Genomic DNA, 203,062 nt, shown 5'->3' on the forward strand with positions numbered 1-203,062 from the left:
GTATCCGCCGTCGCGAAGAAGCCGACGAGCAGGGTGCCGAGCACACCGCCGACGAGGTGGACGGCGCCGACGTCGAACGCGTCGTCGATCCCGGCCCTGCCCGTGAGGGCCGTGGCGAAAGCGCAGGCGACCGCGGCGAGCGCCCCGATCGCCAAGGCGCCCATCGGCGCCACGAAGCCGCTCGCGGGGGTGATGGCGACCAGCCCGGCGATGGCGCCAGACGCCGCGCCGACCGGGGTCGTCCGGCCGTCACGCAGCCACTCGACGATCAGCCAGCAGATCATCGCGGCGGCGGCGGCGAGCTGGGTGTTCAGGAACGCCCAGCCGGCGAGCTCACCCGAGCCGAGCGCCGAGCCGGCGGTGACTCCGAACCAGCCGACCCAGACGATGCCCGCGCCGACCAGCGCCAGCGGCACGTTGTGCGGCAGCCCCCTGGAGATGCCTGGCGAACGCCTGGGAACACCGCCCGGTCGCGCGGCGCCGCGCGGCGCCATGGCCGCGCCGCGCGCGAGGCGCCCCCCGTCCCGCCACACATCCCGCCAACCGGGGCGGAGGCCGAGTACAACCGCGAGCACGACGCCAGCGGCGCCGGCGCTCGCGTGGATCGTGGTGCCGCCGGCGAAGTCCAGTGCGCCGAGCCGGAACAACCAGCCGTGCGGACTCCAGACCCAGTGCGCGACCGGGGCGTAGACCAACGCCAGCCACAGCGCGACGAGAAGGGCGAGCGCGCCGAGCCGAAGCCGGCCAGCCGTCGCTCCGGTGACCAGCGCGGCGGCGAGAAGAGCCAGCATCAGCTGGAAGGTAAGGACGATCACCGTCGGGGTGCCGCCGCCCTCGGCGGTGTAGGGCGCTGTCACCGGGTCGCCGAGGTGGCGCAGGGCGAAGGCGCCGAGGCCGCCCCACGCCCCGTTGCCGCCGGGCCCGAACGCGATCGTGTAGCCGACCAGTACCCACAGCAGTGTGCCGACCCCGATGCAGACCAGGTTCTGCGTGAGGACGCTCAGGACGTGCCCGACGCGGGCCAGGCCTCCGTGGAAAAGGCCCAGGCCCAGTACCGCGAACATCGCCAGCGCGCAGCTCACCAGCAGCCAGGCGCCGTTCGCGGACAGATGCGCGTCGACGACCGCTCCATGCAACCGCGGATCAACGATGTGCGCGTTCATGTGCCTCCCCCGATCACGCGCTAGCTCCGGGCAGCATGCCCGGGAGTGTGTGCGTCCTCCTCACCGGGTACTCAAAGGGCATGTGACCACGTATCGGGGCGTGCCGGACGACCGACGCGAACCGAGCGGGACCGCAACCGGGTCGATACAGCAAGGTGGGGGTGCGCCGGCTGAAACCGACGCACCCCCACCTTCCGTGCTGTGTACCTACCGGGGCGGCGACGAGACGAACTCCCCCACCCCGGTCAGGCTCGCGACGCTGGCCCGTACGTTCAGGCCTGCGCCTCTTCCGGCACCTTGACCGGGGCGACGGTCGTCGAGGCGGAACCCGCACCGCCGACCGAGCTGAACCGGTACGCGGTCTCGCCGTGCTGCGCCTCGTCGAGGCCGATCTCCTCATGGTCGTCGCTGAGGCGACCGTTCAGGACGTACTTGACGAACAGGGCGAGGATCGCGGTACCGACGGCCGAGTAGCCGACAGTGGCACCGACGGTCATCGCCTGGTAGCCGAGAACGCTCCATGGACCGCCGTAGAAGATGCCGTCCTTGCCGGCAGCGTTCACGTCGACGGTGCCGAAGAAGCCAATCAGCAGGGCGCCGAGAACACCGCCGACCAGGTGGACGGCACCGACGTCGAGCGCATCGTCAATCCCGACCTTGCCCTTGATGGCCGTAGCCAGGGCGCAGAGGGCACCGGCGATGGCGCCGATCGCGATGGCGCCCATCGGCGAGACGAAACCACAGGCCGGGGTGATGGCGACCAGACCGGCGACGGCACCGGAGGCAGCACCCAGGGTGGTCGGCTTGCCGTCACGCAGCCACTCGATAGCGACCCACGCGAGCGAGGCGACACCGGTGGCGATCTGGGTGTTCAGGAACGCCCACGCGGCCAGCGAGCCGGAGCCCAGGGCCGAACCGGCGTTGAACCCGAACCAGCCGAACCACAGGATGCTCGCGCCGAGGACGACGTACGGCACGTTGTGCGGACGGAAGTCCCCACCCGGCCAGCCCTTGCGGCGACCGAGCACGAGCGCCAGGACGACACCCGCGGCACCGGCGTTCGCGTGGACGACCGTGCCGCCAGCGAAGTCGAGCGCGCCCTTCTTGAACAGCCAGCCGTTCACGTTCCAGACCCAGTACGCGATCGGCGAGTAGATCAGGATCGACCACAGGGCGATGAAGACGACGAACGCGCCGAACTTGAGGCGGTCCGCACTCGCGCCGGTGATCAGAGCCGGCGTGATGATGGCGAACATCATCTGGAAGGCGATGAAGACGACGGTGTGAACGCCGCCGCCCTCCGGGTTGTACACGGCCGTGACGTGGTCGCCGATGTTCTGCAGCGCAGCGAAGTCGAAGCCACCGAAGAAGCCGTTCGTCGCCGGCCCGAAGGCGATGCTGTAGCCGACCAGGGTCCACAGCAGCGTCACGATCCCGATGCAGAAGAAGTTCTGCATCAGCATGCCCAGGACGTGCTTGGTGCGGACCATGCCACCGTAGAAGAACGCGAGGCCCGGCGTCATGAAGAGCACCAGCGCCGCGCTGGTGAGCAACCAGGCGTCGTTGGCGGACAACCCCGCGTTGGTGACAGCGTCCGTTAGTTCCTGTTGGGACATATCTCTCCCGTCGTTCTCCCCCCGCGCGAGCGGCCGCGCGGACTGCGGTCCACCGGTTCGCTGCCCGCGGCACTCGTCCCGGATCCTCCGGAGTCGAAGGTTCTTCAGGGCGTGTTCCGGACCAGTGACCGCCCTGTTTCTTGTGTGTGAATTCGCCAAATTGGGCGCGTCGTGGTCGACTCGGGTGTGCCGGCTGTAGATCCTTCGGAACCCTACGTGTCACCCGGCGCGGATGCGTGACTGTCAAACTTCGGACAGTTACTGTGACGCGCCGTGTGCACCACGCCGTCGGAGGGCTCCCATAGGGGCAGTGGTCTGTCTCAAAGATCACCGGAGACAAGGAGTTGGCTCGAACGGGCTGTGTCGCAGCCCGCGCGGCACGGCCGGCCACCCAGCGTCCGGGTGTCGCTGGGTTTCCTGATCTCCGGATGGCTGTTCCTCGCCCCCGGCATGGCCCCCGCATGGGCGAGCCCTGTTGCTCCGTCGGTCGACGGGAGCCCCTCGGCAGGGGTCGGCGATGGTGGCTCGTCCGACACGATCGACGGGATCATGGCCCAGATCGCGGCCGCCCGCGGCGAACTCGCGGATCTCGACGCCAAGCTGTCGACAGCCACCGAGGCGTTCGACGCGGGTCGGATCCGGCTCGGTCAGGCGAGAGCCGCCGTCGACGACGCCGAGGCCCGCGTCGACCGGGCCGACACCGCGGTCCAGGACGCCGTCCAGGAAAGGCGCGGGCTTGCGGCATCCGCGTACCGCGCCGGCGGACTGGACGCGCTGTCGGCGATCCTCACCGGCGATCCGGGCGGCGCGCTGGACCGGGCCGGCGCGCTGGACGCGCTGGCGCGCCGGGCCCGCGTCGCCGAGACCCGGGAGCGGCTGGCCCGCGTCGACCTGACCGAGGCACGCGCCATCGCTCGCACGACGATGGCGGACGCGCAGGGCGCCCTTGACGCCGTCACCGACCAGAAACGGATCATCGAGACGTCGGCGGGCACGCAGCGCACCCTGCTCGACGGCCTGATCGTCAAGCAGGCCGACCTGGAACGTCAGGCCAGGGAGCGGGAGGCCGCGGCGCGGCAGGCGCGGCAGCAGGCCGCGGCCGCCGAGGCCGCGCGGATCGCCCAGGCCGCCGCCGACGAGCAGACGAGGCTGCGCCAGCAGTCCGGCCTGGTCCAGCAGGCGAGCGACACCTTCGCCGCCACCCCGGTCACGCCGGCCACCCCGGTCACGCCCGCCAGTCCAGCCCCGCCCGCACCGGCGGCAGCGGGCGCACCCCCGCCGCCGGTGGCTGGGGGCGGCGGCGCGGCGGCCGCCGTCGCCGAGGCGCACCGGCAGATCGGCAAGCCATACGTGTGGGGGGCGGAGGGGCCGGACGCGTTCGACTGCTCCGGCCTGACACAGTGGGTATGGGCGAAGGCCGGTGTCCAGCTCCCGCACTACACCGGCGACCAGTGGAGCGCGGGCCGGCACGTGTCCCGCGACCAGCTCATCCCCGGTGACCTGGTGTTCTTCAACGCGGCTCTGGATCACGTCGGCATCTACATCGGCAACGACCAGATGATCCACGCCCCGCACACCGGCGCCGTCGTCCGCGTGGAGAACGTGTGGTGGTCCAGCTTCCAGGGGGCCGTCCGCCCGTCCGGCTGAGCCCGGTCAGCGCCGGCCGGGACCCGCGACAACGGGGGGTTGACAACGACAACCCTGGGTTGTCGTCGTAGGCCTCATGAACGAGCACACACAGGAACAGCGGCAGGCCTTCGACCGGCTACGACGGGTTCGGACAGAGGCTCTTGAGCACGCCCGGAGGACCCAGGAACTCGCGCTCGAGCGCCGCGACCTGATCCGGGCTTTGATCGCGGAAGGCTTCTCCCAGGCCGACGTCGCCCGCGAGCTGGGCGTCACCCGCCAGGCCGTCCAGAAGATGCTTGCCTGCTGACGGCGATGCCGCTGGCCGACGGCGAGAGCGCCGTGACCGGTCACGACCGGCCCGGGAATCAGCCGTGGGAGCTCAGGCCAGAGGAACTCGGCTCAGGAGGACCACCCGAACTCCGGGTGGATCGCCAGAACCCCGGACGCGCTATCCGAACTGCTCGGCCATGTCGACGAGCTCCTTGCAGCGCGGGCAGACCGGGAATCGCTGAGGGTCCCGGACCGGTTCGAACTTGAAACCGCACAGGGCGGTCACCCTGCCGCCTTCGATGGACGCACGGACGATCTCCTCGCGGCGGGCGAAGTGGGCGTGGTCGTCCCCCTCGCCGGTACGCGTATCGGACGTCTCTGGCCGGATCTGCGTCGTGCTCACCCGTCGAGTGTAGGTCGCGGCGGCTCGTTGGCCACCCCTGGGCCGCCGTGCGGCCGGAGCGCGAGCAGGATTCGCGCGCGAGGACCAGTCGGCACCACCGACGCGGCCCACACGGCTCTTGCCCCGGCGGCAGGCGGCGTACTCTTAGGAATGGACGAAGGAGACCGGTGACTGCACTGATCGACAGTACCGAGATGTACCTCCGTACCCTGTATGAGCTACGGGAAGAGGGCATCCCGCCACTACGGGCGCGCCTGGTGGAGCGGCTGCACGTCAGCGCTCCCGCCGCGAGCGAGTCCACGGCTCGGCTGGCGCACGAGGGACTCGTCTCCCTCGCCGAGGACCGGACGGTCCAGTTCACCGAGAAGGGGCTCCTCCGGGCCACCGCGGTGATGCGCAAGCACCGGCTCGCCGAGCTGCTACTCACGAAGATCATCGGTCTCGACTGGGCGCTGGTCCACAACGAGGCCTGCCGCTGGGAGCACGTGATCTCCGACGAGGTCGAAGCCCGGCTCACGGTCATCCTCGGCGACCCCAAGCGATGCCCGTTCGGGAACGAGATCCCGCCGCCCACCGACCAGTTCGTGGGCGGCAACGGCTCCCCGACCAGCCTCCTCGCCAGCGCGGACCTCGCCGGTGGCAAGAGCAGGCCGGTCACCGTCGGCTGGATCTCCGAGCGGCTGCAGGCTCATGAGGGCACGATGAGGCGACTGCAGGAAAACGGGATCATTCCCGGCGCCCCGATCGTCGTCGAGTCCCACGGTGACCTCGTCAGCATCCGCCAGGACACCGACAGGCCCACCGAGTTCGACCGCCGCACCGCCTCCCTCGTCTACGTCGACCCCTGACCTCCCCCGGCCCGCGCGCGGGGCCCCACGGTCTCGCGCTCCGAGTCCCAAGTGGAACGACCGCGCCCGCGATCCGCCGCCCAGGCGGCGTATTCTCGCCTGGTCACCGCTGACCCGAGATCGCCCCGCCCGGGGCGGTCCACGGCCACGGAGACCGCCAAGCCCTCGTAGCTCAGTGGATAGAGCGACCGCCTCCTAAGCGGTAGGCCGCAGGTCCGATTCCTGCCGGGGGCACCCAAGAACGATCATCGTTGAGCTATTTGCGCTGGTCAAACAGGGTGACCGGCATCGCGACTGAGCCACGCGCCCTCACCCGAAACGCACCGCATCGCCGCCACCAGCGGTTTCGCGACCGACGGCCGGCGTAGGTCCGAGCCCCCAGAGACAACGCCAGCAAGCACCTTCACGAGCTGGTCGCCCGTGAACTCGCCGCCACGACCGCCGTACTCGACGACGCCGCCTACGACGAGCACCTCGGATATCGACTGCTGTCCGCTGTCGCGGAGCTGTGTCAGCTCGCCGGGTGGGTCGCGATGGACGCCGGCCACGCTCAAGCCGCCCGACGCCTTTACCTCGACGGCGTGAAAGCCGCCCACGCCGCCGGCAACAGCCCGGTCGCGGCGAACCTGATCTCGCCTACTACCTGGCATTCGGGGCCGTGCTGTACCTGGCCTGGGCCCTGCGCGGTCAGACGCCCCGCGGCCTGGTCGACGACACCAACTCACTGATGTGAACACCGACCGTCGTCTCGAGATCGTCTCGGAGGTCGACGATCTCGAACGCAGGCGTCCAGTCGGCCGCGGCGGTTGTCAACGGCCCAGCGCGGTCCGCGAGGCGGCCTGGGCGTCGACGGTACGGCGCGGACGGCGAAACCGAACTCCTCAGCCGTTCTGCCGGACGCCGGACGACAGCGGGCACTCAGCACGGGTTTCAAACAGCGTGCGGGTCGTTCGTTCCACGCGCCAGAACCGCCAGTCGCCCGGTTGGAAGCTCCGGTGGCGGCCTTGGCCGCGGCGCTCGGCGAGCGGTGGATTTCGCCGGAGGCCGTGCGGATTCGGCCGTCGGCCGTCACGGTCGCTGGGAACAGCCGGCCGCGACGGCTCCCGACGAGCCGCTCGCCGGCGCGCAGTCGGCCGGCATCGATCAGGTCTGCCGGGGTCGCGTTGCAGCGCTGCCGCCGCGGGCGTGCTCCGTCGTCATCGGCGGCGACATCGTTCCCACCGTCACCGCCTTCGCCGCCCACTGCGCCGGAAGGCTTCGCGGCGGGTGGACGCGGCAAGTCGAGCGTCCGCGGCGACCAGATCCGCTGGTCAGCCCCTGCTCAGCGGCAAAGGCGCTGAAACGTTTGTGCCCCCGGCTCCGGTGGGTGTCCGGCTGCTCGGCGGCGTATTCTTCCTCGTCTCCACGCTGTGCCTCGGAATTAACGGGCAGCCGCCGCGACCGAAGTAGTTCCGGCGGATAGTGCACGGCATGAGACTCTCTGCCGCCGGTCCGTCGACTCGCCTCCCGCGGTGCGGCAGGGTATTGGCGGCGACGGTCTGGGTGGGCGCGATGGTCCTGGGGCTGGTCGCATGCGCCGGCTCCAGCCCGTCCGGCGGCGCGGCGACGCCCGCGGCCGCTGGGTCGTCGGCGTCGTCGGTGTCGGCGCCCCGGACGGTCTACGACGTGGCCTACGCCGGGACGTCCCCGGAGCAGCGGCTCGACCTCTACCTGCCCGCGGCCGCGGGCCGTCCGGCGCCGTTGGTCATCTGGATCCACGGCGGCGGCTGGCGGACCGGTGACAAGAGCTCCATCGCCGACCGGTACGACCCGACCGTGACCCCGCCCAAGCCCACGAGCTGCAACGACGTCGTGCAGGTCCAGGTGCCTGACGTGGCCGCGCTGACCGCCCGGGGCTACGCCGTGGCCAGCATCAACTATCGGCTCGAGCAGGACCCGATCACCGCCGTCCAGGACGCGAAGGCCGCCGTCCGCTACCTGCGAGCGGGCGCCACCCGCTACCGCCTCGACCCGGACCGGTTCGCTGCCTGGGGCAATTCGGCCGGCGCCTACTCGGCGATCATGGTCGGCCTGACCGGCGGCCAACGCACGGTCTTCGACGATCCCGCGCTGGGCAACTCCGATGTCCCGGCCACCGTGCAGGCCGTCGTCGACTGGTACGGCCCCACCGACTTCGCCAGCATCCCAGGCCACCTCGGACCGGCAGAGAACCCGTTCACCTATATCGTCGCCGGACGGTCGCTGCCGCCGTTCCGGATCGCGAACGGGGACGCCGACTGCGTGGTGCCGGTCGCGCAGGCCCGGCGGCTCTACGACGCGCTGCGGACGGCCGGGTCAGTCGCAACGCTGGCCGTGCTGCCCGGAGCCGGTCACGAGGACCCGGCCTTCATGCGCACCCAGCTTGCCCCGACCGTCACCTTCCTGGCCCGGACCTTCGGTCAGTAGGGGGACGGCGGCCAGCCCCCGGGGCGACGATGCTCGGCCCGATCCATTGCCCCAGGAGTCGCGGCGGGGACGGGACGAGAACGGACGGCGTCCGACCGCGTGACAATCAGCCGAGTCCAACCGGATAGATGCTGGCCGCACACTTCCACATGGCTAGAGCAGCACTGTTCCAGCAACAGCACGTCACCGGTCAAAGTCTCGGCTCCCAAGGCAGGGTACCTGGGCGACGTCGATCAACGCCGGATCCCGGCGCCCAAGCCCTTGGCCGGGGAGGGGACTTGTCACGCGGCCTCGGCGATGGTTCTTGCCGCGCTGTGCCACACTCACCTGTCGCCGCGCGAGCCATGCGGTCTCAGTCTTGGTCTCGTTCAGGGCCGTTCAGCAGCGGTCGAGACCTCGCAGTGGCATCGCTCGGCCTGCATCGCGGACCGCGCTGAAGGTCGGCGGACGCACCACCGTGGCACTCCTAAGCGGTAGGCCGCAGGTCCGATTCCTGCCGGGGGCACCCAAGAACGATCTTGGGTCTTCTATTTACGCTGGTCATCAAACTAGGTAAGCGACATCGCGCCTCAACCTCGCCGCTCATCCAGGGACACGCCAAACCGGCCGCCACCAGCGGTTTCGCCAATCGCAGGCCGGCAGAGGTCCGTGCCCTCCGGGGTAACGGCGCCGACAGCCCGGTAACGCCAGCTTCGGGTTCGAGTCCCTGACGGCCCACCACGCTGTGTAGTTAGCCTCTGACCTGGATTGATAGGTTTTACGTATCGGTTGTGTCGCTCGAGGGTCACGTGAACGCGCAGGTAGGCGGGCCTGACTCCTGGTTCGTACGGAAACATGGTCCTGCTCAACAGGCGTCCGCCCAGCCCGCGCGACAACGGGGCACCCGGCCACGGACGCACCCAGGGCCACCGGCCAAACTCAACATCAACAAGGCTGGGAGGCCGGCTCGCGATCACACCCGGCCGAGGCACGAAAGATCTGAGCCAATGCAGGATCGCGCTTGGCTATCGCGGGATGGTGTGCGGACCGGCGACTACCTGGTCGACCATTCCATAGTCCTTCGCCTCGTCGGCGGTGTACCACCGTTCGCGATCGAAGTCACGGTCAATCCGGTCCTTGGGTTGCCCAGTGTGGTGGGCAAGCCGTTCGCTTATCATTACCTTGACAAAGGCGAGCTGTTCGTCCTCGGTGGCGACGTCGGATCGGTCTGCGTTCCGGCCCGCCGTTGGCGGGCGTGTCATGATTCGCGCATGCGGCAGGGCGTAGCGTTTACCAGTCGCCCCCGCGCAAAGAAGTAGCTGTGCTATGCCCGCGACCAGTCCCATCCCGACCGTGACAACATCGGCCTGGATGAACTGCATTGTGTCGTAGATCGCCATGCCGGCACCCACCTTGCCGCCCGGCGAGTTAAGGTAGAGGAATATGTCGCGGTTTGGGTCCTGCGCTTCCAACAGCAACAACTGGGCGCAGATTTGGTCCGCCCGGTCGTCCTCCAGGACCGCGCCGACGACGATGATCCGCTCCCGCAGCAGCCGTGCCTCCTGCTCCGGCCAGAGGGGGTCCGTCTGCTCAGGCGTGCGGTTCGGGAGCGGAGACTCGGCGGATGGCTCGGTCGGGGTCGCGTCGCTCGGCGGGGTGCTCGTCGTAGTAGCTGGGTTGTCGGGGTCGACGTGCTTGGGCCGATCCTCGAAGATCTTGATGACGACCCACCGCTGGCCGCGCGGTTCGGCCTGCCGGCCGGGGTAAACCCGGACCTGGGTCCTGGCCGGGCAGGCGGCGGACAGTTCGCCCGCCAGGGCCAACCCAAGATCGCTCCCGTCTCCCCAGAACCTCCGGCGGTTGGCTCCAGTAATCTGCGGGTCTTCCTCGAACACCTCGGGGACGGTTTCCTCGAAAAGTCCGCTCATGAACTCGGGCGACGGTGGCTCCCGCCCTTCGACCAGGACGCCGACGTGGACGAGCGGCAGGTTGAGGCGCGGTGTCTGGACCTCGTCGCGGCGTCCGTTCGGACGTGGCGCGGAATCCATCTCCCCACCGCATCGGAGGCAGCCACGAAGAATGCCCGTCGGTCCCGTCGGCACGTGCGTTCGACAGAGCGTCTCGCCGCACTTCTTGCAACCCGCGCCGAGCGGATTGGCGATCACGAGAGTTCGCCAGGCGTCTCTCGAGTGGTGCGCGCTGACCCAGGTCACCTGACAGCCAGGCGCGTCGCAGAAACAGAAGATCGGGGAAAGGCGGCTGTCCATCAGATGCGGGCGCTCGAGCACCTCGTCGGGGCTCGCGTCGGCGGTCCGCCGCGTGCCCGCGCGAACCACCTCGCTGGCCAGCATCCGCGCCTCCGGCTGACCCGGGTAGACGTCAAAGATGATCAAAAGCCGCTGCAGGGCTGACCGATACCTTCGCGCCTCGTACAACGAGAGCGCGTCGTCCAGCAGTGTCCGCGTCCACCGCGTCACCCCGGACGTTCCTTGGCCAGCGATCATCACGACGCCTCGGCGCATCTGGCAATATTGCGCGGCAGTGCTATCACCATTCCGTCATTCTGCGGGTTGCGGTCCGCGCAAGTCCGCGCTTCGGAGCGCCGCCAGCGGGGCTACCGGGAAGCAGCACAGCCATCCGGGTCTCCCTGGTACTCCAAGTCGCTGCTCTGTGATCATTTGGTTTGTGGTCTCGGCGGCGATAGTGGCTGGTCCCGGCGTTGGCTGCGTGGCGTCGTCGCCAACGTGACCAGCGCAGGACGTGATCGAGCGCTATGGCTGGCGGGGTGATGATCGCGTTGACGAGGCGACGGGTCTCGTTGACGGTGATCGGTAGGAGGTGCTCATCGCCTGGCTGGTCACGCTGCTCGGCCGCGGCGTAGTCCGAGCGCGAGGACACTCTCGAACCCGAGGAGAAACGCCAACGCGACCACGAGGCCCCCGATCACGGGCACAAGTCGGGTCGGCGCGTCCCGAGCCGCGACAGATTCGGAACGCTTGTTCGATTCGATAGATGATGTTCCGGTTGGCGCGGTCACCGGGCGTCGCCCCTGGCTACGGCCCGGGTAGCGACCGGACGGACAGCGATTTCAGGGCCAGCAACCAAGATCGAACGGTTCGGATGCTGGTACATGGTCCACTACGGCGAGCGACAGGTCACTGACCTGGTCAAATAGGCTGTACCTATCTGCTGGGCTGCTCGGGCGTTGCCTAAACGAGCAGGTAGATAGGCAGATCATCCGGTTCGTACGGCTCGCCCATCAGGACCACCAGACCGACAAGAGCCACTCGTGCGAACGTCCCCCGACCGTGGCCAGGGGTGGCACCGGTCGCCGGCGACCGGGTCTGCCCAGCCCACCACGCAGCCGCCGCCGTTGCCGCGATCAGCCCCACCAGGTGGGAACGCAGGCGACGGCGGCCTCGACCAGGTCCGTTTTCGTCACCGTGTCGTCGCTGAGCCACCCGGAGATGGCACCGGCGAAGCCGTGGGCGACAAATTGGGCGATGATCTGATGGTTGCCGGCAGGCAGGTCCGGATGGGCGCACCGGGCGATGAAAGCCAGGCTGTAATCGGTGAAATGGCGAACCAGCGCCTCGTACACGCCGCGGTCGGCCGGGTCCCGCAAAGCATGCTGATAGACGGCCTGGAACCGTTCGACGTGGTCGGCGACGTCGGCGGTGGCCAGACGCAGCATCTGCGCCGCCGAATATCCGCCTCCGGCTCGTCGATCCTCCTCCAAGCGGTGGGCGCGCTCCAGATCGGCGTAGAGGACCTCGATGAGGAGTTCGAGGGGACTGCCATAGCGGTTGTAAAAAGTCGCGCGAGTCACCCCGGCACGGTCGGCCAGCTCGGCAACGGTGATCTGTGAGACCGGGCGCAGGGCTGCGAGATCCACGATCGCCTGCGCCAGGACTTCCGTCGTACGTGCGATCCGCGGATCTATCCGGTCAGCCATCCGTCGCCCTCCCCGCCAGCGTCCGAACGGACCGGCCTCCGCCGTTCAACGGCGGCCCGTCGCAGCTCAGCGCCCGTTGCGTCGCAGCCTAAAACCTGCTGTTATCCACGTGTAAAATAGTCTTTGTGAGAGGCCACCATGGCACAGCACACGACAATCTCACCCGCGGAAGCCGCTGACCGACTGGCCATCCGCGAACTGGTCGACGCGTACGCGCGCTGCGCGGACCGGCGCGACGCCAAGGGCCAGATGGCGCTGTTCACCGAGGACACGCGCTTCCTGGTGTTCATGGACTACGACTCCCCCGAGCCGACCCAACAGGTACGCGGGCGCGCGTCGCTGGCACCCGTGTTCGACACCCTCAACGCCTACGCGGTCACCATGCACTTCAACGGGCAGAGCACGGTCGTCCTCGACGGAGACCAGGCGAGCGGCGAGAGCTACTGCCTGGCGCACCACCTGTCGGTCGCCGAGGGTGGACAGCGCACCGTGATGATCGCTTCTATTCGCTACCTCGATGAGTTCGTCAAGCAGGACGGCCAGTGGCTCTTCGCCGAGCGCCGGCTGATGGTCAACTGGGTGGAGACCCGACCGTCTACACCTTGATCTCTCGGCCGGCCGGCGTCCAACTGCCCCATGGCGCCCAGGCTCCGGCCGCGGATTCACGGGAGCGACACGCACCCAGTCGAACCGGAACGTGGAGTGACATCACATTTTGGGCCACGGACCGGCCAGCGATGATCTGCCCGGCCGAAGCGGACCCGGTAGAAATCGGTCAGGCCTGAGGCAGCCCCTGGCTGTCAGGTGCGAGGAGTGCTGACGGACACATGACGAGCGTGGCGACGGAGCAGCACGCTAACCAGGTGCCGCGGCAGAGCGCACAACGCTCTGCGGGTACTCGTGGAATGCTCGACCGGCCGGATCTGCTCCGGCTGCTGGATCGCGCGACGACCAAACGGGTGACGGTCATCTCCGCCCCACCGGGAAGCGGCAAGACCTCGCTGCTGCGGGCGTGGGCCGATCGCTCGGACCTCCGTCATCGCGTCGCGTACGCGTCCGTCGACCGAGGCCAACAGGACACGCAGCTCTTCTGGTCAGCGCTTCTGGAGGCGATCCGCGGCCCAGCGTCCTCGACCGGCGCTGCGGCCCCAGGTGCGGCGACACTCGACGGCGACCAATGGGTCGATGCGGTCGTTGCGGCGCTTGCCGAGGTCGAGCCCGCCGTCCTGATCATCGACGATCTCCACGAGCTCAACCTGGCTGATGGCCGCGGACAGCTTGAACGCCTTGTCTCGACGTTGCCGCGCTCTGCGCGGCTGGTGCTGTCCTCTCGGCGAAATCCGCCCATACGGCTGCACCAGCTCAGGCTGGCTGACGAGCTGGCGGAGATCCGAGCTGACGATCTTCGATTCTCGAGGACCGAGGCACGCGAGTTGCTCGCCGCCTCCGGGATCACCCTGTCCGAGCGCGCGATAGCGACGTTGCACCAGCGCACAGAAGGCTGGGCAGCCGGCCTGCGTATGGCAGTGATGTCGCTTCGGGGTCACCCAGACCCCGAACGGTTCGTGGCAGAGTTCTCGGGCATCGACCGGGCGGTCGGGGAATACCTGATGGCCGAGATGTTCGAAAGACAACCAAGCATGATCCAGAACCTGCTGTTGCGTACCGCGCTTGTCGACCGCCTGAACGGCGAGCTCGCAGACCTGCTGGCCGGCCTATCGGGCTCCGAGCAAGTGCTGCTGCACCTGGAAGACGCCAACGCCTTCGTCGTCTCGCTCAACCCCAGCCGTACCTGGTTTCGCTACCATCAGCTTTTCGCCGACTTTCTGCGCCTTGAGCTGCGCAGACGGCACGCCGACGAGATTCCTGACCTACACCGCCGAGCGGCGCAGTGGCTTGATCATCATGGTGAGATCGCCGACGCCGTGCGGCACCTCCTCGCCGCCGGCGAGTGGCCTGACGCGGCCCGGCTGCTCGCGGACCATCTGTTCAGTCTCACCCTCGACGGGCAGGAAGGCACGATCGCCGCGCTGCTTCGGCTGTTCCCGGCCGGCGTCTCCGTCGATCACCCCGAGCTGGCATTGGCACACGCAGCGGTCGAACTCGCGCAGGGCCGTTTGGAGGAAGCCGCCGCCCGGCTGGCCCAAGCCGAAACCCACGCCCAGAGCGCCTCGCCAGACCGCCGTCCGAGCCTCGCGGTGGCAGTCGCTTCGTTGCGGCTCGCGCGAGCCCGGCGCAGCGGGCGATTCACCGAAGTCCTGGAACAGGTAAGCCTGCTCGACGCCTCAACAGCAGGCACATCGAGCGACCTCATCGCGATGAGCAGTGAGTTGCGAGCCGTCGCGCTGATGAATCTCGGGATCGTGGAGACGTGGTCAGGCCGGTTCGCCGACGCGGACCGGCACATGACCGAAGGAGCGACGCTCGCGGAGGCGATCGGCAGGCCGTATCTGGAGGTCACCTGCCGCGCCTACCAGGCGTTTCCATCCCCCCTCAGCTCGCTCGCCACGGCACGCGACCGCGGTCGTCAGGCGCTGACCGTGGCCGAACGCCATGGCCTGACGGACCACCCGGTCCTCGCGCCCGCGATGGGAGCGATCGCCTGCATCACGGTGTGGATGGGCGAGTTCGAGGAGGGCGAGCGCTGGCTTCGCCACGGCTGGAGCGTCGTTCAGCCAGACATCGACCCTGCCACTGCGGTGCTGTTGCACATGGTGACCGGCATGGTGCACGCCGGTCGCGGCGAACACCGGTCGGCACTTGAAGCGCTCACAGCGGCCGTGCGGGCGCAGTCTCTGCTCACCGGTGCGCACATTCTCGCGACGGTGATTGCAGAATGGCTCGCGGTCACCCAGGCTCGGCTCGGGATGCCCGACGAGGCCCGCGCGACGATCGCCGCGTTCTCCGCCGAACACGAACCGATGCATGGCATCGTGCTGGCCAGAGCACTCATCAGCCTGACCGAGGGCGACCCTGCCGTGGCGCTAGCTGCCCTCGGGGACGTGCGGGACATGGCGCCGCCACCCGGCTTCCCGGCCTACGCACTCGTAGAAGCACATGTGCTCGCCGGCCTCGCGTACCTCGCCCTGGGCGATCAAAGGGCCGCCGCCGCGTCGGCCGAGGCAGCGCTCGCCGCTGCGGAACCAGATCGGCTGATCTACCCGTTCGCCCTGTTCGACGCTGCCGAGCTCCTCAATGTGCTTCCGCGGCATCAGACGGCGCATGGCGCGTTGCTCGTCGATGTCGTCGACCTCCTGCGGGAGACTCCGCCGCCAGGTCGCGACCGCGGCCAGGCCTCGTCCTCGGTCGCGCTCAGCCGTAGCGAACTGCGGGTACTGCGCTATCTGCCAACGAACCTCACGCGGCCAGAGATCGCCCGGGAGCTCGGCGTGTCGATCCACACGGTCAACACGCACATCCGCAACGTCTACGCCAAGCTCGGCGCGCGCGACCGGTCCACCGCTGTTCAACAGGCACGCCACCTGCGGCTCCTGTCCAACCAGCTCCCGTCGACACGGCCCATCTAGCCCGGCGCGATCCTCCTGTCCTCCGCTGAGGCCGATCAGGTCCGCAGCCCCTCTCGCGACGAGCCCGCGACGGTCGCGCGCCACCACCAGCCGTCTGGGATCGGTGCGTCGCCGATGGCCGGTCTTCGTCCACCACCCGCAGGGACTGCGCCCGCGCTGAAGCCGGTGGCATGGGTAATCACCTGGATCTGGCGAGGGCCGGTCACCGGGATTCAGGCCATCGTGCGCTCATGAGCACGGAACAGCAGCGCCAGCTAGACGCCATCCTTCGCCAGGGCGGGCTGGACACCAGCGCAGACGTCGCCACGATGCGGGCGGCCTTCAGCGATCTCATGGCACGGATACCGGTGGCTCCCGACGTGCAGCAGAAACCCGTGGAGCTGGGCGGGGTCGCAGGCATCGAGGTCACCATCCAGGGCCACGACTCCGAGAATGTGATCCTCTATTTTCACGGAGGTGTCTACGTCATCGGCAACGCCGAAGCGACGGTGCCGTTGGCAAGTGATCTCGCGCGAAGAACCGGCACCAAGGTCATCACGACCGACTACCGGCTAGCGCCCGAACATCCCTATCCAGCCGCGGTCAGGGACGCACGGGCAGCCTACGAAGCCCTCCTCGCCCAGGGCATCGCGCCAGCGCACATCGCTCTCGCGGGCGAATCAGCCGGAGGCGGGCTGGCCGTGGCCGCGCTGCTCGCCCTGCGGGACAGCGGCGTGCCCCTGCCGGGCTGCGGGTACCTGATGTCGCCCTACGTGGACCTCACGCTGTCCGGAGAGACGCTGGCCACCAAGCAGACGCTCGACCCGCTACTCACCCTCGACGGGCTTCGCGCCCGGGTTCCGGACTATGTCGGGACCGCCGACGCCGCCGACCCCTACATCAGCCCGATCTTCGGCGACCTCCGCGAATTGCCGCCGCTGCTGATCCAGGTGGGTTCCCACGAGATCCTCCTCGGTGACGCCCTCCGGCTCGCCTGGCAGGCAGCCATTCACGACGTCCCGGTCACGCTCGATGTCACCCCCGGTGTCCCGCACGTCTTCCAGGCCTACGCAGGTCTCCTCGACGAGGCGGGCGAGGCACTGGACCGGGCGTCACGCTTTCTGAATCTTCACCTCGCCCACCCGGAGGTCCAACTGTGACTCGGATTGGCGTCATCCTCGGAAGTACCCGCCCCGGACGCCGCGGCGAGCCGGTCGCGCGCTGGGTGATGGAGGAGGCGAGCCGGCGCACCGACGCCGAGTTCGAGCTCATCGACCTTGCCGACTACCCGCTGCCGCACCTCGATGAGCCCCTTCCCGCGAGCACAGGGCAGTACCAGAACGCGCACACCAAGGAATGGGCCGCAACGATCGCCCGATTCGACGGGTACGTCTTCATCACGCCCGAGTACAACCATTCGACATCAGGCGTTCTGAAAAACGCCATCGACTACCTCTACGCCGAGTGGGGCAACAAAGCGATGGGCGTGGTCTCCTACGGTGCGATTGGCGGCGCCAGAGCCGCCGAACATCTCCGGCTCATCGCCGGCGAACTACGGATTGCAGACGTCCGGACCAACGTCGCGCTCTCGCTGCTGACCGACTTCGAGAACTTCAGCCAGTTCAAACCGAACCAGCATCAGGCAACGGTGCTCGACACACTTCTCAGTGAGGTCGTCGCCTGGAGCCAGGCGCTGGCGCCGTTGCGGCACAACGCGCGGCCCGCGTAGGCCGCAGCGACCCGCAGGAAGGGACCGTTGAGCATGGCTACCAATACAGAATCGGCCACTCACGACTGGCCAGAGGACCACGAAGAAGGAACCGAGCAGCTTCCCAGCCGTCGATGGTGGGCCCTCGCCGTCATAGCCGTCGCCCAACTCATGGTCGTGCTCGACGGCACCGTGGTCACTATCGCACTGCCTTCGGCCCAACGCGACCTGCATATCTCCAACGCCGATCGGCAGTGGGCGATCACCGCCTACACGCTCGCGTTCGGCGGCCTGCTGCTGCTCGGCGGACGGATCTCCGACTATGTGGGCCGCAGGCGAACCTTCCTGATCGGGCTACTCGGGTTCGCCGCAGCCTCCGCACTCGGCGGTGCGGCGCAGAACAGCGGGACGCTCTTCGGCGCCCGCGCCGTCCAGGGCCTTTTCGCGGCACTGCTCGCGCCCGCCGCCCTGTCGCTGATCACAGTGACCTTCGCTGAGGCCAAGGAACGGTCTCGGGCGTTCTCGGTCTACGGCGCCATCTCGGGCGGCGGCGCCGCGATCGGCCTGATCGTCGGCGGATCGCTGACCGAGTACACCTCGTGGCGCTGGTGCCTGTTCATCAACGTGCCGATCGCGATCATCACCTTCCTCGCCGGCACCGTCCTCATCAACGAAAGCAGGTCCGAGAGCGCCACCTCCTACGACATCCCAGGCGCCATCCTCGGCACGGGCGGGCTCGTCGCCCTCGTCTACGGATTCACAGCCGCGGCCAAGCCCGGGGTCGGCTGGCTCTCGGTCGAGACCATCAGCCTTCTCGCCGGCGCCGGCATCGCGCTCGTCGCGTTCGTACTCGTCGAGACGCGGTCCACACACCCCCTGTTGCCGATGCGCGTGGTACTCGACCGCAATCGCGGCGGCACCTACATCGCCTCGCTGTTGTCCTTCGCCGGATTGTTCGCGATGTTCCTCTTCCTGAGCTACTACCTCCAGTACAATCTTGGATACAGCGCGCTGAAGACGGGCCTGGCAGTTCTACCGTTCAGCGGCGGGGTCATCGTTACCTCGGCCGTGGTGCCGCCACTACTCTCCCGAACCGGGCCCAAGCCGGTGATGCTGATCGGGCTGGCCATGGCCGCCGTCGGTCTCGCCACCTTCACCGCCATCTCCGACACAAGCAGCTGGGGCACCCGCGTCCTGCCCGGCGAGCTGCTCATGAGCATCGGCTTCGCCCTGCTCCTGGTGCCGCTGTCCAGTCTCGCGCTTTCCGGAGTGAACGACAACGACGCCGGCGTCGCCAGCGCGCTCCTCAACTCGACCCAGCAAATCGGCGGCTCCCTGGGCACCGCGCTACTGAACACCTTCTATGCGAGCGCGGTCACGTCCTACGTCGCAGCCCACCATCTCGCACCGTCCGCGTTCAATCCGCTCGCTGCGATCCACGGCTATCGCGTCGCGTTCTGGATCGGCGCCGGCCTGGTCGCCGCGGCCTTCGTCGCTATTCTGGTCCTGGTCAACGCCGGCAAGACCACCGTCGCCGCACAGTCTGACGTCACGCCCAGCGCATAGAGCCGCGAGCGGCGAATCTCAATACCCCTCGCACTACAGACAGATCCATGGTCGCCTCAGCCTGGATGCACCGCCCGATTTGTGCCTTGAGCGGTGCGTTGAACGAGAAAGTGCCCTCTGGCCTGGGAAGATGGGGTTGCTGAAACCATCCTTCCCCCCGGGAAGAGGGCACTTCCAAGGTGCGATTGTTGCATACCGCCTCGCGGACCCATGTCGCGTTCGACGACCCGTCTCTGCTCGGCTCGGCTGGGCTGGTCCCGGTGATGCGCCTCGCCGAGCGGGCCGGGCTGGGCGACCTGGTCGCCGAGCATGTCAAGGTGCCCGCGTCGGCCTGGTCGGCGGGCGCGAACGCGGCGGCGAAGGTCGGCTGCCTGGTCGCGGGCATGGCCGCGGGCGCGGACTGCCTCGACGACATGAACCTGCTGCGCGCCGGCGCTCTCGACGGCGTGTTCGACGGGATCCGCGCACCGTCGACGCTCGGCATGTTCGCGCGCGCGTTCACCTGGGGCAACGTCGCCCAGCTCGGCAAGGTCAACAAGCTGCTGCTGGTCAGCCTCGCCGCCGCGGCGCCGGCGCTGCTGACCGGGGCCGACGCGCTCACGTTTGTCGACCTCGATACCTGCCAGCGCCGGGTGTTCGGCCCCCGCAAACGGGGCGCCAGGTTCGGCCACACCAAAATCGCGAGCAAGTCGGTGTTCGTCCGCGGCCTCAACGCCATGATCGGCACCGTGTCCACCCCGACCGCGGCTCCGGTCATCGCGAACGCCCGGCTGCGCGGTGGTAACGCCGTGTCCGCGAAGGGCGCGGCCCGGTTTCTGGCCGCCACGGTCGGCACCGCCCGCCAGGCAGGGGCGACCGGCGTGATCGTCGCGAGGTGCGACGCCGGGTTCTACACCGCCGAGATCGTGGCCGCGGCCCGCCGCCAGCAGGTCCACTTCTCGATCACCACGCCGCAGAACGTCGCGATCCGGGCCGCCTGCGAGGCGATCGACGAGGCCGCGTGGGTCCCGATCCGCTACCCGAACGCGATCTGGGACGAGGACCTCAAGGAATGGATCTCCGATGCGGAGATCGCCGAGACCACGTACACCGCGTTCGGCCACACGAAGACGCCGGTCACCGCCCGGCTGATCGTCCGCCGGGTCAAGGCCCTGAACAGGAAGGCGAACACCGGGCAGGGCGAGCTGTTCGACGTCTGGCGCTACCACGCGGCGTTCACCGACAGCCCGTTCGCCCTGCCCGAGACCGAGGGCCAGCACCGCGACCACGCGATCATCGAGCAGGTCAACGCCGACCTGATCCACGGCCCGCTCGCGCACCTGCCGTCCGAGGTGTTCACCGCCAACGCCGCCTGGCTCGTCCTCGCGGCGATCACACACAACCTGCTGCGCGCCGCCGGCACGCTGGCCTCGCGGTTCCACGGCCGCGCCCGTGGCGCGACCCTGCGCGCGCACCTGGTGAACATCCCCGGCCGGCTCGCCCGCCACGGCCGCGGCCACGTCACCGTGCACCTGCCCACCGGCTGGCACGCCGAGAACGCCTTCACCGGCCTGGTCGCCGCCGTGCACGCCCTGCCGCCCGCCCGAGCCGCCTGATCCGGGCCGCCCCCCCCGCACCCGGTCAGCACCATCGCGCAGCGCCCGCCTGACGGAGCCCCAGGACAAGCCGCCGAACCGTGAGCGGCCATCAGTAACGACCAGCGATGACCACTGTCGGTTAACGACCGTTACAGATCAACTGAAATAGCCGCCGAATCAGATCGGTGCATCCAGGCTCAGCATCTGTTGCTCATGCTCGCCAGGAGCGCCATCCGCGCAGCCAGTCGGCCTATCGCTGGCTATGAGCGATTCGATCCAAGGGCCAATGGACGGTGGGCACCGCACCGTACAGCTACACCCGCAACAGCGGGCACAGCCTCGCGACCCTCGACGACGAAATCACCATCGTCAAACTGATCTTCCGCCTCTACACCCGACGCCGGCTCGGCTGCCGCGCCATCGCCGCCCACCTCAACGAGCGGAACCTGGTACGCCGCCGCGCGCACCACAAGGCGATCGCACAACCAGGAACCAGCCCTGAAGCACAAAGCCATCGCCGACGTCCTCACCAATCGCATCTACCTCGGCAAGGTCCGCTTCCGTGACATCGACGCCCGCGCCGCGGTGATCGAGCCTGCCACCTTCGATCTGGCCCAGCACATCCTCACCGAACGCGGCGAGACGAACCCTGAACTGATCTACTCCATCCGACCGGCCAGGGTCCTGGCTGCCGGGCGCCATGCCCAGGCAGCCAGGACCCACCCGGAGGAGTCGGCGCTCGGAGCGGCGCCGCATCACGCCAATCGCACCGCCTACTGAGGCTCTCCCCTGGCGAGGCCCGTGGTGCTTTCGATCTGGGTGTGAGTGTCGCTGCGCAGTTGCACAACCAGGCTGCGAGCGACGCCAGCGCCGACATGCAGGCGTTTGCGGAGCGTCTCCGCGGAGATCGGCCGCTGATGCTGCTGCCAATGCAGCACATCCTCGGCCCGAGCTCGATGCAGCAAATCCTGCTCGCGGGCCCTAACATCCACTCGACACCCCTTCGTTGCCGAGGCCGGCTCAGAGGCGGCGGGGCGATCCCCCCACCCGTGCTGTTTCGCCACCGCGCGACCATCCGCGACATCAGCCCCGTGCGGCTCTGGTGGCGCGACCCCCGACCCGGCAGGCCGCATAGCATGGAGCAGACCCGACCCCACCTCCGCCCAGCCGATCAGCAGCAGAGGGCCAACGGCATCGAACGCCGCCTTACCCAGGTTCCCGGCCGCAATAGGCTCGGCGATATTAAGCGCCAGCGTCACCACGCTCGCGAACACCAGAAGTCGACGAGCAGGCCGGATCTCCTCACGAGGCGCGCCCCGCAGCGCAAGCTCCCGGATCGCGACAAGCAGGCCAAGCACGGCAAGTCCACCACCGGCGCGACCAACGGCGCCACATACGCGGGCACACCCAGCCGCAGACCGAGCAGTCAGACATTGCCGAACCCAAACAAGAACGTCAGGGCAACCACTGCGGCCATGATCGCGGTGACCGCCCGGAACGCTACACTACGCCCGTCCACACCAGGCGCCGAGACAGGAGTCGTCGTGGTCATCGCGCACCACGCGGAACCTCGAAACTGGCCTCCACAACCAGTTCCCCGGCAGGAACCCCCAGGTCAGCGCCTCCCCCTTCTGCACGGTTCCCCGCCGGGGGCACGCGATCGAGATCTTCCTGTTCGCAAACCCGTCGGGTTTGCTCCCAGACTCCTGCGCCATGCTGCTCCGGGGCCGAGCCCCGGACCCCACGCCGAAAGTTGCGTGGATGCTGTACGAGCCTCCACGGGGGCACTTTTCATGTCATGACCAGCGCGTTTACAGCGCTTAGCGATCGAAGGCTTCAAGCGCTCCGGTCGTAGGTCTATTGACTTTCGGCGTGGCGCGACGCTCCGACGGGCGCGGGCGGGGTGGCGGGCCCGACGTGCCCGGGTGCCGAGCGAAGCGAGGCGGGGCCCCAGTGGCGCGGGCGGGCCGTCGGGGTCCTGCGCCGCGCGCGGCGCGGGCGGCGCGCCACGCATCTCAACGACCGGCGCCCGCGCCCTGTCGGTTCCAGACACGTGGCCGTTAATGCGGTACGGGAGCCTCCTGGCATGAGCTACGACCTGGCCGTATGGGATGGCGAGCGCCCAGCGGATGAAGAGACCGCCAGCCAGGTTCTCCGAGGTCGCACAGCACCCTCAACGGATCGACATGCGTCCGGAGCTTCACGACGAATCGACGGTTGGTTCACTGTCACGGTTCAGCCACGGTATGTGTTGTACCGTCCGGGACATGACGGTCGACGGTCGCAGCGATCAGGCCAGAACGGATCTCGTGACGCCGTGGGCCGCGACATGCATCCTCGCCCGCTCCGACGGGACCAGCCTGCCCGCCGCGGTCCAGCGCGGAGTCGCCGCGGGACGGTGCGGCGTGTGGTGGATCTTCGTTGACCTGCGCTGCTAGGGCTGTGGGGCCCGAAACGCGACTACTTGACAACGCCCGGGTGCTACGACATTCTTGTAGTAATTGAACTAAGGCTAACCTTACGAAGGCGATGCGGGGGTGAGTGGTGGAGTAACCCTGCCGGGGCGGCAGGGCGGTGCTCAGTCGGGTCACTTTCCACCGTGAAGGAAGTCTCTGACCTGCGGACTTCCCTGTGGTGTGGTCGGCTGAGGCGTACTTGTCTCGGGTCCCAGGGTCGGGTCGCCTGACCTAGGCTGACTGCTCGTCTCGTGGCTGTCGCTCCCACGGTCGGAGGTTCCAGGCCGGGCTCGATGGCGGCGTCCGACGGCGGGCGACTCCGCGCGCCTCTGCTCGTCGAGCGGTGCAGGCCGACGTGTCTCGCCACGGCGGTCGCGTCGATGGCGTGGAAACCTGTGTCATCTGGCCGCGTTGCCATCCGCCGTTGTCGCGGCCGGCTGGCGAATGCCGGCCGTCGTTCGCGGCGTTCGACAGCGGGATTCGCGGCGCGTGATATAGGCGTCGATCCTGTCTTGTTGGATGGGTTTGTTGTGGGTATTCCGGTCGGCGGAGCGAGGGCGAGTTCTCCCGCCCGCATCTCGGTGGAGCATGCGCTCAGGAATCACTGAAGCGAGCATCGCTCTGTTCGGAGAGGCGCGGACCGTTCGCGCGTCCGCGCCCCAATTCCCTCCTCTGGAGCGCGTGTCGCGCGCCCTTGGACGTGGTAGAGCCGACGGTCTCCATCACAGAGATTAAGGACTCAGGGAAGATTTGTCGAAACGTGTAGGTGTCGGTATGACCTCTGTTGGCCTGCCCTGCGTGGCGGGTTCGACCGCGTTCTTCGTGCGTGAGCTGGCTCGGCATGGCGAACGCACCGCGGTGGTCACGGCGGAGGGGCAGCTGTCGTACCGTGAGCTGCGGACGCGGGTCGACGAGGCCGCCGCGCGGCTTGGCCCTGGACGTCGGCTGGTGTTGCTCGCCGCGGTCAACTCGCTCGATGTGCTCGTCATGTACCTGGCGGCGCTGTCCGCTGGTCATGTGGTCCTGCTGGCGCCGGGTGATGGTCCCGGCCCGGCGGCGTCGCTCGTCACGGCCTACGACCCCGACGTCGTGGTGCGCCCGGTCGGCGCGGCGGTCGAGGTCGAGCATCGACGCGACGGATCCGGCCACGACTTGCATCCCGACCTCGCCCTCCTGCTGAGCACGTCTGGCTCGACGGGCTCGCCGAAACTGGTTCGCTTGTCGTACGCGAACCTGCAGGCCAATGCCGAGTCGATCGCCGAATACCTCGAGCTGCGGCCGGAGGATCGCGCCCCGACGACGCTGCCGATGTACTACTGCTACGGACTGTCGGTCGTCCACAGTCACCTGTGGCGCGGAGCCGGCCTGATCCTCACTTCCCGATCTGTGACCGACCCGTGTTTCTGGGACCTCTTCCGGGCAGGGAAGGGCACCTCACTCGCCGGTGTGCCGTATACGTTTGATCTCCTGGACCGCGTCGGTTTCGACCAGATGCCGCTGCCACATCTGCGCTATGTCACGCAGGCCGGCGGTCGGCTCCCGCCGGACCGTGTGAGTCGCTATGCCCGGCTTGGGCAGCGTGACGGCTGGGATCTCGTCGTGATGTACGGCCAGACCGAGGCCACCGCTCGCATGGCCTACCTGCCCCCGCGCCTCGCCGCGACCCACCCACACACGATCGGCATGCCGATCCCGGGTGGGTCGTTCCGGCTCGAACCACTGGCCGGCGCCGGCCGCGACGACGGCCAGGTCGGTGACAGCGCGGACGGTCTCGCGGGGGCCGGCGGGGTGGCCGACGCCGTGGGGGAACTGGTGTACACCGGCCCCAACGTCATGATGGGCTACGCGGACTCGGCCGCGGACCTAGCGCTGGGCTCGACGCTGGACGAGCTGCGCACCGGCGACATCGCGCGCCGGACCGACGACGGTCTGTACGAGATCGTGGGGCGGCGGACCAGGTTCGCCAAGGTGTTCGGACTGCGTATCGACCTGCGCCGGGTCGAGGAAGTGCTCGCCACCGATGGGCTGAGTGCCTGCTGCGTGACCGACGACGCCGCGATCGACGTGGTGGTCGCGGGCCCCGCCGACCTGCTGCTCGTCCGTGGGCTGGTCGCGCGGACGTGCCGGCTGCCGGACACCGCGGTGCGGGTCCATCTCGTGGACGCGCTGCCACGCCTGCCGACCGGCAAGGTGGACCTCGTCACGATGCGGAGGATCGCGCGTGCCGCGGCGCCTCCCGTGCCCGCCGCGCGGCCTGTGGCCGCCTCCGCGCACGGACGCGAGCCGTCGGACGTCGCCGCCGACGTGCGGCGACTGTTCGCCGACGTGCTGCGAAGCGACGAGGTCACCGAGGACAGCACGTTCGTGAGTCTTGGCGGCGACTCGCTGTCCTACGTCGACCTGTCGCTGCGCCTGGAAGATCTCCTCGGACATCTGCCCGCCAGCTGGCACACCACCCCGCTACGGGATCTGGCCCCGGCGGCCAGGCCGCGTCGTGGACGAAGCGCGTCCGTCGAGATCAGCGCTCTTCTGCGCGCGGTCGCGATCGTGTTGATCGTCGGTACCCATGCGAACACCTTCGACGCGATCGGTGGCCTCCTCGGCGGCGCTCACCTGCTGATCGCGGTCGCTGGCTACAACTTCGCCCGCTTCCACCTGACGTCTGCTCCGCGCTCGCGGCGGGTGCGCGGCCTGCTGCGCAGCACGGCCCAGATCGCCGTTCCGAGCGTCCTGTTCATCACGGCGCTCGTTCTCGTCATGGACGAGCACAACCTCGCCAACATCGTGCTGCTCACCAACGTGTTCGGACCGGACCTGGCCGGCCCGACCTGGGAGTTCTGGTTCATCGAGGCGCTGGTCCAGATCCTGCTGGTGCTCGCGGTTCTGGTCAGCATTCCCGTGCTGGACCGGGCGCAGCGCCGCTTCCCGTTCGCCGTCGCCATGGGGGCGCTGGCGGTCGGTCTCCTCACCCGGTTCGAGGTGGTCGTGCTGCCCGCGGGCCCACGCCATACGCAGACCTCGGTCGCCGTGTTCTGGCTGTTCGCGTTGGGCTGGGCCGCCGCCGCCGCGACCACGGTGTGGCGACGGCTGGCCGTGACGGCCGCCGCGACGCTGACCATCCCCGGCTTCTTCGCGGACGCGCGCCGGGAGGACATCGTGCTCGGTGGCCTGGTCCTGCTGATCTGGATCTCAAGCGTGCGCTGTCCACGCCCACTGCGGCGGCTGGCCGGCGTACTGGCCAGCAGCTCGCTCTGCATCTACCTGACTCACTGGCAGGTGTTTCCCCTATTGCAGGTCGACCACCCGGTCCTGGCGCTGCTGGCCTCGCTTGCCGTCGGCGTGGCGGCGTGGCGGCTCTGGTCGGACGTGACGGCGTTGTTCGGCCGGCTCAGGCTGCTCCCGCGCTCGTTCGTCCGGGCGGGCCGTCGCCCGGTGCCCCATCCGCCGGGCGTCCCACCGGCGTCCTCCAGTCGAACGCGCCCGCACAAGCAACCGAAAGTGCGTCCAGCTGCCGCGCGGCTCGCGTGTGCTCGCCGCCGCGGCGGTCGACCCGACGTTGAGCACCCACCGCCAGGCATGCTCCACGTCACCCATCTGGAATCGAAGGTAAGGATGGGTTAACTTAACTACTACAAGTTTGTAGCTGTCTGGCCTGTTTCGACGTGTTTGCGCGATGACGAAGATGACGAAGGAGTTCCATGCGTAAGGCGGGACGGATCGCGGCCGCGCTGGCGGCAGCCATCCTTGCGACGGGCCTGTCGGCGTGTGGGTCGGGTGACGGAAAGACGCTTACTCTGTACAACGCGCAGCACAAGGACCTGATGCAGGTCATGATCGATGCGTTCACCGAGCAGACCGGTATCAAGGTCGAAATGCGGTCTGGCGGCGACACCGCGTTGGCCAACCAGATCATCCAGGAGGGCGACAGCTCGCCCGCGGACGTCTTCGCCACCGAGAACTCGCCGGCGATGACGCTCGTCGACCGCGCTGGCGGGTTCAGCCACCTCGACGCGGCGACCATCGGCCAGGTGCCCGACCAGTACGTGCCGAGCACCGGCAACTGGGCCGGCTTCGCCGCCCGGTCGACCGTGTTCATCTACAACCCCAGCCAGGTCACCGAAGACCAGATACCGACCTCGATCATGGACCTGGCCAAGCCCGAGTGGCGGGGACGGATCGGCGTCGCGGCTGGCGGCGCGGACTTCCAGGCCATCGTCAGCGCCGTGCTCGCGGTGGAGGGGGAGCCCGCCACGGCCGAGTGGCTCGCCGGCCTCGACCACAACGCAAAGATCTACGACAACAACATCGCCGCGATGCGCGCCGTGAACACCGGCCAGGTTCCCGCCGCCGTGATCTACCACTACTACTGGTACCAGGACCAGGCGGAGTCGGGCGAGGACAGCAAGAACGTCAAGCTGCACTTCTTCCGCAACCAGGACGCTGGCGCGTTCATCAGCGTCTCCGGGGTCGGCATGCTCGCGGCCAGTGACCAGCAGGCCGAGGCGCAGCAGTTCGTCAGCTTCCTCACCAGCGACGCCGGGCAGAGGGTCCTGGTCGACAGCGGCGCACTGGAGTACGCCGTATCCGACAAGGTGCCCACCAACCCCGCCCTGACCCCGCTGGCGGACCTCGACGCGCCGACCATCGACGTCGGGAGTCTGAACGGCCCGAAGGTCGTCGAGCTGATGCAGAAGGCCGGCCTCCTCTGAGCAGCCTGCCGACGACGGCGGGAGCACGGGCACGGCGCGCCACGGTCATGGCGTACCCGCGCCCGCTGCTCCTGGCCTGCTCGCTCGTCGCGCTGCTGGCGGCGGTCCCGCTGCTGTTCATCATCGGGTACACGATCGACGTCGGGTGGTCGGAGACCTGGCGGCTGCTGGTCCGGCCCAGGGTCGGCGACCTGCTCGTCAACACCACCGAGCTGGTGGTCGGCGGCATGCTCGCCAGCGCCGTGCTGGGCACCGCGGCCGCGTGGCTGGTGGAACGGACGGACCTGCCGTTGCGGCGGGTGTGGCACGTGCTGCTCGCCGCCCCGCTGGCGGTGCCGGCGTTCGTCGTCAGCTACGGGTGGGTCTCGCTGACCCCAGCGGTCGAGGGCTACCGGGGCGCGCTCCTGATCGTCGTGCTCGCGTACTACCCGCTGGTCTACCTACCGGTCGGCGCCACGCTGCGCGGGCTCGACCCGGCGCTGGAGGAGTCGGCCCGCTCGCTTGGGCTCGGCTCGTGGCGGACGTTCGCCAGGGTCGTGCTGCCGCAGCTGCGACCGGCCATCCTGGGCGGATCACTGCTGGTGGGCCTGCATCTGCTCGCCGAGTTCGGCGCCCTCCAGATGCTGCGGTTCCCGACGTTCACTACGGCGATCTACGACCAGTACCGCTCGTCGTTCAACGGCCCGGCGGCGAACATGCTTGCCGGCGTCCTGGTGCTGTACTGCGGGGTGCTGGTCGTGACCGAGCTGAGCCTGCGCGGCCGGCACCGTTACGCCCGGCTCGGGTCCGGTGTCAGCCGTACCGCCGAACCGGCCCGGCTCGGGTGGCTCACCGTCCCCGCGGTGGCCGGTCTCGGCGCGGTCGTCGCGCTGGCACTCGGAGTGCCCCTCGCCAGCGTCGTCCGGTGGCTGCTGGTCGGCGCCTCCACGGCGTTCCCGGTCGGCGACCTGGCCACGGCGACGGCGACCGCGGCGGGTCTGGGACTGGCCGGGGCGCTGGCGACGGTCGCGCTCGCATCCCCGGTCGCCTGGCTCGCGGTGCGGCACCCCGGACGGATCGCCACGCTCCTTGAACGTAGTACCTACACGGCGAACGCGCTCCCGGGGATCGTGGTCGCGCTCACGCTCGTCACCCTGTCCCTGCGGGTGCTGCCGGCGGTGTACCAGACCACCACCCTGCTGATCATCGCATACGCGATCATGTTCCTGCCCAGGGCCATGGTGGCAGCGCGGGCCGCGATCGCGCAGGCACCGCCGGTCCTCGACGATGTCGCGCTCGCCCTCGGGAACTCCCCGATGCGGGCCTGGCGGCGCGTCACCCTCCCGTTGATAGCGCCCGGCATCGGAGCCGGCGCGATCCTCGTCTTCCTCGCGGTGGTCACTGAGCTCACCGCCACGCTGCTGCTGTCGCCGACCGGCACCGAGACGCTGGCGACCCAGTTCTGGAGCGAGACGAACGACATCGACTACGGCGCGGCCGCCCCGTACGCGGCGCTCATGGTGGCGCTGTCGACCCCGGCGACGCTCCTGCTCACCCGATCGGTCCGGAGAGGCCCATGAAAGCGCTCACCGTCAGCCAGGTGACCAAGCATTTTGGCGCGACGACGGCGCTCGCCGGCGTCGACCTGCACGTCACCGACGGCAGCGTGACGGCCGTGCTCGGGCCCTCGGGCTGCGGCAAGACCACGCTGCTGCGGCTGGTGGCCGGATTCGGCGACCCGGATGCGGGGACGATCGAACTCGGCGGGCGACAGGTGTTCGGCCCCGGTCGCAGCGTCCCCGCCCAGCGGCGAGGAGTGGGCTACGTCCCGCAGGAGGGCGCGCTGTTCCCGCACGTGGACGTCGCGGCCAACATCGGGTTCGGGCTGCCCCGCACCGAGCGCCGGGCCGGTCGCCGCGCCGCGAAACTGCTCGACCTCGTTGGCCTCGACGCGGGCCTGGCCCACCGGTTCCCGCACCAGCTCTCCGGCGGCCAGCAGCAGCGGGTGGCGCTCGCCCGCGCGCTGGCGCCCCGCCCCGCTCTCGTGCTACTCGACGAGCCGTTCTCATCCCTGGACGCCGGGCTGCGCCTGAGCACCGCCAACGCGGTCGTCGAGGCCCTGCGCGCCAACGGAACCACCGCGTTGCTGGTCACCCACGACCAGAACGAGGCGCTGTCGCTCGCGGACCAGGTCGCCGTGATGGCCGCCGGCCGCATCGCGCAGGTCGGCCCGCCGCGCGATGTCTACTCCATGCCCGGCGACCCGGTCGTGGCAGCGTTCGTCGGCGCGGCCGTGTTCGTGCCAGCCGTCGTCACCGGCCTCACCGCGTCCTGCGACCTCGGCACACTGCCGGTGGCCGCCGGTGGCGCCGAGGGCGCGGCGCGGGTGCTCATCCGGCCGGAGCAGATAAGGCTCCTCGGCCCGGCGGACGGCACCGACGGCGCCCACGACAGTGGCCGCAACGGTGACCTGGTCGGTGAGGTGACCGAGATCCGGTACTTCGGCCACGACGCGACGGTCCAGCTCCAGCTCACCCGCTCGGGTCTGACCGTGACGGCCAGAATCCCAGGCGACCAGCTCCCAAGCCCCGGCGCGCGGGTACGGCTGGCAGTGGCCGGCCCGGTGACCGCCTACTCCGCACCCGGGTGACCCCACCCGCCCGGTCCCTGAAAGCGTCCGGAAAGCGAACGCTGCCCACGCTGCGCGAGGGCTTCGCCCAGCCACCAGGTCTCCAGTCCCGACCAGCCGCCAAATGAACCATCCCGCGGAGTCTCCCCAGCCTGGCGATCGTGCGCAGCGACTACGCACGGGCCCGTCTCCCCAGTCGTCGAAGTCGTCGACACGCCGTCACATGCGACAAGCCGACCAGTAGTCGCGGCGCCCCGCCAGCACGATTTCCCCAGCGGCCTGATCGTCATGCAGACTCGGCCCACCAGCGCGGCAGGAGCTCCGGCACCTCCCAGGGGCCTTAGCCGAGGGGCCCGCAGATGGGATCAAGTGAGATGGTGGTGGCTTGAGGAATACCTCGCGCCCGAGTCGTTGATTCGTTCACAGTAGGCGGCGAGGGTCTGCAGGAACTCGTCGGCGCTTTGTCCAAAGACGAGACGACCGCGGGACGACCTGAGAGGCAGGCAAGTTAACGACACGCTCAAGCGCGGCAGGAAGTGAAGAGGACCCGCGGGGCTGCCGATCGGGACAGGATGCCGTCGACGGAGCGCTGGAGGGCTTTCACGACGGCCGGTACGTTCACGCGTACCAGTCGGCCGGCGTGCTTGACGACGCGCCCGCCGATGATCACTGTCTCGACGTTGCTTGTGTCCATCAGCATCACGACGGCGCCGGCTGCGTGGTTGACGGGTGCCGCGTTGAGCGCGAGCGCGTTGAGCACGAGGATGTCCGCCTGTTTGCCCGGAGTGAGGGAGCCGACCCGGTGGTCCAGGTGTGCCGCTCGTGCGCCCTCGATGGTGGCCATCCTGAGGATGTCCCGCGTGGTGAGCGGGTCTGAGTGGACGGGCTCGCCGGCGATGGCGCGCTCTTGCCGGCGGCTTCGCTGCAGCGCGTAGGCGGCGCGCATCTGGGTGAAGAGGTCGGTTGGGCCGAGGCTGACCGCGTCGGTGCTAAAACTCGGCTGTATTCCGTGGTCGAGGGCGGGCTGCATTCCTGGTAGGCCAGTGCAGAGCGTCTGTTCGACGAGATTCGACAAACTTACGTGGCCGCCGGTGCGAGCGATCGTGCGCCACGTGCTCTCCGCGAGGCCGGTGCAGTGGATGTAGGTGTTCCATGGCCCGGTGAGTCCGAGTCCGCTGAGCTTTTCTAGCTGCAGGCCGGTCGCCTCGTCGTTGACATGGGAGAACATGGTGAGGTCACGTTCGCGGGCTAGGCGCCAGTTCTGTTCGTCGACCGGCGAGCCCAGCGCCAGGGTCACGAGCTGGTCGTCCGAGCTGAAGTAGGTGTCGCGGAGGCGGTCGACGTCGGCCGGGTAGGCGTAGGACGGGTGGGCTCTGCTTCCGTGGGCCCTGGGCGAGTACGCGTAGACGCAGCGCAAGCCGGAGGCGATGAGGGCATCGGCGGCGGCGTCGGTGTGCTCGGGCGTTTCGGTGCACTGGGACGTGTCGACGACGGTGGTCGTTCCGGAGCTGATCTGTTCTAGGGCGCCGGCGTACTGGCCCCAGTAGATGTCCTCGGGCGTGTAGACGTGGAAGAACGCCTTGTCACCCTGACGAGACTGGCTGAAGTAGTCGTCGGACAGCGCGTCGGCCCAGTAGCCGCGCAGCGCGGTCTGGAACATGTGGTGATGCGAGTTGACGAATCCCGGCAGGATGATTCGCCCGGCGCAGTCGAGGGAGGGCGCGTCGGATGTGAGCTGGGGGCCGACTGCCTGGATCCTGCCGTCCTGGACCAGGACGTCCGCGGTCTCGAAGTCACCGACCCGCGGGTCCATCGACAGCACGAGCCCGTTGCGGAGAACGAACGGGTTGGCGCCTGAGCCGCCGAACTGCTCAGGATCGTTCATCTCTTCTCCATAAGTTGTACCGTGCCCTACCGGTCGGACTCGTGCCAATCTTTACCACGATGTGGCGATATACTTGGTCTCCGTGTACTCGAGCATTCCCTCGTGGCCGCCCTCTCGACCAAGGCCGCTTAGCTTGACGCCACCGAACGGTGCGCTCGGATCGGAGACGATCCCGCGGTTCAGCCCGACCATCCCGGTCTCGAGCGCCTCAGCGACCCGCATGCCCTCGGCAAGATCGGCGGTGTAGACGTAGGAGACGAGCCCGTAGTCCGTCACGTTGGCCGCGGTGATCGCCTCGTCTACCTCGGTGAATCGGACGATCGGGGCGACGGGGCCAAAGATCTCCTCACGCAGGAGATTGGCCTCGGCCGGGACATGGTCGACCACCGTCGGCGGGTAGTAGTAGCCCTCGCGGTCCGGGACTGCGCCGCCGGTGACGAGGGCGGCTCCGCGGCCGACTGCATCGGCCACGAGGGCACCCATCCTGTCCCGCGCCGCTTCGTTGACGAGCGGACCCAGCGTCACGCCGTCCTCGTACCCGGGGCCGACACGTAGCGACTCCATCCTGGCGGCGAAGGCGCGGGAGAACTCGTCGGCGACCAAGTCGTGAACATAGAAGCGGTTGGCCGCGGTGCATGCCTCTCCGCCGTTACGCATCTTCGCCGCCATGGCACCGGCGACGGCCCGGTCCAGGTCCGCGTCGGCGAGCACGAGGAACGGAGCGTTGCCGCCGAGCTCCATCGACGAGCTGAGGACACGGTCGGCCGCGGCGTGCAGGAGAGTGACACCGACCGCCGTCGACCCGGTGAAGGAGACCTTCCGCACGGCGGGCGCGGACAGCAGCCTGCTGACGACCTCGCCGGAGCGCTGCGCGGGCAGCACGTTCACCACCCCTGGCGGTACGCCGGCCTCGGCGAGCAGGGCGGCTGTGGCGAGAGCGGTCAGCGGCGTGTCGGTCGCTGGTTTCAGCACGACGGTGCAGCCGGCCGCGAGCGCGGGCGCTATCTTGCGCGTCGCCATCGCCGCGGGGTAGTTCCACGGGGTAACCAGAACGGCCACACCGATCGGCTCGCGTTCCACGACGACGCGATAGTCGCCGCTGGGGGCGACGTGGACGGTTCCGCCCAGCCGGACCGCTTCCTCGGAGTACCAGCGGAAGAACTCCGCGGCGTACGCGACCTCAGCCAGCGCGTCTGGGAGCGCTTTGCCGTTCTCCGCACTGATCAGAAGCGCGAACCACTCCTGTCGTTGCATCATCAGCTCGAAAGCGCGCCGCAGCAGCTCAGCGCGCGTACGAGGAGCGGTGCGCCGCCAGGAGCGCAGCGCCTCCTCGGCGGCGGCGACCGCGGCGATCCCGTCATCGGGGGTCGCGGAGGCGACCGTGGTCAGCGGTTTGGCCGTCGAGGGATCGATGACCTCGAGGGTGGCGCCGTCGCTCGCGTCGCGCCACTCACCGCCGATGTGCAGCCGCGTCGGCACCGCACTCAGCAGAGCATCCAGATCGTGGGGCATGTCTTATCGCTTTCCGCGCGCTGGCGCGCTCGCGCGGCTCCAGTCGCCGCCGCCCGAATCGCACACCGTCGCTGCTCAGACCGGCGCGTACTCGCCGGCGGTCACGGGGAGCTCGGGCACCGTGGGTGTCGGGTCCTCACGGCCGAGGGCGGACCATGCCGCGGCGACGATGTCGCGCGTGGACAGTCCGTACTTCCGGAACAGGTGCGGAGCGCTCTTCGCGCCCTCCGCGAAGGTGTCCTGCAGCCCGACGCGGCGCAGCGGACGGCCCAGCCCCGCGGTCGCGAGTGTCTCCGCGACGGCCGAACCGAGCCCACCGATGACGGAGTGGTTCTCCGCGGTGACGACGGCTCGTACGCCGCGCGCCACATCCAGCACTGTCGGACCGGGGAACGGCTTGAGGACAGGCGTGTTGACCACGGCGACGGACACGCCGGCGGCGCCGAGCACCTCAGCCGCCGCCAGAGCCGCAGGGATCATCATTCCGCAGGCGATCACGGCCACGGCGTCGCCTTCGGTGAGCACCTGCGCGTCTTCCAGCGAGAGGTGGTGTGGCTCGTCGAAGATGACCGGGATCTCGCCCCGCTTCAGGCGCAGGTACACCGGGCCGGGAAGGTCGACGATCGCCGCGACGGCGGCGCGGCTCTGGACCGCGTCGGCGACGTCGATCACGGTCATGCCAGGGATTGCACGCATGATCGCGATGTCCTCGATGGCTTGGTGGCTCGGCCCGCCGGGGCTGGAGACGCCGGGCATAAAGCCCACAATGCGCACGGGAAGTCGCGGATAGGCGATCGAGTTGACGATCTGGTCGTACGGCCGTCGGGTGGCGAACACACCGAAGGTGTGCACGAACGGGATCAGACCCTTGCGCGCGAGAGCGCCGGCGACGCTCATCATGTTGGCCTCGGCCATTCCGCCGTGGATGAACCGTTCCGGGATCTTCTCCTGGAACAGGTCGACCTCACACTGGCGCGTGAGATCACCCGACAGACAGACGATCTCTTCGCGTGCCGACGCCATGTCGACCAGCGCGGTGCCGTAGGGCTTGAGGACAGTGGGGTATGGCGGGTTACGCAAGACGGGCCTCCAGTTCGGCGATGGCCTCGCGCGCGAGGCCCGGCGGCAGCTTGATGAAGTGCCCGTCCGCGTCTGGCGGCAGGACGTCCAGTCCGGTCCGTGTCGAGGTCCGCGCGATGATCACGCTCGGCCGGTCGGCGTGCAGGGCGGCGGCGACCGCGTCGCCCAGGGCGTCGACGTCGTGGCCGTCGATGTCGTGGGTGTTCCAGCCGAATGCCGCCCACTTGTCGGCTACCGGTTCAAGTGTCGTGATCGAGCTGACCGGTCCGTCGACCTGCGAGTCGTTGGCGTCGAGCAGCACGACGAGCCGGTCGAGGTGGTGGTGCCCGGCGAACAAGGCCGCCTCCCACAGTTGGCCCTCCTCCAGCTCTCCGTCGCTTGCCACGACGTAGACGCGGGCATCGCTATCGCCCTTTAACCGGTTTGCGAGCGCGAAGCCGGCACCGCTGGACAGACCGAGGCCGAGGGACCCGCAGGTGAGGTCGACCGCGGGCGAGCGTTCCGTGCCGATCGCTTCGAGGGCGCTGTCGTCGAAGCCGTACGTGGCGAGCTGCTCTCGGTCGACGAGTCCGATCTGCGCGGCGGCGGCGAACACGGCGATGATGTAGTGACCCGGCGAGCAGACGAGCTGGTCCACGCCGGGGCGATAGGCCCGCAGGTACAACGTCGCGAGGAGCTCCGCCGAGGACAGCGCCTGGCCGAGATAGCCGAAGCCGTGCGGGGCTACCATGCGCACGGCTTCGAGCCGGAGGGCGTCGGCGAACCGGCGCACCTCGCTGGATTCCGCGGCGAGATGGGGCATGGGCACTCTCCTTGGACTACGTGGCCTTGCCGGGGTGTCGGGCGTGGCTGTGCGCTGCTACGACTTCGTGGGGAACTGGTCGGTTTCGGTTGGGAGCCCGGCGATCCTGGCCTGCTGGACGAACAGCGACAGGAAGTCCGCGTCGCGCAGCCCCGACCCGATGGCGCTTTGGATCAGCTGGTGTACCGACGCCGCCACCGGCATCGGGACCTCCAGGGCGCGCGCGGCGCCGAGACCGAGGTCGAAGTCCTTGCGCAACAGTTCGGTGGTGAAGGTCGGTGTCCAGTCCTGCGCGACCAGGTCCTTCGTCCGCTTGCGGACCCAGTCCGAACCCAGGACGGTGCCGTTCAGGAATTCCAGGAAGGCCGCGCGATCGGTGCCGCCCTTCTCGGCGAGGCTGGTGACCTCGACGAGCGCCTGAACCATGACTCCGAGGTAGAGGTTGTGGCAGAGCTTGACGAGGCGGCTCTGCTCCTCCTCCCCCGTCCACACCGCGACTTTCGCGATCTGTAGGAGATAGGGCGCGACGAGGTCGTAGGAGTCGCGCGGGCCGGACGCGACGATGCTCGCGCCGCCTGAGGCGACGACGTGCGGGTTGCCGCTCACCGGGGCGGCGAGGAAGGCAACTCCGGCCTTCGCCGCCCGCGCGCGCACCCACGCCGACGTCTCCATGGACACCGTCGAGCAGTCGACGAGGACCTTGAGCGCGGTCTCGGGCTCCTGCTCGTACGCGAGGAGACCGCCGGGCCCGGCGGCGACCTCCTCGAGATCCCTGGGAGTCGACACCATGGTGAACACGACGTCCGCCGCGCACAGGTCGGCGACAGTCTCGACCCGCGTCGCGCCCTTTTCGACCAGCGGGGCGGTCTTGGCGGCGGTGCGGTTCCAGATGAGCACATCGTTACCGGCGTCGATCAACCGGGCCGCCATCGCGGCGCCCATTCGGCCGGTACCGAGCCAGCCGAGCTTCGTCATGTCAGGTCCTCCTTCGTCCGCCCGGCCCCAGCCCGCCCGGACAGGCTCACTGGTCGGCCTGTCGGGCCTGGTAACCCGGCGGGGTCTTTTCGGCATAGCGCTCCGCGAACGTCCGGCCGTTCTTCATCTTGTCGGTCCACCTGGACTCGATGATTTGAACCGTGACGACGTCCGGCGGGCAGTCGAGGTTGTCCACGAGCGCGCGAGTGACGGCGAGCATCATGTTTCGCTTCTGCTCGTCCGTTCGGCCCTCGGCCATGTAGACGTGTACTTCCGGCATCTTTCCCTCCTTGGCGGACGCGGCATCGAGCATGCCCGTGAGGGCTCAGCCCCCGGCCGACGCCGAATTGCCGTCCTTGTCGAAGCTGTTGCGCCGCCCCTGCCGGACGTATTCCACGGTCGAGGAGATCGCCTCACGGCCGTGAATGCTCTTCTGCTTGGCGACGTGACCGAACATCTGGATTCCGAAACCGCCGTCCAGGTCGTCCACGATGCGCTTCTTCCACGGCCGTCGGACGATCTGCGTGGTCAGCCGCCGGGTGATGCGCGGCTGGCTCATGATGTGGTCGGCGATGACGAGGGCTCTGTCGATCAGCTGCTCACGARGGAGCAGTTCGTTGACCATCCCCCACTCGAGAGCCGTGCGCGCGGAGATCGCCTCGCCGGTCAGCAGCGCATACGCGGCGCGCTTCACGCCGAGCAGCTCCTGGAAGCAGGTGTGGATCCCGTCCGCCGGCACGGAGCCGATGTCGTAGTGGAGGTCGAAGAGAGTGGCCTCCTGGGCGCACAACGTGATGTCGCACATCAGCACGATCTCGGTGTGGAAGCCCGGCCCGTTAAGGACACCGATGGTCGGGATCTCAAGGTCGTTGATGAGTGAGGAGACGTTGATACGACCGTCCTTGTAGGCGTACTCGTACGCCCAGTAGGGCATGTCGGCGTCCTCGAGCTCGAACCCGGACGGATCGGACTCCATCATGAAGTCCGGGCCCGAGCCGGCGAGGATGAGCACCTCGTTCTCCGGGTCGGCGCCGATCGTCTTGAGCAGCTGGCCGAGAGCGCGATGGTTCTGCACGCTGAGCTGGATCGAGCCGCCGCGGGTGTGCGCCCGCGCGACCAGCACCCCGTCACGGCGCTCCAGGTGGAAGAACTCCTCGAACGCGCGCCGGTAGTCGTCGAACTTCGGCGTGGGGACGAACTCCTGCAACGACATAAGGTCCTCGACTCACCAGTCGGCGCGCGGTGGCCGCGGAACGGGCTCAGCGACGCATGTGGTCAATTGGCTAGGCCAGTATCAAGCTCGACCCACTCCTCGTCAAGGCCCGTGGACCAGCAAAGCGATCGCCGGTTCGGCGTTGACAGCACGGGACACCCGGACGACACTCGCCACAACTGGCATGGCCACATGGCCAATCTTGACGGGAGCACCGACGTGCGGTATGCGCGAAGCGAGGCCAAGGAGGCGGCCCGCAAGCAGTTCACCGGCCTGTGGGCCGCCACCACCACACCGTTCACCACCGACGGTCGGCTCGACCAGGACGCCATCGCGGCGGACCTCGAGCGCCTGACCCGCGAGCTCCATGTCGGCGGGGTTTTCTGCGCCGGCGTCATGGGCGAGTTCTGGGCGCTGAGTGCCGACGAGCGCAAGGAGGCTGTAGAGGCGGTGGTGCGCGCGGCGAGCGGTGCCTGCCCGGTGCTCGCGCACACCGGTGACCACTCGGCCGCCACCACGATCGAGCTCACCCGGCACGCCGAGCAGATCGGCGCGGACTTCGCGGTGGTCATCAACCCCTACTACCCGCCGGCCTCCGCGGCGGGCCTGCGGGCGTGGTACCAGGAAGTGCTGTCGTCGGTGGATATCGGCGTCTGGCTGTTCGACACCAGCTACTCAGGCGTGACGCTACCCATGGATCTCATCGACGAGCTCGCGGACGTGGAGAACGTGTGCGGGATCAAGGTCGGCCACGACCACGCCCGCTATCTGGAGACCTTGGCGCGCGTCGGGGACCGCATCCTGGTCTGCGAGGCGAACGAGGCCACCTGGCTGGAGAACATCCGCGACCACGGGCAGACGGTGTACATGTCGTCGGCCCTGCCCTATCTGTTCCAGACAGCGAGCTCGCAGCCGATGCGGGAGTACACCGAGCTGGCTCTGGGCGGCGAGTTCGACAAGGCGGCCGAAGTGGCCGCGACACTCGAACCGCTGCGCGCCCTCGGGTCGAAATGGCTGCACGGACAGTGGGTTCGCGACCGGATCCTGCCGATTCCGTTCATCAAGGCGTGGGCCGGCCTGCTGGGGATGTCCGGTGGCGACCCGCGAGTGCCGCTGCTGCCGCTGACCGACCGGCAACGCGCCGAGCTCACCGCTGACCTCGCCGCCGCCGGCCTCATCTGAGGACATGATGCGCCTCATCGAGCACTGGATCGACGGCAAGTCGTTCACGGGAACCGGCGCCGCCGCCGGTGACGTCACCGACCCCGCCACCGGCGACGTCACCGCCCAGGTTGGCCTGGCATCGAAGGACGACGTCGAGGCCGCCGTCGGGTCGGCCCGCGACGCCTTCCCGAGCTGGGCCAGCACATCACTCGCCCGGCGTACGCGGATCCTGTTCCGATTCCGTGAACTGTTGAACGACCGCGCCGACGAGTTGGCCGCGATCATTACCTCCGAGCACGGAAAGGTACTGAGCGACGCGGCCGGCGAGGTGGCCCGGGGACAGGAGGTCGTCGAGTTCGCCTGCGGTATCGCTCACCTGCTCAAGGGGTCGTTCACGTCCGCGGCGTCGACCGGGGTGGACGTGCATTCGATTCGCGAACCCCTCGGACCGGTGGCGATCATCGGGCCGTTCAACTTCCCGGTGATGGTCCCGATGTGGTTCTTCCCGGTGGCCATCGCGGCCGGGAACACCATCGTGCTCAAGCCCAGCGAGAAGGTCCCCAGCGCCGCGATGTGGCTGGCCGAGCTGTGGCGCGACGCGGGGCTTCCTGACGGAGTGTTCAACGTCGTGCACGGGGGCAGGGAAGCGGTGGACGCGCTGCTGCGCCACCCCGACGTGCAGGCGGTGTCGTTCGTGGGCTCGACGCCGGTGGCGCGCCACGTCTACGCGACGGCCTCAGCGGAGGGCAAGCGGGTTCAGGCATTCGGCGGCGCGAAGAACCACATGGTGGTGCTTCCGGACGCCGACCTGGACCTCGCCGCCGACCAGGCGGTCAACGCCGGTTATGGCTCTGCCGGCGAGCGGTGTATGGCCATCTCGGTCTGTGTGGCGGTCGGTGACTGCGCCGACGCGCTCGTGGCGAAAATCCAGGAGCGCACGCGGGCGCTGCGGACCGGAGACGGCCGCCGCGCCTGTGACATGGGGCCGCTCGTCAGCGCAGCGGCACTCCACCGCGTCCGGTCCTACATCGACGCGGGCCTCGCCGCCGGTGCCCGGCTCGTCGTCGACGGCCGCGACGCCGAACCAGACGCCGACGGCGCGGGGTTCTTCGTCGGGCCCAGCCTCTTCGACGACGTGACGCCGGACATGAGCATCTACCAGGACGAGATCTTCGGGCCCGTCCTGTCCGTCATGCGCGTCCCGTCGTTGGATGACGCCCTTCGCCTCGTCAACGCAAATCCCTATGGAAACGGCACCGCGATCTTCACGAACGACGGCCGCGCGGCTCGACACTTCCAGAACACGGTGCGCGTCGGCATGGTCGGCGTCAACGTGCCGATCCCCGTGCCGGTGGCCTACTACTCCTTCGGCGGCTGGAAGAACTCGCTCTTCGGCGACAGCCACGCCCACGGCACCGACGGGGTGCATTTCTTCACCCGGGCCAAGGTCGTCACGAGCAGGTGGCCCGAGCAGAACACCGGCGGCGGGGTCGACCTGGTCTTCCCCCGCAACATCTGATCGACTTCGCAGTCTTGGTTCACCCTCATCGAAAGGTTCGACGACGATGTCTGACATCACGCCTGCCAGCGGCGCGCGGTATCCCCGCGAGATCCCGATGCCGGCCGGCTCGGGACCGGAGAGCATCGTGATCGCCGAGGGCGCACGGGCCTACGTTTCGTCCTTGAAGACCGGCGCGGTCTTCCTCGTGGACCTCGAGCACGGTACACACGAGACCTTCATGCCGCCGCTGTCTCCCACCGGCGTCGGTATGGCGCTCGACGCCCGAGGACGGCTGTTCGTCTGCGGCGGGATCGACGGGTCGCTGTCCGTCGTCGACACCGCCAGCCGTAGCGTGATCACCCGCTACCAGCTCGGCCAGGACAGGACGTTCACGAACGAGCTGATCCTCACGCCCAGCGCCGCCTGGGTCACCGACTCGTTCGCGCCCGTCCTCTACAAGCTGCCGTTCGGTCCCTACGGTGAGCTGCCCACCGACGACGACGTCGTCCGGATTCCGATCACCGGCGACCTCGTCTACCAGTACGGCGAGACCTTCGCGGAGAACTTCAACGCCAACGGCATCGCTCCCACACCGGACCGCGCCGCGATCCTGGTCGTACAGACCAACACCGGCAAGCTGTTCCGGATCGACCCGGAAACAGGCTCCGCCACGCTGGTCGACCTGGCCGGCGATGACGTCGCGTGGGGGGACGGCCTCGTCCTCGAAGGCCGGACCCTGCACGTCGTGCAGAACCTCGCGAACACGGTGGCCGTGATCGAACTCGACCCGGCCGGTACCAGCGGGAAGATCGTCGACCGGTGGACGGATCCCGCGTTCGACACGCCGACCGCGATGGCGCGGTTCGGGGACAGGTTCTACCTGTCGAACGCCCGCTTCACCACCCCCGACGCGGAGACCGCCGACTTCAGGCTGATCTCCATCCAGCGCTGAACGACTGCCGGACTGAAAAGGCCGGGCGCTACGCGCCCGGCCTTTTCAGCGACCCTTTTCATCGTCGCCTCAGACCGGCGATCGCAGCCTCAGGTCCCAGGTGGGATGATAAGCGTCGGTCATGAAGTTGCCTTCGAGGCCGCTCAGCGGGACCGGCCCGCGGGGCGGCCACGGCGCATCGCCCGACGCGCCGCTTCCAGGTGTTCAAGCATGACTTCGTGGTGCCGCAGGACGGCCTGCTCGGCAGCGTGCGGATCACGGCTTTCGACCGCGGCAGCTATCGGCTCGTGCAACGCCATCTGCTCCTCCGGATCGGAGTTGCGTAGCCAAGCCGGTACGTTCTCGGTCTGAACCCAGTTGTTGAACTCATACGACAGGATCGCCGTGTGTACGCTCTCGTACACTGCGGCGACATAAGGGTTCCCGGAGCTGCGGACGAGTGTCGCGTGGAACACGGTGTCGGCCGCGATCCATTCCGACGGCCGCCCTACGGACGCGCGCAGGCGTTCCAGTGCGACGACGATGTCGGCGTGCTCGTCCCGGGTGAGCTCCGGCTCCCGCGACGCGGCCTCCTTCACGCCCAGCGACTCGAGCCACAGCCGCAGCTGCATCAGGTGGCCCAACGACTGTTCGTCGAGATCCAGCATCAGGTGGACGGACGCCGCCACCATCGTCTCCGGCCTGCGCAGCACGTAGGCGCCCGATCCGCGGCGAACCTCCACCAGACCCATAAGTGACAAGGTCCGAAGCGCCTGGCTCACGGTCGGCCGGCTCGCTCGAAATCGCTCGGCCAGCTCCCGTTCCGACGGAAGGCGCGCGCCCTCGGCGACCTTCTCGGTGATGATCAGGCGCCTGATCTGGTCGGCCAGCTCGTCCGAAAGACGCGCGACCGAGAGCGGCTCGATGCCCCGCAGGTCGATCGTCGCGCGACGCGACGACTCGACCGACGAGTCACGACTGGACGCAGGCATCGAGCTCGCCCTCCCGGCCTTCGACAGACATGACTACGAGTCTAGCCTCGCGGCCAGGTACTGGTAAATCGGCCAGTCCACCTTGCCAGTCGAGCCACCGAATGCCCGCGATGCGCGCACGGCGGTCCCGTGGGCACGACGGCGTCAGGAGTCGATCACGGGAGCGTCGGCCACTGCCCGGGTGAACCGGGGCAGCGCCGCGGTGCCGACGGCAAGCATGGCAGCGATCCCCATCTGCACATACGCGACGGTGGCGAAGGCATGCGAGATGTCGTGCGGCGCCAGTGTGAGATAGAGCGTGCCGAGCGTGGCCACCCCGAGAGCGAGTCCGCTCTGCTGCAGGGTGATCAGCGCCCCACTGCCGATACCGCCCAGGTGGGTCGGGACGTCAGCCAGCACGCTGCGGAACAGGCCGGCGAACAGCATCGACTGTCCGGCGCCGGCGAGGGCGAGCGGCACGGCCGTGACCCACAGGCTGACGTGCGGCCAGCCGTGCACGAGCACGGCGACCAGCAGGGCCAGGCCGATGAGCTGGACGACCGCGCCGGTCGACATCGCGGCCCGGCCGAAGCGGCCGATCAGGTGCGGGGCGAGCAACGATCCGGCGAAGAACGCGCACGCCATAGGCACAACAGCCAGACCGCCGTGCAACGCGTCCGCATGCAGGCCGTTCTGGACGGTCAGGGCGAAGGCGAACATGAACGCCCCGAAACCCATGCTGAACAGCAGCACCAACGTCAGTCCGCGAGCCATCGAGGGTAGGCGCAGCAGCGACGGCGGCAGCAACGGGACCTCGCCGCGCCGCTCGGCGCGCGTTTCGACCCAGCAGGTGGCGACGGCGAGGACAGCCGCGAGCGTAAGCATCGACCAGGTCCACCAGGGCCAGCCCAGCGAATGACCCTCGGTCAGCGGGACGAGAAGTGCGGTGAGGGTGGCGGCGAACAGGATCGTGCCCCGCACGTCGATGCCGACGGGGTGGGGCGAGCGCGTGGCGGGCACGATCCGGGCCGCCACGAGCAGGACGATCAGCCCGACGGGCACGTTGACAAGGAAGATTGGCCGCCAGGACGTTCCGGCGATGTTGGCGGAGACCAGCAGTCCGCCCACCACCTGTCCGACGACCGAGGCGATACCCGAGGTCGCACCGTAGAGGGCGAGGGCGCGGGCCTTGCGTTCCCCGTCCAGCACATGATGGAACGTCGCCAGCACCTGCGGGACGAGGAGGGCCGCGGCGCCGCCCTGCACGATCCGGGCCCCCACCAACACCGCCATCGTCGGCGCGAGCCCGCAGGCCAGGGAGGCCAGGACGAAGGCGACAAGAGCCCCCAGGAACAGGCGATGCCGACCGTAGCGGTCACCGAGCCGACCTCCAAGTACCAGCAGGGCCGCATAGGCGACGCCATACGCGGCGATCACCAGCTGCAACGAGGAGGCCGACGCGTGCAAGGACGAATCAATGCTGGGCAGGGCGACGTTGGTGATGAAAAAGTCCATGATCGGCATGAACGCGCCGGCCAACAGGATGAACACGCCGAGTGGGTGCAGCCCGCCGGCGCCGGCCGCGGCCCGCGGGGAGATCAGCGCGGGTTCGGCCGAACGTGATGGGGAGACTGTCGTCACAAGACCTCCAAGCCAGACGCCATCAGATATTGATGGCCAGGAACTTATGAATGATCGTCAGGGGATTCCGCGATCACGGTGTTGGTGGAGAGACGAAACCCGCTCGGCGACATCAGCCATCACGGGCTCCATTCGATCTCGTCGCCGATCGGCATCCTGTAACGACCATCGGATCGCCGGCCCTTATGCGTCCAATGCCTCTTTGCATCACGTCTCATAACCCGGAATCATGGGTGGCATGGACCTGCAGGTGTTGCGCTGGTTTCAGGCCGTCGCGGACGGCGCCACCGTGACCGACACCGCGGACCGCGCGCACCTCACCCAGCCCGGGCTGTCCCGTGCCCTCGCCCGGTTGGAGCGCGAGGTCGGGACGCCGTTGCTCACTCGGGTCGGCCGCGGGCTACGGCTGACTCCGGCTGGTCGGATGTTCAAGGCCCACGTGGACCAGGCGCTCGACCACTACGACCTCGGCCTGCGTTCTGTCGCCGACTTGGTCGACCCCAACCGGGGCGTCGTTCCGTTGGCATTCCTGCACACGCTCGGCAGCTGGCTGGTGCCGCCGCTGGTCGGCGGCTTCCGTGGCAGCTACCCACTGATTCGCTTCGAGCTCCACGAGCAGGGTGAGGCCGGGCTGCTGGGCATGCTGCTCGACGCGGGCGTGGATCTCGTGTTCACCAGCGATGACCCTGTCCATCCACAGGTGTGCTGGCGACGGTTGCTGATCGAGCCGTTGCGGCTCGTCGTGCCCGAGCGTCACCGCCTCGCCGGCCGGAAACGGATCCGGCTGGCCGAGATCGCGGGAGAGGCGTTCATCCTGCCGCGTAAGGGCTACGGGCTGCGCACACACACCGAGCGGCTCTGCCGCGAAGCCGGCTTCACCCCGCGAGTGGCCTTCGAGGGCGAGGACGTCGACACCCTGCGCGCCCTCGTCACCGCGGGGCTCGGGGTCGCGCTGCTGCCGCCCTCGCGGACGCCGCATTCGACGGCCGACGGCATCCAGGTGTCCCTGCCTCATCTGCACATCACCGATGTCGACTGCACCCGGGACATCGGCCTCGCCTGGCTCCTCGACCGGCTGCTGCCCCCGGCTTCAGCATCATTCCGCGAGCACGTTCTGCGATCCACACCCACAGTGACCCCGAGCAGCTACCTCACCCAACGAACCGCAGATGTTCCTGCGCCTCGTCCGGCCCAGGAGGCCAAGGTCTGACCTCGGTCGAGGCGCCCGCGGCCCTGGGCGGAACGCCGTTGCACTGTCACCGCCTACGACATCGCCGCCGGCGCGGCGGGGAGCATCGCCTGGTCGGCGGCGATCGTGGATGCCGCGAGCCTGCGCACGGACTCGCTGACCGGTCCGAACGCGTCGACCGGCAGCGCTCGAAGATCCACGTCCTGGCCGCCGGCAACGGTGACCTGCCGGCGGCCTGGCGCGCGCCCCTACCAATCGGCTTCTTCGGTGACCGGCCGGCTCACGTGGCGACTTGTGGTGCCGGCCGCCGTCTCCAGGATCGGATGTTCCACCGTTCTGCGATTCGGCCGAATCCTTCGACCGCGACGGCCAGGAGGATGAGGACGCCGAGCGTCACCTGCTGGTAGAGCGGGTCGAGTCCGAGCAGGTTGTAACCGTTGCCGATCAGCGCGAGGAAGAGGATTCCAAGGACGGAGCGCCACACCGCGCCCTCCCCTCCCAACATGCTCGTGCCGCCGACCACGATGCCCGCGATCACGGTGAATGTCAGCGTGTCGCCGCCGTTGGTGGCCTGGGCGCTCAGCACCCGTGACGAGTCGATCAGTCCACCAAAGGCGGCTGCGCCGCCGCTGATGGCGAACGTGGCGACGCGAATCTGCGTCACGCGCAGGCCGGCGAGTCGAGCGGCATTGATGTTGCCACCGACCGCGTAGATGTGCCGGCCGAAGGACGTGGCCCAGAGCGCCGCACCCAGAAGGCATGCCACCAGGAGTGTCAGCCAGGTCGCCGACGTGACGCTGAAGATCTGCGTCCTTGCGAGGTCGCCGTAGGCCGAGCGGTGATAGAGCGTGATGCTGTCGCCGGAGGTGATAAGAGAGGCGATGCCCGAGACCACGAACGACATGGACAGCGTCGCGATGAGCGGGTTTATCTCGAAGATCGCGACGATGACGCCGTTGAGCAGGCCGACGAGCACGCCCACGAGCACGCCCACGAGTAAGGCGAGCCCGATGTCGCCGTGCTGCGCGAGGCGCGCGGCGACGACCGCCGAGAGCGCGTACACGGCGCCGACGGACAGGTCCAGCCCGCCGGCGACGAAGACCAGCGTGCCCGCGCAGGCGATGACCAGTAGCGCCGACTGCTGGTCAAGGAGGTTGAGCAGGTTCACCTTCGTCGCGAACGGCTTGCTGGAGATGGCAAGCGCGATGAACAGAATGATGAAGGGGATCAGAATGCCAGATCTCCGCAGTCCTCGAAGCATGTCACTCTCCGTCGCGCCTGATCGTGTTGCGTAAGGACGGGTGTGGTTGACCGGCTCCGCGCCACGCAGAGTCGGACTCGGCCTCCTGCGTGTTCGTCAACGCGGCCGTGAGGATTCGGTCCTCGCGGATCTCGTCACCGACCAGCTCGGCGGAAACCTCGCCGCGGCACATCACCAGGACCCGGTGCGAGAGGCCGATGAGCTCTTCGCGCTCAGATGAGATCAACAGAATGCCCACGCCCTGTTCGGCCAGTCCGTGCAGCAACCCGTAGATGGCCGTCTTCGCGCCGATGTCGACGCCTCGGGTCGGCTCATTGGCGATCAAGGCCAGCGGTCTGCGCATGAACGCCCGAGCGAACAGGACCTTCTGCTGGTTGCCGCCAGACAGCGTCGACACCGGCCTGCGTTGCCGGTCCGGCGGGACGTCCAGTGTGGACAGCACCTCGGCGATGCGTTGTGTCTCGGCACGTCGGCGCACCACGCCCAGGCGGCTCACGTCGGCGAGTGAACTGATGCTGACGTTCTCCACGATCGGCCTGGTCAGGAACAGCCCGTCGTCTCGCCGCGATGCCGGGACCATGCTCAACCCGTGGGCGAGCGCTCGTCTCGGGCTGGGCCGGCGGACCGGTTCGCCTCCGATGAACAGCTTTCCGGACGACATCTTGAGCTGGCCGAACAGCGCGCGTGCGAGCTCTGCGCGACCCGATCCCTCTAGCCCAGCCAACCCGAGGATCTCCCCGGCGCGTACCTCGACGGACACGCCGCGCACGCCGGGCGCCACGATGTTCTCGCCGCCCAGGACGACCGGCGCGGTGGCGGGGGCCGGTCGTTTCTCCGGAAACACCGTCGATAGATCGCGGCCGAGCATCGCCTGGATCAACGACGCTTCGGTCTCCGCACTCGCCGGACCGGTCCGCACATGCTTGCCGTCGCGCAGGACCGTCACCGTGTCGGCGAGCGCGAGCACCTCCTTGAGGAAGTGAGTCACGATCAAGACGGTCGCCCCGCGTGCCACGACGGAACGGATTGTCCTGTGCAGCACGTGGGCTTCCTGCTCGGTGAGCGCCGCGGTCGGTTCGTCCATCACGATGAGGTCGGCACGCCGGGACAGCGCCCGCAGGATCTCGACCTGCTGCTGTTCGCCCAGCCGTAGCGAACTGACCTGCTGGAAGCCATCGAGCCGGAAGCCGGACTCGTCGCTGATCATTTGCCACCGCCGCCGCAGTTCGCGGCGGCGTACCAAGCCGCATGCGTGCGGCTCGGCACCGAGGAACACGTTGTCCTGGACGGCGAGGCCGGGCACGAGCGAGATCTCCTGCTCGATCGTGGCGATGCCGTGGACGAGGGCGTCCCGCGGAGAGCGCATCGAGACAGTTCGGCCGCCGATGGCGACCTGGCCCTGATCAGGCTGGATGACACCGGCGATGATCTTTCCGAGCGTCGACTTCCCGGCACCGTTCTCGCCGACCAGGGCGTGGACCGTGCCTGGCTCGATCCTGAGCGTCACGTCGTTCAGTGCCCGGACCGCACCGAACGTCTTGGAGATCCCGATGACCTCAAGGCCTGCGAACGAGCGCCGCGGGGCCTCGGCGGTCTCGACGACGTCGATCCTCATCCGCTCCACTCACCCGTGAACTTGCCGACGTTGGACGTGGTCGCGAGCCCGCCGTCCGGCAGGTCGGCAGCGGGGTTGCGCCCTCCGCTGACGACGTTCTGCCGAACTGCCTTGACGAGGGCTTGGACCGCGACGCGAGCGGTTGTCGCGGGCAGCGTCGGGACGTCGCCGAACCAGACACCTTGCCGCACCTGCTGCAGGCCGGCGACGCTCCCACCCAGACCGATGATCTTCACCTGCTGTGCTTTGTGGGCCGCCACCACGGCCTGCGTCGCGCCCTGCATGCCTTGATCCGAGCCGACCAGAACGTGGATGTCGGGATGGGCCTGGAGCATCGTTTGCGCCGAGGCAAGCCCGCCGGCCGCGCTGAACTTGTGACCGCCTCGACCGGGGCCGGCGTCACCGCCGGCGGTCAGAGGCCGGGACGGGCTGCCATATTGGCTATGCCACATTGCCGCCGAGTGTGGGACCACGTCATCGCGCTGTCAAGCCTCGGAAACCTGCCGGCCCCTGCGCTCCAGCAGCAGGAGCAGTACTTACAGGCAGCCGAAGAGGTCAGTTGGGCGGCCTGTTGACAGGGCGTCGAGGCTTTGCTTGGGTACTGATTGGACTGGCCACCTGGCCAAAGCTACTGGATCTTGAGGAGATCAGATGCGCAGAGTGATCGTGGCGAACGTCAACGGAGTCAGCCGCGTGGTCGACGACAGTGCGCCGCCGAGGTCCAGACAGGCCGTGCACACCCCGGGGTTCTCCAACACGCTCCTGTGGTCGACTCCCCCGAACGTTTCGACGGAGTACGACGGGACAGACCCCACCCTCTCCGCGGGAACCTTCGTTCCCGCACCTGGCGGCTCCTCCCTGCTGCTCCTGACCCTTCCGCCCCTGGCGGTGTTCCAAGATCCCGGGTTCGACCGAGAAGCCGCCGCGGCGGAGCATCCGCTGATCTCTCCGGGCATCTACGAGCTGATGGAGCCGGACAACCCCGGTATGCATACGACCCCGTCGGTCGACTACGACTTCTTACTGGAGGGAAACTTGACCTTGGAGCTGACCGCCGGTGAGGCTGAACTGAACGCCGGAGATGTCGTCGTCCAGATCGGCACCCGCCACGCGTGGCGGAATCGCTCCAACCGAGTCGCCAAGCTGCTTGTCGTGTTCATCGGCGCGACCGGTACGGCCTGAATCGTCAAGGGCACCCAACCCGCGCGGCGACCGACTTCGCCTACCTGGTTCGGGGCGTTCCCCTACAGGACCGTCGGGCCGGGCTCCAGCGCGCGCAGCCCGCCACGCCGGACGCGAAGCGCTAGCCCCCCTTGGCCGCCGCAACGCCTGTGCCCACGCCGCCGCCGAGCAGGGACTGGTTCGGCAGGGACCTGGCGCGGTGGCGGTTGTCCTCCACACAGGAGCACCGATCCGACACTCACAGATCACAAAGCGACAGCTGGGACTAACGCTCGTGGATGGCGCCGTCGCCACCACCGCCTTCCTGGAGTGGCTGCATCAGCGCCGGCATCGGGGCCGGCCCACCCAGCAGAGCGCGGTCCATGCGTGCACAAGCAAGCTGTAAGCTGGGCGGCATGGCAGACGATGACGGCGTCGTTCCGCTTCGCCAGGACGAAGAGGCGGTGATCCGGGCGCTGTTGCCCGCGATCGCGGCAATGATGCGGGCATTTGATGCGGATCTGGACCGTATGCAGCGTATGACGCACACCGAGTACGTGGTCCTGATGTTCCTGTCCGAGGCGCCCGAGCGAACGCTACGGCTCAATGACCTCGCTGCCCGCTGTCACAAGTCGCTGAGCGCGGTAAGCCGCGCGGTGGGTCGACTGGAGGCGCAGGCTCTTGTTCGTCGGTCGCTGTCCCTTGATGACGGTCGTGGTCGCGAAGCGGTCTTGACCGAGGCTGGGCTCGCTCGTCTTGATGAGGCGCGGGCCACTCATGTCGAGAGCATTCGGCGCCATCTGATCAACCACCTGGAGGGCGTCGACCTTGGCGCCCTGTCCCGGGCTCTGGAGCACATCGCCGATGCTGATAGTTCCGCGAAGCTCCCGAAGCGAGCGACGTCCGCTCGGTAGCACTCTGACACCGACTCGCTAGGCCCAGCGGACCGCGGACTGACGCCCGAGTCCCCGTGAACGCACGCTGTAGCTAAGAAATCGCATCACGCTACTGTGGCGGAGGCCATAGCTAGCCATTCTCGCGGCGGTGTTATGTTTGCTCGCGCAAGCAAGTTACTGCCTAGGCGCAACTCACCGAGCTCGACCGGAGACACGCGAATGGAAACCAGTCGGCCAGCAGGAAACGGCACCTCACGACGGACGTTGTTCCGCCAGGCCACGCTCGCCGGAGCGGGGATTGCCGCAGCCACGCTTCTCCCCGCGGGGAGCGCGTCGGCCGCCGGCACCCGGGACGGCCTCACCTTCCCCGGCGTCGATATCGTCATCGATGCCTCGCACGCCACTGAAGACGTGGTTGTGTTGGTCCGGGAGTACCTCACTCGCAAGAGCGCGCACAGTCCGGATGCGACGATGTCATTCTTTTCGCGCGATCCACTCACGTACATCGATGCGGTGCTGGGGTGGTCCTGGTATGACTGGGACTCCTTGCGGACATCTTTGGGCCAGTTCATGCCGAACTGGCCCAAGGACGGCAAGTCGTATCCCACACGGATACTGGGCGATGCGACTAGTGCCCTAGTTTTCTTCACCGATACCGCCGGCCTGTTCGGACCGTCCGAGATCCGGACGGTCGGTGTCATCAATTTCGACGACCGCAAGATCACACGTCAAATCGATTACTGGGACGGCCGGCATTTCGGGATCTCCGACACGCTGGGGCTGAAAGTATCCTCGGACAAGTTCCCGACGGACTTCCGGGAGTCGACAGTCGGAGAAACCGCGGCGCTCGGCATGAAGAACGTCACGTACCAGCTCGCCGGAGCCCTGCGAGACGGCGACGGAGCGCGCGCGGCGCAACTTTTCGCGCCTGGCGCCATTTTCGAGGACGTTCCAGCGCACGTGCAGCTTGTCGGCCCTCGGAGTATTGGCTCCTATCTGGCCAACGCCATCTCCCTCTTGCCGTACACCGGTCGCGGCACGGTCGTTCGACATGTCGTCGGCGGCGCGGTGGGCGGGGGCTACGAATGGACTTCCGCTGATAACCCTGTTCCTCGCGGCGTCGTCGCGCTCGAGTTGGACCTCTGGGGAAAGATCACCCGCCTTACCGCGATGTGGGACGGCTCGCTTGTCGACGACTCAGCGTTGATCTCGCTGGGCCAGAAGGCGGTCGAACGCTGAACGTTGCGCCCATCCCAGAATGGTCGCCGCGAATCGTGTCCGCCTCACGCCCAGTTGACGCCGGACTTCGAGCCCGGCTGTCGCGTCACTCGCGGCCTCCATTTAACGATCTTCAGCGGTCTTGATCGCCAGCGAGTTTTGGCCTGTGTTCGGAGTGTTGGCGGCGAAATTCGGGGAGCAGGGCGAGGAGCAGCAGTGCGCTGGCGGTGCAGGCGAGGCCGCCGGAGACGACGGAGATGGCATCTGAGAACGCGGTCGCGACGGTGCCGGCCTCGAGGTCACCGAGGCGTGGTCCGCCGGTCACGACCGAGATTTGTAGGCCGGTAAGCCGGCCTCGCGGGGTGTCGAGGGCCGAGAGCCGTTCTGATGTAGGACGTCCCGCAGCACAGGTTCTCGACCTCGACCGGGCTGTCCTGGCATGGTCGTTGCGGCCCGTCGACCGGACCGACGGTCGCGTCCGGGCGCGTCGGCCAGGCTGAGCCACCAGGCAGGCCCGCTTTCCCCCACCCGATCATCGCCAGCGAGACCGGGTTCGGAGCGTTCTCGAAGGAGCCGACAAGCGACGCCTCATCGAGCGCGACCGACGCGGCGCTTCCTGACCGCCGAAAAGTGCGCGCACATGCCGCTCTGCGCACGTTGGCCGGGTGTAGCCACCTGGGTCCTTGCTGATGCCGCGGTGGGATGAGGGCGAGCGGCTTCCTGGTGGCGCTCGCCGCACTGTGTGGCTTGCTGCCGGTGACGGCCACTGGGCGCTGGAAGTCCCTGGCGAGGTGAGTCCGTTTAGAACCGCCCGGTAATCGCGCTGGAGAGGGATGTGTGGCCCGGGTCGTTCACATATCGTCTGGCCCTGTGAGGCACCAGGTTGTAGACGCCCGGGGGACGAGGATCCACTGCGTCGAGGAAGGGTCCGGTCGGTTGGTGCTGTTCGTCCACGGGTTCCCCGAGTCGTGGTACTCGTGGCGTCACCAGTTGCCAGCGATCGCCGAGGCTGGGTTCCGGGCCGTGGCAATCGACGTCCGAGGGTACGGGAGGTCCTCCGCCCCCGTCGAGGTCGAGGCGTACGGGATGCTCCAGCACGTCGGCGACAACCTCGGGGTGGTAGAGGGGCTCGCCGGCCGGGGCTCACCGGCGATCATCGTCGGCCACGACTGGGGGGCGCCGATCGCCGCCCACTCGGCCCTGTTGCGACCGGACATCTTCACCGCGGTAGCTCTGCTCAGCGTCCCGTACAGCCCCCCGGGCGGTCGGCGGCCCACCGATGCCTTCGCCGAGATGGGAAGGCTGGCCGGCCCGGACGAGGAGTTCTACATCAACTACTTCCAGGAGCCGGGACGGGCCGAGCGGGAGATCGAGATCGACGTGCGATCATGGCTGCTCGGCGGCTATCTCGCGTCGTCAGGTGACGGGGCGACGTCGGCGTCGGACGAAAAGCCCGCCGGCACCGTGGCGCGCGGAAAGATGCTGCGAGACCGCTTTCCCGCTCCCGACCGCCTCCCTGCCTGGCTCACCGAGGACGACCTTGAGTTCTATGTCGAGGAGTTCGAGCGGACCGGATTCCGGGGAGCCCTCAACCGCTACCGCAACGTGGACCGGGACTGGCAGGACCTCCAACCGTGGAGAGGCGCGCCCATCCGGGTTCCATCCCTCTTCATCGGTGGGGAAAAGGACAGTCCGACCCTGTGGGGAAGCCGGGCCATCGCCCGCTTCCCCGACACCCTGCCAGGCCTACGCGGCAGCCACATACTCCCCGGCTGCGGTCACTGGGTTCAGCAAGAACGAGCCGACGAGGTCAACCGACTCCTCGTAAACTGGCTGAAAACGCTGTAACCGTCGAGGCCAGCAGAACCAACGACGACAACGGAGCGTTGATCGTCGCCGCGAACCCGGCTAACTCACCGCTGGTGGGGCCCCGGCTCCCGCCCCGATCTTCCGATCGAGCTTGAGGAGGCGCAGAGCGTTCTCCTTGAGGATCAGCGTGCGGACCTCGTCGGACAGATCGAGGGCGGCGAAGTCGCGCAGCCAGCGATCCGGGGTGAGGACCGGGTAGTCGGAGCCGAACAGCACCTTGTGCCGCAGCAGCGATCCCGCCTGGCGGACCAGCTGCGGCGGGAAGTACTTCGGTGACCAGCCTGAGAGGTCGATGTAGGCGTTGGCCTTGTGGGTGGCCACCGAGATCGCCGCGTCGACCCAGGGCACGGCCGGGTGGGCCATGATGATGTCAAGGCCAGGGAAGTCGGCCGCGACGTCGTCGAGCAGCATCGGGTCGGAATAGCGCAGCTTGATCCCCCGTCCGCCCGGCAGGCCGGCGCCGATGCCGGTCTGCCCGGTGTGGAACAGGGCGATCGTCTCGAGCTCCTCCAGGGCGGCGTAGAGCGGGTAGAACGCGGCGTCGTTCGGCGCGAAGCCCTGCAGGCTCGGATGGAACTTGAACCCGCGGACCCCGTGGACCTCGGCGAGCCGCCGTGCCTGCGCGACCGCCTCGGCGCCACGCAGCGGGTCGACCGAGCCGAAGGGGATGAGCACATCGGCGTGTTCGGCAGCCTCTGCCGCGATCTGCTCGCTCGACAGCGCCGGGTGTCCCAGGCTCGTGCTCGCGTCCACGGTGAAGACGACAGCGGCCATGTCGCGCTCGCGGTAGTACTGGGCGATCCGCGCGAGGCTCGGGGTCCGGTCCTGGTCCACGCGGAAGTACTTCGCAGACGCGTCCAGCAGCTCGTCGTCGAGGGAGAAGTGTCCTTGGCCGTCGGACTCGACGTGGGTGTGGACGTCGAGGGCTACGATGCGGCCGGTGTCGATGGCTGGCGCGTAGGGGCGGGTCACGGGAGTGCCTTCCTGGTGTTCTTGAGGGCCAGTAGCGTCACGAGGAGGTCGTCGCGTTCGGCGACCATCCGCGCCTGGTCGAGGCCGGTCAGCTCGTCATCGACGCCGGCGACCAGCTTGGAAGAGCGCCGCCCAGCTCGCGCCGATCACGCCGGTCCCGACGACGGCCGCGCGCTCGACTCCGGCGACGCTCATCGTGGCCGTGCCTGGCGGTGGAGGGCGAACTGCGCGAACGCGTCGAGGGACGCCGGGTCGAGCAGCGACCCCGGCGAGGCGACGGCGTCCACGGCCGCGCCGCGCAAAATCTTCTTGACCGGGACCTCCAGCTTCTTGCCAGTGCGGCTGTACGGTACGGCCGCGACCTCGACGATCTGGTCCGGGACGTGGCGCGGCGACAGCGCCGAGCGGATCTGCTGGCCGAGCCGGCGGCGCAGGTCGTCGTCGAGTCGGTGACCCTCGCTCGGTACCACGAACAGGATGAGCTCGCCCATCCCGCCGGCGGAGTCCTCGAGGTGGACCACGACGCTGTCGCTCACCTCCTGGATGTCCTGCAGCGCCCGGTAGAACTCGGCTGTGCCCAGCCGCACTCCGCCGCGGTTGAGGGTGGCGTCCGAACGGCCGGTGATGACGCAGGTGCCCGCCTCGGAGAACCTGACCCAGTCGCCGAACCGGAACAGCCCAGGGAACTCGGCGAAGTACGCCGCCGCGTACCGGCTCCCGTCGTCGCCCCAGAACCCGACCGGCATAGAGGGCATCGGCGCACCGATCACCAGCTCACCGAGGTCACCCACCACGACGTTCCCGCGTTCGTCGAGTGCCTTCGCGTCCACGCCCAGACTGGCGCCGGACATCTCGCCCGCCCAGACCGCCTGCAGCGGGGACGCCTGCACCAGGCCGGTGCAGACGTCGGTACCGCCGCTGCCGACGTTGAGCAGCACCCGGTCACCCAGCTGCTCGTGTACCCAGCGGAACCCCTCCGCCGGGAACGGGCTGCCGGCGACGCCGAGCTGGCGAAGCCGCGAGAGGTCGAACTCCGCGGCCGGTCGCAGCCCTTCGCGCCGGCAGGCCATGAGATAGCCGGGGCTCGCGCCCATCAGCGTGGCCCCGGTCCGCTCGACCAGCCGCCACTGCTCGCGCAGGTCGGGGTACAACGGATTGCCATCGATCATCACGACCGATGCGCCGAGGGCGAGGCTGGAGACACCGACGTTCCACATCATCCAGGCGGTGGTGGTGAACCACAGCAGCCGGTCGGCCGGCCGCAGGTCCCAGTGCAGGCCGAGATTCTTCAAGTGCTCCAGCAGGATCCCGCCGTGGCAGTGGACGATGGCCTTCGGCAGACCGGTCGTCCCCGACGAGAACAGGACGTAGAGCGGGTGGTCGAACGCCACCGGCTCGAACTCCAGCGGGTCGTCGGCGGCGTCGAGAAGCGACGGCCAGGCGACGGCGTCGTCGAGAGTGTCGTCGAGGGCGAGAGGTCCATAAGGGACATGGACGAGGTGCTCGACGGACGGCAGCGCGGCCCGGATCGCGGCGAGCTCCGCGCGCCGGTCGATCTGCTTGTCGCCGTAGGTGTAGCCGGCGACCGCGAGCAGAACCTTCGGCTCGATCTGGGCGAACCGGTCCACCACGCTCGGTGTGCCGAACTCGGGCGCGCAGCTGGCCCAGATGGCACCGAGGCTCGCAGTCGCGAGGAAGGCCACCAGCGTCTCCGGGCAGTTCGGCAGATAGGCCGCGACCCGGTCGCCCAGCCCGACGCCGAGACGGCGCAGGCCAGCGCGGGCCCGGCGGACCTGCTCGGCGAGCTCACCGAACGTGAGCTCGACCGGCGGGCGAGTCTGCGAGTAGCCGAGAACCGCGAGGCTGTCGGCCCGGTCCGCCGTGGCGAAGCAGTGCTCGGCGTAGTTGAGGGTGGCACCGGTGAACCACTGGGCGCCCGGCATCGACCGCTCGACGAGGACCCGGTCGTAGCGGGCGTGTGCCTTCACCCCGAAGTAGTGCCAGATCGACTCCCAGAAGTCCTCGAGGCGATCGACCGACCAGGCCCGCAGGTCCGCCCAGCCGGCTAAGGTGAGGCCACGCTCGCGGGCGAGCCAGCCGAGGTAGTCCTGAACCCGGGCGCCGTCGGTGACCTCCGGTCCCGGGCGGTAGAGAAGGTCCGGGGCACCCGCCCGGCGCGCTGTGGCCGTCATTGGTTCGACTCCTGTGGGTTGGTCACCTTCGCGGCCGTCCCGTCGAGGAAGGCGCGCATCCGGTCCTTGGCTTCGACGCTGTCCTGCGCGACGGCCGACATCAGCGACTCCAGGAGCAGCCCCGCCTCGGGGCCGGCCTCCGCGATCCGCGGCAGCGCGTGGAGCACCGCGTAGGTCGTGACCGGCGAGTTCTGGGCGACCCGGGCCGCGAGCCCGAGCGCGGTGTCCAGGCCGGCGCCGTCGTCGACGACGTACTGGGCCAGGCCGTACCGTTCCGCCTCCGTGGCGGAGAGCACCCGCCCGGTGAGCATCATGTCGGTCATCCGAGCTACCCCGATCAGCCGCTGGATCCGTACCGACCCCCCGCCGCCGACGAACAGGCCCCGCTCGCCCTCCGGCAGCGCGAAGAACGCCGACCGCTCCGCCACCCGGATATGGGTGGCACAGGCGAGCTCAAGCCCGCCGCCGATGACTGCCCCCTTCAGAACGCAGATCACCGGCACCGGGCACGACTCGATCTGCCCAAAGGCGTGATGCCACATCCGGGAGTGGTGCAGGCCGTCGAGGGTGTCACGTTCACGGAGCTCACCGAGGTCGAGGCCCGCCGAGAAGTGGCTGCCGTCCGCCGCCAGCACGGCGGCCCGCGCCCAGCCCGGCGGTGCGGCGAAAAACGCGCCCAGCCCGAGGACGGTCGCGTCGTCAAGGGCATTGCGTTTCTTGGCCCGGCTCAGGCTCAGGACGGCGACGTCCCCAGTGCGGTCGAGCCTCAGCGAGGGCGGCAGGGCGGCGAGATCGGGCACGAGGCTTGGTCCAATCAACAGGAAACCTGATGATCTTAAGTGTCGAGTATCATCAGGTTTCCTGTCAATGCTCGTGGTCTTCCGAAGGTTGAGAGGCAGCGTGGACCACCCGCCCCCGTCGCTGCTGTACGCGGTGAAGCGCCTGGAGCTGGCCGTCCGGGCCGGTCTCGACGACGCGCTCCGCGCGTCCGGCGTGACGACCCCCCAATACACCGCGCTCACCGTGCTCGAGCGCTCCGGCGCCGTCTCCGCGGCGCGGCTCGCCCGCGACTCGTTCGTGACCCCACAATCGATGGCGGACATGCTGCGCACCCTCGAGGAACGCGGCCTCATCCGCCGCGAGACCAACCCGCGCAACCGCCGCGAATCCCTGGTTCACCTCACCGACGCGGGCCAGCACCTCCTCGAGGAATTCGCCGCGCCGGTCGCCAACCTGGAAAACCGGATGATCCGCTCACTCGCTGCGCGCGAGGTGGCACGGGTTCAGGCGAGCCTGTACGAGATGTGGCAGGCACTGCTGCCGGGACATTAAGCCGTGGCGCTATAGCCAGGGCCGAGAGAGACCCCCGCGTAGGCGAACTGGGTCGCGCCGTCACCGCGCGCCGCGGCCACCTCCTCCACGTAGGCAAGAACGCCCGCGGCCAGCTCGCCGATCGTGAACGGCCCGTGGACAGGCGCGGCACCATGGCCGGGCAGGTCCCAGCCGACGACGTGGAAGGTGTCCCCGAGCAGGCCGGCCGCCGTGGCCCACAGGGCCGTCGACGAGGTGCCCAGCGACGGTCCGACGACGAGCAGGGGCTGGTGAGGACGCCCGGCGAGCCTGCCACCGGTGATGCGGGGCACGGTCACCGCGTGGCCGCCAGGTTGGCGTGCGCGCGGGCGAGCACGGCGGTGATGACGTCGTCGGCGACGCCGAGGTACCCGTCCTCGCACGGTTCGCCGCCGGCGAAGGCGGCCACCGAGCGGCGCTCGGCCGTCAGGCCAGGCCAGGCGGCCTCGGCGGTGGCGCGCATGCGGTCGACGTCGACCCGCAGGCCGCGCAGCAGCTCGCTGGTGTGGCTGGCCGCGACGACCGCGCGCCGGGCCAGGTCGCGCACCGTCGACCACTCGGCGTGCCAGGCGCCGTCGGGCCGCTCGTCCCCGGCCAGCGCCGCCGCGAGGTGCAGCGTCGAAGCCAGCGCCGGCGCGGTGAGGGCCGCGCGGCGGATCAGCACCGAGAGGACCGGGTTGCGCTTCTGGGGCATGGTCGACGAGCCGCCGCGCCCGCCCGCGGCCGGCTCCGCGAGCTCGCCGATCTCCGGGCGGGACAGCGTGGCCACGTCGGCGGCGAGGCGGCCCCAGGCGTCGGTGCCGGCCACCAGCGCGTCGCCGATCGCGGTGAACGTCGTACGCGTCGTGTGCCAGGGCGCGGCGGGCCGCAGCGAGAGCGCGGACGCGGCGTCCGCGACGGCGCTCGACACCGCCGAGACCGGGTCCGCGACGCCGCGCAGCCTCGCCAACTCGACGGCAGCCGACAGCGTCCCGGCCGCACCGCCGAACTGCCCGGGCAGCGCCACCCGGTCGAGCGCGTCGGCCGCGTCGAGCACCCCGGTCAGCCAGCCGGCCGTCTTAAGCCCGAACGTCGTCGGGACCGCGTGCTGGGTGAGGGTACGACCGGCGATCACCGTGCCCCGGTGGGCGTGGGCTAGCGCGGCGAGCGAGCCGACCTGGTCGCGCTGCTCCTGGCGGACCCGGTTCACCACGTCGCGCAGCAGCAGGACGAGGCTTGTGTCGATCACGTCCTGGCTGGTGAGGCCGCGATGGACCCAGTGGGCGCCCGGTCCCGCGGCGCGCTCCCGCCACAGCGCCACGAGCGCTGGTACCGGATTGCCGGTGGCTTCGGCGGCGCGAGCGACGGTGGCCAGCTCGTCCGGCCCGACGAGGCCGGTCAGCTCGGCGCTGGTTGGCGCGATTTCCGCCCGGGCGAGCGCATCGAGCCAGGCCTGTTCGACGCGCGCCATCGCCGCCAGCCACGACGCCTCGGTGACCAGGTCGCCGGCGCGCTCGTCGCCGGGCCAGAAAAGATCACTCACGGGGGCTCACTGGCCCGGGTAGCGCAGGAAGACGGTCTCGTCGCCGCCTTGCAGGCGGATGTCGAACACGAAGCCGCGCTCGTCAGTCGACGCGATCAGGGTTCGTCGGCGCTCGGCCGGCAGCGAGGACAGCAGCGGGTCGGCGGCCAGCGCCGCGGAATCGCCCGGCACGTAGGCCCGGGTGAAAAGCCGGTCCAGCAGGCCACGCGCGAAGACGGTGACGGCGAAGAACGCCGCTCTGCCAGCCTCGGTCGGTCCGGGCACCAGGGTGCTGAACGCGTAGCACCCGTCCCCGCCGGTGGCCGCCCGCCCGAAGCCCGTGAATGTCCACCCGTCGCGGCGCAGCGAGCCGGGCTCCCGCGCAACGGTCCCGTCGGGGCGGGCCTGCCAGAGCTCCACGAGCGCGTCCGGCACCGCGTTGCCTGCGCCGTCGAGCACCTGTCCCCGCAGGACCACCGCTCCCGGGCCGCCCGGCGGTACGAGATCGCGGTCGCCCTCGTAGGGGAGGGCGTAGTGAAAGAACGGCCCGACAGTCTGACCCGGGGTCGCGGTCGGCGTCATGCGACGTCCTCGGACTCGAACCAGGTCTGCCGGCCGCCGGTCAGCACGATGTCCCACCGGTAGCCGGTGGCCCACTCATGGCTGGTCAGGTCGTGGTCGTAGGTCGCGACCAGCCGGTCGCGGGCCCGATCGTCGATGATCGACTGGTAGATCGGGTCGAGCGCCCGCAGCGGGTCTCCCGGGAAGTACAGCTGCGTGACGAGGCGCTGGGTGAACGAGCTGCCGAACACCGAGAAGTGGACGTGCGCCGGACGCCACGCGTTGAAATGGTTGCGCCAGGGATAGGGACCGGGCTTGATCGTCTGGAACCGATACCGGCCGTCCGCGTCGGTCAGGCATCGTCCCGTTCCGGTGAAGTTCGGATCGAGCGGCGCCGGATGCTGATCTCGCTCGTGCGTGTAGCGGCCCGCGGCGTTGGCCTGCCAGATCTCGACCAGCTGCCCGCGGACCGGCCGGCCCGCACCGTCGACGACCCGCCCGGCCAGGATGATGCGCTCGCCGATCGGTTCGCCCGCGTGACCCGCGGTCAGGTCGGCCTCCAGCGGGTCGACATCGCGGGCGCCGAAGCAAGGAGCCCAGCGTTCGATCGTCTCCGGCTCGACGTCGCACAAGTCGCCGGTGGGGTGCCGCAGAGTGCTGCTGCGGTAGGGCGGATAGTCCAGCCTCGGCTGGGTCTCCTCGACGCCCGCCTGCCGGTAGCCAGCCTCGATCGCCGCGATCTCGGAGCTGATCACGGACTGCGGCTCCAGCTCGGGCGCCGGAACGGCGATACTGCTCATGCAGCGCAGCGTAGGAGCGCCAGCGGTGACCGCGACCGCGGATGCTTCCGCTCAGTGGAAGAATCGGCCGTATGGCGGGTAACACCAGCACCCCGGGCGCGACCGTCGCGGGCCGGATCATGGCCATCCTCGGCGCGTTCGACGACCACCACCCGCGACTGCCGCTGTCGGACATCGCCCGGCGCGCCGACCTGCCGTTACCCACGGCCCATCGCCTGGTGGGAGAGCTTGTGCGCCACGGCGCCCTGGCGCGCACCGACGACGACTACGTCATCGGCCGGCGCCTGTGGGAGCTCGGACTGCTCGCCCCGATCGCGTCGACCCTGCGCGAGACAGCCGCGCCGTTCCTGCACGACATCCACGCCGCCACGCGCGCCACCGTCCACCTGGCGGTGCGCGACGGCCACCAGGTGCTGTACCTGGAGCGGATGGCCGGTCGGGACTCGGTGCCGGTGGTCAGCTCGGTCGGCTCGGTGCTGCCGCTGCACGCCACCGGCGTCGGCAAGGTGCTGCTCGCCCACGCGCCGGACGACGTCCGGCGCGGCGTCCTGTCGTCCCTTCCGCGGGTGACCCCGTACACGATCACCCAACCGGGCCGGCTCAACGAACAGCTCAAGCAGATCCGACGCGTCGGATACGCCACGACGGTCGAGGAGATGTCGCTGGGCGCCTGCTCCGTCGCCACACCGGTTCACCGACACGGCCAGGTGGTGGCCGCGATCGGTGTCGTCGTACCCACCCTCAGGCGCGACCGCGGCGGGGTCACCGCCGCGCTCCACGTCGCCGCACAAGGGATCTCACGCCAGCTCGGCGCCCTACCACCGGCGTGAGTCGGCTGCGCGTCGGCTGCTGGGTCCGGTGGCGAGTCAGGCGGCCGGTGGGGTGGGGATCCCGCCGGCGAGCGCGCGGCTGATGCCGCGGGCGGCTGTGCGGACCGCTGGTCCGAGCGCGTCGGGCGCGGTGATGCTCGAGCAGGTCGTCGACGCGGGTGTGTACAGCTCAGGCATGCGGACCTTGCTGTTCGCCGGTGACCATCTGCTGTCGTTCATCACTCCGTCGATCGGGTTGGACGGCCGCGCGGCGCTCGCCCGCACGACAAGGGACAGAGCCGCCACGACGTTCCCCGCCCGGTCGACGACCGGCGCCGCTACCGACAGCGCGTCCATCGTCACCTGACGGTCGCTCACCGCGAGTCCAGTCCGTCGGACACCGTCCAGCGTCCGGCGCAGGACCACCGGATCCGTGATCGTCTTCTCGGTGAAGCGACGGAGCGGCCCAGCCAGCGCTGCCTCCTGCACCTCCTGCGGCGCGTAGGCGAGGAGGACCAGCCCCACCCCTGTCGCGTGCGCCGGAAACCTGCCCCCGACCCGGGTCAGCACTCCGACGGAGTGCCTGCCCGCGATCCGTTCCACGAAGACGACCTCGTGGTCCGCCCGGACGGCGAGTTGCACATTCTCGTGAGTGACCTCGTAGAGGTCCTCGAGGAATGGCATGGCCAGCTCGCGCAGGCGCAGCCCGCGGGGCGCGAGTGAAGCCACCTCCCACAGCCTCAGCCCAACCTGGTAGCGGCCGAGGTCGTCGCGTTCCAACGCCCCCCACTCTGTGAGATCGCCGACCAGCCGGTGCGCGGTGGTGAGCGGTAGTCCCGCCCGGCGGGCGATCTCACTGACCGTCAGTTCGGTGTGGCCTGGCGCGAATGCCTCCAGGACCATCAAGGCCCGGCCGGTGACCGACCTCGGCCCGACTGGGCGGCGCACTCCCGGCGTGGCCACGCCGACGGAGCATGCGGCCGCCTCGGCGGGCGATGCCGGGGGCGTGTTGGTCTGCCCGGCCGGTATCGGCGCAGTGGTCATCGTGGCTCGGCGGACCCGTCCGTGTGGGCGGCGGCCTACAGGTCCAGCACCAGCACCGGGGTGCGGGAGCGGGACACGCAGATGAACATCGTGTCGTTCGCGGCCTGCTCCTCCTCGGTGAGCAGCGAGTCCCGGTGGTCGGGCATCCCCTCGAGCACCACGGTCTCGCAGGTCCCGCAGGTGCCTTCGGTACACGAGTAAAGGACGTCGACGCCGGCTTCCTCGAGCGTCCGCGGGATCGACTGGCCGGCCGGTACTACCAGCGTCTGCCCGGAGCGTTCGAGGCGCACCTCGAAATCGGTGTCCGGCCGGTTCCGGGTGACCTCCTTGGGCGAGAACCGCTCCACGTGCAGCGAACCGCTCGGCCACGCCCGGCACCGGTCCTCGACGGCGCGCAGGAGCGGCTCGGGGCCGCAGCAGTAGACGAGGGTGTCCGCGACCGGGGAGTCGAGGATGCTCAGGTCGAGTAGCCCGTGGGTGTCCTGCGGCCGGGCCGTCACCCGGTCGCCGTAGCGGGCGGTGAGATCGTCGAGGAAGGCCATGGAGGCGCGGCTGTGCCCGCCGTACAGCAGCCGCCAGTCCGCGCCGGCCGCCTCGGCGGCGGCGACCATCGGCAGGATCGGGGTGATGCCGATGCCGCCGGCGATGAACTGGTACCGGGGCGACGGGACCAGGGCGAAGTTGTTGCGGGGCCCGCGGACCGCGACCCGGTCGCCCTTGGCCAGCTTGTCGTGGACCCGCTGCGAGCCGCCCCGTCCCGCTCGTTCCCGCAGCACGGCGACCTGCCAGCGGGCCGGCTGTTCCGGGTCGCCGCACAGCGAGTACTGGCGCACCAGGCCGTCGTCGAGGATGAGATCCACATGCGCGCCCGGCTCCCAGACCGGCAGCGGCGAACCGCAGGGATCCTCCAGGGTGAGCAGCGCGACGCCGTCGGCGACGACCTGCCTGCCCGCGAGGACCAGGGTCAGCTCCGTCTCGTTGTGGCCGTCGGAGTGGCTCATGGAAGCCTCTTCGTCAGAGTGTCGGGATGTCTGGTCTGGATTCCCGCGCCGCCCGCATCATGTCCCAGCGGATGGTCGAGCAGCCGCCGCCAGACCTCGGCCGGGTCCTCCGCTACGCGTCGTGCCCCGCGGAGGCGCTCCCCGACCAACAGGTCGTACCCGGTAACCCGCACCACCCGGATGACGAACCAAGCGCCCACCCGGGGCCCGCCGTGTCATGTCGTGGTCATGTGATCATGTCGTGGCGGCGGCTGTGGCGGCCGGCCGCGCCGGGGCCGGCCGCGACCCGGCGAGCATACGTGCGAGCATGCGGCGCGCGGCGAGCGCGCCGGTGTCGATGTTCACGCTGAGCTCCTGGTATCCGGCAGGCTCGGCCGCGATCACCTGCTCGAGCAGGTTCAGCGCGGTGACGTCCTGCATGACCACGGCGTGGTTGTTCTCCCGCAGGAAGTCCGTCACGCTCTGGTCGTCGACCGCGAAGTCGCGGGCCACCGCCCAGAAGTCGTACGTGGTGCTCTCGGTGGACGGCGTGATCCCATAGACGATCTCGGCGTGGAACGCCGCCGAGTCGTCGCCGTCCGGGCCGGGCAGCACCCCGACCGGCGCGATCCGGCTGTGCAGCAAGTACAGGCACGGCGGGTGGTACTCGATGTCCTGCCAGCGCGTGATCCGCCCCTGGATGCCGGTCGAGCGGGCGTAGAACGGCGGGCAGGCCGCGTCGGCCATGTGCCGGGACACCCTGACAATGCCGCACACCTCGTCCACATCGGTGGTGGTCGAGGTGTCCGCCACCTCCGGCGTCCCGATGTACCCGCCGTGCAGGTAGGTCTCGTGGGAGAGGTCCATCAGGTTGTCGACGAGCAGCGAGTACCGGGCGGCGAGCGGCTCCATCCCGCGCACGACGGTGTAGCGCGGGTCGTCGAGCCATGGCGCCCGCGGCACCAGGTGCTCGTCCGCCCGGTCCCGGTCACCGATCCACACCCAGACGAACGAGTCCCGCTCGACGACCGGGTAGGCGGGCACCCGGGCGGTCCGGGGGATCCGGTGCTGCGCCGGGACGGCCACGCAGGTCCCGGTCGTGTCGTAGGTGAAGCCGTGGTAGCCACAGACGATCAGGTCGCCGACCAGCCGGCTCTCCGACAGCGGGAAGCGACGGTGGACGCACCGGTCCGCCAGCCCGACCGCCACGCCGTCTTCCGTCCGGTAGAGAACGACCGGCTCGCCGCAGATCGTGCGGGCGAGCAGCTCGCGGCCGACCTCGGCGCCGTAGGCGGCCACATACCACTGGTTGCGGACGAACCACTGATTGCGGATGACGTCAGTCACGCTCTCCTCCAGACGTGCGGACATCAGGAGTGTGCGGGCCGCGGCAGAGGCGCCGGTACCGACCCTTCCGCTATCCGGAAGACGCGTTTGCGAGAACGGGTACGGCCGGCGCACTCACAAGCCCAGCGACGATGCACCTGCCCTGGACCGCGGCGATCGACGGCTTCGGGATCTCCCGCCGGCGCCTGGCGTAGAGGGCCATGGATTCTCTGGTCAGCGGCCCCCCACCCTGAGGTGGCCGGCGACGATACGGGTGATCTCCTCGGGGTCGTGGCCCAGTTCTTCGGGGAGGTTCCCGGTGAGCCACAGGGCCGCAATTCCGTGGACGATTGCCCAGGCCGCGACACCGGCGGCGCGCTGGCCGTCGTCTGGATGATCCGTGCCGTAGAGCAATGTCGATGTGGCCGCCTTCGCCGCGCGGAGTTCGGCGTCGTCGCGGCGATGCAGCTCGGGCTGGAACATGGCCTCGAAGTAGGCGTGGTGAGTCACCGCGAAGCGGACGTAGGCGACTCCCACCTCCAGGAAGCTGTGGCGGGACCGGTGCGCTTCGCGGAGCGTGTCGCCCAGCATCCGATAACCATCGGCGGCGAGGACCGTGAGCAACCCGGCCTTGTCGCCGAAGTGGTAGGTGACGGATGCGTGGGAAACGCCCGCCCGCCGAGCGACCTCCCGCAGGGTCATGGCAGCCGGGCCAACCTCCTCGATCAGGCCGACGGCCGCGTCCACCAGGGCTCGCCGCAGGTCGCCGTGGTGGTAGGGATGGGTGCCGGCCGCCATGCCACCGATCCTACTTGCAATCTTTCCACTGGAAAGGTATCTTTACGACGGAAAGATACATAAGTGAAATATGAGGGGAAATCTGGATGATTCCGTCATTGGAAGGTTGGGAAATCGGCCGTGCCCAGGGGATCGACTGGAGTCCCTGGGGGCAGGAGGGCAACGCTCGGGCGAAGGTCATCGGCAGCGCGGATGGGTATTTTGTGGCACTCGTCGAGGCCGACGCCGGCTATCGCGGCACCCCCCATGAGCACAAATACGCCGAGTTCTTCTACCTACTGGCCGGACAGATCCGCAACCAGGGCCAGGTCCTGGCGGCCGGCGACGGCTATGCGGCAGCAGCCGGCTCGACCCACGAGGACTTCGAGGCGCTTACCCCGTCCACCTACCTGAGCATCTTCAAGATCTGATCCGGATCGGCCGGTCAACCAGAGAGAAGCTCAGGTAAACGGCCGATGATCGACTCAGGACGCGACGTCGAGAAGGCGAGAAAATGATCTTGGTGACGGGTTCGACCGGCAACGTAGGGGCGGAGTTGGTGCGCGCCTTGGTCGAGGCGGGCGAGCGGGTGCGCGCGCTGGTGCGCGACCCGCGGCGGGGCCGGCTGCCGGATGGCGTCGAGGTGGGTGTCGGTGACCTGAACCAGCCGGAAAGTCTGGCCGGTGCGCTGACCGGTGTTCGTGGCGTGTTCCTGCTGCCCGGGTATGCGGACATGCCGGGCCTGCTCAACCAGATTCGGCTGGCTGGCGTGGAGCGGGTCGTGCTGCTGTCGGGGGGTTCGGCCGGAAGCGGGGACACGAACAACGCGGTTGCCCGCTACATGATCGTTTCCGAGGGTGCCGTGCGGGAGGCAGGAGTCGGCTGGACCTTTCTGCGGCCTGGAGCGTTCATGTCCAATGCGCTGCGGTGGGTGCCACAGCTCAGGATCGGTGACGTGGTGCGCGTACCATTCGGCGGCGTGCGGGCCGCCGCTGTCGACCCGTACGACATCGCGGCGGTCGCGGCCCGGGCTCTGCTGGTCGACGGCCACGAGGGGCAGATCTACCGGCTGTCTGGCCCCGAATCGCTTCTGCCCGCCGACCAGGTCGCGGTGCTGGGCAAGGCGCTTGGCAGGGAGCTGCGCTGCGAGGAGCTGTCGAACGCCGAGGCCCGGGCGCAGATGGAGGCAAGTATGCCGGCCGAGTACGTCGACGCCTTCTTCAGCTTCTACGTCGACGGAACACTCGACGAATCCCAGGTCCTACCAACGGTGCGGGAGGTGACAGGCCAACCCTCACGCACCTTCGAGCAGTGGGCGGAAGCGCACGCCGACGCTTTCCACTGAAGGGGCGACGGCGAGCCCGCTAACGGCGATGGCTGGTCCGACGGCGGCGGCGCCTTCCCCGCCGCCGGCACCTCCAGCACGTCCATCCGGATCGTGCGGGTCAGGCCGCTCAACTGACACCCCAGGAAAGGGACAGGCGCGGCGAGGTCGCCGCGCCTGCCCCACACTGCCTGGGGTGCTAAAGGATGCGTGATGGTTGGGCGTAGGCGATCAGGGCAGGGCGGTCGGCGGTCAGAGCGAATCCGGCTTTGATCGTGGCATCCGTCGCGGCGTTGTACTTCTGGAGGTAGGCGTCGCGCGACGGGTAGAGCGCCGCGAGGCGAGTCGCGGGCAACGGCGTGGTCGAGCCGAACAGCACACAGATCGATGAGGGGTTCGGGTCAGGGGTGCCGGACAGGACGTCAACCGGTACGGCGACCGGTGGGGTGCGGATGCCTCCGCGGGCGATGCCGTCGGCGTCGCGCACCACCTGAGGGGTGGCGCCGGTGGTGACGTCGATGCGGGGTGCGGTCGGCGGCGGCGTTCCGGTCCGGGCCCAGGCGTCGAGGGCGTGCAGGGCGGCTTTGACGACGATGTGGGTGGGGGAATTGTTGATCGCGACCGCGCAGTTGAGGGCGCTCGCGAACGGGCCGACCGAGTGGGTGTCCGCATGCGAGGCTCCGGCGACCTCCCACAGCCGGAACCGGTTGGTGTCGGGTTGGCGGGCCTGCACCGAGTTCAGAATGACGGTGAGGTCGCCTTCGGTCTGGACATCAATCACGGGAACGTCGGTATCGGTTCGGATGATCGTCGCCGGGGTCGCGTTGGCACCCTGGATGCTGGCGGGTTGGCCGGGGGCGGCGAGGGCCATAGCGCCGGCACCTCGGCTGTGGACGAGGAACCCGTCGAACTCGTGCGTGAGCGGCTGCACGCCGTTGAGATAGGTGACCATCGCGTAGGCCGACTGGGACTCCCCGGCAGCGAGCAGACGTCGCGGCGTCAGTCCGCCCGTCGCCGTGGCGCCGGCCCGGATCGTCCGCGCCACCTGAGTGAAGATGTCGAATGCGTAGCCGTCACCGGGCTGGTTGAGCGAGCCATAGCGTGCCGGGTCCGTCCCCTTCAGCCCTGGGGTGACGCTTCCGGCGGCGGACGGAGTAAGGGCGGGGCCGCCCATGACGCCGATGCGTTGCGCCGAGACGCCGACCCATATGTCGCCTTGCCGCATGATCTCTTCGTGGGTGTTCCACCATTCCACGTCCGAGTCGACGCCGGAGCTGACGTTCAGCCATTCGACGACCACGGTGCCGTTGAAGTCCTTGGCGGCGGCCGGCCGGCGTACCAGCACCCGGGTGCTGTAAGCCGCGGTGCTGTCGGGCGTGAACGTCCAGCGCCCGTCGTCGGCGTACCCGCCCTGCGCCTTGTACGAGGTCGCTGTCCCGGACGCCGCGTACTCCTGCTCGACGTACCCGGTGCCCTGCAGGTTCACCGAGACCGGGGAACCCATGTTGACGCCTTTTCCGCCTGCCAGCTCCTGGAACGTGGCAGCCGGGCCTACGGGCCGTGATGGGGCCTCCGCCGACGACGATGCCGACGTCGTACCCGTCGTGTCTGAGCTAGAACACGCGGATGCGACGAGTCCAACGGCGACCAGGCTGCTGATCACCCCGAGGCACCGCACGCCGGGTAATACTCGACGCTGGCCGGAGAGCGAATCACGGGCCCGAATCACGCGTCTCATCGTTCTCGTTGTCCTATCTTCTGGGTTCAGGCTCTGTGTGGATGGTGACGGTAAGGACGGTCAACAGCCGCATCAGCCGGTCGGCGAACGCCTCGGCATCGAGGGGATCCGGACCGTCGACCACCCAGGAATTGAAGATCGCGGCCCACCCGCCGATGACGAATCCGGTGAGGTCCTCGACCAGGTCCGCGGGAAGGCGTCGGTCAGATGCCTGGAGCACAAGCTGCGCGTTGAAATCATGGAGCACACCCTGCAGCACCTTGGACAGTTCGTAGGAGCACGGTCCGGTCATCATCGCCCGGTAGAAAGACCGGTGATGGGCGAAATGCTGGGTCGTCGCAAGCACGCGCGTCCGCGTGTCCGGCGCCTCCGAGATACTCGGCACGAGTTCGCGCCTCGCCAGATCGAGTGCGGCTTCCAGCAGCAACGTGTCGCGGTCGCCGAACTGCTGGTAGAGCAACTGCCGGCTCACGTCCGCGGCTCGGGCGATATCAGACACTCCGACGGCTGAGGTGCCTCGTTCGACCACGAGAGACACCGCGGCCCCCATGAGAGCGGCCCGCGATCGGCGAACCCGTCGGTCCCCTGCCCGGACGGGCTCCGTAGGTGCGGTCTCCACGACGAGGATTATTGACATGTGTCACTAAAAAGACAAGTGTCTACGGTGCGGCGCCAACCAGGTCTGTCGCACCGGGCGAGGCTGAGGGGCGTCCCGCCGACGCACTCGTTGCCAGGAGGCCGGTGTCCCGAACCTGAAGAACTGGCAGCGCCAGTCCAACGGTCGAGTCCGCGGATCGCCGCCGGTCACGCCGTGTTCGCACGGCTGCGCGACCAGACGCGTGGCCGCATCGCCCCAGGGGTGCCTCTCCCCGGAGCCGGCAAACCGAGTCCGAGTGCGCGAGGACGAGGCCAGGTCGACAGGACGCGGCGTGGCTGGTTTCAGACCAAGGCGCAATCCAGGCATTCCTGATGAACCGGGTGACTGCTGGGCCGCTATCGTGAGGGCCGCTGATCCGCTGGCGGGGATCGGCCGCGGCGAGGCGGGCACGCCGCCGAGGGTGCCGCGGGACGCGGCGGGGGGCATCAGCGTGGACAGATCACTCGGGCGGGTCTCGCGGGGGCCGGCTCTGGCAGGGGTTGTCACCCTGACGTTTGTGCTGCTCACCGGGTGTTCCGGCGACCAGGCACGACCGACGGCGACAGCCTCAGCCACCGCGGCCTCTGCGCGCGGGTGCCTTCCGGCCGGCGACCCGGCCGCCTCGGTTCACGGCGGTTTCGGCATCGGCCAGACACAGGTCACGTTCGTCGACCACAGCCGTCCGACGGGCGCCGCGCCTGACCGCAACCTGGCCGGCAAGCCCGACCGCACGATTCCGGTCGTCGTGAGCTATCCGATCATCCCGGCGGCCGATGCCGCCCCGGCCGCGCCGGCCATCGCGGGCGCGGCTTCTGCTCCGGGTCGGTTCCCGCTGGTCGTGCTGTCCCATGGGGTGACTTCGGACGGGACCGTCGCGGCGAACGTCATCGCGGCTCCGCTCGTCCGCCAGGGCTACGTCGTGGCCACCCCGACCTTCCCGCTCTCCAGCGGCCCAGGCGGGACGATCTTCGACCTGCCTAACCAGCCGGCCGACGTCAGTTTCGTCATTACCTCGCTCAGCGCCTGGAGCACGACCGCTGGCACGCCGCTGGCCGGTCATCTCCAGGCGAGCTGCCTGGCGATCGCCGGCCATTCGCTCGGCGCGGCGACCACGCTCGCGGCCGCCTACCTGTCGTGCTGCCGGGACCCTCGAGTCAAGGCTGTGGTGTCGATGGCGGGGGTTATCGCGGCCTTCAAGGGAACCTTCGCCGGTAACCCACCGACCCCACTGCTGATCCTGCACGGCGACCAAGACCAGACCGTACCGCTGGACAAGAGCGCCGAGATGTTCAGGACGCTTCGCGGGCCGCGTTACTTCCTCACCCTGCGCGGCGCCGGTCATTCCACGATGTTCTTCGAGCAGGCCGGCCAGACGCTCGACCAGTCAGTAACCGCATTCCTCGACGCCTACCTCAAAGGCGACTTCTCCGCGCTGCACGCGCTACCCGGCGACGTCCGGCGCTCCGGGGTCGCGACCTACCAGGCGGCGAGCTGAGGACAACCCGCCCGAGACCGTAGATCAGGTCTCGACAGGCTAAGAAGTTTCGACAGCCTGCCCAGCTGGCCGCAGCGCGCCTCGGTGAAGGCGACCGCGAGCCGGCGTTGGGCTTCAGCGTCGACGGCCGGTTCGTGCGTGTCCGCCCGGCGGTGGACGTCGCGGGATTCTGTCCTGGGCCGTCGCCGACTCATACGTCGTCCGTCAGCTACCGCCCTGGCAGCTGCCGGTATCCGGCCCGCCGCCGCCTGCGGGCCGTCCAGGTTGTCGCTACGGACAGCGACTGGACCCGGGGCAAGGGCCAGTCATCCAGACCAGGTCACCTCAGGGCGCGGAGCGATCGGACGCTGTCGAGGGCGGCGCGGCTGGGCGCTGCGGAAGGAGCAGCGCGGCGACGGCGGCTGCGACGAGGGCGGTGCAGGTGGCGATGAGGAATGCCTGGTCGTAGCCGGTGGCCGGATCACCGGGTTGGCTGGTGGCGAGGGTGGACAGGATGGCGAGCCCGAGGGCGGCGGCGACCTGGCGGACGGTGTTGAGCACTCCGGCGGCGACGCCGGCGAGTGCCGGTGGCACGGCGGTCGCGGCGAGGGTGATCGGGGTGAAGGCGGTGCCGATACCGAGCCCGAACAGCAGCTGCGGGAGGACCAGGCCAGGCCAGTAGGAGGTGTGGTCGCTGAGCTGGGTGAGCCAGCCGAAGCCGGCGACGGCGCCGAGAGCCCCGCCTGTTGCGACGGTCCGGACGCCGAACCGGTGGGTCAGCTGGCCGGCGGTCTGGGCACCGACGAACAGCGCGGCCGCGGCGGGCAGGAACGCCAGCCCAGCCCGCAGCGGGCTGTAGCCGAGCGCGTCCTGCAGGTAGAGGGACAGCAGGACAGGGCTGGCGAAGAAGCCGAGGCCGAGGCAGAAGATCACGGCGTTGGCGGTACTGACATGCCGCGAGCGGAAGAGGCGCGGCGGTACCAGCGGGGCACTGGTCCAGCGGTGCAGGTGGATCAGGAACAGGCCCAGCAACACGACGGCGGCTGTGAGAGAGGCGACGACCCGCGCGCCGGACCAGCCATCGGTGCCGCCGTCGAGCACCCCGTACACGAGCGCGACCAGTCCCGCCGTCGCCAGGGCGGCACCGGGCAGGTCGAGTCGTGCCCGCGTCGATCCGCTTCGACCGGCCGCCAGCACCCGCGGGCCGCCGAGGACGGCGGCGAGGGTGATCGGGACGTTGACGAGGAACACCCAGCGCCAGCCGGCCAGGTCGGTCAGCAAGCCACCCGCGACGGTCCCGGCCGCCCCGCCGGCGGCGCCGACCGCGCTCCAGAGCCCCAGTGCCCTGGCCCGCCGCCGCTCGTCGGGATACGCCGCGGTGGCCATGGTCAGGGTGGCGGGCATGACGAGCGCGCCGGCCAGCCCCTGCAACGCGCGCGCCGCGACCAGCACCCAAGCCGTCGGCGCCAGACCGCAGGCCAGGCTGGCGATCCCGAAGCAGCCGACGCCTGTGAGGAAACCGAACCTCGTGCCATGGTTGGTGACCAGCCGCCCGGCCACGAGCAGGGCCCCGCCGAAGGCCAGCGTGTAGGCGTTGACAACCCAAGCCACGCTGGAACGGCCAAAGCGCAGGTCAGCGCCGATATGCGGCAGCGCGACCGAGACGATCGTCGCATCCAGGATGATCACGAACACTCCGACGCAGGCCAGCGCCAGCGCCACCGCCGGGCGGGACGGGACCGGCTGTGGGCCGACCGGGAGCCGGGTCGTGTTGCTGGAGGACGGCACGGATGCGGTCATGAAGGCAACCCTAACCCCGTTAGTGACCGCTGGTCACAAAAGATTGGGATGCGGGTCCGGCTCACCTCGTTCAAGGACAGCACCCTGCCCGGACTGGCGGAGCGCCCTGCCCGGCGCGGCACGATGCGAGGCGCTGTCCCAGGGCCACCGGGCCTGGCGCGTGGTCCGGCGCGCCGGTCCGCGGTCCGCGGTCGGCGGTCGGCGGTCGGCGGTCGGCGGTCGGCGGTCGGCGGTCGGCGGTCGGCGGTCGGCGGTACGCGGTCGGCGGTACGCGGTCGGCGGTACGCGGTCGGCGGTACGCGGTCGGCGGTACGCGGTCGGCGCCGAGGCGTCGGGCGTAGCGGCCTGGGGCGCGGTGCCGCGCGTGTGCGCGCGCCGGCCGGTGCAGGTTCGTGGGTCGAAGTACCGCCGCCGTGGTAGGCGCGGATGACGACGGTGGATGGACGTTCCACGTTGGATTTCGCGGGACCGTGAGCTGCCACGTTCGGACTCATGGAAGGCAGTTCAGTGCACACTCTCGCCCGGTGGTGCTCTCGGCATCGCTTCGTCGTCCTCGGGGGTTGGGTCGGCGCCGTCGTTGTCCTGATCGGCCTCGTCGTCGGGATGGGGTCCAATTTCAAGACCATCGCCGACCTGCCCAACAGTGAGTCGTCACACGCCTACACGCTGCTTGGCACGTCGGCCACCTCGACCGAAACAGGTCGCATCGTCTGGCACACGACCGGTCAGAGTGTCGACACGGCGCAGGTGCGCGCCGACGTCTCCAGCATGCTGAACAAGGTCGCGTCGCTGCCTGACGTCAAGGCTGTGCAAAGTCCGTACACCGCCGGCGACGCCGCGCAGCTCAACGTCGGTCAGAACACGGCCTACGCCAACGTGACCGTGACCCACGGCGTCAACGTCGACCAGGTCCAGAAGGTCGCGCAGTCGATCGAGAACAGCGACCTGCAGGTCGAGATCGGCGGGCAGGCGTTCGCGCCCAAGACCAAGTCCGGTGGCATCGCCGAGGTCGTCGGCATCGTGGCGGCACTGCTGATCCTTCTACTGATGTTCCGCTCGGCGTGGGCCGCGGCCCTCCCGATCGTCACCGGCGTCGCGGGCGTGGCCACCTCACTGCTGTTCGTGATGGTCGGTTCCCACTTCGTCAACCTGTCAAGTGACTCGATCACACTGGGGTCGCTGATCGGCCTGGGAGTCGGCATCGACTACGCCCTGTTCGTTGTCAACCGACACCGCAAGGCCCTGACCGCCGGAGCGTCCGTCACCGAGGCCATCCAGGAGGCCGTGAACACGTCCGGCCGGGCGGTAATCTTCGCCGGCCTGACAGTGATCGCCGCGTTGCTGGCGATGGTCGTGGTCGGCATGGGCGTGCTCACCGGCATGGGCCAGGCCGCCGCGGTCACCGTACTGTTCACCGTGCTCGCCGCGATCACCCTGCTACCCGCGCTGCTGTCCATCCTCGGCCTACGCGTGCTGTCCAAGCGCCAGCGCCGCCGCCTGCTCGGCCAGGAGACAACCCCGGCAGCGACGCGCAGGAAGCGGCCCCGCCGCACACCCGCCGGGCTCTGGGCGGCGCTCGTCACCCGATTCCCCCGACCGATGGCCACACTCGCGCTGATCGTGCTGGCCGCGCTCGCGGTCCCGGTGCTCGCGATGCGCGTCGGCGAAGCCGACGCCAGCAGCGACCCAGCCCACTCGACCTCACGGCAGTACTACGAGCTGATCAGCCCCGCGTTCGGCAAGGGCATCGACGCCACCCTCATCCTGGTCGCCGAGACCCCCGACGCCGGCTCCGCGCAGGCACTGAACACACTGGCCAAGAACCTGCCGTCGGTGCCCGACATCGCCTCCGTCTCGGCCCCAATCCCCGCCCGCGACGGCGTGCAGGTCATCCAGGTCACGCCCTCCAGCAGCGCGGGAGCCAAAGCCACCGTCAACCTGGTCGATCACCTACGCAACGACATCATCCCGACCGCCACGGCCGGCAGCCACCTCAAGGTCGACATCGGCGGCGAGACTGCAAGCAATATCGACATCGCGCACGCGCTGATGAGCAAGCTACCGCTCTACCTGGCGCTGGTCGCCCTGCTCGGCTTCCTGCTACTGGCACTCGCCTTCCGCAGCCTGCTGCTACCCCTCGTCGGAGCCGTCAGCAACCTCGCGACGATCGCCGTGGCCCTCGGTGTCCTCACCGCGATCTTCCAGTGGGGCTGGGCCAGCAAACTGCTCAGCGTCGGAGACGGCGCACCGATCTCCTACATCGTCCCAGTCATGATCGTCGGCGTCATGTTCGGCCTCTCCATGGACTACCAGGTCTTCCTCATCAGCCGCATGCACGAAGAATGGACCCACACCCACGACAACACCCGCTCGATCCGCGTCGGCCTCACCGAGACCACCAAAGTCATCGCCACCGCGGCCGTCATCATGCTCTGCGTGTTCTCCTCATTCGGGTTCAGCGGCCAACGCGTCGTCTCCAGCATCGGCATCGGCCTGGCACTCGCCGTAGTCGTGGACGCCTTCGTCGTCCGCATGGTCCTCGTCCCAGCCCTCATGCGCATGATCGGCAACCGGGTATGGGCATACCCTCGATGGGCCGACCGCATCACCCCACGCCTCGCCGTCGAAGGACCGTCCCCCGACACGACGGGTACACGGCCCGTGAGTGTCCTTGTCGGAGCCGCCGAGGCGGAAACGCACGCGGATGTCCTTGTCGGAGCCGCTGAGGCGGATACGCACGCGGATGTCCTTGTCGGAGCCGCCGAGGCGGAAACGCACGCGGATGTCCTTGTCGGGGCCGCGCACTACGCGTCGCCCGCTCCCGCGGGCCAGCACTGGCAGAGGAACCGCTAACGATCAACCGATCGCCTGCCGGGACAACCGGCGACACCGACACCACCGGGTGGCGACGCCTGCTCAGTGAGAGCCGGCGTCCCACCCGGTGGACGTTGTGGTCACGGTCCGCGCATCCTCGCACTGGCGACGATGACGGCGCCCCGCCACTGTCGCCCTCACCGATCGAGCCGGGCAGCGGGAACGGCACCGGGACGAACACGAAAGGCCTGGGACCCGTCGCGACCTGACCGCGCACTCGCCGGCTCGGGCAGGCCGTCAGCCGGTCGCGGACGAGGATGAGCCGTCGGCCCCGCCGCGGTTGCGTAGGTCGGTGAAGACCTGTCGCCAGTGTTTGGCGCGCCGTCGCCGCCGGTGCTGGCCCACTGGCTGAGCACGTCGGTTCGCTGGCGCCGCCGAGGCGCAAGTCCGCGAGTTATTGATCTGTGGTCTTTGGGTCGGCCGTGACGTTCCGTGATCGGATTTCGGGTGGCTTGTCTCCGGCTGCGGGATGTGCCCGACGGTGTGTACCGCGCTCGTGGTAGCGGGGAATGTCAGCGGGCGGATGACGACGGAAAGGCCCCACTGGGACATGATCGTCAGGTACGCAAAGGACGGATATCGAGACCGGGGCCCGTCCACCGATCTTCGGTCGGATGTCTGTGACCGGTTCTTACCGCCACACCTTTGAGGAGGTCCTCCTCGGCCGGGTGGCGGACGACACGAAAGGGAAAAGCCATGTACCGGCGACTTACTCTGATAGCCGCGGCCGTCGGGGTCGCGGCGTTGGCCGCCTGCGGCCCGGTAGACAACGCGGCCGACACGTCGGCCCCGATGGACAACGCGGCCGACACGTCGGTGGTGAGTACGTCGCCCGGGGCTGCCGCGGCGGGGGTGCCAGCAAGCCCGACGGCCGGGATCAGCAGTGACAGCGACGGCGACGGCGCCGGCAGGTATGTGAGAGCGTTTCACCGGGAGTTCCCCGACCTCGCCAGCGGCAAGACAGACGCGCAAATCCTGAGCGACGGCCGGGCGGACTGCTCGGACATGGCCACCAGCCGGAAGGTCGCCACCCCTTCGATGGCGCAGCGTTACGGACTGGGCAACTCGACAATCGACCAGGCCGTTCTCAACAACATTGGACTGCTGGCCATGTTCACCATCTGCCCGGCCCGCTGACGCCCGCCCCGACTCGGGGCCCCGCCAACGTCGGGAGCGCCACCACCCAGCCTCGCCGGAACGAGCAACGCCGGTGCGGGCAGCCACACCAACGTTTCGGAAGCGCATTCGCTCGCACCGAAACCGCTACCCCGCCCCCGTTCGCTCGAAAGGCAAAGATGATGAGATCGTTCCTGTCGTTCCTCTGGTCGGGTGTCCTCTGGCTGGTGTTCACAAACGCCCAGGTCAGCGCCTCCCCCTTCTACCGGGCATCCCGCCGGGGGCACGGGCTGGGCGATCCTGCTCACCGACCTCCGGTCGGGCTCGCCACGGCCGCGACATCGCATGGGGACGATCCCCAGCTCCCCGATGTCGGGGCCTGGAATGGGCCCCTCAGCGTGGTAGGACGGTGGGGTTGAGGATTCCTGCTGGGTCGAACGCGGTGCGGATGCGGGCGAAGATCGCCCGTTCGGAGGCTGTGCGGGAGAGTGGCAGCCAGGCGGCCTTCAGCGCGCCGATGCCGTGCTCCGCCGAGATCGAGCCGTCCAGGTCAGCCACGAAGGCGAAGACCGCGTCCTGGTGACGGCCATCCGCCTCGGCGACCGGGGCGATGTTGATGTGCACGTTCCCGTCCGCGACATGGCCGAACGTGATGACCCGCGCTCCAGGGTCCACGGCGGCCACCACGTCGTCGACGCGCGTGGCCAGCTCCACCCAGCGGGCGGCGGGGACCGAGACGTCGAGTTTGAGGGGCGGCGCCAGGAGGCCCGCCAATTCGGGATGCCGCTCCCGGTACGCCCAGAGGCGGGCACGGTCGGCCGCGCCGCTGGCGACGGCGGCTGGCAGATCGCCGGCTAGCTCGGCGAGAGCCTCCATCGCGCCGGCCCCGCATGCCTCAAGCAGGAGGTAGGCCTCGGCGGGCACGCTCAGTGGCGGCGTCAGGTCGGTGTGCCGTAGCAGGATGTCGAGCCCCGTACTGGTGAAGAACTCCGCCGAGACCAGCCCGGGGATCTCCCGGACCGCCCTGGCCGCCAGGCTGTGCAGGTCCGCCAGCCCCGGCAGGCCCAGGAGCGCGACGACCGGGTCGCGCATGCGCGGCACCAGTCGCAGGCGCGCCTTCGTGACGACCGCCAGGGTGCCCTCCGAACCCGCCAGCAGGCTCGGGTAGTCGTAGCCCGTGTTGTCCTTGACCAGTCCCGACAGGTGCGACAGGACGGTGCCGTCCGACAGGACCGCCTCGATACCGCGGATCTGCGCGCGCATGGGCCCGTTGCGCAGGACGCGCAGGCCGCCCGCGTTCGTGGCGATCGCGCCGCCCACGGTCGCGCTGTGGCGGCTGGCGATGACCACCCCGAAGTCCAGGTCGGGATGCGCGTCCGCGAGCCGTTGCAGGGTCACACCGGCCTCGGCCGTCACCTGCATCCCGTCCCGGTCGACCGGGCCTAGACGGTCGAGGCGTCCCAGGCTCAGCACGAGCTCGCCGGAGCGCGGCACCCCGCCGCCGACAAGGCCGGTGTTGCCGCCTTGCGCCACGACGGGCATGCCCGTCGTGGCACACAGCGCGAGCACCGCGGCGACCTGAGCGGTATCCCGTGGCCGGACGACGGCGGGGGTGAAACCGCGGTACCGGCCGGTCCAGTCGATCGCGTACCCGGCGGTCCGCGAGTCCGTCAGCACGTGCTCTCCGCCGACCACGTCGACCAGGGACCGGCGAAGGGCCGCCGGGAGCCCTCGACCCGAACGCGACCCGTCGGCGGGTGGCAACGCCATCGCTCGCTCCTTGCCTGGGCTTGTCTGGAACCCACAGGGTCCCAGAGGCCAGAGGTAGAGCCGTGTCGCGGAACTCCGCGGCCGCCGCGGGACCGTTCGCTCCAGGGGCACGCGAACCCGTCTATCTGGAGTTCCCCTTCGATCGCCCGCATTTCGGGCATCCGGGCTTGGCCGGACGTGTTGCTCCGCCAGGATCCGCACACCCCACCGCCGTTACTCACCGTGACACGCAGCCTCCGCCTACAACGCTATTGATCAGGCGCGGGTCGTCGGCATTGATCCCGGAGTCAGCCGCGCGGGCCGGCCTGGCCAGCAAGATCCGGTAGTGTCTCCTAGACTGCGGACCTACCTGACGTCGGTTATGGGAAGGTAGAAACTTGCACCGAGAACGCGTGCGCACGTCGCTTGCTCCGAGAGGTTGGCCGGGTTACGCCAACCCAGCGGGGCCAGCGTCAGACCGGACGCTTCCCGCGGCCAGGGAGCGGGGAGAAGCCCTGCCCGCGACGCGTTCAGAGCGGCAAACGGTCGAGCGGACGCCAGCACTCCCCGTCAGGGCACGGTCCATCTTTTCCCGGACTAACGCGAGTCAAAATTACACCGGCCCGCGCCGTTTCCCGGTCACGAGAAGTGATCATTCCACGGCGCCGGCAATCAAGGTGGAGGTAGTCGATGAGTAGCCTGCCCACGGTTTCCCGCCAGACTGGAGTAGAGGGGCCGGCGCGCGGGGACCGGTTCGTCTACCAGGGGTTTGACATCGACGCCGGCACGGGTACCGTCAGCTGCAGGTACAGTACCGATACCGACGATTTCACAGAGGTATTCACATTCTCGCCGGACGGCGGCTGGGACAGGCCAGAAGTGCGGGCGGCGGCAAGAATACTGTTCCTGGCCGCCGGTGTCTCCTACTACAAGACGACGGCCGCGCGAGTCGTGGACCTTGGACCCGTCGGAATGTCCGAGGTCGAGGAGCGGTTTCTTCGAGCGTATTACTTCCACGGTCTAGGTGAGTATGCCTTCAAGAACCGGCTCGACCTGGGTGACATCGAGTTCAACGGTGATCTTCGCACCCCTCCCCCCAGCCGTTACCAGAGCGCGAGCCGCCGGCCGCTGATTCCCTTCGGCGGCGGAATCGACTCGATTGTCACGACGGAACTCATGGCACCGTACAGCACGGACGCCGCCCTGTTCATCGCCAATCGACAGAACGACAGGTTCTCCGCGATCGAGGCTCCCGCCGCGGTGACCGGCCTGCCGATCGTCCGGGCGGAACGAGAGCTCGACCCGAAGGTCCTGGCGCCGACGAGCAAGACCGGCTATCTGAACGGCCACATCCCGGTGACCGGTGTTCTGTCGGCGGCGGCCGTGCTCGCGGCGGTTCTCGGTGGCCGCGACGCGGTCGTGATGTCGAACGAATGGTCGGCCTCGTCGCCGACGGTGATTCTCGACGGCACGCCAGTGAATCACCAGTGGTCGAAGTCGGCCGAGTTCGAGATACTCTTCCGCGAACTCGTGTCCGAGAGCCTGGGAGACGGGCTCCAGTACTTCTCACGGCTGCGCTCGTTCAGCGAGCTGAAAATCGCCGAGATATTCTCCTCGCTCGAGCGTTATCACCACACCTTCAGAAGCTGCAACAGAGCCTTCGCTCTGAAGCCGCAGAACCGGTACGAGAAGTGGTGCGGCGAATGCGACAAATGCTGCTTCATAGATCTGATTCTGGCCCCGTTTATCGAGCCCGACGCGCTGCGCCAAGTATTTTCCGGCACAGAACCGCTTGACCGCGTGGAACTCCTGGACCGGTTTCGAACGCTGGTCGGGACGATGCCGGACTCCAAGCCGTTCGAGTGCGTGGGCGACCAGCGGGAGTGCATTGCCGCGGTGAAGCTCGCCGTAAACGACCCGAGGCGGAAAGGGCAGCGCGTCCTGGAGGCCATCGACAACGAACTAGGGGAGCCGGCCGCCGGTGTCGACGAACTACTCCGCCCGATCGGACGGAACTTTGTCCCAGACATATACGCGACCGCGATTGACGTGGTCTGACCTCTCCGGCCGGCGAGTCGGTATCTGGGGATTTGGCACGGAGGGCCGCGCGAGCGTCGCCCGCCTTCAGGCGATGGGAACCACCCCGGCGGTGATCGTTGATGACGGCGACGTCGAAGGTGGCGGCCTGCCGGTCATGACATTCGACCGCGGCGGCCTGGAAGCCCTCGCGGACTGCGATGTCATCATCAAGACGCCCGGCGTCAGCCGCTACTCCACCAGGTTTCTCACCCTGGCGGACAAGGGGATCCCGATCGTCGGAGGTCTCGCTCTCTGGCTGGAAGGGCGCGATCTTTCCCGGGTGGTCTGCGTGACCGGCACGAAGGGCAAGAGCACGACGACGGCCATAATCGGCCATATGCTGCGCGGGCTTGGAATATCCCCTTTCGTGGGAGGAAACTTCGGGCTACCGCCCTGGGATCCCAACGTCGACCACGAACGCCATGACTGCTGGATCATCGAGACGTCGAGCTACCAGGCCACAGACGTGAGCGTTTCACCTCCGGTCGTCGCGGTCACCTCGCTCTCGCAGGACCACATCGACTGGCATGGAGGATCGCCGGAAAACTACTACAGAGACAAGCTGTCCGTCTGCCGGCAGCCGGGCGCGGACCTGACTGTCGCCAACGGCGATGACGAACTGATCCGGGATCGAAGCGAACTGCTGGGCCCCAGGGTCCTATGGGTCTCGTCGGCCGAGGCGTCACCTTCCTGGATCCACTCGATCAAGCTTCCCGGAAGCCACAACCAGATGAATGTCCTCATCGCGGCGGCCTGCGTCCGAGCGATGGGGGTGGCCGGCGCGGACCACGACGAGGTGCTTCAGGAGGCCCTTCGGGGATTCGAGGGCCTCGAGAGCCGCCTGAACACAATTGGCGAGGCTGGCGGCGTCACGTTCGTCGATGACAGCCTCTCGACGAATGTCCTTCCGACCATGGCGGCGCTCGACTCGTTTCCGGGTCGTCGCATAGCACTGATCGTCGGTGGCTACGACCGGCAGATCGACTATGCCCCTTTGGCGGTCGCGCTGCGTGACCGAAAGTATCCGACCAGCGTCCAGACGCTTCCGGACAGCGGTCCGCGCATCCGGGCGGCGATTGAGGCGGTCGACGGCACCCCACCCGTCACCGATCACGACGATCTGCGGTCCGCGGTGCGCGCGGCCTTTGCCTGGGCGTCGCCGGACGGGATCGTGCTGCTGTCGCCAGCGGCACCGAGCTTCGGGCATTTCGCGAACTACCGCGACCGGGCGACCGCATTTCGGCGGGCCTTTGACGAGTGCGCGCGACGCTGACACCGCGGCGGCCAGCCCAACGCGGCGAGCGCCGCAAGGCGGCCGGCATCGTCCCGGTCCGCGCGTGGCCTGTTGAGTGGCGATCCGTGAACAGAATTGGCCGTCAGCGCGAGGACAGTCCGTCGAGGAAGACCAGGCGTGGTGGCGGGCCTTGTACGTAAGGCAGCTGGCGGGTCTGTAGGCAGGCTGGGCGCCGTCGTGCCAGTCGTGGCGGCCGTGGTCAGCGAAGGTGTCATCGCTCCGGCACCGCGTGGGCGTTACTACAGTGGGCGGATGGGTCGGAATCCTGTGCTGCGACCATTCCTCTTCAGCGGCGACGACGTGACCGCCGTCATCACGACGAGGCACGGTGGAGTGAGTTCGGGGAGCTACGCGAGCCTCAACCTCGGGGACCGCGTCGGGGACGACCACGAGGCCGTGCTGGAGAACCGGCGACGGGTCGCCGACGCGCTCGGCGTGGACCGGTTGACCGTGCCCGACCAGCGGCACACAAACCGGGTGGCCGTTGTCGGCCCGGCGCTGGCCGGCCGCGGCCATGACGGTACAGCGGACTCGGTCGCCGCGTTCCCCGCGACTGACGCGCTCATCACGGATCTGCCCGGCGCCGCGCTTGCGATCACGGCGGCCGACTGCGCTCCGGTGGTGCTGTTCGATCCCGGTCGGGGGGCGATCGGGGTGGCGCACAGCGGCCGCGGCGGCACCGTGCTCGGCGTGCTGCCGAAGACGATCGAGGCGATGACCGCGAGCTACGGCACAGCGCCCGGTGACCTGCTCGTCGGCATCGGTCCGGCGATCGGCGCCGCCAGCTACGAGATCGGAGACGCGCAGGCGGCGGAGGTCACGGCCGCGTTCGGTGACGCGGGCCTTCTCACGCCGACCCGCCCTGGCCACTGCACGCTCGACGTCGTCGGTGGCCTGCGCATCCAGCTCCGCGCCGCCGGCGTCAAGGACGCCAACATCCACGACATGGCCATCGACACCAGGACCTCGACGGACACCTTCTTCTCCGACCGAGCGACCCGCCCGTGCGGCCGCTTCATGGCCGTGGCGGCCCTCCCGGCCTGACCTCGCCGGCCCGGTGCCCTTGCTCGCGCGGCATCTGCTTCGCTCCATCGCAAGGGCGACATCGCCCTCGAGACCTACTGGTCGGCCGAGAGGGGCACCAGTCGAACCGGTCACTGACGGCGGCGCGCGGCCACCGGCGCGGTGAGAGCGGCCGCATCCGTCGACGGTTCAGGCCAACCAGGTTCTGAACCGGTCGCGGTGGCGGGAGGGGCGGGCGTCAGCGGCGTCGCGGGAAGGCGCGCCACGAGCTGACCGGCCCGGCCCGGTGCGGTGATCCATACCGCGCTGGCCACCAGGAGGCCGCCCACGATGCCGTCGAGCCAGTAGTGGTTACCGGTCAGCACGACGACGAGCGTGGTGACGACCGGGTGGGCGAGCGCGACCCACCGCGCCCGGGACCGCAGGATCGTGACGACGCCCCATGCCTCAAGGATCGCCCAGCCGACGTGCATGCTCGGCATGGCCGCGTACTGGTTCGCCGAACCGCCCTCCGACGGGTACGGCGACGGGCCGATGAGCCGGCCGGTGTCGACGATGCCGACGTTCGGAAGCACCCCGGACAGGAAACGCGGTGGCGCGAGCGGGTAAGCCAGATGGATCACCAGCGCGGCGCCGGTCAGCGCGATCAACGCGTTACGTACCCGGGCCCAGTGGTCACGGTGGCGCAGCAATACCCAGGCCAGAAAGAGAATCGACGCCGGGAAATGGACGTACATGTAGAACCGGTTCGCCAGTTCCACCAGCGTGGTCGAGTGGAGGGCCAAGCGCTGCACGGCCTCCTCGCTCGGCAGGCCGAGCGCCCGTTCCAGATGCCAGACCTCCCGCGCATGTCCCAGCGCGTCGCTCTCGTGCCCGGCCGCGAGCTGCCGCCCGAGCCGGTAGACCTTGAACAGCCCGGCGAGCAGCAGCGCCTGGCCGAGGGCGTATCCGAGCCACCGACCGAGCGATCGCGCCTTTCTTAGCGGCTCGTCGGCGTGCGGCGACGAGCCCGCGTCCACCGTCTCCCGTCCCCCGGCACCCATCGCCGCCGCGCTCATCGCACTCCTCCCGCTCGCCCGCCCGCCTCGTCGTCGCGTTCCACGCCAGGTCCGCACGGCCTGGCGCGGACATGGACTCTGGGCGTCCCGCCGATGTCTGGCTCGTGAACCGTCAGTAGCGCACGTTCGTGACGTACCACCATCAAGGCAGGCAAAACGCCCCAGCGACGCTGCCAACTCGGCGCCGGCGGATCACGTCAACCCTCAACCGGGGCCAGCTGATGCGAGCCGATGCGCGCCGGCCGTCGCGGGCCGGCCCGCCGGGCTGGAACCGCTGTGTCAGCCCGATGGACCCATGAGTGATCCTGGGGACAACGGCCGCCGGGTGTGCGAAGGAAGATCATTTTGCACACCCTTTGGCCCTCTAGCCAGACGAGAACAGGCGTCCGCGACCGTCGACGGCGGCTCTGAAAGATCCACAGACGGATTCGGGAGGCCGCCCGGGCGCGCACGGTGTCAGAGTGCCGGTACCAGGGGCCGTCGCTCCGCTGGTGGAGTGGCACAGATTCTGATGAGGGGTGCGATGCCGTATGTGTCGCCTGTTCGGTATGAGTAGCTCTCCGCGGCGTACTCACGCCACTTTCTGGCTGCTCGACGCCCCGGACAGCCTCAGCGACCAGAGTCGGCGTGAGCCAGATGGCACCGGGCTCGGCTATTTCGACGCGGACGATTCCCCGCAGCTACGCAAGGCACCCATCGCCGCCTACGAGGACCGAAGTTTCGCCGGGGCGGCCAGACAGGTCGAGTCGGCAACATTCCTCGCCCATATCCGTTTCGCCTCCACGGGAGGCGTGGAGAAACGCAACACCCACCCCTTCGAACAGGACGGTCGCCTGTTCGCGCACAACGGGGTGATCGAAGGCCTGGCCGAGCTGGACGCCGAGCTCGGCGCCGACCTGTCGGCGGTGAAAGGTGACACCGATTCCGAACGGTTCTTCGCCCTCGTCACCCGCGAGATCAGATCGGCCGACGGCGACGTGGCCGCCGGCATCGCCCGCGCCGCCCGCTGGGTCGCCCAGCACCTGCCCCTGTATGCCCTCAACGTGATCCTCACGACCTCGCGGGGGCTGTGGGCGTTGCGCTATCCCGACACCCACCCGCTGTATGTCCTCGAACGCCGGGCCGGCGGCCACCACGGCGACCGGCATCTCGACCACAGCGGCACCGCCGGCCACATGCGCATCCACTCCCGCGACCTGGCCGACGTTCCCGCGCTCGTGGTCGCCAGCGAATGTATGGACGACAGCCCCGCCTGGCGCCTGATGGATCCCGGTGAGCTCCTCCACGCCGGGCCCGACCTGCGTGTCACCCGCCAGATCGCGCTCCACGACGAGCCCGCGCACCAGCTCTCGCTGAAGGACCTCCGGCCCGAGGCCGCGGCGTCGCAGCAGCACAGATAGTCGCAGCGGCACAGACAGCGGACCGGGCCACCGGTCCGCTGTCCCGCGAGGTCATGCTCGACGGCTACCGGCCGAGCATGGCCTCGAGCGCGATGTTGTCCGGGTCGCGGAAGGCGAGCAGCCAGCCATAGGGCAGCTCTCGCTTCGGCGTGAACGAGGCGCCCGCCGCGGTGAGGTTTTTCTCGAGCTCGTCGAGGTCGGCCTCTGTCTCCACGGAGAACGAAAGATGATCCAGCCCGGGACGTTTCTCGTCGAACGGTTCGACGATGCGCTGGTCGTGTTCGCGCAGGACGAGGCTCAGCCCGCCGGGAAGAACACCGTGCGCGAAGGACGTCGTGTCACCGCGGCCGCGGGCCTGCTCCTTCCAGCCCAGGACCTCGGTGTACCAGGCGCAGCTTCGATTCAGATCCGTCACAGTAAGACCTACGTGTGACACCCCGAGCGGCGGCATATCGATCCTCCCCAGATGAGCGAGTCGACGGCCGCCCAGCTCCGCGCTGGCCGACCGGGTCGAGTCCACAACAGGACGCCGGGTCATCTCAAAACCTCGGACGCGTCGTCATCGGACCCGACCGACTGTAGGCAGGGGTGACCGCGGACGTGCGACCTGGACGGCCTTCCTCGGTACCGATCCGGCCGCGCTCCGGCCACGACGAGAGGACCTACGATCGCGCCGTGACCGCCGTGACCGCCGTGACCGCCGCGCCGCTCATCGCCATGCGTCGGCACGCCACAGTGGCCGCGGGCACGGTGGAGCACCACGCCACCGACGTGATCTCGTACTGGCACCGCCACGACCTGCACGAGATCGAGTACGCGGTATCCGGATGTGCCGAGATCCGCACCCCCACCACTCACTACCTGCTGCCGCCGTCCTACGCGGCATGGGTACCCGCCGGTGTCGAGCACGCGCCCCTGCTCAGGGATGTGACCACCATCGCGGTGTTCTTCGACCCCGCCGCCTTCGACTTTCCGCGCGCGCGGGCCGCCATCATTCCGGTGCCGCCGGTGTTGCGCGAGATGATGAGATACGCCACCCGGTGGCCCATCGGCCGGACCCACGATGACGCGGAGGCCAGCGGCTTCTTCACGGCGCTCGCCGGCGTCGTCCGCCGTCAGCTCGCGTACGAGGCGCCGCTGTCGCTGCCGGTCTCGGACGATCCCGTCGTCCGGGATGTGATCGCCTATACCGCGGCTCATCTGGCCGATGCCAGGGCCGCGGCGGTGTGCCGCGCCGTCGGAATCTCCGAACGTGTGCTGCGCCGGCGGTTCGCGGCCGTCCTGGGCCAGACCTGGCAGGAGCACCTCCAGCAGGCTCGGCTGTTCCGGGCCATGGCTCTGCTGAGCACGTCAACGATGTCGGTCGGCCAGATCGCCGCCGCGGTGGGCTTCGGGAGCGCGAGCGCGCTGGCCCGTGCCTTCCGGGCGTGGACCGGTGAGACGCCCTCCGCGTATCGCGATCGGTATCTCGCGACCGATGGCACGAACGAGATGACCCCGAACCGGGGGTAGATTGACCCGCGGTCGCGGCGCCCCTCTCGCCCCACACCTCGCGGTTCGTCGTGCAGTTCGGCAGCGGGAGCTCCAGCGCGAGCAAGGTGATCGCGATCGCGATGACGGCGTCCGAGAAGAAGACCAGCCGCTCGGCGTCTCGCCCCCGTGCCTGCGTCAGCATCGCGCGTGGCGTCGGCATCAGGCGGCGCAGCGGCATCGGCCCCGGCCGGCATCCCGTCGGTCACCCGGTTCCTCATCCGGTAGCGCTATCGGACGGCCAGAGCGCCGGTACGCCGTCATCCGGCCCGCACGGTCCAGACGAAGGCATGGGCGGCACGACCCGCCCGCGTCGCCATGCCCACCACGGCGCGGGGGCCGCCGGTCCCGACGCCGTCGCTCGCGGCGAAGCCGGAGGGGACGCCCAGGTCGGTCGCGGTCGCGACCAGTCCCAGCCCAGTGGGCGCGGTGCGCGCGGTCCAGAGCACCGCGTGTGTCGTCGTGCTCCCCGGCGCGACCGTCGAGGAACCGGCAATGCGGCCGGCGTCATCGATCGACGCAGCCAGGCTCTCGTCGCCGCCGAGGACGCCCAGGTCCATCATCGTCCCGTCCGCCCAGACGAAGGCGTGCACTGCTTCCCCGGCCGTGGCCGCGTGGCCGACGACCTGGCCACGCTCGTTGATCGCGGCCGCGAAGCTCGATCTGCCACCGAGCGTGCCCAGGTCGGTCATCTGCCCCTTCTCCCAGCGGAAGGCGTGCGAGTCGTCGGATGCCGTCGAGCTCACGCCCACGACCTGCCCACGTTCGTTGATCGCGACTGCACGGACGAAGGCGTACCCGTCGGCCCGCGGCTCGAGGACGCCGAGATCGACGAGCCGGGCGCCGTCCCACAGGTAGGAGCGAGTAACCCGCGCACCGCCTGGTTGGACGATCTCGGCCGAGCCGATCACCACGCCGTGGTCGTTGATCGCCTCGCCATACTGCCTGACCGCGCCAGGCATGGCGGGAACCCGGGTGAACTCGCCACCGCCCGCCGGTCCGACGCCGGCGTGGACGACGACCACGGAGGCGCCGTTGTCGACCAGCACGTCGCCGCGGTCGTTGATGTCCTTGCTGGTGCCGGCGCCCGGCGGGCCTACGGGCACGGCGGCGGCGCCCGGCAGGTGCCAGACCACCGGTTGGAAGCGGCCGTTCCCGAGATCGACCGCTCCGGCCACCTGTCCCCGCTCGTTCAGTGCGCCCACCATGATCGAAGGTCTGGTAGCGAGCGGCGCCGTGGCCGACGCGGGATCGCCTGACGGCGCGGGACTGCTTGACGGCGCGGCGAGGTCGTAGCGACGTCCACCGGTGAACAGGAAGGCGCGCCCACTGTAGGGCCAGTAGCCGGCGACGTCGCCCCGCGCGTTGATCCCCGCGATGGTGGCGGGGCCCGCGCCGTCCCCGCTGACGTCGGTCACAGCCTCGATGCCGAGCGGCGACGCCGGGCTCGCCGCTTCCGAACCAGAGATCGCGACCGGCGACCCACCATTGGACGGCGTGGACGCGTCCAGGCTCCCGCACCAGGCCAGCCCGCCGAACAGCGCCAGCCCGCCGACCGTGGCCGCTGTGGCGAGGGGGACCGCACGGCGCGCGACGATCGAAGCCAGCATCACGACCACGACGACATCGTGATCGACCCGCGGTCACCTGTCGACCAGGAGGGCGCCGACTCGGCCGGGAGAGCGCCGTCATGACGTACTTGTCAGCGCCGCGGGCAGGCACCGGCGGAAGTGGGAGCTCTCGACCGGAACGGTGCCTCCGGTCGACACTGCAGGGCGTGCCTGAGACCACCGCGGCGCCCCGCGCCGCCGACGAACCGGAATCCAGGGCTGCCGAATTCAAGGCTGCCGCGTCCCAGCCCGCCGAGCCCGAGCCGGCCGAGCCCGCGTTAGCCGCGGCTTCCGAAGCGGCGGCGCCCACGACGTCGGGCGACGTGCTGTTGACGTCCACGACCGGTCGGGTGCGGCTGCTGACCCTGAACCGGCCCCGGCAGGCCAACGCCTTCAGCTCCGGCCTCTACCTGGCCGCCGCCGAGGCGCTGCGCGCGGCGGCCGTCGACGACGCGATCGGCGCCGTCGTCCTGACCGGCGCCGGCAAGTACTTCTCCGCGGGCACCGACCTTGTCGAGATGGCCGCCCAGGCATCCACGGTCGCCGCGGAGAATGCCGAGGCCACCGAGACGGCGGAGGAGGCGGCCGCGGGCACAACCGGCGGCGGTCCCTTCAACGCCTTCCTGGATGCGCTGACGACATTCCCGAAGCCGCTGCTCGCGGCCGTCAATGGCGCGGGCGTCGGGCTTGGCCTGACCATGCTCGCCCACTGCGACATCGTGCTCATCTCCGAGGAGGCCCGCCTCCTGGCGCCGTTCACCACGATGGGCGTCGCTCCGGAGGCCGGCAGCAGCTACCTGCTGCCTCGCCGGATGGGCCGGCAGCGGGCGGCGAAGGCCCTGCTGGCGGCGGAATGGATCTCGGCGGCCGAGGCGGTGGAGACGGGCCTGGCGCTGCGGGCCTGCCCGGCGGAGACGCTGCTGGCCGAGACGTTGGCGCTCGCCTCGACGATCGCCGACAAGCCGCTCGCCTCCGTGCTCGCGACCACCCGGCTGATCCGGGATGCCGAGCGATCAGGCGTCGAGCGAGCCCGGCAGGCCGAGAACACCGCCTTCCGCGAGCTGATGCGCCGCCCCGACCTGGGCACCGCCATCCTGGACCGGCTCGGCCCGGCCACCCGCGACGAGCGGCGGAGCTGACGGCGGCGAGCTGACGGCGGCGGAGGCGAGGCGGCAAAGGGGGAGCGGCAGGACCAGGCTGGCTCGACGCGGGCCAGCCGGCGGGGCTGGCCGCGCACAGCGCGTCCGCCGCGTTCAGACAACAATTCCCGCTTATTCCACATACCCATGGCGACGCAAGCCGCCAGCACGTTGGCGGGACGGATAGGCTGTACATTTCCTTGGCAATAGCATGTCGCGTCGCCTAACAGGTACGACGCCTCCCACGCTGCCACGTCCGATACAGGGGAGCACGGTGGAACCGATCCGCGAGCGCGCGGCCGACGCGCAGCCGCGGCCGGTCCGCCGCGCTCCCTGGTCGGGCCGCTCCCCCGCCGCCGCCGCCGAGTCGGCCCGAGAAAAGATCATCGACGCCACGTTGGCCTGCATCCGGCGGCACGGCCTGGAGCGCACCTCGATAAGCGCGATCGCGACGATCGCCGGCGTCTCCCGGCCGACCGTCTACGCCTATTTCGACACCCGCGAGGCACTGGTATCCGTCGCGCTCGAGCAGGCGGGCGCGTCGATCGCCGAACGGGTCGTCGCCGCGGCCCGGCGCCGGTCAAAGACGGCCGGCGACTTCGCGGTGGAGGCGCTGATCGCCGCCCGCCGGGAGTTCCGCGCCGAGCCGGCGCTGCATCCGATCAGCCAGGCCCCGGCGGACCCGTGGGCCGCGAACGAGGCGTTGTCCGAGAACTCGCTGCAGATCGCCAGGACCATCCTTGAGCCGATCACCAGCTACGACCCGTCGCTGGAGTCCCGGCTGGATGAGATCACCGAGACGCTGATCCGCTGGTTGCTCTCGCTGCTCATCTTCGACAGCGACCGCACATCCAGCGACACCAAGCTGCGTGCCTACCTGCGCCGCAGCGTCGTCCCGGCGATCCTTCCCCCCGAGCCCGGCGAATGCTCCACCGAGCCGGGTGACTCCGAACCCACCGACGCGTCCACAGCCGAGGACGAGCCGGCTGCCGACAAGCCCGTCCCCGCCGATCCCATCCCCTGACGCGCGTCGTCGGGCGGCTCAGGTCGTCGACTGGACGGTCTCGCGTTCGTCCGTGCGGCCGGCCTCGGCGGGCTCCGTCGAAGCCGCCGCCCTGGCCGGGCGCATGAGGATCAGGACGAGGATCGCGGCGAGGACGCCGACAGCGCCGGCCACGACGAAGGTCGCCTGGACGCCGCTGACGGCGGCGGCGTGCGCGGCCGTGTCGAACGCCGGCCTGGCATCCGCCGGGGTGGCGTTCAGCAGGCCGGGGGTCTGGCCCCCGGCGATCGCGTGTGCCACCCGGCCGCCGCCCGCGGGGATGGGCTTGCCCGCCAGGCTGTCCTGCGCGCGGGCGACGAAGACGCTGCCAAGCGCCGCGATACCGAAGGCGTAGCCCAGCTGGCGCATGGTGTTCACCGCTCCCGCGGCCATCCCGGTGCGCTGGAGGGGCACCAGGGACATGGAGACCGATCCGAGCATCGGGGTTGTCATGCCGACGCCGATACCGATGATCGCGAAGCCGGGGATCAGGGCGGGCCAGCTGGCCGACCCGTGCACGAGCAGGGCGACCACGAACCCGCCGACACCGATGAACGCGAGTCCACTGCCGATCACCAGGTCCGGTCGGCGCTCATGCAGGAACCGGCCGAGCAGCGCGGAGACGAAGAACGCGGTGATGGAGAGTGGCAGCCCGGTGAGGCCTGCCTCCAGCGGACTCATCCGCAGCACCGACTGCAGCCAGATCGATGTGTAGGTGAAGGCGGAGAAGGCGGCGAACGTCATCAGCAGTCCGGCGATCAGCACGGCGACGAACGAACGGTTGCGCAGCAGCGCCAGGTCGAACATCGGGTGCGACGAGTGCGCTTCCAACGCGGCGAACGCCGCCAGCAGCACCACCGTCGCGCCGAGGAGCAGCCAGACGCCCGCGTCCGACCAGCCGTCGTCGTTCGCCCTGATCAGCGCGTATGTGGCAGCGGCGGCCGCGGCGGTGAAGCTGACGATGCCCGGGACGTCCACCCGGATGCGCAGCTGTGCCCGAGCGTCCGTGAGGACCGTCAGCGCGAGCACGACGGCGACCGCGCTGACGGGCAGGTTCACGAAGAAGATCCACCGCCAGGAGATGTACTCGGTGAGCACCCCGCCGACGATCGGGCCGATGGCCGACGACGCGCCGGCGACCGCTCCCCAGATCCCGTAGGCGGCGCCCCGGTCCCTGCCCGTGTAGGAGGCGTTGAGCAGCGGGAAGTTGGTCGCGAACATGGCGGCGGCGCCGATGCCCTGCACCGCGCGGGCCGCGACCAGCAGCCCGTCGTTCGCGGCGAGTCCGCACATCAACGACGACAGAGCGAACACCACGAGCCCGGCGATGTAGGCCCGGCGGTGCCCGACGATGTCCGCGATCGAGCCGGCGCCGAGCACCAGCGCGGCCAGCGCGAGCGCGTAGGCGTCGATGACCCATTGCAGCGCCCCGAAGGACGCGTGCAGGTCGTCGACCATGCTCGGCAGCGCGACGTTCACGATCGTGACGTCGACTAGCAGCATGAACGTGCCCAGACAGACCGTCAGCAGTGGCAGCCATTTGCGCATCGTGATACCTGCGATTCCGGCGAGACAGTGGTATGCGGTTGGGCCCCTCGTGGGCGGCTCGGTCTCCCAGCATGCTCCACGGGTCCGACAAGTCGGCCGTTCCGGGCGGCCGGGCCGGCCGTCGTCCGGGGACGACGGTCGGCACCTACCGAGACCGCGTGGTCGACGGAGGACTGCCGCGTCCCGGGCACCAGTGCGTAGATTTCCCCTGATAGACGCACCTAAGCGGCCCGAATCCGCCGTCCTCGCGGCTTGCGCAGAATCTTGAGCCTGTCAGCCGACGACCCGCAGCCAGAACCATGAGGCGGTCGGCACGGAGGCGCTCCGGATGCGCTCAAGCTTGACGGCCGCCGTCTCCATGAGACCGGTCGCCGCGACAGAACTCATCGCGACTCGTCGCGCGGCCAGGCGCGGGAAACGGGTTCGCCGTCACTCAGGCGGTTGGGTGGTGCCGCCGAAGTAGCTCTCCTCGATGAGCTCGGGGTGCGCGATCAGGTGAGCGGCGTCCTCATGCAGGGCGATGCGGCCGCGGTCGAGGACGTAGGCCCGGTCGGCGACCCGCAGCGCGAGCGAGACGTGCTGCTCGACCAGCAGTACCCCCAGGCCCGTCTCGTCGGCGACGCGGCGCAGCGCGGCAAGCAGCGGCGGCACGATGCCGGGCGCGAGGCCGAAGGAGAACTCGTCGACCAGCAGCAGCGCGGGCCGGCGGACCAGCGCGAGGGCGAGCGCGAGCTGCTGGCGCTCGCCGCCCGAGAGCGCTCCGGCCGGCCGGCCGAGCAGCGCGCTCAACGCCGGGAACAGTTCGAGAACGGCCGCGATCCTCTCCCCGGCCCGCTGGGCGCCGACCGACGGGGCGGCATCGGCGCTGGCGGTGGCACCGCGGGTGCCATCGCTGCCGGAGGGGCCGACGCCGGCTGGGGCGCCCGCGCCCGCGGCGGGGCCAGCCGCGGTGTCGGGACCGGGCCAGCCCGCCCCGGCGGCACCGCGCGGCGCGGGATGGCGGACGGCCAGCCGCAGGTTCTCCCGGACGGTCAGGGTCGGAACCGAGCCATGCCCCTGTGGCACGACGGCGAGCCCCCGCCTGGCCAGCCTGTCGGGAGTCGCTCGCCGGGTGGGCGAGCCGAGCAGCGTAACCGTGCCGGTGACCGGCGACAGCAGCCCGGAGATCATGCGGATGAGCGTCGTCTTGCCGGCCCCGTTCGGGCCGAGCAGGGCGACGATCTCTCCTGGGCGGACGGTGAGCGAGACGTCGCGCACCACCGGCGCGCCGGCCGGGACACCGCCGCCCGCGAGGGCGAGCACGCCGCGGCGCCGCCCGCCGTAGCGCCCGACGGCCCGGTCGACCTCCAGCAGCACGGGCGGCAGCGCCCGCGCCGCCGCCGAACCGGGCCTGGCCGGCGTGGTGTCGCCTGTGGACGCCGGCCGGCGGGGCCGCGGCGGGACGGGCACGTCGGCATCGCTCGGCCCGGTGCCCAGGTAGGCGGTCCGCACAGCGGGGTGCACCCGGACCCGCTCGGGCGGTCCCTGGGCGACCACCCGCCCGCCGTCGAGCACGACCACCTCGTCGCAGACGGAGAAGACGAGCTCGACGTCGTGGTCGACGAGCAGCACGCCTATGCCAGCGGCGGCGAGCGCACGGAGGCGGGCGGACAGGGCCGCCCGTCCCGGCGCGTCGAGGCCGGCGGCCGGCTCGTCGAGCAGCACGGCTCGTGGCCGCCCGGCGAGCGCCCGCCCGAACGCGAGCGCCGCCCGCTGGTCGTGGGTCAACGTGTCCGGCAGCTGGCTGGCGACCGCGGTGAGGTCGACCCCGCCGCGTCCCGCCCGGGCGAGCCCGCCGCTGATCGCCGCGCCGATGGCCAGCGGCCCGGTCCTCGGGCCGATGGTGATCGGCCCGGTCGAGGCCGGGCCGACGGCGGCGACCGCGGACGCAAGCGGCGAGGCCCCGGCCGGGTTGGCGAGCCTGCCCGTGGCGGCACCGCCGGCGACGGCCAGGTTCTCGGAGACCGACAGGTCCTCGAACAGCTCCAACGACTGGAACGTACGGGCCAGGCCGCGCCGGAACCGCTCGTGCGGCGCCAGCGACTCGATCCGGGTGCCGTCGAGCAGGATCGACCCGTCGGTGTCGGACCCGGGCACGAAACCGGTGATCGCGTCGATCAGGGTGGTCTTGCCGGCACCGTTCGGGCCGATCAGCCCAATGATCGTGCCGGCTGGTACGACGAACGACACGTCGTCGACGACGGTCACGCGTCCGTAGCGGACGGTGAGACCGTCGACGGCGAGCCCGCGCTCGGGCGCCACGAGCGCCCCCATGTTCGGCAGTGACCCGCTCACTGACCCACTCACCGGGCGTCCCCCTCCGGCGGTGCCCCACCAGCCACGCCAGTTCCGGGCCGTCGATCGCCCGGGATGCTCGGTTCGCCCGCGGGCGCGACCCCGGCCCGGGAGTCGGCTCCGGCCGGCGGGGCCGGTCCTGTCAACGGGCCGGTCCTGCTCCCCGGCCTCAGCTGGGCGGCGACGCCGCGCGCCCCGCCCGGCCGGGCGCCGCTCCGGCCGGCCCGGTGCGCACCAGCCGTCACGGGCACCGCCGGCCGCCGGTAGGCGAGTCCCGCGGGCCGCAGCACCGCGAGCACCACGACGGCGAGCCCGCAGATCAGCGACTGGTAGGTACCCAGCCCGGCCACGTCGTCGAGCGCGGTGAACACCAGCCCGCCCGGCACCAGCAGCCCGGCGGTCAGCGCTCCGGACACCGTCGTCACCCCGCCGACCGCGACGACGGCCAGGAAGAACAGCGACGCGGTGACGCCGAACGAGTCGAAGGAGAGGGTGCCCTGGCCGTAGCCGAGGAGGCAGCCACCCAGGCCCGCGATCCCGGCCGAGATCCCGAACGCGAGAACCTTGGTACGCCGGACGTCTACGCCAGCCGCCGATGCCGCTCGCTCGTTGGCCCGGACGGCGAGCATCCGCCGCCCGAAGCGGGAGCCGCGCAGCCGGACGACGCCGTAGCAGCAGGCGGCCAGCACGACCAGCGACAGCAACCCGTACTGCACCCGGGGGAAGCCGGGGCCGGAGAGCCCGAAGTCAACGCCGAACACCTTCGGCGACGGCACCTTGGTGCCGCCAAGTCCACCGGTGACCAGCGGGTTGGCGAACACCGCCTCCTGGATCGCGACGCCGGCGGCGAGTGTGATGACCGCGAGGTCGATGCCGCGTACCCGGCGGGCGACGAGACCCAGCAGCAGGCCGACGGCGGCGGCCACGGCCGTCGCGAGCAGCGGCGCCACCGGGAACGGGATGTGCAGGCTGCGCTGCAGGCGGGCGAGCAGGAAGCCGGCGACGCCGGCGATTGACATCTGCGCGAGCGAGAGCTGGCCGACGTAGCCGACCAGGACGACGAACGACAGGCAGACGACCGCGCCGGCGATGCTGCGTTCCAGGCCGAGCCGGTAGGTCCCCTGCAGGAGGAAGAGCGCGCCGACGCCGACCGCGAGCCCAGCGAGCAGCGTGAGCGCCGCGCGCCGCGCGCCGGTCGGCGGCCCCACCGGTGGCAGCCGGGTGATGGCCGCGGCGGTCGTGACCCTGCCCGGCACCAGCTGCCCGCGCGAGACGGCGACCCCGATGAGCAGCAGCAGCGGCAGCAGCTCGCGCAGGCCCGGCTGGTCGAGCCAGCTCACGTCCTGCCGGACCTGGAGCAGCGCCGACTGGGCCATGCCGAGAGCGAGCGCGCCCGCCACGGTCGCGCCGAACGACGAAAGGCCGCCGAGCAGCGCCGCCGCGAGCGCGGGCACGACGAACAGCGAGAACGTCCCCGGGTTGAGGGCGGAGACCGGCGCGATCAGGATTCCGGCCGCCGCCGCCAGCACCGCCGCCACCACCCAGTTCGCGGCGGCGATGAGCTCGGTGCGGTAGCCCCACAGCGCCACCGTGTCCGGGTCGGCGGCGACGGCCCGTGTGGCGAGCCCGAACCGGGTCCAGCGGGACACGGCCCACAGCACCAGCCCGGCGGCGATGGCGAGCGCGGCGAGCAGCAGCCGGTCGCTGGGGACCGTCGTGCCGAGCACCTTGACGGGCTTCTGCGTCAGCACCGGGTCGAGGGACCGGCTGTCGGTACCTGACGGCCCGGAGACAAACTGGATCACGGCCACGGCCTGCAGCGCGATCATCAGCCCGACGGCGGCCACAACGGCGGTCATCGGCGGCGCGGAGCGCAACGGCCGGAACACCAGCAGATAGCCGATCAGCCCGAACAGCCCCGCGAGCGCCAGCGAGACCGTGAAAGCCAGGGTGAACGACGGGTGGTCGGTCAGATGAATTCGTGGTGGCACGCCGACGACGGGAAAGACGATGTCGCCGACCTCACGCAGCTCGGCGTACTGGTACGTCGCATACATGGCGAAGGCGCCATGCGCGACGTTGACCACGCCAGATGCCCGATAGGTCAGCACAAGGCCGAGTCCGAGTGCTGCGTACACGGCCCCGGTGCCAAGCCCGAGAACCAACGCGGCTAGATACGTGGACACACCTGTCCCCAAGCTCGACTCGACCGCGCCCGGCTGCCGACGGGAGTGTAGCTTCCTGGTCGTGATCCGTTTTGGGCGTGTTCTCGCGGCTGGCTGTGTAGCGCTGGCGATGGTTCTCGCCGGGTGCACGAGTCAGCGCGGAGGGGATTCGGCGGGCGACGGCACAGGCAGCGGGACGCCCGCCGTCGGGCCGACCGGGCCACCGCTGCTGCTCGGCTATGTGACCCAGGAAAACAGCGCGGTCGGCTCGTTCCCGGAGACCCGGGTCGCCGCGGAGGCGGCGGCCGCGTATGCGAACGCGGAGCTGGACGGGGTCAAGGGCCGGCCCGTCAAGCTGGTGACCTGCGCGACGAACGGCTCGCCCGAGTCGTCGCAGGGCTGCGCGAACAAGCTCGTGGCGCAGCACCCGGTCGCCGTCGTCGGCGGGATCGACGTCGGCGCCGAGGCGGCGATGGAGGTCTACAAGAACGCTGGCATCCCCTACGTGAGCGGCTCGCCGCAGCTCAACGGGGAGCTGAACTCGACGAACTCGTTCTCGCTGACCGGCGGCACCGCGGCCGAGCTGATCGGCATCACCGACTACCTCACGTCGGTGAAGAAGGTCCACAGCGTGCACGCGCTGTACGTCGACCTGTCCGGGCTGCTCTCCATCGCGATCGACTACTCGAGGCAGATCCTGAACAAAAAGGGCGTGACGGACGTCACCCTCACGTCGGAGAAGGCTGACGCCGCCGACTTCGCCCCGGCCCTCAGCAACGCCGCCAAGGGCAATCCCGACGCGATCGTCGTCGTGTTCCAGGCGCAGGCCTGCGCCCGCATCGTCCAGGCTGCGAGCGCACTCAACATCAAGACACCGATGTACCTGATCGGTTCCTGCGCGAGCCCCACCGTCGCCAGGGCGGCCGGCGGGCACACCGACAACCTGGTCTTCGCCTCCGGCTACCTGCCGGCGACCGACGGCGACAAGGACCCCGCCGCCGCGGCTTTCGCCAAGCGGGTGCCGGCCGAGCAGCGGACCTCCGGTTCGGAGGGCTCGTTCTCCGCGGTGCTGGTGGTCCGCAACCTGCTCGAGACCCTGCCGGACCCGACGCCGGCGGCGCTGACCACCGCGCTGCGGGCGACCAAGGAATACCCGAACGTCATGGCGCATCCGTTCACCTGCGACGGCAAGCAGATCAATCTCCTGCCGTCGATCTGCAACTCCGCCGTGCGCCTGCTCACCTGGAACGGCAAGGGCTTCACCGACCTCACCGGCAACTGGGTCGACGGCCGCAAGCTCCTCGACCTCGTCAGCTGACCCCGCCGCCCTCGTTCCATCCGCTCGTCCCTCGGCGGCCTGGCCCACAAGGGCCAGGCCGCCGAGTCGTGCCGGCACCCACCTCGTGGCCAGGTCTCGGTCGTCGATCTCCGGCACCTGACCGTGCCCGGAGCGATCGCCCTCCGATCTGGCATGTACGCCATCGACTGGCTGCGTTCGCCTTTTGACCGAGTTAGGCTGGCTGCTGACCAGGGAGGTGGACCATCGCCGCCGAGAAGGTCACGTCGCGCCAGTACGACCGCTGGTCGGAGGACCATCGTGCCGACGTCGAGGTCGCCGATGGCCAGGTGGTCACCGCCGCCGTCGCCTCCGCCCGGCGCCGGAGAATGGCGCGGCACATCGCGAACGCGTTGGACGCCGCCGGCGGGCCGGAGTGGAACGCGGACGTCGCCGTCGAGATATGCCTGACCGAGGCGCCGCTGACGATCCGCCGCCCAGATGTCGTCGTCTACCGCGCCGACGCGCTCGACACCGCCCCGATGCACGCCGACCGGGTACTATGCGTCGTCGAGCTGGTCTCCAGCAGTTCCCAGGCGACCGGCCGGATCGTCGGCGTGCATCGTTACGCCCAGGCCGGCATCGGCCATTACTGGCGGATCGAGTGGTCGGCCACCGGCGTCCCGGTTGCCTGCGCCTACGACCTCGACCCGGCGTCGCAGATCTACCAGGAGCACGCCGTCCGCGGCGGCCTGGTTCACGTCACCACCCCGTTCCCCGTGACGATCAACCTGACCCAGCTGCCGTAACCCGGCGCCCGGCCGCCGGTGGCGCTGGCCCGTCGCCGCTGGGCGGCGCTGGCCCGGGGAGCGGGCGCTGACCGCGGAGCGCGGTGCGCCATCGACCAGTTGGTTGATGGGCGGATCAGCCGGCTCGCGGGCGGGGATGACCGGACGGTTGATCCACAACGGGCGCCGGCGGCGGCAGTGTTGTGCCATGGCTGGTTCAGGCTCCACCGCGATCGAGGTAGCTGGCCTCGAGAAGCAATACGGCGACCGCGAGGTACTGCGCGGAGTGTCGTTCAGCGTGCGACAAGGTGAGATCTTCGGCGTCCTCGGGCCCAACGGTGCCGGCAAGACGACGACCGTCGAGATCATCGAGGGACTGCGCAGGCAGGACCGGGGCACGGTCCGCGTCCTCGGGCTGGACCCGTGGGCGGATCGTCGGGCGCTCACGCCCCAGCTCGGCGTCCAGTTGCAGGAGAGCGAGCTGCCCGGGCGGATGACCGTCGACGAAGCGCTGGCGTTGCAGGCCGCGTTCTACGACGCCCCCGTCGACACCGCGGCGCTGCGCGACGAGCTCGGCCTCGCCGAGGTGCGCCGGACCCGGTTCGGCAAGCTGTCCGGCGGGCAGCGCCAGCGCCTCTCGCTCGCGCTGGCGCTGGTCGGCGACCCGCGGGTCGCGGTGCTCGACGAGCTGACCACGGGCGTCGACCCGCACGGCCGGCGGGACGTGTGGGACCTCGTCGAGCGGATCCGCGATCGCGGCGTGACGATCCTGCTCGTCACGCATCTGCTCGAGGAGGCCGAGCGGCTCTGCGACCGGGTCGCCGTCCTCGACGCCGGCCGGATCGTCGCCCTCGACACCCCGGCCGCGCTGGCCCGCGCCGCCGAAGGCACGTCGACGATCCGGTTCCGGCCGTCCACGCCGATCGACGACTCCCTCCTCACCGCCATTCCCGAGGTCGCCTCGGTGACCCACACCGGGCCGACCGTGCGGGTCACCGGCACGGGCGAGCTGGTGCACGCCGTGGTCGTCGTGCTCGCCCGCCACCAGATCGTCGCCCAGGACCTGCGCATCGAGCAGGCCACGCTGGACGACGCCTACCTGTCGCTGACCAGCTCGCCAGCCCCCGAACCGAGGGACGCGGGCGAGAACACGCCCCAGGCCAAGGCACCGGCTAAGGCATCGGCCCAGGGAAGCACCGCCGGCCGCAAAACGAGGAGGTCCTGATGTCCCGCAAGGTGCTCGGAGCGCTGGTGCGCAGCGAGGCACGGCTGGCGCTGCGCGACCCTGGTACGACGTTGTTCGCCGTCGGCCTGCCCGTCGTTCTCGTGGTGATCCTCGGCTGTGTCCCGTCCTTCCGCGAGCACAGCGCCGATCTCGGCGGTGCGCGGGTCATCGACCTCTACCTCCCGATCACGATCGTCATGGTCGTCGCGCTGCTGGGGCTGAGCCTGGCGCCCGGCGCCCTGGCCAGGTACCGGGAGAAGGGCGTCCTCAAGCGGCTGGCGACCACCCCGGCGAGCCCCGCGTCGCTGCTGGCCGCTCAGGGCGCCGTGATCGCGATCCTCGCGGTCCTCGTCGCGGCGCTGCTCCACGTGGTCGGTGCCGCCGCGTTCCGCGTGCCCGCGCCGGAACAGCCCGTCGGCTACGTGCTGGCGCTCCTGCTGACGATCGCGACCCTCATCGCGCTCGGCCTGCTGATCGCGGCCGTGGCGCCAAGCAGCGGGGTCGCGAACGGCATCGGCGTCGGGCTGTTCTACCCGCTGATGTTCTTCGCCGGGCTGTGGGTGCCCCGGGAGGCGATGCCGCGCGTACTCGTGGACATCGGTGACGCGACCCCCCTCGGAGCGGCGGTGGGCGCCTTGCAGGACTCGATGTCCGGGTCGTGGCCCGGCCTGGTGCATGTGGGAGTGATGGTCGCCTACATCGTCCTGTGTGGCCTCGGCGCGGCCCGCTGGTTCCGCTGGATGTGAGGGATCGAGGCGCTGGACGCGCTCGATCCCGTCGGGCGCCAGGGCGCCCTCCCCGGCTGGTTTCGGGGTTGACGTGTCCGGACGGGGCTGGTCTGGTCCGAGGTCGGTCAGATGGTTGCGTTGGCGCTGCGCCAATGCGCCGTCACCAGTCCACACCAAGTACAGAACCCCGACCCCTGTCGGGCGCCAGGGCGCCCTCCCCGGCTGAGATCGCGGTTGGCGTGTTCGGACGGAGCTGGGCTGGTCTGGTCCGAGGTCGGTCAGGTAGTTACGTTGGCGCTGCGCCAATGCGCCGTCACCAGTCCACACCAGGTACGAATCTTGGGCGAATCGGGAAAGAGGTGTCGCATGGCCGACCCGGCCGACCTGGTGGGGGGGTCGACGGTGCCTGGCGCGTCCAGCGTCGGGGCCGAGCCGGCGGCGCCCGACGTCACCGGCTCACCGGCCGGGCGGGACCTTCCCAACGCGACCGGCGACGCCGCGTCGCCAGCGAGCGCGGACGTCGTGGTCGAGTCCTGGGAGCGGCGGGAGATGCTTGCCTACCGCATCATCCCGTATGTCGGCCTCGGCCTCTCGGTCCTGCTGTCCGCCCTGGTGCCGAGCGATGACGGCTGGTCACAGGTCGCGGTGGAAATCGGGCTCTCCGTGGTCGCCGCGGGCTGGATGGTGTGGTTCCGCGTCCTGCATCCGACCTGGGTGGGCCGGCGACGGCTGATGACCGGCTATCTGGTCATCCTGTTGGTGCTGATCGCAACCCTGGTCATCCTTGCGCCCTGGTTCGGCTTCTTCGCCTTTACCGGCTACCTGGAGTCCACCGCGCTGCTGACCGGGTGGCGGCGCATGCTCGGCGCGGTCGTCACCGCGATGATCGTGGCGACGTCGCAGGTCGGTGGGGTGCCGACGTCCTGGGGCTACCTGCTGCTCTACGTGGTCGTCTTCGGCTTCAACGTCGGTGTCGCCGGCACTCTGACCTGGTTCGACGCCATCTCCACCGAGCAGCGGGCCGCCCGCGGACGCGCGATCGCGGAGCTCGGCGAGGCCAACCGGCGGTTGCAGGCCGCGCTCACCGAGAACGCCGGTCTGCACGCCCAGCTCGTGGTCCAGGCTCGGGAGGCCGGCACGCTGGACGAACGGGCCCGGCTCGCCCGGGAGATCCACGACACCCTCGCGCAGGGGCTTACCGGGATCGTCACCCAGCTGCAGGCCGCCGAACAGGCGGGCGCGCGAGGCCACCATCTGTCGACCGCGCTGCGGCTGGCCCGCGAAAGCCTGACCGAGGCCCGCCGGTCGGTGCAGGCGCTGCGCCCCGCCGAGCTCGCCGACGCGGCGCTGCCCGACGCGCTGGTCGACGTCGCGGCCCGCTGGACACAGGCGAACGGGGTGCCGGTCGAGGTGTCGACCACCGGGCCGGTCGTCGCGCTGCACCCGGAGGTGGAGGCCACGGTGCTGCGGGTCGCCCAGGAGTCGCTGGCCAACGTCGCCAGGCACGCGGCCGCGACCCGGGTGGGGCTCACGCTGTCCTACATGTCCGACGTGGTGACCGTCGACATCCGCGACGACGGCGTCGGGTTCGACACCGACACCGACGTGGCCGGCCCCGGCCGAGCCGAGAGCGGCGGAGACACGCGCGGCGGCGGGTTCGGGCTGGCCGCGATGCGCCAGCGGGTCGCCCGGCTTGCCGGCGGTTTCAGCGTCGAGTCGGAGCCGGGCGCGGGCACCGCGGTGTCCGCGACGCTGCCGGCGATCCCGGCGCCACGCGGCGACGCCGAGACAGCGGGAGCCAAGACAGCGGGAGCCAAGACAGGGAGAACGGCGACGACGGGAATCGAGACGACGGGAACGGCGACGACGGGAACGCAGACGGCGGGAAGGGACCGACCGATGGTCGAGGCACCTGCGTGGGCCGTCGATGCCTGAGCCGTGTCCTCCCGACTACGGGGAGCAGGTAGACCGTCCGGTGCGAGTGCTGCTCGTCGACGACCACCCGGTGGTACGCGACGGGCTGCGCGGCATGTTCGCCGACACCCCGTCGATCGAGGTGGTCGGCGAGGCCGGCGACGGCGCCGCCGCCGTCCGGCTCGCGGGCGCGCTGCGACCGGACGTGGTGCTCATGGACCTGCGGATGCCGCGGCTCGACGGGGTCGGCGCGATCACCGCGTTGCGTGCCGCCGACAGCGACGCTCGGGTGCTGGTACTGACCACGTACGACACCGACAGCGACGTCGTCCCGGCGATCGAGGCGGGCGCCACCGGCTACCTGCTCAAGGACGCGCCCCGCGACGACCTGATCCGCGCGGTGCGCGCGGCCGCCCGTGGTGAGGCGGTGCTCTCGCCGTCGGTCGCGACCAGGCTACTCGGCCAGATGCGGGCGGCCCCGGCCCCGACACGCGACCCGCTGAGCGCCCGGGAGCTGGAGATCCTGGCGATCGTGGCCCGGGGCGCCACCAACCGGGAGGTAGCCCGGCGGCTGTTCATCAGCGAGGCGACGGTGAAGACCCACCTGCTGCACATCTACGCCAAGCTGGACGTGAACGACCGGGCCGCCGCCGTCGCCGAGGCGTTCGGCAGGGGCCTGCTGCCCACCCGCCGCACCGACTGACCACCGAGACCACCAGCGGGCGGACGGCCGAGCCCGCGGGCCAGGGTGCCGCGCGGGATCAGCGACGCCTGAGCCCCTGCGCCATCTTTGCCACGGTGCAGAAGTACTGGCGATGGATCTCCAACAGCTGGGCGGCCTCGGCGCGTGTCGCCACCTTGTCGGACTTGGTCTTGCAGCCGGGGCAGACATAGTGAGCCATGACGGGATCCTCCTCCGGAAGTGCCGACCCAGGGATTGGTGTGTTCCCTGGTGAGTCGCCCACTATTCCTCAGGAAGGGGCAGACTTCAGGCAAGTCACCGAAAGCGCCCATGCGTGGACGGGATGCAACACAACCAGGTTAGTCCGGGGACGGCACGGGCACCGACGGTGCCGGCCGGACAGCTGGCACCGTCGCCGGAAGATCGGGGTTCTCCAAGACCGTCCGAGCGTCCCTGACGAAGGTGATCCACAGCCAGCCGCCGACGTCGATGCCCCCGGTTCTGCCCGGCTCCGGCGTCGCCTCCGCCGCGGCTGTGTCGTCTCCGCCGCGGTCGTATGGCACCCGCATGCCGCCGGGTAGAGCAACCGATGGTTGCGTTTCCGCGGAAGCGGCGTTAACCTCACCAGCAACCAATGGTTGCGATAGTCGGGAGGTCTGATGGAGTACGCCAGCATCGAGCGCGAGATCCACATCGATGCCCCGCCGTCGGCAACCCCTGGGACGCCCGGCTGCGGCGGATCAAGCAGATCGCCGAAGCCTTCCAGAAGAGCCAGTGAACGCGTCCCGGCCGCGGCTGGGTGGAGAAGAGGAGAGAACGATGGTGGACATCCTGCATCGCGTGGGGATCACGGCATCGCGCGAAGCGGTGTTCCGTGCGCTGACGACGCCGGAGGGCCTGGCGGGCTGGTGGACCGACGACACGCACGGAGACGGCGAGGCCGGCGGCGTGCTCAAGTTCCACTTCGAGCCCGGCGGCTTCGACATGAAGGTGCTGGAGACCCAGCCGGCGGAGCGTGTGCTCTGGGAGGTGATCGGCGGCCCGGAGGAGTGGGTCGGCACCCAGGTCAGCTGGGACCTGCGGACCGCGGGCGACTACACGATCATCATGTTCGCTCACCAGGGATGGCGTGAGCCCGTGGAGTTCATGTACCACTGCAGCACCAAGTGGGCGACGTTCCTGATGAGCCTGAAGTCGCTCCTGGAGACCGGCACCGGCGCTCCCGCGCCCCGCGACGTGCAGATCAGCGACTGGCACTGATCAGGCGCTGGTCGGGGAAGCCTCATATCGCCGGGCAGGCCGGCAAACCGATGGGTGGCCGCGGGCCGGCACGACCAGGGGCCACGGGCCACGGACAGAGGTGAACCCATCGGCGTCGCCTCACCCGGTCACGTGCGCGTGCCCCAGACGGTGACCGAGGCATGGACCCCGACACGAAACCAGGGCTCCCGCGCTACGCAGCGCGGGAGCCCTGGTTGGAACGGGCGACGCGGTCGACGTGACGCGGTCGACCTCGACATGGCCGACCGGGGTCCGGCGTGTCGGCATGGCGGGTCACTTCCAGTCGGGCGGGCGCAACCCGAGTGCGCAGTCGTCGGTGGGCAGCGCGGGGCAGGTTCCCGCACAGTCCGGCCACACGCAGCGAGTACGCGGCTCGGCGGGCGTACGGGTGAACAACCGGCGAAGCAGGCGGAGCAAGGCAGCCACGAAACGCCTCCAATCAGCGGATGTATGGGGTCCCCACAAGCCGGTAGCGGCGCCGTGCGAGCGGTTTCCAGCCGCCGCCGGCGTCGGGCCGGTGCCGAGCGTCCTTGACGAAACGATCCCGCTGCCTGATCGGCGGGCAGCGTCGCGGCGACCTGCGCCGGGTGCGGGGCGACCAGGCTCCCGCCGACTTCTGGATCACCGCCGGGACGGATGGTGTCAGCACGGCGATCGCGGTCAGGGCGGCGTCCGCCGGCCGGCAGGTGCCGCTGTGGGTGCGACTGTCAGTGCGGCTGGTGGTCAGCGGTCAGATCGAGGCCGCGGTCACCGGGTCGCCGCCTGCGCTGGAGTGGGATGGGAGCGCATGGGCCGCCCGGGCGACCACAAGGGAGCGGATCCGGTACATCGACATTCCCCTCACAGCAAGATCATCCTGGGTGTGAGGTGGCTGCCCAGACGGCCCCTGATCTCCGCGACGACCCAGGAGAGCTCTCCGCTGGGCGCGGTCGTCGCGAGACTCATCGAGCCACTGAGCGTCCCCCTTCGCCGTCTCGTACAGCGCCGCCCCGGTGTCCAGCTCGACGTCGGACGAGTAGACAGCCCTCGCCATGCTCGCCGTCGGCGCCGCCCCGGAGTTCCAGTCTGGGTAGGCGGCGAACAGCGACGAGCCCGTCACCGAACAGATCACCGACGCCGACACCGACACTAGCCCCGTGACCTGCCGATCCTCTCTCGCGTTCCCGACCGGCGACGAGGTGCCCACACCCATAAGGGCCAGGACCTGGGGTTCATGGAGGGCCGGCGTGGAGGAGCTGGCGCAGGCGGGGGCCGTACGCATCGCCACGTTCGTGCCGCACCAGCACAAGATCAGGACCGTGACGCCGGCATGTGCCAGTGAGCGACAGTTAGTGACCTTGGAACGACGAAGCGGGCCCGCACCATCGTGCGAACCCGCAGGTCAGAGCGGAGGCTCGGGGATTTGAACCCCGGAGGGGGTTAATGCCCCCAACCGCATTAGCAGTGCGGCGCCATAGACCGGACTAGGCGAAGCCTCCCAGCGTGCTAGTCAATCATAGCGGTTGGACCGACGGGTGTGGCGGCCGGCCGGGCCGCGGGCACCGTCCCGCGAGATGGATCTGTCAAGTACTTGTGCGGCGGCGGGATGTCTGGCTCGGTGGGATTCGCGGTGGTCCAGACGTACCTTGCGCGGCATGCGAGTGATACTGACCGTCGTTGATCCGGTCCGTGGGGTCAGCAGGGACGTCATGCTGGAGGCGGACGAGGAGGCACCTGTCCGGGAGGTGGGGCGGGCGCTCGCCGGCCGCCTCCGCGCCAGGACGGGCGGCGTCGACGTGTTCGTCGGCGGGCGTGCGGTGGACGGGCGGCTTGGCCTGCGGGAGTCGCCGCTGGTCGACGGCGCCGTGGTCAGCCTGAGGTCGGCGGCGGGGTGCGCCGCGGTGGGCGAGCCGGTCGGGCTGGTCGAAGCGCGGGTCGTCGGCGGGCCGGGCGCCGGTGTGGTGCATCGGCTCGGGCCGGGCGAGTTCCTGATCGGCACCGGGCCGGACTGCGCCGTGACGCTCGACGACCCGACGGTCGCGGGTGTGGCGATGGTGCTCGTCGTCGGGGCGGACGGCTCGTGCGCGGTGCTCCCGGCGGGGGTGGGCGACGGGTTCGGCGAGGTCCTCCTCGACGGGGAGCCGTTGCCCGCGGCCGGACGGCTACTGCCGCTGCCGCTCGTGGCCGAACACGACGAGACCGGCCGCGGTGGTCGCGTGGCTGGCGACGGCGACGGGGGCAGCACCGCCCCGGGCCGCGTCGCCGACCTGGCCAGCGGTCACGACGATGCCGCGCCGCTCCGGCCCGCGCCGATGTTGGCGGTGGGGGCGGTGCTGTTGACCGTGACGGTCGCCGGGCCGCCGGACCTGGCGACCCGGCCGGCCGCGGACGGACACCGGCTCGATGTGAACCGGCCGCCCCGGCTGTCATCGCCGCGGCCCGACGTCCGTTTCCGGCTGCCGCCCGCGCCCGCGCGGCCCGAGCGCCGTCCGGCGCCGATCCTCGGGGCGCTGCTGCCGGCGGTGGGCGCGGGCGTTATGGCGTTCGCCCTGCACATCTACTACCTGCTGCTGCTCGCGCTGCTGGCGCCGCTGGGAATGGTCGCCTCGCATCTGAGCGGCGGCCGGCGAGCCCGCCGGGCGTATCGCCGCGACCTCGCCGAGCACCGGCGCCGGCTCGCCGACATGGAAGGCGAGATCCGGGCGGCGCTGGTCCGGGAGTGCGCCGCGCGCCGCGCCGGCGCGCCGGACCCCGCCGAGGTGCTGCTCACGGCGGTCGGGCCGAGGCGGCGGCTGTGGGAACGGCGCCGCGGCGATCTGGACTACCTGCGCCTGCGGCTCGGCACCGCCGACCTGCCGAGCGAGCTGACCGTCGAGGACCCCGCCGAGCAGCGACCGCACGACGGGCACCGGCCACGGGGGTGGAGCCGGACCGTGCCGGACGTCCCGGTCACGGTGGCGCTCGCGGAGCGCGGCGTGCTCGGCATCGCCGGCCGCGGCGAGCTGCCGCGGGTGGTCGGCTGCTGGCTGCTGGCCCAGGCCGCCGTCCTGCACAGCCCACTGGACCTGGTCGTCTACCTGCTGACCTGGTCGGACGCGGACGGCGCATCGGCCTGGGACTGGTCACGCTGGCTGCCACATGCCCGCCCGCCTGCTGAGGCGGGCGGCCAGGACGCCGTCGTCCGGGTCGGCCTGGACGACGTCAGCAGGGCGCGCCAGATCGGGGAACTGGCCCAGCTGGTCGCCGCGAGGACCGCGAGCCGGGGTGGCCGCCCCGTTGCCCCCTCTTCCCGCGGCGGCACCTCCGCCGGCCTGCCGGGGCACTCGGCCCCCATCCCCGGGGAGCCGGACGTGCTCGTGATCCTCGACGGGGCACGCGCGCTGCGGGCGCTGCCCGGAATGGTGTCGGTACTGCGCGACGGCCCGGCCGTCGGCGTGTATTCGATCTGCCTGGACCGTGACGTCCGGCTACTGCCCGCCGAGTGCCAGGCGGTGGTGGAGCAGGCTCCCGGTGGGCTGCGGGTCAGCCAGGCGGGCGGGGCCGCCGACGTCGACGACGTCCGACCCGACCTCGTCGCGACCGCGGCGGCGCTGGACCCGTCCGGCCAGACGCTCGGCGGGACGGTCTCCGTGCGCGGCGCGGCAGCCTGGTGCGAGCGGGCGGCCCGTGGGCTCGCGGCGCTGCGCGACGTCGGCGGCGGCCGGGAGGAGTCGACGCTGCCCACCGCCGCGCGGCTGCTCGACGTCCTGGATCTCGATCCGCCGACGGCGGCGGCGGTCGCCGCCCGCTGGGCGGCCGCTCCCGGCGGCGGCACCTCGTTCACAGTCGGCGTCGGGCTGAGCGGGCCGTTCACGCTGGACCTGCGGCGGGATGGGCCACACGGGCTGATCGCCGGCACGACCGGCTCGGGAAAGTCGGAGCTGCTGCAGTCGATCGTCGCGTCGCTCGCGGTGGCGAACCGGCCGGACGCGCTCACGTTCGTGCTCGTCGACTACAAGGGCGGAAGCGCGTTCGCGGACTGCGTCGATCTTCCGCACTGCGTGGGCCTCGTCACCGACCTGGACAGCCATCTGGTCGCGCGGGCACTCGCCTCGCTGAACGCGGAGCTGCGTCGCCGCGAGCACGTACTCGCCGACGCCGGCGCGAAGGACCTCGAGGACTACGAGCGCCTGACCGGTCTGTCCCGCCCGGGTGCTTCCGGTGCCGCCGGCCGGCCGCCACGACTACCACCGCCACCACGGCTGGTGATCGTGATCGACGAGTTCGCCTCGCTCGCGAGGGAGCTCCCGGAGTTCGTCGCCGGGCTGGTGAACATCGCGCAGCGCGGCCGGTCGCTCGGCATCCACCTGCTGCTCGCCACCCAACGGCCCGCCGGCGTGGTCTCGCCGGAGATCAGGGCGAACACCAACCTGCGGATCGGGCTGCGGATGACAGACGCCGGCGAGAGCGCCGACGTCCTCGATGCTCCAGACGCCGCGTGGATCGCCCGCTCGACGCCGGGGCGGGCGTTCGCGCGGCTCGGGCACGCGTCACTGGTGACGTTCCAGGCCGGCCGGGTCGGAGGCCGGTCGACGTCGCCGGGCCCGGCGACGGGTGGGGGCAGGGGCAGGGCCGCGCGGGCACCATGGGTGGTCGAGCTGCCCTGGGCCGCGCTGGGCGCGCCGGCTCCCCGCCGGCCGGCGGAGGTGGCGGACGACGGCGCCGTCAGCGATCTGCGGCTGCTCGTCGGCGCGGTGCGCGCCGCGGCCGAGCTGGCCGGTGTGCCCAGGCAACCTGGCCCTTGGCTGCCGCCGATGCCGTCGCTGGTCACGTTGGGCGACCTGCTCGCCAGCGCGGCGCGCCCGCCGGCCGCCCGCGGCACGCAAGGCGGGCGCGGGCGGCTGGCCCCGATCCCGATAGGGCTGTCGGACTTCCCGAACGACCAGGACCAGCGTCCCTACCTGATCGACCTGGACAGGTACGGCCACCTGCTGGTCGTCGGGTCGGCGCGATCCGGCCGGTCGACCGTGCTGCGGACGTTCGCGGGCGCGCTGGCGGCCACCGTGCCGTCGCGCGACGCGCATCTGTTCGGCCTCGACTGCGGCAACAACGCGCTGCTGGCGCTCACCGCGCTGCCGCACACCGGGGCCGTGGTCAGCGCGGACGCGCCCGAGCGGGTGGAGCGGCTGTTCGACCGGCTGCGCGCGGAGGTCGCCGCCCGGCAGGAGGCCTTCGCCAGCCGCGGGTACGCGGACCTCGGCGAGCAGCGGGCAGCCGAGCCGGCCGCCGCGCTGCCCTACCTGGTGCTGCTGCTCGACAGGTTCGAGGGCTTCCTGGCCGCCTTCGAGAACCTCGACGGGGGGCGGTTCGTCGACGAACTGTCGCGGCTGCTGCGCGAAGGCCCGGCGGTCGGCCTGCGGGTGGTGGTCAGCGCCGACCGGCGTGGCCTGACCGGCCGGGTCGCGTCCGCGATCGAGAACCGGCTGGTGCTGCGTCTCGCCGACCGGGGCGACTATCCGCTGGCTGGCCTGGCGGGCTCGGCCGTGCCGGACGGGCTGCCGCCTGGACGCGGGTTCCGGCTCGGCGACGCCGACGAGAACGCCGCGGGGGGCGCCGGCGAAGACGCCACCGACGAAGTCGACGAACCCGAGCGCGACGGCGCGGTGCGGTCACCCGAGGGCGCCCATCCGAACGGGACGGCCGGCGCGGATGAAGGCGGGGGTGGTGGCGGAGCCGGGGGAGCGGTCGGGGGCGCGGCTGGCACGTTCGCTGGGCGGGGCGGCCGGTCCTGGAGGGCCGCGCCGGGTGGGGGCTCGGCGGTCGGCGCGGCACCGGCGGTCGAGACCCAGGTCGCGCTGCTCGCCCCGGACCCGTCTGGCCAGACGCAGGTCGCCGCGCTCGCCCGTATCGGCGCGTGGGCGGCGGCGCGGGACGGTGTGCCGCCCGGCCCGGCGACCGGCCCGCGCACCGACCAGTGCCGGCCGATGCGGATCGACGCCCTGCCATCACGGATCACGCTGGCCGAGACGGCGGCACTCACGGGATCACTGTGGCCGACGCCAGGGCGCGGCGGGCCGTTGACGACGCCGGGATCGCCGGCTCCCGCCGAGGCGGCCGTGACGCCGGCAGGTCCGCCAGGCACGATGGCGGGCACGACAGCGGGTGCGGCGGCGGCATCGCTGGCACCGCCGGCGCCGCTGCTGGGCCTGGTCGGCGTGGGCGGCGACGAGCTGGGCCCGCTGATCGTGGATCTGGCCGAGGACGGCCCCGGCTTCACGGTCGCCGGGCCCGCGCGCTCCGGGCGCAGCACCGCGCTGGTCACCCTGGCGACGACCCTGCTCGCGGGCGGAACCCGGCTGGTCCTGGTCACGCCGCGGCCCTCGCCGCTGCGCGGGCTGGCCGGCGCGCGAGGCGTACTCGGCCCACTGGACGCCGCCGCCGACGCCGGCGACCTGGCCCGGCTGCTGCGATGTGCCGGCCGGGATGACGACGCGCCGACGGTCGTGCTGGTCGACGACGCGGAGCTGCTCGCCGACACGCCGCTGGCCGCCGGGCTCGCCGACTTCCTGCGCCGGGCGCGTGACACCCGGTCCGCGCTGGTCGCCGCCGGGACGACCGAGGATCTGCTCGGCCAGTTCCGCGGGTTCCTGCTCGACATGCGCCGCTCCGGGTGCGGCCTGCTGCTCTGGCCCGGCGGACCGGCGGACGGCGAGGTGCTCGGCCGGCGGCTCTCCCGCTCGGCCGGCGGTGGCCATCCCCCGGGACGGGGGCTGTATATCCGGCGCGGCATGCCGACACCGGTCCAGGCCCAGGTCCCAGTCACGCCCGGCGATGTCCAGTTCGGGGGGTCTCACCCCCGAATCACGGACCCGCCTAGATCACCTAAGCTCGCCCCGCTACCCGCCCCGGGCATCCACCGAGGCGCGGACAGCCGGATCCCCTTTCCCCGCGACGGCGAAGGAGCCGACCCATGAGAACGGTGACGACCCCGGCGGCGCAGGCCGCCGCCCGTGGCCTCGGCGGCGAGCTGCCCGGCCTCGCCGCGATCACGACCGACCTGAGCCGCCACGGCGGCACGCTGGCCGACCCGAGGAACTGGGAGGGCCCCAAGGCCCAGACCTTCCGCACGCAGGTGTGGCCGGAGGTGGAGACCACCCTGACGAACCTGCGGACCAACCTCGACGAGCTCGCCAGATCCATCGCCGAGATCAACCGTCGGATCGCCGACGCGGGCGCCTGAGCCCACGCGGGCAAGCCCTCCTCGACGCCATCCTCACCCCGACGCCCAAGGAGAGATACCCATGTCCGCCTCGGATGGGACCGTCCGGAGCACGCCGGAGGCCGTCGCCGCGGTCGTCGGGCTCGGCACCCTCGTCAACGGGCCGCTGCTGAGAAGTTTCGACGACCTGCGCCGGCACGCGGGCGTGCTCACCGACCCGGAATGCTGGGACGGCCGCACGGCCACCGAGTTCCGCTCGACCGTCTGGCCGGCATACCAGCGCGCGCTCACCGACCTGCACACCCAGCTCGGCCGGCTGCGCACCCGGCTCGGCGAGATTCAGGACGACATCCAGGGCGCCGGCTAGGCCTTCTCCACCGGGTGCGTCTTCCGCGCCGATCTCGCCGATCAGCTGGACAGGGGCCCGGCACACGTCGACACATCCCGCGGGCATCACCAAAACAGCTAAACCACCCCCGGAGACGCGAGGACTTCACGGAAGGTTTCGGAGTGAAAGGGCCGGCTACACGGTTTTCGGATGGGACGGGCGACAACACCTCTTGTCGGCACGCACAACGACGACGCAAAGTGATCAGACGGCGGGAAGGAGGGTCGCGAGTGGCCTTCGGGGGCGTGGGCAGGCGAAGGAACGGCCGGCATGTCCGGCCGGCTGGGCCAGGGGCACCAAACCAATGGCCCAGCGGTGGGGAGGCGTCGAGCCGTTCGGACCCGCCACCGGTCGACGACGCCGCCGAACCCGCGATTCGCCGAGCGGAGCCGCGGCGCGGACCGGGCGGGCGGTCGCTGCTCGCCGCCGGTCTGCTGGCCGCGCTGGCCAGACGGGGCACGTCGACGCTGGCCGCCCGGCACCGCACGGTTGGCGAGGCCCTGCGGCTGGCCGCCGACGTCGACGCCGCGAGTTTCCTCGATCGCGCGACCCGGCTGCTGTCCGCGGGGCTGGCCGCGCAGGACAGGCCCCTGCCGCCGGTGTTCGCGGCGACGCTCACCGACGACGCGTTGATCCTGCACCTCGCGCCGGCGCCACTCGACCCGCCGCCGGCGCCGTGGTGGAAGGGCGGCGCGCCCGGCACATGGCGGATCGAGCGTCCCTCCGGGACGCCGGACGGGCTGCCAGCCGGTGCCGGCGAGACAATCCCGCCCGCCGTCCCGGCGCCGTTCCCCGGCCTCGCGACGATCGGGCACAAAGGGAACAAAGGGAATGGTGCCAGGATCCTCGTCGACATCGAGGGCGCGCCGGGCGTCATCGCGATCGGCGGTGACCAGGCACGCGCCCGGGAGATCGCGATGTCGATCGCCGTCGAGCTGGCCACCAACCGGTGGTCGGACGATCTGCGGATCCACCTGATCGGGTTCCCGGACGACCCGCCGGCGGTCGCGCCGGACCGGCTGCGCGCGGTCGCGACCGTCGGCGAGGCGCTGGCCGAGCTCGCGGCACGCGAGGAGCAGCGGGCCCGCGCGACGGGCGTGCCCTGGGACGGTTCAGACGCGATGGCTGTGCTGCACGGTCGGCGGGAGGCGAGGACGCAGGCGCTGTGGGCGCCGGACCTGCTGGTGCTGGCCAGCCCACCGGACGAGGCCGACACCGCCCGGCTGGCGCGGTTCGCGCGCGGGCGGGGCCAGGCCGTCGGCGTGGTCGTCGTCGGCGAGATGGCGGCGGCCCGCTGGGTGTTCACCGCCAGCCAGGACGGCCGGCTCGCGCTGGGCGTGCTCGGCATCGAGGTCGTGGCGCAACTCCTGCCCGTCGCGCAGCACGCCGCACTCGTCGACCTGTTCCGTTCCCGGAACGACGACTCCCAGAACGACGACTCCCAGGACGACGACTCCCAGGACGTCGGCGTGCCCGACGGGCCGTCGGCCGCGGCCGACGAGGCCGAGCCGTTCCCCCCACCGGTCGTGGGCCAGCAGGACGCCGGCGAGGACAGCGCCGGCCCCGCCCGCCCGGCCGGTCAGACACTCCCGGTCGGGCCGCCCACGGCCGCCAGGCCCGTCGCCCACGGTAGCGGCCCGCGGACCACGTCCGGCACGTTCCTGCCCGCGGAACCGTTCCTGCCGGCGCTGCCCGCCGAGAGCCCACCCGCCGGTCCGTCGGCGTTGCCTGTGGCCGCGGCCGATCCAGGCACGACCGTCCCCTCCCGGCCCGGCGGGCCACCGCCCCGCCCGGCTGATCCCCGCGTTCCGCCTGATCCCCGTGTGTCGCTCGGACCAGGCCCGGCGATGTTGCCGGCGGTGTTGCCCGAGCCGGCCGTGACGGCCCCCGGTCCAGCCGCGGCCGCGCCATCCGGCGCCGGCCAGCCACCGCCGCGCCCGACTGGTCCGCACGACCAACCCAGCTCGGATCCCCCAAGGCCGCCAGCGCCGGGCGTCACCGGTCCGACCGATCCCGACCCACGCTCGACGTCGCCCGATGCGCCGCGCACGCTGCCGAGGGCGGGCGGCCCCACCGCTCCCCCACCGACGGAGCTCCCCGGCTCCCGACCGACCAGATGGCCGCTGTCGGTCCTGGTCCCGACAGCGCGTCATCGCACGCCGCCGACGCCGGACGACGCGCCTCCAGGCGACGCGCCCCCGCCCGGGCCCGGGCGGGGACACCGGGTGGCCGGGCCTCTCGGCCGCGGGGCGGGACCCTCCCCGACGGGGCCGATCTCGCCTCTCCACCTCCCCTACGCGGCCGCCACACCGCCCGCCGAGCTCGCCGACCCGAGGGAGGCGGAGATCCGAGTGCTCGGCCGGCCCACGGTCTATGCGCCAGGACCGGTGGCACGCGACCAGGTCGAGTCGTTGACAGAGCTTCTCATCTACCTGGCCCTGCACCCGGACGGCGCACATCCACGGACACTCTCGGCGGCGCTCCGGCCGGCCAGCGCCAGGAGCACGGCCTCCGGCCGTGCTACTCCTGACTTCGTCACCGCGGCCTCCGTGAGCCGCGCCAGGGACTGGCTCGGGACCGGCCCATCCGGTCATCCCCGGCTGGTCACCGGCGAGGACGGGCGGCTGCGCCTCGGCCAGGACGTCCGCTGTGACTGGTGGGCATTCGCCGCCCACGCCCATCGGGCAGACCAGCCGCCGAGCGCCGCCTCGGGCGGTGCCGGCATCGCGACGGTCGGGAGCGGGGCAGAAGCCGAGCTGGCGGCGGCGCTGGGCCTGGTCACTGGTCCGCTCCTGGCGGACCTCCCAGCTGGCAGATACGGCTGGCTACGGTCGACCGGGCTTGAGGCTGGCCTGCGCGCGGCCGTCGTCGACGTCGCCCACCGCCTCGCCGAGCGCAGTCTGCACGCGGGCGACACCGCGACCGCGATGGCCGCGTGCCGGACCGGGCTTCGCGCCGTCCCGGCCGCCGAGCCCCTCTGGCGGGACCTGCTGCGCACGGTCGCCGCCCGGGGTGACCGCCGTACCCTCGAGGCCGTCGCCGCTGAGATGTACCGGGCACTGCCCGCCGCGACGGCGCCGCGGCCCGGCGTCAGCCTGCCGCGTGGGCGCCGTGCGCAGAACCGTCCGGCCGAGCCCGAGACGAACGCCCTGCTCAAGGCCCTCCTGCCCGGCTACCGCCACCGCGACCGCCGCTGAGCCCGAGCCGGCCCGCGGGCGCGGGCACCTCGGCGTCCGGGCACGATGGACAGTGCACGATGGACCCCGCCCGCCTCGAGCCCTCGCGGCTCGCGCCGCGGCGCCGCCGGACTGGAACTGGAATGGGAAGAGGTACCCGCGTGAACGTGCACCGGCTGCTCGGTACCGCGGACGGCGTCGCGGCGACCGGAGGGCTGGCAGACCGAACGGCGGTGCGGATCGCGGGTGAGGCGATGCGGCGCGGGGAGCTCTGGGCCGCCGCGGCGGCCGTCGCCGACGAGGTCGCCGGGGCCAGGGTCGTGGCGGTGCCCGGATCGGCGAGCCTGCCCACAGTCGTAGGGATCGTCGGCTGCCTGCTCGGCGGCGTCACGGTGGTGCCGGTGCCAGCCGACGCCGGCCCGCGGGAGCGCGCGCACATCCTCACGGACTCCAAAGCCGAGCTGTGGCTCGGCGAGCCGCCCGCCGAAGACGGTGCGGCGGGCGGCAGCGGCCGCGGGCTGTCGGTGGTGCCGGTCGACCCCGCCCGCCGATCCGGCGGCACCTTCCCGGAGCCGGATCCCGCCTCGGCCGCGATGGTCATGTACACATCCGGGACGACCGGGGCACCCAAGGGCGTCGTGACGTCCAGGCGGGCGATCGCCGCCTGTCTGGACGCGCTCACGGACGCCTGGGCGTGGACGCCCGACGACGTGCTCGTCCACGGGCTGCCGCTGTTCCACATACACGGACTGGTGCTCGGGGTTCTCGGCGCGCTGCGAGTCGGTAGCCCGCTGGTTCACACCCGGCGGCCGCGCCCCGCCGACTACGCGGCGGCCGCGGAGCGGCACGGCGGAAGCCTCTACTTCGGCGTGCCGACGGTCTGGTCACGGGTGTGCGACGACCCGGCGGCCGCGGCGTCGCTCGGCCGGGCCCGGCTGCTGGTCTCCGGCAGCGCCCCTCTGCCGGTCCCGGTGGCGCGGCGGCTGCACGAGCTCACCGGGCTGGTGCCCGTCGAACGCTACGGGATGACCGAAAGCCTGATCACGGTGGCGGTTCGCGCCGACGGCGAGCGCCGGCCCGGCTGGGTCGGCCTGCCGCTGCCCACCGTGACGACCCGCCTGGCGCCGATCCCCGACGCCACCGACGCCGCGGACAGCGCCGATGACGCCGGTGCGCCGCTCAGCCCGCACGGCGGTGAGGACGTCGTTGACGTGCCGCGTGACGGCGAGTCCGTCGGTGAGCTGCAGGTCCGCGGCGCGACCCTGTTCGACGGCTACCTGGGCCTCGCGGAGGCGACCGCGGCCAGCTGGACGCCCGACGGCTGGTTCCGGACCGGCGACGCGGCGGTCATCGACCCCGACGGCTGGCACCGGATCGTCGGTCGGACCTCCGTCGACCTCATCAAGAGCGGCGGGTACCGGATCGGGGCCGGCGAGGTCGAGGCGGCGCTGCTCGCGCATCCCGCGATCACCGAGGCCGCCGTCATCGGCGTCGCGGACGCCGACCTGGGCCAGCGCATCGTCGCCTACGTCGTCGGCGACGGCACGGCGCCGGTCGACCCGGAGGCCGTGTCCGCGTTCGTCGCCGAGCAGCTGTCGGTCCACAAGCGCCCCCGCGAGGTCCGTGTCGTCGACGGCCTCCCGCGCAACGCCATGGGGAAGGTCCAGAAAAAGATCCTGGCCAGCTCCTGAGACCGCGACGCCGTGGGCAGAGGATTGGCCAAGTAGATCGAACCGCTCGCGCCACTGTCCCGGCGAGTCGCCGTCCCCGCCCGGCCCGACCGCTGGCGTCTCCTCACGCTCCCGGCTGCGCGGCCTGAGAGGCTGGCAGTCGTACGGCAAGCTCGGACCGCGTCCGGACGTCGCCGGCCGGGGCTACGAGACTGGTGTCCGGGATGGGAGTCCGGGCGCCCCTCACCAGCAGCCACACGCCGGTTGCGATCTCGAAGACGAACATCGGCAGCCACATGATGATCGAAGCGCCCTCGGTCGTGGTTCGGCTGGCGGCGGTCTCCAGCGGTACCCCGACGACCAGGATGAGCGAGGCCCCCACGCCGAGCGCGGCCAGCGGGACGGGAATCGAGCGGGCCCTGAGCAGCAGGTACGCGAACAGCGTGCTGCCCACCGCGAAGAAGGCGGCTCCGACGTTGGTGCTCCACGACGCCACGTCGGCCACGACAGCGCCCAGCTCCTGTTCACCGGCGGTCGGCGCCTGGCTGAGCGACAGCAGGATCAGCACGCTAAGGATCTTGACGGCGTAGAGCGCCGCCTCCACCACGCGGCAGGCAAGTGCCAGGATCGCCAGGTTCTCGTCCTGCCGTTTGGTCAGGGCATAGAGCATGGCCGCGAGCGCCAGCGTGCCCACGCCGGCGACCATGAGCAGCACCGTGCTGGCCCGGATGCTGACCGTGTTGTCGGCGACGGTGCGGAACGTGTCGGCGATGTCGTCAGCGCCGCTGACGCCGCCCTGAAGGACCGAGCTGGCCAGGACGGCGGCGATGACGATCAGGAACAGGGCGCCGGCGAGGCGGGCGACGTGCCGGTTGGACATCATCGAGTCCTCCATCGAGATCCGTGACAGCGAACGCAACGCCAGCTGGCCGATCTGGCTCGCCGGGGAACCCACCTGGCGAGTCCCGCGAGCTGCGATGGTTCGTGGCGTGGTCGGGCCGCGGGAGCGTTACGCGTCGACCGTGCCGGATGCCGGTTGAGTCGCGGTTGTGGACCGGACGAAGGAACGTTGAGTCGTGCCGCGCGCCGAGACCTCGGCGGCGCGCGGCGTCACCGGGACGTCCCGGTGAGGTCCCCGTGGACGTCGCCGCACCGCGCCATCAGTCGGGTCATCCGTCGCGCTGTGCGCGGCGCTCGCGCTCATTGTCGCCCTGGTCGCCGGGATCCTCGCCCGGCTCGCTGGCGCGCACCTGGCCACCGCGGTGCCGCGCGGCGGGACCGCGTTCGCCGGCGCGCTGGGCCTGCACGGTCCCACTGACCGGCCCCTGGCCCGGTCAGTGCGGGGCCGGGCCGGCCGGCGGCGCGTCGGCGGCGCGCAGCCAGGCGACGGCGCGGTCGCGCAGGTTGGCGACGCCCTTGTACTCGGCGATGTCGTCGGGCAGGTGAGCAAGAACGTCGGCGGTGCGACGACGCCAGGGCTCGACGGTCGCGAGCTGCTCGAACGAGAGCAGGTAGGTGCGGATCAGGAACATGACCGCTCCGGAGTCCGGGAGCCGAACGAGGTGCTGCACCTCGACCCGCAGGTGGAGCAGCCGCCCGAACGACCCGTCGTCGGCCCGCCGCATCCGCGCCCGGTCCGGAGCCCAGTCGGGATAGCGCTCGAGGGAGACGTCGAGCCGCCGGCCGACGTTCACTCCCCAGTTGGTCCGGCGGTAGGGCTGGTGCGGCTGAAGTCGCCTGATGAACTCCTGTGCGCGGGTAATGACGCCTTCGGAATGGATACGCGGGACCGGGCCGTGGATCTCTAGAAAACTCATGCCCAGGTCGAACCCGAAGCTCCAGGCGGACGCGAAGGTCACGACGCCGGCATCGACCCAGAGCTGGCCCGCCCGCGCGTCGAGCAGAACGATGTCCTCCTGAACCTGGTTCGCGACCCAGTGCAGCGGCCCGCCGGGCAGCGTCGCGTCATCGCCGTAGACGAAGTCCGCCTCGACGCCGAGCCGGCGGTTCTCCCAGCGCCAGCGGTTGATGCCCGTCCGGGTGAGGAGCATGTCGGCCGGGTAGCTCGCGGCCAGCTCGCGCAGAAGGGTGAGGGTGGCGTCCCACGCCGCCGTGCGCATGTGTGTCGGGACCGCGTGCCGCGTCGGGTCCTGAGCGAGAATCCGGGCGCGTTCCTGGAGCTCACGGTGGTATTCGCCGTCGATGTCGACGACCGCCGCGCCCCACCGGCCGGCCGCGGTATGGACCGGCACGCCGGCGGGCTCGACGTTGGTGCTGTACCGGAAACGCTCGTCGGTGAAGGGAAAAGGGAAGCCGCGAAGCAGCGACGACGATTCCGGGGCGCTCATCAGAGCGGAACCTCCAGGCCGGACCCGTCCGCTCGGGAGACGCAGGGCATGACCCAGGCGCCGGTGGATCTCTCCTCCTCGGACAGGAACAGGTCGCGGTGCAGCGGACGCCCGGCGGTGACCGGAATCCGGCACTCACCGCATACGCCCTGCCGGCAGCGGCTCGCGACATCGAGGCCGGCGTCTTCGAGCGCCGCGAGCAGGCTGGTACCGCTGGGGACCGTCAACGTCCCGCCAGTCCTGGTGAGGACGACGTCGAAGGAATCACCAGGATCGAGGGCGACCGTGCCGAACCGCTCGGTATGGATCCTCGACGCCGGCCAACCGAGGGCGGCGGCGGTGCCGACCACCCGCTCGGTCAACGCGGCCGGGCCGCAGACGTACAGATGCGTTCCCAGCGGCTGGTCGGCCAGCGCTTCCTCGACCCGGGTGGAGAACGCGCGGCGGTCCGTGAAGAGCTCGGCACGGCCGTCAGAAAGCTCGACGACGTCGTCGGCGTGGGCGCCACGCCCGGCACGGTAGGTGTAAAGGACCCGCACGTCGTGGCCACGCCGACGGGCGGCCCGTAGATGCGAGACGATCGGCGTCACCCCGATGCCACCCGCGACCAGCAGGTGCCGACGGGCTCGCGCAACCGGTGGAAACGCGCTTCGCGGTAGGCGGGCCGCCACTCGGTCGTCCGGCGCGAGACGCTCGTGTATCCAGCGCGATCCACCGAAGCCGTTCTCCACCAGAAGCACCGAGACGGCGTATTCCCTGGGGCAAAAGCCGTCGGAGGTGAGGCTGTAGGCGTTTACCCGGCCACCGCAGTCCAGCAGAAGGTGGCTGCCTGGGACGAAGCCCGGCAGCTCGCGCCCGTCGGGCGCGGCCAGCCGGATGCTCCGGACTCCCGGCACCGGCTCGTCGACAGCGGCGACGACCAGTTCGAGATCCACTCCGAGGCTCATTCGGCGCTCACGGTGCTCATTCGGCGATGGCCCCGGCGTCCCCCTGGAATCCCAGGAACCGGCCGAGCCGGCGTGACACGTGGTAGTAGACGAGCAGGTCACGTCCACAGCCCGGGCAGCCGACGACGTCGCCGATCGCGGCCTCGGCCGACGCGACGCCGCCGCAGTGGACACACGCCACCTCGACCGGTCCGCTCCCAGTCGGGGCGACGTACAGCTCGTCGTCCTCGAGACCGGCCGCGATCGCCGTTGCCCGCAGGGTAAGGCAGCTGCCGACGGAACCCGCCACGCGCACCCGAACGCCGACCCGCGCCTCGGCCAGGGCCGCCGCGAGCTGTTCGCACGCCGTCCCCACGTCGTCGGCGCACAGCACCAGCGGGCTGGGACGGCCAGCGCGCCGGGTGAGCTCATCCCGCCAGGACGCCAGAACGTCCGTCGCCCCCGGGCCCACGCCCACCAGAACGTACGTGGCGCCGCTGGCATCGGCGGGCGGAGACGCCGGGGTTCCCGGACGCGCCCACGGCGGCACGCTCGTATGAGCCAGGCTCGGCACCGACCAACAGTAGGCCGACGCCGCGAGCCGCGTCGGCGACGGCCGCCTCGGCGACCTCGACTCAGCCCGCCTCGACTCAGCGGCCTCGACTCACGCGATGTCCGCACGACCGCGTCGGAGCACGTCCTCTCACTCGCCAGTAGGAACATGTCCCACCCACCCGCCGATAAATAAGCTATGGCTTATATAGTCGAGTCATGAACACCATCGACCCCGTCGCGACGGCCGGGCTTGTGGCCCGCGAGATCCGCAGCGGCTCCCGGAACGGGATGCCAACGAAGATCGCCGTGGCCCACCGGACGTATCGCACCGACCAGACCGATCTCTGGGACGCCCTGACCAACGTCGACCGCATCCCCCGCTGGTTCCTGCCGGTCAGCGGCGATCTGGCGCTAGGTGGCCGCTACCAGCTCGAGGGCAACGCCGGCGGCATCGTCGAGCGCTGCGAGGAGCCCGAGTCGTTCGCCGTGACCTGGGAGTTCGGCGGCATGGTGTCGTGGCTGGACATCACCCTCACGCCGGCTGGCGATGGCACCACCCTCGAGTTGGTTCACGAGTCACCCGTCGACCCCGAATTCTGGAACCAGTTCGGCCCCGGCGCGGTCGGCGTCGGCTGGGACCTGGCTCTGATGGGTCTCGGTCTGCACCTCGACAGCGGAATGCCGGTCGACCCGGCCGAGGGGGCCGCCTTCGCCACGACGCCGGACGGTGTCGAGTTCGTGCGGCGCTCGGCGGCGGGCTGGGCCGACGCCGCGGTCGGCGACGGCGACGAGCCGGGGCCGGCGCATGAGGCCGCCGCGCGCACCGTGACCTTCTACACCGTCGTCCCCGACGATGCCGCTCCCACGGATGCCGCTCCCACGGATGCCGCGCCCGAGACGGGCGAGGACGAGAGCGCCGGGAGCTAGGTGGACGGTGTCTTCGAGGCGCTTGGCGAACCGGTCCGCCGGCAGATCCTGGAGTTCCTCGCCACCGGCGAGCAGCCGGTGGGGACGGTCGTCGCCGCGCTGCGAGCGCGGACGCCGATCTCGCAGCCCGCCGTCTCGCAGCACCTCAAGGTGCTGCGCGCGGCCGGGCTGGTGACCGTGCGGGCCGAGGGCACCCACAGGTACTACGCCCTCGACCAGGCCGGCCTCGACGCCGCGCGGGACTGGCTGGCCGCCCTGTCCGCCGACCCGCTGGCGCCGTTCGCCCAGCCGCTCGACGCCCTGGCCACCGAGGTCGCCCGCGGCCGCCGCGGCCGCCAGGCCAGCCCCGTCAGCGAGGCGGAGGCATCGGGACGGCAGCGCGGCCAGTCCGCGTGAGGCGCCTTCCTCAGTACGTGGGGTGCCACCCGAGCCGGACAGCCTCGGCTCGGCCGTGCCCCGGCGGTGCTCCGGCGGTGCCCGGTGCTCGCCCGGCTCAGCGGGCGGCGGCTCGCGTCTCGAGGAACTGGCGTAGTTGACCGACGGTGGCGAAGGAGCCGAGCCTGTCGTCCGGGATGTCGATCTCGAACTCGTTCTCGACGGCGAACATGAGATTGATATGCGCCAGCGAGTCCCAGGCGGGGATGTCGGCGGCGGTCGTGTCGTCGGTGACGACGAGGGCGTCGTCACCGAAGATCTCCCGGAAGACCTGCTGGAGTCGATCGTCCATGGTCAGCTCGCGGTCCCTTCGAGTTCCCGGTCGGTTCGGGTGATCTGGATGAGGCCGGGCGGGCTACCGGCGCCGTCGACGGCAAGCAGCCACGAGGTCGCGCCGGAGTGACGTTCGGGCAGGCCGCCATCGGAGCGACGTCTGTCCGAACGAAGCCCGTCCGCACCCACGCCGTCCGCACCAGCACCGCCCGAACGAACTCCGTTGGAGGAAGCCGGCTCGGCGAGGGCGAATCCAAGGCGGGCGAACAGGTCGGCGACCAGCCCGTTCTTGGCCGTCGGTACGTGGTGCCCACGCAGGTAGCGGCAGCCGCGACGGCGCGCCTCCGCAACGAGAAGCCCGGCTGTCTCGTCCTCCAGCGTCCGGCCGATCACTCGGCAGCTCATCAGCCAGGTGTCGATGTCGAGCACGTCGTGCTCCTGGCTGGCGATCGCGACGGCGACCAGACCGTGGTCGGCGAACTGGTCGGTGAGCCGGACGCAGAGCACCGCGGTGCGCGGGTCGGCGGCGAGCTCGGCGAGCTCGGCCTGGCTCCGGCGCCGGCCGGTGAGGTTGAACTGGTTGGTCTTGGCGACCAGCTGCGCGACCCGCGGCAGGGTGACCTCGTCGAGGGGGACGACGGTGGCGACCATGGCGAGGCTTCGGTGGAAGTCCTCCAGCGACGTGGCGTCGGCGGCGAGCTGGGCGGCCTGGGCGCGGGCGCGGTACTGCGCGGCGCGGTCCGCGTCCTCCGCGGTGAGGGCCGGGGTCTCGAAGAACGGATAGGACGCCAGCGCCCGCACGTAGCCGTGCGGGTCGGATGGCAGGTCGATCACGTCGACCTCACCGACCAGCTGGCGCACCACTTCCCGTTCCGCGGGGTTGTCGTCGACGAAGACCAGCGAGTCGAGGCCGATGCCGAGCGTGCTCGCGATCTGGCGGATCTGCGCCGGCTTGTCCGCCCACGACGCGGAGAACATCGCGATGTCGTCGAGCCGGAGCCGCATCGCCGGATGACGTTCGAACACCTCGCGCGCGTCGGCGTCGTTGTTCTTCGAGCAGACCGCGAGGATGACGCCCTTGGCCTTCAGTTCCAGGATGTGGTCCTGAAATGCGGTGAACGCCTCACCGGCGGGGCCGTCGCCCAAGGCGATGCCGCCGAGGCCCTCCTCGCCCAGCACGCCGCCCCACAGCGTGTTGTCCAGGTCGAGCACCAGGCACTTGCGACTGGCGCCGAGCTGGGCGCCGAGCACGGCGGCGGTGTGCCGGGCAAGCAGCGGCACGCAACCGAGCGACACCGCCTGCTTGGCCCGGTGCCAGTAGCGGGCGTCGAACCACCGCCGCTTGCCGACCTCGGCGGCGAGCCGGTCGCAGTCGACCAGCGCCACGCGGCTGCCGGCCGCCCGCCCGAGCGCGGCGTTCACCGCGGCGAGCATCGTGGCCCGGCAGCCCGGAGTGCTCGCGGCCAGGTGCCCCAGCGCGACGTCCGGCGGGACGGCGAACAGGTGCTGCACGACCCGGGCGCCGGTCCGGTCGACGAGCAGGTCCCACAGCGACGTCCAGCGGGCGGCCTCCGCCGCCACGTCCGCGGCCGGGTCCTGGCTCATCGCCGGCAGCTGGGCCTCGCCGGCGTGCACCGCGAGGACGACGACGTCCGGGCCGAACCGGTACAGCCCGCTCGACGGGTCGAGGATCTCCTGGCGATACTGCCCGTAGCCGCACTCGTAGACCTCGACCGCGACTCCCGCTCGCGCCGCCGCCACCGGCAGCAGCGCCGAGAGCTGCGACGTCGTGTAGCTGCCGAGCACGGCCACCCGCGCCTTGCGGGAAAGCGACCCCGCCCTCGGCAGGCAGCGTGCGACGACGCCGGCGGCGGCCGACCAGGCGGCCAGATCGTCGCCCGCGTCGGTCGCGGCCAGCGCCCACCGCACCGCGCCGGCGGCGTCGCCCGCCTGTTCGGCCGCCCGCGCCCGGTCGAGACCGGTCCGCATCGCGGCGGCCCCAGCATCCCGGCCGTCGTCCTGTCCCGTGCTCATGTAGCCCGCTTCATCACCCGGGCGGGCGCCGCGAACACGGTCGCACCAGCCGGGACGTCGACGGTCACGATCGAGTTCGGCCCGATCCTGACGTCGTCCCCGATCGCGATGGGGCCGAGCAGGTGCGAACCGGGGCCGATCTCCACCCTGGCGCCGATCGCCGGCACGGCGTCCCGGGGTGCCTGGCCGGAGGCGAACCCGATCGTGACGTTGTGCCGGATGAGGCAGTCGTCACCCACCACACAGAACGCGGGAATCTGGACCGCCTGGTGATGCCCGATCCGGACCCGCCGGCCGATGACCGCCTCGTCGGCGATCTCCACCCCGTACAGGCTACGGATCACAAGTTCGTTGACAAGTTTGTAGATGATGCCGACCGGCGACCGAAGCCGCACGGGTGCCGTGAGCCGCCAGTGGCCCACCCGGTACGCGACCAGCGCGTGCAGGCCGGGATGGACGAAGGAACGGCCATGATTGATCCAGTCCTCCCGGATCAGGGCCCCAAGGCTCGGGCCCGCGGCGGGCCCCGGTTCGGGCGCACCGGTTCCATCGACGGCTGCCACGGTGAACCTGCCACGACCTGTCTGTCTGCCCATCCAGCCGGACCCTCCGCGCCGCCTCCACCTTTTTCCAACCATACAGTTACGTAACAGTAGGGTCAGCGCAAGACGGGCCCGGTGGCCTCGCGCTCAGACCACACCCGCGCGCCTGGCTCCACGCGGCCGCCGCGGCGGCCGGCCGCCCAACGCCGCGCGTCGTCGCCGGGTTACCAGTGGCCGTCCGGTTGTGGATCCGGCGAAATCACGACCACGACAACACGCTCGTGGCGATCATGAGCGACCGCGGCTCGCTCGCCCTAGGCCCACGCGGCCGTGACCGCCGTGACTGTTGTGACGGCGGTCATGGCCGTGACGGTCGTGACGGCCGTGACGGCCGCAATAGGCGCGACGGGCGCCTCGCGGCCACTGGCACCTCGTGGGCGGGACTGTCACCTCTTCCGCCCGGCTTCCCCGGGACACCGATTGCGCCCATGGCGCGGGAAGGCCCGGTCGGAAACCAAGGAATGGTTTCCCGCGAACCTCCGGTATCGCTGCGCAGAACGGGCGGATGAATCAACGGCGACTACGCCGTCCTACGGTTCCATGGTCGTTCCCGTTCGTACGGCAGGTGTAACTCCTCCGTCGTCATGCTCGTTTTTTCGGACCATCGACGGGGAAGGTCGTCCTGCGATGTGGGGGGTTTGAATGCGTCCTGAGGCGGTTTTCGAAACGGGGTCTCATCCGCTGAGCAGGATGGACAGCGCACTTCTCGGTTATCAGCGGAAAAACAGTGCCGCGCCGCTGGCGGTCGCTTATCTGCTGCGGGTGGCGGGAACCTGCGATCTCACCGCCGTACGAGCCGCGGTGCTCGACCGGGCGCGGAGGTTCCCGGTCCTGACGCACCGGCTCGTGGCCGCCGCGGGCCGGTCCGGATGGCCCGCCTGGATACCCGAGCCGGGATTCGACGTATCGGCCCATGTCCGGGAGCACCACCTGTCAGCGAGCGCGGGAGAGGCGGAGCTGCGGGGCTTCGTCGAGTGGCGCTGCCGGGCGCCGATCTCGCTGGACGCGCCGCCGTGGGAGATCTGCCTGCTGCCCGGTCCCGGCGCGGACGAGTTCCATGTCCTGTTCCGCGCCAGCCACATCTGGCTCGACGGGGCGGCGCTGCACCAGGTACTGGGCATGCTCTTCGGCGAAGGCCCGGCCGCCGCGCCGCCGCGCCGGGGGCGCGATGGGCAGGTCACCCCCCGCGTGCTGGCGGTGGCTCTGGGGCGTCTCCTCGGCTGGGCAGCACCGGCCGGCAGCCTGGAGGCACTGACACGGCCATGGTCGAGACGTCACAACCTGCACTGGGCGACGACGAACGCCGAGCGGCTGCGCGCTCTCGCCCGCACCTACGACGCCACCGTCAACGACGTCTTCCTGGTCGCGCTGGCCGGCGCCCTCGATTCCTGGTCGCGGCCGGTCGGCGGGCGCCGCGAGGTACGGGCGCTGATGCCGGTCAGCATCCGCCGGAAAGAGGAGTTCGGCGGCCTGGGCAACTATGTCGTGGGCGCACGCGTTTCCCTGCCCCGCGGTCCGGTATCGCCCTGGAGCCGTTTCGAGGTAATACGGCGGCAGACGTCACGCTACCGCGGCGCCGAGAACGTGGCGGCGGGCGAGCGCTGGTGGTTCGAGAAGATCCCGGCCCGCTTCGGGTCCATGGCGGTGGCGATGGGAATGGATTCCCGAAGGGTGCCGGTGACCACGTCGAACGTCGGCGTCCTGTCCGGTCCGATGGCTGTGGCGGGCTGCCCGGTCACCGGCGGGATGCCGATCCCGGTACTTCTTCCCGGGCAGCGCCTGTTCGTCATGCTGGGCGTCCTCGGCCCGACGGCCGCGCTGTCCGTCGCGGTCAACGGCAACGTGCCGGACGGCGCCCGGCTGGTCAGCCTCTGGCTCGCCGAACTCGACCGCCTGGAGCAGGCCGCCGGCCTCACCGCCGTCCCAGCCCAGGCCGCGGCCCCCGCGGCCCCCGCGACGGCCACCACGGCCACGACCTGACGAGGACCACCCGACAAGGACCGCCGGGCCGGACGAACCAGGTCTCCGCGCCGGCGGTCCCGTTCGCGCGCGGCTCTATGATCACGAAATGAAGGTGACCTCGCTCGGGTACCGGACCGATTTGATGGTGCGGAGGCTGACGGGCTCTCTCATCACTGAGCATGCGTCTCACCTGGTCGTCCGCACCCCGGCCAACCCCGGGTTCTGGTGGGGGAACTTCATCCTGGTCGACGGCCCGGCGCGCCGCGGCGACGCGGACCGCTGGGCGGCCACGTTCGCCGACGCGTTCCCACGGGCAGCGCATCTCGCCCTGGGCGTGGACAGTGGCGACGGCGATGCCGGTGACGAATCCGAGCTCACCCGGCTCGGGGTGACGGTGGAGGTGAACTCGGTCCTGACCGCCACTCGGCTCGTTCCTCCCACCCGCCCGGTGACGGGCGCCGCCATCCGACCGCTGGTCGGCGACGACGACTGGGCACAGGCGGCCCAGCTCCGCGCCGTCTGCCATGACGACGAGGAACCATCGGCCGAGGAACGGCTGTTCATCGCGAGGGCGGTCACCGAAGAACGCCGGCTCTGCGAGGCGGGTGGTGGCATCTGGTTCGGCGCCTTCGTCGACGGCCGGCTGCGGTCCGGCGCGGGCCTGGTCGGCGACGGCGGCGAGCTCGCCCGCTACCAGAACGTCGAGACCCACCCGGACTTTCGGCGGGGCGGCCTGGCCTCGGCCGTCGTCCACGGCCTTGGGCAGTGGGGCGTCCGCGAGCTCGGCGCTCGCACGCTGGTCATCGTCGCCGACCCCGACGACCAGGCCATCCGCGTCTACCGCGCGCTCGGCTTCACCGACACCGAACATCAGGTCCAACTCCAGCGCGCGCCCGGTCAATGACCATCCGCCGGCCCGCCCGGCGATGGTGATGGCGGTGGAGTCGACCCGGCGGCAGAGGCCCAAGCCGGTCCGGTCGCGACGCGAGCGCGAGCGTGGACGCGAATGGTGACGGTACGTGTTCGTTCTGGTAGGTCCGTGCGGTCCCGTCCCTCCGCTTCGTGATAATCGAACCACCCGGGCCTGACGGCACGACACAACGCGGCAGGCCCCAGGCGCGCGCCTCCTGGCGGGCCCTGGCGGGCGGCGGATCACCAAGGTCGGAGGTGGGCATCGTGGGCGAGGACGAGAGCGCGGAACTGCCGACGGGGCGCCGACCACCGTTGGATCTTCGTACCGACGTCCCGCATCCGGCGCGAATGTACGACTACTTCCTCGGTGGGAAGGACCACTTCCCGGCCGACCGGGCGGCCGGCGAGGCCGCGCTCGCCTTCTTCCCGTCGATTCGGACCACGGCGCTGCAGGCGCGCCGGTTCATGACCCGAGTGACGGCCTTCCTGGCCGAGGCCGGCGTCCGCCAGTTCCTGGACGTCGGCACCGGGATCCCCACCAGCCCGAACCTGCATGAGGTCGCCCAGCGGGTGGCCCCGGACGCCCGGGTCGTCTACGTCGACAACGACCCGATCGTGTTGGCCCACGCCCGGGCCCTGCTCACCAGCACCTCCGAGGGACGCACCGCGTACCTTGAGGCCGATCTTCGCGACCCGGACGGCATCCTGGCCTCGCCCGAGGTGCGGGAGACGCTCGACCTGAACGAACCGGTCGCGTTGTCCCTGTTCGCGATCCTGCATTTCGTGCCAGACGGACAGGGACCAGACGGAATCGTCTCCCGGCTGCTGGACGCCCTGGCCCCGGACAGCTACCTGGCGCTCAACCATGCCACTCCCGACTTCGTCGCCCCGGAGATCGCCGCCCAGGTGTCGGAGGTCTACCGCTCCCAGGGAATCCCGTTCCAGGCCAGGACCCGGGCCGAGATCGCCCGGTTCTTCGACGGGCTGGAGCTGACCGATCCGGGGCTGGTGCCGGTTCACCGGTGGCGGCCCGCCGGCGAGCCCGAGAACATCCCGGAGTCCGACATCGCCAGCTACGGCGGGCTCGCGCGTCTGCCGGGGCGAGGCGCTGGACGCGCTCGCCCCGTGTCGGGCGCCTAGGCCGTGTCTGACGGCCTCCGGCCACGCGAGGCTCCGCCATCATCGCCGCAGGGGTCCCGGAAGATCGGCGCCAGCCGATCCTCCGGGGGAGCGACTTTGGCCTAGGGCGCCCTCCCCACGTGGTGCCAGGCACAGGCACAGGCGTATGGCGGTCGCTGAGGTGGTGCCGAATTAAGGACGTGGCTGGCTTGGCACTGCACCAATGCGCTGTCACCTTCTGTGGCCGGGCTGCGCGGATGCTCGCCGGCACCACATCGCCTCGCATCACCCGGCTTGACGTCCGAACGCATGGGATGCGACACGACGGCCGCGTCCGGCCGGAAGCCGGGACGGTTCCAAGGCAGTTCAGGGCAGGAGCAGGCAGCTGTCACCGAACTCGTGCCACAGATAGCGCTCACGCAGCGCCTCGCGGTACGCGGCGGCGACGAGGTCGGGGCCGGCGACGGCCTCGAGCAGGTCCAGGTGCGAGGCTCCGGGCGCGTGCCATCCGGTGACCAGCCCGGTGACCGTGCGGGCGGCCCGCCGGGGGTCGAGGACGAGGTCGGTCCAGCCGGCGGCGGCCCGCACCGTCCCGTCCGGGCCGGTGGCCGACTCGAGGGCACGGGTGGCGGTGGTGCCGACCGCGACCACCCGCCCGCCCCACCGGCGCGTCGCGTTCACCAGACGGGCCGTGTGCGCGTCGACCCGGAACCGTTCCGCCTGCGGCGGCTCACCGGGCTCCTGGGAGGAGACACCGGTGTGCAGCAGCACCGGCGCGACGAGGATGCCGCGGGTGACCAGGTCGGTCACCAGGTCCGTCGAGAACGGGCGCCCGGCGCTCGGCATCTCGGCGCTGCCGGGGTCGCGGCCGAACACGGTGCGATAGGCGTCCATCGGCTGGGGGTCGAGCACGTACGCGTAGCGGATCGGCCGGCCGACGTGCCGCAGGTACGGCACGACACCGCCGTCGATCGGCACGCTCGCCCGCCACAGCCGGTCCTGGCCGGCGGGGTGTGGCGCGTGGACCGTCAGCCAGACGCCGTGGGGCAGCGCGATCCGCTCCCCGCGCCGCAGGTCGTCGACCGGTCCCGTACCGACCTCCCAGATCGGCTTCGCCGATCCGGCAGGAACCCCGGCGGGATCCGCCGCCCGTACCTCGAGGACCCAGTCGCCGTCGTCGAGCGCCGTCGCGAAGTGGACGACCACCGCGCGGTTCCCGGCCCGGTCGCCGTGACGGGAACCGCTCACGGCGGCCGGGAGCATCGCGGAGGTGTTGACGACAACCAGGTCGCCGGGCGCCAGATGTTCGCCGAACTCGTCGAAGCGCGCGTGGCGGACGCCGTTCGGACGCGCGACGAGGAGGCGCACGCCGTCGCGGCGCTCGGGCGGCGCGGATGCCTCCAGGCCCGTCGGCAGGTCGAACGCGACGGCGCTCATCGAACGGTCTCCGCCGCCAGGAGATCTGCCGGGCGATCGGCGGTGAGACCGGCCGCGAGCTCAGCCGCGAGATCGACCGCGAGGTACCGGCCGCTGACCGGGCGTGTCGCGATCAGCCGCAGGATCGCCGGTACCACCTGCTCGGGCGGCGGCCGGTCGGAGATGTCCTCGTCGGGGAACGCCCGCTGGTGCATCTCGGTCCGCATGTCCCCCGGGTCGACCGCGTACACGCTCACCGCCGGCTCCTCGGCGCCGAGGACGGCGGCGAGGTGGTCGAGGGCGGCCTTCGACGGCCCGTACACGCCCCAGCGCGGGTAGGCCTCGACCGCGGCGTCAGAGCTGATCGTGAGCAGCGTTCCGCCGCCTGCGCGCAGCAGCGGCAGCACCAGCTGGACCAGCGCCAACGGCGCGATCACATTCGTCTCGTAGACGGCGCGGACCGCGTCGAGCGGCGCGTCGGCGAGCGCGGGCAGCGGGCTCGGGCCGAGCTCGCTGGCGTTGGCGACGACGAGGTCCAAGCGGCCGAGGCGCGCCGCCGCGTCGACGAGCGCCCGCCGGTGCGCCGCATCGGTGACATCGCCGGCGACCGGGATGATCCGGCCGAGGGCGGCGCGATGCTGGCGGAGCCCCGCGCCACCGGGGGCCTTCTCCGGTACGGAGGGCGTCGACGCCACGGCGTTCACGAGGCGCGCGGCGTCGCGGCCGTCCACGACTACCCGCCAGCCGCGTTCGGCGAGGGCACGGGCCAGGGCGAGGCCCAGCCCCCGCGACGCGCCGGTGATCAGTGCGACAGGATCGTTGGTCATGCGGCGATCGTCATAGTTAAAGTTAACTTCAAGTCAAGGGCGGAATGCGCCTGGGCAGGCGGGATGAGCCGCGAGGGCTGCCGGGGCGGCGAGGGAGGGTGCTGTGCGGGCGACCGATCTGCTGACCGTCGGGGAGACGTCCGCGCGCAGCGGCCTCCCGGCCTCGGCGCTACGCTACTACGAGTCCCAGGGGCTGCTCGAGACCACTCGCACGACCGGGAACCAGCGCCGCTACCCGCGCCACGTCCTGCGCAGGCTGGCGTTCATCCGCGCCGCGCAGAACGTGGGCCTGTCGCTGGACGAGATCAGGGCGACCCTGGCAAGGCTGCCGGATGGCCGCACCCCGACCCGCGAGGACTGGGCGCTGCTGTCCGAGTCGTGGCGCACCCGGCTTGACGAGCAGATCGCCGCCCTGCTCAAGCTGCGCGACGGGCTCGAGTCCTGCATCGGCTGCGGCTGCCTGTCGCTGGAACGCTGCGCCGTGTCCAATCCTGGCGACATCACCGCGCAGCGCGGCCCTGGCGCGAACTACCTTCCCCGCGCCCTGCGCGGCTCCCCACCCCGCGGCGCCTGACCGGCCCCGGCGGACGGCCGTCACGCCGAGTTGGCTCGACCAGTTCCAGACCGCCGGACCATACCGACGGAAAGCATCGCACCCGCTCACCGACGCGGCCCGGAGAGCATGCCGGTAACCGGGTTCACATCATGTTTTCCAGGCCTTTGGGAAATACCCGCGAGACGCCGGCCGCGAGCCCGGCTCCCTCTGTGACCGCGCCGGTACGGGAATCGCCGCACCCGCTCGGCGCGACACGTCCCGTGGCCCCCGCTAAATTGTATGGGCGAGGTGACGGTCGCGGAGGGTCATCGGTAGCCGTCAGGAAGATAGGGCCGGTGGAAGTCATCGGGAGGCATTCCGTGGGCAGGCGAACCGCGCATGCATGAGCTTTCCGTGACACAGGGCATTGTCGAGATGATTTCCGACCGGGTGCCAAACCAGCGGGTTCTGACGGTCAACCTCACGATTGGCCAGGTATCGGGCGTGGCGCCGCACGCCGTCCGTTTCTGTTTCGATCTGGTCGCCGCCGGCACCGTCGCCGAGGGTGCCCGCCTGCACATCGACACCCCGCCCGGGCGGGCGCGCTGCCGAAGCTGCGGGCAGGACGACTTCGTCATCGACACCCCGCTTCCACTGTGCGGCTGCGGCAGCGCCGACGTGGAGGTGATCGGTGGCGACGAGCTGACTGTCGCGTCGGTCGAGGTGGCGGCTAAGCCAAAGGGCATGCGAAAATGATCCTCTTTCGCATACCCGGCGGCAGACTCACAAAATCACTTGAGCCAAAGGGCATGCGAAAATGATCTTCTTTCGCATGCCCGGCGGCAGACTCACAAAATCACTTGAGCCAAAGGGCATGCGAAGATGATCTTCCTTCGCATGCCCGGCGGCAAGTCCCGAGATCACCAGATGGCGCCGCGTTGGAGGTGTGGGAACGGGTGTGCGTGACCTGTGGGTGCGACGGCGACGCCCGGCCCAGAATCGTCGGCCCCGTCGATCCGGTACGCCGTGGCGACGATCCGGTACGCCGTGACAAGGACGAGCGGGATCCGGCGCGGGCGGATGGCCGGCACGCGGGCCATCCCGGGCCCGGGGACCGGCCGGCCATCGTTCCGTCGGGCCGCGGGCTCGCCGGCGCCCAGCTGGTGACCCTCGAGGAGCGCGTGCTCGCGAAGAACGACGCCATTGCCGCTTCCAACCGTCATTGGCTGGCTCACCAGGGCATCCTCGCCGTAAACGTGATGAGCTCGCCCGGCGCAGGGAAGACCACCCTGCTCGAACGCACCATCCGCGCGCTGAACGCCGAATGGCCGATCGCGGTCGTCGAAGGTGACCAGGAAGGCGTGCTCGACGCGGACCGAATCAGGGCCAGTGGTGCGCCGGTGGTCCAGGTGAACACGGGCGACGGCTGCCATCTTGACGCGGAGATGTTCGACCGCGGGCTGCGCACGCTTCCGCTGGCGCCTGGGACGCTCGTATTCGTCGAGAACGTCGGCAACCTGGTCTGCCCCGCGCTTTTCGACCTCGGCGAGGGCGCTCGCGTCGTCGTGACGGCCGTGACCGAGGGCGAGGACAAGCCGGCCAAGTACCCCCGGATGTTCGCGTCCGCCGATCTCGTCCTGATCAACAAGTGCGACCTCCTCCCGCATGTCGACTTCGACGCGGCGGCCTGTGAGCGGCATATTCGCCTCGCCAGCCCGCGGGCCGAGGTCATGGTGCTCTCCGCCCGGACGGGCGAGGGCCTGTCCGCCTGGTACGGCTGGCTTCGTCACCGTCGCGGCCACCGCGAGGCCGAGATTTCGGCCTGCTCGACACATCACCACCACCCCCATCCCCCGACCGACCCGACGGACTCCTTGTCAGCGTCCGCGCCAGTCGAGTCCTCCGCGCCCTGAACGGAGTGGATATGCGCATCGTTCTGGGCTGCCGCGCACTGAGGGTGGCCGACACGACCAGGGGGCCGCGGTCGTGACCGCGGACCTCGGCGCCGGGACCGACAAGGCCACGCCGGTCGCTGTGCCGCCTCGGCGGGACGCACCGGCCACGCCGGTCGAACCAAGCCGCCTCGGGCAGCCGGATGCTCCGGAGGCGTCCGGCGACGTGGCCGAGCCCTCCGGGTCGGCCGAGCTGGGACCGCCGCCGCCGGGATTCGCGGCGGCGCGGGCGGTCGCCGACGCGGTGCTGTATGAGGGCTACCTGCTTTATCCCTACCGGCGTTCGTCTGGAAAGAACCGGGTGCGCTGGCAGTTCGGTGTCCTCGCGCCCCGGCCGTGGGTCGAGGCGAACTGCCTCCCCGCCGTCACCATGGCGGGTTCGTCGGACTCGTGGCAGCAGCAGACCGAATGCCTGGTCGAGGCGCCGCCGAGCGCGGTCATCCACATCCGGCTGCGTTTCCTGCATCTACAACACCGTTCGGTACAGCGACGGAACGAGCGCGCCCAGTCCACCGAGGCAGAGCTCGTCGAGGCAGGGTCCGCTGAGGCAGAGCTCGTCGAGGCAGAGTTCGTCGAGGCAGAGTTCGTCGAGGTCGACGCGGCGGCCAGCGGTGACCACCGGTACCTCACCTTTGACGAGGCCGTCGAGCGCGAGATCGACATCGCGGTCGAGCTGTCCGAGCTGATCGCCGGACCGTGCCAGCGCCAGGTGTTCTTCCCCGCCACCGAGTCGGTCGAGCCGCTCGGTCACGACACGAGAATCGTCCGCACCCAGCAGCCGGTGTCCGCGGTGGTGTCCCTGTCCGCGTGGGCCGCCGCGACCCCGTTCCCCGCGTGGCAGCTGCGCCTCGTCACCGAGAACACCGCGACCGACCTGGCCACGCTGGCCTCCCGCCAGGAGGCGCTGCACCGCGCGCTGCTCGCCACGCATTCCCTGCTCGGCGTGCGCGACGGGCGGTTCCTCTCCGTGCTCGATCCTCCGGCCTGGGCGGCACAGGCCACCCGGGCGTGCGAGAACCTGCGCACGTTCCCGGTGCTGGCGGGCGCGGCCGACACCAGCGACGTCGTCCTGTCCGCCCCGATCATCCTGTACGACCGCCCCGCCGTGGCTCCCGAAAGTCCGGGTGACCTGTTCGACGCGACCGAGATCGACGAGATCCTCTCGCTGCGGACGATGACGCTCACTGAGGAGGAGAAGCAGGAGGCCCGGGCGACCGACCCACGAGCAGCGAAGATCATCGATCGGGTCGAGCTCATCCCCGACGACGTGTTCGCCCGCCTCCACGGCGTCGTCCGGTCCCTGCGCCCAGCATCAGCGGCCACGGGTTCCATCGCCAGCGCCGACGTCGTCGCTGTCAGCGTCACTGACGATGTCACTGACGCCGACGCCGGCGACGTGACGCCGAGCCGGCCACCGGCGACGGCGTCCGCTCAAGAGCCGTCCCCGCCGCGCTGGTGGGATCCGGAGGCGGACGCCGCGGTGTCACCCGACCGTGAGGCCGTTCTGGTCGACGGTGTACGGGTGACCAGGGGAGCCCGCGTCCGGCTGCGGCCGCGCGGGCGGGGCAGCGATGCGCAGGACATGTTTCTCGACGGGCGCGAGGCCGTCGTCGAGGGGGTTTTCCTGGATGTCGACGACGCGCGGCACCTCGCCGTGATCCTCGTCGACGATCCGGGTGCGGACCTGCATCGGTGGTATGGGCGTCACTATTACTTCGCCCCCGACGAGGTCGAGGTCGTCTCCCCCGCCGACGGCGGGACGGCACCGGCCGTGGAGCCCGGGCGATGACCGCGCTGCCCACCGGACCGACGGCCACCGGGCTGGATCCGGGCCGCACCGGGCTGGATCCGGGCCGAGGCACTCGCCCCGGCGGGCCCACCGCGCCCCGGGTTCTCGTCGCGGGAATAGGCAACGTGTTTCTCGGCGACGACGGGTTCGGCGTCCAGGTCGTGCGCCGGATAACGCCCGACCTGGTGCCCGATCTCACGGCCTCCGGGCGCGCGAGGCTCCGCCATCATCGCGCACCCTTCGGCCCAGTCCCCGACCTCACGGCCTCCGGGCGCGCGAGGCTTCGCCATCATCGCGCACCCTTTGGCCCAGTCCCCGATGGCGTGGACGTCGCCGACTACGGCATCCGCGGCGTGCACCTCGCGTACGACCTTCTCGACGGCCGGTACGCCACGGTCGTGCTGGTGGATGCGGCGCCGCTCGGTAAGCCACCCGGCACCGTGGAGGTGCTGGAGGTCGACACCGCGGACGCGGCCCGCGACGCCACCACGACCGGCGCCGTCGAGAGCACGCCGGGCTTCGATGCCCATGGGCTGCACCCCGAGGCCGTTCTCGCGCTGCTGCGCGGCCTCGGGGGGCACATCGACCGTGTCCTCGTCGTCGGCTGCCAGCCGGCCGCGCTCGACGAGGGCATGGACCTGTCGGAGCCGGTCGCGGCTTCGGTGGATGCCGCCGCGCGCCTGGTCATCCGACTGGCCCGGGATGAGGCGGCCGCACTGGCCTGCGCCAGGGAACGGAGGAACGTGCGATGACCACCACACCGACTCCCAGCGGAGCCGCGGCGACATCGGCGCCGCGCGGGTTCGACGAGATGACCATCCTCTGGATCTCGGAGGGGATGAGCTGCGACGGCGACACCGTATCGGTCACCGCCGCCTCGCAGCCGGCGATCGAGGACGTGCTGATGGGACTCGTCCCCGGCCTGCCCACGGTGCACCTTCACAACAAGGTGCTGTCCCCGACGCTCGGCGGCGAGGAGTATCTCGCCCCCTTCCGGGCGGCCGCGCACGGCGACCTCGCCCCGTTCATCCTCGTGATCGAGGGCTCCGTCCCGAACGAGAACATCAACGGCGACGGGTACTGGACCTCCTTCGGGAACGATCTGATCACCGGGGAGCCGCTGACGGTGAACTGGTGGATCGACAACCTCGCGCCAAAGGCGTGGGCGGTGGTCGCGATCGGCACGTGCGCCACCTACGGCGGCATCCACGCGATGGCGGGCAACCCCACCGGCTGCATGGGCCTGGCCGACTACCTCGGCTGGGATTTCCGGTCCACCGGCGGCCTGCCGATCGTGAACATCCCGGGATGCCCGGTCCAGCCGGACAACTTCATGGAGACCCTGACCTGGGTGCTCTACCACGCGGCGGGGACGGCGCCGCCCCCGCCGCTGGACGAGCTGCTGCGCCCGCAGTGGCTGTTCGGAAAGACCGTGCACGAGGGCTGCGACCGGGCCGGCTATTACGAGCAGGGCGACTTCGCCCTGGACTACAACTCACCCAAATGCCAGGTGATGGTCGGCTGCTGGGGCCCGGTGGTCAACTGCAACGTGCCGAAGCGCGGCTGGATGGGCGGGATCGGCGGCTGCCCGAACGTCGGTGGCATCTGCATCGGCTGCACCATGCCGGGATTCCCGGACAAGTTCATGCCGTTCATGGACATGCCACCCGGCGCCAGCCTCTCCACAAAGTTCATCAAGCCGTACGGCGCCTTCATCCGGCGAATGCGCGGCATAACGAACACAACCGTCAACAAGGAGCCGCGCTGGCGCCACAACGGCCCCGAGCTGACGAGCGGCTACGATCCCCGCTGGCGTCCGAACGGGCAGGTTTCCCAGGTTCGTTGACGCGGGCGGACAGTCAGGGACGGCACTGGCTCGGGTAGGCACCCCACCCTTCTATCCGGAAAGGCCCGACATGGCGGCGAGAACGACGCAGCGCACGGCGGCCGAACCCTCTTCCCAGCTCGTGGAGATGTCGTGGGACCCCATCACGCGCATCATCGGGAACCTGGGCATCTACACGAAGATTGACTTCGCGAACCGGCGGGTGGCCGAGTGCCACAGCACGTCGTCGCTTTTCCGCGGCTACTCCATGTTCATGAAGGGCAAGGACCCGCGGGACGCCGGCTTCATCACCAGCCGTATCTGCGGCATCTGCGGTGACAACCACACCACATGTTCGGTGTACGCGCAGAACATGGCCTATGGCCTGAAGCCTCCCCCGATGGCGGAGTGGATCATCAACCTGGGCGAAGCGGCCGAGTACATGTTCGACCACACGATCTTCCAGGACAACCTGGTGTTCGTGGACTACTCCGCGGCGATGGTCGCCCAGACGAACCCGAGCGTGCTCGCCCGCGCCGAGAACACGCAGGCCCCGGGCGCGGCGATCCACGGCTACCGCACGATCGCCGACATCATGCGCTCGTTCAACCCGTTCGAGGGCGAGCTCTACAWGGAGGCGCTCCAGGTCTCCCGGGTCACCCGCGAAATGTTCTGCCTGATGGAGGGCAGGCACGTGCACCCGTCGACGGTCTATCCGGGCGGGGTGGGGACCATGCCCGAGCCGTCGCTGTTCACCGACTACATGAGCCGGCTGGTGTCCATCCTTGACTTCGTCAAGAAGTCCGTGGCGATGAACGACGACGTCTTCGATTTCTTCTACGAGGCGCTGCCCGGCTACGAGGAGGTCGGCCGGCGGCGGATCCTGCTCGGCTGCTGGGGTGCCTGGCAGGACCCGGCCGTCTGCGACTACCGGTACGAGACCATGAACGAGTGGGGCAAGTCGATGTACGTCACCCCCGGCATCGTGGTCGACGGCGAGCTGCTCACGACGAATCTCGTCGACATCAACCTGGGCATCCGGATCCTGCTCGGCAGCTCCTTCTACGGCGACTGGGTAAACGAGGAGCCGTTCGTCACCCGCGACCCGCTCGGTAATCCGGTGGACATGCGCCACCCCTGGAACCAGACCACGCTGCCAGAGCCGCAGAAGCGGGACTTCGACGGGAAGTACAGCTGGGTGATGAGCCCACGCTGGTTCGACAAGCGGTCCGGCGATCACCTCGCGCTCGACACCGGCGGCGGCCCGTACGCACGGCTTTACACCACCGCGCTCGCCGGCCTGGTGGACACGCCGTACGTCACCTCGACCGGGCGCGGCGTCCGGATCTCGCTCCCGAAGAGCGAGCGGCTGCCGGCGACGACGCTGGAATGGAAGATCCCGCCGTGGTCGAACGCCATCGAGCGCAACCGGGCGCGGGTCTACTTCGTCGCGTACTCGGCGGCGATGTCGCTCTACTTCCTGGAGCGGGCGATGGAACGCCTCCGCTCCGGCGACACTCGCACCTTCACCGATTTCGAGGTGCCCGACGAGGCGATCGGCTGCGGCTTCCACGAGGCCGTCCGCGGGGTCCTGTCCCACCACCTGGTCATCCAGGACGGGAAGATCGCCAACTATCACCCGTACCCGCCGACGCCGTGGAACGGCAGCCCGCGCGACAGCTACGGCACCCCGGGGCCGTACGAGGACGCCGTCCAGGACATGCCGATCTTCGAGGAGAACGGCCCGGACGACTTCAGGGGCGTCGACATCATGCGGGCGGTGCGCAGCTTCGACCCGTGCCTGCCCTGCGGCGTGCACATGTACGTCGGCAACGGCCGCACCGTCACCCACCAGCACTCACCGATGCTGGGCGCCCAGCATGGATGACCTCCCGCGCGAACTGGCGACCGCGAGGGAACCGGACGTGGCCGAACCGAGCGCGGCCGAACCGGCCCCGCTCAGACTGGCACCGGCCGAACCGGCCGAGCCGGTCGGTTCGCGGCTCGACGATGAGGCCGTGCGCGAGCGGCTCACCCTGCTCGACGGTCTGCTGGAGCAGGTCGAGCGGACGCCGGGTCCGGGGGCCCGGGTCGCGCTGGACGCGGTGGCCACGCTCCTCGAGGTGTACGGCGAGGCGCTGGCCCGGGCGGCCGGCTATGCCGCGCGGGCTCCCGACGTGCGCGACGCGCTCACGGCCGACGAGCTGCTCGCTCACCTCCTCGTCCTGCACGGCGTCCATCCCGACCCCGTCGAGCGCCGGGCCAGGCGCGCCCTGGAGGCGCTGCGCCCGGAGCTCGCCACGGTCGGTGCCGAGGTCGAACTGCTGGGCATCGACAGCGGCGTGGCGACGGTGGCGGTGCGCGGTGAGAGCGGGTGCGGCGCGGCGGCGACCACGGACGCGGTCGCCGACGCCGTCCGCGACGCGTTGCAGGCCGTGGCGCCGGAACTGTCCGAGGTGCGCGTCGACGTCGCCGCGAAGCAGACGCTCGTCCCCGTCGACTCGCTGCTGCGCGGGCCGGCCACGCTGGGGTCGGCCCGGTGATCGCCGACGCCGGCCCAGGCGTGCTCGGCCATAGGGCGACCGCCGCCGGCGACGGCCCCACCCGCGGGCGCGCCCAGGGCGGACCCGACGCCGCGGCCGGCCTGGGTACCGGCGCCGGTACCCGCCCGGGTGCCGGCGCGGCCGCGGCACTCGACCTGGGCACGACCGGTGGTGCGCTGCGCCGGACGGTTCGCCGGGCCGGGCGGGCTGGCGCGCGCGGCACGGCGGCGTCGGAGCGTTGCGGACTGTGCGCGGCCCCGGTGCCGGAGTCCCACCGGCACCTGCTCGACGAGCGGGAGGCCGGCCTGCTGTGCGTGTGCCAGGCGTGCACGCTGCTGTTCGAACGCGACGCGGCGGGCCGCGGCCACTACGTCCTCGTCCCGCGTCGGCGGCTGGCCCTGCCCGGCTTCGTCTCAGGCACGCTGGGGATACCGGTCGGGTTGGCGTTCTTCGTCACCCAGGCCGACGGACGGATCATCGCGCACTATCCGAGTCCGATCGGTGTCACCCAGGGAGAGATCGATCAGGCCGTCTGGGCCCAGGCACAGGAGCGGTGCGGTGCGCTAGGCACCTTGAGGCCGCTTGTAGAGGCAGTGCTGGTCAACACCGCCAAGGGCGCGAACGAGCACTGGATAGTCCCAATCGACCTCTGCTACCGGCTCGTCGCCATCGTGCGCGAGGAATGGAAAGGATTTTCCGGCGGCAGCACGGTATGGCCCGCAATTAACGAGTTTTTCGCCGTACTGGCCGACGGCGCGGTCACCGCCCGCGCCGCGCACGCGAAGCAGGATTCCGGGCCCGCGCCGCGGGTGACACATCCGCCCCGGCATGACACCTCCGTCCAAACCTCTGTCACCTCCGTCCAAGCGGACGCGGCGAACGCGTCCGCCGGGACGGGCACCTGAAAGGAGTGGTCATGGCCAGCATCCGAGTCGGCAGGCCCGACGTGGCCATCGACGCCTCGGCGCACACGCCCGGCGTCCCCCAGGGCAACGCCAAGGGCGCCTACGAGCGCGAGGCCGGACACCATCCCGACGGGAAGGCCGACGCTCGCCGCTCGACCGGCATCGTGCCGGAGCGGCACAACCCGGTGCTGCCGGAGATGCCGAACATTCCGCCCCCTTGACCAGCCGGCGCGGACCGGGCACCTCGATGGCCCGACCATCTCGCCCCGCGCAAAACAGGCGCCTGGTGCCGCTTTGGACAAAATCACCCGGTCTATCGCCGCGTCGCGAACTTGATCAGCGGGACTGTATCCGGATCCGAACGGGCGGGGGCTCGGAGTTCGGATTCGGATACAGATCTGGCGATCTTGGTGGGCGAGCGGGCGGGTGTTGCCGGGAACGGCACCAGGTGACGGGACAGGCATCGGAGCGGATCGAAGCAGTCGGAAGGAGCACGCCGTGCGGAAATCCCTGATGATGATCGCGCTTGCGGCGGCGACCGGTGTCACCGGCAGGATCGCCTGGGACGAGCTCCCAGCGCTGCGCCGGTACCTGAAGGTCCGGCAGATGTGACGTCGTCGCCCGTCGACCCGTCCGCGTTGGACCTGTCGCCGGCCGCCGCGCCGACCACCGTCGCGCCAGCCGGTGTCCGGCCCGCCACCGCCGACCCGGCCACCGCCGCGCCGACCACCGCCGCCTCGGCCACCATCGACCCGGCCACCGTCGACCCGGCCACCGTCGACCCGGCCACCGTCGACCCGGCCACCGTCGACCCGGCCGGCGGCAGGTCGGCCAGCGCGGTGCCCAGACCCGCCGCGCCGGCCGACGCGCCGGTGCGCCGCCGGTTCACCGTGGGCGGCGTCGTTCAGGGCGTCGGCTTTCGCCCGTTCGTCCATGCCACGGCGACCGGCCTCGGGCTGGCCGGCTCGGTGCGCAACGACGTCGCGGGCGTCGAGGTGGAGGTCGAGGGCTCGCCCGCGGCCGTCGAGGAGTTCGGGCGCCGTCTCCGGGCGGACCCGCCACCGCTCGCGCAGATCGAACGGATCACGGTCGTTACGCTCGCGCCGCGCGGCGAGCTGGGCTTCACCATCGCCCCGTCTCAGCCGTCTCAGCCGTCCCAGCCGTCCCAGCGGCACGGGCCGTCTCAGCCGTCCGCCGCCAGGCGTGCCCAGGCGCCCGCCGACACGGCGACCTGCGACGCATGCCTGCGTGAGCTCGCCGACCCGGCCGACCGCCGCTACCGGCACCCGTTCATCACCTGCACCCACTGCGGCCCGAGATTCACCATCATCACCGATCTGCCTTACGACCGGCCGGTGACGACGATGGCCGGCTTCCCCATGTGCGCCGACTGCGCCCGCGAGTACGCCGACCCGGCGGATCGCCGTTTCCACGCGCAGCCGATCGCCTGCCCGGCTTGCGGGCCTCGGCTGGAGTTCCGCGCGCCGGACGGGCGCCGCGTGCGCGGTGACGAGGACGCGCTGGCCGAGGCCCGGCGGCTGCTCATCGCCGGAGGCGTACTCGCCGTGAAGGGCGTCGGCGGGTACCACCTTGCCTGCCTCGCCACCGACGAGGCAGCGGTCGCGACGCTGCGCCGTCGCAAGCGGCGTGGCGGCAAGCCCTTCGCCGTGATGGCCACCGACCTCGCGACCGCGAGGGCGCTGGTCGAGCTCGACGACGCCGAGACCCGCCTGCTGACCAGTCCGGCCCGGCCGATCGTGCTGGCCCGGCGCCGAGCCGACCCGCGGCCCCGGCCGGCGGACGAGGTGGCCCCAGGCAACCCTGACCTCGGGCTCATGCTGCCCTACACCCCCGTGCACCACCTCCTGTTCGGCCGCCCCGCGCGGGCCGGGGCCGATGCCGGCGCCGGTCTTCCCGACATCGCCGTGCTGGTGATGACCTCCGGCAACCTCGCGGGAGAACCGATCGCCGCCGATGACGACGACGCGGCACGGCGGCTGGCCCATCTGGTGGACGGCTGGCTGTGCCACGACCGTCCCATCCACATCCCGTGCGACGACTCGGTGGTGCGGGTCGTGGACGGCGTCGAGGTGATGATCCGCCGGTCCAGGGGGTACGCGCCGTTGCCGATCCGCCTGCCCTTCGCCGTCGCCCCGACGCTGGCCGTCGGGGGCGACATGAAGAACGCCTGCTGCCTTGGCTCTGGCCGCTCGGCCTGGCTGTCCGGCCACATCGGCGACATGGACGACCTCGCGACCCTGACCGCCTTCGGCAGGGCGGTGACGCACCTGGAGCACCTCACCGGAGTGCGGCCGGAGCGGCTGGCCGCCGACGCCCATCCCAGATACCGCTCACGCGCCTGGGCGATGGAAAGATCTCGCGGCCTGCCCGGCCTGCCCGGCCTGCCCGGCGAGCCGGCCCACCGCCCACCGCCCACCCCGCCGGGTCCGCAAGGCCCGCCCTTCCCGCCAGGCCCGCCCGTCCGGTTCGTGCAGCATCACCACGCGCATATCGCGGCCGCGATGGCCGAGCGTGGCCTCGACGGAACCAGCCCCGTCATCGGCTTCGCGTTCGACGGAACGGGATACGGCACCGACGGCGCCATCTGGGGCGGCGAGGTGCTGGTCGCCGACTACCGCGGGTTCCGGCGCTTCGCCCATCTCGGCTATGTCCCGCTGGCGGGCGGCGACGCGAGCGTCCGGCATCCCTACCGGATGGCGCTGGCGCATCTGGCCTCCGCCGGGATCGCCTGGGACCTCGACCTGCCACCGGTGACGGCGGCGGCCCCCGCCGAGCGCGGGGTACTCGCCCGGCAGCTGCGCCGCGGGGTCGGCACCGTCCCCACGTCGAGTGTGGGCAGGCTGTTCGACGCGGTCAGCGCGCTGCTCGGCGTTCGCCAGACCGTGGACTTCGACGCGCAGGCCGCGATCGAGCTCGAGGCCCGGTCCCGCGGCGGCGTGCCGGATGAGTGCCGCTATCGCTTCGAGCTGCGCGAGGCCGCGAGCGATGGCGGGCCCTTGATCGCCGACCCGGCGCCGGTGATGCGGGCGCTGGTGGCCGACCAACGCCGGGGCGTCGATGTCGCCGCCGCTGGCGCGGGGTTCCACGAGGCGCTCGTCGCGCTGGTCCTGGCGCTGGCTGAGCGGGCGCGGCGCGAGCTGGGGCTGGAGACGGTCGTGCTGGCCGGCGGCGTGTTCCTGAACGCGCTGTTGCTCGCTGGCGCCCGGCGGGCGCTGCTGGCGGCGGGTTTCGACGTGGTGAGCAGCCGGCGGGTGCCTCCCGATGACGGTGGCCTGTCGCTCGGCCAGCTCGTCGTGGCGGCCGCCGGCGACCGGCTGGATTCCGACGACCGGCTGGATTCCGACGAGCGGCCGGCGGGACCGGCCGCGGTGGACAGGATGGGGTGAGGGCGGGTGTGTCTAGCGGTGCCGGGCAGGGTTGTCCGGACGTTCGAGCGGCACGGGACGCCGATGGCCGAGGTCGACTTCGGCGGGGTCAGCAAGGACGTCTGCCTGGCGTACCTTCCCGAGGTCGCCGCCGACGACTACGTGATCGTGCACGTCGGCTTCGCCATCCAGCGCCTGGACGAACGGCGCGCGCTGGAGACGCTCGCCGAGTTCCGGCGATTCGGCCTGCTCGACGAGGAACTCATCGACCCGTTCACGGCTGAGGCCGGAGAGGAGGCGGTCACGCCGTGAGGTATCTGGAGGAGTTCCGGGACCCCGAGCTGGCCGAACGCCTGCTGAAGGAGATCCACGCGGTGACCACCCGGCCGTGGGCGCTCATGGAGGTCTGCGGCGGGCAGACGCATTCGATCATTCGTCATGGCATCGACCAGTTGCTTCCCGAGAGCATCGAGCTGATCCACGGCCCCGGCTGCCCGGTCTGCGTCACCCCACTGGAGATCATCGACAAGGCTCTGGAGATCGCCTCCCGGCCGGAGGTCATCTTCTGCTCCTTCGGCGACATGCTGCGCGTCCCCGGCAGCCGGGCGGACCTCTTCCAGGTGAAGAGCACGGGCGGCGACATCCGGGTGGTCTACTCGCCGCTGGACGCCGTCACGCTGGCGGTCGATAACCCCGACCGTCAGGTGGTGTTCTTCGGCATCGGTTTCGAGACCACCGCGCCGGCCAACGCCATGGCCGTCTACCAGGCCCGACAGCTGGGACTGCGCAACTTCTCGCTGCTGGTCTCCCACGTCCTGGTGCCGCCGGCTATGGCGGCGATCATGGAGTCGCCGGCCTGCCGGGTCCAGGCGTTCCTCGCCGCCGGTCATGTGTGCAGCGTGATGGGCACCGACGAGTACCCACCGCTGGCCGAGCGGTACCGGGTACCGATCGTGGTCACCGGCTTCGAGCCGCTCGACATCCTCGAGGGCGTCCGCCAGGCGGTGGTCCAGCTGGAGGCGGGCCGGCACACCGTCGACAACGCCTACCCCCGCGCCGTGCTGGCCGAGGGCAATCCCGCCGCGCGCGCGATGCTGCACGCCGTGTTCGAGGTGACCGACCGGGCCTGGCGCGGGATCGGCACCATCCCGCGTTCTGGCTGGCGCCTCTCCCCCGACTACCGGGAGTTCGACGCCGAGCTCCGCTTCGACGTCGGCGGCCTGCGCGCCGACGAGTCCACCGCGTGCAGGTCGGGCGAGGTGTTGCAGGGTCTCATCAAGCCCCACGAGTGCGCCGCGTTCGGCGCCGAGTGCACCCCGCGCCACCCGCTGGGAGCGACGATGGTCTCCTCCGAGGGCGCCTGCGCGGCCTACTACCTGTACCGACGGCTGGAACCGGCCCGGGCGGGTGCCCGGTGACCGCCGCCGAGACCGCGGTCACCGCGGTCGCCGCGGTCACCGGGGTGACCGCCGAGACGGCGAAGACCGCCGAGACAGTGGATCCGGCGGCCTGGAGCTGCCCGGCGCCGTTGCGGGACTCACCCACCATCGTGATGGGACACGGCGGGGGCGGCGCCATGTCCGCCGAGCTGGTCGAGCATCTGTTCCTGCCCGCCTTCGGCGAGGCGGCCGCGACCGAGCTCGACGACTGCGCCGTGCTCGCCGTCGGGTCGGCCCGGCTCGCGTTCTCCACGGACTCCTACGTGGTGCATCCGCTGTTCTTCCCCGGCGGGTCGATCGGCGAGCTGGCCGTGAACGGCACGGTCAACGACCTCGCCATGTCCGGCGCCATGCCACTGTGCCTGTCGACGGCGTTCATTCTCGAGGAAGGGACGCCGCTGGCCGATCTGGCGCGGATCGCGACGGCCATGGGTGCGGCCGCCCGCCGGGCCGGAGTGCGCCTGGTCACGGGCGACACCAAGGTGGTCGACGCCGGCCACGGCCATGGCGTCTTCGTGAACACCGCGGGGATCGGCCTGATAGCTGACGGAGTGGACATCCGCCCCGCCCGGGTCCGTCCCGGCGACGCGGTCCTGGTCAGCGGTGATCTCGGGGTGCACGGCATCGCCGTGCTGAGCTGCCGGGAGGGCCTGGAGTTCGGCACCGCCCTGGAGAGCGATACCGCGCCCTTGCACGGCCTGGTCGCGACCATGCTCGACCGGGACTCATCGGGCCAGCATCCCGATGTGCACGCCCTGCGCGATCCCACCCGCGGGGGTCTCGCGGCCTCGCTGAACGAGATCGCCCGCGCGGCCGGCGTGGGCATCGACATCGTGGAGCGGTCGGTGCCGGTACCGGCGGCGGTCGCGGATGCCTGCGGCGTCCTCGGCCTCGACCCGCTGTATGTGGCGAATGAGGGCAAGCTGGTCGCTTTCGTCGCACGCGACGACGCGGACCGAGTGCTGGCGGCCATGCGCCGCCATCCGAACGGCCGAGGCGCGGCCCTGATCGGCACGGTGGTCGAGGACCACCCGGCCATGGTGGTCGCCAGGACCGCGTTCGGGGCGACCCGGGTCGTCGACCTGCCTGTCGGCGAGCAGCTCCCCCGCATCTGCTGACGAGCAGGCGCGAGGGACACGGAACGGGCGCGACGGTGGGGTCAGGGCGGTGAGAGAGGCCAGGGTGGCGAACGATCTCGGCTGGCCGACGCCGTGCGATCACGGCGGCACCGCCGGCCTCGCGGGACCGGGCGGTCGGCCTGGGAGCGGTCGGCCTGGGAGCGGACATGTCCGGAGCGGCGACCCGCCGGGAATATCCGCCCGCGCAGCCCTCCGGGCAGGTTGCGACGTGGCGTCACGCGTCGCGCGTAGGAGACTCGTCCGGTGACGAAGGCTACGCTGCGTGCCGCCACGGTTACAAGATTTGCCCCCGCCTCGACGGACGACCCGGCGGGGACGGCGCCCTCCCGCGGCGTGCTGCTCGACGGCTGGCGAGACGCGGTCGCGTCGGTGGCGGGCCGGATCCTGCTCGCGGCGGCGTGCTGGTCGCTGGTCAGCCTGGCGCTGCGGCGGGCTCACTGGGCGCGCCGCGTCGACGACCTGTTCGGGCTGGTCAATCTTCCGGTGAGCCCGAGCCTGTTCTCCACCGCCCTGCTGTTCATCGTCGCGGGCGCGGCCCGGCGGCGGATGCGGGCCGCGCTCTGGCTGCTGCTCGCGTTCCAGGCCGTCGCGGCCGGTTATCTGATCGCGGTGCTCGTCGCGATCATGACCGACGCAAGGGATGTCCGAGATCTGACGGCGCTGGGCACGGTGTACCTGGTGGTCAACGCGACGTTGACCGTGGCGGTCGTGGCGCTGCTGTGGCTCAGCCGGCCGGCGTTCTCCTCCCGGCTGGAGCCCGGCGCGCGGTGGCGGGCACTCGGTGTGCTGGTGGTCGGGCTGGCGGTGTCGGTGGCGTCGGCGGTGACGCTCACGCTGCTGTTCCCGGGCCAGCTGACCGGCACGACCCGCAGGATCGTGTGGGGAGCGCGGGCGGCGCTCGGCATCGAGCCGAACTCGTCGGAGGTGGGCTGGAAAAGGCAGCAGGGCCACCACTGGGTCGCGGCGCTGGCGGGCCTGATCTCCGCCGCCTCGCTCATCACCGCGGCCGTGGTCTTCCTGAGGTCCGCCCGGGCCAAGGCGTACCTCACGGCGGCCGACGAGCTGGCGGTACGCGGGCTGCTGCTGCGCGCCGGGCAGCGCGACTCCCTCGGCTATTTCGCGACCCGCCACGACAAGTCCGTGATCTTCTCGCCGCGGGGAGACGCCGCCGTCACCTACCGGGTGCTCGCCGCCGTCAGCCTGGCCAGCGCCGACCCGATCGGGCCGCGCTCGGCATGGGCGAGCGCGATCGAGGCGTGGCTCGCCGAGGCACGGCTGTTCGGCTGGTTCCCGGCGGTCCTGGCGGCCGGCGAGGAGGGCGCCCGGGCCTATGTCGCGGCCGGGCTCAAGGCGCTGCCGATCGGGGACGAGGCGATCATCGAGGTCGCCGAGTTCAGCCTGGAGGGCGCGACGATGGAGCCGGTCCGGCGGGCGGTGCGCCGGGTTCGCCGCGCCGGCTACACCTTCACCGTGACCCGCCACGGGACCCTGTCCGCCGGCGAGCTCGCCGAGATCGAGCGCTCCGCCGAGGACTGGCGCGGCGACGACACCGAGCGCGGGTTCTCGATGGCGCTCGGGCGTATCGGCGACCCGGCCGACGAGGCGTGCGTCGCTGTGCTCGCCCGCGACGGCGACGGCCGGCTGCGCGGCGTGCTCTCGCTGGTCCCGTGGGGCTCGCACGGGCTCTCCCTCGACCTGATGCGCCGCGACCGGGAGGCGGAGAACGGGCTGGTCGAGGCGATGGTCGCCGCCCTCGCCCAGGCGGCGGGCGACGAGCTCGGCGTGCGCGCGATCTCGCTGAACTTCGCGGCGTTCCGGGAGGTCTTCAGCGCGGCCGAACGGGTCGGCGCCCGGCCGGGCGCGCGGCTCGGCGCGCGGCTGCTCACCTTCGCCTCCCGGTTCTGGCAGATCGAGGGCCTGTACCGCTCGAACGCCCGTTACCTGCCGCGGTGGACGCCCCGCTACCTGTGCTACGACTCGGCGCTCACCCTGACCAGGGTCGCGCTCGTCGCCGGGATGGTGGAGGGGTTCCTGCCGGCCCTCGCCGGTCCCCGGGAACGTGCACCGGGCGCGGTCGTCGAGTACGGCGGGCGGGAGATGCCCTTCACCGAGGCGGTCGCGGCGCAGCGGCGTTCGGCGGTCCAGCTCGTCACTCCCCGGCGGCGGCTCGCCGAGCAGCAGCGGGTGCGGTACGCCAAGCTCGACCGGCTGCGGGGCGCGGGCATGGATCCCTACCCGGTGGCTGTTCCGCGCGACAGCGACCTCGCCGATCTCGTCGACCGGTTCGGCGGCCTCGCGCCCGGCACGCGAACCGGCTGCCGGGTGTCGGTGACGGGACGGGTCCGGGCGCTGCGTGATCACGGAGGGCTGATCTTCGCCGTTCTGCGGGAGGGTGACGCGTCGATCCAGGCGATGGTCGACCGTGCCCGGCTCGATCCGGCCGCGCACCGGTTGTTCCGCGCGGCCGTCGATCTCGGCGACCACCTGAGCGTGACCGGCGAGGTGGTGACGTCGCGGCGCGGCGAGCTGTCGGTGCTGGTGGACGAGTGGCGGATGGCGGCGAAATGCCTGCGGCCGCTGCCCGACGGCCGGGCCGGGTTCACCGACCCCGACGCCAGGGCCCGACAGCGCCACGTCGACCTGATCGTCAACCCCGGCGCCCGTCGCATGCTCACCGACCGCGCGCGAGCGGTCGGCGAGATCCGCCGCTTCTTCGCCAGCAGGAGCTTCACCGAGGTCGAGACGCCCATGTTGCAGGCGGTCCACGGCGGCGCGAACGCCCGGCCGTTTGTCACCCACATCAACGCCTACGACTCGACGCTCTATCTGCGGATCGCGCCGGAGCTGTATCTCAAACGGCTGTGCGTCGGCGGGATGCGGCGGGTCTTCGAGCTGAACAGGAACTTCCGCAACGAGGGCGCCGACGCCACCCACAATCCCGAGTTCACGTCGGTCGAGGCGTACGAGGCCTACAGCGACTACCTGGCGATGCGCGACCTCACCCGCGACCTGGTCATCGCCGTCGCCACCGCCGTCCACGGCGCGCCGATCGCGCGCAGGCCCGGACCGGACGGCCGGACCGTCGACGTCGACCTGTCGGGGCCGTGGCGATCGGTCACCGTTCACGACGCCGTCTCCGCCGCCGCCGGCCACCCCGTCACCGTCGCCACGCCCCAGGAGGAGCTCGCCGCCCTGTGCCGGAAGCGGGGCATCACCCCGCCCTTCGACGCGGCCGCCGGCGCGCTCGTCGCGGCGCTCTACGACGAGCTCGTCGAGCCCGCGACCACCGAACCGACCTTCTACCTCGACTTCCCGACCGAGACGTCACCGCTGACCCGCGCTCACCGCCTGGACCCCCGGCTGGCCGAGCGCTGGGACCTGGTCGCCTTCGGCACCGAGATCGGCACGGCCTACTCCGAGCTCGTCGACCCGGTCGACCAGCGGGCCCGGCTCACCGAACAGTCCCTGCTCGCCGCCGCGGACCCGGAGGCGATGCAGCTCGACGAGGCGTTCCTCTCCGCGCTCGAGTACGCGATGCCGCCGACGGGTGGCCTGGGAGTCGGGGTCGACCGGCTGGTCATGATGCTGACCGGGGCCTCCATCCGTCAGACCCTGGCGTTCCCCTTCGTCCGCCCCACGCCGCCGCCCACCCCCACGCGCCGCGGCTGACCACCCCGGCCACCCCGACGGCTCCACATGCCGAGCGCGCCGCCGAGCCCGCTTCCGCATAGGCCCGCCGGCCCGGTCGCGGGCTGGCCCCCGGTTCACGTGACGCTTGCCACGCGGCGCCCGGCCTAACTAAATTGAAGTCAGTTCAGTTTACCCGCTCGCTGCGGGACGACGCCGGCAGGAGCAGCCCCGTGGAGGAGCAGATCAGACCCACCAGCGGAAAGCTGCTGGAGGGCAAGGCCGCCCTGGTCACCGGCGCCACGCGAGGCCTGGGACGGGCGATCGCGGAGGCGTTCGCGGCCGCCGGCGCCAACGTGATCGTGGTGAGCCGCAAGCCGGACGCGGTCGCGCGGGCGGCGGATCAGATCTCGGCGCGCAGCGGCCAGAAGGTGTTCGGCGTCGCGGCGCATGTCGGTGACTGGAACCAGTGCACGGCTCTGGTGGAGCGGGCGTACGAGCTGGTCGACCGAGTGGACGTGCTCGTCAACAACGCCGGCATCGCGCCGCTGTACAGCGCGTTACACGACGCCAGCGAGGAGCTGTTCGACAAGACGCTCGGCGTGAACCTCAAGGGGCCGTTCCGGCTGTCGTCACTGGTGGCCCAGCGCATGCTCACCACGGGCGGTGGGTCGATCATCAATGTGTCCAGCGTCGCCGCCGTGCGGCCGACGCAGCACGAGATTCCCTATGGCGCGGCGAAGGCAGGTCTGCATGTGCTGACGACCGGAATCGCGCTGGCGTACGGGCCGACCGTCCGCGCCAACACGATCATGCCTGGCCCCTTCCTGACCGACATCGCCGCGGGCTGGGACATGGAGAAGTTCGGCGAGTTCGCCGCGAGGATGCCGATGAGGCGGGCCGGCGCCCCGGACGAGATAACGGGCGCGGCGCTCTACCTCGCGAGCGGGATGTCGAGCTTTACGACGGGCGCCCTGCTCCGCGTCGACGGCGGACAGGCCCTGGTCCGCGACTAGCGGTGTACCGCCGCGGCCGCCCCGCTCCATGGCCGCCCACCGAGTTCGATAGCCCCCCTCCCCCCGAGCACCCACGTTCGACGGCCGCATCGTGACCGCACCGTCGGAAGGAGCCGACCACCATGTCCAGCGTGAGCCTGAAGGGCCTGACAAAGCGGTTCGACGGCAAGCCGCCGACCCACGCGATGAAGGACCTCGACTTCGATATCGAGGAAGGGGAGTTCATCGCTCTCCTGGGTCCGAGCGGATGTGGAAAGACGACGACGTTACGCTGCGTCGCCGGTCTGGAGACCCCGACCCGCGGCCAGATCACGATCGGTGACCGGGCCGTGTTCGACAGCACAAGGCGCATCAACGTGCCACCAGACAAACGCAAGATCGGCATGGTCTTCCAGTCGTACGCGCTGTGGCCCCACATGTCGGTCCGCAAGAACATCGCATACCCCCTTAAGGCGCGGGGGCTGAAGCAGGCGATCGCGCAGGGGCGGGTGGAGGAGACAGCCCGCCTCGTCGAGTGCGAGGAACTGCTCGACCGGCTGCCGATGCAGCTGAGCGGCGGTCAGCAGCAGCGGGTGGCGCTGGCGCGGGCGCTGGCCGCCCGGCCCGAGGTCATCCTGTTCGACGAGCCGCTGAGCAATCTCGACGCGCGCCTGCGCGACCAGATGCGCTCGGAGATCCACGAGCTGCACCGCCGCGCGCCGTTCACAGCCATCTTCGTTACTCACGACCAGTCGGAGGCGCTCGCGCTGGGCCAGCGCATCGCGATCATGCGGGCGGGCGCGATCGAGCAGCTCGACACGCCGCAACGCGTGTTCGAGGCGCCCGCGACCGAATATGTCGCTGCCTTCATTGGGATGTCGAATCGGCTCGAGCTGAGACGCACCGACACCGGGTGGACCTGCGGCGGCCAGCCGCTCGAGGGTCTCGCGCCCGACGCCGCGGACGCCACCGTCGTGGCGCGCTTCAGCCCGGACGCCGCGCGGCTCGCGAAGAACCTGGAGGAGATCGAGGCACACGAGACCGCGCTGCCCGTCCAGATCGTCGACGTCGAGTTCGGCGGCCGGCAGATGAACGTCACCGCCACCGCGGCGGCGACGCGGGTCCGGGTGCACGTCTCCGCGGACCGCGACTCCTGGACACGCCGGATCACGCCGGACGACCGCTTGGTCCTCGCCTTCGCCCCGCGCTCCGCGGCGATGTTCCCGGCCGAGCCGGCGCAGGAGCCGAATCAGGCCGAGGCGGCGCCGGCCGTGGCCGGGGTGTGACGTCATGGCGACGCTCGCGCTCCCGGGCCGCCGGGCCCTCGCGGTCGACCACCGGGCTGTCGGCCGGTTCACCATGGCCACCGCTCTGGTGGCCGTGCTCGCCTACCTCGTTCTCGCACCCCTCATCCGGCTGCAGCTGAAGGCGTTCACCGGACCAGGGGGCAACAGTTACCACGCGGCCTTCGCACGTGACGGCTTCGGGCGGACCCTGCTCTACACCGTCGGGCTCGCGCTCGGCTCGCTGCTGATCGCCCTCGTCCTGGGGACCTGGCTGGCGTGGGCGTCGACCCGTCTGCCCCGGCGGCTGCGTTTTCTGTCCGTGTTCCCTGTGCTGCCGATCGTCGTGCCGGCGATCGCGTTGGTCGTCGGCTGGGCTTTCCTGCTCGCGCCCGGGCCGGGATATCTCAACGCGGTCCTGCGGAAGTTGCCGTGGTGGTCGGGCGACACCACGGGGCCTATCAACATCTACTCGCTGCCGTGGATCGTCATCATCACCGGGTTCAGCCTGACCTCGTTCGTCTACCTGTTCGTGCGGGCCGCGTTCGCGAACATCGGCGCGGACTTCCTCGAGGCGGCCCAGGTGTGCGGGTCGCCCGGCTACCAGGTGTTCTTCCGGGTGACACTGCCGCTGCTCCGCCCGGCGCTGACCTATGGCGGTGGCGTCGCGCTACTCCTCGGCCTCGGCCAGCTCACCGGCCCGCTGCTGCTGGGCACGAACGAGGGCATCACGGTCCTGACCACCGACATGTACAACCAAGTCTCCTCGACGCCGGTCGACTACGGGCTGGCCGCCGCGATCGGTTCGCCGCTGCTCGGGTTCGGCCTCCTCGTCGTCCTCGGGCAGAAGTTCCTGCTCGGCGACCAGCGGCGGTTCGTGACCCATGGCGGCAAGGGGTTCAGGAGCTCGGCCAGACCGTCCAAGATCGCCGCCGTCGGCATCGTCCTGTTCTCGCTGACCGCCACGGTGCTGCCCCTCATCGGGCTGCTGATCGTGTCCCTGTCGCGCTACTGGACGAAGAACGTACGGCCGTCGACGTTCACGCTGGACAACTTCCGCAAGGTGCTGGAGGCGTCGGCGACGCGGGACGCGATCCAGAACAGCGTCGTCTACTCGCTGATCGCTGTCCTCATCGTGCTGCCGATCGGGTTCGCCGCCGCGAGCATCCTGCTGCGCGGCCGTCGGTACCCGGTCCTCGCCCCGATCCTGGACTTCCTCGTCACGCTGCCGCTCGGCGTACCCGCCGTACTCTTCGGCGTCGGCTTCCTGGTCACCTACAGCCAGAAGCCGTTCGTCCTGTACGGGACGCGCTGGGTGATGATCCTCGTCTACGTGACCCTGATGCTGCCGTTCGCGACCCGGATGCAGTTGTCCGGGCTGATAGCGCTGGGTGACAGCTACGAGGAGGCCTCCCGGGTGAGCGGGGCCGGACCGGTCCGCACGAAACTGCGTGTGATCCTTCCGCTCATGCGCTCCAGCCTCGGCGGCGCCGCGGCGCTCATGTTCGTGCTTCTCACGCAGGAGTTCACCGCCTCGGTCCTGGTGCGGTCCCTGCACACCCAGGTGATGGGAACGGTGCTGTTCGACAGCTGGGGCAGCGGATTCTTCCCGCTGGTCGCGGCCGTAGCGCTGATCATGTCAGCGGTCACCGCGGTCGGAGTCGCGGTGGCGCTGGTAGCGGGTGGCAGCGACTCGCTGAATGCCCTGTGATCGCCGGGCCCGGCGGCTCCTGCCCGACGGGCCTCGGCCCCGGGCCGAGGCCCGTCGACGACGGCCAGCGCGGCTGGCTCCCCCGAAGGAGTTTCTGGTGAAGAACGATGTCGCGCCGAGCGCGCGGTCGAAACGCGAACTGATCCTGCGGATTGCCGCCGAGGAGTTCGGCCGCCACGGCTTCGACGCAACGAAGTGGGCCGACATCGCGAAAGCTGCCGGCATCGGCAACACGGCGCTCTACCACTACTTCGAGACGAAGACGCACTGCCTTTTCACGCTAATGCTCGAGTCGTGGGAGAGCTGGTTCGACCGTTGGAGTAAGTGCCTGAACTCGCCGGAGGATGCCGTGGCCTCGGTCCTGACCGCGGTCAGCGCGTCCTTCAACGGGCCGAAGTCGGAGATGACACAGAACCGGCTTCTCGCCAACGAGCAGGGCAAGCTGTCGAGCACGCGCGGCAGCGGACGGGAGGAGGAGGTCCGGCTGGCCTCCCTGCGTACAGCGCGCAAGGTGGAGGCGCTGTGGGTCGACTTCCTGTCCCAGGCCATGGAGGCGGGGAGCATACCGAGGCAGGACCCGACGTTACTGGCCCACGCGATTATCGGCCTGCTCCAGAGCGTCTGGAACTGGTACCGCCCGGAGGGGCGGGTCACGTCACGTGACCTGGACGCCTTCTACGGGCAGGCGGTCCGCAACATCCTCAGGGGGCCGGAGCCGGGCTGACGTCGGCCGTCCGCCACCGGGGCAGGACGGTGCCGTCGACGTCCTCGAAGTCGGCCGCCATCGCCTGGCCCGGCCGCAGCGCCGGCCGGCCCGGCAGGTGCCCGACCAGCCGGGTGCCGGGCACGTCGTCCAGCTTGACGAGCACCACGGTGTACGGCACGGGGAAGGCCGGGTGGACCTGGTGCTCGACGACCGTCCACGAGTAGACGGTGCCGGTCGCGGCGACCGGCTGCCAGCGGCCCTCCCAGCTGCCGCAGGTCGCGCAGTACGCGCGCGGCATGTGCAGGACGGCGTCGCAGCCGTCGCAGCGGCGGACGACCAGCTCGCCGCGTGCCACCGCCTCGAAGAAGCCGCCGGTGTCGAGGTCGTCGGTGACCGGCAGCGGGCGGCGGGTCACCGGTCCGCCGTCAGGATCAGCGCGCTGCCCGGCGGCAGCGGAGTAGCGGTGACCAGGCAGGTCTCGGCGCCGGCCACCTGCGAGGTGGACGTGCCGCGGATCTGGCGCACGCCTTCGACGATGTGGTTCATGCCGTGGATGTAGCCCTCGGAGAGATGGCCGCCGCCGGTGTTGATGGGCAGGCTGCCCCCGAGCCCGATCTCGCCGCTGGCGACGAACGGGCCGCCCTCGCCCTTCTTACAGAAGCCCCAGTCCTCCAGCTGCAGCAGAACGGTGATGCTGAAGCAGTCGTAGATCTGGGCGACGTCGATGTCGGCCGGGCCGAGGCCCGCCCGCGCGTACAGCGTCCTGGCGACGGCCGTGGCTGGCAGCGAGGTGATGGACTCGCGGAACAGCGTCGGGAACTGGATGCCCGGCTGCGGGTTCGGGATGCTCGCCTGGGCGACGGCGCGGATGACGGCGGGCGACTGGCGCAGGTCCCGCGCCCGTTCGGTGCTGGTCACGACGACGGCGCAGGCGCCGTCGGTCTCGAGGCAAAAGTCGAACAGCCGCAGCGATGTTGGGGTAGAGCAGCTGCGCGTGGATGCCGTATTCGTCCATGACCTTGAGGCGTTCGGCCTTGTCCCAGGTCTTCGGGTCGGCATCGGAGAACCGCCGGGGACATCAGGGCTCCTGGAGCCGCGCGGCGGTGTGCTCGCCCAGCCGCGGCGGCCGTCGCATCGGCGGCACCGGGAAGGCGCCGAAACGGAACGGCGTGCTCGGGTACTCGACAGTGCCCGCTTCGCCGAGGTCGACGCCGACGAAGTAGCCGCGAGCACGCAGGTGCGCGTCGGCGAGGAGGTCCTCGGGGGCTGAGACGATGCCGATTGGCAGTCCCCTGGCCTGGCCCTCGTGGTACATCCAGTCCGCGTCGTGCAGCAGGCAGAACACCTCGATCAGGTCCTGGATGTGCGCGAAGTTCTCCTGGCGGTGCGGCAGGCTGCCGTAGGCCGGGTCGGTGAGGTCGAGGGCGACCCCGGCGCTGTCGAGCCAGGCCACCAGCTGCTGCCAGGGCTTCTGGTCGGCGAGCACGAGGGCGAAGTAGATGTAGTTCCCGTCCGCGCACTGGAAGAGAGCCGGCTGGGTCGGCTCCGGCTGGGCGTGCCGGCAGGTCTGCCGCTCGAGGAGCACCCGGGGGTAGAACCAGTAGGGGTTCGCCAGCTCCCCCGTCACCGCGAGCGCGTCGTGCATCGACACGTCGACGATCTGTCCTCGGCCGGTGCGCCGCCGCTGCAGCAGCGCAAGCAGCAGCCCGTTGTGCGCGTGGCTCGCCGAGGTCTGGAACCCCTGGTTGCCGCCCGGCCGGATGGGCGGGATCGTGTGGTCGTCGTACCCGCAGCTGGCAAGCGGGCCGCCGGCGGCCAGCGCCACGAGGTCGCTGCTGAGGTAGTCGGCCCACGGCCCCGTGAGGCCGAATGGCGTCACCGACAGGACGACCAGGCGCGGGTGGCGCGCGACCAGCTCGCCGTATGACAACCCAAGCCGCGCTAGTGCCGCCGGTTGCAACCCGCACAGCAGCACGTCGGCGTCCGCGACGAGCTCCTCGAGCCGTGGCAGGCCCGCGGGCAGATCCAGCACCACCGACTGCTTGGACGTGTTGTATGTCGCGAAGGCGAGGCTGGTCTCGGACCCTTCGACATCACCCAGCCACGGCCCACAGGCCCGGGTCGGCGACCCGCCGGGCGGCTCGACCTTGATGACCGTCGCCCCGAGGTCCGCGAGGAGCTTGCCGGTCTGCTCGCCGTCGAGGTCGGTGCCGACCTCGACGACGACCAAGCCGTTGTAAGGCGTGCGCCCCGGCGCCGCGTCGGCCTCCCGCCACACTCAGATCACCCCTTCCGCGGCCAGGTCGGCGACCTCGTCGCGCGACAGGCCGAGCACGGTCGTCAGGACGTGCTCGTTGTCCTCGCCGAGCAGCGGGGCCGACCGCCACAGGTCCGGCGTGAACCCCGAGAACAGCACCGCCTGGCCCTCGAACCGGGCCGTCCCGATCACGGGATGGTCCATCTCGAAGAACACGCCTCGCTCGGCGAGCTGCGGGTCGTGCTCGTTGAGGTCCTCGGCGTTCTGCACGGCGCTGGCCCGCACACCGGCCGCCTGCAGCAGCCGCATCACCTCGTGCGGGGTGCGTTCCCTGGTCCACGCGCCGAGCAGCGCGTCCAGCTCGTCCTGCGCGGCGAACCGGGCGGCCTGGGACGCGAACCGCTCCTCATCGGCCCACTCGGGCTGGCCGACGGCCTTGCACATCCGATCCCACTCGTCGTCGTCGAACACGGCGATGGCGACCCAGCGGTCGTCGCCGGCGCAGGGGTACACGCCATGCGGCGCGGCGTGCGGGTACTGCAGCCGGTTGCCGGTCGGGAAATCCGGCCGGCGGGTCGGCCGGCTGTTCGCCGAGGCGTCGAGCAGGTCCGGGCCGAGCATGCTGATACCGATCTCGACGGCCGCCATGTCGATCTCGGTGCCCTCGCCGGTCTGCTCCCGGTGCAGGATCGCCATCAGGAGGGCTGCCGAGTTGTAGTAGGCGGCCTGGTTGTCCATGTAGGACAGCCCCCAGCCAGACGGCTCCCGGCCGGGCAGGCCGCTGATGAACGACAGACCGGAGACCGCCTGCACGACCGGTCCGTAGCTGCGGTACCGGGCGTAGGGGCCCGAGTGTCCGAAGCCGCTCATGCGGGCGTAGATCACTCCGGGGCACAGCTCCTGAAGGCGCTCGTAGGTCAGGCCCCAGCGCTCCATGACGCCCAGCGCGAAGTTCTCGGAGACGACGCTGGAAGCGGCGATCAGCGCGTCCGCGAGCTCCCTCCCGCGCGGGTCGCGCATGTTGAGCGTGATCCCGAGTTTGTTGCGGTTGTAGTTGTTGAACAGGCCGCCCTTGTTCGGGTCGGGGTTCGGGTCCTCGTCGCCGTAGCTGCGGGGATCGCCCTTGTAGATCGGCAGCCGCCGGGGCATGTCGAGACGAGCGCGGTTCTCGATCTTTATCACGTCGGCGCCGAAGTCCGCCAGCAGGCGGGTCGCGACGGCGCCCACGCCCATCCAGCAGAAGTCCGCGACGCGGATGCCGGCGAGCGGGCCGGTGCGGGGGCGAGGCCGGCGCGCCGGGTCGGGGTAGGGCGTGTCGGGGTAGGGCGTGTCGGGGTAGGGCGTGTCGGGGAGGGGTGTGTCAGCCGGCATCGACGGCCTGCTCGATCTGCTCGGCGAAGCGCTCCCTGGCCGCCGCCCGGCGGGCCGGCAGATGACCCGACGGGAAGAGACCCATCGCGGGCTCGAACTGCGCGAGCAGGGTACGCGCCAGCGCGGTCTTGTGGATCTCGGTCGGGCCGTCGGCCAGCCGCTCGTTGGCGTAGACGGCCGCGAGCCGCTGGCGGACCAGCGGGTCGTCGAGCACCCCAAGCCACTGCGCGAGGCCGAGCACCTGCGTCCAGCCTCCGCCGATCTGGTGCGGCCGCGCGCTGGCGTCGCGTTCGAACCCCAGCGTCGTCAGAGCCACCCCCCAGCCCTTGCCGACCTCGCCCAGGCGCAGCGAGTCAGGAATCCGCACGTCGTCCAGGAACACCTCGCAGAACGACACTCCCCCCGACATCTGCCGCAACGGCCGCACCTGCACGCCCGGGGTGTCGAGTGGCAGCAGGAACGCCGTGATGCCGGCGTGCTTCACGGTGTCCGGGTCGGTGCGCGCGAGCAGCTCGCCCCAGCCCGCGTGGTGGGCGCCGGAGCTCCAGACCTTCTGCCCGGTGACCACCCATTCGTCGCCGTCCCGGACGGCCCTGGTCGCGAGCCCCGCGAGGTCGGAGCCCGCGCCAGGCTCGGAGAACAGCTGGCAGGCCAGCTCCTCGCCACGCAGGAAGGGCCTGATGAAGCGCGCCTTCTGCTCCGCCGTGCCGAGCAGCCGGATCGTCGGGGCGATCAGGCGCACGGTTACCGAGAACAGCTCATGTGACGGCACCGTCTCGAACGCGGCCTCCTCCAGTGCGAAGGCCTCCTCGTACGCCGCCGGCAGCCCCGCCCCGCCGAGCTCGGGCGGCCAGCTCAGCGCGCCGTACCCCGCGTCGAACTTGCGGCGCTGCCAAGCCCGGATCCGGCCGAGCATGGCCCGTTCCTCGTCGGCGCCGAGGTCGTGGAAGACGGCGACGTCGTCGGACCCGGTTCCCCAGTTCGCCTGCGCGGCGGGCCGCCGCTTGGCGTTGTCGGCGAGCCACGCCCGCGCCTGTGCCCGGAAGGAGTCGAGGCCGGGCGCCGGCGCGGTCATGCGGCACCGCCGAGCGGGATGACCATCTTCCCGATGTTCGCCCCGTCGAGCATCGCCAGGAACGCCTCGAACGCGCGCTCGACCCCGGGCTTGTACTCCGTCTCGATGTTGCGGACCTGCCCGGCCGCCAGCCAGCCGGCCATGTCCCGCTCGAAGTCCGCTCGTCGTGCCTCGTGGTCGTCCACCAAGAAGCCCTCCATCCGGAGCCGTCGCCAGATCATCAGCAGCAGGTTGCGCGGACCCGGCACCGGCGTGGTCGCGTCGTAGGTCGAGATCGCACCGCACAGCGCGATGCGGCCCCCGGTCCGCATGTGGCGCAGCGCGCACTCCAGCTGCTCACCGCCGACGTTGTCGAAGTAGACGTCGAGCGCCTCCGCGCCGGCGCGCGCCAGCGCGTCGGCGAGGGACTCGCGGATCGGACCGTCCCGGTAGCTGAACGCGGCCGCGAGGCCCAGGTCGGCCTCCAGGAAGCGGACCTTGTCGGCGCCGCCGGCCGAGCCGATGACCGTGCACCCCCGCGACATGGCGATCTGCGCGACGGCCAGCCCTACGGCGCCGGCCGCCGCGGAGACGAAGACCGTCTCCCCCGGCCTGCACGCCGCCACGTCGAGCAGTCCGACGTAGGCGGTCAGCCCGGTCAGGCCCAGGATGCCGAGCCAGCTGCTGTCGGGCACGTCGAGGCCGGGCAGCACCCGCGCCTCGGTCGCCGGCACGAGCGCCAGCTCGCGCCAGCCGAGGTCGTGCAGCACGCGGGCGCCGACCGGGACCCCGGGCACGGTGCTGGCGACCACCTCGCCGACGGCGTGCCCCGACATCGGCGCGCCGAGCCGGTAGCCGTCGGCGTAGGAGGGCCCGGCGCTCATCCGGCCACGCATGTAGGGCTCCACCGACATGACCCGGTTGCGGACCAGCAGCTCGCCGGCCCCGGGCGCCGGCACGTCGACCTCGACCAGCTCGACATCGCCGTCGGCCGGCCGGCCCACGGGATGGCGGGCGAGCCGCCACTCGCGGCTCAGCACGTCCGGCTCCGCCGGCCGGTGGGCGCGGTCATGCCGTGGCCGTGCGGGTCTCGCGCGCCGTGGCCGCGGCCGCCGCCAGGCCGAAGACCAGCGCGTTCGCGAGACCGCCCGCATAGTCGCGCACAAACGTCCCGCCGGCGTCGGCGCCGGCCGCCAGCAGGCCCGGCACGGGCATGCCCCGGCTGTCGAGGACGCGCGCGTCGGCGTCCGTGACGAGGCCGCCGAAGGTGAATGTGATCGCCGGGCAGACGTCGACGACGTAATAGGGCGGGTCGGCGAGCGGGCGGTCGTCGTAGCGCCGCCGTGGCCCGGGCGGCTCCGCCGTGCTGGCCGCGCGCAGGGCGTCGCGGATCGTGGGCGCGTCGTAGCCCCACTCCTCGGGCAGGTCGGCGAACTCGTCGACGTCGTTCGCGACCGCGCAGCGCGCGCCCCGCCGGGACGCGAGCTCGAAGCGTTCGGGCCCGAGGGCGCCGCCGGGAACCAGCGGGGTGTCGCGCCACCAGTCCCGGACCCGCTGGTCGATCACAAGCAGCGCCCTTGCCTCGGGCTGTTCCAGGACGGCCATGGTGCTCACGGCGTCGCTCACGCTCTCGTCGACGAAGCGCTCGCCGCGGAGGTTAAAGAGCAGACCCTCCTGGCTGTAGAACTGGGACAGCGAGACGAACTGCGACGGGTCGACCAGGTCGACGCCGTAGGGGACCAGGTGGCCGTAGAACCCGGCGCCGTCGACCCCGAAGACGCCACCCGGCACGCGGCGGCCGCGGCGGAGAGCCCGGCCATGCCGGCGCCGATGACGAGCAGATCAACCGTCAGGCTGTCCATGGGAACCTCCTTGCGTGCCGGCGAGAACGCCGTGGGCGGTCACCGGGACCGGTCACCTCGGATCGGCCCTGGCGGGTGAGACCGCGCTCACAGGAGCGTTATTATCATGAGGAACTCGGTCAAGCCAGGGTTGCCCGACAGATCACCTTGACGGTCATCCCAGGACAGGACGGTCGTGACCATGAGCCGATCCCGCCAACAGGGCGAGCAGGGACCGTGACTGTTGTCACAAGACGAGATCCACCCTATTGTCTCGCCTACCAAACTGAAGTCAGTTCAGTTCCGGGTGGGGTGGGGCGGAGTGGCCGCGATGGCCCGCGCGTCCCACGGACTTGAAGGAGGTCTGATGGCACGCTCTCGGCTTCGGCGGTGCTTGTTACGGTCGCTGCCCGCGGCCGTGGCGGTGGTGGCCCTGGTCAGCGCCTGTGGCGGCGGCAGCGGCGACGCGAGCGGCCAGCCAGGCGCGGCACAGTCTGGCGCGGCCAGCTCCGCGCCAGTGAGCCCGCAGTGGCAGGCCGTCATCGACGCCGCTAAGAAGGAAGGCTCGGTTACCCTCTATTCCGCCCAGGGCACCGACCAGCTGCAGGACCTGGCCAAACGCTTCCAGAAGGCGTACGGCATCAAGGTCGACGTGCTGCGCATAACCGACGCGCCGGCCGAGGCGAAGCTCGACGCCGAGCACGGCAGCAACGCGATCGCCGATGTCGTCACCATCACCGACAGCGCCTACGTCAAGGCAAAGGGCGAGGCCGGCTGGTTCACCAAGCCGACCGGTCCGAGCTTCACCAACGACACCTACGACACAACGGCCAACATGACCCCGAGCGGTTCGTTCGTGACCAGCGCGGCGGTCTTCGCCCTCTCCTGGAACACGCAGTCCGTCCCGAATGGGCTGAAGAGCTACAAGGATCTTCTCGACCCGAAGCTCAAGGGCAAGATCGGTGTTCCCGACCCGGCCGCCTCGCCCTCGGTGGTGGACTTCTACTTCTACCTGCAGGAGCAGAACGGCGCCGCGTTCGTCGACGACGTCCTGAAGAGCAAGCCACAGATCTTCCCGAGCGTCCTGCCCCTCGCGCAGAGCCTCACCAGCGGGCAGATCAGCGCCGCCCTGGCGACCCAGGCCCTCACCGATGAGAAGAAGAACGGGGCGCCCGTCGACTACCTCATCCCCAAGCCCGCGTGGGGTGCCCGGTTCTACAGCAGCATCGTCGCCAAGGCTCCACACCCCAACGCGGCGCAGCTGCTCGCCAACTTCTACATCAGCCAGGAGGGCCAGGAGGCCATCGCGTACAAGGCCGCCTCCATCATGCGGAACATCCCGGGCAGCGTCGCCTACGTCGCGGACGTGCGTGTGCCCGACCTGACCAAGCTCACGCCGACCGCGGTCGCGGACTTCCGCGCGCATTTCAAGGCGCTGACCTCTGGATGACGACTGCCTGAGGCCGGACGCGTCGCCCGAGGCGGTGAACGGCCGGCCCCGGCCGGGATGCCCGCCTCGGGCGACGACCCGTCACCGGTGACGGGTGACGGGTGACGGGTCAGCCCGCCGCCCAGGCCGGCCCGTGCCCCGCCGGGCGCGAGGCCCTCCGCCGGGCGGGGTCCGTCAGCGGTCTCGCCGTGGCGATCGGTCACCGTGCACGACGCCGTCTCCGCCGCCGCCGGTCACCCCGTCACCGTCGACACGCCCGCGAGGAGCTGACGCCGGCCGGCCACCGCCGAGGGCGCAGTAGCGGTATCGCCGGCCTGAGATCTCTTGTCTCCCGCGACGTGCGAGCGTCGGGTATGCCACTGAGCGGACTCCGCTGGAGGCATACCCGACGTCCGTATGGTCCGTCCGAACCCCCTTGGCCGTGCTCGGCAGGCAGGTTCGGAGCCGCAATCCTCGATGGCCACCGCGGCCTTCACAGCCGGGTTCTGAGTGGTCGGCAGGAGGCGGTGGGTGGCCCAACACGGCGGTCAACATGTAGGCGAGCGCAACTGCTGGGCCACGGGCAGGCGGTCGCGCGGCCCGCCGTGCATCATGCTTGACCTCAGCTTGTCACTTGCTGGCAAACGGTAATTCTAAGAGCTTCGGGCCGATCGGTTCTGGCCCTCAACGTCCGCCGACGACGAGCGGATTACGCACGGTCAGGTCCGGGAACCGGCCGAAGTCTCGATCGGCGCTCCAAAGCTCTCGGACGCCGTTTGCACGACACAGCGCGGCGATACGAGCGTCGTGGACCATAGGCCCTTGGACCTTCCCGGATTCGAGCATTGCGCGCAAAGTCGGCCAGTAGGTAGCGCCCTCGTGGAGAAGCACCAGCGATGGGGAACCGAGCCATGCCTCAACTTGCGTGATGGCCTGATCTGGCCGGCTGGGCGGATCGTAGATCCGGGCGTGGGTCGCTACTGAATAGAACTCGTGCACACAGGGCCACGGGATGGACCAGGCCGCGTTGGACTGCGCCAGGTCGCGGACGACACGCGCCGCAGGCTCGTAGAATGGCGAATCGCGGCGGTGTGCATAAATGAGGATGTTGGTGTCGACCGCGATCATGCGCGGTCACCGTAGACCGCAGCGCGGAGGTCGTCCCAGCTGGCGCCACGGAACTCCTGGCGCACGCCGTCGCCGTCCACGGACGCGTCCGGCAGCTCGAACCGGGCCGTGGAACGGCGCCGCGCGAGTACGGCGCGGAGGCCGTCCTCGAGAAGAGCCCGCAGCGTGGTGCCCTCAGCGCGGGCCACGTCCTGCGCTTCGCGAACGAGCGCATCCGGCAGGTCGACGGTCGTCTTCATACTGCTGACCATACGCGTCCTCCCATATTCCCATACTCCAGGCGGGCAGCCTAGGTTGGCACTGTCCTGAAGGCCTGATGACAGGTATGCCGATCCGCGCGATGCCGCGCACCTCGCGGTACCTCGGAGCCGGGCCCTCCGAGCCGATACCGGCAGTGCCGGGTCAAACAGTACTCGACCCGGCACCACCTCAGGAATCTTGCCTGAGGCCCGAGCCTCCACCCATCGCGGGCGGGCGGTCAGGAGGCCTGAACGGGGGTGCCGGCCTTCGCCAGCGGGACGGTCAGGGACAGCGAGAGCGAGACGCTGCCCCGGGAGGTCTGCGGCGCGAACAGGGCCGATCCGGCGACCACCTGCAGGGCCAGGTGGCTGCCGGGGGTCACGTGCCACGCCACCGTGGCGAGGTCGACGCTGACGCTGTGCTGCTGCCCGTCGAGGCGGAGCTGGACCGGGACCGCCTGGTTGTCGACGACGACGTGCCGGTCGGCGTCCACCAGCTGGGCGTACACGACCGCCCCGGCCGGTTCCGCGGTGCCGTGGTAGTCGACCATGAGTCTGGGCGCGCCGACGATCGCGCCCGGGGCCGACGGCGGCGGGACGGCGGCCTCGACGGCCGTGCCGGCGGCGGCCGGCGCCGCGGCGGTCGCCGACCCGGACGTCACGCTCGGGTCGAGGGTGAGAACGCCCTGGCCGGTGGCGGTGAGCGAGCCGGTGGCGGCGAGCGGGAACGAGTCGGCGCCGTACCAGGTACCGGTGTCGTCGACGTACTCGAACCCCGGGCCGGTCGCCGTGCCCTGCCGTTGCCTGAGGTATCGGTCGAGCCAGCTGATCGTGAGCTGCTCGGTGTGGTCGGACGGCCCGGGATTCGTCAGGCACTCGCCGTGGCCGCCGCAGAACCAGACCATCTTCAGCGGCACCCGGCCGCGCAGCGCCTGGTAGTTCTCGACGCCCTGGGCGAGCGGGAAGAGCGTGTCCACGGTGCCCTGGATGATCAGCGTCGGCACGCGGATCTTCCCGAGCAGCGACGCCGGGCCGTGGTCGGCATACCAGTCCATGATCTCTGTCGATGGCTGGCCGAAGGCGGTGGCCGACCGGCACGAGTCGATCACATGCGTGTCGAGGCGGTTCTTGCCGCTCTGGCCGATCTGGCACAGCAGGCCGGCCCAACCGGCCTTGTTCGCGCCATCGGGATAGAGGCTCTCCGGTAGGGAATGCCACGCGATGGCCGGGACGATCGCGTCGATGCGCGGATCGGACGCCGCCGCGATGAACTGGATTCCCCCGCCGTAGCTGCTCCCGACCATGCCGACCCGAGGATCACCGGTCGCGTCGAGCTGCGTCTCCGGCTGCCGGGCAAGCCAGGCCACCAGCGCGGTCACGTCGCGGCCCTCGAACGGTGCGTAGTCGGTGTGCGCGGTTCCGCCGGACCCGCCGAATCCGCGCGGATCCCATGTCACGACGTTGTAGCCGGCGGCCACCAGCGGCGCGACGCTGCCCGTCGCCGGGTCGGTCTCACCAGGCTGGCCCCAGCCGGGGCCGTCCAGCACGGTGGGAGCGCGGCCACCGGCCCGCAGGCCGGTGGCCGGAAAGAAGTGCGTCACGATCTGGGTGCCGTCGAGCGACGCCACCTTCACCGTTCTGGCGGCCATCACCGGACCTGTGCCCGCGGCGGCCGGCGCGGCGCCGGCGGCGACGGGCCGCGGCGACTGCGGGGCCGAAGCACCGGAGCCGCCGCAGGAGACGAGCGCCAGCAGGGTGAGGACCGCACCCGCCAGCCGCACTGGACGTCGAGGAGGAAGACGTCGAGGAGGAAGCCGGTTGGGACGTGCCATCATCCGCACCTCTGACGGCCAGAGCCAGGCGAGACGTGCCGGGTTCACCAGGTTGAATCAACTAAAGGAATCCGGTGAGGCTAGCAGCGCTGCCCCGCTCGTGCTACCGGCAGATCGTCTACGCGGCCCGGCGGGCGCGGCGGGTGGCCCGGGCCGAGCGGACCAGGTAGGCCGGCGTCGGCGGGACCCAGCCCAGCTGGGTGGCGGTGCCCAGGTCGTCGCGGTTGGCCCAGTGCTCGATGACCTTCCCTTCGGCGATGCGGAACCAGTGCGTCTGCGTGGTGGCGAAACGCCGCCCGGTCGGCGGGAAGGCCCGCTCGACGCGCCCCTCGGCGTCGTAGGCGACGAACGGCTCGACGTGCCGGCCGCTCATCGTGCAGTGCAGCGCCACGACGTCGTCCTGTTCCACCGCGTCGTGCACCTGCCAGTGCAGGTCGGCGTAGGAGCGCCGCAGCCACTGGGCAGTGGCGAAGAAGGCTTCCGGTCCCTGGCCTCGGCAGGCCGGCGGCTCCTGCTCCGCCTCCCGGTTGGTGGCCAGCGGGTGCACGACCTCGACGAAGTCGTCGAAGTCGCCGGTCGCCATGATCTCGATGCTGCGTCGCGCCAGCGCCGTGAGCGAGAGTGTGCCTTGCATGGGTCACCTCGTGGTGGTCTAGTCTCCAGATTCGAAGACATGCCGTCTGTATTCGTTACTGGAGGACAGTAAGGAACCATGGAGGATCGCGCCAAGACTCGTCGCGGATACGACAACCGGGGCCGGGCCGAACAGGCGCGGCGCAACCGTCGGCAGATCGTCACCGCCGCCCATGACCTGCTGCTGGCCCAGGGCTACCGGGCCACCACGATGACCGACATCGCCCGCGCCGCCGGCGTCTCCGTCGAGACCGTCTACAAGGCGTTCGGCACCAAGGCGGCCCTGGTCAAGGCCGTCTACGACGTCGCTCTGGTCGGCGACGACGAACCCGTTCCCCTGGTGGACCGTCCGGAGCTCAAGGCACTACGCGCCGACCCCGACCCGGCGTCGAAACTGCGCCGCTACGCCGCCATCGCCCGGTCACTGGGCGAGCGGATCGGACCACTGACGGGCGTGCTGCTGGCCGGGGCGCGCAGCGGCGGCGACCCCGACCTCGAGGCGCTGGCCGCGACCACCGACCTGGAGCGCCTGACCGGCGCCACCGTCATGGTCACCCACCTCGCCGAAATCGGCGGCCTGCGCCCCGGCCTCGACCTCGGCCTCGCCCGCGACACGGTCTGGGCGCTCATCTCACCCGACCTGTACCGCCTCCTCGTCGTGGAACGCGGCTGGTCCCACGACGACTACGAACGCTGGCTCGCCGACACCCTGGTCACCAGCCTGACCTGACCGGGCAGAAGTCGGCCGGACAGTCCCGCACAATCATGTCCGCGGCGCCGGAGAGCCGACGTTCGACGCCGAGGGCTGTTCCCCAGGGCGGGGGCCCGCTCGACGACTGCCAGCGGACCTCATCGCGTCAGGGATGCGGACAGAAGTCCTGCCCGGAAGGGCGCCTCCGGCTTATTCGGCCGCGACGCGGTTCAGCTGACCTTCGGAAAGACGGGTCTGGGAAGGGGATGCCGCCGAGGTCTGCCACGCGAACCCGTCCGGATCGGTGAAAGGTTCGGAATCGCCGGCGATCACGAGCCGGTGCGATCCGGTCCCGTCGGGAGAGACGCCGGCGTCCTTCGCGAGTGCGCGGCGCCGGTAGAGCGCCAGCTTGACGGGACTGGACGGGGTGTCGAACTCGACGTACATGCGGCCGAAGCTCTTCCCCACAGCGAGGCCGTGGTTGACGTAGAACCGCTTGCTCGCCGCGACGTCGGCGACTCCGAGCAGGAGCACGATCTGCTCGATCTGCCGGCTGGCCGGGCCGGTGTCCTTCTTCGCCGAGGACGCGATCTTCCAGATGGTCCCGTCCGGGGCCTGGACGACGCCGCCGTAGCCCCAGAACGATTTCGTCACCGGCTTCAGCGATGACGCGCCAGCCTCGAGGGCCGTGCCGATGAGGCTGTCGACGTTGGCCGGCTGGGACACCGTGAGCGACAACGTGAAACCGCGGAAGCCGGTCGTCGGTGTCTCCGCCGCCCGGAGGCAGATCTGCTCGTCCAGGTCGAAGGCGTCGCTGTAGAAGCGGCTGGCGGCGGTCGGGTCGGTCACCTCAAGGGTGACGGATTCGATGGAAGCCATGCCGGTCACGCTAGGTGCGGCCCGCTACCGAACGCTTCTCCATTCCTGACCGATCTGGTCGCCCTCCCGGATGGCGACCTCTGTGTCCCGCCGGGGGTGTCCCCGGGCCGCGTTTCGGTACGCCCACGAGGCGCGTGCCGTCACGGACCTCGCCTGGCTTCCCGCCCGCGCGGCCGTGGCCGGGTTAGGTCATGGTCATGGGCACCGGGGGCTGGCTGGCGCGCTGGTCGTAAAGCCCTCTGGCGGCGATGATCTCTGGAGCGTGAACCACCGCCCACTCGCCGACGGCGTCGGTCAGCTTGCCGACATCGATGCCGAGCTCGGTCAGCGCGTACTCGACGCGGGGCGGGACCGTCGGGTAGACGGTGCGCGATACGAGCCCGTCACGCTCGAGGGTCTTCAGTGTCTGGGTGAGCATCTTCTGCGTGATGTCGCCGAGCAGCCGGCGCAGCTCGTTGAAGCGCATCGGCCCGTCAGCGCGCCGCAGGGCGGACAACACGTAGAGCGCCCACTTGTTGGCCAGTACCTCGAGCACGGTCGCCAAGCAGGCGTTCCTGCGCGAGCTGGGCGCCGACGAACTGGTCGACTACACCAGCGTCGACTTCGCCGCGGTGCTGCGCGAGATCGACGTGGTGATCGACCCGATGGCCGAGGAATACGGTCCGCGTTCGCTGGACGTCCTGGCAGCCGGCGGCGTGCTCATCGACGTACGCGGTACGGGACCGGACCGCGCCCAGGTCCGCGCACTCGCCGCCCACCGAGGCCTGCGCTTCGCGCAGTTCGGGGTCAAACGCTCCGGCGACGACCTTCGGCACCTCACCGAGCTGGTTGCCCGCGGCGCCCTCCGGGTGGACGTGGGCCAGACCCTGCCGCTCGCCGGGGCCGCCAAGGCACACGAACTCATCGAGACCGGCCGCACTCAGGGCAAGATCGTGCTGCTCCCGTAGCGCCGGACGCCCATCCAGACCCGGGAGGAGGTCACATGACCCCTGCCAGCCGCGGATAACAGAGGGTGGCCGCGAGTAGGCGGACGCTTGCTGTCGCGGCGCTAGGCCTTGCGGGCGACCGCGGCGTAGATGATGTTGCCGCCGGCCTCCGCCTCCAGGCTGGGCGGGGCGGTCGTGTCGGGACGCCAGAGATGCGTTGGCGTCGGGCCGGGCTCGACGATGTCGAGGCCGTCGAAGAAACGGACGAACGCGTCGCGACCGCGCGCCACGCAGGTAAGGCCCTGCGCGTGGTACACGCCGACCGCGGTGTTCACCGAGGCGGGGTTGTAGTCGGCGGTGAGGCTGCTGAGCATCAGGTAGCTGCCGGCGGGCAGCGCGGCCACCAGCTCGCGGACGACCTCGTAGGCGCCGTCCTCGTCGGAGACGAAGTGCAGGATCGCGACGAGGGAGAGGGCGACCGGGCGGGTCAGGTCGAGCGTGTCGAGCAGCTCCGGCGCGGTGAGGATGCGCCCCGGTTCGCGGACGTCCGCATCGACGTAGGCGGTGCGCCCCTGCATGTTGCTGGTCAAGAGGGCACGGGCGTGCGCAAGCACGATCGGGTCGTAGAATGTCGGGTAGTGTGCACGGTGACGGAGATCGGCACCGACACCTAGGATGGGACAGTGGGCGAGCTAGGCGCGGGATTTGTCCGGGTGTCCACGGGCAGCCAGGATGAGACGTCGCAGGTCAAGATCCTTACGGAGGAGTCCGCGCAGCGCGGTATCACGATCGTCAAGTGGTTCCGGCTGCACGGGTACTCGGCCAGTCACGGGGCGCAGGAACCGGCGCTGCGTGAGGTGATCGCCGATATGGCGCGTGGTGACTATTCGGCTCTTCTGGTTACCGAGTCGTCCCGGCTTGACCGTCGTGACGATCTGGATGCGCAGGCGGAGATTCTGCTGGGTATTCGGTCGGCGGGTGGTGACGTCATCTCGGTTGCTGAGCCTCAGTTCGGTAAGACGGATTTTGCCGGCCGTATTGTCACTCTGGTCGCGCAGCACGCGAACTCGGAGAAGTCCCAGACGGTACGGCGGACGACGTATCGCGGAATTTCCATGATTATCGCGAACGGTGGGCATCACGGCCCACTGCCCGCGTTCTGGGTGACTCGTGGTGATCGTTACGCGAAGCAGGCGTACTGTGCCAACCCGGACGCGGTCAGGGATATTTACGAGCGTGTCGCTGACCGTGAGTCCCTACAGTCGATCGCTCGCGCTTATGATCTGTACCCGGCGTCGGTGAAGAACCTTGTGCGGTTTCCCGCGAACCACACGGGGGTGGTGGAATGCCGGTATACGCATGAGGGCGAGACCGAGGTATGGGGGCATCAGGTTGCCCCGGTGGTCGATTCGCCGTTGTGGTGGCGTGCGAACAACGTGATTGCCGCGAACATGACGGACGCGCGGGGGAACAAGGGTGGCCGTCCGGTGGCGCAGCCCGCTAACTGGTTGAGCGGTGTTCTCGGGTGCCCGTCGTGCGGTGCGAAGCTGCACGTTCACGGCGGCCGGACTCCGGCGGGAAACCCACGCGCTCCGAAGCTTCGGTGTGGTGGCCACGCGAAGCAGCGTAAGGCGTGCGGTGTTTTCACCGGCTGTGACGCCCGGCCCGTGATCGACGTCATCGATGCGATGCTGTCCGGCGACGCGACACCGGTTCTGGCGTTCCAGCGCGTTGCGGGGAACTCTCACGAACTGGACGAGATGCGGGCGGAACTCGCCAGGATTCAAAGCCGTCTTTCCGTGACGGACGACGACGACGAGCTAGACAAGTTGGTCGCCACGCGCAAGGCCCTGCGGGTGGCGATCGATGGATTCGTGGTTGTCCCTGACGTGTACGACTACGCGGAAACCGGGCAGACGGTCGGCCAGATGTGGGCGGCTGGTGACATTGAGGTGAAGCGGGGAATGGTCCGCGCTATCAGACAGTCGTGGGGGTTGGCGCTGTCCGAGCATGGCGGGCAGTGGGGAATCACGGTGGGTACGGGATTCACGGGCGCCAGTGGCGTGGCCGATGTCGTGGATCTGGGTAACGGGCTGTGCTTCCGCCGAGAAGGGGCGCACGCGACGCTACAAGGCCCGGCCTAGCTACCTGCGTCGCCCGGTGGTTCGTCGGGAGCGGAAACGATAAGAACGGTCCGTCCGGCTTCGAGATGCCGGAGCACGTCCGGGAGCCTGACGTCACGGGCCGACAGAACCACCACGGTCGCGTCGCGCGGGCGGGCGTCAGCGTCGCCGGGAGGCTCGCCGGTTGGTCGCGGGCCGTCCTGCGGGACGCTGGGGGCGTCGTCTGCGGGCTGTGGCGCGGTCACGGTGGCTTCCTCTCAGCGCCGTGCGGGGATGGGGGTGGTGTCCCGGCTGGGAGGTAACGGGTAACGGCGTGCTGGCTGCCCAGAGCCGCGTTTTCGGCCGTTTCGGGCTGCGGGGACGGGTCGCGGTTACCTGTTACGGGTGGTGTTGGTGCTGCTCAGGTGGGGTGTGGGGGTAACCGGGGGTGCAAACTCGTGGGTTACACCCCCGGCTGGCGGTTACCCCCCGCCGCCGCCGATCCGGCGCTGTTGGGCGTCGCGGATCGCGGCGATGCGGGCGCCCTTTTGGACCTGTCCATCGCGGCGGACCGCGACGCTCGGCACGCCGAGCGCGCGTAGCTGGGCGCTGATCACTTCGGCGGTGACGTCGCGGTAGTGCTCCGGATAGGCGGTCGCGAGCCGGGCGGCAAGATCGCTCCAGTGCAGCCCCGGCGCGCCGTCCGCGAACACGGATACCGCATCGGTGAGAACGTCGCGCTCGTCGCGGCGGATCGTTTCTCCGGCAGCCTGCCCGGTGAGCGTTCCGGCGTGGTGGCGCAACGTCCGGCCTAGGGCGGTGAGGTGTTCCGCGTCTTGTGCGTCCGCGAGGAACGTCCGCACGGTCGGGCTTTCCTCACTCGCCCCGCGCAGGATTCCCACGCCCTTGTGGTCGGCGGTCAAGGTCGACGAGTCGAGCCCTTCACTGAAAGCGCCCGCGCCGAGCACAAGGTCCGAGACCTGCCACGATCCCGTGCGCAGTGAGAAACGCACGATGTGGTTGTCGCGGTAGTCCGTGAACTTCTTCGCTACGTCGCCGCTCCCGATCCCGGAGGGCCGTTGCGTGGCGCTTCCGATGATGACACCGGCCGCCGGGGCAACCCGGATCAGATAGACGAGAAGCGTCGCGATTTCGGCATCCGCCGCTGGCGTTCCGGTCGCGAAGAACTCCTGGAACTCGTCCAACAGAACCATACGAACGGGCATGCGGTAACGCGGGTCGCGGGCAATGTCGCGGGTGAGCTTTCCTTCGGGGACAAGTTCGGCGGGCAGGTCCGACAGGGTCAGATATCGGGCCTGGACGTCGTCACGGATCTCCCGCAACGTGTCGATGAGAATTTCGATCGGATCGCCGTCACGGCTCGGCGCCAGACCGAACACCGCCCGATCCGCGATGGCGCGGAAGGGACGCCAGTCGGGCTTACCGGCCCCGTCCGCAACGGTGAGCTTCACGTAGGGGTCTAGTGCGGCGAACAGTCCCAGCGCGCGGAGCGAGAACGTCTTTCCCTGCCGTGGCTGGGCACCCACGAGGATCGATTGCCACAGAAGATCGATCGTGACGAGCCGGCCGCGTTCGTCGAGCCCGAACGGGGCGGGGGTCCAGATGTCGGTGGGTTGGCCGCGCAGGATCGGGGTGCGTCCGGCGGGAATGGCGAGCGGGTCACGGTCGGCCACCCACAGAACGTGTCGGCGGTGCGAGCTTGGATCGCGAGTGAGAAAGACCTGACTGACGGCCACGTCGAGCCCGGACGCGATCGCGCCGTGGGCCTTGACCGCGTCGGTGAAGCCCTTCCCATAGGGAAGGTCCACGGTGACGCGGGAACCGTCGCCGTCGCGGGCCATGGGTGAGCCGAACGTGATGCGCTGGTCGTCCTTGTCCGCGCCGAGCTTCGCCGCGTAGTAGGCGCGGAGCACGATATCGGCGGACAGCTTGCGGAACCGTGGCGCCACGATCGCCGCGCCGATCAGTGGCCGTCCCGCCGGACGGCCGGCATAGGCCAGCGCCGCGACGAGCGGTAGCCATAGGGGCAGCCATCCGGGCCGCGTCGGCGGACCGACCACCGACCCGAACACGGCCAGCACCGTCAACGCGCCGCCGGCGGCAGCTAGGACGATCACGGTACGGCTACGACGGGTGGCGCGAACCTCGCGGTCCAGACGTAGCCACACGGCCGCGTCGCGGCTCTCAGCGGCAGCCTGACGGGCCGGAGCGGACTCGGCGTGTGCCCACCACCGGGTGAGCCGCACGGCGAGCCTGACGGCGCCGATGACGGCCGATTGGACGATCACCACGAGGTACCAGGGGACGCGGACGGCGTGATAGGCGCTGGCGTGCGCCCACCGGCCGCCGACGTGCCGAGCGATCGCGGCGCGCTGGCCCCGGCGCAGGCTCGGCGGGATGACCGGGCGCCGGGTGACGTCGACCGCGCCGGGCGGGGCGGGATCGACCGGCACCGGCGCACCATCCGGGGCCGGATCATCGAGTGCCCATTCAAAGCTACGGTCACGCCCACGGATGGTGTCGAGTTCGGCGAGTACGGCGGGGATGTCGGGAACCCAGCCCGTCCGTTCGACGGGCACGGGGAGATGGTCTTCGGGCATGGCGAGAACTCCGCAAAGAAGGGGGGCGGCGCGCCCCGCCGGGACGGCGGGGCGCGCTCGCCTGCGAAACGGGTGGTGTTAGCTCCAGTGGATCGGGAGCGACCGGAAGAAATCCCGGATAGCCGTGCCCACCTCGGTGAGGGTGGGGACGAAACCCGAGCCGGCCCAGAACCAGCCGAGCAGAATGCACACGAGCGGCACGAGGCTACGAGCGCGTAGCCGGGGCGCGAGCAGAGACACGATGAGCAGAAGCCCGAGAAGAATGACGATCGTGGTTTGCATTGCGGATTAGACCTCGCCCTCGTCGTCGAAGGTGTCGGGCAACTCCGGTGGGATTTCAACCCCCGCCGCGGTGGCCCATTCACGGGAGGCGGTGCGCCATTCCTGCTTGGTCTTCACGCGGTATTCCCGGATAAGGAGATAGGCCGCGTCGACAATGTCGACGACGTCCTGGTCGTATGCCGGGGTAGCCATGAACGCCTTGTGCAGAACCTCGGTGGCGGTGTACGTCGCCATGTGGTCGTCGTACGCCTTCTCGGACCGCAACGCCAGATCTTCCAAGGTCAGCGGCCCGAGCGCGGCGACCGGCGTCTCACCGTCGGTGGATGACATGAATGTCCCTTTCTCAGCGTGAAGGAGGTGGGAATTGTGGTTAGGTGACAGTCAGTGCGAGAATCTGCGGTGTGAACCGCGCGGCCGATGCGAGCAGCCACACCACGGCGAGCCACACGACCGTGCCGGCCCGGCGCGGCTTTACCCGGTGCCGCGACAAGCCCAGGATCAATGCGGTTTCCAGCAGCCACCACGTGACGTCCGGGAACAGCAGAACCCAGCCCGGATGAGACGTGGACGTGGAGCCCGCGAAGAACGGGTCGAGCCCGATAGCGAAGCTCACCGATCCCGCCCCCGGCGCACCACGAAAACCACGCCGTACACCAGCCCGGCGACGACCAGAAACGGGCCGATGGCCGTTAGGGCGTGGCTGGCCAGATACGACAGGAACAGCAGGAACAGATACAGCGCGGAAACCACCGCGGACCAGCGGAAAATCCGGCCCAGCAGCGACGGACGGTAGACGTACCGAGGCATAGCAAACTCCCGACATGCGAAGAGGAAAGAAACGGGTTGGCGCTGGCCCCGGGGGCTTCCCGGTCGGCGTCGCCACGACCACTTTCCCCAACACGCCAGAGAAAGTCACGGGAAATAGCACGGTGAATTCACGGCGTCATCTCGGCGTGAATAGGACGCAAAAGCGGTGCGCGTTCGGTGCTATCTCGGCGCGGACTCGGCGCGGACTCGGTGCCGACGCCGGACACCACGGACTCGGTGCCTACTCGGTGCGGACTCGGTGCGGACTCGGTGGCCCGACGTCGCTGGGCAGCGAGCGCATGCAAACGGAGGCAAACTGCATCCACAGACGCAAAACAGACTTCACACGGAGCAAGCGATGAGCGACGATGCAGATCGGCCGCACACGCGGCCAGCACCACACCCACTAGCCCAGGAGACACAGCAACCAGCCATGATCCCAATCTTGTCCGTCAGTCCCCGGGTCGTTGACGAACTCGTGAGCCTGATCAGGCTCGGGGAGGCCAGCCCGACGCAACTGGCACGCCGAGCCCCGGCACTCGTCGTCAGCCTCGCCGGACGACGCGCCCCCACGGCCGCCCGCGACGCGCATACCAAGCTCGTCGACGCGGTCGACTCCCTGACCGCCGATGCCCAGTACGCGGCCCGGACGCTTCTCGCACTCGAAGGGAAGCCCCGGACCACCCTCACGAGCCGACGAGCCCTGATCGCGAAGCGCTACGGCATCAGCGTCGACCGCTTCGTTCGCGCCTACGAGCCGGACGTGATCATCGAACTCGCACTCGCGCTCGCCGAGCGCACCGACCCAGACGCCACACTCCCAGCCACCTACGCACCCACCCGCCGACCGCCGTCCCTACGGACCTTCCGGCGGGTCGCACCCTCGGACATACATGAGGCCCTCCGCATCATGGCCAACAAGACCATGCGCGCGGAGGGCCTCACCTATGCCCGACCGCGACGCGGCCACCGGACACACCGACGCACACCACAACAGCCCTAACCAGCGCTAGCAGGATGCTCGCATCTGCAAGCACTGCCGCGACACCCCCGCCCCGCCGCTACCTCCCCGAGGTGCTTGCGGAACCGCTTGCTACCGCTCGCTGGAGCAAGCAGTGCGACACCCCCGCCCCGCCGCTACCTCCCCGAGGTGCTTCGGCCGTGGTCGTCTCCCACGCTCCAGGCTGGCGACTTTGGGCGTATGGATCGGCGACGACGACCCGCCGACCCTGGTGTGACCCGCGTCAGCGCCGGATGTCGAGCACTCGACCAGCAGTCTCGCTGTCGGCGGGAACGTAGTGGTCGGCAGTCTTGATGTTGCTCAGGTAGTAGGCGGTGATCGAGCGGGCTACCGCGTCGCTGGTGGGCTCAGTGCCGAGCATGATCGACCATCGGCCGATGCTGGCAGTCACGTGGACCGTGAACTCCACGGTGACCTTCTCGTCCTGCTCGTCCTGACTCATGCCGTGGGAACCTCAGCGGTGATGGGGTGATGGTCAGCGGGTGGCGATGTTGGCCTGACCGAAGATGTCCGCGAACGGTGATCTTCGCCTTTTGGTCTGACCCGACGGGAGGGCTCTGCGTTGCGCTTCGTAGTGCGCCGTGATCATCAGGTGCGCCGCATTGCGGTCGTCATCGGGTAAGCGGTCCCGCTCGTCCGCGATTGAACTTAAGCGGTGGATATTCATCGTCCGTTCCTCTGGTCATCGCTCAGCCGCTGGCCACGAAACCGCGCTCTAGGGGAGGCAGACTCCAGAACCATTCCCAGTGACCGGGCTCGCCAGGCTTGGGCGGGCTCGGCACCGACTCGCCTGTCGCGCGAGCGGCTTCCCGCGCCTTGAGCGCGCGTCGTTTGTCGTGGTCGGTAACCGGGGGCATGGGGATGTCGGACTTTGCCGGGGGGTCGCTGATGTGCCACCGGAGGATGGCGGGCAGCTCAGGCGCGGTTCTGACCATGAGCGGTCCCGATCTTCGCCGTCAGCGCGCTTTCGTCGATGTCGGTCGTTGGGCGCGCGTGCCACGGGTGCAGCGCGCGGAGCCGTTCGGCGACTCTCGCAACGATTGCCGGATCGGTGGTGAACTCAACAGGCCAGAGAGGTTCGGGCACGGGCTGTGCCTCCCGTGTGGGTAGCGGCGTGGCGTCGCTGAAGGCGTCAGGCTCGGGAAGGATCGAACCGGGGAACCGTGCCCACACGACCACCCCGCCAGACTCGGCGTGGTAGGCGTCCCACCGGGTGGCGAGCGCTTCGACGATCGACAGCCCACGGCCACTCTCGCTGTCCTCGCTCGGGTGCATCGCGTGTAGTTCGGTGGCGTCCGGTCGGCTCCAGACTTCCACGATGACCATGCCGTTGATCGCTGAGAGTCGTACGGCGATGAACTCGTCATCCGGCCGGCTGACCTTGACGGCATTGGTTACCAGCTCCGAAACGATCAGCTCGGCTATCGAGATGGCATCCGGATCGACGGACCACCCTCTGAGTCTCTGAACGGTCCGGGCGCGCACGACCGGGACGGCGGCCGGCGTGGGGGGCAGTCGGGTAACGGCGGGAGCGCGGTCCACGCGGACGCCGGTCACACCGGACCCTGAAAGACGAAGCCGGGGGAGGCGCTGGAGTCGGGCTGCCGCTCTGCGGCAGCTACCTCGCCAGGGGGTACGACGGTCCGGGGCGGTGGCGCTGTCTCTTCGGTCGTCAGGTCGTCCAGCGTGCCGCACAGACTGTCGGCCAACCACTCGCGCAGCACCTCGCGAGCCTCGCGGGTGTCCTCGTCGACGAGGACCGGTCCGTCCCCGCGCGTGCGGACCACGTCCGCCGATGGCGGGTCAGAGACGGGGCTCCTCCCGTCTTCCCAGACGCGCACCCGCGTGACGCGGTCCAGGACGGCCAGGACCCCACGGGCGATTTCGACCGGGGGCAGCTCGCCCCGATAGGCGATCGGCGTCTCAATCCCCGCCCCGGTGTCGTGATCAAATCTCAGGATCATCGTCTCGCTCCAGCCGGTTCCGGCACATGGCGAGCACCACGGACCAGCGCCTAAAAGGGAACCACGCCGCAGACGTGGGTTAGGGGCGACGCTGGTCCGTGGGCCTGCACCGACCGTGGCAGCCTGCGCTCATACGGTGAACCGACGTGATGCCCCACTTTTGCGCTCCACTCGGTGACGGGTGGGACACGCTGCCCTACTTGCTCTGCTACCGTCCGTATAGGAGGTGACAGAGTGCCCGAGTTGACACTAGGCGATCGGATCGGCCAGATTCGGCGACGTCGCAGCATGACTCAGGAGGAATTGGCGGAGCGCGCTGGAATTAGCGCGGACGTGATCCGGAAGCTAGAACAGAATCGCCGGACCACCGCGGCCATCAAGACGCTACACGCTATTGCTCGCGCGCTGGAAGTAGAAACCTCCGAGCTGCTTAAGCAAGGCGTAGATTTGGACAACGAAGATAACGGCGATGCCGCTAGACTGTTGGAGCTGCGCCGCATCCTCACTCCATCACTCGCCGAGGCGCAGAGCGCCGAGGAACCGCCAACTAACGACAAGCTCCGCGCGGATGTCCTGTCCGCCACTCGCGCATACCAAGATTCGCAGTACCGGAATGCTCTCGGGCACATAGCGGTTTTGCTGAGTGGAGTCGAGGCGGCAGCGTCCGTGCGTGCGGACGATTATGAGACGCGGCGGATCGTTACCTACGCCTACATAACCGCCGCGCGTACGCTCATTCAACTCCGGCGGGAAGACCTCGGGTACGAAGCTGTACGGCGCTCGCTTACGCTCGCCGAGAAAGCCGGCGACGAGGTTCTATACGCCACATGTGGCGATGCGATGAATTGGATTCTCATACGGCAAGCGCGATTTTCCGAGGCAGAGAAAACTGCCACCAAACTAGCGTCCGTGATAGAGCCAAAAATCAGCTCTAAGGACGGTGTCAGATTCGGCACGTGGGGAAGGCTCCAAATGCAGGCGTCAACGGCGGCAGCGCGGAACAATCGGCCGACACAAGCGGCCGAATACCTCACGCTGGCGCGGACTGCCGCCGCGCGCGTTGATGGTGGCCAAATGAGCCTAGAGCCGTACCAGCAGATGTTTAGTCAAGATATTGTCTCGGCGATTGAGGTTGAATCCGCGCTGGTTGCGGGTGAGCCGGACCGCGCGCTACACCTAGCGGACTCACTCCAGATACAGCCGTGGGAATGGGGTTCGACGTGGGAACGCCACCTACTGACTGTCGCTGAGGCGCAGGTAGCAAACAAGAACTACGCGGACGCGAATCAAACCATTATGGAAGTTCGCGGACGATCATCAGAATGGCTGGTAAACCAGCGGCTAGCGCGCCGGTTGGTGCGTGATCTTCTGGACTCGCGCGGTGTTCGGTGGGCGCGCAACTCTGGCCTTGCTGATCTTGCTTCGGAAATGAAGATCGCAGTTTAGCAACGGCATGACGCGGTGGCCGTTCCGGTCATCACGCGGTCTCGGCGGCCGGCACGGTCGCGCGCCGTAGAAGCAGGCTGGCCCCGCGAAGGCCCCTAGTACCCCTGTTGCCCGTCCGTGTAGCGCTCGACGAACGCGGCCGGACGGGCAAACACCGACAGACCGACGAGAGAGATAAGGTCTCGCCTTGCCGAACGTCCGCCCGAAACTGGATCTCAGGTCGGGGTCCTACGACGATGTGTTGCAACGTGTCGAGCGGTCACTAGACGTCCAGCTCAACCGGACCACGATGATTCTGAAGAGGCGGTCAATTGGCCTCGCCAGTGACAGGGGCACATGGGTCCGTGTCGAGGTTCGACCGCCAGAGAAGACGGCGGAGCAAGGATGGAACGGAACCGAGACGTCGGCGGCACTTCATGGCGTGGCCCGTCCCGAATGGCGGCAAAGCGTCTCCTGGAACGATCCCGATCAAGACCTGATGTGGAGAGCTGACGAGACCGATCTCGTCGCCGATCACCCAGTCAAGCCCGGTGGCATCCTCACCGCCGATCCCGGGCTTTCTGAGAAATGGTGGGCGACATTGAGATCGTCGCTTACCGCTCTTTCCGGGCACTCGACAACCCGACTCGCTACTCCTCATACCGAGAAAATTACGCAAGCCCGGATAGATCTAGCCATTACTGGAGCCTTCGGTGACCAACTCGACACAAAGGTCGAACAGTGGTCGGCCGCGCATGCTGATCTAAATTGGGCGAACCTCACCACACCAACATGCATGCTGCTCGACTGGGAAGACTGGGGAATGGCGCCACACGGCTTGGACCCGGCAAATCTGTGGGTCAACAGCCTAGCGGTTCCAGATCTTGCAAGCCGCGTCTATCAAGAATGCGAGCAGGAACTCGAAAGTAAGACCGGTAAGATCATGGCTCTTTTCCTATGCGCGGACATCGTGAGCGCTCCCCCCTCGTATTCGGGGCCGCTTCACGAACCGGCACTCCGAGCCGTCGACAGGCTGGTGAAAGAACTTCGGCTGTAGGAAAATCGCTTGTCCAGACCAGACACCGCCTCATTGCCCGATCTATAAATCTGGTCGATGTCAGACGCTAGAAAAGATCCAAGAATGAGCAGGATTCCTCGCAGGAAGCGGGGAGGGCAGCGAGCTGGGTGCGGACGATGCCAACGCGGGGATTTACATCGCGGACGGGCAGATGGTCCGTCTGCATCCCTTACGTGGTGACGCTCATGTCCTGCGACCCAGCTCGCTGGTAGACCACCCTCACGTTAGAGCAGACGAAAAGGCCCGATGTGGAGTGGGTGATGCCCCGCCTTACCCGTCCCTGTTCTCGCCGCTGTCGCCAACCGCCCCATCGGATGTCTGGAAGTTGTCGCGATCCTGGACTGAGGCCAACTTCTCCACGACGATTACCAGGTCATCCGGCGACGTGCTTACTTCTGGCGTCACTGTTCTGATCTCCTTCCGCGCGGCATCGAGCCGCCATGACTCCCACGATAGGACAGCCAGAAGACGAGGGTGCATCGCGTCGCGTCCGGGATTCTGGCTGATTGCGGGCAGCGACAGACAGATTACCGGACAGTCCTGGGTGTCGCGACCCCTTTCAGAAAATTTCGATGTTCCCACGCAATGCGGTTGGCGCGCTGCGATCGTCGGTTGAGCCGGGCCGCACGTTAGCGGTGAGTTCCGCGATTCTTCATCTGTAGGGGGTAAGGAAAGGCTGCTTGCAGTTGTGAGCGCGCTGCAAGCGCAGGTCAATGCTCTCCAAGTGCGGGTGCGTCCCCCTAGTGATCCTTCCGTCTGACGCGGGCGCCACGGGGCACAGCGGACGGACACGACGAAGACCCATGGTCACACCCCCGCGACGCACTGACGGTGCTGCACCCAGACGTGGCGGCGCGGCTGGTCGCAGCCCGCAGCGCCATACCGAGCGCGGTCTACGTCGAACAACCGTAAAGCGCTTGCAGATGCGAGCACCCTGCAAGCGCAGGCCAGTGCGCCGAGTAGGCGCACGGGGCCTCAGGCTCCTGAAGACGGTGGCGGCCGGTAACCCTGGTCAGGGTTACCGGCCGCTGGATGGTGCCGTCTAGTGCGTCTGGTCAGTCGTGGCAGATACAGCGACCGTGGCGCGCCGCGTACAGCACCTGCCCCAAGGCGACCACAGCGGCGGGGTGCGCGCGGGTGACCAAGTCAAGGATGCGGGTACCTGTGGCCGCGTCTGGGGCCGCCGTGATGAGTTCGTACATGGCCATCTGATGGGATGTCAGGCCACGGTCCGGTATGCCGTCCGTGCTCGGCACCCAGCCGGCCGGCTTCCATGAGGGCGCTTCCGCGCCCGCTGGGTTCTCCCGGAAGACGAGCACCACGTCCGCGACCGACGGCGATCCGGCGCGGTAGTCCAGATACACCGCCGGGGGCATCGCGTTCACCAGCGTCATGACGTCGTGGGCCGTGGCACCCGACCGGACTGTCAACTCGTACATGCCGCCGCCGGGTGTCGCTAGCTCGGCGGGGTTCCACCGGCGCTCAGGCCACGTGGGTAGGTCATCGGGCGGGATACTGGGCATGGGTCACCCTCCTGTCTTGGACACAGGCGTGTGATCAAGGTCGTTGGTGGGTGTTCCAGCACCCGCCAGCGACCGCTAACGGCCCAATGATACATCTGTGCGATGCATCATTCGGCGTTCCGTAAGATCACGCCGTGACCGACGAAGACCCCTTGCTCGGGTACTCCGAAATGGCCAAGATCGCTGGCATCCTCCCGAGCACGCTGCGCGGTTACCGCTCCCAGGGACGCATGCCGCCCCCCGACGATGACTCAGTACCCGATCGGCCCCGCTGGCGCCTGTCGACCTTCCAGGCATGGATGCGCGACCGACCCGGACGCGGACGAAGCCTCAACCCCCGCCCGCCGAGCGACAGCAGCTAGACCGGACCGGGCGGGGCTGCCGTCACGTCGACGAGATCACTAGCCATGCTTGCAGTTGCGCGCACCCTGCAAGCGCAGGTCACGCGTATTCGGCGAGCGTCGAGTCAGGCCATCGCGAACTTGAGACCGTGTGTACAACCAGACTTGCAACGGTCAGTAATTCGTTGCGCACGTAGGGTTGTGCGGCGGTCGGGGCGGGCGGGTGTGGGCTAGGGGCGGTCCGCGTCGGACGGGCGGGCGGGCGGCGTGTGGGTGTTTGGGTGGGATGATCGGGGTGTGGTTGACGGGGGTTCTGGTGATGGGGTGCGGACGTGGGATTTCTTCGTCTCGTACACATCTGCTGATGAGCGGTGGGCGGAGTGGGTGGCCTGGCAGTTGGAGGACGCCGGCTATCGGGTGTTGATCCAGGCGTGGGACTTCGTGCCAGGCTCTGACTGGATGTTCGGTATGGAGCAGGGTGTCAGGCACGCCCGGAAGATGATCGCCTTGCTGTCGGTGGCCTATCTGACGTCGGTCTTCGGTGGGCAAGAGTGGCGGACGGTCCGGGCCGCTGATCCCGAGGGCTTCGCTCGCAAGCTGCTACCGATCCGGATAGAGGACTGCGACCGGCCGGATTTGCTGCGGACCGTGGTCGGGTTTGACCTGTTTGATCTGGAGCCGGAAGCGACCCGCGCTCACCTACTCAAGAAGGTGAGTCACAGCCTGTCGGGCCGGGCGAAACCGGCCACCGCCCCGGAGTTCCCCATACCGGCCCGGTCGGCGCCCCCGGTCGGTGAACCAGCCTTCCCACCCGCACACGAGCCACCACCACCGCCTGTCCCGTTCGGCACGCGAGTGGCCACCCTCACCGGCGACACCGGCCCGGTGCAGTGGGCGGTATTCTCCCCGGACAGCACCCGACTCGCCACCGTCTCCACCGGTGGGCCGGTGCGGCTATGGGACGTGGCCACCGGCCGCGAACGCGCCACCCTCACCGGCCACACAGGCCCGGTGTGGTGGGCGGTGTTCTCCCCGGACAGCACCCAGCTCGCCACCGTCTCCGCCGATGGGGCGGTGCGGCTATGGGACGTGGCCACCGGCCGCGAACGCGCCACCCTCACCCGCCGTACTGACACGGTGCAGTGGGCGGTGTTCTCCCTGGACAGCACCCAGCTCGCCACCATCTCCATCGATGGGGCGGTGCGGCTATGGGACGTGGCCACCGGCCGTGAACACGCCGCCACCTTCACCCGCCACATAGGCCCGGTGTGGCGGGCGGTGTTCTCCCCGGACAGCACCCAGCTCGCCACCATCTCCGACGGTGGAACGGTGCGGCTATGGGACGTGGCCACCGGCCGCGAACGCGCCACCCTCACCGGCCCGGTGCCGTGGGCGGTGTTCTCCCCGGACAGCACCCAACTCGCCACTCTCTCCGCTGACGGGCCGGTGCGGCTATGGGACGTGGCCACCGGCCGCGAACACGCCACCCTCACCGGCCACACCCGCCTGGTGTGGTGGGCGGTGTTCTCCCCGGACAGCACCCAGCTCGCCACCGCCTCCGCCGATGGGACGGTGCGGCTATGGGACGTGGCCACCGGCCGCGAACACGCCATCCTCATCGGCCTCACCCGACTCACCGGCCCGGTGCGGTGGGCGGTGTTCTCCCTGGACAGCACCCAGCTCGCCACCATCTCCATCGATGGGGCGGTGCGGCTATGGGACGTGGCCACCGGCCGCGAACACGCCACCTTCACCGGCCATACAGGCCCGGTGCGGTGGGCGGTGTTCTCCCCGGACAGCACCCAGCTCGCCACTATCTCCACCGACGGCACGGTGCGGCTATGGGCGATCATCTGATCACGGTGGTCATCTATGGTCGGACGTGCACTGCTCCGCTCCGAGTCGGTTCGCGCCAGCCTCGTGGTGTGTGTGTACAACCCGACTTGCAACGGTCGTTGTCCGCGTAGACAACCCGGGACTCGGGCGCGACGCCCTGCACGACCTCATGCAGGTTCGGGCTCGTGGGGATCCCGGTGCCGATGTCCAGAAACTGGCGGATGCCGACCTCGGCAGCCAGGAACCTGGCCGCGCGGACCAGGAACAGCCGGTTCTGCACGGCCGCCTGCGGAACCTCGGGCAGGGCCGCCTTGACCTGCTCCGCGGCCGTGCGATCTGCCGGGAAGTTGTCCTTCCCGCCGAGGTAGTAGTCGTACATCCGCGCCGAGTGCGCCCGGTCCGTCCTCAGGTCCGCCGGGGCGGCCGGGCGAGTCTCCGTCGGCCCCGCCGAGCTGGCAGTGCCCGCCGTCCGCGCGCTCGCATCCCCCACCGCGAGTGACCCCCTACTGCCGGAAATGTCCCTGTGCCGGCATCATAGTGCCGGCCTATCAGGCGCAGGTCGGTCTCGCGCGCTCCCTCCAGGGGCCAGCCGCGTCAGATCGCCAAGTGGAGGTGAGCCGGTCGTGAGCGCTATCAAGACGCCGTTGGCGCCGCCGGCCCCGTTGGCCCCGCTGTCGGCCGGTTCGGTTTCGTTACGCCTCTACCCGCACGCGGTGGAGCCGCCGATGAGCGCCCGGCAGACAGTGGTCGAGCTGCGGGCACAGGCCGCGCTGGCCACCGACGCCGGCTTCGACGGCGTCATGACCAGCGAGCACCACGGCGGATTCGCCGGCTACATCCCCAACCCATTGCAGATGGCGAGCTGGGCGCTGGAAGCCATGGCCGCGGGCTGGGCGGCCGCCTGCCCGTTGTTGCTCCCGCTGCGCCAGACGGCGCTGGTCATCGAGGAGACGGCGTGGCTGGCGGCCCGGTTTCCGGGCCGCGTGGGCCTGGGCGTCGCCGCCGGATCGCTCCAGGACGACTTCGACATCCTTGGGACCACCAAGGACGGGCTGACGCGGCGGTTCGCCGCCGGGCTCGCGGAGGTGGCGGGTGCCCTGTCCGGTCGCGACCCTGGACCGCTGGCGAACGACCCGGCCGTCGCGGCCTGCGCCGACGCCCCGATCCCGCTCGTCAGCGCGGCCATGAGCCCGGCGGCCGTGCGCAGGGCCGCCGCCGCCGGCGCCGGCCTGCTCTTCGACTCGATGTCCACCGTCGCGCGCTGCCGCCAGCTCGCCGACGCCTACCGGGAGGCGGGCGGCGAGCGGGCCTGCGTCATCGTCCGCAGGATCTGGCTCGGCCCGCCGCCGACCAGCCGCCAGGCCAGGCAGGTACAGGTCTACCGCGGCTACGCGGCGTCGGCGGCGGTCTCCCACTGGGCGGACGACGCCCTCATCGCCGACGACGACCCGACCGCGTTGGCCGAGCGGCTCGCGGCCGACGTGATCACCGCTGGCTGCGACGCCGTCAACGTCCGCCTGCACGTTCCCGGCATCACCCCGGCCGAGGCACGCCACCAGCTCGCCCAGCTCGGCGGGCTCGCCCCCGAGGTGCGCCGCCTGCTGGACGGGCACAGGCATCGGACACAGGCGACCTAGGAACGTAGGACGGTCAGGCGGGACCGGCCGAGACAGACGGCCGGGCTGAGGGCCGGGCCAGCACGCCGGCCGAGGGACCGGGCGGAGCCGGCGCCGCTTGGCTCTCGCGGGCGATCCGCCAGCAAGAAAGGGCAAGCCAGCCAACGGCAAACCCGACAAGCACGTGCAGCATGCTGGTCACCGGGGTGTCCGGCAGCCGCGCGGCGAGCGCGAACGGCGGAAACCCCAGCAGGTAGAGCCAGACCGGCGTACGCGGGTAGGCGCCCGAACGCAGCAGGGCGATCCCGAACAACACCACGCCGACGACGAAGACCGCGGCGCTGGCCAATAGCGCGGCGCGGCTCGCCGTGGCGAGGTCGGTGTCCTCGCCCAGCGGGTAGACAACGACGTTCAGGGCATAGGCGGCCCCGCCGAACAGCCCGAACCCGACCAGGTTGACCGCGAACGCGGCATCAGCGAAGGCGCCACCGCCACCGCCACCGCCACCGCTCCCACCCCCAGCCCCAGCCGGGGAGATGGACGGGTTGGCTGCACCCGGCCGGCGCGACTGGTCCGCCGGTCGCCGGTCGCCGGCGGCCAGGAGGCCGAGGCGCAGCGCCGGCAGCAGTGGAACCGCCAGTGCCGGCGAGACGCCGAGCACCAGGCTGGTAGCCAGAGTCTCGCCGGTGAACGCCTCGATCATGCCGGGCACCGCGACAAAGAGGCCGGCCACCAGGCCACTGACCGCTCCGAAACGCAGAAGAAAGAACATGCCCGGACCGTAGGAAGAGGCGATGCGCGCCGGAAGTGCCCACCAGCCGCATGCCCTTCGGCACCCGGTGCGCGACCATGCCCGCGGGCACGTGCCTTTCGGGTATATCGGCGAGTGCGCCGGCCGACGTACCCTGACGCCGTGTCACCGCCGGTTCCGTGGGTCGCACCCGTCCTGTACGCCGGCGTGCTGATCGCCGGTGGGTACGCCGGCCTTGCCGGTGTGGGTGACACGCGGCCGCTGCCGTTCGTTGGCGGGCTGGCCGCGGCGGCCGTGCTGGATCTCGCCGAGCGGCGGGCGTTCCCGGATGGTGCCCCGCGGCCAGCGGCTGTCGGGTTGCTGGCCGCGCGCGCCGCGTTGTTCGTTCTGGTCGCCGCCGGTGACGGGGCCGGGCTTGCCCGGGTGCTGTTCCTGCTGCTGCCGTTCACCGCGTACTTCGCGTTCGGCCGCGCGGTGAGCATCGGGGTCGGCGCTGGCTGCGTTGTGGCCATCGCCGTGGCGTTCCAGCTGACCGAACCCCACTGGTACCGGTCGCCGGAACACATCTCGGATCTGCTGATGTTCGTCCTCGGGTTGGTGCTGACGATCGCGATGGCCGCGGTCGCCGCCGAGGAACGGCGCGGCAGGACGCGCGCGCAGGACGCGAACGAGCGGTTGCGGGCGTCGTCGGAGCGGGTAGCCGAACTGTCCGCCGCCGCGGAACGCAACCGGGTCGCCCGCGACATCCACGACGGGCTCGGCCACCATCTGACCGCCATCTCGGTCCTGCTGGAAAAGGCGGCCGCCTTCCGCGACCGCGACCCCGCGGCCGCGGACGCCGCCGTCGAGGACGCGCACCGGTCGGCGCGGCTCGCGCTTGATGACGTCCGTCGCTCCGTCGGTGCGCTGCGCGAGGTCCCGTTCCGGTTTTCCACGGCGCTGGACGAGCTGGCGAGGCAGGCCCAGCGGACCGACGACGGCCGGCTGGCCGTGACGGTGGACTGGTCCGGCGACGAGCGCCGGTATGGGCCCGCCGTGTTGATGACGCTCTACCGGGCGGCGCAGGAGGGCATGACCAATGTCCGCCGGCACGCGCACGCCACCCGGGCGGTGGTGACCGTCCGCTGCGCGCCGACCGAGGCCCGTCTCGTCGTCGCCGACGACGGCCGAGGGTTCGAGGCCGGCCGGGAGGGGTTCGGCCTGCGTGGAATGCGCGAGCGGGTGGCTCTCGTCGGCGGCTCGGTCACGGTCGACAGCGAGCCAGGCCGGGGTACCCGCCTGGCCGTCGCGATCCCCCACCAGCCGGAGCCGGTGTCGTGACCGGAACGTCTGCTCCCGGATCCGGGCCCGCGTCCGAGTCCGAGTCCGGCTCCGGCGTGGGCGTCTCCGCGTCGTCCGCGCCGCCGCCGGTGCGGGTGCTGGTTGTCGACGACCAGCGGCTGATCCGGGAGAGCATCGCCGCCCTTCTCGGCATCCAGCCGGGTGTCGAGGTCGTCGGCACGGCGGCCGACGGCCGGGAGGCCGTCGAGCGGGCACTGGCCCTCGGCCCGCACGTGGTGCTCATGGACGTGCGGATGCCGGTACTGGACGGCGTCGCGGCGGCGGCGGAGCTGGCCGCGCGGGCGCCGGCCTGCCGGGTGGTGATGCTCACGACGTTTGATGACGAGGACTATGTGGTGCGTGCGCTGCGCGCGGGCGCCGCCGGCTACCTGCTCAAGGACCGTCCGGCCGCCGAGCTCGCCGCCGCCGTCCGGCTGGCCCATGCCGGCGTGGTCCAGTTCGACCCGGCCGCCGCCGCCCGCCTCACCACCGCTCTGGAACGGGCCTCGCCCTTCCCCGTCCTCATCCCCACCTCCGTACCTGCCGGTACAGCCACTGCTCCGCCGGTCGCGGTCCCGCCGGCCGCCGCGGCGCCGCCAGCTGACTGGTCAGCCGTCAGGCCCGCGGTCGCTGGTCTGACACCACGGGAGATCGACGTCCTGCGTCAGGTCGCGGCCGGGCTGAACAACCGGGAGATCGCCGCTCGGCTCTACCTGAGCGAGGGGACCGTGAAGAACCACATCTCCCGCATTCTTGACCGTCTCGGCCTGCGCGACCGCACCCAGGCCGCCATCTACGCCCGCGACCACGACCTGCTCTGACCCGGCCGTGGGCTTCTCGGGCCATCCCGCGCCCAGAGCCCTTGATGCACGGTCGTCGAAGTCAGCAGGGGTGATTGCCTCGCGTCGAGAGTTCCGGTCCCACGGAGTGCCCGGGCGGCCCCCGGCGCGGCGGTGCGGCGGTCCGCCGCGCCGCCGCGCCGGACGGGGTCAGGAGCCCGTGACCTTGCTGGCCGCGAACGCCGCGCCCTGGGTGGTCATTCCGTTGGAACCGTAGGTCAGATGTGCCACGCCGTTGACGCCGTTGCCGCAGACCGGGTCACCCAGCGCGCAGAACTCCTGTGCCTTGGAGCCGTAGAGCTTGCTGGCGGTCGGGATGTGCTGCCCAAGCAGCGCCAGCGGGTTGCCGAAGACGACAACCGCCCAGACCCGCGGAGCCAGGTTTGTCGGGATCGTCTTGCCACTGCCGAGCAGCGTCGGGATGCCGATCGCGATATCGGTGACGCTGGCGCCCTGCGAGTATCCGCCGAGCACGAACTTGGTGTTCGGGCACTCGGCGGCCACCGAGGTGACGTGGTTGGTCATGTCGGTGGCGCCGGAGCCGGCCGAGGTCTGGGCGACGTCGGCCGCGTAGTTCACGGCATACGAGTTCACGGACTTGCCAGCCAGGTCAGCCTTCAGGGAGCTGACGAACGGGCCACCGGTGATTCCGAGGCCTGGCAGTTCCCCGCTGCCGCGGGCGAAGACGACCTCCACGTCGGCACACTTCACGGGCGTGGGCGGCCCCGAGTCGGGCCCCGGGCAACCGGAGATGCCTCCGGCTGAGGCCGCGGCCATCGCCAGGAATGTGAACAGAGTTCCGTTCTTGAGCACCATCGTCGCGAGCACCTTCCTCGTCGCTGGCTGCCCGGTGGGGGGCCGGGCGCCGTCCCGGTTTGGGGGTGGCCGGGAGCGGCGCGAACGTAACGAGCGCCCATTCAAAGGAAAAATGGCACGTAGGTGCCGATGAGGGCCTTTAGGCCTCTGTTGCAGAGTGAAACTGCAGGCTCGGGTGATGCGGCAAACGGGTTGCCGGGACTCTGGTCCTAGCTATAAAGGACCATCGCCTGGCACTTTTGGGCTAGCAATACGGCTGACCAGCGGAAACCCGCGAGCAGGGCCCGGCCCGCTTGACGTCCAAAACCAGGTCGGGCCGCATTGACACAACAGCCTCGCGCCAGCGCGGCTCGATCCCCGCCTCCGAGCGGCGCCAGAATCCCGCGTGCGCACCCGCCCAGGAGCGCACGGACAAGCCCTGCGGGAGCGCGGATGAGCGATGACGCGAGCCCACTACGTGATCGCCTGACAGATACTGACCAACCCCATGCTATGATCCGCCGCCCATCGGGCACGCCGAGGAAGCGTGTCAAGGACGTCGTCGATGTCGTGCGGCGCGGAGTCGGCGAGCGCCTCGTCCACCCGGCCGCGGATCTGGATGCGCTCGCGCGGTGAGAAGGAGAACGCGGCCACTATGCCCGGTAGCGCCGCCGAGAGCTGGCCGGGTGTCAGGATGAAGTTGCCGAGGAATCCGGGCAGCGACCGGGCACGCGCGGGTCCGATCGCGTAGAACAACGCTTCAGGCGCAGAGCATCGACGAGTGACGTGGATATCGGTGAGCACTTCCGAGGCGCACTCGTTGGAGAAGTCCCAAAGCTCTTTCCAGCCACCGTGGGCGACGGCGGAGAACATCCGGGCGAACGACTCATCCGGTTGACCGTCATCGAGCCAGCCCTGCCAACAAGTCCGCAGGTCCTCCCGGGACGCGTATCCGTCGAACAGACTTGTCCAGACCGGAGCCCACCGTTCCAGCGCAGGTGCGTCAAGGGCCGAGACCGCCCACAGCATGCTCACGCTCACGCCGGCACGGTACGTCTCAGCACGGTACGTCGCGGAATGGCCTTGGTAACCGGTGGTAGGTGAAAGGCCCACCCGGGTTTGCTCCGGGGCGACCGTCACGACACGTGACGCGTACGTGCTCCGCGGCAGGCCGGCCTGTCGATGAAGATCGGTGTCCGGGCCGGCGCGGTTCCCGACCTCGATCGGCCGGGCCGCGGCTACTGTCGGTGCCCGACCGCCCCGGATCGTCATCCGTGGCACTGGCGCGGGCGCCCGCCTCCGAGCGGGATGGTCAGCCGTCTGGTCAGGGATGAGCCCGATGCCACTCGGGGGAAAGAACAGCGGCGCGCCGGCGGCCGCGGTCGTCTCCTCGGGACGCCGGTGAGGGGAACGTGGGCCGGTGGCGCGCCCCGCGGCCGTACCGGGCCTGGCCGCGGCCGACGCTGATCGCCAGCGTGCGCAGCAGGACCTGCGTCTGGTCGGGCTCAAGCGGGATCGCCGGCCGCGATCTGGGCGCACTTCCATTCCAGGTCGGCCCAGAGGCCGGATTCGACGACGTCCGCGGGTACGAAGGGCGGCCGGCGTCGGGCCGCCTCCTCCAGGGCACCGCGTGGCCAGAACAATCCACGCACCTCAGTCGACGCGGACGGCCGTCTCCGACAGCCACCACGCGCACCACCGCCCTTCCGGGTGAGGACGGCAGACCGGACCTGTGGATCAATTCCCGACCAGACCTGTCCCCCGAGCACGAAGGGTCCAACCAGCGCGAGGGCACGACGATTTGCCGTCAACCAGGGGCCGAACGCGGCCCGACAGCACGGCGAAACGACAGATCACACCCAAAAATTGGGTATATCTTGAGATCATCAAAGACTGGCGTCGAGTATGGCCTTACTAGAATTGTGGATACAGGCAACTACGCCGCCTCGTGATATATCCGACACGCCACAGCAGGCGTTCGAGCCATATGTAGAGAGCGTTTCGTGCCAGGCGGCGGCCGCGAGAATCGCGGGCACGTGTCCCGCCGGTGCTTCGGGCGGTCGGAGCGTACGGGCCGTACCACACCTGAGATATCTCAGTGAGCCGCGCCGTCGGCGTCGTCGTGGCAGACTCAGGTACCGTAGTGCCCACCCCCGTTCCAGTCTGCGCTGTCGCCCTACTACAGTTCGTCGAGTGTCAGGTGCTGCGAGGCACGTGGGCGGACCGGCGGGGGTCAGGGTGGACGACCGAGCATGGGATCGGCTCGTGAACCAGCTTCGCAACGGCGAGTGCACCCCGTTCCTCGGTGGCGGTGTCTGCCATCCGACGCTGCCCACCGACAGTCACCTCAGCGCCGTCTGGGCCGCCCGCTACGCCTACCCGTTTCCAGACTCAATGGCGGAACTCCCGCGTGTCATGCAGTACGCGACCACGGTCGAGGGCGAGGGCGTCTACGTCAAGGAACAGCTGAGGGAGGAACTGGCCGCTCGGGGGCAGCCGGATTTTTCCGACCTTTCCGAGCCACACGCGCTTCTCGCCGAGCTTCCCCTCAAGGTCTACGTCACGACGAACTATGACAATTTTATGGTGAGCGCCCTCCGCGCATCCGGAAAGGATCCCAGGGCGCTCGCCTGCCTGTGGGACGACCCACTATCCGAAATTGGCGCCCCGAGTTTGGACCCCGATCCACCGATGGTGGAAAATCCTATTGTATTTCATTTGTACGGAAGTTTCGAGGATCCTCGGACACTCGTACTCACCGAGGACGACTATCTTGACTTCGTGGCGAATCTGTCGGCGAATCGGACCACAATGCAACGCATTGTACCGACCTCGGTGCTTCCGGCTCTGAAGAATGCCCCGCTGCTGTTTATCGGATACCGATACGGGGACTGGAATTTTCGGGTCCTCTTTCACAGCCTGCTACGCACGCTTGCCCCCGTCCACCTGCGACGTCACATAAGCGTGCAGCTCGCGCCCAGCGAGGACGGAGAAACGGGCCTGGATGCCCGCGCCCGAGACTACTTGGACAGGTACTTCGACAGGCGGAATATAACCGTCTTCTGGGGCACAACCGCGGAGTTCTGCCAGCGGCTGCGATTTCTGATGGGGCCGGCATGACGGGGGGTGCGCCGGCTGGTGGCCGCCGGCCCCCTTTCGTGGGTCCACGTTCGTACCAGCCGGACGAGACCGACCTGTTTTTCGGGCGGGAGCGTGAGTCATACGACGTCGCGACCCTGTGGACCAGCCACCGGCTACTCGTGGTCTATGGGCCGTCCGGGGTCGGAAAGACGTCGCTCGTGACGGCCGGAGTCGGCGCGCGGGTGGCTGCCGAGGCGGCCGAGATCCTACCGCCGGGGCGGGTCTCGCAGGCGTCGCCAGTACCCACGGCGGCGCTTTCGCGACACAACCCCTATACCTTCGCGCTGCTGTCCTCATGGTCACCTCACGATTCACCCAACCAGCTTTCCGGACTCTCCGTCACCGACTTTCTGAGCCGCCGCGTCGAACGTTTTGACCGTTACGACGACCCGCTCCCCGTCCTCGCCGCGATTGACCGGTTCGAGGAGGTGTTCCGTGACCTTCCACACCGCCGGCGGTACCGCGACGAGTTTATTGATCACCTCGCCGAGGCCATCCGGGCGCTGCCGCATCTGCGCCTGCTGATCTCGATCCGAGAGGACAGCCTCGCCAGCCTTCTGCCGTACGAGGCCGTGATCTCCAGCGACTCGCGGACGCGCTTCCACGTCGAGCCGCTGCCGGTGGGCGCCGCGCTGCGTGCGGTGACTCGCCCGCTGGCGGGTACCGGTCGGTCCTTCGCGCCCGGGGTGGCCGAGCGCCTCGTCGATGACCTGCGCACGACCGACTTCACCGACCGGCTGGGGGAGACGGCGTCAGTCCAGGCCGAGACGGTCGAGCCGGTGCAGCTGCAAGTGGTCTGTTCCGCTCTCTGGGAGGCCCTGCCCGACGAGGTCAGCGTGATCACGGCTGAGCACCTGCGCAACTACGGCGACGTCGACCGCACGCTTACGGACTTCTGCGCGCGAGCCATCTCGGAGGTCGCCCGCGAGCATGACATCGCGGAGTCTGCTCTGCGCGACTGGCTGGCCCGGTCCTTCCTGACCGAGCTGGGTACCCGGAACACGGTCTACGAGGGCAGAAGCCGGACCGCGGGGATGTCGAATGCTGTCGCCCACGCCTTGGTGGACCGGCATCTCCTCAAGGCGGAATGGCGCTCGGGATCTCGTTGGTACGAGCTGCAGCACGACCGCCTGATCGAGTCGATCCAGGCAGGCAGACTGCGTTGGCCGGAAAGTGACGAGCCGCTGGGCCGGCCGGTCGACTACCTGCGCGCGGCCGAGGCCGCGCTCGCCGACGGTGAGCTCGACCTCGCGCGCAAGCATGCGGAGGAGGCGGTCCGGCTGGCCGGGGGGGACCCGCGGACCTTGGGGGAGGCAGAGTCTTTCCTCGGCAACCTGGCCTTCAACGGCGACCGCTACGACGAGGCTGAGACCCGCTACCGACGGGCCGCGGTGCTGTTCGAGCTCGTTCAGGACTCGACGGCGGTCGGCATGCTGCTGGCCGCGATCGGCCAGCTCCTTCTACGGGCGGGCCGCCACGCCGAGGCCGTGAGCGACCTGCAGGGCGCCGTGGCACGTCTGCAGGGCGACCGCATGCTTCGAGTCGAACTCGCTCACGCGCTTTGGCAGGCAGGCCAGCTACGCGGGGCCGAGGGCGTCTACGGCGGGGTCCTGAGCTACGCGCCGGCCACAGCGGACGCGCTCGCGGGACGCGGCGCGCTGCGCACCGAACTAGGCGACTTCGAAGGCGCGCTGGAGGACCTGGACAACCTGGCCAGGCTGAGGCCGGCCGCCGCGGGCTCGCCTGAGGTGCAGGCCGCCCGCGCATACGCTCTCGCGGAGCTCGGCCGCATCGACGAGGCACGGGCACTCGCGGGCGCGGCGCTCGCGCGGGCGCCAGCCGACGGCGCGGTCCAGTGGCGGGCCGCTGTCGTGGCCGCCAGAGCTGGGGACACCGCTCGCGCGGTCGCCCTGCTGCGAGGGGCGCTGGAGGGCGCGGATCCGCCGCTCATGCCGCACCAGCACACTGGCGCCCGCCGCCTGCTCGAGGAGCTCGGCGGCGAGCGGCCGAACGGCTGACCGAGCTGGCGGGCAGAGCGTCGGCTCAGGGCGAGGACCAAGGGGGAACAGTGCTGGTCGTCTGTGGGTACCGGGCTCGGTCAACCGCGCCAAAATTCCTGGACGGCCCGGAGGCTGCGCCGCCGGGGCGCATCGCCCCCAACGGCCCGTCCCCTTACCAAATGCCGTCCATGCGATCGTCGGCTGGATAAGGCGATTATGACAAGAAGCAAGCACAGCGGCACCCGGTTCCAACCACGGGGGCGGATTCCTGGACGCCGTGGCGCGCCGTATCGGAGGCAACGCCGAACCCGAGCACCCGGCGCGGTTAGATGGTCCGGTTACCTGCACCGAGCTCTCCGGTGCGGCGGCCAGCCCCGGGGAGCCGGGTGGCCGGTGAAGAGTGGGAAGCGGGATACAATCCGAATGTCGTATGCGCAGCGGGGCGGAGGGAAGTGGCGGTGAGCATCGATCCGGCGGTCGGCTCCGGCAGGACAGAGCGGGTGCCTACGGTATGGGGCAACGTCCCGCAGCGGAACAAGAACTTCACCGGTCGGACGCACCTGCTCACTGACCTGCGCGAGCGTCTCCTGACAAAGACCACCGCGGTCCTCCCGCAGGCCGTGTATGGCCTCGGCGGCGTTGGCAAGACGCAGCTCGCAATGGAGTACGCCTACCGCTACGCCAGCCAGTACGAGGTCGTCTGGTGGGTGTCGGCCGACCAGCCCGGTCTCATCCGGGCCGGCCTCGCCGCTCTCGCTCCCCGTCTCGGCCTGACCGTTCCGCTGGACCGGACCGAGGACGCGGTCACCGCCGTGCTCGACGCGCTGCGCAAGGGAGAGCCGCACCCGCGCTGGCTGCTGATCTTCGATAACGCCGACCAGCCAGAGGATCTCAAGAACCTGCAGCCGCAGGGTACCGGGCACCTGCTCATCACATCGCGCAACCGCCGCTGGCAGAGCGTGGTCGAGACGATCGAGGTCGACGTCTTCACCCGCGAGGAGAGCCTTGAGTTCCTCGAGCGCCGTGTGCCGGGTATCGGCCCGCAGAGCGCCGACCGGCTCGCCGAGGAGCTGGGCGACCTGCCGCTCGCCCTGGAGCAGGCCGGCGCTCTGCAGGACGAGAGCGGCATGACCGTCGACGAGTACCTCGCGCTCTTCGCGGACAAGGCCAGCCAACTGTTGGCGGAAAATCTGCCGGCGGACTATCCGCAGACAGTGGCCACTGCATGGAGCGTGTCCAAAGCAACCGTCGGCGAACACAATCCGCAGGCTTTGGAGCTGCTTCGCCGGTGTGCGTTCTTCGGGCCGGAGCCGATCCGTCGGGACTTTTTCAGCAACGGCCGGTTCGCCCTGGAAGAACCGATGCGCGGCTTCCTTTCAGACGGGATCCTGCTCGCCCGGGCGACCCGCGAGCTCGGCCGCTACGCCCTCGCGCGCATCGACAACAACGCCAACACCCTCCAGGTCCACCGGCTTATCCAGCGACTCGTCCGGGAGGAGCTGGGCACGGCAGAAGCGGAGAAGATCCGCCATGACGTCCATCTGATCCTCGCTGTCGCGGACCCGCGCAATCCGAACGACCCCAAGCTCTGGCCGGACTATGCGGAGTTGTATGGGCACGTCACCAGCTCCGCCCTGGTCGAGTGCCAGGATTCCGGTTCCAGGGAGCTGTTCACCAACGTCATCCGCTACCTGTACGCGTCCGGAGACTTCGAGATCGGCCTGGTCGAGGCGGACCGTGCCATCGAGCGCTGGTCCGCCGACTCCGGAGCCGATAACCGTTACGTGCTGGTCATGGCGGGACACAAGTGCAACCTGCTGTGGACGACCGGTCGGTACGACGATGCGTACGAGCTGCGCCGCTCGACCCTGGAGCAGATGCGTGCCACCCTGGGGCCCTCTCACGAGGACACGCTGACGGTTCTCGGCGGACACGGCGCGGATCTTCGTGCCCGGGGTGAGTTCGCGGCGGCCAAGGAACTGGACGAGGAAGCGGTCGCGCTGCACCGAGAGGTTTTCGCCGACCACCTCAACACGTTCTACGCTCTTAACAACCTCGCGGTCGACTATGGTCTTACCAGCGAGTACACGCTCGCGCTCGAACTGAGCGAGCGCAACTACAACTCCTGCAGGATCTTCTTCGGGGGCGACGACAACCTTCATGTCGTATGGGCGCTGGCGACTCTGGCCCGAGACCAGCGGCAGGCCGGTCGGTACCTGGAAGGCCGGGACACCGCCGAACGGGCCTATGGCCTCTACCGAGAGCTGATCGCCCGAGGCACGATCCGCGAGCTGCATCGCGACGCCCTGCGGGCGGCCAGAATCCTGTCGGTCAACCGGCGCAAGGCCGGCGACTTCCCCGCGGCGCTGGCGCTGGCCGAAGACACCTACGACAAATACACGGCGGGCCACCCGCAGAATCACCCCGACCGACTCTTCGCCGGACTCAATCTGGGCAACGCCCTGCGAGCCGTCAACCGGACCGACGAGGCGTTCGATCGCTTCGACCGGACTGTCGGCCGCTTCGAGCAGGCGCTGGGTAGCACCCACCCATACACCTATGGCAGCGTGCTCAACCTCGCGCTCGTGCGGCGGCAGATGGGTGACCCGGCCGAGGCCCGGCGGATACTCGAGGGATCACTCGCCGGCCTGACCGACCGTCTGGGTCCGGACCACCACTACACGCTGACCTGCGTCACCAACCTCGCCACCGCCATCTCGGAGAGCGGGGACGTGGAGTTCGGGCTGCAGACGGGCGCGGACACGTTGCGCCGCTTCCAGTCTCTGCTCGGGCCCAACCACCCGCACACTCTGGTCTGCGCCACCAACTATGCGCTCGACCTCCGCCACGTCGGTCGGGTAGAGGAGGCCGACGAGCTGGCGGCCGACACGATTGACCGCTACGGCAAGGTCCTTTACGAGACCCATCCTGACGTCGTCGCCGCGGTTGAGGGCCGGCGGCTGGACTTCGACTTCGAGCCCGTCGCGCTCTGATCCCGTGTCGCCCGACCTAGCCGTGCTCGTCGAGAGTCTGCGCACTGCTTTCACCGAGCCAACCCGCCAGCGCTTCCGGGTCAGGACCGGTCCCGGTGCGCTCGCCGATGTACAGGTGCAGCGCGCGAACTGTCTCGGGTCGAGCGACGAGGAGCGGTTGGCCTGCCGTACGCAGACCGCGGTGCGCGATCGCAAGCCCGGTCCAGGCCTCGATCCGCTCTGGCGTACGGGTAATTTCTCGCTGGTAGGCGCGGGTGGCCGCGACATGGTCACCCGCCACCAGAAGCACGTCGGCCACGGTTGCACCAGGGAGGGCCGCGGCTAGAGCATCCCGCTTCCCGAGGTCGCGGCGCAGGGCGTCGAAGCGGTCCGGCTCCCGAAGTCGAAGATAGGCGAGCTCGAGGTGCGGCTCCGTGGCTTTACCGCGGCGGCCGCGACGGACTGTCGCCGGAGCTGTTCGCCCGTCGGGGCCAGGCTGGCCTGCCAACCACGCGTCCGCCGCCGCCGCGATCCACGTCTGGTCCGGGTGAATGTTGCGCAGCCGCCAGCTCGTCCAGTGCTCGGCACTGGCAACGCGCGCCAGCGCGAGCGGCAGCGCCGGCACCGCCTCGGCACACCACCGTTCGATGCTCGTCCGCATCCCGACCAGGAAGTCTCGGCCCAGCGCCGTCAGGAGGCTGGATTCATGCAGCCATCGAATCACCCGCCGGACGGCCTCACGCCAGCGCGCGAACTCGAAGTGCGCCAGCTGTGCGCCCGGCCCTTCGGCCGCCTGGCGGTAGACACCCCAGAATTCGGTCAGACCCAGGTAGGCGTACACCCCCTGGAACATTCCTGTGAGCGGGCGCGGGTCATAGCGCCACGGCGCGTAGTGAAGCTCGTCGTCCGACCCGCAGAGCCGGACCGCGTCCTGCAGGACAGCGAGTTTCGTGTGCTGCAGCTCATGGACCAGGGTGACGGCCAAGTCGAGCCCGTCCGTGGGCGGGATCATGCCGACGGCGCCGGGCGCGTCGGTTGAGGTGGCACTCAGCTTCCGCTTCTCTGGGCCAGGATCGAGCGGCACCAGGCAACGGACTCCCGCGGCGATCGCCTCGGCATGGTCCGGCAGGTACCGAACAAGCAGTTCCCATGCCTCGTCCAGCCGCGCCTTCCACACCGCGGCCTCGGTGGACGTCAGGCGGTCCGCGTTTCGGAGCCCGGCGAACCCACGGAAGGGGTCGACGTCATCAAGCGCAATCTCCAACGACCGTCCGTCTACAACGCAACGGAGCTGCCGCAGAGGCAGCCACCGTGACCCGGCCACCGGACCCATTTCGTCTGATGCAACCGTCTCGTCGCCCACCGAGATCCTGAGTGTCTCTCCCGAGCCGTCGGCATGTGCCCGTCCCCACCCGTCCAGCATCTCGGTCCTGATGAGGCCGACGGTCGGGATCATCACCGATCCGTGGCTCACCCGGATCGTCGTCTCGAAGGGAAGGCCCGCCCGCCAGGCCGCCGCCGCCACCACAGCGCCGAAATGCCCGAGATCGGATTCCGCCGAGGATCGTTCGCCGGCGGGATCCAGCATCGTGCGCAGGCAGCGCATGATCCACCCACCGATCTGGGGATTCAGAAGCACATCGGCGACGGCGTCCGGGACAGCGCGGCGGGTCTCCGCCAACACGGCGAGGGCTTCCGCGAACCGGCCCGCGACGAAGACCTCCGGCGCGTGCTCCTGTGCTACCTCGGCGACCGTGTGCACGAGCAAGATCCGTCTACTCAGCTGCATCTTCCAGAGGGCGGCCAATGTCGAGGGCCCGCCGCCTCCGGCGGCCAGGGCGTCGAAGTCCGCCCTGAACAGGCGGTGCGTCTCGTTCACTCGACCTGCCTTGAAAGCCGGGCCAGGTCAGCGTGGACGCGACGACGGATATGACGGATCAGCGCCAGCAGGTCCGGGCAGTAGACAGAAGGGTTGGCGAAGCCCGAGCCCGCGCGGTAGCGGTGTGGGTAATAGCCACCGCCGCACACGTCCCGGATCTCGCACCGGCGGCACTCGGCCGACAGCCCGGCCACACCCTGCTGTCGGGCAACGACGGCCGGGTGACCGAGGGCGAGGTCGAAAGGGCCGTCGGCTACGGTCAGGCCCGTCGCGGGGGCCCCTGGGTAGGCTGCCTTGAGGGCGTCGACCTGCTCCAGCGCACCGTCCGTCTCGATGACGAGGACGCTGGAGGGAGTAAGGCCGATGTCCTCGGTGCCACTCCGTCCGCCGAGCAGCACATGAATGATCTCGGAGAAAAGCCGGACATCGGTGGGTCGCCGCGGGGCTTCGTACCAGCGGTCGAACACCGGGATCAGCCAGTCCGCGTACGGGGTGCCGGGGTCGCCGGGCGTCCGGCCGGGAGGAGGCGCGCTCCACGTGCCGTGCGGGAGCATGAAGTCGACCGCGGGCGGTGCGTGGCGCAGCAGTTCCTCGTACACAGCGAGCGGGTCGTTCGCGGGGTCGACGACGCACAGCAGGCCGGCAAACAGCCCCCGGTGACGCTCGTTGCCGAGCAGCGCGAGCGCGGCCATGACCTGGGCATGGCTGCCTCTGCCGCTGGCGTATGTCCGGTGTCGGTCGTGCGCGGCGGCGGGGCCGTCCAGGCTGATCCCCACCCGGACACGATGCCGGTGCAGCACGGCCAGGATCTCGTCGTCCAGCAGCAGGCCATTGGTCTGCACGGTGACGTTCACGGACACCCGCCGGGGAACGGCCGCCCGCAGAATAGTCAGCGCCTCACCAAGCCACTCAGGCCCGGCCAGCATCGGCTCACCGCCGTGCAGGATTACCCGCACCGCGCGTAGCCCGTGAGTATTGGCATGTTCGCCGATCCGGTGGGCCGCCACCGCGAGAACGTCGAGGGCCATCACGGTTGGCCGTTGCCGCCAGCTTTGGTCCGCCATCTCGTAGACATAGCAGTAGTCGCAGGAAAGATTACAGCGGCTCACGACCTTCAGAATGAACTGCTGAAAAGGTTCTGATCGCCGTTCAATTTCCCGCGGCGCACTGGCCGTGGGCCCCCCTGGAGACCATCCGGCCGCGCCTGCTGATGGTGTCCCGGGTCCCGTGAGCGGCACGGCCACGAGATGCACCCTTTCTCTCTTCCAGCCGCCCTTCAGATGGACGACTTGAAACCAGCAATCGCGCTGGCTGGATCCCGGGCCTCCTGGAGTATCCGTCGCAGGGAATGCGCGAGCGCCGAATCCGGGGCCGACTCCCCGGCCTGCTCGGAAATTGTCGAGCTCAGACGCTCGAAGTCGACCTTTGTCAGGTCGACGAGATCCGTCACGATCTCCGGCGGAGACTCGTTCACCCGCGATCTCCTTCTGTTGCCTGCGGCGGTGGCCGGCCGGCCTGACGACGCAGGCCCGCAGACACGGGCTGGGCTCGTCATGACGAACGCTCCGATCGACACACTACCTGGTAGGAATTACGAGTGTCTGATCTCGCTGGCAACCGCGCAACCATTACCGCGGTGCGCGGTGCGCGGTGCGCGGGTCGAGCCGGGGCTCCCGCGTGATCGTGGCCTGGCGGTTTTGCCAGGGGACGCCATGGAGATCGAGCACGGCCGTTGGGCAGTGTGGACGCGGCCGCCTTCACGACGATCGGGTAGCCGGCCTCGGCGTATCCGTGTTGATCACAGCGGCGCATAGGCCCGCAAGGTGACCGGAGGTCGGCGGTCCAAAGGAGAGGACGTTCTCGTGGAAACCGACGTCGCGCACGTCGTGGGCCATGTTGTCGAGCGTTCAAGGTAGCGGAGCGTGGGCAGCGGGCACGGAGAGCTGGCGGTCTCGACGAGGCAGCCGGTGATCGCGGAATCGACTGAAGATCCTTGAGGTCTGGGTCAATGGCCTGGTGGTGGGGGCGTCCGCTGGGCTGGTGGCGGTGACGCCGAGTGTGTGAGGTATCCGGATGGGGGCGGTCTGACCGCGCATGGGCGGGCTCGCCGGGAGCGGGTGCGGTTGCGGGCCGCCCAGAAGTTCGCCGCGGGGGCGTCCTGACCGGACGTGGCCCTGGTCCTCCGGGCCTCGGTGATGTCGGCGAACCGGTGGCACCGCGCGTTCGAGGCGGGCGGGTCGAGGCGTCGGCGTCGGCGTCACGATGGGCGTAGCGCGCGGCGAGCCCGAGGCTGCCCACGTCTGTCATATTTCGCTTATGACAACGGCCGCGTGCGGGCCAACCCTTCCTGCGGTTGAGGATCAGTGACGTGTCGGGTACGAGGATCGATGACGAGCCGGATGAATGGGACTTCTTCGTCTCCTACACCGCCGCGGACGCGGAGTGGGCGGAGTGGGTCGCCTGGCAGCTGGAGGACGCCGGCTACCGAGTGCTGATCCAGGCATGGGACTTCGTGCCTGGATCGGACTGGATGTTCCGCATTCAGCAAGGAATCGCCCATGCACGGCGGACCATCGCTCTGGTGTCCGCCGCCTATCTGCGGTCGGTGTACGGCGGGGAAGAATGGCGTGCAGCGCGCGCGGCCGATCCCGAGGGTTTCGCCCGCAAGCTGCTCCCCATAAGGATCGAGGACTGCGACCTGCCCGGCCTGCTGCGCACCGTCGTCTGGATCGACCTGTTCGGTCGGCCACCAGAAGCCGCCCGCAGCCATCTCCTCGAGCGCGTCGGTCACGCAGTGGCGAACCGCGCGAAGCCGCCCGTCGCGCCGCCGTTCCCGGTACCTGATGGGGCGGCACCGCCGAGCGCCGAACCCCCCTTCCCACTACCTCAACCCATCGAGCGGCACTTCACTGTTGCCCACCGGTACACTTTCACCGGCCGCGCCGACAGCGCGCAGACCGTGGCGTTCTCCCCGGACGGAACCCTGCTCGCCACCAGCTCCTGGGACAAGACCGCGCGAGTCTGGGACACCACCAGCGGCACCCTCCACGCGACCCTCACCGGCCACACCGACTGGGTACACGCCGTCGCCTTCTCCCCCGACGGGACCCTGCTCGCCACCAGCTCCGCCGACAGGACCGTTCGGATATGGGACCCCAAGAGCGGCACTCCGCGCGCGTTCCTCATCGGCCACACCGGTGCCGTCGGGTCAGTCGCGTTCTCCCCTGACGGGACCCTGCTCGCCACCAGCTCCGCCGACAGGACCGTTCGGATATGGGGCGCCACCAGCGGCACCCTCCGAACGACCCTCACCGGCCACACCGGCGCCGTCGGGCCAGTCGCGTTCTCCCCTGACGGAACCCTGCTCGCCACCAGCTCCTGGGACAAGACCGCGCGAGTCTGGGACACCACCAGCGGCACCCTCC

Annotated in this window: 174 protein-coding genes, 2 tRNA genes and 3 pseudogenes (1 of these 179 running past the window's edge); 93 read left to right on the forward strand and 86 right to left on the reverse strand. The window is 70.2% G+C overall.

The annotated features are described in order from the left end of the window. Positions 1–1,163, reverse strand: partial view of an ammonium transporter gene (locus tag BCD48_RS18195; RefSeq protein WP_071049622.1) — the 5' portion only. 403 nt of this gene lie to the left of the window's left edge; 1,163 of the gene's 1,566 nt are visible here — the first part of the coding sequence; it begins with the start codon at positions 1,161–1,163; its stop codon lies beyond the left edge, outside the window. A gap of 272 nt (positions 1,164–1,435) precedes the next feature. Continuing rightward, positions 1,436–2,779, reverse strand: a complete 1,344-nt coding sequence (locus BCD48_RS18200) for an ammonium transporter (protein WP_071049623.1) — start codon at positions 2,777–2,779, stop codon at positions 1,436–1,438. Between the two features lie 360 nt (positions 2,780–3,139). Between BCD48_RS18200 and BCD48_RS18205 the strand changes: the two genes are divergently transcribed. After that, entirely contained in the window at positions 3,140–4,426 is a 1,287-nt protein-coding gene (locus BCD48_RS18205; RefSeq protein WP_071049624.1) for a C40 family peptidase, read from the forward strand. Between the two features lie 76 nt (positions 4,427–4,502). Beyond that, positions 4,503–4,715 carry a TrfB-related DNA-binding protein gene (locus BCD48_RS18210; RefSeq protein WP_071049625.1) on the forward strand — a complete coding sequence of 71 codons (213 nt, stop codon included), beginning with the start codon at positions 4,503–4,505 and terminating at the stop codon, positions 4,713–4,715. Positions 4,716–4,856: 141 nt separating this feature from the next. Here the strand turns inward: BCD48_RS18210 and BCD48_RS18215 are convergent, their stop codons facing one another. Continuing rightward, positions 4,857–5,081, reverse strand: coding sequence for a DUF3039 domain-containing protein (locus tag BCD48_RS18215; RefSeq protein WP_071049626.1), 225 nt, complete (start codon positions 5,079–5,081; stop codon positions 4,857–4,859). Between the two features lie 167 nt (positions 5,082–5,248). Between BCD48_RS18215 and BCD48_RS18220 the strand changes: the two genes are divergently transcribed. Together BCD48_RS18220 and BCD48_RS18225 are read left to right on the forward strand one after the other, a co-directional pair. After that, complete coding sequence (locus BCD48_RS18220) at positions 5,249–5,929, forward strand: metal-dependent transcriptional regulator (protein ID WP_071049627.1); 681 nt, start codon at positions 5,249–5,251, stop codon at positions 5,927–5,929. Positions 5,930–6,090: 161 nt separating this feature from the next. Continuing rightward, a tRNA-Arg gene (locus BCD48_RS18225) sits at positions 6,091–6,163 on the forward strand. 35 nt (positions 6,164–6,198) lie between these two features. Here BCD48_RS18225 and BCD48_RS18230 read toward each other — a convergent pair. Both BCD48_RS18230 and BCD48_RS56705 read right to left on the reverse strand, forming a co-directional pair. Then, complete coding sequence (locus BCD48_RS18230; protein ID WP_071049628.1) at positions 6,199–6,525, reverse strand: hypothetical protein; 327 nt, start codon at positions 6,523–6,525, stop codon at positions 6,199–6,201. Between the two features lie 125 nt (positions 6,526–6,650). Then, a complete protein-coding gene (locus tag BCD48_RS56705) occupies positions 6,651–7,172 on the reverse strand; it encodes a restriction system modified-DNA reader domain-containing protein (protein ID WP_397428672.1) in 522 nt (173 codons plus the stop codon). A 308-nt stretch (positions 7,173–7,480) separates the two neighbouring features. Between BCD48_RS56705 and BCD48_RS18235 the strand changes: the two genes are divergently transcribed. Then, a complete protein-coding gene (locus tag BCD48_RS18235; RefSeq protein ID WP_241841826.1) occupies positions 7,481–8,374 on the forward strand; it encodes an alpha/beta hydrolase in 894 nt (297 codons plus the stop codon). Positions 8,375–9,378: 1,004 nt separating this feature from the next. On the opposite strand, the gene BCD48_RS55725 is transcribed toward BCD48_RS18235, so the two are convergent. After that, on the reverse strand, positions 9,379–10,830 hold the full coding sequence (locus BCD48_RS55725; RefSeq protein ID WP_312627793.1) for an ATP-dependent Clp protease proteolytic subunit: 1,452 nt from the start codon (positions 10,828–10,830) through the stop codon (positions 9,379–9,381). A gap of 905 nt (positions 10,831–11,735) precedes the next feature. Then, a complete protein-coding gene (locus BCD48_RS18245; protein ID WP_071049630.1) occupies positions 11,736–12,308 on the reverse strand; it encodes a TetR/AcrR family transcriptional regulator in 573 nt (190 codons plus the stop codon). A 138-nt stretch (positions 12,309–12,446) separates the two neighbouring features. On the opposite strand from BCD48_RS18245, the gene BCD48_RS18250 reads away from it, so the two are divergent. From BCD48_RS18250 to BCD48_RS18280, 8 genes and pseudogenes are all read left to right on the forward strand, one after another. Beyond that, positions 12,447–12,914 carry a nuclear transport factor 2 family protein gene (locus tag BCD48_RS18250; protein ID WP_071049631.1) on the forward strand — a complete coding sequence of 156 codons (468 nt, stop codon included), beginning with the start codon at positions 12,447–12,449 and terminating at the stop codon, positions 12,912–12,914. A gap of 221 nt (positions 12,915–13,135) precedes the next feature. Next, positions 13,136–15,835, forward strand: coding sequence for a winged helix-turn-helix domain-containing protein (locus tag BCD48_RS18255; RefSeq protein WP_198543294.1), 2,700 nt, complete (start codon positions 13,136–13,138; stop codon positions 15,833–15,835). A 230-nt stretch (positions 15,836–16,065) separates the two neighbouring features. Then, positions 16,066–16,974: an alpha/beta hydrolase gene (locus tag BCD48_RS18260; RefSeq protein WP_071049633.1), complete on the forward strand. Its 909-nt coding sequence runs from the start codon at positions 16,066–16,068 to the stop codon at positions 16,972–16,974. Continuing rightward, a complete protein-coding gene (locus BCD48_RS18265) occupies positions 16,971–17,543 on the forward strand; it encodes an NADPH-dependent FMN reductase (protein WP_071049634.1) in 573 nt (190 codons plus the stop codon). Before BCD48_RS18260 ends, BCD48_RS18265 begins: the two co-directional genes overlap by 4 nt. 33 nt (positions 17,544–17,576) lie before the next feature. Further along, positions 17,577–19,088 carry an MFS transporter gene (locus BCD48_RS18270; RefSeq protein ID WP_071049635.1) on the forward strand — a complete coding sequence of 504 codons (1,512 nt, stop codon included), beginning with the start codon at positions 17,577–17,579 and terminating at the stop codon, positions 19,086–19,088. A 179-nt stretch (positions 19,089–19,267) separates the two neighbouring features. Beyond that, a pseudogene (locus BCD48_RS18275) lies at positions 19,268–20,663 on the forward strand (IS1380 family transposase); the annotation flags it as partial. A gap of 295 nt (positions 20,664–20,958) precedes the next feature. Further along, entirely contained in the window at positions 20,959–21,231 is a 273-nt protein-coding gene (locus BCD48_RS50720; RefSeq protein ID WP_131804037.1) for a recombinase family protein, read from the forward strand. Positions 21,232–21,250: 19 nt separating this feature from the next. Beyond that, complete coding sequence (locus BCD48_RS18280; protein WP_071049637.1) at positions 21,251–21,445, forward strand: hypothetical protein; 195 nt, start codon at positions 21,251–21,253, stop codon at positions 21,443–21,445. Here BCD48_RS18280 and BCD48_RS18285 read toward each other — a convergent pair. Then, positions 21,439–22,023, reverse strand: a complete 585-nt coding sequence (locus BCD48_RS18285; RefSeq protein ID WP_491677145.1) for a hypothetical protein — start codon at positions 22,021–22,023, stop codon at positions 21,439–21,441. The genes BCD48_RS18280 and BCD48_RS18285 overlap by 7 nt on opposite strands. A gap of 909 nt (positions 22,024–22,932) precedes the next feature. Between BCD48_RS18285 and BCD48_RS51365 the strand changes: the two genes are divergently transcribed. From BCD48_RS51365 to BCD48_RS18305, 5 genes are all read left to right on the forward strand, one after another. Continuing rightward, a complete protein-coding gene (locus BCD48_RS51365) occupies positions 22,933–23,103 on the forward strand; it encodes a hypothetical protein (protein ID WP_157910523.1) in 171 nt (56 codons plus the stop codon). Positions 23,104–23,895: 792 nt separating this feature from the next. Beyond that, positions 23,896–26,742: an AMP-binding protein gene (locus tag BCD48_RS18290; protein ID WP_083418833.1), complete on the forward strand. Its 2,847-nt coding sequence runs from the start codon at positions 23,896–23,898 to the stop codon at positions 26,740–26,742. Between the two features lie 77 nt (positions 26,743–26,819). Beyond that, entirely contained in the window at positions 26,820–27,830 is a 1,011-nt protein-coding gene (locus tag BCD48_RS18295; RefSeq protein WP_071049638.1) for an iron ABC transporter substrate-binding protein, read from the forward strand. 47 nt (positions 27,831–27,877) lie between these two features. Continuing rightward, positions 27,878–29,389 carry an ABC transporter permease gene (locus BCD48_RS18300; protein ID WP_071049639.1) on the forward strand — a complete coding sequence of 504 codons (1,512 nt, stop codon included), beginning with the start codon at positions 27,878–27,880 and terminating at the stop codon, positions 29,387–29,389. Next, positions 29,386–30,459, forward strand: a complete 1,074-nt coding sequence (locus BCD48_RS18305; protein ID WP_071049640.1) for an ABC transporter ATP-binding protein — start codon at positions 29,386–29,388, stop codon at positions 30,457–30,459. Before BCD48_RS18300 ends, BCD48_RS18305 begins: the two co-directional genes overlap by 4 nt. Positions 30,460–30,958: 499 nt before the next feature. Here the strand turns inward: BCD48_RS18305 and BCD48_RS18310 are convergent, their stop codons facing one another. The 7 genes from BCD48_RS18310 to BCD48_RS18340 all read right to left on the reverse strand — a co-directional run bounded on the left by BCD48_RS18310 (position 30,959) and on the right by BCD48_RS18340 (position 37,905). Next, entirely contained in the window at positions 30,959–32,323 is a 1,365-nt protein-coding gene (locus BCD48_RS18310; protein ID WP_083418834.1) for an amidohydrolase family protein, read from the reverse strand. 51 nt (positions 32,324–32,374) lie between these two features. After that, complete coding sequence (locus BCD48_RS18315) at positions 32,375–33,835, reverse strand: NAD-dependent succinate-semialdehyde dehydrogenase (RefSeq protein WP_071049641.1); 1,461 nt, start codon at positions 33,833–33,835, stop codon at positions 32,375–32,377. Positions 33,836–33,910: 75 nt separating this feature from the next. Then, a complete protein-coding gene (locus BCD48_RS18320) occupies positions 33,911–34,915 on the reverse strand; it encodes a transketolase family protein (protein ID WP_071049642.1) in 1,005 nt (334 codons plus the stop codon). Next, a complete protein-coding gene (locus tag BCD48_RS18325) occupies positions 34,908–35,717 on the reverse strand; it encodes a thiamine pyrophosphate-binding protein (protein ID WP_071049643.1) in 810 nt (269 codons plus the stop codon). Before BCD48_RS18325 ends, BCD48_RS18320 begins: the two co-directional genes overlap by 8 nt. Positions 35,718–35,774: 57 nt before the next feature. After that, entirely contained in the window at positions 35,775–36,692 is a 918-nt protein-coding gene (locus BCD48_RS18330) for an NAD(P)-dependent oxidoreductase (RefSeq protein WP_071049644.1), read from the reverse strand. 46 nt (positions 36,693–36,738) lie between these two features. Next, on the reverse strand, positions 36,739–36,972 hold the full coding sequence (locus tag BCD48_RS18335; protein WP_071049769.1) for a tautomerase family protein: 234 nt from the start codon (positions 36,970–36,972) through the stop codon (positions 36,739–36,741). Positions 36,973–37,017: 45 nt separating this feature from the next. Beyond that, positions 37,018–37,905, reverse strand: a complete 888-nt coding sequence (locus BCD48_RS18340) for an enoyl-CoA hydratase/isomerase family protein (RefSeq protein ID WP_071049645.1) — start codon at positions 37,903–37,905, stop codon at positions 37,018–37,020. A gap of 192 nt (positions 37,906–38,097) precedes the next feature. Here BCD48_RS18340 and BCD48_RS18345 point away from each other — a divergent pair, with 192 nt between their 5' ends. Genes BCD48_RS18345 through BCD48_RS18355 form a run of 3 tightly spaced genes read left to right on the forward strand, consistent with a single transcriptional unit; the run spans position 38,098 to position 41,522 of the window. Further along, positions 38,098–39,087 (forward strand): dihydrodipicolinate synthase family protein, encoded by a 990-nt coding sequence (locus BCD48_RS18345; RefSeq protein ID WP_071049646.1) that lies wholly within the window; start codon positions 38,098–38,100, stop codon positions 39,085–39,087. Between the two features lie 7 nt (positions 39,088–39,094). Then, positions 39,095–40,588: a CoA-acylating methylmalonate-semialdehyde dehydrogenase gene (locus BCD48_RS18350; protein WP_083418871.1), complete on the forward strand. Its 1,494-nt coding sequence runs from the start codon at positions 39,095–39,097 to the stop codon at positions 40,586–40,588. Between the two features lie 46 nt (positions 40,589–40,634). Then, positions 40,635–41,522: an SMP-30/gluconolactonase/LRE family protein gene (locus BCD48_RS18355; RefSeq protein WP_071049647.1), complete on the forward strand. Its 888-nt coding sequence runs from the start codon at positions 40,635–40,637 to the stop codon at positions 41,520–41,522. Positions 41,523–41,665: 143 nt separating this feature from the next. On the opposite strand, the gene BCD48_RS18360 is transcribed toward BCD48_RS18355, so the two are convergent. Together BCD48_RS18360 and BCD48_RS18365 are read right to left on the reverse strand one after the other, a co-directional pair. Then, positions 41,666–42,493 (reverse strand): FadR/GntR family transcriptional regulator, encoded by an 828-nt coding sequence (locus BCD48_RS18360; RefSeq protein ID WP_083418835.1) that lies wholly within the window; start codon positions 42,491–42,493, stop codon positions 41,666–41,668. A 144-nt stretch (positions 42,494–42,637) separates the two neighbouring features. Beyond that, positions 42,638–44,113, reverse strand: a complete 1,476-nt coding sequence (locus BCD48_RS18365) for an MFS transporter (RefSeq protein WP_198543295.1) — start codon at positions 44,111–44,113, stop codon at positions 42,638–42,640. A 238-nt stretch (positions 44,114–44,351) separates the two neighbouring features. Here BCD48_RS18365 and BCD48_RS18370 point away from each other — a divergent pair, with 238 nt between their 5' ends. Beyond that, the gene (locus BCD48_RS18370; protein ID WP_071049648.1) at positions 44,352–45,323 is read left to right on the forward strand and encodes a LysR family transcriptional regulator; all 972 of its coding nucleotides are present in this window, start codon (positions 44,352–44,354) and stop codon (positions 45,321–45,323) included. A 53-nt stretch (positions 45,324–45,376) separates the two neighbouring features. Here BCD48_RS18370 and BCD48_RS54935 read toward each other — a convergent pair whose 3' ends face one another. From BCD48_RS54935 to BCD48_RS18385, 4 genes are all read right to left on the reverse strand, one after another. Then, on the reverse strand, positions 45,377–45,502 hold the full coding sequence (locus tag BCD48_RS54935) for a hypothetical protein (RefSeq protein WP_274536546.1): 126 nt from the start codon (positions 45,500–45,502) through the stop codon (positions 45,377–45,379). A gap of 80 nt (positions 45,503–45,582) precedes the next feature. Continuing rightward, positions 45,583–46,563: an ABC transporter permease gene (locus BCD48_RS18375; RefSeq protein WP_071049649.1), complete on the reverse strand. Its 981-nt coding sequence runs from the start codon at positions 46,561–46,563 to the stop codon at positions 45,583–45,585. 1 nt (position 46,564) lies between these two features. Beyond that, complete coding sequence (locus BCD48_RS18380) at positions 46,565–48,178, reverse strand: sugar ABC transporter ATP-binding protein (protein ID WP_071049650.1); 1,614 nt, start codon at positions 48,176–48,178, stop codon at positions 46,565–46,567. After that, the gene (locus BCD48_RS18385) at positions 48,175–48,513 is read right to left on the reverse strand and encodes a type 1 periplasmic-binding domain-containing protein (RefSeq protein WP_131804038.1); all 339 of its coding nucleotides are present in this window, start codon (positions 48,511–48,513) and stop codon (positions 48,175–48,177) included. Before BCD48_RS18385 ends, BCD48_RS18380 begins: the two co-directional genes overlap by 4 nt. A 316-nt stretch (positions 48,514–48,829) precedes the next feature. On the opposite strand from BCD48_RS18385, the gene BCD48_RS18390 reads away from it, so the two are divergent. The 4 genes from BCD48_RS18390 to BCD48_RS18410 all read left to right on the forward strand — a co-directional run bounded on the left by BCD48_RS18390 (position 48,830) and on the right by BCD48_RS18410 (position 53,301). After that, positions 48,830–49,360: a cupin domain-containing protein gene (locus BCD48_RS18390; RefSeq protein WP_071049652.1), complete on the forward strand. Its 531-nt coding sequence runs from the start codon at positions 48,830–48,832 to the stop codon at positions 49,358–49,360. A gap of 395 nt (positions 49,361–49,755) precedes the next feature. Then, positions 49,756–50,253 carry a MarR family winged helix-turn-helix transcriptional regulator gene (locus BCD48_RS18395; protein WP_071049653.1) on the forward strand — a complete coding sequence of 166 codons (498 nt, stop codon included), beginning with the start codon at positions 49,756–49,758 and terminating at the stop codon, positions 50,251–50,253. Between the two features lie 201 nt (positions 50,254–50,454). Further along, positions 50,455–51,474 (forward strand): hypothetical protein, encoded by a 1,020-nt coding sequence (locus BCD48_RS18400; RefSeq protein ID WP_131804039.1) that lies wholly within the window; start codon positions 50,455–50,457, stop codon positions 51,472–51,474. A 918-nt stretch (positions 51,475–52,392) separates the two neighbouring features. Next, positions 52,393–53,301, forward strand: coding sequence for an alpha/beta fold hydrolase (locus BCD48_RS18410; protein ID WP_241841849.1), 909 nt, complete (start codon positions 52,393–52,395; stop codon positions 53,299–53,301). A 60-nt stretch (positions 53,302–53,361) separates the two neighbouring features. Here the strand turns inward: BCD48_RS18410 and BCD48_RS18415 are convergent, their stop codons facing one another. The 3 genes from BCD48_RS18415 to BCD48_RS18425 form a co-directional block, all read right to left on the reverse strand. Beyond that, positions 53,362–54,270 (reverse strand): amidohydrolase family protein, encoded by a 909-nt coding sequence (locus BCD48_RS18415; protein WP_071049774.1) that lies wholly within the window; start codon positions 54,268–54,270, stop codon positions 53,362–53,364. Positions 54,271–54,485: 215 nt separating this feature from the next. Continuing rightward, positions 54,486–56,486, reverse strand: a complete 2,001-nt coding sequence (locus BCD48_RS18420) for an acetoacetate--CoA ligase (protein WP_071049656.1) — start codon at positions 56,484–56,486, stop codon at positions 54,486–54,488. After that, the gene (locus BCD48_RS18425) at positions 56,483–57,304 is read right to left on the reverse strand and encodes a crotonase/enoyl-CoA hydratase family protein (RefSeq protein ID WP_241841827.1); all 822 of its coding nucleotides are present in this window, start codon (positions 57,302–57,304) and stop codon (positions 56,483–56,485) included. Before BCD48_RS18425 ends, BCD48_RS18420 begins: the two co-directional genes overlap by 4 nt. Before the next feature lie 82 nt (positions 57,305–57,386). On the opposite strand from BCD48_RS18425, the gene BCD48_RS18430 reads away from it, so the two are divergent. Next, positions 57,387–57,818, forward strand: a complete 432-nt coding sequence (locus BCD48_RS18430) for a MarR family winged helix-turn-helix transcriptional regulator (protein ID WP_198543296.1) — start codon at positions 57,387–57,389, stop codon at positions 57,816–57,818. On the opposite strand, the gene BCD48_RS18435 is transcribed toward BCD48_RS18430, so the two are convergent. Genes BCD48_RS18435 through pcaH form a run of 4 tightly spaced genes read right to left on the reverse strand, consistent with a single transcriptional unit; the run spans position 57,815 to position 60,698 of the window. Then, positions 57,815–58,135: an alpha/beta fold hydrolase gene (locus BCD48_RS18435; protein WP_241841828.1), complete on the reverse strand. Its 321-nt coding sequence runs from the start codon at positions 58,133–58,135 to the stop codon at positions 57,815–57,817. The genes BCD48_RS18430 and BCD48_RS18435 overlap by 4 nt on opposite strands. After that, a complete protein-coding gene (locus BCD48_RS18440) occupies positions 58,132–59,358 on the reverse strand; it encodes a lyase family protein (RefSeq protein ID WP_071049659.1) in 1,227 nt (408 codons plus the stop codon). Before BCD48_RS18440 ends, BCD48_RS18435 begins: the two co-directional genes overlap by 4 nt. A gap of 6 nt (positions 59,359–59,364) precedes the next feature. After that, positions 59,365–59,919 carry a protocatechuate 3,4-dioxygenase subunit alpha gene (gene pcaG, locus BCD48_RS18445; protein WP_071049660.1) on the reverse strand — a complete coding sequence of 185 codons (555 nt, stop codon included), beginning with the start codon at positions 59,917–59,919 and terminating at the stop codon, positions 59,365–59,367. Then, a complete protein-coding gene (gene pcaH, locus BCD48_RS18450) occupies positions 59,916–60,698 on the reverse strand; it encodes a protocatechuate 3,4-dioxygenase subunit beta (protein WP_071049661.1) in 783 nt (260 codons plus the stop codon). Before pcaH ends, pcaG begins: the two co-directional genes overlap by 4 nt. 71 nt (positions 60,699–60,769) lie before the next feature. Here pcaH and BCD48_RS18455 point away from each other — a divergent pair, with 71 nt between their 5' ends. Further along, positions 60,770–61,528, forward strand: a complete 759-nt coding sequence (locus BCD48_RS18455) for an IclR family transcriptional regulator (protein ID WP_071049662.1) — start codon at positions 60,770–60,772, stop codon at positions 61,526–61,528. A gap of 36 nt (positions 61,529–61,564) precedes the next feature. On the opposite strand, the gene BCD48_RS46665 is transcribed toward BCD48_RS18455, so the two are convergent. From BCD48_RS46665 to BCD48_RS18475, 4 genes are all read right to left on the reverse strand, one after another. Beyond that, positions 61,565–62,551 carry an IclR family transcriptional regulator gene (locus BCD48_RS46665; RefSeq protein ID WP_083418838.1) on the reverse strand — a complete coding sequence of 329 codons (987 nt, stop codon included), beginning with the start codon at positions 62,549–62,551 and terminating at the stop codon, positions 61,565–61,567. A 35-nt stretch (positions 62,552–62,586) separates the two neighbouring features. Then, positions 62,587–63,552 carry a PDR/VanB family oxidoreductase gene (locus BCD48_RS18465; RefSeq protein ID WP_071049663.1) on the reverse strand — a complete coding sequence of 322 codons (966 nt, stop codon included), beginning with the start codon at positions 63,550–63,552 and terminating at the stop codon, positions 62,587–62,589. A gap of 234 nt (positions 63,553–63,786) precedes the next feature. Beyond that, complete coding sequence (locus tag BCD48_RS18470; protein ID WP_241841829.1) at positions 63,787–64,878, reverse strand: Rieske 2Fe-2S domain-containing protein; 1,092 nt, start codon at positions 64,876–64,878, stop codon at positions 63,787–63,789. Between the two features lie 213 nt (positions 64,879–65,091). Beyond that, positions 65,092–65,655, reverse strand: a complete 564-nt coding sequence (locus BCD48_RS18475) for a TetR/AcrR family transcriptional regulator (protein WP_071049665.1) — start codon at positions 65,653–65,655, stop codon at positions 65,092–65,094. Between the two features lie 86 nt (positions 65,656–65,741). Here BCD48_RS18475 and BCD48_RS18480 point away from each other — a divergent pair, with 86 nt between their 5' ends. Beyond that, the gene (locus BCD48_RS18480) at positions 65,742–66,065 is read left to right on the forward strand and encodes a cupin domain-containing protein (RefSeq protein WP_071049666.1); all 324 of its coding nucleotides are present in this window, start codon (positions 65,742–65,744) and stop codon (positions 66,063–66,065) included. An 83-nt stretch (positions 66,066–66,148) separates the two neighbouring features. After that, on the forward strand, positions 66,149–66,979 hold the full coding sequence (locus tag BCD48_RS18485; RefSeq protein WP_071049667.1) for an NmrA family NAD(P)-binding protein: 831 nt from the start codon (positions 66,149–66,151) through the stop codon (positions 66,977–66,979). Positions 66,980–67,157: 178 nt separating this feature from the next. Here the strand turns inward: BCD48_RS18485 and BCD48_RS18490 are convergent, their stop codons facing one another. Both BCD48_RS18490 and BCD48_RS18495 read right to left on the reverse strand, forming a co-directional pair. Further along, the gene (locus BCD48_RS18490) at positions 67,158–68,696 is read right to left on the reverse strand and encodes an alpha/beta hydrolase domain-containing protein (protein ID WP_349308029.1); all 1,539 of its coding nucleotides are present in this window, start codon (positions 68,694–68,696) and stop codon (positions 67,158–67,160) included. A 13-nt stretch (positions 68,697–68,709) separates the two neighbouring features. Continuing rightward, positions 68,710–69,246 (reverse strand): TetR/AcrR family transcriptional regulator, encoded by a 537-nt coding sequence (locus BCD48_RS18495; RefSeq protein WP_241841831.1) that lies wholly within the window; start codon positions 69,244–69,246, stop codon positions 68,710–68,712. A gap of 448 nt (positions 69,247–69,694) precedes the next feature. Here BCD48_RS18495 and BCD48_RS18500 point away from each other — a divergent pair, with 448 nt between their 5' ends. After that, positions 69,695–70,828: an alpha/beta hydrolase family protein gene (locus BCD48_RS18500; RefSeq protein WP_241841832.1), complete on the forward strand. Its 1,134-nt coding sequence runs from the start codon at positions 69,695–69,697 to the stop codon at positions 70,826–70,828. A 324-nt stretch (positions 70,829–71,152) separates the two neighbouring features. Here the strand turns inward: BCD48_RS18500 and BCD48_RS18505 are convergent, their stop codons facing one another. Then, positions 71,153–72,607, reverse strand: coding sequence for a DHA2 family efflux MFS transporter permease subunit (locus tag BCD48_RS18505; protein WP_083418839.1), 1,455 nt, complete (start codon positions 72,605–72,607; stop codon positions 71,153–71,155). 492 nt (positions 72,608–73,099) lie between these two features. On the opposite strand from BCD48_RS18505, the gene BCD48_RS18510 reads away from it, so the two are divergent. Next, positions 73,100–75,460 carry an MMPL family transporter gene (locus BCD48_RS18510; RefSeq protein WP_241841833.1) on the forward strand — a complete coding sequence of 787 codons (2,361 nt, stop codon included), beginning with the start codon at positions 73,100–73,102 and terminating at the stop codon, positions 75,458–75,460. A gap of 717 nt (positions 75,461–76,177) precedes the next feature. Continuing rightward, positions 76,178–76,618, forward strand: a complete 441-nt coding sequence (locus BCD48_RS18515) for a hypothetical protein (protein ID WP_071049670.1) — start codon at positions 76,178–76,180, stop codon at positions 76,616–76,618. Between the two features lie 372 nt (positions 76,619–76,990). Here BCD48_RS18515 and BCD48_RS54940 read toward each other — a convergent pair whose 3' ends face one another. Next, entirely contained in the window at positions 76,991–78,367 is a 1,377-nt protein-coding gene (locus BCD48_RS54940; RefSeq protein WP_083418840.1) for an FAD-binding oxidoreductase, read from the reverse strand. Positions 78,368–79,036: 669 nt separating this feature from the next. On the opposite strand from BCD48_RS54940, the gene BCD48_RS50725 reads away from it, so the two are divergent. The 3 genes from BCD48_RS50725 to BCD48_RS18535 all read left to right on the forward strand — a co-directional run bounded on the left by BCD48_RS50725 (position 79,037) and on the right by BCD48_RS18535 (position 82,763). Next, positions 79,037–80,404 carry a MurL-like N-terminal domain-containing gene (locus BCD48_RS50725; protein WP_131804040.1) on the forward strand — a complete coding sequence of 456 codons (1,368 nt, stop codon included), beginning with the start codon at positions 79,037–79,039 and terminating at the stop codon, positions 80,402–80,404. Beyond that, a complete protein-coding gene (gene murD, locus BCD48_RS18530; RefSeq protein ID WP_083418842.1) occupies positions 80,328–81,698 on the forward strand; it encodes a UDP-N-acetylmuramoyl-L-alanine--D-glutamate ligase in 1,371 nt (456 codons plus the stop codon). The genes BCD48_RS50725 and murD overlap by 77 nt, the downstream gene beginning before the upstream one ends. Positions 81,699–81,986: 288 nt before the next feature. Beyond that, complete coding sequence (locus BCD48_RS18535; protein ID WP_157910524.1) at positions 81,987–82,763, forward strand: purine nucleoside phosphorylase YfiH/LACC1 family protein; 777 nt, start codon at positions 81,987–81,989, stop codon at positions 82,761–82,763. Positions 82,764–82,873: 110 nt separating this feature from the next. On the opposite strand, the gene BCD48_RS18540 is transcribed toward BCD48_RS18535, so the two are convergent. Then, positions 82,874–83,800, reverse strand: a complete 927-nt coding sequence (locus tag BCD48_RS18540) for a phosphatase PAP2 family protein (RefSeq protein ID WP_071049673.1) — start codon at positions 83,798–83,800, stop codon at positions 82,874–82,876. Between the two features lie 530 nt (positions 83,801–84,330). Here BCD48_RS18540 and BCD48_RS18545 point away from each other — a divergent pair. Beyond that, positions 84,331–85,200 carry a class II glutamine amidotransferase gene (locus BCD48_RS18545; RefSeq protein ID WP_071049674.1) on the forward strand — a complete coding sequence of 290 codons (870 nt, stop codon included), beginning with the start codon at positions 84,331–84,333 and terminating at the stop codon, positions 85,198–85,200. Positions 85,201–85,264: 64 nt separating this feature from the next. Here the strand turns inward: BCD48_RS18545 and BCD48_RS18550 are convergent, their stop codons facing one another. Next, entirely contained in the window at positions 85,265–85,651 is a 387-nt protein-coding gene (locus BCD48_RS18550; RefSeq protein ID WP_071049675.1) for a VOC family protein, read from the reverse strand. A gap of 224 nt (positions 85,652–85,875) precedes the next feature. On the opposite strand from BCD48_RS18550, the gene BCD48_RS18555 reads away from it, so the two are divergent. Then, complete coding sequence (locus BCD48_RS18555; protein WP_241841835.1) at positions 85,876–86,712, forward strand: AraC family transcriptional regulator; 837 nt, start codon at positions 85,876–85,878, stop codon at positions 86,710–86,712. Between the two features lie 61 nt (positions 86,713–86,773). On the opposite strand, the pseudogene BCD48_RS55730 reads toward BCD48_RS18555, so the two are convergent. After that, a pseudogene (locus BCD48_RS55730) lies at positions 86,774–86,911 on the reverse strand (TMEM175 family protein); the annotation flags it as partial. A 79-nt stretch (positions 86,912–86,990) separates the two neighbouring features. Beyond that, complete coding sequence (locus BCD48_RS18560) at positions 86,991–88,340, reverse strand: hypothetical protein (RefSeq protein WP_274536549.1); 1,350 nt, start codon at positions 88,338–88,340, stop codon at positions 86,991–86,993. A 167-nt stretch (positions 88,341–88,507) separates the two neighbouring features. On the opposite strand from BCD48_RS18560, the gene BCD48_RS18565 reads away from it, so the two are divergent. Together BCD48_RS18565 and BCD48_RS18570 are read left to right on the forward strand one after the other, a co-directional pair. Continuing rightward, on the forward strand, positions 88,508–89,479 hold the full coding sequence (locus tag BCD48_RS18565) for an enoyl-CoA hydratase/isomerase family protein (RefSeq protein WP_198543298.1): 972 nt from the start codon (positions 88,508–88,510) through the stop codon (positions 89,477–89,479). 274 nt (positions 89,480–89,753) lie between these two features. Beyond that, a complete protein-coding gene (locus tag BCD48_RS18570; protein WP_071049677.1) occupies positions 89,754–90,503 on the forward strand; it encodes a TetR/AcrR family transcriptional regulator in 750 nt (249 codons plus the stop codon). Positions 90,504–90,521: 18 nt separating this feature from the next. Here the strand turns inward: BCD48_RS18570 and BCD48_RS18575 are convergent, their stop codons facing one another. The 3 genes from BCD48_RS18575 to BCD48_RS18585 all read right to left on the reverse strand — a co-directional run bounded on the left by BCD48_RS18575 (position 90,522) and on the right by BCD48_RS18585 (position 96,589). After that, positions 90,522–92,069 carry an MFS transporter gene (locus tag BCD48_RS18575; protein ID WP_071049678.1) on the reverse strand — a complete coding sequence of 516 codons (1,548 nt, stop codon included), beginning with the start codon at positions 92,067–92,069 and terminating at the stop codon, positions 90,522–90,524. Between the two features lie 429 nt (positions 92,070–92,498). Beyond that, the gene (locus BCD48_RS18580; protein WP_083418845.1) at positions 92,499–94,403 is read right to left on the reverse strand and encodes an ATP-binding cassette domain-containing protein; all 1,905 of its coding nucleotides are present in this window, start codon (positions 94,401–94,403) and stop codon (positions 92,499–92,501) included. 8 nt (positions 94,404–94,411) lie between these two features. Beyond that, positions 94,412–96,589, reverse strand: a complete 2,178-nt coding sequence (locus BCD48_RS18585; protein ID WP_083418846.1) for a branched-chain amino acid ABC transporter permease — start codon at positions 96,587–96,589, stop codon at positions 94,412–94,414. Positions 96,590–96,698: 109 nt separating this feature from the next. Here BCD48_RS18585 and BCD48_RS18590 point away from each other — a divergent pair, with 109 nt between their 5' ends. The 6 genes from BCD48_RS18590 (at position 96,699) to BCD48_RS18615 (ending at position 103,202) form a co-directional block, all read left to right on the forward strand. Continuing rightward, on the forward strand, positions 96,699–97,886 hold the full coding sequence (locus BCD48_RS18590; RefSeq protein ID WP_083418847.1) for an ABC transporter substrate-binding protein: 1,188 nt from the start codon (positions 96,699–96,701) through the stop codon (positions 97,884–97,886). Positions 97,887–98,110: 224 nt separating this feature from the next. After that, on the forward strand, positions 98,111–98,653 hold the full coding sequence (locus tag BCD48_RS18595; protein WP_071049680.1) for a Uma2 family endonuclease: 543 nt from the start codon (positions 98,111–98,113) through the stop codon (positions 98,651–98,653). Positions 98,654–98,840: 187 nt separating this feature from the next. Beyond that, entirely contained in the window at positions 98,841–99,857 is a 1,017-nt protein-coding gene (locus BCD48_RS18600) for an ABC transporter ATP-binding protein (protein ID WP_071049681.1), read from the forward strand. Continuing rightward, positions 99,857–100,603: an ABC transporter permease gene (locus BCD48_RS18605; RefSeq protein ID WP_071049682.1), complete on the forward strand. Its 747-nt coding sequence runs from the start codon at positions 99,857–99,859 to the stop codon at positions 100,601–100,603. Before BCD48_RS18600 ends, BCD48_RS18605 begins: the two co-directional genes overlap by 1 nt. A 348-nt stretch (positions 100,604–100,951) precedes the next feature. Then, entirely contained in the window at positions 100,952–102,520 is a 1,569-nt protein-coding gene (locus BCD48_RS18610; RefSeq protein ID WP_071049683.1) for a sensor histidine kinase, read from the forward strand. After that, complete coding sequence (locus BCD48_RS18615) at positions 102,513–103,202, forward strand: response regulator (RefSeq protein WP_071049684.1); 690 nt, start codon at positions 102,513–102,515, stop codon at positions 103,200–103,202. Before BCD48_RS18610 ends, BCD48_RS18615 begins: the two co-directional genes overlap by 8 nt. Before the next feature lie 58 nt (positions 103,203–103,260). Here BCD48_RS18615 and BCD48_RS52310 read toward each other — a convergent pair whose 3' ends face one another. Next, on the reverse strand, positions 103,261–103,401 hold the full coding sequence (locus BCD48_RS52310) for a hypothetical protein (RefSeq protein ID WP_198543299.1): 141 nt from the start codon (positions 103,399–103,401) through the stop codon (positions 103,261–103,263). 599 nt (positions 103,402–104,000) lie between these two features. Between BCD48_RS52310 and BCD48_RS18625 the strand changes: the two genes are divergently transcribed. Then, entirely contained in the window at positions 104,001–104,441 is a 441-nt protein-coding gene (locus BCD48_RS18625; RefSeq protein WP_071049686.1) for an SRPBCC family protein, read from the forward strand. Between the two features lie 551 nt (positions 104,442–104,992). Further along, entirely contained in the window at positions 104,993–105,328 is a 336-nt protein-coding gene (locus BCD48_RS50730; RefSeq protein WP_131804041.1) for a hypothetical protein, read from the forward strand. A gap of 521 nt (positions 105,329–105,849) precedes the next feature. On the opposite strand, the gene BCD48_RS18635 is transcribed toward BCD48_RS50730, so the two are convergent. Next, positions 105,850–105,940 (reverse strand) — tRNA-Ser (locus BCD48_RS18635). A 156-nt stretch (positions 105,941–106,096) separates the two neighbouring features. Between BCD48_RS18635 and BCD48_RS18640 the strand changes: the two genes are divergently transcribed. The 5 genes from BCD48_RS18640 to BCD48_RS18660 all read left to right on the forward strand — a co-directional run bounded on the left by BCD48_RS18640 (position 106,097) and on the right by BCD48_RS18660 (position 116,894). Beyond that, entirely contained in the window at positions 106,097–111,394 is a 5,298-nt protein-coding gene (locus BCD48_RS18640; RefSeq protein ID WP_083418848.1) for an FtsK/SpoIIIE domain-containing protein, read from the forward strand. Then, positions 111,391–111,660: a pyrophosphorylase gene (locus tag BCD48_RS18645; RefSeq protein ID WP_071049689.1), complete on the forward strand. Its 270-nt coding sequence runs from the start codon at positions 111,391–111,393 to the stop codon at positions 111,658–111,660. Before BCD48_RS18640 ends, BCD48_RS18645 begins: the two co-directional genes overlap by 4 nt. Positions 111,661–111,721: 61 nt before the next feature. Then, positions 111,722–112,006, forward strand: a complete 285-nt coding sequence (locus BCD48_RS18650; RefSeq protein ID WP_071049690.1) for a hypothetical protein — start codon at positions 111,722–111,724, stop codon at positions 112,004–112,006. A 251-nt stretch (positions 112,007–112,257) separates the two neighbouring features. Beyond that, a complete protein-coding gene (locus BCD48_RS18655; protein ID WP_071049691.1) occupies positions 112,258–115,224 on the forward strand; it encodes an AfsR/SARP family transcriptional regulator in 2,967 nt (988 codons plus the stop codon). Positions 115,225–115,364: 140 nt separating this feature from the next. Continuing rightward, positions 115,365–116,894: an acyl-CoA synthetase gene (locus BCD48_RS18660; protein WP_083418849.1), complete on the forward strand. Its 1,530-nt coding sequence runs from the start codon at positions 115,365–115,367 to the stop codon at positions 116,892–116,894. Positions 116,895–116,997: 103 nt separating this feature from the next. Here BCD48_RS18660 and BCD48_RS18665 read toward each other — a convergent pair whose 3' ends face one another. From BCD48_RS18665 to BCD48_RS18680, 4 genes are all read right to left on the reverse strand, one after another. Next, positions 116,998–117,828, reverse strand: a complete 831-nt coding sequence (locus BCD48_RS18665; RefSeq protein WP_198543301.1) for a DUF4386 domain-containing protein — start codon at positions 117,826–117,828, stop codon at positions 116,998–117,000. 379 nt (positions 117,829–118,207) lie between these two features. After that, positions 118,208–119,221: a heme-dependent oxidative N-demethylase family protein gene (locus tag BCD48_RS18670; RefSeq protein WP_071049692.1), complete on the reverse strand. Its 1,014-nt coding sequence runs from the start codon at positions 119,219–119,221 to the stop codon at positions 118,208–118,210. Continuing rightward, complete coding sequence (locus BCD48_RS18675) at positions 119,221–120,168, reverse strand: PDR/VanB family oxidoreductase (RefSeq protein WP_071049693.1); 948 nt, start codon at positions 120,166–120,168, stop codon at positions 119,221–119,223. The genes BCD48_RS18670 and BCD48_RS18675 overlap by 1 nt, the downstream gene beginning before the upstream one ends. A gap of 16 nt (positions 120,169–120,184) precedes the next feature. Next, positions 120,185–120,625, reverse strand: coding sequence for a dimethylamine monooxygenase subunit DmmA family protein (locus BCD48_RS18680; RefSeq protein WP_241841837.1), 441 nt, complete (start codon positions 120,623–120,625; stop codon positions 120,185–120,187). Positions 120,626–120,918: 293 nt separating this feature from the next. On the opposite strand from BCD48_RS18680, the gene BCD48_RS18685 reads away from it, so the two are divergent. Together BCD48_RS18685 and BCD48_RS18690 are read left to right on the forward strand one after the other, a co-directional pair. Further along, complete coding sequence (locus tag BCD48_RS18685; protein WP_071049695.1) at positions 120,919–121,629, forward strand: SRPBCC family protein; 711 nt, start codon at positions 120,919–120,921, stop codon at positions 121,627–121,629. Beyond that, positions 121,630–122,025: an ArsR/SmtB family transcription factor gene (locus BCD48_RS18690; protein WP_071049696.1), complete on the forward strand. Its 396-nt coding sequence runs from the start codon at positions 121,630–121,632 to the stop codon at positions 122,023–122,025. A gap of 97 nt (positions 122,026–122,122) precedes the next feature. Here BCD48_RS18690 and BCD48_RS18695 read toward each other — a convergent pair whose 3' ends face one another. From BCD48_RS18695 to BCD48_RS18705, 3 genes are read right to left on the reverse strand one after another with little or no spacing between them, the layout of a single operon-like run. Next, a complete protein-coding gene (locus tag BCD48_RS18695) occupies positions 122,123–122,356 on the reverse strand; it encodes an acyl carrier protein (protein WP_071049697.1) in 234 nt (77 codons plus the stop codon). A 2-nt stretch (positions 122,357–122,358) separates the two neighbouring features. After that, positions 122,359–124,371: an HAD-IIIC family phosphatase gene (locus tag BCD48_RS18700; protein WP_083418850.1), complete on the reverse strand. Its 2,013-nt coding sequence runs from the start codon at positions 124,369–124,371 to the stop codon at positions 122,359–122,361. After that, a complete protein-coding gene (locus tag BCD48_RS18705; RefSeq protein WP_071049698.1) occupies positions 124,368–124,934 on the reverse strand; it encodes a serine O-acetyltransferase in 567 nt (188 codons plus the stop codon). The genes BCD48_RS18700 and BCD48_RS18705 overlap by 4 nt, the downstream gene beginning before the upstream one ends. Before the next feature lie 729 nt (positions 124,935–125,663). On the opposite strand from BCD48_RS18705, the gene BCD48_RS18710 reads away from it, so the two are divergent. From BCD48_RS18710 to BCD48_RS18720, 3 genes are all read left to right on the forward strand, one after another. Beyond that, positions 125,664–126,953 carry a wax ester/triacylglycerol synthase domain-containing protein gene (locus BCD48_RS18710; RefSeq protein ID WP_241841838.1) on the forward strand — a complete coding sequence of 430 codons (1,290 nt, stop codon included), beginning with the start codon at positions 125,664–125,666 and terminating at the stop codon, positions 126,951–126,953. Between the two features lie 88 nt (positions 126,954–127,041). Further along, complete coding sequence (locus BCD48_RS18715; RefSeq protein WP_071049700.1) at positions 127,042–127,839, forward strand: GNAT family N-acetyltransferase; 798 nt, start codon at positions 127,042–127,044, stop codon at positions 127,837–127,839. Between the two features lie 272 nt (positions 127,840–128,111). Then, entirely contained in the window at positions 128,112–128,987 is an 876-nt protein-coding gene (locus BCD48_RS18720; protein WP_241841839.1) for an SAM-dependent methyltransferase, read from the forward strand. Positions 128,988–129,332: 345 nt separating this feature from the next. On the opposite strand, the gene BCD48_RS18725 is transcribed toward BCD48_RS18720, so the two are convergent. Together BCD48_RS18725 and BCD48_RS18730 are read right to left on the reverse strand one after the other, a co-directional pair. Beyond that, positions 129,333–130,403, reverse strand: a complete 1,071-nt coding sequence (locus BCD48_RS18725) for an S-adenosylmethionine:tRNA ribosyltransferase-isomerase (protein WP_071049701.1) — start codon at positions 130,401–130,403, stop codon at positions 129,333–129,335. Continuing rightward, complete coding sequence (locus tag BCD48_RS18730; protein ID WP_071049702.1) at positions 130,400–131,209, reverse strand: SDR family NAD(P)-dependent oxidoreductase; 810 nt, start codon at positions 131,207–131,209, stop codon at positions 130,400–130,402. Before BCD48_RS18730 ends, BCD48_RS18725 begins: the two co-directional genes overlap by 4 nt. 103 nt (positions 131,210–131,312) lie before the next feature. Between BCD48_RS18730 and soxR the strand changes: the two genes are divergently transcribed. The 20 genes from soxR to BCD48_RS18825 all read left to right on the forward strand — a co-directional run bounded on the left by soxR (position 131,313) and on the right by BCD48_RS18825 (position 155,062). Beyond that, positions 131,313–131,783 (forward strand): redox-sensitive transcriptional activator SoxR, encoded by a 471-nt coding sequence (soxR, locus tag BCD48_RS18735; RefSeq protein ID WP_071049703.1) that lies wholly within the window; start codon positions 131,313–131,315, stop codon positions 131,781–131,783. Positions 131,784–132,143: 360 nt separating this feature from the next. Then, complete coding sequence (locus BCD48_RS18740; protein ID WP_071049704.1) at positions 132,144–132,500, forward strand: hydrogenase maturation nickel metallochaperone HypA/HybF; 357 nt, start codon at positions 132,144–132,146, stop codon at positions 132,498–132,500. 200 nt (positions 132,501–132,700) lie between these two features. Then, entirely contained in the window at positions 132,701–133,657 is a 957-nt protein-coding gene (gene hypB, locus BCD48_RS18745; protein WP_071049705.1) for a hydrogenase nickel incorporation protein HypB, read from the forward strand. Positions 133,658–133,730: 73 nt separating this feature from the next. Beyond that, positions 133,731–135,485 (forward strand): hypothetical protein, encoded by a 1,755-nt coding sequence (locus BCD48_RS18750; protein WP_312627640.1) that lies wholly within the window; start codon positions 133,731–133,733, stop codon positions 135,483–135,485. Further along, on the forward strand, positions 135,482–136,237 hold the full coding sequence (locus BCD48_RS52325) for a hydrogenase maturation protease (RefSeq protein ID WP_071049706.1): 756 nt from the start codon (positions 135,482–135,484) through the stop codon (positions 136,235–136,237). Before BCD48_RS18750 ends, BCD48_RS52325 begins: the two co-directional genes overlap by 4 nt. Continuing rightward, positions 136,234–137,331: an NADH-quinone oxidoreductase subunit B family protein gene (locus BCD48_RS18760; RefSeq protein ID WP_071049707.1), complete on the forward strand. Its 1,098-nt coding sequence runs from the start codon at positions 136,234–136,236 to the stop codon at positions 137,329–137,331. Before BCD48_RS52325 ends, BCD48_RS18760 begins: the two co-directional genes overlap by 4 nt. 70 nt (positions 137,332–137,401) lie before the next feature. Next, a complete protein-coding gene (locus BCD48_RS18765; protein ID WP_071049708.1) occupies positions 137,402–139,198 on the forward strand; it encodes a nickel-dependent hydrogenase large subunit in 1,797 nt (598 codons plus the stop codon). After that, entirely contained in the window at positions 139,191–139,853 is a 663-nt protein-coding gene (locus tag BCD48_RS18770) for a NifU-related iron-sulfur-binding protein (RefSeq protein ID WP_241841841.1), read from the forward strand. The genes BCD48_RS18765 and BCD48_RS18770 overlap by 8 nt, the downstream gene beginning before the upstream one ends. Further along, entirely contained in the window at positions 139,850–140,758 is a 909-nt protein-coding gene (locus BCD48_RS18775; protein ID WP_071049709.1) for a DUF5947 family protein, read from the forward strand. The genes BCD48_RS18770 and BCD48_RS18775 overlap by 4 nt, the downstream gene beginning before the upstream one ends. A gap of 11 nt (positions 140,759–140,769) precedes the next feature. Further along, positions 140,770–140,979 carry a hypothetical protein gene (locus BCD48_RS18780; RefSeq protein WP_071049710.1) on the forward strand — a complete coding sequence of 70 codons (210 nt, stop codon included), beginning with the start codon at positions 140,770–140,772 and terminating at the stop codon, positions 140,977–140,979. A 277-nt stretch (positions 140,980–141,256) separates the two neighbouring features. After that, positions 141,257–141,370, forward strand: a complete 114-nt coding sequence (locus BCD48_RS56710) for a DUF6893 family small protein (RefSeq protein ID WP_397428887.1) — start codon at positions 141,257–141,259, stop codon at positions 141,368–141,370. Further along, the gene (hypF, locus tag BCD48_RS18785) at positions 141,367–144,165 is read left to right on the forward strand and encodes a carbamoyltransferase HypF (RefSeq protein WP_071049711.1); all 2,799 of its coding nucleotides are present in this window, start codon (positions 141,367–141,369) and stop codon (positions 144,163–144,165) included. Before BCD48_RS56710 ends, hypF begins: the two co-directional genes overlap by 4 nt. A gap of 18 nt (positions 144,166–144,183) precedes the next feature. Further along, entirely contained in the window at positions 144,184–144,456 is a 273-nt protein-coding gene (locus tag BCD48_RS18790) for a HypC/HybG/HupF family hydrogenase formation chaperone (protein ID WP_491677146.1), read from the forward strand. Then, complete coding sequence (gene hypD / locus BCD48_RS18795) at positions 144,453–145,562, forward strand: hydrogenase formation protein HypD (RefSeq protein WP_071049713.1); 1,110 nt, start codon at positions 144,453–144,455, stop codon at positions 145,560–145,562. The genes BCD48_RS18790 and hypD overlap by 4 nt, the downstream gene beginning before the upstream one ends. Further along, positions 145,559–146,701: a hydrogenase expression/formation protein HypE gene (hypE, locus tag BCD48_RS18800; protein WP_274536547.1), complete on the forward strand. Its 1,143-nt coding sequence runs from the start codon at positions 145,559–145,561 to the stop codon at positions 146,699–146,701. Before hypD ends, hypE begins: the two co-directional genes overlap by 4 nt. Before the next feature lie 264 nt (positions 146,702–146,965). Then, entirely contained in the window at positions 146,966–150,391 is a 3,426-nt protein-coding gene (gene lysX, locus BCD48_RS18805) for a bifunctional lysylphosphatidylglycerol synthetase/lysine--tRNA ligase LysX (RefSeq protein WP_083418852.1), read from the forward strand. Positions 150,392–150,582: 191 nt separating this feature from the next. After that, positions 150,583–151,365 carry an SDR family NAD(P)-dependent oxidoreductase gene (locus tag BCD48_RS18810; protein ID WP_241841842.1) on the forward strand — a complete coding sequence of 261 codons (783 nt, stop codon included), beginning with the start codon at positions 150,583–150,585 and terminating at the stop codon, positions 151,363–151,365. A 122-nt stretch (positions 151,366–151,487) separates the two neighbouring features. Continuing rightward, a complete protein-coding gene (locus BCD48_RS18815; protein WP_071049715.1) occupies positions 151,488–152,630 on the forward strand; it encodes an ABC transporter ATP-binding protein in 1,143 nt (380 codons plus the stop codon). 4 nt (positions 152,631–152,634) lie between these two features. Continuing rightward, positions 152,635–154,338, forward strand: a complete 1,704-nt coding sequence (locus BCD48_RS18820) for an ABC transporter permease (RefSeq protein ID WP_071049716.1) — start codon at positions 152,635–152,637, stop codon at positions 154,336–154,338. A gap of 97 nt (positions 154,339–154,435) precedes the next feature. Further along, positions 154,436–155,062 (forward strand): TetR/AcrR family transcriptional regulator, encoded by a 627-nt coding sequence (locus tag BCD48_RS18825; RefSeq protein WP_071049717.1) that lies wholly within the window; start codon positions 154,436–154,438, stop codon positions 155,060–155,062. Here BCD48_RS18825 and BCD48_RS18830 read toward each other — a convergent pair. From BCD48_RS18830 to BCD48_RS18860, 7 genes are all read right to left on the reverse strand, one after another. Continuing rightward, on the reverse strand, positions 155,040–155,459 hold the full coding sequence (locus BCD48_RS18830) for a Zn-ribbon domain-containing OB-fold protein (RefSeq protein WP_071049718.1): 420 nt from the start codon (positions 155,457–155,459) through the stop codon (positions 155,040–155,042). The genes BCD48_RS18825 and BCD48_RS18830 overlap by 23 nt on opposite strands. Further along, a complete protein-coding gene (locus BCD48_RS18835; RefSeq protein ID WP_071049719.1) occupies positions 155,456–155,962 on the reverse strand; it encodes a thiolase C-terminal domain-containing protein in 507 nt (168 codons plus the stop codon). Before BCD48_RS18835 ends, BCD48_RS18830 begins: the two co-directional genes overlap by 4 nt. Before the next feature lie 160 nt (positions 155,963–156,122). Next, positions 156,123–157,322 (reverse strand): CaiB/BaiF CoA transferase family protein, encoded by a 1,200-nt coding sequence (locus BCD48_RS18840; RefSeq protein ID WP_071049720.1) that lies wholly within the window; start codon positions 157,320–157,322, stop codon positions 156,123–156,125. Beyond that, positions 157,323–158,672, reverse strand: coding sequence for a CaiB/BaiF CoA transferase family protein (locus BCD48_RS18845; RefSeq protein WP_083418854.1), 1,350 nt, complete (start codon positions 158,670–158,672; stop codon positions 157,323–157,325). Next, entirely contained in the window at positions 158,662–159,747 is a 1,086-nt protein-coding gene (locus BCD48_RS18850) for an acyl-CoA dehydrogenase family protein (RefSeq protein WP_071049721.1), read from the reverse strand. The genes BCD48_RS18845 and BCD48_RS18850 overlap by 11 nt, the downstream gene beginning before the upstream one ends. Beyond that, positions 159,744–160,766, reverse strand: a complete 1,023-nt coding sequence (locus BCD48_RS18855) for an NADP-dependent oxidoreductase (protein ID WP_071049722.1) — start codon at positions 160,764–160,766, stop codon at positions 159,744–159,746. Before BCD48_RS18855 ends, BCD48_RS18850 begins: the two co-directional genes overlap by 4 nt. Before the next feature lie 28 nt (positions 160,767–160,794). Beyond that, positions 160,795–161,517 carry an FAD-binding protein gene (locus tag BCD48_RS18860; RefSeq protein ID WP_071049723.1) on the reverse strand — a complete coding sequence of 241 codons (723 nt, stop codon included), beginning with the start codon at positions 161,515–161,517 and terminating at the stop codon, positions 160,795–160,797. Positions 161,518–161,934: 417 nt separating this feature from the next. On the opposite strand from BCD48_RS18860, the gene BCD48_RS18865 reads away from it, so the two are divergent. Beyond that, positions 161,935–163,017: an ABC transporter substrate-binding protein gene (locus BCD48_RS18865; protein WP_157910525.1), complete on the forward strand. Its 1,083-nt coding sequence runs from the start codon at positions 161,935–161,937 to the stop codon at positions 163,015–163,017. A gap of 663 nt (positions 163,018–163,680) precedes the next feature. Here the strand turns inward: BCD48_RS18865 and BCD48_RS18870 are convergent. The 4 genes from BCD48_RS18870 to BCD48_RS18885 form a co-directional block, all read right to left on the reverse strand. Then, complete coding sequence (locus tag BCD48_RS18870; protein ID WP_071049725.1) at positions 163,681–164,124, reverse strand: type II toxin-antitoxin system VapC family toxin; 444 nt, start codon at positions 164,122–164,124, stop codon at positions 163,681–163,683. Continuing rightward, positions 164,121–164,375, reverse strand: coding sequence for a type II toxin-antitoxin system VapB family antitoxin (locus BCD48_RS18875; RefSeq protein ID WP_071049726.1), 255 nt, complete (start codon positions 164,373–164,375; stop codon positions 164,121–164,123). Before BCD48_RS18875 ends, BCD48_RS18870 begins: the two co-directional genes overlap by 4 nt. A 227-nt stretch (positions 164,376–164,602) precedes the next feature. Further along, positions 164,603–166,144 (reverse strand): alpha/beta hydrolase family protein, encoded by a 1,542-nt coding sequence (locus BCD48_RS18880; RefSeq protein WP_241841843.1) that lies wholly within the window; start codon positions 166,142–166,144, stop codon positions 164,603–164,605. 169 nt (positions 166,145–166,313) lie between these two features. Next, positions 166,314–166,829, reverse strand: coding sequence for an ester cyclase (locus tag BCD48_RS18885; RefSeq protein ID WP_071049727.1), 516 nt, complete (start codon positions 166,827–166,829; stop codon positions 166,314–166,316). Between the two features lie 78 nt (positions 166,830–166,907). Here BCD48_RS18885 and BCD48_RS18890 point away from each other — a divergent pair, with 78 nt between their 5' ends. Next, entirely contained in the window at positions 166,908–167,558 is a 651-nt protein-coding gene (locus BCD48_RS18890) for a TetR/AcrR family transcriptional regulator (protein WP_071049728.1), read from the forward strand. A gap of 171 nt (positions 167,559–167,729) precedes the next feature. Here the strand turns inward: BCD48_RS18890 and BCD48_RS18895 are convergent, their stop codons facing one another. Continuing rightward, complete coding sequence (locus BCD48_RS18895) at positions 167,730–168,398, reverse strand: VOC family protein (protein ID WP_071049791.1); 669 nt, start codon at positions 168,396–168,398, stop codon at positions 167,730–167,732. A 184-nt stretch (positions 168,399–168,582) separates the two neighbouring features. After that, the gene (locus BCD48_RS18900) at positions 168,583–168,933 is read right to left on the reverse strand and encodes a winged helix-turn-helix transcriptional regulator (protein ID WP_241841852.1); all 351 of its coding nucleotides are present in this window, start codon (positions 168,931–168,933) and stop codon (positions 168,583–168,585) included. On the opposite strand from BCD48_RS18900, the gene BCD48_RS18905 reads away from it, so the two are divergent. Then, entirely contained in the window at positions 168,914–169,345 is a 432-nt protein-coding gene (locus BCD48_RS18905; RefSeq protein ID WP_071049730.1) for a zinc-binding dehydrogenase, read from the forward strand. The genes BCD48_RS18900 and BCD48_RS18905 overlap by 20 nt on opposite strands. Positions 169,346–169,446: 101 nt before the next feature. On the opposite strand, the gene BCD48_RS18910 is transcribed toward BCD48_RS18905, so the two are convergent. Beyond that, positions 169,447–169,938: an SAM-dependent methyltransferase gene (locus BCD48_RS18910; RefSeq protein WP_241841844.1), complete on the reverse strand. Its 492-nt coding sequence runs from the start codon at positions 169,936–169,938 to the stop codon at positions 169,447–169,449. A 69-nt stretch (positions 169,939–170,007) separates the two neighbouring features. On the opposite strand from BCD48_RS18910, the gene BCD48_RS18915 reads away from it, so the two are divergent. Beyond that, positions 170,008–171,468, forward strand: a complete 1,461-nt coding sequence (locus BCD48_RS18915; RefSeq protein ID WP_071049731.1) for a recombinase family protein — start codon at positions 170,008–170,010, stop codon at positions 171,466–171,468. A gap of 440 nt (positions 171,469–171,908) precedes the next feature. Here the strand turns inward: BCD48_RS18915 and BCD48_RS18925 are convergent, their stop codons facing one another. The 5 genes from BCD48_RS18925 to BCD48_RS18945 all read right to left on the reverse strand — a co-directional run bounded on the left by BCD48_RS18925 (position 171,909) and on the right by BCD48_RS18945 (position 175,136). After that, positions 171,909–174,047, reverse strand: coding sequence for a cell division protein FtsK (locus BCD48_RS18925; protein ID WP_071049733.1), 2,139 nt, complete (start codon positions 174,045–174,047; stop codon positions 171,909–171,911). A 78-nt stretch (positions 174,048–174,125) separates the two neighbouring features. Beyond that, a complete protein-coding gene (locus tag BCD48_RS18930) occupies positions 174,126–174,329 on the reverse strand; it encodes a hypothetical protein (RefSeq protein ID WP_071049734.1) in 204 nt (67 codons plus the stop codon). Positions 174,330–174,335: 6 nt separating this feature from the next. Continuing rightward, positions 174,336–174,659: a hypothetical protein gene (locus BCD48_RS18935; protein WP_071049735.1), complete on the reverse strand. Its 324-nt coding sequence runs from the start codon at positions 174,657–174,659 to the stop codon at positions 174,336–174,338. 40 nt (positions 174,660–174,699) lie between these two features. After that, a complete protein-coding gene (locus tag BCD48_RS18940) occupies positions 174,700–174,942 on the reverse strand; it encodes a hypothetical protein (protein WP_071049736.1) in 243 nt (80 codons plus the stop codon). Then, entirely contained in the window at positions 174,939–175,136 is a 198-nt protein-coding gene (locus BCD48_RS18945; RefSeq protein WP_071049737.1) for a hypothetical protein, read from the reverse strand. Before BCD48_RS18945 ends, BCD48_RS18940 begins: the two co-directional genes overlap by 4 nt. A gap of 478 nt (positions 175,137–175,614) precedes the next feature. Here BCD48_RS18945 and BCD48_RS18950 point away from each other — a divergent pair, with 478 nt between their 5' ends. After that, the gene (locus tag BCD48_RS18950; protein ID WP_131804042.1) at positions 175,615–176,139 is read left to right on the forward strand and encodes a hypothetical protein; all 525 of its coding nucleotides are present in this window, start codon (positions 175,615–175,617) and stop codon (positions 176,137–176,139) included. A 241-nt stretch (positions 176,140–176,380) separates the two neighbouring features. Here the strand turns inward: BCD48_RS18950 and BCD48_RS18955 are convergent, their stop codons facing one another. The 4 genes from BCD48_RS18955 to BCD48_RS51370 all read right to left on the reverse strand — a co-directional run bounded on the left by BCD48_RS18955 (position 176,381) and on the right by BCD48_RS51370 (position 178,121). Continuing rightward, positions 176,381–176,599 carry a hypothetical protein gene (locus BCD48_RS18955; RefSeq protein ID WP_071049739.1) on the reverse strand — a complete coding sequence of 73 codons (219 nt, stop codon included), beginning with the start codon at positions 176,597–176,599 and terminating at the stop codon, positions 176,381–176,383. A 33-nt stretch (positions 176,600–176,632) separates the two neighbouring features. Then, positions 176,633–176,824 carry a hypothetical protein gene (locus BCD48_RS50735; RefSeq protein ID WP_131804043.1) on the reverse strand — a complete coding sequence of 64 codons (192 nt, stop codon included), beginning with the start codon at positions 176,822–176,824 and terminating at the stop codon, positions 176,633–176,635. A 248-nt stretch (positions 176,825–177,072) separates the two neighbouring features. Continuing rightward, positions 177,073–177,714: an ATP-binding protein gene (locus BCD48_RS18960; protein ID WP_071049740.1), complete on the reverse strand. Its 642-nt coding sequence runs from the start codon at positions 177,712–177,714 to the stop codon at positions 177,073–177,075. After that, entirely contained in the window at positions 177,711–178,121 is a 411-nt protein-coding gene (locus BCD48_RS51370; RefSeq protein ID WP_071049741.1) for a hypothetical protein, read from the reverse strand. The genes BCD48_RS18960 and BCD48_RS51370 overlap by 4 nt, the downstream gene beginning before the upstream one ends. A gap of 234 nt (positions 178,122–178,355) precedes the next feature. Here BCD48_RS51370 and BCD48_RS46680 point away from each other — a divergent pair, with 234 nt between their 5' ends. Both BCD48_RS46680 and BCD48_RS46685 read left to right on the forward strand, forming a co-directional pair. Then, on the forward strand, positions 178,356–179,567 hold the full coding sequence (locus BCD48_RS46680) for a helix-turn-helix domain-containing protein (RefSeq protein ID WP_131804044.1): 1,212 nt from the start codon (positions 178,356–178,358) through the stop codon (positions 179,565–179,567). A gap of 187 nt (positions 179,568–179,754) precedes the next feature. Continuing rightward, positions 179,755–180,603, forward strand: coding sequence for a hypothetical protein (locus tag BCD48_RS46685; RefSeq protein WP_083418860.1), 849 nt, complete (start codon positions 179,755–179,757; stop codon positions 180,601–180,603). A 1,076-nt stretch (positions 180,604–181,679) separates the two neighbouring features. Here BCD48_RS46685 and BCD48_RS18970 read toward each other — a convergent pair. Then, positions 181,680–182,147: a hypothetical protein gene (locus BCD48_RS18970; RefSeq protein WP_131804045.1), complete on the reverse strand. Its 468-nt coding sequence runs from the start codon at positions 182,145–182,147 to the stop codon at positions 181,680–181,682. A gap of 665 nt (positions 182,148–182,812) precedes the next feature. Here BCD48_RS18970 and BCD48_RS18975 point away from each other — a divergent pair. Next, a complete protein-coding gene (locus BCD48_RS18975) occupies positions 182,813–184,345 on the forward strand; it encodes a toll/interleukin-1 receptor domain-containing protein (protein ID WP_241841845.1) in 1,533 nt (510 codons plus the stop codon). Between the two features lie 94 nt (positions 184,346–184,439). Here the strand turns inward: BCD48_RS18975 and BCD48_RS49305 are convergent. Continuing rightward, positions 184,440–184,733 (reverse strand): annotated as a pseudogene (locus BCD48_RS49305) (SAM-dependent methyltransferase); the annotation flags it as partial. Positions 184,734–184,947: 214 nt separating this feature from the next. Between BCD48_RS49305 and BCD48_RS18985 the strand changes: the two are divergent. Next, complete coding sequence (locus tag BCD48_RS18985; protein WP_071049744.1) at positions 184,948–185,961, forward strand: LLM class flavin-dependent oxidoreductase; 1,014 nt, start codon at positions 184,948–184,950, stop codon at positions 185,959–185,961. 13 nt (positions 185,962–185,974) lie between these two features. On the opposite strand, the gene BCD48_RS18990 is transcribed toward BCD48_RS18985, so the two are convergent. Continuing rightward, entirely contained in the window at positions 185,975–186,712 is a 738-nt protein-coding gene (locus BCD48_RS18990; RefSeq protein ID WP_071049745.1) for a hypothetical protein, read from the reverse strand. Positions 186,713–186,853: 141 nt separating this feature from the next. Between BCD48_RS18990 and BCD48_RS18995 the strand changes: the two genes are divergently transcribed. Continuing rightward, positions 186,854–188,011: a sensor histidine kinase gene (locus BCD48_RS18995; RefSeq protein ID WP_071049792.1), complete on the forward strand. Its 1,158-nt coding sequence runs from the start codon at positions 186,854–186,856 to the stop codon at positions 188,009–188,011. After that, positions 188,008–188,832 carry a response regulator gene (locus BCD48_RS19000; RefSeq protein WP_274536548.1) on the forward strand — a complete coding sequence of 275 codons (825 nt, stop codon included), beginning with the start codon at positions 188,008–188,010 and terminating at the stop codon, positions 188,830–188,832. Before BCD48_RS18995 ends, BCD48_RS19000 begins: the two co-directional genes overlap by 4 nt. Before the next feature lie 168 nt (positions 188,833–189,000). Here BCD48_RS19000 and BCD48_RS19005 read toward each other — a convergent pair whose 3' ends face one another. From BCD48_RS19005 to BCD48_RS51375, 3 genes are all read right to left on the reverse strand, one after another. Then, positions 189,001–189,666, reverse strand: a complete 666-nt coding sequence (locus BCD48_RS19005) for a cutinase family protein (protein WP_083418880.1) — start codon at positions 189,664–189,666, stop codon at positions 189,001–189,003. Positions 189,667–190,119: 453 nt separating this feature from the next. Next, positions 190,120–190,785, reverse strand: a complete 666-nt coding sequence (locus tag BCD48_RS19010; RefSeq protein WP_131804046.1) for a hypothetical protein — start codon at positions 190,783–190,785, stop codon at positions 190,120–190,122. Between the two features lie 365 nt (positions 190,786–191,150). Next, on the reverse strand, positions 191,151–191,288 hold the full coding sequence (locus tag BCD48_RS51375; RefSeq protein WP_157910526.1) for a hypothetical protein: 138 nt from the start codon (positions 191,286–191,288) through the stop codon (positions 191,151–191,153). 622 nt (positions 191,289–191,910) lie between these two features. On the opposite strand from BCD48_RS51375, the gene BCD48_RS19015 reads away from it, so the two are divergent. From BCD48_RS19015 to fxsT, 3 genes are all read left to right on the forward strand, one after another. Continuing rightward, on the forward strand, positions 191,911–192,765 hold the full coding sequence (locus tag BCD48_RS19015; protein WP_071049747.1) for an SIR2 family NAD-dependent protein deacylase: 855 nt from the start codon (positions 191,911–191,913) through the stop codon (positions 192,763–192,765). 38 nt (positions 192,766–192,803) lie between these two features. After that, the gene (locus BCD48_RS19020) at positions 192,804–194,804 is read left to right on the forward strand and encodes a tetratricopeptide repeat protein (protein WP_198543302.1); all 2,001 of its coding nucleotides are present in this window, start codon (positions 192,804–192,806) and stop codon (positions 194,802–194,804) included. Between the two features lie 440 nt (positions 194,805–195,244). Further along, a complete protein-coding gene (gene fxsT, locus BCD48_RS19025) occupies positions 195,245–197,779 on the forward strand; it encodes an FxSxx-COOH system tetratricopeptide repeat protein (protein WP_071049795.1) in 2,535 nt (844 codons plus the stop codon). 16 nt (positions 197,780–197,795) lie between these two features. Here the strand turns inward: fxsT and BCD48_RS19030 are convergent, their stop codons facing one another. The 3 genes from BCD48_RS19030 to fxsA are packed head-to-tail and all read right to left on the reverse strand — an operon-like array spanning position 197,796 to position 201,111. Further along, the gene (locus BCD48_RS19030) at positions 197,796–199,637 is read right to left on the reverse strand and encodes an HEXXH motif domain-containing protein (RefSeq protein ID WP_071049749.1); all 1,842 of its coding nucleotides are present in this window, start codon (positions 199,635–199,637) and stop codon (positions 197,796–197,798) included. Further along, complete coding sequence (locus BCD48_RS19035) at positions 199,634–200,890, reverse strand: FxsB family cyclophane-forming radical SAM/SPASM peptide maturase (protein ID WP_491677147.1); 1,257 nt, start codon at positions 200,888–200,890, stop codon at positions 199,634–199,636. The genes BCD48_RS19030 and BCD48_RS19035 overlap by 4 nt, the downstream gene beginning before the upstream one ends. Before the next feature lie 23 nt (positions 200,891–200,913). Further along, positions 200,914–201,111 (reverse strand): FxSxx-COOH cyclophane-containing RiPP peptide, encoded by a 198-nt coding sequence (fxsA, locus tag BCD48_RS19040; protein WP_071049750.1) that lies wholly within the window; start codon positions 201,109–201,111, stop codon positions 200,914–200,916. 894 nt (positions 201,112–202,005) lie between these two features. On the opposite strand from fxsA, the gene BCD48_RS52330 reads away from it, so the two are divergent. Beyond that, a partial coding sequence (locus BCD48_RS52330) for a toll/interleukin-1 receptor domain-containing protein (RefSeq protein ID WP_241841847.1) occupies positions 202,006–203,062 on the forward strand: 1,057 nt, incomplete at its 3' end.

Origin of the sequence: Pseudofrankia coriaricola (assembly GCF_001854805.1) — a bacterium.
Lineage (GTDB): Bacteria > Actinomycetota > Actinomycetes > Frankiales > Frankiaceae > Pseudofrankia.

Excerpts from the sequence above, each read along its gene's own strand:
- BCD48_RS18200 (WP_071049623.1), bottom strand. The coding sequence starts at position 2,779 with ATGTCCCAACAGGAACTAACGGACGCTGTCACCAACGCGGGGTTGTCC.
- BCD48_RS18210 (WP_071049625.1), top strand. The coding sequence starts at position 4,503 with ATGAACGAGCACACACAGGAACAGCGGCAGGCCTTCGACCGGCTACGA.
- BCD48_RS18235 (WP_241841826.1), top strand. The coding sequence starts at position 7,481 with ATGGTCCTGGGGCTGGTCGCATGCGCCGGCTCCAGCCCGTCCGGCGGC.
- BCD48_RS18245 (WP_071049630.1), bottom strand. The coding sequence starts at position 12,308 with ATGGCTGACCGGATAGATCCGCGGATCGCACGTACGACGGAAGTCCTG.
- BCD48_RS18250 (WP_071049631.1), top strand. The coding sequence starts at position 12,447 with ATGGCACAGCACACGACAATCTCACCCGCGGAAGCCGCTGACCGACTG.
- BCD48_RS18255 (WP_198543294.1), top strand. The coding sequence starts at position 13,136 with ATGACGAGCGTGGCGACGGAGCAGCACGCTAACCAGGTGCCGCGGCAG.
- BCD48_RS18260 (WP_071049633.1), top strand. The coding sequence starts at position 16,066 with ATGAGCACGGAACAGCAGCGCCAGCTAGACGCCATCCTTCGCCAGGGC.
- BCD48_RS18270 (WP_071049635.1), top strand. The coding sequence starts at position 17,577 with ATGGCTACCAATACAGAATCGGCCACTCACGACTGGCCAGAGGACCAC.
- BCD48_RS51365 (WP_157910523.1), top strand. The coding sequence starts at position 22,933 with ATGACGGTCGACGGTCGCAGCGATCAGGCCAGAACGGATCTCGTGACG.
- BCD48_RS18290 (WP_083418833.1), top strand. The coding sequence starts at position 23,896 with ATGACCTCTGTTGGCCTGCCCTGCGTGGCGGGTTCGACCGCGTTCTTC.
- BCD48_RS18295 (WP_071049638.1), top strand. The coding sequence starts at position 26,820 with ATGCGTAAGGCGGGACGGATCGCGGCCGCGCTGGCGGCAGCCATCCTT.
- BCD48_RS18300 (WP_071049639.1), top strand. The coding sequence starts at position 27,878 with ATGGCGTACCCGCGCCCGCTGCTCCTGGCCTGCTCGCTCGTCGCGCTG.
- BCD48_RS18305 (WP_071049640.1), top strand. The coding sequence starts at position 29,386 with ATGAAAGCGCTCACCGTCAGCCAGGTGACCAAGCATTTTGGCGCGACG.
- BCD48_RS18310 (WP_083418834.1), bottom strand. The coding sequence starts at position 32,323 with ATGAACGATCCTGAGCAGTTCGGCGGCTCAGGCGCCAACCCGTTCGTT.
- BCD48_RS18315 (WP_071049641.1), bottom strand. The coding sequence starts at position 33,835 with ATGCCCCACGATCTGGATGCTCTGCTGAGTGCGGTGCCGACGCGGCTG.
- BCD48_RS18325 (WP_071049643.1), bottom strand. The coding sequence starts at position 35,717 with ATGCCCCATCTCGCCGCGGAATCCAGCGAGGTGCGCCGGTTCGCCGAC.
- BCD48_RS18330 (WP_071049644.1), bottom strand. The coding sequence starts at position 36,692 with ATGACGAAGCTCGGCTGGCTCGGTACCGGCCGAATGGGCGCCGCGATG.
- BCD48_RS18335 (WP_071049769.1), bottom strand. The coding sequence starts at position 36,972 with ATGCCGGAAGTACACGTCTACATGGCCGAGGGCCGAACGGACGAGCAG.
- BCD48_RS18345 (WP_071049646.1), top strand. The coding sequence starts at position 38,098 with ATGGCCAATCTTGACGGGAGCACCGACGTGCGGTATGCGCGAAGCGAG.
- BCD48_RS18350 (WP_083418871.1), top strand. The coding sequence starts at position 39,095 with ATGCGCCTCATCGAGCACTGGATCGACGGCAAGTCGTTCACGGGAACC.
- BCD48_RS18355 (WP_071049647.1), top strand. The coding sequence starts at position 40,635 with ATGTCTGACATCACGCCTGCCAGCGGCGCGCGGTATCCCCGCGAGATC.
- BCD48_RS18360 (WP_083418835.1), bottom strand. The coding sequence starts at position 42,493 with ATGCCTGCGTCCAGTCGTGACTCGTCGGTCGAGTCGTCGCGTCGCGCG.
- BCD48_RS18370 (WP_071049648.1), top strand. The coding sequence starts at position 44,352 with ATGGACCTGCAGGTGTTGCGCTGGTTTCAGGCCGTCGCGGACGGCGCC.
- BCD48_RS18375 (WP_071049649.1), bottom strand. The coding sequence starts at position 46,563 with ATGCTTCGAGGACTGCGGAGATCTGGCATTCTGATCCCCTTCATCATT.
- BCD48_RS18380 (WP_071049650.1), bottom strand. The coding sequence starts at position 48,178 with ATGAGGATCGACGTCGTCGAGACCGCCGAGGCCCCGCGGCGCTCGTTC.
- BCD48_RS18385 (WP_131804038.1), bottom strand. The coding sequence starts at position 48,513 with ATGCTCCAGGCCCATCCCGACATCCACGTTCTGGTCGGCTCGGATCAA.
- BCD48_RS18390 (WP_071049652.1), top strand. The coding sequence starts at position 48,830 with ATGCGCAGAGTGATCGTGGCGAACGTCAACGGAGTCAGCCGCGTGGTC.
- BCD48_RS18395 (WP_071049653.1), top strand. The coding sequence starts at position 49,756 with ATGGCAGACGATGACGGCGTCGTTCCGCTTCGCCAGGACGAAGAGGCG.
- BCD48_RS18400 (WP_131804039.1), top strand. The coding sequence starts at position 50,455 with ATGGAAACCAGTCGGCCAGCAGGAAACGGCACCTCACGACGGACGTTG.
- BCD48_RS18420 (WP_071049656.1), bottom strand. The coding sequence starts at position 56,486 with ATGACGGCCACAGCGCGCCGGGCGGGTGCCCCGGACCTTCTCTACCGC.
- pcaG (WP_071049660.1), bottom strand. The coding sequence starts at position 59,919 with ATGACGCCGACCGCGACCCCGGGTCAGACTGTCGGGCCGTTCTTTCAC.
- pcaH (WP_071049661.1), bottom strand. The coding sequence starts at position 60,698 with ATGAGCAGTATCGCCGTTCCGGCGCCCGAGCTGGAGCCGCAGTCCGTG.
- BCD48_RS18455 (WP_071049662.1), top strand. The coding sequence starts at position 60,770 with ATGGCGGGTAACACCAGCACCCCGGGCGCGACCGTCGCGGGCCGGATC.
- BCD48_RS46665 (WP_083418838.1), bottom strand. The coding sequence starts at position 62,551 with ATGACCACTGCGCCGATACCGGCCGGGCAGACCAACACGCCCCCGGCA.
- BCD48_RS18465 (WP_071049663.1), bottom strand. The coding sequence starts at position 63,552 with ATGAGCCACTCCGACGGCCACAACGAGACGGAGCTGACCCTGGTCCTC.
- BCD48_RS18475 (WP_071049665.1), bottom strand. The coding sequence starts at position 65,655 with ATGGCGGCCGGCACCCATCCCTACCACCACGGCGACCTGCGGCGAGCC.
- BCD48_RS18480 (WP_071049666.1), top strand. The coding sequence starts at position 65,742 with ATGATTCCGTCATTGGAAGGTTGGGAAATCGGCCGTGCCCAGGGGATC.
- BCD48_RS18485 (WP_071049667.1), top strand. The coding sequence starts at position 66,149 with ATGATCTTGGTGACGGGTTCGACCGGCAACGTAGGGGCGGAGTTGGTG.
- BCD48_RS18490 (WP_349308029.1), bottom strand. The coding sequence starts at position 68,696 with ATGAGACGCGTGATTCGGGCCCGTGATTCGCTCTCCGGCCAGCGTCGA.
- BCD48_RS18495 (WP_241841831.1), bottom strand. The coding sequence starts at position 69,246 with ATGGGGGCCGCGGTGTCTCTCGTGGTCGAACGAGGCACCTCAGCCGTC.
- BCD48_RS18505 (WP_083418839.1), bottom strand. The coding sequence starts at position 72,607 with ATGACCGCATCCGTGCCGTCCTCCAGCAACACGACCCGGCTCCCGGTC.
- BCD48_RS18510 (WP_241841833.1), top strand. The coding sequence starts at position 73,100 with ATGGAAGGCAGTTCAGTGCACACTCTCGCCCGGTGGTGCTCTCGGCAT.
- BCD48_RS18515 (WP_071049670.1), top strand. The coding sequence starts at position 76,178 with ATGTACCGGCGACTTACTCTGATAGCCGCGGCCGTCGGGGTCGCGGCG.
- BCD48_RS54940 (WP_083418840.1), bottom strand. The coding sequence starts at position 78,367 with ATGGCGTTGCCACCCGCCGACGGGTCGCGTTCGGGTCGAGGGCTCCCG.
- BCD48_RS50725 (WP_131804040.1), top strand. The coding sequence starts at position 79,037 with ATGAGTAGCCTGCCCACGGTTTCCCGCCAGACTGGAGTAGAGGGGCCG.
- BCD48_RS18540 (WP_071049673.1), bottom strand. The coding sequence starts at position 83,800 with ATGAGCGCGGCGGCGATGGGTGCCGGGGGACGGGAGACGGTGGACGCG.
- BCD48_RS18545 (WP_071049674.1), top strand. The coding sequence starts at position 84,331 with ATGTGTCGCCTGTTCGGTATGAGTAGCTCTCCGCGGCGTACTCACGCC.
- BCD48_RS18550 (WP_071049675.1), bottom strand. The coding sequence starts at position 85,651 with ATGCCGCCGCTCGGGGTGTCACACGTAGGTCTTACTGTGACGGATCTG.
- BCD48_RS18560 (WP_274536549.1), bottom strand. The coding sequence starts at position 88,340 with ATGCTGGCTTCGATCGTCGCGCGCCGTGCGGTCCCCCTCGCCACAGCG.
- BCD48_RS18575 (WP_071049678.1), bottom strand. The coding sequence starts at position 92,069 with ATGCGCAAATGGCTGCCACTGCTGACGGTCTGTCTGGGCACGTTCATG.
- BCD48_RS18590 (WP_083418847.1), top strand. The coding sequence starts at position 96,699 with ATGGTTCTCGCCGGGTGCACGAGTCAGCGCGGAGGGGATTCGGCGGGC.
- BCD48_RS18600 (WP_071049681.1), top strand. The coding sequence starts at position 98,841 with ATGGCTGGTTCAGGCTCCACCGCGATCGAGGTAGCTGGCCTCGAGAAG.
- BCD48_RS18605 (WP_071049682.1), top strand. The coding sequence starts at position 99,857 with ATGTCCCGCAAGGTGCTCGGAGCGCTGGTGCGCAGCGAGGCACGGCTG.
- BCD48_RS18610 (WP_071049683.1), top strand. The coding sequence starts at position 100,952 with ATGGCCGACCCGGCCGACCTGGTGGGGGGGTCGACGGTGCCTGGCGCG.
- BCD48_RS18615 (WP_071049684.1), top strand. The coding sequence starts at position 102,513 with ATGCCTGAGCCGTGTCCTCCCGACTACGGGGAGCAGGTAGACCGTCCG.
- BCD48_RS52310 (WP_198543299.1), bottom strand. The coding sequence starts at position 103,401 with ATGGCTCACTATGTCTGCCCCGGCTGCAAGACCAAGTCCGACAAGGTG.
- BCD48_RS18625 (WP_071049686.1), top strand. The coding sequence starts at position 104,001 with ATGGTGGACATCCTGCATCGCGTGGGGATCACGGCATCGCGCGAAGCG.
- BCD48_RS18640 (WP_083418848.1), top strand. The coding sequence starts at position 106,097 with ATGCGAGTGATACTGACCGTCGTTGATCCGGTCCGTGGGGTCAGCAGG.
- BCD48_RS18645 (WP_071049689.1), top strand. The coding sequence starts at position 111,391 with ATGAGAACGGTGACGACCCCGGCGGCGCAGGCCGCCGCCCGTGGCCTC.
- BCD48_RS18650 (WP_071049690.1), top strand. The coding sequence starts at position 111,722 with ATGTCCGCCTCGGATGGGACCGTCCGGAGCACGCCGGAGGCCGTCGCC.
- BCD48_RS18670 (WP_071049692.1), bottom strand. The coding sequence starts at position 119,221 with ATGAGCGCCCCGGAATCGTCGTCGCTGCTTCGCGGCTTCCCTTTTCCC.
- BCD48_RS18675 (WP_071049693.1), bottom strand. The coding sequence starts at position 120,168 with ATGAGCCTCGGAGTGGATCTCGAACTGGTCGTCGCCGCTGTCGACGAG.
- BCD48_RS18685 (WP_071049695.1), top strand. The coding sequence starts at position 120,919 with ATGAACACCATCGACCCCGTCGCGACGGCCGGGCTTGTGGCCCGCGAG.
- BCD48_RS18695 (WP_071049697.1), bottom strand. The coding sequence starts at position 122,356 with ATGGACGATCGACTCCAGCAGGTCTTCCGGGAGATCTTCGGTGACGAC.
- BCD48_RS18700 (WP_083418850.1), bottom strand. The coding sequence starts at position 124,371 with ATGAGCACGGGACAGGACGACGGCCGGGATGCTGGGGCCGCCGCGATG.
- BCD48_RS18710 (WP_241841838.1), top strand. The coding sequence starts at position 125,664 with ATGGACAGCGCACTTCTCGGTTATCAGCGGAAAAACAGTGCCGCGCCG.
- BCD48_RS18715 (WP_071049700.1), top strand. The coding sequence starts at position 127,042 with ATGAAGGTGACCTCGCTCGGGTACCGGACCGATTTGATGGTGCGGAGG.
- BCD48_RS18725 (WP_071049701.1), bottom strand. The coding sequence starts at position 130,403 with ATGAGCGCCGTCGCGTTCGACCTGCCGACGGGCCTGGAGGCATCCGCG.
- BCD48_RS18730 (WP_071049702.1), bottom strand. The coding sequence starts at position 131,209 with ATGACCAACGATCCTGTCGCACTGATCACCGGCGCGTCGCGGGGGCTG.
- BCD48_RS18740 (WP_071049704.1), top strand. The coding sequence starts at position 132,144 with ATGCATGAGCTTTCCGTGACACAGGGCATTGTCGAGATGATTTCCGAC.
- BCD48_RS52325 (WP_071049706.1), top strand. The coding sequence starts at position 135,482 with ATGACCGCGCTGCCCACCGGACCGACGGCCACCGGGCTGGATCCGGGC.
- BCD48_RS18760 (WP_071049707.1), top strand. The coding sequence starts at position 136,234 with ATGACCACCACACCGACTCCCAGCGGAGCCGCGGCGACATCGGCGCCG.
- BCD48_RS18770 (WP_241841841.1), top strand. The coding sequence starts at position 139,191 with ATGGATGACCTCCCGCGCGAACTGGCGACCGCGAGGGAACCGGACGTG.
- BCD48_RS18780 (WP_071049710.1), top strand. The coding sequence starts at position 140,770 with ATGGCCAGCATCCGAGTCGGCAGGCCCGACGTGGCCATCGACGCCTCG.
- BCD48_RS18815 (WP_071049715.1), top strand. The coding sequence starts at position 151,488 with ATGTCCAGCGTGAGCCTGAAGGGCCTGACAAAGCGGTTCGACGGCAAG.
- BCD48_RS18820 (WP_071049716.1), top strand. The coding sequence starts at position 152,635 with ATGGCGACGCTCGCGCTCCCGGGCCGCCGGGCCCTCGCGGTCGACCAC.
- BCD48_RS18845 (WP_083418854.1), bottom strand. The coding sequence starts at position 158,672 with ATGCCGGCTGACACACCCCTCCCCGACACGCCCTACCCCGACACGCCC.
- BCD48_RS18850 (WP_071049721.1), bottom strand. The coding sequence starts at position 159,747 with ATGACCGCGCCGGCGCCCGGCCTCGACTCCTTCCGGGCACAGGCGCGG.
- BCD48_RS18865 (WP_157910525.1), top strand. The coding sequence starts at position 161,935 with ATGGCACGCTCTCGGCTTCGGCGGTGCTTGTTACGGTCGCTGCCCGCG.
- BCD48_RS18870 (WP_071049725.1), bottom strand. The coding sequence starts at position 164,124 with ATGATCGCGGTCGACACCAACATCCTCATTTATGCACACCGCCGCGAT.
- BCD48_RS18875 (WP_071049726.1), bottom strand. The coding sequence starts at position 164,375 with ATGGTCAGCAGTATGAAGACGACCGTCGACCTGCCGGATGCGCTCGTT.
- BCD48_RS18885 (WP_071049727.1), bottom strand. The coding sequence starts at position 166,829 with ATGCAAGGCACACTCTCGCTCACGGCGCTGGCGCGACGCAGCATCGAG.
- BCD48_RS18890 (WP_071049728.1), top strand. The coding sequence starts at position 166,908 with ATGGAGGATCGCGCCAAGACTCGTCGCGGATACGACAACCGGGGCCGG.
- BCD48_RS18895 (WP_071049791.1), bottom strand. The coding sequence starts at position 168,398 with ATGGCTTCCATCGAATCCGTCACCCTTGAGGTGACCGACCCGACCGCC.
- BCD48_RS18925 (WP_071049733.1), bottom strand. The coding sequence starts at position 174,047 with ATGCCCGAAGACCATCTCCCCGTGCCCGTCGAACGGACGGGCTGGGTT.
- BCD48_RS18930 (WP_071049734.1), bottom strand. The coding sequence starts at position 174,329 with ATGCAAACCACGATCGTCATTCTTCTCGGGCTTCTGCTCATCGTGTCT.
- BCD48_RS18935 (WP_071049735.1), bottom strand. The coding sequence starts at position 174,659 with ATGTCATCCACCGACGGTGAGACGCCGGTCGCCGCGCTCGGGCCGCTG.
- BCD48_RS18945 (WP_071049737.1), bottom strand. The coding sequence starts at position 175,136 with ATGCCTCGGTACGTCTACCGTCCGTCGCTGCTGGGCCGGATTTTCCGC.
- BCD48_RS18955 (WP_071049739.1), bottom strand. The coding sequence starts at position 176,599 with ATGAGTCAGGACGAGCAGGACGAGAAGGTCACCGTGGAGTTCACGGTC.
- BCD48_RS50735 (WP_131804043.1), bottom strand. The coding sequence starts at position 176,824 with ATGAATATCCACCGCTTAAGTTCAATCGCGGACGAGCGGGACCGCTTA.
- BCD48_RS51370 (WP_071049741.1), bottom strand. The coding sequence starts at position 178,121 with ATGATCCTGAGATTTGATCACGACACCGGGGCGGGGATTGAGACGCCG.
- BCD48_RS18970 (WP_131804045.1), bottom strand. The coding sequence starts at position 182,147 with ATGCCCAGTATCCCGCCCGATGACCTACCCACGTGGCCTGAGCGCCGG.
- BCD48_RS18990 (WP_071049745.1), bottom strand. The coding sequence starts at position 186,712 with ATGTTCTTTCTTCTGCGTTTCGGAGCGGTCAGTGGCCTGGTGGCCGGC.
- BCD48_RS19005 (WP_083418880.1), bottom strand. The coding sequence starts at position 189,666 with ATGGTGCTCAAGAACGGAACTCTGTTCACATTCCTGGCGATGGCCGCG.